162 protein-coding genes (2 of these 162 running past the window's edge) are annotated in these 230,686 nt (G+C 47.8%); 130 read left to right on the top strand and 32 right to left on the bottom strand.

Translation table 11 applies throughout. The features are described from left to right. Positions 1-796, bottom strand: partial view of a SusC/RagA family TonB-linked outer membrane protein gene (locus FBF61_RS07735; RefSeq protein WP_138476631.1) — the beginning only. The gene continues 2,228 nt to the left of window position 1, outside the view; 796 of the gene's 3,024 nt are visible here — the first part of the coding sequence; its start codon is at positions 794-796; its stop codon lies beyond the left edge, outside the window. A gap of 513 nt (positions 797-1,309) precedes the next feature. On the opposite strand from FBF61_RS07735, the gene FBF61_RS07730 reads away from it, so the two are divergent. From FBF61_RS07730 to FBF61_RS07595, 28 genes are all read left to right on the top strand, one after another. Continuing rightward, the gene (locus FBF61_RS07730) at positions 1,310-1,888 is read left to right on the top strand and encodes an RNA polymerase sigma-70 factor (RefSeq protein WP_138476630.1); all 579 of its coding nucleotides are present in this window, start codon (positions 1,310-1,312) and stop codon (positions 1,886-1,888) included. 133 nt (positions 1,889-2,021) lie between these two features. Further along, the gene (locus FBF61_RS07725; RefSeq protein WP_138476629.1) at positions 2,022-3,275 is read left to right on the top strand and encodes a FecR family protein; all 1,254 of its coding nucleotides are present in this window, start codon (positions 2,022-2,024) and stop codon (positions 3,273-3,275) included. Between the two features lie 175 nt (positions 3,276-3,450). Next, positions 3,451-6,966, top strand: a complete 3,516-nt coding sequence (locus FBF61_RS07720) for a TonB-dependent receptor (protein WP_138476628.1) — start codon at positions 3,451-3,453, stop codon at positions 6,964-6,966. 50 nt (positions 6,967-7,016) lie between these two features. Continuing rightward, positions 7,017-8,519 (top strand): RagB/SusD family nutrient uptake outer membrane protein, encoded by a 1,503-nt coding sequence (locus tag FBF61_RS07715; RefSeq protein WP_138476627.1) that lies wholly within the window; start codon positions 7,017-7,019, stop codon positions 8,517-8,519. 19 nt (positions 8,520-8,538) lie between these two features. After that, positions 8,539-10,590, top strand: a complete 2,052-nt coding sequence (locus FBF61_RS07710; RefSeq protein WP_138476626.1) for an FG-GAP-like repeat-containing protein — start codon at positions 8,539-8,541, stop codon at positions 10,588-10,590. Between the two features lie 25 nt (positions 10,591-10,615). Then, positions 10,616-11,059: a DMT family transporter gene (locus FBF61_RS07705; RefSeq protein ID WP_138476625.1), complete on the top strand. Its 444-nt coding sequence runs from the start codon at positions 10,616-10,618 to the stop codon at positions 11,057-11,059. A gap of 20 nt (positions 11,060-11,079) precedes the next feature. Next, on the top strand, positions 11,080-12,009 hold the full coding sequence (locus FBF61_RS07700; RefSeq protein ID WP_138476624.1) for a TIM barrel protein: 930 nt from the start codon (positions 11,080-11,082) through the stop codon (positions 12,007-12,009). Positions 12,010-12,108: 99 nt separating this feature from the next. After that, on the top strand, positions 12,109-13,581 hold the full coding sequence (locus tag FBF61_RS07695; RefSeq protein ID WP_138476623.1) for a CoA-acylating methylmalonate-semialdehyde dehydrogenase: 1,473 nt from the start codon (positions 12,109-12,111) through the stop codon (positions 13,579-13,581). A 52-nt stretch (positions 13,582-13,633) separates the two neighbouring features. Next, positions 13,634-14,410 carry a cyclase family protein gene (locus FBF61_RS07690; protein WP_138476622.1) on the top strand — a complete coding sequence of 259 codons (777 nt, stop codon included), beginning with the start codon at positions 13,634-13,636 and terminating at the stop codon, positions 14,408-14,410. A gap of 17 nt (positions 14,411-14,427) precedes the next feature. Further along, positions 14,428-15,504: a zinc-dependent alcohol dehydrogenase gene (locus FBF61_RS07685; protein ID WP_138476621.1), complete on the top strand. Its 1,077-nt coding sequence runs from the start codon at positions 14,428-14,430 to the stop codon at positions 15,502-15,504. Positions 15,505-15,530: 26 nt separating this feature from the next. Then, positions 15,531-16,286 carry an SDR family NAD(P)-dependent oxidoreductase gene (locus FBF61_RS07680; RefSeq protein ID WP_138476620.1) on the top strand — a complete coding sequence of 252 codons (756 nt, stop codon included), beginning with the start codon at positions 15,531-15,533 and terminating at the stop codon, positions 16,284-16,286. Positions 16,287-16,404: 118 nt separating this feature from the next. Continuing rightward, positions 16,405-18,549 carry a thiamine pyrophosphate-binding protein gene (locus FBF61_RS07675; RefSeq protein ID WP_205748244.1) on the top strand — a complete coding sequence of 715 codons (2,145 nt, stop codon included), beginning with the start codon at positions 16,405-16,407 and terminating at the stop codon, positions 18,547-18,549. A 4-nt stretch (positions 18,550-18,553) separates the two neighbouring features. After that, positions 18,554-18,934, top strand: coding sequence for a cupin domain-containing protein (locus FBF61_RS07670; RefSeq protein WP_138476619.1), 381 nt, complete (start codon positions 18,554-18,556; stop codon positions 18,932-18,934). Positions 18,935-19,034: 100 nt separating this feature from the next. Continuing rightward, a complete protein-coding gene (locus tag FBF61_RS07665; RefSeq protein WP_138476618.1) occupies positions 19,035-21,383 on the top strand; it encodes an outer membrane protein assembly factor BamB family protein in 2,349 nt (782 codons plus the stop codon). A 27-nt stretch (positions 21,384-21,410) separates the two neighbouring features. Continuing rightward, complete coding sequence (locus FBF61_RS07660; protein ID WP_138476617.1) at positions 21,411-22,283, top strand: SMP-30/gluconolactonase/LRE family protein; 873 nt, start codon at positions 21,411-21,413, stop codon at positions 22,281-22,283. Between the two features lie 64 nt (positions 22,284-22,347). Beyond that, positions 22,348-24,672 (top strand): DUF7133 domain-containing protein, encoded by a 2,325-nt coding sequence (locus tag FBF61_RS07655; RefSeq protein ID WP_138476616.1) that lies wholly within the window; start codon positions 22,348-22,350, stop codon positions 24,670-24,672. A 595-nt stretch (positions 24,673-25,267) separates the two neighbouring features. Then, entirely contained in the window at positions 25,268-25,849 is a 582-nt protein-coding gene (locus FBF61_RS07650; protein ID WP_138476615.1) for an RNA polymerase sigma factor, read from the top strand. Positions 25,850-25,956: 107 nt separating this feature from the next. Then, on the top strand, positions 25,957-26,964 hold the full coding sequence (locus FBF61_RS07645; protein ID WP_138476614.1) for a FecR family protein: 1,008 nt from the start codon (positions 25,957-25,959) through the stop codon (positions 26,962-26,964). Positions 26,965-27,157: 193 nt separating this feature from the next. After that, on the top strand, positions 27,158-30,643 hold the full coding sequence (locus FBF61_RS07640) for a TonB-dependent receptor (protein ID WP_138476613.1): 3,486 nt from the start codon (positions 27,158-27,160) through the stop codon (positions 30,641-30,643). 17 nt (positions 30,644-30,660) lie between these two features. After that, positions 30,661-32,100 carry a RagB/SusD family nutrient uptake outer membrane protein gene (locus tag FBF61_RS07635; protein WP_138476612.1) on the top strand — a complete coding sequence of 480 codons (1,440 nt, stop codon included), beginning with the start codon at positions 30,661-30,663 and terminating at the stop codon, positions 32,098-32,100. 54 nt (positions 32,101-32,154) lie between these two features. After that, positions 32,155-33,609, top strand: a complete 1,455-nt coding sequence (locus FBF61_RS07630; RefSeq protein ID WP_138476611.1) for a BNR-4 repeat-containing protein — start codon at positions 32,155-32,157, stop codon at positions 33,607-33,609. 189 nt (positions 33,610-33,798) lie between these two features. Beyond that, positions 33,799-34,383: an RNA polymerase sigma factor gene (locus FBF61_RS07625; RefSeq protein WP_138476610.1), complete on the top strand. Its 585-nt coding sequence runs from the start codon at positions 33,799-33,801 to the stop codon at positions 34,381-34,383. Between the two features lie 66 nt (positions 34,384-34,449). Continuing rightward, positions 34,450-35,436: a FecR family protein gene (locus FBF61_RS07620; protein WP_138476609.1), complete on the top strand. Its 987-nt coding sequence runs from the start codon at positions 34,450-34,452 to the stop codon at positions 35,434-35,436. Between the two features lie 107 nt (positions 35,437-35,543). Further along, the gene (locus tag FBF61_RS07615) at positions 35,544-38,924 is read left to right on the top strand and encodes a SusC/RagA family TonB-linked outer membrane protein (RefSeq protein WP_138476608.1); all 3,381 of its coding nucleotides are present in this window, start codon (positions 35,544-35,546) and stop codon (positions 38,922-38,924) included. Between the two features lie 47 nt (positions 38,925-38,971). After that, complete coding sequence (locus FBF61_RS07610; protein ID WP_166444457.1) at positions 38,972-40,489, top strand: RagB/SusD family nutrient uptake outer membrane protein; 1,518 nt, start codon at positions 38,972-38,974, stop codon at positions 40,487-40,489. 30 nt (positions 40,490-40,519) lie between these two features. Then, complete coding sequence (locus FBF61_RS07605; RefSeq protein ID WP_229214948.1) at positions 40,520-42,058, top strand: sulfatase family protein; 1,539 nt, start codon at positions 40,520-40,522, stop codon at positions 42,056-42,058. Between the two features lie 170 nt (positions 42,059-42,228). Then, the gene (locus tag FBF61_RS07600) at positions 42,229-43,785 is read left to right on the top strand and encodes a PGAP1-like alpha/beta domain-containing protein (protein WP_138476606.1); all 1,557 of its coding nucleotides are present in this window, start codon (positions 42,229-42,231) and stop codon (positions 43,783-43,785) included. Between the two features lie 34 nt (positions 43,786-43,819). Further along, positions 43,820-45,343, top strand: a complete 1,524-nt coding sequence (locus FBF61_RS07595; RefSeq protein WP_138476605.1) for a carboxypeptidase-like regulatory domain-containing protein — start codon at positions 43,820-43,822, stop codon at positions 45,341-45,343. On the opposite strand, the gene FBF61_RS07590 is transcribed toward FBF61_RS07595, so the two are convergent. After that, positions 45,272-47,728, bottom strand: coding sequence for a TonB-dependent receptor domain-containing protein (locus FBF61_RS07590; RefSeq protein ID WP_166444456.1), 2,457 nt, complete (start codon positions 47,726-47,728; stop codon positions 45,272-45,274). The two genes, FBF61_RS07595 and FBF61_RS07590, sit on opposite strands and share 72 nt — an antisense overlap. Before the next feature lie 327 nt (positions 47,729-48,055). Between FBF61_RS07590 and FBF61_RS07585 the strand changes: the two genes are divergently transcribed. The 8 genes from FBF61_RS07585 to FBF61_RS07550 all read left to right on the top strand — a co-directional run bounded on the left by FBF61_RS07585 (position 48,056) and on the right by FBF61_RS07550 (position 56,175). Further along, positions 48,056-49,177, top strand: a complete 1,122-nt coding sequence (locus tag FBF61_RS07585; RefSeq protein WP_138476603.1) for a sensor histidine kinase — start codon at positions 48,056-48,058, stop codon at positions 49,175-49,177. Positions 49,178-49,212: 35 nt separating this feature from the next. After that, positions 49,213-49,953 carry a LytR/AlgR family response regulator transcription factor gene (locus tag FBF61_RS07580; protein WP_138476602.1) on the top strand — a complete coding sequence of 247 codons (741 nt, stop codon included), beginning with the start codon at positions 49,213-49,215 and terminating at the stop codon, positions 49,951-49,953. 20 nt (positions 49,954-49,973) lie between these two features. Next, positions 49,974-50,810 carry a GNAT family N-acetyltransferase gene (locus tag FBF61_RS07575; protein WP_138476601.1) on the top strand — a complete coding sequence of 279 codons (837 nt, stop codon included), beginning with the start codon at positions 49,974-49,976 and terminating at the stop codon, positions 50,808-50,810. Positions 50,811-50,891: 81 nt separating this feature from the next. Further along, a complete protein-coding gene (locus tag FBF61_RS07570) occupies positions 50,892-51,467 on the top strand; it encodes an ASCH domain-containing protein (protein WP_138476600.1) in 576 nt (191 codons plus the stop codon). A gap of 81 nt (positions 51,468-51,548) precedes the next feature. Next, entirely contained in the window at positions 51,549-52,607 is a 1,059-nt protein-coding gene (locus FBF61_RS07565; RefSeq protein ID WP_138476599.1) for a LacI family DNA-binding transcriptional regulator, read from the top strand. Positions 52,608-52,854: 247 nt separating this feature from the next. Beyond that, complete coding sequence (locus FBF61_RS07560) at positions 52,855-54,033, top strand: Nramp family divalent metal transporter (protein WP_138476598.1); 1,179 nt, start codon at positions 52,855-52,857, stop codon at positions 54,031-54,033. Further along, on the top strand, positions 54,033-55,049 hold the full coding sequence (locus FBF61_RS07555; RefSeq protein WP_138476597.1) for an NAD-dependent epimerase/dehydratase family protein: 1,017 nt from the start codon (positions 54,033-54,035) through the stop codon (positions 55,047-55,049). The genes FBF61_RS07560 and FBF61_RS07555 overlap by 1 nt, the downstream gene beginning before the upstream one ends. 70 nt (positions 55,050-55,119) lie before the next feature. Next, entirely contained in the window at positions 55,120-56,175 is a 1,056-nt protein-coding gene (locus tag FBF61_RS07550; RefSeq protein WP_138476596.1) for a dihydrodipicolinate synthase family protein, read from the top strand. 108 nt (positions 56,176-56,283) lie between these two features. Here FBF61_RS07550 and FBF61_RS07545 read toward each other — a convergent pair whose 3' ends face one another. The 4 genes from FBF61_RS07545 to FBF61_RS07530 are packed head-to-tail and all read right to left on the bottom strand — an operon-like array spanning position 56,284 to position 63,476. Continuing rightward, positions 56,284-57,033, bottom strand: a complete 750-nt coding sequence (locus tag FBF61_RS07545; RefSeq protein WP_138476595.1) for a glucosamine-6-phosphate deaminase — start codon at positions 57,031-57,033, stop codon at positions 56,284-56,286. Between the two features lie 48 nt (positions 57,034-57,081). Further along, complete coding sequence (locus FBF61_RS07540; RefSeq protein WP_138476594.1) at positions 57,082-58,503, bottom strand: Gfo/Idh/MocA family protein; 1,422 nt, start codon at positions 58,501-58,503, stop codon at positions 57,082-57,084. A gap of 59 nt (positions 58,504-58,562) precedes the next feature. Continuing rightward, entirely contained in the window at positions 58,563-60,320 is a 1,758-nt protein-coding gene (locus FBF61_RS07535) for a RagB/SusD family nutrient uptake outer membrane protein (RefSeq protein WP_138476593.1), read from the bottom strand. 27 nt (positions 60,321-60,347) lie between these two features. Continuing rightward, positions 60,348-63,476: a SusC/RagA family TonB-linked outer membrane protein gene (locus FBF61_RS07530; protein WP_138476592.1), complete on the bottom strand. Its 3,129-nt coding sequence runs from the start codon at positions 63,474-63,476 to the stop codon at positions 60,348-60,350. Positions 63,477-63,719: 243 nt separating this feature from the next. Between FBF61_RS07530 and FBF61_RS07525 the strand changes: the two genes are divergently transcribed. From FBF61_RS07525 to FBF61_RS07515, 3 genes are all read left to right on the top strand, one after another. Further along, positions 63,720-64,757: a LacI family DNA-binding transcriptional regulator gene (locus tag FBF61_RS07525; protein ID WP_138476591.1), complete on the top strand. Its 1,038-nt coding sequence runs from the start codon at positions 63,720-63,722 to the stop codon at positions 64,755-64,757. Between the two features lie 1,040 nt (positions 64,758-65,797). After that, positions 65,798-67,966, top strand: coding sequence for a GTPase family protein (locus FBF61_RS07520; protein WP_138476590.1), 2,169 nt, complete (start codon positions 65,798-65,800; stop codon positions 67,964-67,966). Between the two features lie 9 nt (positions 67,967-67,975). After that, on the top strand, positions 67,976-68,959 hold the full coding sequence (locus FBF61_RS07515; protein ID WP_138476589.1) for a TRAFAC clade GTPase domain-containing protein: 984 nt from the start codon (positions 67,976-67,978) through the stop codon (positions 68,957-68,959). A gap of 97 nt (positions 68,960-69,056) precedes the next feature. On the opposite strand, the gene FBF61_RS07510 is transcribed toward FBF61_RS07515, so the two are convergent. Continuing rightward, on the bottom strand, positions 69,057-70,637 hold the full coding sequence (locus tag FBF61_RS07510) for an aldehyde dehydrogenase (NADP(+)) (protein ID WP_138476588.1): 1,581 nt from the start codon (positions 70,635-70,637) through the stop codon (positions 69,057-69,059). Beyond that, entirely contained in the window at positions 70,637-71,488 is an 852-nt protein-coding gene (locus tag FBF61_RS07505; protein WP_138476587.1) for a fumarylacetoacetate hydrolase family protein, read from the bottom strand. Before FBF61_RS07505 ends, FBF61_RS07510 begins: the two co-directional genes overlap by 1 nt. Positions 71,489-71,942: 454 nt before the next feature. Here FBF61_RS07505 and FBF61_RS07500 point away from each other — a divergent pair, with 454 nt between their 5' ends. The 3 genes from FBF61_RS07500 to lgt all read left to right on the top strand — a co-directional run bounded on the left by FBF61_RS07500 (position 71,943) and on the right by lgt (position 74,117). Beyond that, positions 71,943-72,407 carry a hypothetical protein gene (locus tag FBF61_RS07500; RefSeq protein WP_138476586.1) on the top strand — a complete coding sequence of 155 codons (465 nt, stop codon included), beginning with the start codon at positions 71,943-71,945 and terminating at the stop codon, positions 72,405-72,407. A gap of 216 nt (positions 72,408-72,623) precedes the next feature. Then, positions 72,624-73,085: an RNA polymerase sigma factor gene (locus tag FBF61_RS07495; protein WP_166444455.1), complete on the top strand. Its 462-nt coding sequence runs from the start codon at positions 72,624-72,626 to the stop codon at positions 73,083-73,085. Between the two features lie 204 nt (positions 73,086-73,289). After that, positions 73,290-74,117, top strand: coding sequence for a prolipoprotein diacylglyceryl transferase (gene lgt, locus FBF61_RS07490; RefSeq protein ID WP_138476584.1), 828 nt, complete (start codon positions 73,290-73,292; stop codon positions 74,115-74,117). Positions 74,118-74,135: 18 nt separating this feature from the next. Here lgt and FBF61_RS34530 read toward each other — a convergent pair whose 3' ends face one another. Continuing rightward, a complete protein-coding gene (locus FBF61_RS34530) occupies positions 74,136-74,678 on the bottom strand; it encodes a DUF6169 family protein (RefSeq protein ID WP_166444454.1) in 543 nt (180 codons plus the stop codon). Positions 74,679-74,991: 313 nt separating this feature from the next. Between FBF61_RS34530 and FBF61_RS07480 the strand changes: the two genes are divergently transcribed. Then, the gene (locus tag FBF61_RS07480) at positions 74,992-76,251 is read left to right on the top strand and encodes a YdcF family protein (RefSeq protein ID WP_138476582.1); all 1,260 of its coding nucleotides are present in this window, start codon (positions 74,992-74,994) and stop codon (positions 76,249-76,251) included. 4 nt (positions 76,252-76,255) lie between these two features. Next, entirely contained in the window at positions 76,256-77,125 is an 870-nt protein-coding gene (locus FBF61_RS07475; RefSeq protein WP_138476581.1) for a hypothetical protein, read from the top strand. Between the two features lie 16 nt (positions 77,126-77,141). Here the strand turns inward: FBF61_RS07475 and FBF61_RS07470 are convergent, their stop codons facing one another. Continuing rightward, positions 77,142-77,741, bottom strand: a complete 600-nt coding sequence (locus FBF61_RS07470; protein WP_138476580.1) for a GNAT family N-acetyltransferase — start codon at positions 77,739-77,741, stop codon at positions 77,142-77,144. Beyond that, positions 77,738-77,899, bottom strand: a complete 162-nt coding sequence (locus FBF61_RS34525; protein ID WP_166444453.1) for a hypothetical protein — start codon at positions 77,897-77,899, stop codon at positions 77,738-77,740. The genes FBF61_RS07470 and FBF61_RS34525 overlap by 4 nt, the downstream gene beginning before the upstream one ends. Before the next feature lie 290 nt (positions 77,900-78,189). Here FBF61_RS34525 and FBF61_RS07465 point away from each other — a divergent pair, with 290 nt between their 5' ends. From FBF61_RS07465 to FBF61_RS07455, 3 genes are all read left to right on the top strand, one after another. Beyond that, entirely contained in the window at positions 78,190-81,546 is a 3,357-nt protein-coding gene (locus tag FBF61_RS07465) for a SusC/RagA family TonB-linked outer membrane protein (protein WP_138476579.1), read from the top strand. An 11-nt stretch (positions 81,547-81,557) separates the two neighbouring features. Then, the gene (locus tag FBF61_RS07460) at positions 81,558-83,099 is read left to right on the top strand and encodes a RagB/SusD family nutrient uptake outer membrane protein (RefSeq protein ID WP_138476578.1); all 1,542 of its coding nucleotides are present in this window, start codon (positions 81,558-81,560) and stop codon (positions 83,097-83,099) included. Between the two features lie 129 nt (positions 83,100-83,228). After that, complete coding sequence (locus tag FBF61_RS07455; protein WP_138476577.1) at positions 83,229-84,218, top strand: endonuclease/exonuclease/phosphatase family protein; 990 nt, start codon at positions 83,229-83,231, stop codon at positions 84,216-84,218. On the opposite strand, the gene FBF61_RS07450 is transcribed toward FBF61_RS07455, so the two are convergent. The 5 genes from FBF61_RS07450 to FBF61_RS07430 all read right to left on the bottom strand — a co-directional run bounded on the left by FBF61_RS07450 (position 84,199) and on the right by FBF61_RS07430 (position 90,553). Beyond that, the gene (locus FBF61_RS07450; RefSeq protein ID WP_138476576.1) at positions 84,199-85,365 is read right to left on the bottom strand and encodes a glycosyltransferase family 4 protein; all 1,167 of its coding nucleotides are present in this window, start codon (positions 85,363-85,365) and stop codon (positions 84,199-84,201) included. The two genes, FBF61_RS07455 and FBF61_RS07450, sit on opposite strands and share 20 nt — an antisense overlap. After that, positions 85,365-86,354: a lysylphosphatidylglycerol synthase transmembrane domain-containing protein gene (locus FBF61_RS07445; RefSeq protein WP_166444452.1), complete on the bottom strand. Its 990-nt coding sequence runs from the start codon at positions 86,352-86,354 to the stop codon at positions 85,365-85,367. The genes FBF61_RS07450 and FBF61_RS07445 overlap by 1 nt, the downstream gene beginning before the upstream one ends. 7 nt (positions 86,355-86,361) lie before the next feature. Beyond that, a complete protein-coding gene (locus FBF61_RS07440) occupies positions 86,362-87,522 on the bottom strand; it encodes a glycosyltransferase family 4 protein (RefSeq protein ID WP_138476574.1) in 1,161 nt (386 codons plus the stop codon). Between the two features lie 141 nt (positions 87,523-87,663). Beyond that, positions 87,664-88,902 carry a CehA/McbA family metallohydrolase domain-containing protein gene (locus FBF61_RS07435; RefSeq protein ID WP_138476573.1) on the bottom strand — a complete coding sequence of 413 codons (1,239 nt, stop codon included), beginning with the start codon at positions 88,900-88,902 and terminating at the stop codon, positions 87,664-87,666. A gap of 91 nt (positions 88,903-88,993) precedes the next feature. Beyond that, entirely contained in the window at positions 88,994-90,553 is a 1,560-nt protein-coding gene (locus FBF61_RS07430; RefSeq protein WP_138476572.1) for an ArnT family glycosyltransferase, read from the bottom strand. A 515-nt stretch (positions 90,554-91,068) separates the two neighbouring features. Here FBF61_RS07430 and FBF61_RS07425 point away from each other — a divergent pair. The 6 genes from FBF61_RS07425 to FBF61_RS07400 all read left to right on the top strand — a co-directional run bounded on the left by FBF61_RS07425 (position 91,069) and on the right by FBF61_RS07400 (position 94,714). Continuing rightward, entirely contained in the window at positions 91,069-91,395 is a 327-nt protein-coding gene (locus FBF61_RS07425) for an ArsR/SmtB family transcription factor (RefSeq protein ID WP_138476571.1), read from the top strand. Then, positions 91,385-91,879 (top strand): SRPBCC family protein, encoded by a 495-nt coding sequence (locus FBF61_RS07420; RefSeq protein WP_138476570.1) that lies wholly within the window; start codon positions 91,385-91,387, stop codon positions 91,877-91,879. The genes FBF61_RS07425 and FBF61_RS07420 overlap by 11 nt, the downstream gene beginning before the upstream one ends. Positions 91,880-91,957: 78 nt before the next feature. Next, positions 91,958-92,305, top strand: a complete 348-nt coding sequence (locus tag FBF61_RS07415) for an iron chaperone (protein ID WP_138476569.1) — start codon at positions 91,958-91,960, stop codon at positions 92,303-92,305. Between the two features lie 154 nt (positions 92,306-92,459). After that, the gene (locus tag FBF61_RS07410) at positions 92,460-93,038 is read left to right on the top strand and encodes a YdeI/OmpD-associated family protein (protein WP_138476568.1); all 579 of its coding nucleotides are present in this window, start codon (positions 92,460-92,462) and stop codon (positions 93,036-93,038) included. A 153-nt stretch (positions 93,039-93,191) separates the two neighbouring features. After that, complete coding sequence (locus FBF61_RS07405; protein WP_138476567.1) at positions 93,192-94,220, top strand: serine hydrolase domain-containing protein; 1,029 nt, start codon at positions 93,192-93,194, stop codon at positions 94,218-94,220. Between the two features lie 80 nt (positions 94,221-94,300). Further along, the gene (locus FBF61_RS07400) at positions 94,301-94,714 is read left to right on the top strand and encodes a transcriptional regulator (protein ID WP_138476566.1); all 414 of its coding nucleotides are present in this window, start codon (positions 94,301-94,303) and stop codon (positions 94,712-94,714) included. A 63-nt stretch (positions 94,715-94,777) separates the two neighbouring features. Here the strand turns inward: FBF61_RS07400 and FBF61_RS34520 are convergent, their stop codons facing one another. Continuing rightward, positions 94,778-94,984, bottom strand: coding sequence for a hypothetical protein (locus FBF61_RS34520; RefSeq protein ID WP_166444451.1), 207 nt, complete (start codon positions 94,982-94,984; stop codon positions 94,778-94,780). 79 nt (positions 94,985-95,063) lie between these two features. On the opposite strand from FBF61_RS34520, the gene FBF61_RS07395 reads away from it, so the two are divergent. From FBF61_RS07395 to FBF61_RS07380, 4 genes are all read left to right on the top strand, one after another. Further along, a complete protein-coding gene (locus tag FBF61_RS07395; RefSeq protein ID WP_138476565.1) occupies positions 95,064-95,420 on the top strand; it encodes a YciI family protein in 357 nt (118 codons plus the stop codon). Positions 95,421-95,554: 134 nt separating this feature from the next. Continuing rightward, positions 95,555-95,896, top strand: coding sequence for a YciI family protein (locus tag FBF61_RS07390; protein ID WP_138476564.1), 342 nt, complete (start codon positions 95,555-95,557; stop codon positions 95,894-95,896). Between the two features lie 9 nt (positions 95,897-95,905). Then, on the top strand, positions 95,906-97,153 hold the full coding sequence (locus FBF61_RS07385; RefSeq protein WP_138476563.1) for an RNA polymerase sigma factor: 1,248 nt from the start codon (positions 95,906-95,908) through the stop codon (positions 97,151-97,153). Positions 97,154-97,245: 92 nt separating this feature from the next. After that, positions 97,246-100,017 carry a DUF6797 domain-containing protein gene (locus FBF61_RS07380; RefSeq protein ID WP_229214947.1) on the top strand — a complete coding sequence of 924 codons (2,772 nt, stop codon included), beginning with the start codon at positions 97,246-97,248 and terminating at the stop codon, positions 100,015-100,017. A 17-nt stretch (positions 100,018-100,034) separates the two neighbouring features. Here the strand turns inward: FBF61_RS07380 and FBF61_RS07375 are convergent, their stop codons facing one another. Both FBF61_RS07375 and FBF61_RS07370 read right to left on the bottom strand, forming a co-directional pair. Continuing rightward, a complete protein-coding gene (locus tag FBF61_RS07375; RefSeq protein WP_138476561.1) occupies positions 100,035-101,627 on the bottom strand; it encodes a sulfatase family protein in 1,593 nt (530 codons plus the stop codon). Positions 101,628-101,812: 185 nt separating this feature from the next. Further along, on the bottom strand, positions 101,813-103,186 hold the full coding sequence (locus FBF61_RS07370) for a Gfo/Idh/MocA family protein (protein WP_138476560.1): 1,374 nt from the start codon (positions 103,184-103,186) through the stop codon (positions 101,813-101,815). 233 nt (positions 103,187-103,419) lie between these two features. On the opposite strand from FBF61_RS07370, the gene FBF61_RS34515 reads away from it, so the two are divergent. Both FBF61_RS34515 and FBF61_RS07365 read left to right on the top strand, forming a co-directional pair. After that, positions 103,420-103,569: a hypothetical protein gene (locus FBF61_RS34515; protein ID WP_166444450.1), complete on the top strand. Its 150-nt coding sequence runs from the start codon at positions 103,420-103,422 to the stop codon at positions 103,567-103,569. Positions 103,570-103,646: 77 nt separating this feature from the next. Next, on the top strand, positions 103,647-103,829 hold the full coding sequence (locus FBF61_RS07365; RefSeq protein ID WP_138476559.1) for a hypothetical protein: 183 nt from the start codon (positions 103,647-103,649) through the stop codon (positions 103,827-103,829). Positions 103,830-103,831: 2 nt separating this feature from the next. Here the strand turns inward: FBF61_RS07365 and FBF61_RS07360 are convergent, their stop codons facing one another. Further along, the gene (locus FBF61_RS07360; RefSeq protein ID WP_138476558.1) at positions 103,832-104,197 is read right to left on the bottom strand and encodes a helix-turn-helix domain-containing protein; all 366 of its coding nucleotides are present in this window, start codon (positions 104,195-104,197) and stop codon (positions 103,832-103,834) included. Positions 104,198-104,205: 8 nt separating this feature from the next. Beyond that, positions 104,206-104,475 carry a type II toxin-antitoxin system HigB family toxin gene (locus FBF61_RS07355; RefSeq protein ID WP_138477079.1) on the bottom strand — a complete coding sequence of 90 codons (270 nt, stop codon included), beginning with the start codon at positions 104,473-104,475 and terminating at the stop codon, positions 104,206-104,208. A gap of 259 nt (positions 104,476-104,734) precedes the next feature. Here FBF61_RS07355 and FBF61_RS07350 point away from each other — a divergent pair, with 259 nt between their 5' ends. The 11 genes from FBF61_RS07350 (at position 104,735) to FBF61_RS07300 (ending at position 127,103) form a co-directional block, all read left to right on the top strand. Further along, positions 104,735-106,006 carry an MFS transporter gene (locus FBF61_RS07350; RefSeq protein WP_138476557.1) on the top strand — a complete coding sequence of 424 codons (1,272 nt, stop codon included), beginning with the start codon at positions 104,735-104,737 and terminating at the stop codon, positions 106,004-106,006. A gap of 1,932 nt (positions 106,007-107,938) precedes the next feature. After that, entirely contained in the window at positions 107,939-109,063 is a 1,125-nt protein-coding gene (locus tag FBF61_RS07345) for a FecR family protein (RefSeq protein WP_138476556.1), read from the top strand. 168 nt (positions 109,064-109,231) lie between these two features. Then, entirely contained in the window at positions 109,232-112,651 is a 3,420-nt protein-coding gene (locus FBF61_RS07340) for a SusC/RagA family TonB-linked outer membrane protein (RefSeq protein ID WP_138476555.1), read from the top strand. A gap of 28 nt (positions 112,652-112,679) precedes the next feature. Beyond that, positions 112,680-114,125, top strand: coding sequence for a RagB/SusD family nutrient uptake outer membrane protein (locus FBF61_RS07335; protein WP_138476554.1), 1,446 nt, complete (start codon positions 112,680-112,682; stop codon positions 114,123-114,125). A 40-nt stretch (positions 114,126-114,165) separates the two neighbouring features. Beyond that, positions 114,166-116,334, top strand: a complete 2,169-nt coding sequence (locus tag FBF61_RS07330) for an alpha-amylase family protein (RefSeq protein ID WP_138476553.1) — start codon at positions 114,166-114,168, stop codon at positions 116,332-116,334. 38 nt (positions 116,335-116,372) lie between these two features. Next, positions 116,373-118,151 (top strand): L-lactate permease, encoded by a 1,779-nt coding sequence (locus FBF61_RS07325; RefSeq protein ID WP_138476552.1) that lies wholly within the window; start codon positions 116,373-116,375, stop codon positions 118,149-118,151. A 19-nt stretch (positions 118,152-118,170) separates the two neighbouring features. Next, positions 118,171-119,082 carry a sugar phosphate isomerase/epimerase family protein gene (locus FBF61_RS07320; protein ID WP_138476551.1) on the top strand — a complete coding sequence of 304 codons (912 nt, stop codon included), beginning with the start codon at positions 118,171-118,173 and terminating at the stop codon, positions 119,080-119,082. Between the two features lie 63 nt (positions 119,083-119,145). Beyond that, positions 119,146-120,105: a D-2-hydroxyacid dehydrogenase gene (locus FBF61_RS07315; RefSeq protein ID WP_138476550.1), complete on the top strand. Its 960-nt coding sequence runs from the start codon at positions 119,146-119,148 to the stop codon at positions 120,103-120,105. Between the two features lie 164 nt (positions 120,106-120,269). Next, positions 120,270-122,429 (top strand): family 10 glycosylhydrolase, encoded by a 2,160-nt coding sequence (locus FBF61_RS07310; protein WP_166444449.1) that lies wholly within the window; start codon positions 120,270-120,272, stop codon positions 122,427-122,429. A 254-nt stretch (positions 122,430-122,683) separates the two neighbouring features. Next, on the top strand, positions 122,684-124,930 hold the full coding sequence (locus FBF61_RS07305) for a carbohydrate-binding family 6 protein (RefSeq protein ID WP_138476548.1): 2,247 nt from the start codon (positions 122,684-122,686) through the stop codon (positions 124,928-124,930). A gap of 37 nt (positions 124,931-124,967) precedes the next feature. Then, positions 124,968-127,103 carry a hypothetical protein gene (locus FBF61_RS07300; RefSeq protein ID WP_138476547.1) on the top strand — a complete coding sequence of 712 codons (2,136 nt, stop codon included), beginning with the start codon at positions 124,968-124,970 and terminating at the stop codon, positions 127,101-127,103. An 87-nt stretch (positions 127,104-127,190) separates the two neighbouring features. Here the strand turns inward: FBF61_RS07300 and FBF61_RS07295 are convergent, their stop codons facing one another. Beyond that, a complete protein-coding gene (locus tag FBF61_RS07295) occupies positions 127,191-127,748 on the bottom strand; it encodes an RNA polymerase sigma-70 factor (protein ID WP_138476546.1) in 558 nt (185 codons plus the stop codon). 325 nt (positions 127,749-128,073) lie between these two features. Between FBF61_RS07295 and FBF61_RS07290 the strand changes: the two genes are divergently transcribed. The 9 genes from FBF61_RS07290 to FBF61_RS07250 all read left to right on the top strand — a co-directional run bounded on the left by FBF61_RS07290 (position 128,074) and on the right by FBF61_RS07250 (position 140,102). After that, a complete protein-coding gene (locus FBF61_RS07290) occupies positions 128,074-128,415 on the top strand; it encodes a hypothetical protein (RefSeq protein ID WP_138476545.1) in 342 nt (113 codons plus the stop codon). Between the two features lie 219 nt (positions 128,416-128,634). Then, positions 128,635-129,636: an aldo/keto reductase gene (locus FBF61_RS07285; protein WP_138476544.1), complete on the top strand. Its 1,002-nt coding sequence runs from the start codon at positions 128,635-128,637 to the stop codon at positions 129,634-129,636. 71 nt (positions 129,637-129,707) lie between these two features. Continuing rightward, positions 129,708-130,889 carry a PQQ-dependent sugar dehydrogenase gene (locus FBF61_RS07280; protein ID WP_138476543.1) on the top strand — a complete coding sequence of 394 codons (1,182 nt, stop codon included), beginning with the start codon at positions 129,708-129,710 and terminating at the stop codon, positions 130,887-130,889. Between the two features lie 293 nt (positions 130,890-131,182). Further along, the gene (locus tag FBF61_RS07275) at positions 131,183-131,746 is read left to right on the top strand and encodes an RNA polymerase sigma factor (protein ID WP_138476542.1); all 564 of its coding nucleotides are present in this window, start codon (positions 131,183-131,185) and stop codon (positions 131,744-131,746) included. 109 nt (positions 131,747-131,855) lie between these two features. Next, on the top strand, positions 131,856-132,884 hold the full coding sequence (locus FBF61_RS07270; protein WP_138476541.1) for a FecR family protein: 1,029 nt from the start codon (positions 131,856-131,858) through the stop codon (positions 132,882-132,884). Between the two features lie 226 nt (positions 132,885-133,110). Further along, positions 133,111-136,497: a TonB-dependent receptor gene (locus tag FBF61_RS07265; protein WP_138476540.1), complete on the top strand. Its 3,387-nt coding sequence runs from the start codon at positions 133,111-133,113 to the stop codon at positions 136,495-136,497. 25 nt (positions 136,498-136,522) lie between these two features. Then, complete coding sequence (locus FBF61_RS07260) at positions 136,523-138,034, top strand: RagB/SusD family nutrient uptake outer membrane protein (protein ID WP_138476539.1); 1,512 nt, start codon at positions 136,523-136,525, stop codon at positions 138,032-138,034. Positions 138,035-138,050: 16 nt separating this feature from the next. Then, a complete protein-coding gene (locus FBF61_RS07255) occupies positions 138,051-138,755 on the top strand; it encodes a 3-keto-disaccharide hydrolase (RefSeq protein ID WP_138476538.1) in 705 nt (234 codons plus the stop codon). A 3-nt stretch (positions 138,756-138,758) separates the two neighbouring features. After that, on the top strand, positions 138,759-140,102 hold the full coding sequence (locus FBF61_RS07250; protein WP_138476537.1) for a Gfo/Idh/MocA family oxidoreductase: 1,344 nt from the start codon (positions 138,759-138,761) through the stop codon (positions 140,100-140,102). A 107-nt stretch (positions 140,103-140,209) separates the two neighbouring features. Here FBF61_RS07250 and FBF61_RS34510 read toward each other — a convergent pair whose 3' ends face one another. After that, a complete protein-coding gene (locus tag FBF61_RS34510; RefSeq protein WP_166444448.1) occupies positions 140,210-140,374 on the bottom strand; it encodes a hypothetical protein in 165 nt (54 codons plus the stop codon). 868 nt (positions 140,375-141,242) lie between these two features. Between FBF61_RS34510 and FBF61_RS07245 the strand changes: the two genes are divergently transcribed. The 7 genes from FBF61_RS07245 to FBF61_RS07215 all read left to right on the top strand — a co-directional run bounded on the left by FBF61_RS07245 (position 141,243) and on the right by FBF61_RS07215 (position 157,231). Next, positions 141,243-143,498: a phage head spike fiber domain-containing protein gene (locus FBF61_RS07245; protein WP_138476536.1), complete on the top strand. Its 2,256-nt coding sequence runs from the start codon at positions 141,243-141,245 to the stop codon at positions 143,496-143,498. A gap of 175 nt (positions 143,499-143,673) precedes the next feature. Further along, entirely contained in the window at positions 143,674-144,267 is a 594-nt protein-coding gene (locus FBF61_RS07240) for an RNA polymerase sigma factor (protein WP_138476535.1), read from the top strand. A gap of 100 nt (positions 144,268-144,367) precedes the next feature. Beyond that, positions 144,368-145,621, top strand: coding sequence for a FecR family protein (locus FBF61_RS07235; RefSeq protein ID WP_138476534.1), 1,254 nt, complete (start codon positions 144,368-144,370; stop codon positions 145,619-145,621). Positions 145,622-145,795: 174 nt separating this feature from the next. Next, entirely contained in the window at positions 145,796-149,368 is a 3,573-nt protein-coding gene (locus tag FBF61_RS07230; protein ID WP_138476533.1) for a TonB-dependent receptor, read from the top strand. Positions 149,369-149,387: 19 nt separating this feature from the next. Then, entirely contained in the window at positions 149,388-151,124 is a 1,737-nt protein-coding gene (locus FBF61_RS07225; protein ID WP_138476532.1) for a RagB/SusD family nutrient uptake outer membrane protein, read from the top strand. A gap of 112 nt (positions 151,125-151,236) precedes the next feature. Next, on the top strand, positions 151,237-153,162 hold the full coding sequence (locus FBF61_RS07220) for an SGNH/GDSL hydrolase family protein (RefSeq protein WP_138476531.1): 1,926 nt from the start codon (positions 151,237-151,239) through the stop codon (positions 153,160-153,162). A gap of 703 nt (positions 153,163-153,865) precedes the next feature. Then, entirely contained in the window at positions 153,866-157,231 is a 3,366-nt protein-coding gene (locus FBF61_RS07215) for a PQQ-dependent sugar dehydrogenase (RefSeq protein WP_138476530.1), read from the top strand. Positions 157,232-157,285: 54 nt separating this feature from the next. On the opposite strand, the gene FBF61_RS07210 is transcribed toward FBF61_RS07215, so the two are convergent. Next, positions 157,286-160,417 (bottom strand): PVC-type heme-binding CxxCH protein, encoded by a 3,132-nt coding sequence (locus FBF61_RS07210; protein ID WP_138476529.1) that lies wholly within the window; start codon positions 160,415-160,417, stop codon positions 157,286-157,288. A 187-nt stretch (positions 160,418-160,604) separates the two neighbouring features. Between FBF61_RS07210 and FBF61_RS07205 the strand changes: the two genes are divergently transcribed. The 3 genes from FBF61_RS07205 (at position 160,605) to FBF61_RS07195 (ending at position 162,952) form a co-directional block, all read left to right on the top strand. Beyond that, positions 160,605-161,063 (top strand): DUF1569 domain-containing protein, encoded by a 459-nt coding sequence (locus FBF61_RS07205; RefSeq protein ID WP_138476528.1) that lies wholly within the window; start codon positions 160,605-160,607, stop codon positions 161,061-161,063. Between the two features lie 216 nt (positions 161,064-161,279). Next, positions 161,280-162,143, top strand: coding sequence for a sugar phosphate isomerase/epimerase family protein (locus FBF61_RS07200; protein ID WP_138476527.1), 864 nt, complete (start codon positions 161,280-161,282; stop codon positions 162,141-162,143). Then, positions 162,143-162,952 (top strand): sugar phosphate isomerase/epimerase family protein, encoded by an 810-nt coding sequence (locus tag FBF61_RS07195; protein ID WP_138476526.1) that lies wholly within the window; start codon positions 162,143-162,145, stop codon positions 162,950-162,952. Before FBF61_RS07200 ends, FBF61_RS07195 begins: the two co-directional genes overlap by 1 nt. A gap of 19 nt (positions 162,953-162,971) precedes the next feature. Here the strand turns inward: FBF61_RS07195 and FBF61_RS07190 are convergent, their stop codons facing one another. Both FBF61_RS07190 and FBF61_RS07185 read right to left on the bottom strand, forming a co-directional pair. Next, a complete protein-coding gene (locus FBF61_RS07190; RefSeq protein ID WP_138476525.1) occupies positions 162,972-163,883 on the bottom strand; it encodes an RpnC/YadD family protein in 912 nt (303 codons plus the stop codon). A 66-nt stretch (positions 163,884-163,949) separates the two neighbouring features. Beyond that, the gene (locus FBF61_RS07185; protein WP_138476524.1) at positions 163,950-165,353 is read right to left on the bottom strand and encodes a DUF4932 domain-containing protein; all 1,404 of its coding nucleotides are present in this window, start codon (positions 165,351-165,353) and stop codon (positions 163,950-163,952) included. Between the two features lie 163 nt (positions 165,354-165,516). On the opposite strand from FBF61_RS07185, the gene FBF61_RS07180 reads away from it, so the two are divergent. From FBF61_RS07180 to FBF61_RS07115, 14 genes are all read left to right on the top strand, one after another. Beyond that, positions 165,517-166,086, top strand: a complete 570-nt coding sequence (locus FBF61_RS07180) for an RNA polymerase sigma factor (RefSeq protein ID WP_138476523.1) — start codon at positions 165,517-165,519, stop codon at positions 166,084-166,086. 75 nt (positions 166,087-166,161) lie between these two features. Further along, entirely contained in the window at positions 166,162-167,271 is a 1,110-nt protein-coding gene (locus FBF61_RS07175; RefSeq protein WP_138476522.1) for a FecR family protein, read from the top strand. Between the two features lie 175 nt (positions 167,272-167,446). Next, on the top strand, positions 167,447-170,941 hold the full coding sequence (locus tag FBF61_RS07170) for a SusC/RagA family TonB-linked outer membrane protein (protein WP_138476521.1): 3,495 nt from the start codon (positions 167,447-167,449) through the stop codon (positions 170,939-170,941). A gap of 11 nt (positions 170,942-170,952) precedes the next feature. Then, entirely contained in the window at positions 170,953-172,482 is a 1,530-nt protein-coding gene (locus tag FBF61_RS07165) for a SusD/RagB family nutrient-binding outer membrane lipoprotein (protein ID WP_138476520.1), read from the top strand. A 27-nt stretch (positions 172,483-172,509) separates the two neighbouring features. After that, entirely contained in the window at positions 172,510-173,295 is a 786-nt protein-coding gene (locus tag FBF61_RS07160; RefSeq protein WP_138476519.1) for an HpcH/HpaI aldolase family protein, read from the top strand. Beyond that, the gene (locus FBF61_RS07155; RefSeq protein WP_138476518.1) at positions 173,292-174,752 is read left to right on the top strand and encodes a GntP family permease; all 1,461 of its coding nucleotides are present in this window, start codon (positions 173,292-173,294) and stop codon (positions 174,750-174,752) included. The genes FBF61_RS07160 and FBF61_RS07155 overlap by 4 nt, the downstream gene beginning before the upstream one ends. 29 nt (positions 174,753-174,781) lie before the next feature. Then, complete coding sequence (locus FBF61_RS07150; protein ID WP_138476517.1) at positions 174,782-175,645, top strand: 2-hydroxy-3-oxopropionate reductase; 864 nt, start codon at positions 174,782-174,784, stop codon at positions 175,643-175,645. A gap of 39 nt (positions 175,646-175,684) precedes the next feature. Beyond that, positions 175,685-176,803: a mannonate dehydratase gene (locus FBF61_RS07145; RefSeq protein ID WP_138476516.1), complete on the top strand. Its 1,119-nt coding sequence runs from the start codon at positions 175,685-175,687 to the stop codon at positions 176,801-176,803. A 31-nt stretch (positions 176,804-176,834) separates the two neighbouring features. Next, entirely contained in the window at positions 176,835-178,130 is a 1,296-nt protein-coding gene (locus FBF61_RS07140) for an enolase C-terminal domain-like protein (protein WP_138476515.1), read from the top strand. A gap of 88 nt (positions 178,131-178,218) precedes the next feature. Next, the gene (locus tag FBF61_RS07135; RefSeq protein WP_138476514.1) at positions 178,219-179,685 is read left to right on the top strand and encodes a PhoX family protein; all 1,467 of its coding nucleotides are present in this window, start codon (positions 178,219-178,221) and stop codon (positions 179,683-179,685) included. A 63-nt stretch (positions 179,686-179,748) separates the two neighbouring features. Beyond that, a complete protein-coding gene (locus FBF61_RS07130) occupies positions 179,749-181,530 on the top strand; it encodes a cytochrome-c peroxidase (RefSeq protein WP_166444447.1) in 1,782 nt (593 codons plus the stop codon). Between the two features lie 133 nt (positions 181,531-181,663). Next, complete coding sequence (locus FBF61_RS07125) at positions 181,664-182,287, top strand: GDSL-type esterase/lipase family protein (protein WP_138476512.1); 624 nt, start codon at positions 181,664-181,666, stop codon at positions 182,285-182,287. A 14-nt stretch (positions 182,288-182,301) separates the two neighbouring features. Continuing rightward, positions 182,302-183,027 (top strand): esterase family protein, encoded by a 726-nt coding sequence (locus FBF61_RS07120; protein ID WP_138476511.1) that lies wholly within the window; start codon positions 182,302-182,304, stop codon positions 183,025-183,027. Positions 183,028-183,212: 185 nt separating this feature from the next. Continuing rightward, positions 183,213-184,637 (top strand): phytoene desaturase family protein, encoded by a 1,425-nt coding sequence (locus FBF61_RS07115; RefSeq protein WP_138476510.1) that lies wholly within the window; start codon positions 183,213-183,215, stop codon positions 184,635-184,637. Between the two features lie 83 nt (positions 184,638-184,720). Here FBF61_RS07115 and FBF61_RS07110 read toward each other — a convergent pair whose 3' ends face one another. Next, positions 184,721-185,989: a cation:proton antiporter gene (locus FBF61_RS07110; protein WP_138476509.1), complete on the bottom strand. Its 1,269-nt coding sequence runs from the start codon at positions 185,987-185,989 to the stop codon at positions 184,721-184,723. A 335-nt stretch (positions 185,990-186,324) separates the two neighbouring features. On the opposite strand from FBF61_RS07110, the gene FBF61_RS07105 reads away from it, so the two are divergent. From FBF61_RS07105 to FBF61_RS07060, 10 genes are all read left to right on the top strand, one after another. After that, a complete protein-coding gene (locus tag FBF61_RS07105) occupies positions 186,325-188,802 on the top strand; it encodes a glycoside hydrolase family 95 protein (protein ID WP_138476508.1) in 2,478 nt (825 codons plus the stop codon). Positions 188,803-188,818: 16 nt separating this feature from the next. Beyond that, on the top strand, positions 188,819-191,056 hold the full coding sequence (locus FBF61_RS07100) for a DUF7133 domain-containing protein (protein ID WP_310590263.1): 2,238 nt from the start codon (positions 188,819-188,821) through the stop codon (positions 191,054-191,056). Between the two features lie 251 nt (positions 191,057-191,307). Beyond that, the gene (locus FBF61_RS07095; RefSeq protein ID WP_138476507.1) at positions 191,308-193,479 is read left to right on the top strand and encodes an outer membrane protein assembly factor BamB family protein; all 2,172 of its coding nucleotides are present in this window, start codon (positions 191,308-191,310) and stop codon (positions 193,477-193,479) included. A gap of 13 nt (positions 193,480-193,492) precedes the next feature. Beyond that, the gene (locus FBF61_RS07090) at positions 193,493-194,857 is read left to right on the top strand and encodes an enolase C-terminal domain-like protein (protein ID WP_138476506.1); all 1,365 of its coding nucleotides are present in this window, start codon (positions 193,493-193,495) and stop codon (positions 194,855-194,857) included. Positions 194,858-195,046: 189 nt separating this feature from the next. Beyond that, positions 195,047-195,646: an RNA polymerase sigma factor gene (locus tag FBF61_RS07085; RefSeq protein WP_138476505.1), complete on the top strand. Its 600-nt coding sequence runs from the start codon at positions 195,047-195,049 to the stop codon at positions 195,644-195,646. A 2,194-nt stretch (positions 195,647-197,840) separates the two neighbouring features. After that, entirely contained in the window at positions 197,841-198,848 is a 1,008-nt protein-coding gene (locus FBF61_RS07080; RefSeq protein ID WP_138476504.1) for a FecR family protein, read from the top strand. Between the two features lie 50 nt (positions 198,849-198,898). Continuing rightward, positions 198,899-202,294 (top strand): SusC/RagA family TonB-linked outer membrane protein, encoded by a 3,396-nt coding sequence (locus tag FBF61_RS07075; protein WP_166444446.1) that lies wholly within the window; start codon positions 198,899-198,901, stop codon positions 202,292-202,294. Positions 202,295-202,336: 42 nt separating this feature from the next. Continuing rightward, positions 202,337-202,897, top strand: coding sequence for a RagB/SusD family nutrient uptake outer membrane protein (locus FBF61_RS07070; protein ID WP_166444445.1), 561 nt, complete (start codon positions 202,337-202,339; stop codon positions 202,895-202,897). A gap of 57 nt (positions 202,898-202,954) precedes the next feature. Then, positions 202,955-203,869: a RagB/SusD family nutrient uptake outer membrane protein gene (locus FBF61_RS07065; RefSeq protein WP_138476501.1), complete on the top strand. Its 915-nt coding sequence runs from the start codon at positions 202,955-202,957 to the stop codon at positions 203,867-203,869. Between the two features lie 63 nt (positions 203,870-203,932). After that, positions 203,933-206,038 carry an SGNH/GDSL hydrolase family protein gene (locus FBF61_RS07060; protein ID WP_138476500.1) on the top strand — a complete coding sequence of 702 codons (2,106 nt, stop codon included), beginning with the start codon at positions 203,933-203,935 and terminating at the stop codon, positions 206,036-206,038. Positions 206,039-206,151: 113 nt separating this feature from the next. Here the strand turns inward: FBF61_RS07060 and FBF61_RS07055 are convergent, their stop codons facing one another. From FBF61_RS07055 to FBF61_RS07045, 3 genes are read right to left on the bottom strand one after another with little or no spacing between them, the layout of a single operon-like run. Next, the gene (locus FBF61_RS07055; protein WP_138476499.1) at positions 206,152-206,394 is read right to left on the bottom strand and encodes a hypothetical protein; all 243 of its coding nucleotides are present in this window, start codon (positions 206,392-206,394) and stop codon (positions 206,152-206,154) included. A 2-nt stretch (positions 206,395-206,396) separates the two neighbouring features. Further along, positions 206,397-207,119 carry a hypothetical protein gene (locus FBF61_RS07050; RefSeq protein ID WP_138476498.1) on the bottom strand — a complete coding sequence of 241 codons (723 nt, stop codon included), beginning with the start codon at positions 207,117-207,119 and terminating at the stop codon, positions 206,397-206,399. Then, entirely contained in the window at positions 207,119-208,879 is a 1,761-nt protein-coding gene (locus FBF61_RS07045) for a hypothetical protein (protein ID WP_138476497.1), read from the bottom strand. Before FBF61_RS07045 ends, FBF61_RS07050 begins: the two co-directional genes overlap by 1 nt. 467 nt (positions 208,880-209,346) lie before the next feature. Between FBF61_RS07045 and FBF61_RS07040 the strand changes: the two genes are divergently transcribed. From FBF61_RS07040 to FBF61_RS07030, 3 genes are read left to right on the top strand one after another with little or no spacing between them, the layout of a single operon-like run. Next, positions 209,347-210,504 carry a Gfo/Idh/MocA family protein gene (locus FBF61_RS07040; protein WP_138476496.1) on the top strand — a complete coding sequence of 386 codons (1,158 nt, stop codon included), beginning with the start codon at positions 209,347-209,349 and terminating at the stop codon, positions 210,502-210,504. A gap of 6 nt (positions 210,505-210,510) precedes the next feature. After that, entirely contained in the window at positions 210,511-211,431 is a 921-nt protein-coding gene (locus FBF61_RS07035; protein WP_229214945.1) for a sugar phosphate isomerase/epimerase family protein, read from the top strand. An 18-nt stretch (positions 211,432-211,449) separates the two neighbouring features. Next, complete coding sequence (locus tag FBF61_RS07030) at positions 211,450-211,776, top strand: hypothetical protein (protein WP_138476494.1); 327 nt, start codon at positions 211,450-211,452, stop codon at positions 211,774-211,776. A 385-nt stretch (positions 211,777-212,161) separates the two neighbouring features. On the opposite strand, the gene FBF61_RS07025 is transcribed toward FBF61_RS07030, so the two are convergent. Further along, on the bottom strand, positions 212,162-212,551 hold the full coding sequence (locus tag FBF61_RS07025; RefSeq protein WP_166444444.1) for a response regulator: 390 nt from the start codon (positions 212,549-212,551) through the stop codon (positions 212,162-212,164). A 299-nt stretch (positions 212,552-212,850) separates the two neighbouring features. On the opposite strand from FBF61_RS07025, the gene FBF61_RS07020 reads away from it, so the two are divergent. Then, entirely contained in the window at positions 212,851-213,063 is a 213-nt protein-coding gene (locus FBF61_RS07020; protein WP_138476492.1) for a hypothetical protein, read from the top strand. A 128-nt stretch (positions 213,064-213,191) separates the two neighbouring features. Beyond that, entirely contained in the window at positions 213,192-213,398 is a 207-nt protein-coding gene (locus FBF61_RS07015) for a hypothetical protein (RefSeq protein ID WP_138476491.1), read from the top strand. A gap of 88 nt (positions 213,399-213,486) precedes the next feature. Here FBF61_RS07015 and FBF61_RS07010 read toward each other — a convergent pair whose 3' ends face one another. Beyond that, positions 213,487-214,902, bottom strand: a complete 1,416-nt coding sequence (locus tag FBF61_RS07010; RefSeq protein ID WP_138476490.1) for a T9SS type B sorting domain-containing protein — start codon at positions 214,900-214,902, stop codon at positions 213,487-213,489. Positions 214,903-215,769: 867 nt separating this feature from the next. On the opposite strand from FBF61_RS07010, the gene FBF61_RS07005 reads away from it, so the two are divergent. The 12 genes from FBF61_RS07005 to FBF61_RS06950 all read left to right on the top strand — a co-directional run. Next, the gene (locus tag FBF61_RS07005; protein WP_138476489.1) at positions 215,770-218,145 is read left to right on the top strand and encodes a GumC family protein; all 2,376 of its coding nucleotides are present in this window, start codon (positions 215,770-215,772) and stop codon (positions 218,143-218,145) included. Between the two features lie 46 nt (positions 218,146-218,191). Next, positions 218,192-219,337 (top strand): GDP-mannose 4,6-dehydratase, encoded by a 1,146-nt coding sequence (gene gmd / locus FBF61_RS07000; RefSeq protein ID WP_138476488.1) that lies wholly within the window; start codon positions 218,192-218,194, stop codon positions 219,335-219,337. 62 nt (positions 219,338-219,399) lie between these two features. Beyond that, a complete protein-coding gene (locus FBF61_RS06995) occupies positions 219,400-220,848 on the top strand; it encodes a lipopolysaccharide biosynthesis protein (protein ID WP_138476487.1) in 1,449 nt (482 codons plus the stop codon). A 6-nt stretch (positions 220,849-220,854) separates the two neighbouring features. Next, a complete protein-coding gene (locus tag FBF61_RS06990; protein ID WP_138476486.1) occupies positions 220,855-221,916 on the top strand; it encodes a nitroreductase family protein in 1,062 nt (353 codons plus the stop codon). A gap of 8 nt (positions 221,917-221,924) precedes the next feature. Continuing rightward, positions 221,925-223,100 (top strand): polysaccharide pyruvyl transferase family protein, encoded by a 1,176-nt coding sequence (locus FBF61_RS06985; protein ID WP_138476485.1) that lies wholly within the window; start codon positions 221,925-221,927, stop codon positions 223,098-223,100. 16 nt (positions 223,101-223,116) lie between these two features. Then, positions 223,117-224,031 carry a glycosyltransferase family 2 protein gene (locus FBF61_RS06980; protein WP_138476484.1) on the top strand — a complete coding sequence of 305 codons (915 nt, stop codon included), beginning with the start codon at positions 223,117-223,119 and terminating at the stop codon, positions 224,029-224,031. Between the two features lie 55 nt (positions 224,032-224,086). Next, entirely contained in the window at positions 224,087-225,394 is a 1,308-nt protein-coding gene (locus FBF61_RS06975; protein WP_138476483.1) for an O-antigen ligase family protein, read from the top strand. A gap of 65 nt (positions 225,395-225,459) precedes the next feature. Beyond that, positions 225,460-226,254 carry a glycosyltransferase family protein gene (locus FBF61_RS06970; RefSeq protein ID WP_138476482.1) on the top strand — a complete coding sequence of 265 codons (795 nt, stop codon included), beginning with the start codon at positions 225,460-225,462 and terminating at the stop codon, positions 226,252-226,254. 23 nt (positions 226,255-226,277) lie between these two features. Beyond that, a complete protein-coding gene (locus FBF61_RS06965; RefSeq protein ID WP_205748243.1) occupies positions 226,278-226,946 on the top strand; it encodes an acyltransferase in 669 nt (222 codons plus the stop codon). 58 nt (positions 226,947-227,004) lie between these two features. Further along, complete coding sequence (locus FBF61_RS06960; protein WP_138476481.1) at positions 227,005-228,174, top strand: glycosyltransferase; 1,170 nt, start codon at positions 227,005-227,007, stop codon at positions 228,172-228,174. A gap of 33 nt (positions 228,175-228,207) precedes the next feature. Beyond that, positions 228,208-228,771 carry a putative colanic acid biosynthesis acetyltransferase gene (locus FBF61_RS06955; protein ID WP_138476480.1) on the top strand — a complete coding sequence of 188 codons (564 nt, stop codon included), beginning with the start codon at positions 228,208-228,210 and terminating at the stop codon, positions 228,769-228,771. A 648-nt stretch (positions 228,772-229,419) separates the two neighbouring features. Beyond that, positions 229,420-230,686, top strand: the 5' portion of a protein-coding gene (locus tag FBF61_RS06950; RefSeq protein WP_138476479.1) for a WcaI family glycosyltransferase. It continues 62 nt past the right edge of the window; 1,267 of the gene's 1,329 nt are visible here — the first part of the coding sequence; the start codon lies at positions 229,420-229,422; the stop codon falls past the right edge of the window.

The raw sequence follows: 230,686 nt of genomic DNA, 5'->3' as shown, positions 1-230,686 counted from the left end.
CTGTCCCAGTCATCAGATTGATATCCTTTTTGGCCTTTTTGATACCATAATAACCGTCGTAACTGATCACAGCTTTTCCCTCCCGGCCTTTTTTGGTCGTAATAATGATTACCCCGTTTGCACCCCTCGAACCATATATTGCCACGGAACTTGCATCTTTCAGCACTTCCATCGATTCAATATCATTTGGGTTAAAATCGCTAATGCTCACGTCGGTAGGGATGCCATCCACTACATACAGCGGGTTGTTGCTCGCGTTGATCGACCTATTCCCCCGGATCCTGATCGTGAAATCGGAACCAGGCGCACCGTTCGACTTTACAATGTCCACGCCAGCCAGCCGTCCCTGCGCATTGGCGAGGAAGTTGGCGGCAGGGGTTTCGGCGATATCTCTGGCGGAAATGGACGAAATAGCGCCGGTAAGGTCACGTTTCTTCTGGGTTCCGTAGCCTACTACCACCAGTTCATCCAGCTGGCGGGTGTCGTTTTCGAGGCTGATATTGATTACCGACTGGCCGTTAATGTTCACTTCTTTGCTGATGTAGCCAATTCCGGAAAAAACAAGAATTCCATTTGCCGGAGCGCTGATGTCAAAGTTTCCTTCTCCGTCCGTGGAAGTTCCTGTTGTTGTGTTTTTCAGGATGACGTTCACGCCGGGCAGGGTCGACTGGTCTGACCCTGACGTTACCTTTCCCCGGATACTCTGGGCATGCGCATGCAATCCCAGCAAGAGCACGATTGCGAGGGCTATGTATTTGTTTTTTCTAAAAGGATGATCTGGGATACTTTCGTTCATGGTTGCTATGGGTTAGTTCTTCGGTAGTTGCGCAAATGGAGTAGTCGATAGCAATTCTAACTATCGGCTTTATAGATTTAATAAAAACAGAAGAGATGCATGAAGATGAGAAGATGGTGGTTGTTTATAATCTACTTAATTGATGGACAAAGTAAGAATATTAAATTTTATCAGTCAAGGTATTTGTGAACATCTTCTTTTCTTATCATTTGTCATGATTATCATACAATCACAAGGGGATTTAGAATTTTCTGTGGGTGAATATCACTGTACCCATTTATTAAAAAAGACAGGGTCAGGCCTGCTATATCTTTGAAAATCACGACCGGATTCGAAGCTGAGGTATTATTCCGGTGACAATGGGCCACCTTTTTCTGACGGCAGATAAAAAATATCAATTTGACACTTTAATATAGAATAAAATATAAAAAACTTAGGTAATTTGCCGAAAAAATTAGCTTTTTAAGTTAAAAATTTACATTTTTCTTATTCGAAAATCAGTTAGGATAAAGAATGGGCTTACTCAAAAAGGTATACGGTAACGCAGATAAAGATCCTGATGAAGAACTTCTGGATCTGGAAGGCTTTTTCCGTGAATACTATGACCGTCTCGTTTATTTTTCGCTGCAGATCGTGAAAGACAGGGACCTGGCCAGGGATATCGCACAAGACGCTTTCATCAAATACTGGCAGCAGCGGGATTCTATGATCCCCAACAACACCGCAGTCAAGAATTTCCTCTACAGTACGGTGCGTAATGCCAGCTTCAACAGTTTGCGGCATTACAAAGTTGTACAGGAATATGCAGGAAAACTGGGTGGAGAGGAACCGGAAGAAGCGTCGGTGATGGAGGCTATGATCACTGCCGAAGTACTCGCCGAAATTCACAGCGCCATTGAATCCCTTCCGGAGCATTACAGGGTGATTTCCGTGATGGGTTACATGGAAGGAAAAAAGAATCAGGAAATAGCAGACTGTCTCGGCATGTCTGTCAATACCGTCAAAAAACAGAAACAGCGTGCTTTAGAATTGCTGCGCTTGAAACTTACCCCCGAATTATTTGCGATAGCCACGCTGATGCTAGGCTCGTAGATTCTGCCAATATGGCTGATTTTTAAAGTATTACCAAAGTACCGCTCCCCGCCAAAAAATAATTATCTTAAATTTTATATTTTTTTTATCCTATTTGTTTCCCTGGGTGTCTCTATAGTGAAAAAGAGATAATATGGAGAATTATCAGGAATATTTCCGGCAGTCGGGCCTCATCATCAAATACCTCAAAGGCCAGCTGACAGACCCGGAAAAAGAACAACTGGAATCCTGGCTAAACGAAAACGAACAAAACCGCACGCTGTTTACCAAACTAACCGAAGAGCATTTCATCGGCCATGAACTTGAAGTTTTCAGCTTACTGGAAAAGGACACGGACTGGGAGAAAATTCTTTCGGAAATTAAGGATCAGGAAAAAATACAGGTCTCGTATATAGGATACCGTTGGATGAGATATGCCGCAGCCGTAATTTTGATGGTTGGCGTGGGCGTCGGGATTTACAGCTACAAACACAGCTTTACGAATAAGCCGGCTGAAGTGGCGGATGTCAAGATCGTGCCGGGCGGAAACAAGGCAGTACTTGTTCTGGAAGATGGAAAACGGATTACGCTCGACGACGCCGACCAGGGAGAAATCGCCCGGCAGGCCAATATGATCATTACCAAAACGGGTGACGGGCAATTGGTTTACGACGTCTCAGCATCAGCCATTCCTGGTAAAGGCGGAAAACTGAAGCAATATAACGCAGTGACCACGCCCAGGGGAGGGCAGTACAGGATCGTGCTTCCCGATGGTAGTAAAGTCTGGCTTAATGCAGCTTCATCGCTCCGTTTTCCTACCAAATTCGATGCACATTGCCGGTTGGTGGAACTGAAAGGAGAAGCCTATTTTGAAATTAACCCATTGAAAAACAGGGTTGCCGGAAAAGGAAAAAGGGTTCCTTTCAGGGTGGTTTCAGGCGAGCATGTGGTGGAAGTGCTTGGTACACATTTCAATGTGAGCAGCTACGAGGACGAAAGAATGATAACGACAACACTCCTGGAAGGCAAGGTGAGGGTAGTAAGGGCGGAACCCGGGGAACCCCCGCGAAAACAGGTGGGAGTGATGCTCAAGCCCGGCGAGCAGTCTGTGATGTCGTTGCGTGAACCGGAGAAAATCCGGGAAATTTCAGTCAGGCCGGTGGATACCGAGGAAACCGTGGCCTGGAAAAACGGCCAGTTCCAGTTCAGGGACGCCGATTTGCCGACCATCATGAGGCAGATTGCCCGGTGGTACGACGTAGATGTGCAGTTTCAGGGAAAGCTGCCGGATACCAAATTCAGGGGTAAGATTTCAAGAGATGTACCTGTGGCTGAATTACTTAAAATATTGCAAACCAGCGGAGTTAACTTCAAAACAGAAGGGAGGAAAATAATTATTACATCTTGATCCACACGTTAGTATTCACAAGGTCTTTACTAACAATGGGGTTATTCTGAAAAAAGCCGGAAAGTGTAGCGAGCACCTCCGGCGACGGTCGGGATAGTCCTGCCTGTAACCAAACAGGAAACAAAAATCCAATGCAGTAGGAGTTTTTTCTAATCACCAAAACCTTCGTAAAGATATGAATTATTCTACATTCTACCTACAATGTTATGTCTACAGACAGTGGGGTAAGCTTGTCCCGGAATTCCTTACCGGCATTCAAAGGATGTCTCCGGCTACAAAAAAGAAGATTGTCATGAGGATGAACTTTATTTTCGCACTCATTCTGACATCCTGTTTGCACATTTATGCGACCGGTAACGCCCAGCGCGTAACACTCTCCGAAAAAAATGTGACGCTGGAGACAGTGATGGACAAGATCGAAAAGCAAACAGGCTACCATTTCTGGTTGCAGACCGATCTGCTCAACAAGAGTAACAGCGTATCGGTAAAAGTGCGGAATGCACCTATGGAAGCCGTTCTCAACGAGGTTTTCAGAGGACAGCCCCTAAGCTATTCGATCATCGGCAAAACAATCGTGATCCGCAAAAAAGAGCCGGAAAGCGAAAGGAAGGATGAGTCTTCTATTCAGAAACTTCTCAAAAACCCGATTCAGGAAATCAGGTCCATTGAAAGGATGGAGTCGTCTCTGGGGGCTAAAATTACGCTGACGCCCAGGGCTGAACGAGAAGTCAAGGGAAAAGTGACCGACGAAGCCGGGGGTGTGCTGCCGGGTGTGAACATCCTTTTGAAAGGAACACAGAGAGGTACGGCCACCGATACGCAGGGCAATTACAACCTCATTATTACGGACAAAGAGGAAGCGGGCGGCGCAGCGGTACTGATATTTTCTTTTGTAGGTTACCTGCCGCAGGAGATCAACGTGAGCAACCGGACGGTCATTGATGTACAATTGAAACCGGATCTGAAAGTCCTGGATGAAATCGTGGTGGTGGGTTACGGTACCCAGAAAAGAAGTGATGTTACCGGCGCCATCGGCTCGGTAAGTGCCAAGGAAATTGAAAATGAGCCTGTGATCCAGGTGGGACAGGCTTTACAGGGGAAAGTTCCTGGTCTCCAGGTTTCACAAAACTCAGGGGCGCCCGGCTCCGGATTGCTGATCCGTGTACGGGGAACCGGTACCGTCAACAATGCCGAACCGCTGTATGTGATCGACGGCAACCCGAACAGCAGCCCGCTCGATATCGCGCCGGAACAGATCGAAAGTATCCAGGTTTTGAAAAGCGCCAGTGCCGCTGCTATTTACGGTGCACAGGGTGCCAACGGGGTGGTTTTGATCACTACCAAACAAGGAAAGGCAGGCAAATCCCAGCTGGACATCAGCTTGTCGCAAGGCTTGCAGCAGATCCGCAAATATTTCCCGGTGACCAACGCGCGCCAGTATGCGATACTTTACAATGAAGGGCTTGTCAATGCCGGCCAAAAACCGCTTTACCCCGATCCTGATGCTTTGGGCGAAGGTACCAACTGGCAAAAAGAGGTTTTTCAGGTGGCACCTATGACAGATCTTTCGCTGTCGGCGAGTGGCGGGAGCGAGTCGAGCAAATTCTATTTTTCAGCGGGTTATGTAAACCAGGAAGGTATTCTCAAAGGTTCTTCCTTTAACCGGGTGAACCTGCGTATCAACTCTTCGCACAACATCACGCCTGCGATCCGGGTCGGACAGAATCTCCTGGCGAGTATGGCGCAGTACAAACAGCTTTCAGAGTTTGCTTTTGGATCTACACTTGGCAATACATTGACGGCAAACCCTGAAATTCCTGTGAAAATGCCTGACGGCGGCTGGGGTTTTTCACCCACTTCCCTTAACTCGACAAATCCCCTGGCAGCTATTCATTATACCAACAACGACACCAGGCGCCCCGTGCTGAACGGAAACGTTTATGCTGACATTACCCTTTTCAAAGACCTTGTTTTCCGTTCCCAGTTCAACTTCAACATGGGCTATACCGAGAACTCCATTTTTACCCCGGCCTACCGGATTTCAGCAAGTACTTTTAACGACGTAGCCAACCTCACCGAAAACACCACACGTTTCCGGGAATACAGCTGGGCCAATACCCTTACCTATCAGAAAACCATCGGCGATCATAATTTTGATGTACTGGCCGGGATTACCGCACAGGAGTCCTATACCCAGAACATCTCGGCCTATGCGGCGGGCTTGCCCTTGAATGCCACGGACAACAAAAACCTGCGTTATCTTGACCTCTCAACACAGGGTAACCGGGTAGGCGGTGGCGCCGGCGAGTGGGGGATTTTATCGTTTCTCGGTCGGGTGAACTACAATTACAAAGGCAAGTATTTCACAACGATCAACTTCCGCGCGGACGGTTCTTCACGGTTTGGTGAAAACAATAAATTCGGTTATTTCCCTTCCTTTTCACTGGGATGGAAAATGTCCGAAGAGGAATTCCTGAAAAACGCCGGCTGGGTCAACAACCTGATGCTGAGAGGTGGATGGGGGTCACTGGGAAACCAGAATTCACTGAGAAACTATGCTTTTGCAAGTTTGGTGACGCCTAATATCAACTATACTTACGGTACTTCGCAGGCAGTAACAAGGGGCCAGGCGATTACAAGCGTGGGAAATCCCGATCTGAAATGGGAGTCGACCAAAGAAACAAACGTCGGTTTTGATTTTACAGGATTTAACGGCAAGATCATCGCTTCCGTGGATATGTATAACAAAGAAACTACGGATATGCTGCTGCAAGTGCCTGTGGTCCAGTACTCAGGTATAGAGCAGGCCCCGTTTGTGAACGGAGGAAATGTTACCAATAAAGGGATTGAGCTGATGCTGGGTTATGACAAGAACAATTCGACGCCCGGCGGTTTTGACTACAGTATTTCCGGAAACATCTCTTTTAACAAAAACAAAGTAACCAGGCTGAGCAACGCGGGAACTGCCATCAACCAGCAGATCAGCTTTGTAGGCCTTGTAAACATCACCCAGATCGGCAGCCCGATCGCGTCATTCTACGGCTGGCAGACCGACGGTATCTTCCAGAGCAAGGAAGAAGTGGATGCGCATGCTTTTCAAAGCTCAGGAACCGCGCCGGGCGACATCCGGTTTGTGGACCGCGACGGAAACGGCGTGATCAATGCCTCCGATCAGACGATCATTGGCAATCCATGGCCCAAATTCACTTACGGATTAACCTCGACTGCTTCCTACAAAGGATTTGATATCAAGCTGCAATTGCAGGGTACACAAGGCAATGACATTTTTATGGGCCTGAAATTCCGGATGGAAGGTGCCAACTTTTTCAACTACACCCAGAATGTATGGGATAACCGCTGGACAGGTCCGGGAACAAGCAATAAAGTGCCGCGTTTGAATACCAACGACCCTAACAACAACATGCGTTCGTCCCAGTTTTATGTGGAAGACGGCTCCTACCTGCGGGTAAGAAATATCCAGATCGGATACAAAGTACCCCGCAACCTCGTGAAGCTTCGCAATTTCAGGGTTTATGCGTCCGTGCAGAACGCACTGACATTCACCAAGTACCCCGGTTTTGATCCCGAAATTGGTACAAACCGTGATAACAACCCGCTCTACATCGGGATCGATGAGACCAATTATCCAATTCCCCGCATTTACACATTGGGCGTGAACATCGGAATTTAAGAGGAAACACCGGAATTAATTTTTTAGCAATAACTAAATTCTAATCAGTGATGAAGCATTTATCTTATATCTCATATACTTTACTATGCTGGTTGATCCTGGGTTGTCAGAGCATACTGGAGAAAGATCCCCTCGCGCAGATCAGTGCGGTTAACGCCTATATCACTGCGGATGACGCAAAAAGGGCATTGACTGCCGCATATACACCCCTGGCTGGGAACAACTGGTGCTGTACTTATGTGGGTACCGGCTATATGCACTGGGTACTGGCGAATGTGGCCTCAGACGATACCGAAAAAGGCGGTGAGTCCGGTTCCGATCAGCTGTACGCGCAGCAGATCTCTCTTTTCAATATTCCTTCTGACAATGATGCGATCCGTTTTGCGTGGTCTACGGAGTACATCGGGATCCGCCGGGCCAATCTGGTGCTGGACAATATTCCAGGGATCACGATGGATGATGCGCTTAAAAACCAGTATCTGGCGGAAGCGAAGTTTTTACGCGCCTGGTACTATATCAATTTGGTAAAAACATTTGGCGATGTGCCCCTGATCCTCACAGCGAACCAGAATGTCTACGATCTCGAACGGGCGCCCAAACAGGCTGTGTACAATCAGATCATCAAAGACTTGCAAGAGGCCATCCCTGTCTTGCCGGAAGCCAGTAAATATCCCGCTGCTGACCGGGGACGTGCTACCAAAGGTGCTGCATCGGCTTATCTGGGCAAGGTTTACCTGTATCTGAATGACTTCGTGAAAGCAGAAGAATGGTTTGGGAAAGTCATCAATTCGGGAGAATATGCTTTGGACCCTAACTATCTCGGTATGTTCCTCCGCGCCGGTGAAAACAGTAAGGAGCACATTTTTCAGGTACAGTTTGTAAACGACCAGGGTGCACAGCCAGCCAATAACCAGCTCAATATCGTCATGGCAAGCCGTGCCAGGAATGGCTGGGGCTTCAACCTGCCTACCCAGGATTTTGTGGATGCATTTGAGCCGGGCGACCCGCGCATGGCACAGACAGTTTACAAAAACGGCGACGTAATGCCGGACGGACTGGTAGCCAATGTCGGTAACAGTACTACGGGTTATTTGAATAAAAAAATGTATGTTCCTGAATACGAAAGAATTGCAGGGGCTATTCAGGCTGGTCGGGACGATATTTACATGCGTATGGGTAAAGTGTTACTCTGGTATGCAGAGGCTGCCAATGAAAACGGAAAACCTGCGGTTGCCCTTGCTGCGCTGAACCAGGTACGCGCCCGCGCCCGGGGCGGAGCGGCAGGTATTTTGCCCGACGTGACCGTTACGGACAAAGTGGCGCTGAGGGAAAAGATCTGGCATGAGCAGCGTGTGGAGTTTGGCCAGGAATACGAACGCTTCTTTGAACTGGTACGCCAGGGACGTGCCGGAAAAGTAGTAAGGGCCTACGCGACCAAATACAATACTGCAAAAGGCTCGGGCTTCCGCGACGGTGTAAACGAAATATTCCCGATCCCGCAGCTGGAAATCAACCTGAGCAAAGGAAAGCTGAAACAAAATAACGGTTACTAGCCATCGACTCCGCTGACATATGAAGAATTCATCTGTCGGCCTGAGCGAACGGGACCGCCCGGCGGTCGAAGGCACGAGCGAAAGCCCGCCTGGCAAAGGTGGGCAATCAATAAAACCATATCCAATGAAACCATTCATATTACTAATAGCATGCACATGTTGGTCGGTGTTTTCATTTGCCCAATCAGGTTCGGATGCTGAAAAGCCGGATTTCGGGCTGACTTTCATGCCCGAATATACCTTCAAAGGATCCAGCCTCGGCGGGTCGACTACCATAGGCGACGCAACGTGGCAGGCGCAAAATGGCGAGCTGATCGGGAAGGCAAAACCGGGTACATCCGGCGGCTGGCTGGTTCTTGACAAATCGGCTTATCAGGATATCAGTTTTCACGCTTTGTTCAAATGTAGTGGCGAGGCAGAAACTGCTGTGATTTTCAGGCTGGAAAAGACAGGCACTGGCATGAAAGGGGTTTTGCTTTCGATCGGGAAAGATGGAGTTGCGCCCTATTCCGTAACGCTAGATGCCCGTGGCAAGGAAACCGGTCGTGAAAAATTGAGGAATGCCGGCGGTATTTATTATCGCCTGGCGCCTCCCGAAGTCAAAAACGACCCTCAGGCAGCCCGGAGAAATGCTATGCCTCCGAGACCGACTCCTCCGTCGGACTTACCGGTGACCAGGCCGAATACCGATCTGCGTCCGGGACAATGGAACCAGATCGAGGTTTTCCTGGAAGAGAACGTGATCCGGAATTTCCTGAATGACGGCGGGGAAGTCGGCGGTGCGGTGGACGGGGATTCTGCTTTGCACGCTTTTGGTCCGGTGGCAATACTGGCGTCAGGTTCGGGTGAGGTACGTTTTAAAGATATCATGCTCAAAGATCTGTCTGTCCGGGAAACACCTGTCGAAAAATCTTCGTCGCGCTTCAGGGTGCAGCGGATCAGCGATATGTATTATTCCTGGGGCGCTGATGCGGCGGATTTTAACAAAGACGGATCCATGGATGTGGTGGCAGGCCCGTACATATATTTTGGGCCGGATTTTACAAAACACAAGGAGATTTTCACGGCAATAGCCGTTGGGCCTTCCAAGGAATTTACCAGTACCAACGTGCAGTTTACCTATGATTTCAACGGTGACAGCTGGCCCGATGTGCTGACCAGCCCTTCCAGAGCGGTGCTTTTTATAAATCCCAAAGGCGAGTCCCGTCGCTGGAAAAGCTACGATATCCTGCCTTCCGTACAAAGCGAGATCACCGATTTTGTTGACATCGACAAAGACGGAGTACCAGAGCTGGTATATGCGGCGGAAGGCTTTATGCGGTACGCCAAATTTGACAAAAATGATCCCGGCAAACCCTGGAAGGAATATACCATTTCCGGCAAAGGCTACGGAATGGCCCACGGGATAGGCACCGGCGATATCAACGGTGACGGACGTATGGACCTCCTGAACGCAATGGGCTGGTGGGAGCAGCCTGCAACGCTAAATGCGGAAACGACCTGGAAATACCATCCGATCGCTTTTGGCAGGTACGGGCGGCGCGGCAGTAACATTGGTGGGAGTTTGATGGCGGTTTATGATGCAAACGGCGACGGGCTGAACGATGTCGTGACCAATCTCAACGTGCACGGTTTCGGCCTTGCCTGGTTCGAGCAGAAGCGCGATGCGAGCGGCAACATTACTTTCACCCGGCATATGATCAGTGATGATTATTCCGCAAAAAGCGCGGGCAACGTCACATTCTCGCAGGCACATGGTGCCACTTTTGCCGACGTGGATAAAGACGGCATCCCGGATTACATTGTCGGGAAAAGGAATTTCACCCACCTCGACAATATGTACGATCCTGATTCCTACGGTCCCTCGGTATTGTACTGGTACCGGACGGTGAGGAATCCGAAGGCGCTGGGCGGTGCGGAATTCGTTCCTGAACTGATCCATAACCGTTCGGGTGCAGGCTCGGAAGTGACCGCTGTGGATATCAATAAGGACGGTGCTGTCGACATCATTACGTCCACGAACAAAGGCACTTTCATTTACTGGAATGTAGGTACCAAAGCAAAGAAATAATTAACCCATCCAACAAGATACGATTATGAAACTATCTCTTTTTGTACTGATGCTTTTCATAGGCGTCATCCTGACCATACACCTGACCATGAACGCGCAGGTAGGCGTGATCATCAAAAATGCAAAGATCGGGAATGCTGTTTTCTGGACGATAGGCGCTATTACTGCGATCATTATCGGTTTTACATCCTTTGATTCAGAAGCATTGGCCCGGGTGAAAGAAGTGCCTTTGTGGCTGCTGACGGCCGGTGCCATGGGCGCTGCACTTGTATTCGGCATAGCCTGGACCATGCCTCAGATCGGTGCCGGGTCGGCAGTGGTACTGATGATCGCCGGACAGATCATTACCGGAATGGTCGTGTCGCATTTCGGCGCCTTTGGGTCGCCTGTCGAGCCGGTTTCGATGATGAAAATAATCGGTGCACTGCTGCTGATCGGCGGCGCGGGCATTGTAACACTTGCCAAGTAAAGACATAAATTTTTGAGGATATGAAGAACACTAATTTAAGCAGGAGAGATTTTGTAAAAATCGCGGGCATGGGAAGTGCCGCTTCATTATTGGGACCTTCGCTGGCTTTTAGTGAAATGGCAAAAAAATTCCAGATCGGTTCCACTTTCATATTGTGGGGATACGGGGCCGACAATCTGGAAACGTCCCTCGTTGATATGAAGAAACTGGGGTACCATTCCTTTGAAACTTTCGGGCATGTGATCGAAGAATGGGAGACCAAACGCGGCGGCTTCAAGGAAGTGGTCGCCAAGCATGGTGTCCCTATCATTTCGGCATTTTGCATGACCGATGTGCTGGATCCCTCCAAACGCAAAGACGAGCTGAAAAAACTGATCAGATGGTGCAAGCTCACCCGGGAAAATGGCGGGAAAGTGATAGAATATTGCCCAACCGGTATCAAAAGGGAAGGTTACGACTACAAAGAGCACAAAAAGGACCTGGTGGAATCCATGAACGAATATGCGAAAGCGGTTACCGACGAAGGCCTCGTTTGTGCCTTGCACCCGCATACCGGCACGCCGATAGAAACCTCGGAAGAAGTGTACTTCATCATGGAAAACCTGGATACCAAATACATGAAATTCGGTCCGGATGTGGGCCAGCTCGAGAAAGGCGGGGCGGATCCTGTGAAGATCGTGAACGATTTCCTTCCGCTGGTGGAGCATGTCCATTTGAAAGATTATGCCGGAGGGGACAACGGTTACTTAGGCTATGCGCCTCTTGGCAAAGGGAAAGTGGATTTGAAAAAAATCCTTGATATGCTCGAAACGCGCCGTGACAAAATGGCGGGTATGATCATGTTCGAGCTGGATTCGGACAAGAAAATCAAACCGGCGGTGTCCGACTTCGAAGCGGCTAAGATTTCAAGGGACTACCTTCAAAAACTGGGGTACAAGTTCAAGGCTTAAACACAGATCAATCAATTTCATGTGCGCTGCTGTTCCGGAAGGGTTTTTCGGAAGAAAGGAAAACTATATCCTGCAAACGCACTTTCTGAAAATTAACTTATGGAAATTCTCAATAATTATATCGACGGCAGCTGGGTCAGGAGCAGTGAGACCAACACGGTGGACGTAGTAAACCCTGCCTCCCAGGAAATTCTGGGAAAGGTACCGCACGGGACCAACACTTTTGCGGACGTGGACAGGGCTGTTGAAGCCGCCTCCAACGCGTTCAGGATATGGCGCGATGTGCCGGTGATGCGCAGGGTGCAGCCATTGTACAAACTGAAACAATTGCTGGAAGAAAATGCCGAGGATATTGCCAGGACGATCACGCTGGAATGCGGCAAAACGCTGGTTGAATCCAGAGGAGAAGTGCAGCGCGCCATCGAAAACGTGGAGGTGGCCTGCGGTACCCCGACTTTGATCCAGAGCGAGTTTTCGGAAAATATTGCACCCGGCATTGATGAGTTCATGATCCGCCAGCCCCTGGGCGTCTGCGCCTGTATTGCACCTTTCAATTTTCCGGGGATGATCCCGTTCTGGTTCCTGCCTTATGCCATAGCCTGCGGGAATGCATTTATCATCAAACCTTCGGAAAAAGTACCGCTCACTATGCAGAAAGTTTTCCACCTGCTCGACCAGCTCGATTTACCAAAAGGGGTGATCAATATGGTGCATGGCGGCAAAGAAACGGTCGACGCTTTGCTGGAACATCCGGAGGTCAGGGCGATCAGTTTTGTGGGCTCCACGCAGGTAGCCAAATACATTTACGGAAAAGGTGCCGCCAACGGAAAACGCGTGCAGGCACAGGGCGGCGCCAAAAACCCGGTCGTGATATTACCCGATGCAGATATAGAAATGTCTGTAAAGATCATTACAGACAGCGTTTTTGGCTGTGCTGGCCAGCGTTGTCTGGCAGCTTCCAATATCATTACGGTGGGTGACAATGGAAATATCAAGGACGCCCTTTACGAATCTGCCAGATCGCGGACTACCGGTTACGGCCTGGATGAAAGCATAGAAATGGGGCCGGTCATTACCGCCGACAGCCGGTCAAGGATCGAGTACCTGATTGAAAAAGGCGTAAAAGAAGGCGGCAATGTGCTGCTGGATGGCCGGAATGCAAAGATCGAAGGATTTGAAAAAGGGAATTTTATAAAACCTACGATCCTGGAAGGCCTGCCGCTCGACGGCGACATCATCCGCACGGAGATTTTCGGCCCGGTCATGAGTTTGATCGAGCTGGAAACCGTCGAAGATGCACTCGGATTTATCAATGGAGGCCGGTATGGCAATATGGCGTGCCTGTTCACGAGCAGCGGAGCCAATGCACGCAAATTCAGGAATCAGGCAGTTGCCGGTAACATCGGTATCAATATCGGCGTTGCCGCACCTATGGCGCAGTTTCCGTTCAGCGGCTGGAATGAGAGCTTTTTTGGCGACCTCCACGGTCAGGGACGACATGCCATCGAGTTTTTTACCCAAACCAAAGTGGTCATAGAAAGATGGCCGAAAGAGTGGTCGCGAAAATTCTGAGAACAAGTATAAACAGATTTTAATTATCAGGCATTTATAAAATATTTCAATTTTGGAAAAAGCATTTTGCCCGCCGTTTAGGTTGCAGACGAAGATGAATTTTCTGGGGATAGACTGTACCGTTACGGATCTCAGTCATACCATCAGTACCGAGGACCCGACGTTCATCGGCCACCAGCGGACGCTGATCTGGAACCATTTGTCGCACGAAGAGACACAAAAAATGGGTCTTACCAAACCGCCTTATTCTTACAAAGTGGTTGGTTTTACGATGTGCGACCATTCCAATACCCACGTGGATGCGATCAATCACGTGGTCAATGAGCCCGACGCAAGGGCCGTGAATGAGCTTCCTCTGGAATGGTTCATGGCGCCCGGGGTATGGTTTGATTTTTCCCACAAAGAACCGGCCAGCTATATTACCCGTGAAGATATTGAAAAAGCGATCGCGGAAACCGGCGTCACCATCAAGCCGCAGTCGGTAGTGCTTTACCATACGGGTTGGTACAAAAAGTGGAAAGAGCCTTTCGAGTATATCAAAGGCTACCCCGGCCTCGACCGCAGCGCCATCGAATACCTTAACGACCTCGGGGCGATCAGCGTAGGGGCCGACGCGCCGAGCATCGACAGCCATAACGAAGTAGCAGTCGTGAAAGAACAGCCCGCCCACATCGTATGCCGCGAACGTGAAATCCTGAACATTGAAAATCTAGCACAAGTCGACCTGATCCCTGCCCATGAATTCTGGTTTGTGGGGTTGCCATTGAAAATCAAAGGCGGCTCCGGCTCTCCATTCAGAGGCGTGGCGATTGTTCCTGATAAAAAATAAAAGCTCAAAAAAGAACTATGAATTTACCTGAACAAATGGATGCGCTTGTACTCAGAGGAGTCAGGGATTTTGCCATTGAAACGATAGCAGTGCCTTCGCCTATGGAGGACGAAGTAGTATGCAAAGTAGATACAACTTTCATCTGCGGTACCGATCCGCACATTATCGGAGGTGATTTTCCTGGCTTCTGGCCAACCGGATTTCCTTTTGTACCGGGGCACGAATGGTCGGGTACGGTGGTAAAAACCGGTCTGAAGTCGGCCCGCCTCGGCTGGAAAGAAGGCGACCGGGTCTGCGGGATCTCGCATTGCGGCTGCGGCTATTGTGAAATGTGCCTGAAAGGACGTTACAACATTTGTCTCAATTACGGGCATGAAGAACGCGGTCACCGGCAGTACGGGCACTATACACCAGGAGCTTATGCGCAATACATGTGTACATCGATCAAAAGCATATTCAAAGTCCCCGATTCGATGTCGCTGGAATATGCGGCTTGCGTGGATCCGCTGAGCATTGCATTGTATACTGTAAAAAGGTCCCGGATGCAGCCGGGTGACGACATTCTGATCATCGGTACAGGCCCGCAGGGACTCATGGCAATACTCTGTGCCAGGGCGCTGGGAGCGGGAAGGATTTTCGCGGCAGGCAGCGGCGAAAGATTAAAAAAAGCAGAAGAACTGGGTGCCATACCCATTGACTATACACACGAGGATGTGGTCGAGAGAGTCCGCGAGTTTACGAACGGGCGGGGGATTCCGGCGGTGCTGGAATGTGCCGGCACATCCAAATCATTGACGCAGGCATGTCTGGCGGCTTCCAAAGGCGGGGTCGTCTCCGTGATCGGGATCCCGCATTCCGATCCTTCGCTTCCGCTGAAACGCATTGTGCTGGATGAAGTGGAACTTGTGGGTAACCGTGCCAATCCAAATACTGCCCAGCCAACGATAGAGTTGCTGGTCAACAACCGCATCGACCTCACGCCCCTGATGACACACAGGTTTGAACTCAAAGATTTCGCGACTGCGCTGGACATTTTTGAAAAAAGAAAAGACGGAGCGATCAAAGTAGCGACCAAGCCCAACGGAATGAACTGATTTTAAGCTTATAAAAACAAACTGAAATGAGCAATAAAGTAATGATCGTAAGCGGTGGCGCATCCGGACTGGGTTTGGCTGCTGCTGTTAAATTCGCTAAAAACGGATATGACATTGTTCTCATCGATATCAATGAGGAAAAAGGTAAAAGGGCTGAGGAGGAGATCAAAGCACTGGGTCAGGATGCTGTTTTCTGTCTTTGTGATATATCCAATAACGAGCAGATCCAGCAGGCTGCGGAGGTTTGCAAACAAAAATTCGGCCGGGCCGATGTGCTCATCAACAATGCCGGGCTGGAAATCCGGGGCAGCATTCTGCAATGTGACGAGGCCGAATGGAACCGCACCTACGATATCAACCTGCGCGGGATCTATTATATGGCTAAAGCTTTTGTGCCCATGATCATGGAACAGGGAGGCGGCTCGGTCATCAATACAGGATCTATTCTGGGGTACCGCACCGTTGGTGAACGTGCAGCTTATTCGTCGTCCAAAGGTGCCATAGACACCCTGACCCGCAGCATGGCGTTTGATCTGGCGGACGAAAATATCCGCGTCAACTGTGTGGCACCCGGGGCTATCGATACCCCCTTGCTGAGAGGCTCCATCAACGACTCGCCTGACCCCGAAGCAACCGAAAAGTTCCTGGGTTCCAAAAGCGTCTTCAACCGCATGGGTACCCCCGCCGAAGTAGCCAACGTCATGTATTTCCTGGCATCCGACGAAGCCTCGTTCGTGACAGGGGCGACCTATTTCGTGGATGGAGGGTGGTCGATATTGTGACGGCTGTCGGCTAGTGGCTGTCAGCCATCGGCTGTTGAAAGCGATTTCATGTGGCTGTCGCCGTCACCATGTACCTGACAAAGAGTGATCACAAATGGCAAAACCACCAGATTTTCTTATGATGAACGATATATTAAACCAAGAAGTAACCCTGAGCCGACGGCCGACAGCTGATCGCTATCAGCCCCTGAATAACAACGCCCTGATCAGTAAAGGAATCACCCATTTGCTAGAAATCAAGGATTCGGATATACGGCTGCTGAGCCTGCACCAATGCCGGCGCGCAGTGGACAATGCCATTCATATCGGAGGCGCATTTTCATCCACGATACCGATGGTGAGCCTGTTTTATGGCGGTATCATCGAAGTGAATGTCGAGGAGCCGACTGCTCCCGGTCAGGATATGTTTGTGCTGAGTAAAGGTCACGCGGTGGCGACGCTGGCATCGATCTACGCGGACCTCGGGTATTTTGATAAATCGGTACTTGAAAATTCGCGTTCGATTTCCAGTATTCTTAACGGACATCCCGGCCCGCTTTTGCCCGGAGTACATGTGGCAACCGGTCCTATGGGGCAGGGCATGGGCGTCGCCCAGGGATTTGCGATAGCCGGCCAGAAATCACCCCGATTTGATGTATATGCTGTCACCGGTGATGGTGAACTGCAGGAAGGTTCTATCTGGGAAACGGTGATGTACGCAGGTTACAAACGTCTCGAAAACCTGTGTGTGATGGTCGATAACAACGGTGGCCAGCTTGACATTATCAATACCCTCCATTTTCCTTACCACGGCCTGGGCGTAAGCTTTGCCAGTTTTGGATGGCGGGTAATCGAGGTGGATGCCACCAAGTACCATACGGTTTACAGTGCTTTGCACGAATTCAAATATGGCCAAAGAGACGGCAGGCCCACCGTGATCATTTGTAAGTCAACCAAAGGGCACGGCGGCTTTTCCGATTATATGAACAACCACAAAGTGTCGATTACGGACGAATTACTGGATCAGGAAGCCGGGTTGCAGCAACAGCAGCGCGCAGCCAGGGAAAAGGAGTTTTGCGCTTTTTTCAACGCGCTTTCCGCAGAAGAAAAACATGCGGACGTCGCGTCGACATTAACCAGGCATGCCTCGGATATTGGGTTCACCATTGAATTTGGAAAAAAAGACGCGATCCGGGTGACACCGGTGGCTGCAACAGTAAAAACCCGCAAAGCCCCGGAAAGGGACAAACAGATCAGTTACAATGCGCAGGCACTTCCCAGATTGGAAAAAGGCAAATCGTTTGGCGCACACAAAGTAATTGAGTCGGCGATGAAAGTTTTCGCGAAAGACGAACGCATTGTCTCCGTCGATTCAGACCTCGCTTCGACGAGCGGCTTACAGGCCGGGGTTGGTTTTGTCGACAAAGCGCGAGCATTGAATGTAGGCGTAGCCGAGGCCAATATGATGCTGATCGGGGAGGCTTTCGGGATACTTGGCGCCAATACCTGGATCAGTACTTTCTGCCCTTTTTACGACTGGAAAGTGCTCCGCCGCATCGCAGTAGGGCATCAGGAACGGCTGGAAGTGATTGCGGAGAAAGGCTGGCTTTCGGAAGGGCACGGCATAGATTTGACCATGGTAGCCACCGCCGCCGACCTGGAAACCCAATCGAACGGCGCTACCCACATGGGCAACGATGATGCGCTGCTCCTGAACGAGACGGCTTTTGTAAAAATTATCAATGTATCCTGTCCGCAGCAGCTGCTGGGTGTTTTGAAATGGATCGCAGCCGGTAACAAAGGCATTATTTACATGCGGATTTTAAGGGCTGCCGCGAACGTGATCTACGACGCTGATTTTGAATTTGAATTTGGCAAAGCATACCAAATAAAAACTTCTGAAACTGCCGAAGCCCATATCGTGACAAGCGGCCGCGGGGTTTACGAAGCATTGGGCGCAGCCGATGCACTGGAAGCAAAAGGTATTGCGGTCAACGTGATCGATATGCCTTCGGTTGATGAACAAACGATTCTGGATCTTTACAGGTCGGGGAAACCAATTTTTATTGCCGAGCAGAACAATGGTTTTCTCTGGACGAATTTCAGGAAGGTGCTTTTTGCAAATGAAAGATCCATTGATACAAAAAATCTCATTCCGATCAATACCACCGACAACGGAAAATTGCACTACATACACTCGGGAACCTATACCGAGCTGGCCGCCCACTATGGACTGGATGCCGTGAAATTGAGCGAAAGGGTATTGACAACCTTAAAGAAATAACAAAATGACGATCATTAACGAAGATGAAGTCCCTGAGGTTGCACATCCCGGGAGATTTATGCGCTGGCTGGTGAACGAGGATTCCCTCAAAGCCAAAAATTTATCGGTCTGCGTGATAAGGGTCATGCCGGGCGAGGCGGTGCGGCCCGCCCATTCGCATCCCAACAGCGAGGAATTGATATACATCATTACCGGCTCAGGCAAGGTCATGATCGAAAACGAAGTAGGGCCTGTGCGTGCAGGATCGGCCGTTCTTTTTGAACAAGGTAAAGTACACATACTCAAAAACACAGGCGATGTGGAGATGAAGGTCGTGTGTTTTTTTGCCCCGGCCACCAATCTGGACAATTACAAAATATTCGAAGACGTCACTTTCCTGGAGTAGGATACGGTTTAAAACATTGATTGTCATTGTCAGGCCTGCGTGCGGCACCGTGCGTATACAGGGAAAGGAACGTCCAAACTAAACCTAAATAGAATTGAAAATGCCTTCATTCAAATCATTTGTATCCGACAACTACCGGTTGGTTTTCGGATACGCACTGCTGGTCGCCGTGGTGATCGGGTGCCATTCCTTGCCCAGGCAGGGTACCTCGGGAAAGGAGAAAAAGTCCGGGACGGATCCCCACAAAACATGGAGGGATTTCGGTGGCGGGCCGGATCAGTCGAAGTATTTTGTACAGGATGAGATAACCAAGTCCAATGTAAACCAGCTCAAAGTAGCCTGGACGTATTCCACGGCGGACGAAAATGTGTACCAGTTCAACCCGCTCATCGTCGACAACATCATGTATGTGCTGGCAAAAGGCAATTCGCTGGTGGCACTCGATGCTGCTTCGGGCAAGGAAATCTGGATCCATGCCAATTTACAGGGTATCGCACCCCGTGGCATCAATTACTGGGAAAGCAAAGACAGGAAAGACCGGCGGCTGATATTTCAGATGAACAATTACCTTCAGGCGATCGATGCACTCACGGGAAAATCCATTCTGAATTTCGGTGACAATGGCCTCGTCGATCTCAGACAGGGCCTGGGCCGCGATCCGCTGACTGTCACCCGCGCCCAGTCTGGCACACCAGGTAAAATATTCGAAAATCTGCTGTTGCTGGGATCCTCTACCGGCGAAAATTATATGTCGTCTCCCGGCGATGTGCGGGCTTATGATGTGGTCACGGGCAAGCTGGCCTGGACATTCCATACCATTCCGCACCCAGGCGAATATGGGTACGACACCTGGCCGAAAGATGCATACAAATACATTGGGGGCGTGAATACCTGGGGCGAAATATCCGTGGATGCCGAACGCGGGATCGCTTATTATCCGCTGGGTTCGCCCACATACGATTACTACGGCGGCGACCGGATCGGCAGTAACCTTTACGGAAACTCTATCCTGGCACTGGATGCCCGTACCGGCAAAAGGATCTGGCATTACCAGCTTGTGCATCATGATCTCTGGGATTATGATTTGTCTGCGGCGCCCCAGCTGGTGACGGTAAATCATGACGGTAAGAAAATCGATGCCGTGGCAGTGGCCGGGAAAAACGGGTTTATGTTTGTTTTTGACAGGGTTAACGGCAAACCGCTCTGGCCGATCGAAGAGCGGCCGGTGCCGGCAAGCACGGTGCCCGGCGAACAGGCATGGCCAACACAGCCTTTTCCTACTGTAATACCTCCTTTTGGTCGTCAGGATATGACTTCCAAAGACCTTAACCAGTATTTTCTCAAACCCAGGGAACGTGCTGAATGGGCCAAGCGTATTGACTCGATGGGCACCGGACTGTACACGCCGGTTTCGATGACGCGCGAAACGTTATCCATTCCAGGCGCGGTAGGCGGGGCCAGCTGGGGCAGCACAGCCGCGAATCCCGAAAAAGGAATTGTTTACGTGCGGAGTATCGACTGGCCGTCGGTATATGGCAAAGTAGAAAAGCGCGACCCGCCCAAAGACGATGAGTCGGGTGAAAATGCCGTAGCTGCAAACGGACAGAGCATTTATGCCACCAACTGCCAGGCATGTCACGGAGCAGATCGCAAGGGTGCCGTAGGACCGCAATTGCTGGACATCGCTTCGAAGCTGAATTTTGAGAAATTCCAGCAACTGGTTTTTTCGGGAAAAGGAGAAATGCCAGCTTTCCCGCATCTGGACGAAGGTACCATGCGAAGATTGTACCGTTTTATGAGTGAAACCGGCGACGCAAGAGCCGGTGGCAGACCTGCGCCAGCGAAAAACCAGACGCCCGAAGGGCCGGTTGTGGCGTCCGGCGGCGTACCCAAAGGACAGGAACTGCGCGAATTGACAGCAGCGATGCGCAACGCTTCCCGTCAGGGGCCGAACTCCTACGGTGTGCCTTATCCGGATGATGCAAAAGTATCTGCAACCCGCTATTTTATCCCGCCGGGCTGGGGGCTGGGTTATCCTTTCCTGATCAGTCCGCCGTGGTCGTCGATCATCGCTTATGATATGAACAAAGGAACTATAAAGTGGAAGATCCCGATAGGCCAGGATTTGCAGGCGACGGAAGAAGGCGGAAAAAATACAGGGGTATTACGTTCGCAGCGTAACGGAATGATCGTAACTTCGACCGGGTTGGTGTTTTGTACCGCAAAAGACGGAAAAATTTATGCTTTCGACGCTGATAACGGCAAGGAGCTATGGGCCGGACAATTACCCACCGGCACGCAGGGACTTCCTTCCATGTACGAGCTGAACGGCAAACATTATCTTGTGGTTTCTGCAACCGTACCGCTTGTATGGGGGCGCGGGGACGAGAAAACCAAGCCGGAAAAACCGGCACCACAGGGACGTTATGTGGTATTTGCACTTCCATGATGTATCGTTCAATCTAATTTTTTAATCATGAAAGGAAAAAGCATTTCAGGGAAGTATTTGTTTTACGGTATGCTTGTCGGGGCTGCCCAGTTCTGGAACCCCGCTGCCGCACAGTCGATCAGTCTGGAAAAGAAATGGGAAACAGTGGCCAGCCTGAAAGAACCAGAGTCCGTGTTGTACGACCGCGCCAACAACGTGGTATACGTATCCAATATCAACAATCCCCCGGCAGGAAAAGACGGTAACGGATCTGTGGGCAGGGTTTCGCTCACTGGCGAAGTAACCGATGTGGAATGGGTTGTAGGCGGCATGGATGCTCCCAAAGGCCTCGGCCTGACCAAAGGACTGCTTTACGTAGCCGATCTGACCAAAGTGGTGGTAATTGATGTCAAAACAGGCAAAATAGTACGTACAGTAGAAGTACCCGACGCAGGGATGCTCAACGACATTACCGTCGACAGCAAAGGCGTAGTGTATGTCTCAGACTCTAACAAAAAAAGGGTTTACGTGATCAATGCAGGCGGTTCGGAAGTTTGGCTCGAAAAAGACCATTTTCAGAAACCCAACGGATTGCTGGCTCATAAAGACAAGTTTTACATGATCGATATGAACGCCGGTATTTTTTATGAGGTAAATAAAAAAACAAAGGAGCTGCGCACCATAGCGGAAGGCCTGGTGGGCGGCGACGGAATTGTGCCGGTTGGTAATGATTTTATCATTTCAAACTGGAACGGCGAGCTCAACCACGTCTCAGCAAAAGGAGAAATAAAAAAGCTGATCGACACCAAAGCCGAAAAAATCAACGCGGCTGATATCGATTACATTCCTGAGAAGAAACTGTTATTGGTACCAACATTTTTCGCCAACAAGGTCGTGGCGTACGAAGTGAAGATTAATTGATCATTTGTATACTGCCCCCCGGCCGCTTTCGCTCAGGGGGGCAACGCCCCCAAACATAGGTAGCATGAAAAATATTGTATTGGTTTCAGGCTTGGCGATCGTGTCGTTTTTTGTTTACAATTGCAAAGGCACGCAGACGGCATCATCGGGTCAGGCCCGGAACAGCACCCCGACATTCAATCCCAATCCTACAGGAATATACCTTTCCCCTGAGGAAAGCATGAAAACCATGTTCTTACCGGAAGGATACCGCCTGGAACTGGTGGCCAGCGAGCCGATGATCAAGGAGCCGGTTGCTATTGCCTGGGACGGTAACGGCAGGATGTATGTAGCGGAAATGATCACCTACATGCAGGATGCCGATGCCAAAGGTGAACAGGAACGGGTGAGCAGGATATCGTTGCTGGAAGACACGGACAACGACGGAAAAATGGATAAAAGCACCGTTTTTATCGATAGTCTGCTGTTGCCGCGAATGATGCAGGTGGTGCACGACGAGCTGCTGGTGAATGAAACCAATACAATAGACATTTACAGTTACAAGGATACAAATGGCGACGGCAAGGCGGACCGGAAAAAACTGTTGTACCAGAATAAAAAGTACGTCGTGAATGACGCAAACATGGAACATCAGCGAAGCGGTCTCGACTGGAACCTCGACAACTGGATGTACATGACCTACGATCCCGTTCGGATGCGCTATACCAATGGTACGCTGAAGGTGGACACCATCGTCAGCGGATCGAGCGGACAATGGGGTATGACCCACGATAATTACGGACGCTTATTTTATTCAAGGGCAGGAGGGGAGATTCCTGCGTTAGGTTTCCAGATCAATCCGGTGTACGGTACACTGGATTTTGGAGACCAGTACAGCGCCGAATTTTCCGAAGTGTGGCCGATCATCGCTACACCCGACGTGCAGGGCGGCCCGCTGCGGCTCCGTCCCGACAATACCCTGAACCATTTTACCGCCCCCACCGGGCAATCGATTTTTCGCGGAGACCGTCTTCCGAAAGATTTTGACGGAAATTACATTGTCTGCGAACCGGTGGCGAGGGCCGTAAGGAGGGCAAAGGTGGTGAACAAAAACGGCAAAACGACGCTGGAAGACGTGTACAACCGCAAGGAATTCATTTCATCGTCCGATATGAATTTTCGTCCGGTGAATAGTGCTACCGGTCCGGATGGCACGCTTTATATCGTAGATATGCACCGCGGGATTATCCAGCAGGGGAACTGGACACAGCCGGGATCATTTTTAAGAGGGAAAATAGACAGCCTCGGGCTTGCCGCGAATGTAGGCCACGGGCGAATTTACAGGGTTGTGCACGAAAGCTTCAAACGGGGGCCGCAGCCAAAGATGCTCAACCAGTCGGGAAGTGATTTGCTGGCATACCTCGACCATCCCAACGGCTGGTGGCGCGACAATGCACAAAAGGATATTATTGCAAAAGGCGACAAATCCATCGTGCCTGCCCTGACAGAAATCGCAACAGGAAAAAGGCACAGTACCACAGAAACGGCCCATCTGGGAAGGATTCATGCCTTGTGGACGCTGGAAGGGCTCGATGCAATCAACAAGGATATTCTGGCGGCAGCTTTTCAGGATCAGGAGGCGCAGGTGAGAAAAACCGCTGTATGGATTGCCGAGCGGTATTTTGAAGCCAACGAAAATAGCATGATCGAGAAAGCCGCAGCCCTGGTAAATGACCCGAGCTATGATGTACGGGTTCAGCTGTTGCTGTCTCTGTACAATAGCAAATCTCCAAAAGCAAAGGAGATCATCAGTGAAATCCTGGCTAAAAATGCGGATAATGAAATGATTACTGCGACGAAATCGGCATTGGATAAAAACGAAAATGTGCGGACATTCGGCAGCAGGCTCGGGCAACTGGATGCTGAAAGCCGCAAGCTCGTGATCAACGGAGCTGCAATTTTCAAATCGCTTTGTGCAAGTTGTCACGGAGCAGATGCCAAAGGCCTGGACATAGGTGGTGCGGGTATGGCGGCCCCACCGCTGGTGAAATCCAGACGTCTGGATTTTGTTGCCAAAGAAAACCTCATCAAAATCGTTCTGAACGGACTTACCGGTCCGATAGACGGAAAAAATTATACGAGTATTATGCCCGCTATGGACGCTAACAGTGACGAATGGATCGCCTCGGTGGTCAGCTACATCCGTCATGATTTTGGCGGCCGGCCGCCAAGCAGGCCCGGTGAGATCCCCGGAATGGCGCCACCTGCAGAAAACGATGCTTCCGGTTTCCCGGTCAGAAAAACTACTTCACCAGTTGTAACGCCTCAGGAGGTGAAGAAGATCAGGGAACAGAATGCGGGAAGGAATAAGGCTTGGACGATTGCAGAGCTGGAAAATAATGTTGAATGAGTGAATTTTGAATGAGTGAATGAATGAATAGTTCGAAGCCCCAGCTTCGGACACCTATGCTAAGGCCTCCGGCCGGTCAGGCGAGGAATAATTTTGAATGACAGGATGCTTGAATGAATGATTGATTGAATGAATGAATGACAGAATGAATGAATTTCATTTTTAGTCTTGTGTTGTCATGTGAACTGAGGACAATCAACAATTATTTTTCACTAAAAAATCTGCATAAAAATCAGGAATACCGCTTTTCCTGATTGCTTCACCTGTTTTGATCTGATCTCCTCAAAATTATCTATATCCCGCAGCACGGCTTCCAAATGCGGGTCATTTCCGTCTACATTACCGATTATAGCTGGTCCCAATATTTCTGAAACTGGATTCCCCTTTATATTTGCGGTGAAACCGTTTTTGTTTTTTACTGCAAATACATATTTACACGACTGTTTATGAGCGCTATCCATCCACGGTGATATCGTACTAACCATGTCACCGGACCTTTCTATCAAATTTTTACTAAAAATATTTATAAATTTATAACGTGTCCTGATTTCAGAAGGAAGTTTTTAAGGTACAATAGGGTAAAGAATAATTGAAAGTGACGGAATCTTGCAGCGTTCTTACAGATGAAGAGTTGATCCGGTTAATGTGTCAGCGGGATGATGAACTTGCATTTGCAGAGTTGTACAAACGTCACGCACGGCTTCTGATACATACCGCGATCCGAAAAACCGGGATAAAAACAACGGCGGAGGATCTGGTACAGGAGGTTTTTTTTAAATTCTGGATGGGCAGGCACAAGCTGGATATCGAGAAAAACCCGCAAGCCTATTTACAGGGAATGCTGAAAAACAACATCATCACACATTATTACCGGGAACAGAAAAAACAGTTGCTCTCGCTGGAAGAAGCGGATGTTCCCCAGCACGACGACACCCGCGAACACCTTGAATACAATCTGCTCAGTGAATTTTACGAACAGTCCCTGCAAAAATTACCCGAGAAATGCCGGACTGTATTCGTCCTCAGCCGCAAAGGTTACAGCATGAAGGAAATCGCTGACTCCCAGGATATTTCCGAAAAAACAGTGGAAGCCCACATTAGCAAGGCACTTCGTATTTTACGGATTGAAATGAAGGATTACATCGTTCTGGCCTTCATGGGAACCTTCTTTTTGTAATCATTCCCAAAAAATTAAAAATATTTTTATTTCCGGATAAGGGATTTGCTCCAGAAGGATAGACTGTATCAGTATCTATTGTATTAATCTATGGAATACTTATACAAATGACAGGAAAAACGCCTTCTCCCGAGCTGCTTCAGAAATATCTCGCCAACGAATGCAGTGAGGCCGAACGTAAGCTGGTGGATGCATGGTATCAGGGCCTGCACCTGGAAAGCACGGAGACCTTTTCGGCCAGCGATGAAGAACGGCTGCTGCTGCATCTGCAATCACAGATTGCACAGCAAAAAAAGCTTTTACATCCCAAAATCCTTCCGATCAGAGGCTTATGGCTTTATGCAGGTGGTATCGCTGCCATGCTAGCCCTTTGTTTCGGGTTGTTTTATCTGGGCCGGAATGGGAAGGATACTACCGCCAGTCAGGTTTTCCCGGATTCGCTGCTGGTTTTCAGCAATACTCAAAAAAAGGTGGTCCACTATTTGCTCCCCGACCAGACTCAGATATGGCTGCATCCCGGTGCCGAGGTTCATTATCCGCGTACGTTTGCAGGCAGGAAAAACAGGGAAATACAGTTTGAAGGCGAAGGTTTTTTTAACGTGACCCGAGATTCCCTGTATCCGTTCGTGATCAGGAGCGGTACGCTTACCACGCAGGTGCTCGGAACCAGTTTTAATGTAAAAGCATATGCCGATCAGCCTGTTTACAGTGTGGCGGTGGTCACGGGAAGTGTTTCGGTAAGCGCGTCCGGTCAAAAAGCCCAGGCAGAAACGGTCATATTGAAGCCACAGCAGCAGGTTACTTTTGAAAAAAGCACCAGCCAGCTAACGATCAACAATGTGGAGACCAGGAATACTTTGCAGGAAACATGGCAGCCGGTTTCTCTCAGTTTTACCGACGCATCCCTGGCCGACATTACCGAACGTCTGCAGAAAACCTTTCGCGTGAAAATAAAGATCGAAAACCCAGCTCTGGGCAAGTGCGAGCTGAAAGCCGATTTCGACCGTCAGAACCTTCCCGAAATCCTGGAAATGATCAATACGCTGATAGGCAGCACCTATGAAATGGACGGGGATCATATCGTGATCTCAGGAGAGGGGTGCGGCGATATCTGACCCGGAAATTAATATTCACTTTACCCGATATAATATGGCATAAAAACCGAAACCCAGACCCGGGCGCGAGCGCTCCGAAAAGGTTGGTCATAAAAAAATCAGGAGTGGTTGCAACACCCCTGACGAATAACCGACTAACTGTCCCGCGAAGCGGGTGATTGTTCAGATCCATTAACCAGTCATTAGTAAAATTATGAAGAAACACTTGTATTCCAAGTATGGAACCCTGTTTACCATTATGCGAATCACATTCTGCCAGCTATTGTGTATCAGTTTTTTGTCGGCTATGGCTTATGCGCATTCCACGCCGGCACAGGAGCTTTTGAACAGAGGCGTGACGATCAGGCTGACGGCCGTTCCTTTGCGGGAGGCGCTTGTTCAGATAGAAAATACCACCAAAGTAAAGTTTGCTTACAGCAGGGACCTCGTACGTTCGTCCCAGTCGGTGACACTTATCGCTGACAAGGAAGCACTCTCTTCAGTTTTGGAACGCCTGCTTCCGCCGCTTGGGATTGGATACAAAGTAGTAAATAACCAGATATTGCTCATCAAGTCGAGGCCACGCGGCGGCGGCACTTCTGCCGAACCTGCGATTCCTCCCTTACCCGATGCAGTCGCCACTGATATCACGGTCAGCGGCACGGTTACCAGCGCGGACAACAGGGAACCGCTGCCAGGTGTAAGCGTGGTCATGAAGGGTTCCAACACTGGCACGATCACCGACGCCGAAGGCCATTACCAGATCAGCGTACCCGATGCAGGCCAGGTCCTCGTGTTCAGCTTTGTCGGGTATTTATCAGAAGAGACCACCATCGGGAACCGGGCGCAGATCGACGTGAACCTCAAAGCGGATATCAAAGCACTGAATGAAGTGGTGGTGGTCGGCTATGGTACGCAGAAGCGGGGCGATATTACCGGCGCTGTGGCATCTGTGAGCGCCAAAGACATTGCCGGGCTGCCTACACCCAGCCTCGATGGCGCGCTTACCGCGAAAATGCCGGGTGTGTATGTAGCCCAGACGACCGGTACGCCCGGAGGCGGATTAAGCGTGAGAGTGAGAGGCACCGGATCGATAGGGGCGGGAAACGAACCTTTGTATGTGATCGACGGGTTTCCGGTGACGGCCAATTACAGCCAGACCAGTAATCCGCTCAATTCTTTGAATCCCAATGATATAGAATCAGTTGAAATATTGAAAGATGCTTCATCGACGGCCATTTACGGTTCGCGTGGCTCCAACGGGGTAGTGCTGGTCACGACCAAAAGCGGCAAGTCGGGCAAGATGCGCGTGGATGTGGATGCCTATGCCGGTGTGCAGAATGTGACCAAATACCTGGACCTGATGAACGCACGGGAATTTGGCCGGTATATTGTAGATACCCGGAACAATGCCTGGGTGGATATTGGCGGCAATATCAGCGATCCTAACTCGGCCAGAAGTGTGATTTATCAGATCCTGCCGGCTCTGCAAAATCCGGAAGCATTGGGAGAAGGTACCGACTGGCAGAGGGAAATTTACCGGCAGGCGCCTACCCATAATTTCCAGCTTACACTTTCGGGGGGGAATGATAAAATCAAGTACATGACTTCCGGCGGGTATTACAAGCAGGACGGAATCGTCATCAATTCCGGTTTTGAACGCTACTCATTTCGTGTAAACCTGGAAGCGCAGGCATCGAGGCGCTTCAAAATGGGCCTGAACCTCACACCGGCATATACGATCAGCAACCCTACCAACTCCGAGGGGCACTGGGCGGCAGGAGGTATCGTTCTCTCGGCGCTGACCATGGCGCCGCACTTGCCTGTATACAATCCCGACGGAACCTATACCACGGGACTCAACCTCGGCAACGGTTTCAGCAGCATCGAAAACCCCGTAAAACTTGCGAAGGAACGGACAAACAGAGTAAACGAGCTGCGGTTGCTGGGAACAGTTTTCGGAGAGTTCAAAATACTCGATAACCTTACGTATAAACTGCTGCTGGGTACCGACTTGCGGTCATCTAACCAGAACACTTTCCGCCCATCGATAGTAGGACTGGACGGTGCGGTGCCTCCGGTGATACCGTCCGGTACGAATGAAACCAACAGCTCCTACAACTGGCTGGTAGAGCATACATTGAATTTCAACAAATCCTGGGAAAAGCATGATTTCAGCCTGCTGGGAGGTTTTACGGCTCAAAAAGTGCACTCTGATCTGGCCAGGATCGCGTCGACTAACTTTCCGAACGACCTCGTCGAGACCCTGAATGCCGGGATTGTTTCCTCGGCTTCCACCACTGCGGAAGAATGGGCGCTCTTATCGTTTCTGGCTCGGGCCAATTATAGCTACGCGAGCAAATATCTGCTCACAGCCACCATCCGCCGCGATGGTTCTTCGCGTTTCGGTGAAAACAATAAGTGGGGCGTGTTTCCTTCTGTTTCAGCAGGATGGCGGATTTCCGAAGAAGCGTTCATGAAAAATATAAGTGTTGTGAATGAGCTGAAAATCCGGGCCAGCTACGGGCATACCGGTAATAATTTCATTGGTAACTACGACCATATCGGCTTGACCACGAAACGTAATTATGTGTTCGGAGGCAGTGGCGGCACGGTCGTTAACGGTCTCGGGCCTATGCGGATCAGCAACCCGAACCTGAGCTGGGAGAAGAACAAACAGGTCGATATCGGTCTGGAACTCGGGATCCTGCAGAACCGGATTTTTCTGGTAGCTGATTATTACAAAAAAATCACTTCCGATCTTTTGCTCAATGTGCCTACACCTTCGCTGACAGGCTATACCGTAGCGCGGCAAAACATCGGCAAGATCGAAAACAAAGGTCTTGAACTCGGCCTTACTACCAGAAACCTGGAAAAAAAGCTGAAATGGAGCACCGATCTCAATATATCCTTTAACAAAAACAAAGTACTGTCGCTCGGGCCCAGCGGGGAACCTTTGTACGGCAACTATCAGGTAACGAGCAGCCACATCACCCAAATCGGCAAACCGATGGGGAATTTCTACGGGTATCAGGCAACAGGGGTTTTCCAGACGCAGGAGGAAATCGATAACAATCCGAGCTTTGCGGACTCGAAACCGGGCCATTTGCGATTTCAGGATGTAAACGGCGACGGTAAGCTCAGCAGCGACGACCGCACGATCCTGGGCAATCCTCAGCCTGATTTTATTTACGGTATCACCAACAATTTCAGCTTCAAAGGCTTTGACCTGACAGTCTTGCTGCAGGGAGTTCAGGGCAACGAGATCATGCACCTCGGCAGAAGGTTTTATGCCAATTATGCGGGTACGGCCAATGGTTTGAAAGAAATGAACAATGGCTGGAAATCTCCACAGGATCCCGGCGACGGCAAAACCCCAAGGGTGAACCGCGACCTCAACCGTTACAGCAGCAGCAACGCCAGTGCGAATATCTCTTCGATCATCATCGAGGACGGATCGTTTTTGCGGATCAGGAATATTTCGTTGGGCTACAACCTGCCTCCGTCTTTTCTGGAAAGGATCAGAATGCGGACGATGCGGCTGTACGTAAATCTTCAGAACCCTGTAACCTGGACCAAGTACAGCGGCTATAACCCGGAAGTAAGCGTTCAGGGGTCAAGCCCGCTTGAACCCGGCGTGGATTATGGCGGCTACCCGATCGCAAAAGTGTACACTGTCGGGCTGAATATTGGTTTTTAACATTTAAAGCTATTTACATGAAATCATATCGTTTTCTCATTTTGCTGGGCCTGGTTACATGCTCTTCCTGCAAGGACGGGTTTCTGGACCTGGCACCGATATCTGAAACAAACAATGTCAATTTTTACAGGAATGCGGAGGATATGCTGAATGCCGTCAACGCTGCTTATGCCACCCTGCAGTCGAGTGGGCTGTACGGGCAGAGCATGTATGCGATCGGTGAAGGCATGTCCGACAATACTGAAATCCTGGATGCCCAGAGCGGGATCGACATTTCCCAGCTGGATGCATTTACTACTTTAAGCAACAACGGAATTGTCAGTACGACTTGGAACGATCATTATCAGGGAATTTTATCCTGTAATACGGTGATCGACAGGATTCCCGGAGTGAACATGGAACAGGCGCTGAAAGACAGGTATGTAGCCGAGGTGAAATTCCTGCGCGCGCTGATGTATTTCAACATGGTAAGGATTTACGGGGACGTCCCACTGATCCTGAAAGAAACGACGGACGTAGCCGACGGATACGGGTATTCCAGGAACCCGTCGACGGAAGTTTATGATCAGATTGTCAAAGATCTGCAGGATGCCGAGCAGGTACTGCCAGCCAGCTATACCGGGCTGAACATCGGCAGGGCCACTTCCGGAGCAGCGAAGGGATTACTTGCCAAAGTATATCTGACGCAAAAAAGATGGGCTGACGCCGCTTCGAAAACGAAGGAAATTATCGACGCAGGTACCTATGAGCTGCTTCCGTCGTACGCGGACATTTTCAGGATCACCAATAAGAATAACAAAGAGTCGCTTTTCGAGGTACAATTCAAAAAAGGCGGTTTCGGTCTGGGAAGCCCGTTCAACAACCGTTTTGCGCCAAGGCTTGCCGGCGTGGCCGTAACGACGATCGGAGCGGGCAGCGGGCACAATCTTCCTACTGTGAGTATGGACCAGGCTTATGAAAAAACGGATCCCCGGAAAGATATTTCCATGGCGCAGGGTTATACCAGCGGCGGAAACTTTGTGGCGGCACGTTATATCAAAAAGTACCTCGATCCGGCACCTTTCGCCGCCAATGATGCCGATAACAACTGGCCTGTGCTGCGGTATGCGGATATCCTGCTGATGCGGGCGGAAGCACTGAACGAAGCTGCATTTGTGGCTGGCGGAGAGGCGTTTGCTTTATTGAATGCCGTTAGAAAAAGGGCCGGGGTAGCAGAGAAAACGATTACGGAAATCCCGACTCAGGCTGCTTTCCGGCTGGCCGTTGAGCAGGAACGACGGGTAGAGCTGGCGTTTGAAAACCACCGCTGGTTCGACCTGGTGCGCACCGGCCGGGCGCTCGATGTGATGAAGGCCCAGGGCTTTAATATTCAGGAATACCAGCTAATTTTACCCGTACCCCTGACACAGATCGAGATCAACCCCTCCAAAATCAAGCAAAATCCCGGATATGAATAGTCCCGGATAAATGTATTGAAAGTAAAAGCCAGTTAATATTCTTACCCAATTGATATGAAAAATCAAATCAGAATACTCATTGCCCACCTGTTCCTTATTTCGCTTACGGCCGCGCTTGCGCAGGAAGTTCACCCGGATGGGAGATATGCCAAAGCCGAAATTATCCAGAAAAAAGCGGATGGTTTTAAAGGGATATGGTACATGAACCAGCCGTCCAACGACGAGTACGTCTATAAATACAGTGGCGGGCTGGCCGTATATCCAGCCAACCACCGGCCGTTTGCGATTTATGCCAAGGCGGTCGATAAAACATTCTTCTGCTTCGGGGGAACCGATGATAACAATTCGACCCTCCTCCATAATGTTTCCTACTTTGACCATAAAACCGGAAAGCTTGCGAATCCGGTGATCCTTCTGGATAAAAAAACGACGGATGCACATGATAATCCGGTGATATCTATCGATGATCAGGGGTATATCTGGATTTTTTCGACCTCCCACGGAACATCCAGGCCATCATATATTCACAAAAGCAAAAAGCCTTATGATATAGAGGGCTTCGAGACCATTGATGCTACGGAGATCGTCGGAGGCCAGGAAAAGCCGTTCAACAATTTCTCCTACTTCCAGGTCTACCCGATCAAGGGGAAAGGTTTTATAGCATTGTTTACAAAATACAACAAAGCCGGGCAGCGGGTGATCGGCTATAATACGACCAAGGACGGCGTGCGCTGGAATGAGTGGAAGGTGCTGGCGCATATCCAGAGCGGGCATTATCAGGTGAGCGCGGAGTCCAATGGTAAAGTCGGGGTTGCATTTGACTACCATCCTGACGGAAAAGGCCTCAACTACCGTACGAACCTCCAATACCTGGAAACCTCGGATTTTGGCGAAACCTGGCACAATGCACAGCTCGAACCGGCGCAGCTGCCCTTGACCTCAACTCAGAATATAGCCCTGGTGCGTGACTACGCGAGCGAAAAACTGAACTGCTATCTGCTCGATATTACATTTGACAAATCCGGCAAGCCGGCTATTCTCGTTATTTCCAGCAAAGGATACGAAGCCGGACCGGGTAACGATCCCAGGGAATGGACGCTGTACCGTTTCAGGAAAAACGGATGGGAAAACCATGTGGTCACTACTTCGGACAGTAACTATGACATGGGGTCGATTTATGTGGAGTCAGACAAGGTACTGAAAGTGATCGGGCCGACTGTGGATGGCCCGCAGGCTTATAATCCTGGCGGGGAAGTGGCCATGTGGCTAAGCAAGGACGGTGGAAAAACATGGAAAAAGGAAAAGCAAATGACCCAGAACAGCACCATGAACCATTCCTATGTGCGGAAACCTTCCAATGCCAGCCCGGATTTTTACGGGATATGGGCAGATGGTCATGGCCGCAAGCCGTCGGAATCGAACTTGTATTTTACCAATGAAAAAGGCGACGTTTATAAATTGCCCAGAAACAGTACGGACGCGATGATTACACCGGAACTGGTAAAGTAAGGGCTTTTTGCTGCCGTCGGCATGTTCCCCGGCGGCAGCAAAAAAATAAGCTGCACGCGGTGTAAGTGATTATTTTAATATAAAATTAAATATTACGGTGCCGGTTTTGAAATTGTCGATATATTCGTACTTGCCTCCGATATAGGTTTACGATAGTTTCAGACTGGTATGATTTCCGAAGAAAACTAGATATGGATTGATTTCTGCTCAGGGGATCCTTCTGCTCTGGAAAAGCTTTACAAGCTCTTTTATCCCGTTTTACTTCGCTATGGAAAGAAATTTACCACTGATCCTGCCGTTGTTGAAGATGAAATCCACGATCTTTTTTTGAGCCTCTGGCAGACCGGAAAGTTGCCCGCCGATCTGTATTCTCCGAAAGCATACCTTTTGAAATCCCTGCGCAACAGGCTGCTGGACCAGCTCCGTATGCATGAAAGAAATATGCATCAAGAAATCGGCTTTGAGCCTAACACCGATGCGTACATATACAGTATCGAGGACATCATGATCCAGGAACAGGCCCAGGAAGAGGATATTGTCCGGATCAGAAAAGCGATGGAAGACCTGCCGCCCCGCCAGCGGGAAATCATTTACCTGCGTTACTACTCCGAACTGTCACTCGCCGACATCGCCCAGGTCATGTCGCTGACCTACCAGTCGGTACGCAACCTGCTGCACAAAGCATTTATCCGCATCCGTGAACTCCTTCAGACCACCTTCTCCGCTATTAGTCTGATTATGATGAACTTACCAGATCCTGATAATTTTTTCTAAAAATATTTCAATAAAATAGGGTACAACTGTTTCATAAGGCTGTCTTGATACTAAACAGTTCAAGCCATGCGCGAAACGCCTTTTACGTGGGATCAATTGATGTCAGAACCGAGGTTCAGGAAATGGGTACTCAATCCTACACCGGAGCTTAATCAGTTCTGGCGCCTTTATCTCGTCAGATTTCCGCAGGAAGAAGCTCAGGTACGGCAGGCCAGGATTGCGACCAAGGCAACGGCCGTGAAACTGCCCGAGGTGAGTGAGCAGGCCATCGAAGCAGGGTGGAATGTCCTGAGTGAAAAAATCCAGACAAACGTTCCTGTTGTTCCGCTAAGGAAGTTTACTTATCCGTATTACAGGGTTGCGGCCGCCGCTTTTGCCCTGCTTGTTCTTGCTGCCGGCTTGTGGCTCTACAATGGAAAGTTACCCGCTGCCGCTACCTATGCAACGGAATTCGGCCAGGTGAAAACCTTGAATCTGCCCGATGGATCAACGGTGAGCCTCAACGCGAATACCCGCATGAAATGGGCTGGCTGGGACGGAACATCCGCCCGCGAGGTGTGGCTGGACGGGGAGGCATTTTTTGATATCCGGAAATTACCCGGAAAGGTCCCGTTCCTCGTGCATTTGCCAGAGTTTGATGTGGTGGTGAAAGGCACCAGGTTTAATGTGATGAACAGAAAAACCACAGCCGAAGTGGTTCTTGAAGAGGGTTTGGTAGCATTGAGAAGCCGCGACAAGGAAACAGACCTGCATCCTTCGCAGAAGATGCGCTGGACAGAAGGAAGGTTTGTCATCACCTATGTCCGTCAGGATATGTATGCCGCATGGCGAAACGGCTTGCTGGATTTTGACGAAACACCACTCCATGAGGTAGCGTCCAGGGTAGCAGACCTCTATGGGGTAGAGCTTGTGATTGAAAACGACCAACTGGCGAAAAAAACCATATCGGGCGTACTGCCTTCCAAAGATCTACAGAACCTGCTGACCGCCATAGAGGCAATCTACCCTGTCAGAATCGAAAAACTAAGTGATAACAAGTATCTGATCCGCTGAAATAACTGCCCGTTATGCAGCTGTAATGGAAATTCTCAAATAATATATTTAATCTATAAAATAAATGGTCTTGAAATAACCATACCTAATCCAAACCCGTTTTACCGATGAAAAAATTAATACTGATGAGCGCCTTACTGCTTTTTGCGGTCTGGTCCGGGGCAGAAGCCGGACAGCAAAAAATGCGGGTGGTGGAGAAAAAAAGTGGAGGATTGCCGGTAAGCCAGCGGAAGAAGCTGCTCGGCTCTGTACTGAAAGATATCCGTGAGATGCGGGGGATCTATTTTTTGTATGATACCGAAAGTGTCAAGGACCACCAGGTGTCGGATTTTAAAATAGAAGCCGGGCAGGATGTTGAGGTGATCCTCAGGAAACTTTTGCGCGGGACCGACCTTACTTTTGAAAAAATCGACACAAAAACTTATATCATCAGATCGAAATCCCCTCAGGGCCGCGCCGCGCCGGTAAAGCCGGATAAGACAGCCGAAGTGGCGGTTGCGGCAGCAATTTCCGGAAGGAATGTTTCAGGTACGGTGAAAGATGATGAAGACGGAAAAGGGCTTCCTGGGGTGAGCATTGTGGTAAAGGGCACGATGCTGGGGACTACCACGGATGCGAACGGGAATTTTCAGCTTATGCTGGAAGAAGGGGCTGCGATCCTGGCTTTTTCTTATATCGGTTATGATTCAAGGGAAATTGAAGTTGCTTCCGTCCAGACTACCCTGGACATTTCGCTCAGGGCAAGTGTCAGGTCTCTTTCTGAAGTGGTTGTGGTTGGGTATGGTACCCAAAAGGTCTCAGACATTACCGGCTCGGTGGCGCGGGTAAATGAAAAAACATTGCAAAGCAGGCCTGTGTCCAATTTCCAGGAAGCCTTGCAGGGACGTACCAGCGGGGTTCAGATCCGGCAGACCGGTGGAGACCTGGCCGGCAAATTCTCGGTGAACATACGCGGTATCGGCTCGGTGACAGGTAGTAACAACCCGCTGATTGTTGTGGACGGGGTACCATTGTTCAGCGGCGATTTTTCATCGATCAATCCCAAAGACATTGTTTCGATTGATGTTCTGAAGGATGCTTCCGCAACTGCTATTTATGGCTCGCGGGCCTCAAACGGTGTCCTGATTATTACTACCCGCAGAGGAAAATCCGGAAAAACGGAGTTCACGTTCAGCACATCGCTGGGGATAGAGGAGATAGCAAAGCGATATGACGTACTTTCTACGGAACAGCAGCGGCTGCTTTTTATCGAGGCTTTTAAAAACACCAATCGCAACACGTCGGTGTATGAGGACCTGGGCAATCCTGCGTGGGGGGTGAATACAGACTGGCAAAAACTGGTTACACAGACCGGTTTCAGGCAGGAGTACAATATGAGCATGAGCGGAGGAACCGAAAAAAGCCGGTTTGCGATTTCCGCCTCATATCTCAAAAGAAAGGGTATCATCAGAACTTCGGACCTCTCGTCTTTCTTTTTCCGTGCCAACAACGATATCACTTTCAGCCCTAAGTTCAAGGTGTCCAGCAGCCTTTCCGGAAGCCACCAGGAGCAGTCGCCTGTGAGTAACGACAGTTTTCACGGCGGGGCGTACAAAAGTGCTATTTCGGTTCACAGCTATGTGCAGCCTTTCGATCAAAACGGAAACCTGGCGGGAATATCCAGCACGGCAGATCCTTATTTTGGCGAAAACCGAAACCCGCTGATCGATCTGTACCTTCCGACCCGGAAAGCGGCAACCAACCGGTTGCTGGGAAATCTAAAATCGGACTGGGAGCTGGCCGAGGGGCTTACCTTATCCGGCAATGTCGGAGCGGATCTGGTTTTGTTGAACAATTATACCTTCTTGCCGGTATATAAAATTGGGATTTACTCGCTGGATCAGGGAAGTGTCACCGAAGGCTCTGAGCAGCAGATCAATTGGGTTACCGATGCCACCTTGCAATATGCAAAACTCTTCGGCAAACATGATTTCAAAATTCTGGCAGGAACTTCGGCTCAGGCTTTTTATGCAAAAAGAAACAGCGTAACCGGCACCGGCACGGTGGATAATACCTTGAACCAGCTTTCCAATCAGACCAATTTCTCCGCCACCGGCTCGGATGTTACCGCAGGGCTGGCCTCTGTTTTCGGACGCATTAACTACGGTTTTGATAGTCGCTACCTGCTAACAGCAACGGTGCGACGGGATGGTTCTTCAAAGTTTGGAAGCAACAAAAGATATGGTATTTTCCCTTCAGCATCGGTTGCCTGGCGTCTTTCAGAGGAAGCATTCATGAAAGGTCAGAACGTTATCAATGATTTGAAGCTGAGGACTGGCTATGGGCTTACGGGCAATCAAAACATCGGAGATTATGCATTTATCACGAGGGCTGGGGCGGCGCCTTACGTTTTTGGCAACGGCGTGGTAGTGGGTAATGCCCCTCAGAACATCGGTAATCCCAATTTACAATGGGAATCGGCCAAACAGTTTGATGCCGGGGTTGATCTTTCATTTTCGAACAACCGGATACAGCTCACACTGGACTATTATATCAAAAAATCGGAAAACCTTCTGATCAATACACCCCTGCCGTTTACAGCGGGAGTACCTGAAAACCCTACGGTCAATATCGGTTCGGTGCAGAACAGAGGGTTTGAACTGGATGTCAGCTCACGAAACCTTACAGGGAAACTTGGCTGGACCACAGGTTTCAACCTGACGTTCAACGAGAATAAGGTGCTCGATATCGGTACCAATTCAATTGGCGACCCGCTCGAAATACCGGGTGCCACATTGGAACTGCCGGGAGAGCCTGCCAATGTTACCAGGGCCGGTCAGCCGGTGGCCAGTTACTACATGTACCGTTTTGACGGAATCTGGCAGACGGCAGATAAAGACGAGGCGGCCAAATTCGGAGCGGTTCCCGGTGATCCGCGTTATGCCGATCTCAACGGAAACGGGAAATTTGATGTGGGGGACAAAGAGATCGCAGGGATTCCTAATCCAAAGCTGTTCGGCGGACTTTCGAACAATCTGACGTACGGGCCGTTGTCCCTCTCCGTTTTTTTCCAATATTCCATGGGTAACAAGTTGTACAATTCGATGCGGAACCTGAACGCGCGGTCTGTGCCTTTCAATCAGCAGCTTGCGGAAATCGCAGATTTCTGGACACCGGAAAACCCTTCCAATACCATTCCGCGCCCTTCGCAGGGAGGTAATACGACGTATCTGGCGACACGTGTCTCCACCCGTTTTCTCGAAAATGCCGATTATCTGCGACTGAAAGACGTAAGCCTGTCGTACGAATTTCCGGCTTCGATGATACGCAACCTGAAAATTTACCGTGCCCGGCTTTCCCTGCAGGCGACCAATCTCCTGACTTTTACCAAATACCAGGGGCTTGATCCGGAGTCTTCAAGCAGGTCTGAACTGATGTCGGCGGGTATAGATAATACCCCATACCCGCTGACGAGAATGTATTCGGCATCCATCCAGATAGGATTTTAACCCGCGGCTGGAACAAGGAAATTATGACAAGAAACCTTATATGCAAAATGATGAAGATCAATAAAAGATTTTTTAAAAAGCTCTGTTTTGCTACATTAACCCTTACCTGGGCGGGATGCCAGAACATTCTCGAACCGGATATCCAGGGTCAGATACCGCTGGAAACCTTACTGACTACTGAAAGCGGAATGCTCACTGCCGTAAATGGCATGTATGCGCCTCTGCAGACCATGTACAAGGGCTCTTTTCAACGGCTGACGGACCTTGCCAGCGACGACGGCTGGACCTGGCGGAATGAGCTGGAACCTGATTTGTTCATTGCTGAACCTGTTTTTACCCATTCCCAGAACATCTGGTCGACCAGCTATCAAGGGATTGCGCGGACGAATACAGTGCTGGACAATCTGGATAATGTAACTGATTTTTCAAGTGAACAATCCCGGAAGAACATCGAAGGTCAGGCCAGGTTTTTACGCGCTGCCTATTATTTCAATCTCGTACGCCTTTTCGGCGGGGTACCACTGATCGTCAGGCAGATCGGGAGCCGGACGGATGCGGAATTACCGAGGGCATCTATTGAAGAGGCATATGCACAGATCAAGGCAGATCTGACAGACGCGTATAATTTACTGCCAGCTGCCTATGGTTCGGGCGTAGGCAATGAGGCCGGCCGGCCGGTCAATCTTTCGGCAGCCGGATTGAAAACGCTTGTGCATCTGGAACTGGGAGAATGGGACGAAGTGATAGCCGCCGCCGATCTGGTGATTGGTAAAAAGACGCTGCAAAACAATTACGCTTCCTATTTCGACGGTTCGGCCGAAAACAATCAGGGAACTCTGTTCGAGGTACAGTATGGCGGGGTGGACTTGGCCACAACCAGTAGCCTGAGTACATTTCTAGCGCCCACAAGTACCCAGAACGGGGGAGCGATCATATTGCCGACGGACGATAACCTGAATGGGAGAGGTGGCGGGCCGTCATCGGGCAACGGTATTGTGCAGGCCTTCGAAACCGGTGATTTAAGGAAGGAAGTGAGCCTTAATTCCTACAACCTCCCCAATTTTGTTGATGCTTCGAAACCCGCGGGCAGCCTTTTTTACATTCATAAATATTACAATACCAAGGACCCTAACGGGAGAAGCACCTGGAATTTCCCTTTGATAAGATATTCGGAGATACTCCTGGCAAAAGCGGAGGCGATGAATGAAAGGACATTTCAGGTCGGAGGCATAGCATTGGATTTGTTAAATCAGGTCCGGGTAAAGGCTGGATTGCCTGCTTTGCCGCCTGCACAGGTGAACACCCAGGAAAGTTTTAGAAAGGCTTTACGGAATGAAAGGCGTGTGGAATTTGCTTTTGAGACCAAAAGATACTTCGACCTGAACCGGTGGGGTATCATGGAAAATACCATGCAGCCCCAGCTCGATTTTCTTGCATTGAAATTCCCGGCGCAAAGGACGGTTTTACATCCCATAACCGGTAAGAAATATTACTTGTACCCTATTCCGGCGACGGAGTTTATCAATAATGCCAAGCTGGGGCAGCAGAATCCGGGGTATAACTAGCAAGTGATTTGGAATGACGATAAAATACTGATGATGAATTTGAAATACAAAACAATCGCGGCGGCGGCCGTTCCTGCTGCTCTTCTGGTTTTTTCGGCTTATCTGCCGGAAACGAAAAATGTTCAGGCGTCGGCTGCTGTCAAACCGAATATTGTGGTCATTCTGGCGGATGATCTGGGCTATGGTGACCTGCAATGTTATAATCCTGAATCCCAAACCAGTACGCCCAACCTCGACAGGCTAAGCAGGGAAGGGCTGCGTTTCACGGACGCACATTCGGGCTCGGCGGTCTGCACGCCTACCAGATATGGGCTGATAACCGGGCGCTATGCTTTCCGCTCACCTTTGAAAAAGGGTGTGCTGGGCGGCTACTCACCGGCGCTGATCGAGGAAAACAGGTTCACAGTGGCAGATCTGATGAAACAATCGGGTTACCAGACGGCTGTGATCGGAAAGTGGCATCTCGGGCTCAACTGGCCTGAGCGGGACGCATCCCAGCCCCAGCCCGGCGGCGCCCCGGACTCATGGCCGGCGGGAGACAAGCTGAATATAAAGGCCGATCTGCTGCAAGGGCCCAATGACCTGGGTTTCGATTATAGTTATATTATCCCGTCGTCACTGGACATACCACCTTACATTTACCTGGAAAATGGCAGGCCTACCAATCGCGATATCGGTGAAATAGAGGGAAAGAATGATCCGAGAGGGGTTTTCTGGCGTTCAGGCAAAGCAGCAGGGGACTTTAAACTGGAACAGACGCTCGATCATCTGGGCAGTAAAGCAAAAGAATTCCTGATCGGGCAAAGCAAAACCAAACAACCTTTCTTTCTCTACCTGCCGCTCACCAGTCCGCATACGCCCTGGCTGCCCTCGAAGGGTTTTCAGGGGAAATCCGGGGCGGGTATTTACGGGGATTTTGTGGCACATACAGATGATGTCGTCGGACAGGTCGTGCGCACGCTCGACAGCCTCGGCCTGAAAGACAATACGCTGATTGTTTTTACCTCCGACAACGGGGCTGACTGGAAACCCGGCGATAAAGAGAAATTCCCTAAACATCAGGCCAACGGGATCCTTCGCGGACAGAAATCGGATATATGGGAAGGCGGCCACAGGGTTCCTTTCATTGTACGGTGGCCAGGTGCAGGGCGGAAACCGGGTACGGTGAGTGAGACGGTTTGCCTCACGGACCTTATGTCTACGTTCGCCAGCCTCACAGGGCGGAAAATACCGGCAAATGCAGGTCAGGACAGTTTTGATTTTTCCCCAGTTCTCTCCAAGTCAGGTAGCGGAAAGCCTGTGCGACAAAGCATTATCCATCATTCGATCAACGGTATGTTTGCCATACGCAAAGGAAGATGGAAATATGTGGAAGGGCAGGGCAGCGGCGGCTGGTCCAGGGACGAATCGGCAACCAAGGAGCTGACAGCCCAGTTGTACGACATAGAAAATGATCCGCGCGAAACACAAAACCTTGTACAGCAAAAACCGGAAATCGCGAGAGAGCTGAAAACGTTGCTGCTCGCCCAACAGGATAGCGGGTTCACCCGGGAGGGGGCAGTAAAGTAAACCGTTGGTTCGCGGTGCACCTTCGGGCGGCGTACAGGACAGTAATTTACGGTTGGATGCAGAGGTAACAGGGTGGTTTGCCATTAAATAAATAAGCCCTGTTTGAGATCCTTTTCACTGGGGAAATTTTTACCTTTCAATGCACTCAACACCTTTTGTCCTAAATACTTATGATGCCAGTACCGTCTGCCGGAAAATTCAGGATCGATGTAGCGCAGGGGCTTTATCCGATCGTGTATGTCCGTGGTTTTACACCCACGGCTGGGTCAAGGGAAGAGACCTTCTTCGATGCCTATTACGGCTATTCTGAGACTTCTGTTGAAAAACGCAATGCCTTGCCTCCCAGCTATCAGGAGCCGATCGTCTTTGAAGGTCAGCTTATCCGGTTTCTGAAAGAATATAGCTACGTGGATGCCGCCAACAGTGGCCTCGCCCTGGCATTGAGCAATCCCGGAGGCAACGTTCAGAACCCAACCCGAAGCATGTGGATCAGCCGGTTCTACGATAAAGACGTGGTATCGGGGAAGGTCAGGAATATCATCGAGCATGCAGAGGACCTGCGTGAACTGATCTGTGAGCGAATCCCCAGGGAATTGAAACTGGCCGATGTAGACCTCGGCCCCGACGACGAAGACTATAAGGTGATCATCATCGCGCATTCTATGGGCGGACTGGTGTCACGTTGTTTGATACAGAACATTTTAGCCTCCAAAAAAGAAAAAGCCGACCGATGGATCCACCGGCTGGTGACCATTGGTACGCCGCACGGAGGCATAGAGCTCAGCGCGGTCCCCGACTTCCTGGAAGATCTGGTGATCAGTAAGGGAAACGCGCTGAATGGTGCGATTTTCAAAAGGGAAAGTATGGTTAAATATCTTAAACTCCCTTCCCCTGCGGCCGATTTGCAAAAGCTATTCGGTACTTATCCCGAAGGCCGGTGCCTCTGTATCATCGGCAGTGATCATGAAAGTTACTCGGTCGTCCGAAAGGCGACGGGCAGCCATAGCGACGGACTTGTGAAGCAGAGCAATGCCTACATCAAGGGTGCCTACTGGGCCAATGTGCACAGGGCGCACTCGGGCAGGAGGGGTATCGTCAACAGTTTTGAAACTTATGAGAACATCCGGCGTTTTCTTTTCGGTGACACAAGGGTAAGGATCTGGCTGGAAAATGTACAGCTCAGCACCGCCCCACCCAAAGACAATACCAGGGAATTTTACGATATCGAATTTTCCCTGTCGGTCCGGGGTACCGGGGTATATCTCCATCAGCGGAAACAAAATCCCTGCGAAAACGCATTTCGCTCCGACCGTAACGACTTCCCGATACAAAAACTTCATCTGCACACCGGTTTCCTGGATACCAGACTGCGGCCTTCCGGGGATAATTTTTCTGTTTTTTTACTCACTTTCAAAATATCCCAGCATCAGGTGAAACAAGGTTTTCTGTTTGAAACACAGTTTCCCGAGCGCGTGATTTACAGTGAAAGTATGGATATCCGCATCAACCTGGCAGAAAAGTCCAAATCGGTTGTGGAGTTCAGATGGCTGTCGGAGACGCAGGATATCGACGACCCGGGAAGCTGGCAGAAGACTTTACTTACCGATGGTGTTTTCAGGTTTCCTTTCCGGGAAGCAAAAACCGTTAGCGGGCAGATCTGCCTGCAGCCTTCGGTATGGAATGATGAGGCAGCGAATGTTTCGGGAGAAGCTGCGCTGATCGATTGATATACAATGTTTCAACCGTAATGATTTAGTCAACATGGAAAGTCGCGTCAGAACCGGAAAAACGAAACGGTCCGTTAGCCCGGGCAAAATTGCGGCAATTGCTTTTTCATTTGCCGTAATGCTTTTTCTCATTGTTGTGAGTTTTGAAAAACCGGGATGGTCCCAGCAAAATCCTCAGCTTTTCAGGATCCTTTTTGCGCTTTTCGGTGGCATTTTGGTGACGGCTTTCCTGTCGGGCAGTTTGAAATTCAAAGGGCTTAATCTGGAAGCAGGCGGTGGAATTGCCGTTTTTATTGCCCTTTATACGATTGATCCGATCAAGCCGGAAGTGTATTTTTTCAATGCTACCGTCAATTTGCACGGCCCCAAAGGCATGTCAGACCATGTGATCAGGGCAGGATCTCTCAGTTTTTCGGTGGCGGGAAAAAGCCTTACCGGGGGAAATCCGGTGGATGCAAACGGCCAGGTTTCGCTGATGAACATTCCTGTGGAATTTCAGGATCAGAAAGTTTCTTTTCAGCTGCAATCCGACAAATTCAAGCTGGCCTATCCTGATTCTCTTTACACACTGAAAGAAAAAACAGACCTTGCCGTAACCCCTCTTACAATCGAAAAGGTGTCGGGGAACATCCTGTCTGTGGACGGTGGCTTTATCCAGGGCGCCCATGTCAAAATCGGGGATATTATTTCGGTTACGAATAACCAGGGGCGTTTCGAGATTGTGATCCCCCCCAACCTGCAAAAGGAAAGCTATGTTCTGACAGTTGAGAAGGAGGGTTACCTGACGCTGGATGACAAGGATGTTTACCAGGAACAGATCGATCTGGCCGAAGCAAAAAACGATCAGAATATCAAATTGAAAAAGATCCCCGTAGAACCCGAGACCCCGGTTGTGGAAGAGCTGGATCCCGTGCTGGCGGTGGAAATAACCGAAGCAAATCCTTACGTGATCCAGATGCGCGACAAGCAGCCTTTCACGTTTCCTGCAGATAAAACAGTTGGTAACCTCAAAACTTATATTTGCCTGCGTATTTTGCCAAAAGAATACGGCCGGCTCAATAAATGCAACATCCTTCATTACGGAGAAACTATGGCGAATGAAAACCAGACTTTGATGCAGTCAGGGTTTAAAAGCGGGATCAACGAGATAGACCTGGAATGCAACGGGGTGCCTTCCGAATACATGATGAAGTTGAAAAAAATCATGATCACGAACATCAAGGCGAATATCAGTTCTGTATTTGTCAACAATGAGGTGGTCAATTTTAGTTGGGAGGGAAGTAATATCAAGCTCATGTGCGGAAACTGGCTGTACGGCAAGAACAACGTGATTGAACTGTATGAAAACAACAAGAAGATCAGCCTCAATTTGCTGAGAGAAGATAATTACCTGGAAACAACCTGGATTGACGGTGAAAAAGGGCAGGTCATAAAGGCTCCTCTCACGATCAGGAAACCGTTAAGAGTGTACCCGCGTGTGTCCCACCTATCTTACCCGGTCCCGCTCTTCGGAGGAGCTGTTTTCCTGTCTTCTCTCGGTACGGGTACCACCGAATGAGCGGGAAAATGTAAGCTTCATGATTGGAAACCGCCTCGATTCGGCATTGTAACTGACGTAGGCCCTGGTATGAAATGCGTCTTCGGTCAGCACACCGATGGAATTGCGGATGTTCATGGTCCTCAACATATCCGTGACGGAAAACTGGACCGATCCCTTGTTCTTTTTCAGCTCTTTTTTGATCCCGGCATTTACCGCCCCGAACCCGCTGACCCTTGCGTTGCCCCCATAGGAAGCACTGTTGTACCATCCTGAAAGTTCCGCCGAAAAATTGCCCGCAAACCTGAAAGACTGACTGAAATTGGCTGAATAGCTCAGGAAGGATTTTACAAACCAATTGGCCAGGTAATCCAGCTTGTATTGTCGCCAGCCACCTACGAAACCATAGTTCATGCTCCACCAGCCGGTTACTTTTACGGGAATGCTGGTTTCAAAAGTCAGGTTGTTCTGGTATCTGATGTTCTGGGGGGAAATATATACCAGGTCGCCGTTCCCGCCGGGCGTAATTTGTCCCTGGACAATGGGGTAGTCGTCCCGGCTGAACAGCACCGAAACCGAGTAGCCATAAAAATGATAACCGGCTTTGAGATTATTGGTGATAGTGGGTTTCAGGAGAGGGTTACCAGTAAAATAGGAGATAGGGTCATTGTAGGATACAAATGAGCTGAGGTCATTGTAGGATGGCCTGCTGATCCTTTTACTGTATGAAAGCTGTAATTCATTTTTCTCGTTTAATTTTTTTGAAAAAAACAGGCTTGGGAAAAACTTTCCGAGTCTCCTGTCTACTGAATTCTCCCCTGTGCGGCCGTCGGCGATCTGTGTGCGGGCATATTCATACCGGACACCCGCTGCCAGACTTGTGGAAGGATTGAATTGTGTATGAAACGAAATATAGGCCGCGCCGATTCCCTCGGTTACTGCCAGATCGTTCGCGACTTCGTCCCTTGGTTTCCACTCGCCGTTGATCAGCTCCTGTATGCCCGAAAAGCTGGAACTTTCGGTGTAAGTAGTTTTGACGCCGGTTTCCACCTTCGTTTTTTTGCTCAACTGTTTTGTGTAATCAAGCTTTACAACTCCGACCCTGATCGCAGTTCTGGCAAACCCGCTCTGATCGGCGGCGAACTGGTTTTCACCTCCCGAGCCGGCCTGATTGCCGTTTTCATCCAGGAACGAACTGTTTACGATGGTGTTATTGGCAATGTTGTAATGCAGGTAATCTGCGTTGAAGGTAATTTTTTCCCCCTCCCTGATTTTCTTTTCCGCATAAACCGAGGTGATCGTGTTGCGCCAGCGGGTGTTTCCATTGACATGGCCGTTGAAGAGCAGGAGCGAATCGGGGTAAAGGATGTATTCGGCCTGGTTGAAAACTTGTGAGGAAGTCCTGCTATTAATGTACCCTATGTTGCCGCCAACTGTGATCTTCGGACTCAGCTGCGCATCGATCCCGCCGGACAGGTTGTGATTGTTCCGGAGGGGTTTGTACACATTCCGGAATTCAAAAGTGGCCGGACCGCCTACTATGGCTGCAATTTCAGAACCATGTGCAGAGAAGTTGCTCCGGCTGCGGTCGCGGGAGAAGGTGTAGGAGCCGTACAGATCGATTTTTCCCGTGTGATGGCCGACGGTCCCGCTGCCGGTCGCTTTTTCTCCCCAGCCGTGACCCGCGGTAAGTGACAGGGAGCCATTTGTTCCTGGTTTTTTATCCTTCTTCATCACGATGTTGATCAAACCACCGCTGCCCTCTGCATCGTACCCGGCCGGCGGGGTAGTGATCAGCTCTATTTTTTCAATGTCATTGGCGCTCATTCCGTTGAGCATCGCAAGCAGCTGTTCGACCGGTATGCGCATCATTTTCCCGTTTATCATGACCATTACGCCATTTTTCCCGTTCAGTGCTATTCCGTTGGTGCGCTCGTCTATGATCACGCCCGGCGACCGCTGCAGAATTTCTAGTGCCGAGCTGCCCTTCGAAAGCACATTACTTTCGACATTGATTACAGTCCGGTCGATTTCCTGTTGAAACATGGGCTTTGCGGCCCTCACGGATACTTCCTGCAGCTGTCCGGCTTCTTCTTCCAGAATAATGTCCCCGAAATCCTTTCGGTTTTGTACGGACGTCAGTTCGAAAGCGGGCAATCCCCGCGTAACATACCCCAGGCTGCTTAACCGCAGCATGTAGTGGCCAGACCTTGTGTTTTCTATCCGAAACTCGCCTGTTTCGGTTGTGGCTGCGCCTGCAAGGTTCGCCGAGTCTCTGGTATCGCGCAGGAGCACGTTCGCAAAAGGAACGGGTGCGCCGGCATTGGTGAGCAGCCTGCCCGATACCTGGGCCTGGCTATTTTGTATCCCTAAAAATAATGACAGAATAAAAAGCAGTTTTTTCATGGCTGAGATCGGGAAAATGACTTTTGCGGGCATGTCCCGCGGATACAAAAGAAGTCCCCGGGAATTACATCAGGAATGTATCGTGACCACCGGCAACATCTAATTGACCACCTGCATCAATACAGACAAATGGGTGATATCGGGAAGAAAATGATGAAAATCAGCGTAATAAGCGGCCGTAGCTACCATTGGTCAATTATCTGCCGCAGTTCATATAGTATGGGTTCGGGATCGCCGGAATTTTAGTTATCTTAGGAGAACCGACTTCTTTTTCTCATGTGCAGGATCGGGCGTTTGTTTTGAGTACCTGATGAATCCATTTTTGAAATGAAATTCTCTCTGCCCGCCAATTCTGAGCAGAACTGGCTTTTTAAATACAAGCTTTACCACATTCCGCTCTGGTTTGTTTACCATTATCTGTGGTGGGTGGTGGCAATGGGCAATCCTTACAAGGCGGCGAGTTCGCTGGTATTTTTCCCGATGACCATCAAATTCAGCTTCTATGTGCTATTTCAGGCATTGGCGGTTTATTTCAACCTGTACTATCTGATCCCGAAATACCTGGCGAAAAGCAGGTTTTCAATCTATCTCGTATACCTGATCCTGACGATTTGTGTTACCACCCTGCTGATCGTCGGCGGGTATTATTTCAGTTCTTATGCCTCGGGCATGTCGATGCGGGAAATTTACGGAGGGGGAACAGATGCAGAATGTTTTTTCCGTTTTCTGAACAATGCCCTGCCTTCCACCGTGGCGAGTATGACGCTTGCGATGAGTATCAAGCTGGCCAAGACCTGGATACAGACGGAGCACAGGCAGCGGCTGCTGGAAAATGAAAAGCTGGAAACCGAGCTGAAATTCCTTAAAAACCAGTTTAACCCGCATTTTCTTTTTAATACCATTAACTCGATATTTTTCCTGATCCATAAAAACCCGGACATGGCTTCGGATGCGCTTGCCAAATTTTCCGAGCTGCTGCGTTATCAGCTCTATGAGTGTAACGACCGGCAGATTCCGCTCAGCAACGAAATCGTCTATATGCGGAACTTTGTGGAACTGGAAAAACTCAGGCAGAGCAGTAATATCCGGGTGAACTTTGAGATGGACCGCCAGCATACCGAAATGCTCGGGATTGCGCCTTTTGTATTGATGGTGTTTGTCGAAAATGCTTTCAAACATGTTTCCCGGCATACCCATGAAGAAAACCGGATCAGCATCGGGGTGGGCCTGGAAGGTAACCGCCTGGATTTCCGTGTCTCTAACACTACCTCGGCTTTTACAACAAAAGATGTGGTGCATTACGGAGGCATCGGCCTGAAAAACGTGCAGCGAAGGCTGGACCTCATTTATCCAGGGCAGTATGTATTGGATATTCAGCAGGATGAACGTTATTTTGAGGTTAACCTTACGCTGAGCCTTTCGGAGCTGACCGTTCCCGAGCCTGTTTGAAAAATCTTTACTTTGACATAACAAATAGCATGATCATGATAAGCTGTGTGATTGTTGATGATGAACCGCTGGCCAGGGAAGGTATTGGCAGCTATGTCAGGGAAATTGACTTCCTGCATCTCACGGCGACTTGTGAAAACCCTGTGGAATTGATGAAAGTGCTGGGTGAAAACAATGTGGACCTTGTTTTTCTGGATATCCAGATGCCGAAAATGAACGGTATAGATTTCCTGAAAATGGTGCAAAATCCTCCGATGATCGTTTTAACAACTGCCTACCCCAGTTATGCACTCGAAGGTTTTCAGCTCAATGTGCTGGATTACCTTTTAAAGCCGGTCACCTTCGATCGTTTTTTCAAAGCCGCCAACAAGGCGAGGGACTATCAGCGCCTGCTCAACAATTCCTCTTATCCCGAAATTCATCAAGCGGGCCGGGATGCGGATTATTTTTTTATCAAATCAGGGAGCAAATATGAGAAGATCCAGCTGAACGATATCCTGTACATTCAGGGCATGCAGAATTACGTGACGATTTACACTACAAAAGGAAAATACCTGACGTTGCTTTATCTTAAAAACCTGGAAGCGAGCCTGGACAGCAAGTCTTTTATCCGTGTACATAAGTCTTACATTGTCTCCGTCAATAAAATAGACGGGATAGAGGGGAACGAGATCTTTATCCAGTCGAACCGGATTCCGATGAGCCGAAATTACCGCGAGCAGGTGATAGGGCAGGTGGTCAACAATAAGCTGTGGGATAAAATCAAATTCTCCTGAAACATAAAAACGATGACGTCATGGAAAATAAAGACTGGTCTACCTTTTCACATGCCGAACCTGTGCTGGCGGTGCAGGATATAGCGGCAACGATTGCTTACTGGCAGCAGGTACTGTGCTTTCCGACGAAGTGGACCGCAGGGGAGCCGCCCTACCACGGGGCCGTTTCCCGCGATGGCGCGTTTATTCAATTTACGCTCGACGCGGAGCTGGCCGCGTCTTCAAAAGGAAATTCAATCTGGATCAGGGTACAGCGGATTAATACATTGTATGCCCAGCACCGCGAGCGCGGCGCGGAAATTGTTGCCCCCCTCAAAAACATGCCTTATGGATTTGCAGAATATACTGTCAGGGAGCTCAACGGGTACTATATCAGCTTCGCCGCTCCGGTGTCTGACCGGGAGAAAGGGACGCAGGCAATGCCCGATAGTATTGAGATCGTTCCAAGAATACCTGCTGCGCATGAATACCAAAATCTGAGGAAGTCGGTGGGATGGAGCTTGCCGGATAATCCGGATAATATGGAAAGGCTTGGTTCACAACTCGCTGCCGCGACCTTCGGCGTGGTTGCGGAGCACAAGCAAACGGGCGAAGTAGTAGGATATGCCCTGCTAACCAGCGACGGACTCGGATTTTATTATGTCCGGGACGTGATCGTGCATCCCGACTGGCAGGGCAAGCGCATCGGGACCGGACTGATGCTGGTACTGTCGGGCTGGATAGATGCCAATTTGCCGGACTCGTCACTGGTGGCACTGATCACCGGCGAAAATGTCGAACCGTTTTACCAGCAGTTCGGTTTTGAAAAGGCATTCAGCATGATTAAAATGCGGAGGCATAACAGGGATACCATGTGATGTTGTTGCGGATAATATGCTGGAGTTGCTTCTGGGGCGAAAACCGCTTTCTTTGCCGGAGTATCTTCAAATGCTTTGAAAATGCTTTTTAAACAAAAACATCTCGAACGGATACTGACCGGGGAATCGACCGTTGCGTTCCGCAAATGGAAGAAACCCGCGGTCGTTAAAGGCAGCCTGATCTGTACCAGCATCGGGGTCGTAAACATCACCGACATTATTGAAATGGATGCTGAGGATTTGTCGGAAGCAGATGCCGTTATCGCCGGTTTTGATGACCTTTCTTCTCTGCGGACTGAACTCGGTAAAATAAAGGAAGGGATACTTTACAAAATATCAGTGAAGTATCATGCCGCTGACGAACGGATCGGGCTGAGAGAAAAAAATTCACTGGATGATGATGCGTTTGCTGCACTAGCCGCCAAGCTCGGAAGATTGGACAAATCCGGTGAATGGACTTTAACGGTACTGAACCTGATCCGCGATAATCCCGAATTGCGGGCCGCCGATCTGGCAGCAATGACGGGAAGAGAAAAAGAATGGCTGAAACTCAATATCCGCAAGCTGAAAAATCTCGGCCTGACCATCAGCCTCGAGACCGGGTACCGGATTTCACCTCTCGGGACTTTTGTTTTGGATAAAATCAACAGGACATAGTAAGTATTTTCTGCCCAAAGCCAGGGATTCGCTGTATCCAAAGCGGGTAACCACTATATTTACCGCAAAAAGCAGACCTGCATGGAAAAAGAAAATACTTCTTTTGGAGTAAAGGAAATAGCACGACGGGCCAATGTTTCTACCGCAACCGTGGACAGGGTACTTCACAACAGGACCGGTGTTTCGGAGAAAACGAAGCAGCGGATCAACGATATTATCAAGGAACTCGATTACCAGCCTAATATCCTTGCCAGCCGTCTGGCATCCCGTAAAATCATCACCATTGCTATTCTGCTGCCCAATGTGTCCGAAGAAACGGATTTCTGGGAGGCCCCGCTGCTGGGGATCCGCAGAGCGGAGGCTGAGATCAGGCAATATGGCGTACAGGTGATTTCTTATTTTTTTGATCTCAACAGCAAAGAGTCTTTCACTGAAAATGTACGGCTGATTTTGCAGGGCGACGTGCATGGTATTTTGCTTTCGCCTTCTTTTATTGAAGAAACCAAACAGTTTGCGGCAGAATGCAACGAGCGTAAAATCCCTTTTATCTTTATAGATTCGGATATTCCCGACCTGCACAGCCTTTCTTACATTGGTCCGCATTTGTTCAAAAGCGGCTATGTAGGTGCCAAACTCCTTACTTACCGGCTGCAGAGTAATACCAAGGTACTGATCATCAATATTTCCAAAGAAGTCGATAATTTCAACTACCTGCGGATAGAGGAAGGTTTCAGGTCCTATTTCAGCGACAAAAACCAGCCCAACGAGATCGTTCGTATCGATATCCGGGAAACAGATTACCAGTCGGTCGCGCGGCATCTTACTTATGTGTTTCATTTAAACAAGGATATAGGTGCGGCTTTTGTGACCAATTCGCGGGTGCATACCGTGGCGTCATTTCTGAAAAACAGCCACCGTACGCATGTTTCACTGATCGGTTATGATTTTGTCAAAGAGAATGTCGGGTATCTCGAAAGTGACGTCATCGATTTTCTGATCTGTCACCGGCCCGAAGAGCAGGGCTACCGGGGAGTGATGGCGTTTTACCAGACCCTCGTCACCAACGCGCCCGTGACCAGGCTGAGTTATATGCCCATTGATATCGTTACCAAAGAAAATTACGAGTTTTACCAGAATTAGCCTTTCTGGAATATAACTGATGCAAAGGGCAACGTTGCCCGGAGAATCGGGCCGATCTGAATTTTTTCACAAAATTTTATGGATAGATTTTTTAAAAAAGAAGAATATAAAAAATATTTCTACCTTTACGGGCACGTGCCCGTAAATTGCATCAGCCGAACAGTTCCTGTATTCAGTCCTTACTCTTATTACCTTGGAAAACTTTAAAGACAAATTACTCAGTTGGCTTAAATCACTCGGTCCGGGAATGATTACCGCGGCTTTGATCTTCGGGCCCAGCAAGCTGACCATCACTTCGAAAATCGGAGCGGTGTATGGTTATTCGCTGCTCTGGATTGTGATAGTGGCCATTTTCTTTATGTCGGTATTTGCCGCGATGTCTACTCGTATCGGCGCAGCGACCCATCAATCGCTGCTGTCGTCGGTAAAGCAAAAATGGGGAAAGGGCGCTTCCATCGCTATGGGGATCGGGGTTTTCCTGGTGACCACTTCTTTTCAGGCCGGAAATTCAATCGGCGTCGGGATCGCTGCCGGGGAGCTGTTTCATACTTCGCCTATTCCGTGGGTCATTTTCTTCAACCTTGTCGGGATCAGCCTGCTGTTTTTCAGGAGCTTTTATTCGGTGCTCGAACGGACGATGATTATCCTGATCCTGGTAAAACTGTTTTCATTTCTGACGACCTTGTTCTGGGCCAAGCCTGACATGGTTGAGGTTGCAAAGGGTTTTACAACGCCTGTCATCCCGGAGGGTTCCCAGGGATTGATCATCGCGTTTATCGCGTCGTCCTTTTCAATCGTGGGGGCATCTTATCAGTCTTATCTAATTCAGGAACGCATCCGGATCAACCCATCACTGCGGACAGCCAGGAATGACAGTACGACCGGGATGGTTTTCATGGGTTTCATGTGTACGATCGTGATCATTTGCGCTGCTTCCATTTTACACCCCAAAGGAATCAAGGTCAATTCGGCCTCGGATATGGCAAAGGCGCTCGAACCGCTTTTTGGTAACAATGCATCTACGCTTTTCCTGATCGGTTTGTTCGGGGCGGCCTTTTCTTCCCTGATCGGAAATGCCTCTGTCGGCGGGACACTTCTGGGCGATGCGCTGGGGCTTGGTAGTAATTTTAACTCAAAACCAGTTCGTTACCTTGTGGCTACTGTGATGGTGATCGGTGCTTCGATAGCTATCAAATTTGGCAAGTTGCCGTTAGAGCTTATTGTTTTTGCCCAGAGTGTAACAATTTTCGTTGTGCCTTTCATTGGCACGGCCCTCTACATGGTAGCCAACGACAAGAAAATCATGGGTGACAAAGCCAATAGCCCGCTGGTAAAAGTGGTGGCCGGTATCGGTTTGGTGGTGATTTTTTCACTTGCGATTATCAATAGCAAAGAATTATTTTTTAACAATCCGCTTTTTAAATAATGACCGGAATAGCATCTCTTGAAGAACAATGGCTAAGTCCCTCGGCCGCCTTGATTGAGGATATCAAGAAAATTGAGGGTGATATCCTGATCCTGGGTGCAGGGGGCAAGATCGGGCCGAGCATTGCGCGCCTGGCGAAACAGGCCATCGACGAGGCCGGACTTGATAAGCGTGTCATTGGTGTTTCGAGGTTCAGCGAACCAGGCCTGACCGCCGAGCTGAACGCCGAGGGTATTGAAACCATTGTTGCGGATATTCTTGAAGATCACCAGCTTCAGGCGCTTCCCGAAGTGGAAAATGTGCTTTATCTGGCCGGAACCAAGTTTGGTACTTCGGGCAATGAACCGTATACCTGGGCTATGAACACCTATCTGCCCGGCAGAGTGGCCGAGAAATTCCGTAATTCCAAAATCGTGGTTTATTCAACAGGAAATGTTTATCCCTTTACGACAGTTGCGTCGGGAGGAGCTACGGAAGAGCTGCGTGCTGACCCGGTAGGGGAGTACGGGCAGTCGTGCCTCGGGAGGGAGCGTATGTTCCAGCATTTTTCTTCAATTTACGGAACAAAATTGCTGATCTACCGCCTGAATTATGCGATAGATTTTAAATACGGCGTCCTTCTGGAAGTCGCGAAATCTGTCCTGGGTGGCAAGGCGATTGACCTGAGTACCGGGCACGTCAATGTGATCTGGCAGGGAGATGCCAATGAAATGGCGATCCGTTCGCTGCTGCATTGTGAGGCGCCTTCGAAGATCCTGAATATTACCGGTCCGGAGACAGTTTCGCTTCGCTGGCTGGCGGGGGAATTTGGACGTATATTTAACACCGTTCCGCAGTTTGCGAACGAGGAACAACCTTCTGCTTTGCTGAGTAACGCTGCGGAATCTTTCCGTTTGTTCGGCTATCCGCGCACGACATTGAAACAGATGATCGGGATCACCGCGCAATGGCTGCTGGAAGGCGGCAAGACGATTAATAAGCCTACGCATTTTCAGGAGAGGAAGGGGCAGTTTTAGGAGTAGGGAGGAAAGGGAGGATGGAAGAAGGGGAAGATGATTTTTTTGGGATAAAAAAATTTGAATGATTATGTTAAGGCAGGAAATAAAAGATCTTTTGTTTGAGGGGACGGTGATTCCGGCGCATCCGCTGGCGCTGACCAGTGACCTTAAACTGGATGAAAAAAGGCAGCGCGGTCTCACGAAATATTACATGGCCAGCGGGGCAGGAGGCATCGCGATCGGCGTCCATACGACACAGTTTGAGATCCGCGACCCGCATGTTAATCTGTTTGAAAAAGTACTCGAAATTGCTGCGGACGAAATTGACGGGTCGAATATCGGCAGGCCGTTTATCAAGGTAGCGGGTGTCTGCGGGCTGACAGAACAGGCTGTTAAGGAGGCAAATATTGCAGTGAAATATGGTTACGATCTTGGGCTTGTGAGTATGGCTGCTTTCAAGGAGCAGTCTGAATATGAGATCATTGCACACATTAAGACCGTTGCTGAAATTATTCCGGTATTTGGATTTTATCTTCAGGCGGCGATTGGCGGGCGGGTTTACAGCTATGATTTCTGGCAGCAGTTTGCTGAGATCCCGAATGTGTATGCTATCAAAATCGCTGCGTTCAACCGGTACCAGACGCTGGATGTGGTGCGGGCTGTGGCATTTTCTTCCCGCAAAGACGAAATCGCGCTTTACACGGGAAACGACGACAATATTGTGGCAGACCTGCTGACACCTTACCGCTTTAATGTGAACGGGGAAACGGTTGAAAAGCGGTTTGCCGGCGGATTACTTGGACATTGGGCTTGCTGGACAGAAAAGGCGGTAAGCCTGCTGAAAAGTATAAAAAAGTCGGTTGCAAATGGTAATGAGAATATTTCAGATCTGCTGAGCCGGAATATTGAGGTGACAGACATGAATGCAGCCATTTTTGACCCTGCGCATGCTTTTCACGGATGTATCACCGGTGTGCACGAAGTATTGCGGAGACAGGGATTGATGGAAAACATTCTGACCCTTAACCCCAAAGAAAACCTCTCCCCCGGCCAGGCCGAAGAAATCACCAGAGTAACCGAGGCTTATCCGCACTTGGTTGATGATGATTTTGTGAAGAAGTTGCTGGAGGAGGAATTGGTGTAAGCAGCATTCCGACTGCGCTGTGTGACAGCGTAATTGGTTGATTGTAAGATTTTATGGTTGTCGGGCTGAGCGCACGGGGTCGCGGCGCTCAGCCTGACAAAAACCTTCTTAATGCGACAACGTCACCTCCGACAATAAACTCGCAGAAGCCTTATCCAGATAAAAAGTACAATCCTGGTGTAGCTGTAAAATGCTCGCAGGGAAAGTGTTGCTTACTTCCTGTTCGAGACTGTCTTTAACCGCCTGCGCCTTCCGCTCGTCGGGAACGGAGCAAATGATGTGTGCCGACTTCATAATCTGCCGGATCGACATGCTGATCGCCTGGGCGGGTACTTCTTCCAGCGAGCCGAACCATCCTTCGTTCATTTGCTGCAAACGGCAGGGTTCGTCGAGGTTTACAACAATATAAGGCTCCTCAGTATCCATATCAGCCGGAGGATCATTGAATGCAAGATGGCCGTTTTCTCCGATGCCCACCAAAGCAACATCGATCGGATGTTGTGAAATGAGCTCATTCAGTTTTTCAATCTCTTTTTCCGGCTCGGTTTCTCCGTTGATCAGGTAACTGTTTTCAAGAGGGGATACTTTCTCAAGGAACCGTTCTTTCAGGTATTTCCGGAAGCTGGCGCCGTGGGTAACCGGCATTCCGATGTATTCGTCCAGGTGGAACATTGTTACTTTGGACCAGTCGATCTCTTCTGTGATGAGCTGATTGATCGTTTCAAACTGGCTGGTACCTGTGGCAAGTATGATGTTGGCCCTACCTTTTTCTGAAATAGTCTGACGGATCAGATCTGCTGCTTCGCTGCCAGCCACCTGGCCCAGTTCCTTGCTGGTATTTGATATTACAATTTTCATTCTAACGTTTTTGTGTTTTAGTATCGGTAAAAGAATTATGGGGTGGGTTTAAGCCTTTACCTGGGTATTTCCTCCTTTTTTTAGTTCAATATCAACCGGCTGATTGGTTTTCCAGGATCCGGATGTAAAATCAGGAACATCAATCGAATTGGATCGGTTCGCTACCGACCATTCGCTGAGCGGTGCAATCACACTCCATGACGCGGCATCATATACATCCTGGTCCAGCGGAAGCCCGTTGCGGAGGCAGTCGATCAGGCGCCAGTCCATCAGGAAATCCATACCCCCGTGGCCGCCTACTTTTTTGGCGAGCTCGCCGATCCTTTTCACGATCTCGGGCTGGTATTTCTTTTCCAGTTCTTTGTACTCTTCGGCCGACACCCACTCGTGACCGTGCGAAATACGCCCTGGTTCAGGATATTTCAACGCGCTGCCTTTCGTTCCGCTGATCTGGTGGATACGGGAATAAGGTCTGGGCGAGGTCACATCGTGCTGCAGCATGATCGTCTTGCCTTTTTTCGTTCGGATGGTAGTGGTATTCATGTTTCCGCGGAAAGTTTTTCCTTCAAATTCCTTGAATGCGGGATCTTTCTTTGCCAATTCATTGGCCTTCTCAGCCAGCATGAAATCATTGGTAGCCGTGGACACCAGATAATCCATACAGTCGCCCCTGTTAACGTTCAAAACCTGGGCTACCGGCCCCAGTCCGTGGGTTGGATAGAGGTTTCCGTTTTTCTGGTTTTCCCTGAGCCTCCACAAATTGTAACGTTTGGTCGTATCAAAAAACGATTCATAAATGTCATGGATATAGGCCCCTTCCACGTGCAGGATCTCTCCGAAATACCCCTGGCGCGCCATATTCAGCGTCAGCAGCTCGAAAAAATCGTAGCAGCAGTTTTCCAGCATCATGCAGTGCTTTTTGGTACGTTCCGAAGTTTCTACCAGCTTCCAGCAGTCTTCAACCGTAGTGGCTACCGGGATTTCGCAGGCTACATGCTTGCCGTGTTCCATAGCGTACAAGGCCATAGGTGCATGCAGGTGCCAGGGTGTGCAAATGTAGATGAGGTCGATGTCGTCGCGTTCGCATACTTTTTTCCACTCATCCTCGCTTCCGGAATACAATGTGGGCTTATGTGAAGTACCTGTAAAAGTTTTGGCAGCGTTATTGACACTTTCCGGGCGGATATCACACAGTGCCTTCACCTCCACATTTTCCAGATGGATGATCCGTTTGATCGCCCCGCCGCCCCGGTTCCCGAGCCCCAGATATGCCATACGGATCGTATCGATTTTTGGTGCGGCATAGCCCGACATGTTGAATGTCTGGCGGTGAGCACCTCCGGCTTGTTTTTTGATTTCGGGTAAATTATTTGCAGTGGTTTTTGCCGTTGCGCAGCCTTGTGGCAAGGTACTGCCCGCCAGCCCGATTCCACCGAGCCCTGTGAGTTTCAGGAATTCTCTTTTATTCATAATCGTATGTTTTATTTATTAATCAAATACAGATTCTACTTAAATGGATTTTCATCCGACTATTCTATTACAGTGAGCGGCGCTACGTTTTTATCCGCCCCGTCGTAACCCACATTCTGGTTGATAACCCCCTTGGTATTGGCGGTAATCACCAGCGAAGGTACCGGCCAAAGTACATGGAATGGTGCCATATTGGCTGTATTTCCGAGGAGCTGGATTTTCTTTTCGTAGGTGTTGTTGTATTTCATAACCCGGTCGAAAAAGAAATTTTTCTCACTGAAATTACTCAGACTGTAACCTCCCAGATTAGACTTGGCCATGATATAGGAAACCCTGACCAGCTCGGAATGCCGGGGTTCTTCGGCAAAAAGCTCACGTCCGCGCTCGTTCATGATAAAATCGATCGTTACTTCCCCGGCACTGATAGGCAATGCATTGGCCCTCGTCCGCACTTTGTTGATATCGTCGGCAGCCAGTGCAAACTGGTTTTTCCAGTAGTATGCCTCAGCTCTCAGCAGATAAGTTTCGGCCAGCCTGAAAACATACCAGTCGCCGTTTCCACCCATAGGCTGAGCCTTCGGATCGTCCTGCGGAACGTACATAATGTAGTGCGGCATGGCGTACACATGCTTGAAAGTGTCTACCTGCGCTGCCAGATAAGCCGTATTGACGACCTTCCCGAAATCCACGGAAACCGGATTGTTGTAGCGGAGTTCATGCTTATCCACCCAGTTGATATCGGCTCTTCTCAGGTCGGTCGTATTTTTCCATGTTGCACCCTTGTACGACCAGATGTCGTACTGATAATACCCCGTCAGGCGGATGTTCGCATTGCCCCTTCCAAGCGAATCGTACATCGGGCCGCTGGCAGTCATACCCGGCTTGCCCTGGCTGTCGAGCACCTGTGGCTGAAACCACTGGCAATTGTACATCCGCATGGTATAAAGCCCTACCGACCGGGCTCCCGGAGGTGCTTCAAAACGGTCCACAGAGGCAAGTATGGTCTCTGTATTCTGTGCCGTATTGAAGTTTTTGGGGCGGTGCAGATCCCACATCAGATTTCTTCCCACCTTGGCGGCATCAACCCCGAAACGCTGGGTCATGAGTGCGTAAGGGCCGGTGATTACCTTCGTTGCGGCTTCGATCGCCTTATCATATTCTGTATTGGCGAGATAAACCTTGGTCAGCAAATGGTTTGCCGCACCCTGGGAAATCGCTCCGGCTTTGGCAGTGACAGGAAGCCACTGCGCGGCATACTCAAGATCAGACTGGATCTTATTCAGGATTGTCCATCGGCTATGTGTTTGAAAATCAAGCTTTGCACCCTGAATTTCCTGACTGATGAAAGGCACATCACCGTACGAATTGACCAGCCTGTAATACCAGTAGGCGCGGTGCCAGTATGCCTCCGCCAGAATCGCGTTGCGTTCCTGTTCGGATGCCCATTCGATGTCATCAATCCTGGTAATGAGTACGTTGGCATTTTTGATAGAGCTGTACCAGACTGTGAACATAGCCAGAAACCGGTAGTACTGGTCTGTGTTAGGGGTCAGGTTGTAAAAATCCAGTTGTGACCAGGGCGAAGCCAGATCCGAGGCAGCGAACTCCATGGTCAGGTTGGGCATCGCACTGGTATTTTCATTCTTGATGTCTTTCCGCATCGTGATCAGCAGGGATTCAAAGCCTGCTTTATCGGTATACACATTTTCCGGGCTGAAAAAAGACAGCGGCTCGGGTTTCAGCCAGTCCTTGTCACAGGATGTCTGGGTAAGAAGGAGAATGACTATTGAAAAAGATATTGTGATAAGACGTTTCATAATTTCTTCTGTTGATTTCTTCGTGAATTACAATGACAGGTTCAAACCCACGGTCAGGTTTTTGGGCATCGGACCATTGACGAGCACGCCGTTGCCATCGGGAGTCCAGGCCTCAGGATCCCATCCCGGCCATTTTGTAAAAGTGAAGAGGTTTCTTGCTGAGGCAAAAACCCGCAGGCTTCCCAGTTTCAGACGTTGTGCAACCGGCGCTGGCAACGCATACGCCACGTTCAAATCCTGAACGCGCAGGAACGAAAGCGATTTGTATACTTTGATACCTCCCCCGAAAACATTGGTGTTGGTATTCAGGCGGGCGTAATCATTGGTCGGGTTGTCAGGCGTCCAGTAAGGGAAATCGTTGGTGTTTCTTCTGTCATAAGTATCCGATCCGCCGGTACGAAGTCCTTCCGCAAACGGTGCAATGTGCCCCAGCTCGCTCCGGAGAAATATAGATGCGGAGAAATTCTTGAAGAAAGTAAATTCATTTCTCAGACCGATCCGGAACCTTGGCTGGCGGTAACCGATGAATTGTTTATCTGCGAGTGCCTCGTATTTTCCATTTCCGTCCGTGTCCGTTGCCTTGAAATCCCCCGGCTGAAGTTTGTACACTTCGGCTGCCGCTTTTTCACTTACCTGCCAAATACCCGTCACGTCGTAGTTCCAGACACGGTCCAGGGCCTGGCCGGGGAACCATTCATTGGTGTAGTCGGGAAGTTCGGTCCTTACTGTTTTGCCGTCAACAGTTTCTTCGCTGTAATCTCCAAAAAGCCTTTTGATCTTATTTCGGTTAAACGAGAACACCAGGCTCGATCTCCAGCTGAAATTCCGTTTTTCAGTATTGACGGTATTGATGGTTATTTCAAAACCTTTGTTGCCCAGTTCCCCCAGGTTGGATGTTATTTCCTTGAACCCGGTGATCTCAGGTAGTAACCTGTTCATAAGCAGATCCGTAGTGGTCATGTCGTAGTACTCCATACTCACATCCAGGCGGTTTTTCAGGAGGCCTACGTCCATACCGAGATTGATGGATTTTGTTTTTTCCCACACCAGGTTGGGGTTGGCCAGCGTGCTGTTGTAAACACCCACCTGTACATTGGAGCCGTCGTAGTACTGGGTTGACAGAAGCTGGGCAAGCGCCGAGTATGCACCTATATCACGGTTTCCGTTTACACCATAGGAAACCCGCAGTTTCATGTGGCTGACGAAGTCAAGATGGAAGAATTTTTCTTCCGAGATTTTCCAGGCCAGTGCGGCTGCGGGGAATGTGGCCCGCGGCTGTTTTGTGCCGAATGCTGAAAACCCGTCCCTTCTTACGGAGGCCGTAATCAGATATTTGTCGAGCAGGGTATAGTTCAGACGTGCCATGGCTGCATCCCCGGTGATCTGAGTGTCATTGGTACTGACAGTAGGATTGGTACCATACTGGAGCCCGTGAAAACCAAGGTTTTGATTCGGGACAAACGTCTGGTTGCTGATGTTTGAAGACCAGCCTCTGTTCCGTTCTGAGCTGTAAAGCAGCGTGACGTCGAACTGGTGTATGCCCAGCTGCTTGTTCCAGTGCAGGAGATTGTCCAGGATATATTCGTAACTGTTGCCGTCCTCACGTACCCCATATCCGTTGGATCGGGTAGAGCCGCCGTCCAGTGTTTCCGACGAGAAAAATTTGTAATCTTTTGCAAATTCGAAACGAGGCTGGAAAGATATCTTGTAATCGAAGCCAAAAGGCAGTTTTATTTTAGCGAACATCGAGGCGAAAAGCGTGCTTACTTTTCTCAGGCGGTCCTGGCCATAGTAATTGATCATCGGGTTGGCGGTGGCGAAACTGTTTGGAAACCAGGATACACTTCCGTCCGGCTCAAACATGGAACCGTAGGGGCTCATGATAAACATCTGGCCAAGGTTCGCCGTGACAGAACTTTCGTCCCGGTCGGCAAATTGCGTGTTGACACCCACATTGAGCCAGTCGGTGACCTTGAAATCCACATTCAGCCGGGAGCGTAAAGTGGAGAATTTATCACCACGCACTAATCCCTCGTTATTTTGATACCCCACTGACCAGTAGTAAGTAAGGTTGTTGTTCCCGCCGCCTATGCTGACGTCGTAATTCTGGCGCAGGCCTGTCCTGATCACTTCATTGTACCAGTCCACTGTTTTTCCTGCCAGATAATTTTCCGTTTCGATCGGGAAAAAACGCAGCCTTCCAAGCCATTCCTGCGTATTGTCGGCCTGGGGATTGTTACTGGCGTTCCTCCATTGTTCCAACGATACACCCGATGGCAGTTGTGTCGGATTATCGTAATAAAACGAAGGATTATTGGGGTTGATACCCCTTAGCAGGTCCCTTCTGAATGTCAGATAGCCCTGTGCGTCAAAAGGTTTGAAATCATTGGTGGTCTGGGTAGTACCGATGTTGGTCGAAAAGTTGATCGTGGGTTTTCCGGTCGTGCCTTTTTTGGTAGTGATCAAAATCACACCGCCGGCCGCCCGCGCCCCGAACACTGCCGCCGAGCTGGCATCTTTGAGAATGTCGACGGTTTCTATATCGGCCGGGTTTACATCGGAAATGCTGCCGTTGAAAATCACCCCGTCCATAACGATCATCGGATTCGTGGATGCGTTCAGCGATTTCGGCCCCCGTACCTGCAAAGAACTTCCCCCCGCCGCAGTAGTACCCTGGTTGGCATTAAAGCCTGCCACAGTACCGGTAAGCATATCGGTGAGCTGCGTCATAGGCTGGTTTTTAAAAGTCTTGGCATCAATCCGGATCACGGCCCCGGTCAGGTCGCTCTTTTTCATGGTGCCGTAACCTACCACCACGAGTTCATCCAGCGCATTGACGCTCGGCTGTAGGGTCACATCGACCTTCGTTTTGTTTCCGACAGCAATCTCTTTCCCAACATAACCGACGAAGCTGAATGAAAGCATATCAGCAGCTCCGGCGGGTATCGAATAGCGTCCTTCTGCATCGGTGGTAGTGCCCCTCTGTGTACCTTTTACGACAACAGTTACCCCCGGCAGACCTGTGTTGGTCACGCTATCCGCCACGGTTCCGGTTATCTCAGCGGCATTTTGCGCCATAATCCACCCGGGGCTGATCAGAATTAAAAAAATGAACAGGGCTCGTGACAGCGTTTTCTTTTGTAGCTTAGGAATCATATATGAACTGGTTTAAGTGTATTATTCAGGATGGTCAGAAGTTCATAATGGTATATTTTAAAAATTGTGTGCGGAAAGAAATAAGAAGTGGCTAAACTGGTTTATCTAAAAATTAAATTTGGATTTTCGGTAATTTTACAATGTTTATAAAACTCGTCCACATCAAACCCGAAAAATAATCGCGGCAACGTTAACGAGAACGTTTACGTTAACGTTGCCGGAAAACTGAGCTGAAAAAATTCTATGCGCCGACGATATATTACCATTAAAGACATTGCCAAAGCCCTCGACATTTCGGTAGCTACCGTATCAAGGGCGCTGCGGGATAAGTATGATGTGAGCTTCGAGACCCGGCAGAAGGTGTTGGACATGGCAGCGGAGTTGAACTACAAACCCAATTTTAATGCTACGGGACTTGTTCAAAGAAGTACGCACAACCTTGGCATCATCATTCCGTCGATCACCAATTACTATTTTTCCACAGTCATTACCGGGATTCAGCGGGTTGCCCAGGAAAATGGGTTCAACATTATCTTATACCTTACCAATGATTCCCCGGAAGCGGAGGTCACGATTGTCAAGAATCTGGCAGGAAGCAGTCTCGATGGTCTATTGGCTTGTGTATCAGCGCATGCCAACAATTGCTCCCACTTTCAGGAAATGATCGATGATGGTTTGCCGGTTGTATTTTTCGACCGGGTTGCGAGTGAAATCCAGACCTCCAAAGTGATGCAGGATGATTACAACGGGGCTTTTGCTGCGGTTGAACACCTGATCAGTTGCGGCTACAAACGGATTGCCCACATCACCGGACCGAAAGGTTTGTTCCTCACTGAAAACAGGATGAAGGGTTATTACAAGGCGCTGGAAAAATATGGACTATCTCTGAATGAGGATGTTATCATACATTCAGGATTTTCACAACAGGATGGCGAGGCCGATGTCCGGCAACTTTTCGGGGCTGGAAAGGATCGGCCGGATGCGATATTTGCAGTCAACGACCGAAAGGGGATCGGGGCAATACTTGCTTTGAAAAAGCTCAGCGTGCAGGTTGGAAAAGAAGTAGGCGTGGTCGGTTTCACAAACGATCCTATTTCGCAGATCATTTCCCCGACACTTTCCACCGTGTCCGAGCCGGCTTATGAAATCGGGAAGATTGCGTGCGAACTACTACTCAAACACATTCGTAAAACTAATTTCCCGGCGGAACAGGTAACCCTTTCGGGTGAGCTGATACCCAGGGAGTCCACCAGCAGATCACAAAATTTTATAATTTCCTGAAATCGGTAAATAACTTTTGATGCAAAGATAAACAGGTATTTACGCGCATTTTTGGCGCTTTTTTATAGTTTTTTCAGCCTGCAAAATGGATTTTAGGATTTGTCCGAGCAGGCTCAAACTTGAAACATTATAATTTTATGCTGTAATTGCGCCCGGAAAAATGTGTAGAAGTAGTCACGGGTTTTGGGGCGGAGTTTTGTTCTTTTAAATCAAATATTTATAAAAAATAAACTTTAGAATTAAAATTTTTTCTACTATGTTTACGAGAGTGCTACTGAAAAGTTACTCGAGTAACACACATGATACCTTACCACACTATACTTCCAAAGTAACTTCGATATTCACCGTAATTGCCCCGACAGACACTTGGGACTCATATTTATTCTTGATAAATATAGCAGTATTGGTAGAAATTGCTTGGATAATGCCGTAGAAAAATGTTCTTTGACGTGCTTCTGATTTTTATACAAACTGGGTGTTCAGAGGGAGTTAGGTAGTGTTCTGGAAGTAAAGTGTTGTGGTTGATTGTATAAATCACTCAGATAGTGGTTGTACAAGCTTTTCAAGGCGCCGCTTTTAGCAATACGTATTATTGGGTTGAGCGGCTCGGAGCCGGATATGTAATCCGGACAAACAAAGCCTACCAACCGTCTCCTTTCACATAATCCCGGGCAATCTGCTGCCGGGCTTAAATTTCCTTCCGTTACATTTTATCATATCAAAAGTGCAATGTGATCCCAATCATAAACATACTGTTTTGAGCGGGTCAGTTCATGTGTAGAAATAAGTAACGATCAGATTTTTTTTCAAAGAGTATTTCTGAATTAAGCAATGTATAAAGAATCAGAAGGATTGCAAATAAAATGCATTAAATAGGTTAGAAAACAGCAGAGGATTTCAAATGGAACCTTTGCTGGTAATCAATATTTCGTTAAAAATCAACACTTTGTTAACAGGTATTATAATAGGAAAACGAACTACCAGCATCGGATCACTTTCATCTTACCCAACGTATTATAAAAACTAATTTCTAAATCTACATGACCGCATCTACCGCATCTACCTTCTCAAATATTACACGTTTAATTGACAAAAGGGCGATCATAAATAATGAAATCTCAAATGCTATTCAAAAATTATCCACACTAAGCCATAATCTGTCCGCTATTGAAAATTCGAACAGACATATTACTTACACGGGTAAAGCTGAGGTCAATAAGAAGATAAGTTCCGAGGATATCGCTGTTATTATACATGAAATTGAGGAAGAACGCCAAAGGTTATTTAAACTGAAAGAGCGTTTTTCAAAAAAGGATATTTGCATAGGTGTTCTGGGACGTGCACGACAAGGAAAGAGCACGATATTACAAAGTTTGTCGGGCCTTGATGCGAGTATTATTCCGGATGGGAACGGTTTACATTGTACGGCGGTAACGAGCCTGATTTCAAATTCTGAAAGCGAAAATGTAGAAGTTACTGTCAAGTTCCGGACCCGGGACGACTTTTTCCAAAATACAGTCCTTCCTTATTTCAACGACCTGCATCTCGCACCTGTTCCCAAAAACTTAGCCGAATTCGAAGTTTCTCTATTACCGAGGCTAAACGGAAATTCGGATCCGGGCAACAGTTCCAAATACAATAAACTTCTCGAAATGCACGGTAATCTGCCGGCATACAATCATCTTCTTACAGGCATTTCCAAAAATATTTCTGTACATGAAATAGATGAATATGTAACGCAATATGCTGAAAACCGGACGGCAACATTTAAACATTTTGCTGTTGACCAGGTTGAGATTGTTTGTCCTTTCCCATATCATGATCTTGGAAAACTAACCCTGGTGGATATGCCGGGAATCGGCGATGTAAGCCTCGTCGACGAGGAAGACCGGATCAAAAAATTGATGAACCGTGCCGATTTTCTATTGTTTGTCCGCAAGCCCGATCCGCTCGGAGACGTGTGGGAAGGCATAGATATGGATCTTTATAATTTATGCAATGATACCATCACGGAACTGGGTATACCTGGCGTCGATATCAAGGATAATTCATTCCTGGTGTTGAACCACGTCAATATCAGTCCTACTATGAACAATTACGATAACTGCAAGGATATGTGGGCCGGGGCTACGCTGAACGGGATGCATTTCTCGGACGTGGCCATTATCGACTGCACGGATAAAATGGAAATATCCGAAAAAATCCTTGGACAGGTTTCCACTTCTTTTATTAGCAAAATTGGTCAGTTGGACAGCAAAATAATGTCTTATTCGCAGAATAATATATTGTCAATTTATAATAAAACAAAACTGGTTATTAAACACCTGGAAGAATTGGAAGAGCCGGACGACAACATGGATTTGTACGCATTTAAGGATTTGTTCAACACACTCTGGAATGCACAAACGAATTCTTTTGAGAATTTATTAAAGCAAAAGTATTCGTTAAGGAATGAGCGGAATTCATTGATATACACACATTTTAATGATACGCGTAAGCATATTAAGCATTTGCTGAGTGAATTGACCGAGGCGGATATTAATTTGAGCAGGAATTCATTTGGTTCCTATAACAAAGCTTATGAGGACTTTTTGAATGTTTATAAAACACACATTACAAATGAATTTTTGAAGCTGGATGATATTTTGCTGGAAGTGCTCACAAATATCAAACATGAGGTATATTCCATTCTGAAAAGTGAAGGGAAACTTCATTACATGGAGAAATCCGCCGCTTCATTTGAGAGCGTTCTGCTGGAAGAAGTGAGCAATATTAATGAGTTGAAAAATTCGCTGACTTCGTTTATAAATTTTCAGTTATCATATTTAGGATTTCTGCATTTCCGGATCAGGGAATATCTGGATATTCTGACACCCGACCACATGGAAATCAGGTTGTCGAGGGATGACAGTGCGACGGATATTTTAAAATACATTAAACATTCCGTTGAAGCCTGTTTGTATCAGATCCAGAAAGAATTTGATATCTGGTCGAAAGATATTAACAAGATTTCCTTTTCGTTGCTGGAAGAATTTTTGAACCAGATTTTCAGATCGAAACATGCGAAAGACAACTGGGAAATATTTTATCAGCTGAACAGGGCGAAAATCTGGTCTGAAAGATATGAAAATGCTGAAGACAGACATAATCAATATGAAAGGCTGAAACTTTATATTGAAACGACCAAGAAACTTACAAATGAAATTTAGAAACCCTTTATGAATAAAACTATAAACGTCTCAGTTTTAGGTGCAGCAGGTGTAGGCAAAACTTCATGCCTCATTTCCATGCTGGATAATTTGAAAACCAGTTTCTTTGAAAATACAAATTTACAATTTGCGATAGACTCTACTGCCAGAAAGCTCATTATCGACGAAAGGAAAAAACTCGTCAACTGTCTGGAAAAAGGGACTGTTGAACATAGCAACGGGATCAGGCCGACGGCGAAAATTACCAAATACCATCTGGGTCTTGGTAAAAGAGGGGAGAAGTTCCCGCTTCCTTATAACATCGAATTTACCGACCATCCCGGCGGCTGGCTTACCAGCGGGAACGTTAATGAACTGAACCATATCAAGGATCTGGTTGCGAATTCGAAAGTGCTGATCATTCCGATAGATTCTGCGTCTCTCATGGAGCTTGACAATGATGTTCAGGTGAAGTCTTTACTGAGTGTCCTGACGGATGTTTATTCGAATCTGAGCGATCCGCGGCTCGTCATACTCGCACCCATGAAATCGGAAAAATATTTTGTTGCCGAGGGGCCAAACATGAGCAACAGGCCTTATTATGAACTTGTGAAAAAGGTGCAGGACAAATATGAGAATATCATTACTTTCCTGACCAGCAAATCTTTAAAAAGGAATGTCTCGGTCGTTATTTCGCCTGTACAGACCTTGGGAAGCTGCAAGCTGATGTATTTCAACAGCAGTGACGAAAGTTCGTCCAAGGAAGTACCTGTGTTTGTAGTGACCCAGCGCGGTGTTTACGCGCCTCAGCACACCGAGCGCCCGCTGACTTATCTGCTGAGTTTTATCTTGAAAAATCAATATGACATTGCCAGCCAGGGATTCCGCGGGATGATCCGGAATTTGTCGGGGGAGCTGAATTATCTCAATGCATCTTCGGAAGAACTTTCGCAGCTGTGCATGGATTATGAGGGTGTGAAAATCGTACAGAATTCAGGTATCACCAATTTCTGAGAGCAGGGTTAACATTACCATTTGAATACGAAAAATCCCGAAACACCGCCAGTCGGTTCGTTTCGGGATTTTTTGTTTTATGAATCTTAATACCTGCTTACGCCTTTTGGAACTCTCCGTTCAGCAGCCTCCAGATATTCAGTGGATTGGCTGTTTTCAGTTCATCAGGCAGCAGCGGCTCGGGGAAATTCTGGTAGCTGACAGGGCGGGTGAACCGGTAAATCGCGGCAGTCCCGACCGAAGTACTCCTTGAATCGGACGACGCCGGGAAAGGGCCGCCGTGCATCATCGCGTGACAAACTTCCACACCGGTAGGGAATCCGTTGATAATCAGGCGGCCTACCTTTTGTTCCAGCAGCTCGATCAGGTCTGCGTAGGCTTCCAGCTCATCAGGGTTGCCGTGGACGGTGGCGGTCAGGTGGCCTTCAAGCTGTGCGGCCATATGAAGTAATGCAGCTTTGTTTTCCGCCTCAACCACTACGCTGGCCGGGCCAAATATCTCCTCCGACAATGCGGCATTGTCAGCAATAGCCTGCGCTTTGGTATGGAACAAAACCGGCTTGACCGCGCTGAAACCTTCGCTGGCCTTACCTTCTGCCAGGATCGAGACTTCGGTGTCTTCCAGATGATGTGCCACGCCTTTCTGGTATGCCGACTGGATGCCTTTGGTAAGCATGACGCCCCCGGAAGCATTTCTGAAATTGCTCTCGAGACTGGACACAAAATCTGGGTAACTGTCTGTATTTTCGGCCACCAGCATACCCGGGTTCGTACAAAACTGCCCTACGCCCAGGGTGACAGATGCAGCAAACTGCTGCGCGATTTCATTGCCTTTTTCTTTCATGATGCCCGGCAAAATGAAAACGGGATTGGTACTCCCCATTTCAGCGTAGACAGGTATCGGCTCCCGCCGGTTCGCTGCGAGGTGAAAGAGCGCCATGCCGCCCTGGTACGAGCCGGTAAAGCCGATCGCCTTGATCGCAGGATGCTGCACCAAAGCAGCGCCGATCACCGATCCGCTGCCGTGTAACATTGAAAAAACGCCCTCGGGCATGCCGGAGGAAGCCGCTGCCTTTTGGATAGCCGTACCTACTAGCTCGGAAGTGCCTGGGTGGGCTGAGTGCGCCTTTACAATCACAGGGCAGCCTGCGGCCAGAGCCGAGGCAGTGTCTCCGCCCGCTACCGAAAATGCCAGGGGAAAATTGCTTGCGCCAAAAACCCCGACAGGTCCCAGGGGCCGGTCCATCATCCGGATATCGGTACGAGGCAACGGCTGACGATCCGGCAGGGCGGTTTCAATGCGCGCATTTACCCAGGAACCCTCCCGCAGGAGCTGGGCAAAAAGCCTGAGCTGGCCTGTAGTACGGCCACGCTCACCCTGGATCCTTCCCGCTGGAAGTCCCGTTTCGGCGCAGGCCGTCTGTACGAGCACGTCGCCTGTATTCTCAATTTCTTCCGCAATTTTTTCAAGGAACGCGGCTTTTTCGGCTCCGGACTTTTTACGGTAAACAGCAAATGCCTTTCTGGCCAGCTCGCACGCTTTTTCCAGCTCATCTTTGGTAGCATGGATAAATTGCGTAGGCATTTTTTCGCCCGTTGCCGGATTCAGGGATTGAAATGACTCTTTTCCTTCCGCGGAAAGGGACGATCCTATTAATTGTTTGCCTTGTAATTGCATTAGTTAATTGGTTTTTGGGTAACAGTATTGATTAAGGTACCTATGTTTTCGATCGTAATGCTGACGATATCCCCCGTTGCCAGCGTGAAATCGTTGGGTGGCACAAGCCCGGTGCCGGTCATCAGGAATACGCCGTGCGCAAAAGATGTCTCCCTGAATAAATAACCGATCAGTTCTGTATGCGACCGTTTCATCCGGTTGATGGAAATACTTCCCGAAAAAACAGTCTCACCATTTCTTGCAATTTCCAGATGGATCATCGCGTCGGGATCGATCGGCTGGGCAGGCACATACAAGCCCGGGCCTATGGCTGCCGCACCGTCGTAACTTTTGGCTTGCGGCAGGTACAACGGATTTTCCCCTTCAATGTCGCGCGAGCTCATGTCATTGCCACAGGTATATCCGACGATCCGTCCACTTGATGTTGCGAAAAGCGTTAATTCCGGTTCCGGCACATTCCATTGCGAATCTCTTCTTATAAGCACATTATCGCCCGGACCTACGGTTCTGGCGGCTGTCGCTTTGAAGAAAATTTCAGGACGGTCAGCGTCGTACACCCTTGCATAAAAATCCCCGCCCCCGGCATCTTTGGATTCTTCCATGCGTGCCTCCCTGCTTTTCATATAGGTAACGCCCGACGCCCATACCTCCTGTTTGCTGATAGGAGCAAGCAAGCCGTCGTCCAGAAGTCCGGCTGCTGAGGCGTTCGTTTCAAGCTTGCCGATTTCTTCGGAAACCAGTGCAAAGAGTTCATCTCTGTTAATGTATGAATCCCAGTCGGTATTTTTTGAGATATAATAGCGGCCGTCCGCTTCAATAAGGATGCCCTCGCGGGTATTGAATAGTCTCATTTCAAATGATTGTTTTTGTGCAAAGGAACAAGCTCGCGAAGGATGGATTTAATGAAATGTTATAAAATTATGATGATATCTTATCATTTTTCGAAATGCCAAAAAACATACCTGTCGGACTTGGCGAACGGCGGAACGGATCTTCTAATCTTATCGGAGATTAAAATGTATCTGATTGGAAAGGTGATCGCGATGCATTTCCGGGGGTAAATTGGTCGTAATTAGCCTGGTAACAGAACGTTATTTTCAATGTTATTTTGAAGATAAAATAACTTGAATTCATAATGTAAAAAAGATGTTCCGGTGCGCTCAATTAATGGTTTTCATTTAATTTCTAATTGAAACTGCTGGATACAATAATGACGTTCACCACAAATTTGCAGCAAATAGCCAGCAATTAATTATAATCATTAATTTAGCAGAAATAATCCACTTAAAACCGCTTTTGATTAAGATGAAATTAAAATCAATTAAATTTTTCACACCCGAGGAAAACAGTTTAAAGACAGAAGTAACCAAGCCTAAACCAAGTCCTACCGGGTACATTTCGCCAGCAGGTAAACTGGTCCTTCCCTCAAATACATTAGAAGAATTGGGAATTGAACCAGAAACCGCACGTTTCAAAATCGGCACAGATGAAGGTAAAAGAAAGATTAAATCCCTTTATCTGGTTCCTTCCGGTGATGATGTCGACACGTTCACCTTGGCACGCAGTGGCAGAGGATATGTTATTCCTCTTGCGATCATTCTTAAAAAAGGAGGTATCGATTTCGCGCAAACCAAATATGTATTTACAGTTTCTTTATTCAATTATGACGAGGGTGTTGTTGGCTATGAACTGGCATTGGCCAGCACAGAGCCGAAACCGGAATACACCGGAAAACCACGTGGCCGGAAAGCCAAAGTTGTTGCGGAATAAGAAGTTACTATTTGTAGTCCCAGATCGGAAATTAAACAAAAAGAGGCTCCAGGCGGAGCCTCTTTTTATTGCCTGCTGTTTTTAGCCATCGGGATATCTCAGACTTTTTATAAAATTTATTTTGAGTTTTTGTGACAATCAGCATGAAAATGAGTACTAACTGAACGTAAAAGAAAAACAGCGATGGGAGGCTCAGATAAGTTACTTTTTATAGAAATGTTAAAGGAACATCAAGGGATTATCAATAGCATCTGCAGGATCTATTACCGGGATGAAGAAGATTTTAAGGACGCCCGCCAGGATGTTATTTTGCAGCTCTGGAAATCTCTGCCCACGTTTCGCAGTGAATCTAAAATGAGTACCTGGATCTATAAGGTCACGCTTAATACAATCCTTGCCAAGATCAGCAAAGAGAAAAAGATGCCGTTGAGCGAGTCTCTGTCAGATGCTTATCCATATTATAACCAAGCCGGCAATTTTGAGCCCGATGTTGATTTGCAGCAATTATTATATCTTATTCACAAGATGGAAGAGATAGACAAGGCGATCATGATTTTGCATCTCGAGGGATACAGCCACAAAGAAATCGCCGGGACTTTGAAATTGACTGCAACCAATATAAGCACACGCATCAGCCGCATTAAAATCAGATTGAAAGAAACATTCAAGAATATTTAGCATGAATATCGAAAATTTTAAACCTTCCTGGAAGCAGTTTCTGCAACACAATAGCTCGGTTGATATTAGTCAGGACGAGATACTTGGGATCATCGACAATCACAGTAAAGAAAGTCTGCAGCTGGTTCCGGAAAGAATTTTCCGGAATGCAGCGATTTTTTGTTTTCTGATTACATTTTGTCAGAACTGTTAAACTGAATCCTGATGTATTTCGCAAGCTTGTCGTATGTAATATGGGATGTAAATCCGTCCGTATTTCCCGGTCTGGAGATCCCGAGATGGTATGGTGTGTTCTGGGCTTTGGGCATCATACTGAGTTATCCGGTAATGTTTTATGTTTTTAAAAAAGAAGGACGTAGTGTAGAGTCACTGGAAACGCTGGGGTTCTACATTTTACTGGGCACTATTTTGGGCGCAAGGCTGGGCCATATTCTTTTTTATGATCCGGTTTACTACTGGCAGCATCCGATTGAAATCCTGCCGGTGCGTTTCAATCCTGATTTTGAATTTACTGGCCTGGCCGGTCTGGCAAGTCATGGCGGAGGTATCGGAATATTCTTATCGATTTATCTTTATTGCAGAAAATACAATGAAAACTATCTCTGGCTGCTCGACAGATTGGTCATGCCCGCGGCCTTGACCGGGGCATTTATAAGATTTGGGAATTTGCTGAATTCGGAAATGATAGGCGTCCCTGCCGACGTTCCCTGGGCGTTTGTTTTTGTCCGGACTGATCAAATACCCCGGCATCCGGCCCAGCTTTACGAGTCCATTTATTGCTTGGTACTTTTTGTAATGATGTTTTTAATATGGAAAGTGAAACGCACTCATCTGCAAAATGGCTTTATACTCGGCATCTTTCTAATACTGCTTTTCAGCCTGAGATTTGTTGACGAGTTTTTTAAAATCAACCAGGTTCCGTTCGAAAATTCTCTTCCCATCAATATGGGACAATTGCTCAGCATTCCGTTTGTGCTGGCGGGCGTTGCGATCTTGATTTGGAGGTATTATAAGATGGCAAAGTCCCTATAAAAAATGATAACACAGAAGTTAAAGGCCCTTCGAAATCATTTCGTTGTTAATATCCCAAAAAGCATCCCGTATCTGGTCATGCATGAAACAGTAAATAGGGATTAACATAATTAAATAAGTACCCTCGTCGCCGGGACCGAGTATTGTAATATTGTATTTGCTTATTTCCAGGTCAATTATTCTTCCGAGCTCATTGTACCATCGGTGAAACAGATTGTTGCGGCAAGCCTGACGACCGTCATTCGTGTCACACATAATTAATATCGCACGCTGGGGGAATAACGAAAAAGAATCCTGAATGATAGCAAATAACGTATCTCTGATGCGACTGTCATGCCTTTTATTGAGCGAAAGATCAAATGTTGCGGATGAATTGGTACCAAATCCGAAGGTTACAATGTCGTCGCAGAAGTGAGGATAATTGGGGAAGTAACCAGATCCGTCTGAAAAATAGACGTAGTATTCTTGGTTAGCTGCTGTTACAAAATTGTATGTAACGTATTTTGATCTGTGGTTTTCCGAATAGCTATACGGCCTTAACAAATTTGATTCCTCTGGCATCTATTTCGTCACTTGATATCTTCCCCTGGAAGAACTTGCCGATTGCTGCCTTGTCATCCAACATCTTACGGACAATAGGGTTAACAGGCTTTGTGCTTTCAACACAGGCGGTGTCTGATTTATCCATTGATTTAACTTGTTGTTTCATCACGTTGTGTAACATTGAATTCGACGAAAATATACAATATTTGTTATACGAACAAAATTTTCCTATTATTCCTTTATTCTTAATCTTAATAATCCCATCACATTTTGGTAATACCGCGACCGTTACTTTGCGGGCCGTTCTGTTTAGATAATTAATTTACCAATAATGTCCAGATTACCGATTCTCCTGTTGCTTTGTGCTGTTGCTCTGACTGGCAGGGCGCAAAGTATAAAACCTGTAGCTTCCTACAAGTTTATTAACGGCAACCCCACAATTGCTTCCAAGAATTTTTACCTTCTAACGTTGCTGGGAAATCTGCCCGGCTCAAAAATATTGCTGGAAAACGATCCTCAATTTGCGGCATTGACAAAACAAAGGGCAGACAGCCTGGATTATGCGGTCAAAAATTGCAAAGATGGTTACGAGTGTTTTTCGGGAAAAATGAAATTTACGGCGGAACAAATTGCCGTTATCGGCAATCACCTACGTGAGCTTTATAGTGATAAAAATGAACTGGGTAAACTCGTAAAGGAGCATTTGATCCCGTCGGGCACCTATATATTGTTCAAAGAAGCATCTCCCGCTGACTTGCTGAAAAAAGCCTGGGAGCAGGATGCTGCTGCTGTAAACCACATCATCGAACTATATGCGGAAGGTAAAAAACCTAACTACCCGGCAATAGATTCTATTTCGTTTAAAACCAGGGCGAAAAGTTTCCCGATCCTGATGTATGATTGCGCGGAAGTTGTGAAGCAGGAGCACGGCGGCACCAAAATGTTCTTTGACCTGCCGTTGCATTTTGCCTTACAGGTAATGGAAGCAAGCGGCCGGAATGAGGCTGGAGATTATGAGCCGATGGTTTCGACGGTAAATAAAGCTGCGTACGATCAGGTGAAAACCATCAAATGGGACCAGTTCACATACACCCTGATACTGGTACCGGGCGCAGGGCCTGACACTTACGATGTGGCGCTGAGTGCCGGAGGTATGCTTCGGTGCCGGATCGCCGCATTGCGTTACTTTGAAGGAATGGCACCTTTTATAGTGGTATCGGGTGGCCGGGTGCATCCTTATAAAACGAAATACAGCGAGGCCTTTGAAATGAAAAAATTCCTGATCGAAAGCCTGAAGGTACCGGAGCATGCGATCATCATGGACCCGCACGCCCGGCATACGACGACCAATATGCGTAATGCGGTTCGTCTGCTTTTCAGATACGGGATGCCGGTTGATAAACCTTCCCTGGTTTCCACGGTCCGTTCGCAGAGCTACTATATTACCAATGATGCATTTGCAGAACGCTGCAGAAAGGAGATCAATCACGTTCCTTACAAGCTGGGAAAAAGGCTGAGCGAAACCGACTTTGAATTTTACCCGGTACTGGACGCATTGCATATTGATGCCGACGAACCTCTCGATCCATAGTATCATGAAAACAGCAATTTTTATTTTTGGGATACTGGCCCCAGTGCTGGTGACGGACGACAAACCGGAGCTCAAAATGATGTCCTCCGCAACCATTGATTCTCTTGGCGCCTGCCAGGGAGCGGCTTATGTGGACGGGAAAGTTTACCTGTACGGTGACAGGGAAACCGGCATGATCAGGGAGTATGCTGTGAAAGATGGTTCTCTGCAATATTCGGGAAAGGAAATCAAGCTTACTGTTGAGAGCAAAGATGTGATCAACCATCCTACTGGCATTGCTTATCAGCCCGGTAAGCCGTTTTTTATCGGTAACAGTATCCGCTTGAATCCGGAGGGGACAAGCTGGAAAGCTATCCTATATCAAATAGATTGGGAAACATCAAAGAAAAAAGGGACGTTGGACGGAAATCTCATCCGGACGATCGAAGACGATGCCTGCATTCAGGGAACAAGGCCCGAATATGTGCGGTATCGGGGAAAATGGTTCGTGGCGTCGGCCGATTACGGTGATAAAAAGAATGAGGTGAGGCTTTACGATCCGGAGGCTCTGGCGAATGCGGATAAGACGAGTAAAAAAGGGGTGCTTTTTAAAAAATTCAGCTGTGGCGCCTGGGTGCAGAATTTGCACTGGGTGAAAGAAAAAGGCATTTTAATATTGATACAAAACCAGATCGAAGGAAGAAAATGGCGTTTCACATTTCTCGATCTTGAAAAATCCGTTCGTGCCGGAGAGCAGCACGTCATCCGCACCGTTGACATCGACAAAGCGGATGAGCTGGAAGGTTTCACTTTCACGACAGATAATAATACCAAAGGCATCGCCGTGACTTCTTCCCGCAAAGAGAATGTTCACTTTGTAGACGTGAACTGGTAAATGTCTTTTCCATCGATCAGGTCAATCTATTTTGAAGCCTTGCTTCGTTCAAGAGTTCAATAACCAATTTTATGTCATAATACATGGATCTGAAATTTCCTTGCGACGGAATTACGTCTTCCTCATCGACATACCTGAATCCATAATTGGCGTAGAAACCTGAGATATCATAGCCAGTATCTGTGTCAAAAAGTGCATCGACAGTTATAAATCTGATGCCAAGTCGGTTGATCAAATCTGTTGTTACATATTGAATGGCCCATTCGAGTAAACGTCTGCCGGCACCTGTGGCCCTTTTATCTTTGGCGAGCCAACCTATTTTCACAGCCGGAAACGTGGTGTAATTTACACCCTCCTTTTTCAGGATTGGATTCTTCATTGTCAGCTTGTCTGCCATCAGTGTGATATATCCGGCAATCAGACCCTCATGTTCAATAATCCAGCATTTGCTCGTTAGGGTTTTAACTTCTGTTTTTATTTTGTTCCCTTTCAAATAAGTCGCGAATTCGTTCCTTGAACATTTAAAACCCTGACCAAGATTATCAAGGTCAGGGTTTATCTCCGTGATTTCGTATTTGGAAAAATCTATGCTTTCAAATCGAACCTTATTTTTCATGCACGATTCTCTTCTTTTAATATCTGTTCAACGACGCGTTTCGCAGTTGCGATTGCTTTTTCATTAGCGACGTAACCGCCCGACTTTATTGCTTTTGACAAAATTCTGGCCTCCTTGCCAACTACCGGTTTTGATATAGTGTTGCCTTTGTATTTCATGAATCTGACTTTTATAATGATAGCAGTTTCTCATTTCAATATTTTGTAAATATATATTTTTAATAAGCTTTTCACAATCACCCAGGTCGGAGTTGTTTCGTAAGGTTCAAGCGCACACGCAAAGTCCCTTCTCTGGCTTTCTCGAAAAATTTACATTTTCATAATAAACCCTTTCCATTGGCTTAATAGTGGGAAAGTACTTTTGCGCCCGGATTAAGGCTATCCGGGATTTTCTGTATGGTCAGCTCCAAAATCAGTTTCTTGTTTTTGTTAAATATCAGATAAGTTTTATGAAAAAACTGCTATTACCCATTGTTCCTGTTGTAATTGCCGGCGCAATGGTTTTTAGTCCGACGAACCCTTTGTGGGCGGCCTCGGTTAAAAGCCAGAATTCAAGCAGCCAGGAGAACATCAAACGTTCGCCCAAGCTGACAGTGACCGGTAAGGTGGTAGATGAAAGCGGCGCTCCGCTTTTGGGCGTGACGGTTCTCGCTAAAGGTAGCAATAGCGGGACGGTAACAGATGCAGAAGGTAAGTTTTCTCTGGAAGCAGGTTCGGGGGCTACGCTTGTTTTTTCCTTCGTCGGCTTTATAGCGCAGGAAATTGCGGTATCCGGCAGCGAACCTTTGACTGTCCAACTGAAGCAGGATGCGCTGATGTTGAACGAGGTGGTGGCGGTAGGTTACCAGACAATGCGTAAAAGCGACCTTACGGGAGCGGTATCAAGCGTGAAGGCAAAAGAACTAAATCTGTCGACTCCGACTGTCGGACAGGCACTTGTTGGAAAAGTCGCGGGCGTGCAGATTTCCCAGGTAAGCGGCGCACCTTATGTAGGTACCAAGATACGGGTGAGAGGGGTAGGTTCGGTGAACGCGAGCTCCGATCCTTTATATGTAATTGACGGCTATCCGGCCGGAAACGATGTTTTTATCAATCCGAATGACATTGAGTCCATTGATATTCTGAAAGATGCGGCTTCTGCTGCGATTTACGGTTCCCGTGCAGCTGGCGGTGTGGTTTTGATCACAACCAAAAGAGGTAAGGAAGGAAAAGGAAAGCTGGAATACGATTACCAGTTCGGCGTGCACCAGTTGAGTAAAAAAGTCGACGTACTCAATTCTTCCGAGTTTGCGCAGCTGATGATCGACGGCCGTAACAATTCCTACCGTGATCTGATGGTCAACGGAGGAAAGGCCTGGAATGACGGCATGCTCTCGGATGACAATGCGACGAGGATCAAAAACGTAGGGAACGCAGGTTCAGTAAGTATCCCCACCGATCTGTACGATTTTGCGTCCCAGACGATGATCAAGCCTAAGTATGATACCGACTGGCAGGATGAGCTTTACAGAAATGCGCTGGTAAACCGTCACAATGTTTCCTTCACAGGCGGCAGAAACGGTCTTCGCTATGCGATCAGCGGAGGTCAGCTCAACCAGCAGGGCATCATCGAAAGCACCCGCCAGAAGCGGACCAACTTCCGTGTTAACCTCGATGCGGACGTAAACAAGAAACTGAAAGTAGGGGCGAATCTTGCCTTTACGTCTAACGACAACCGTGAAGTTCAGGAAGGCCGTTTCAACCAGGGCCCGATCCTCGGAGCACTGGTTTACATGCCTATTTTCAAAGCCCGTAACGACGACGGCAGCCTTGCCAAAAATGAGGCTGCTGCGCTGAGCCCGGCCTTTGGTTATCAGTCGATTGAGAACCCGGTAGCGTTGGCTACCGAAACGCATATCAACCGCAAGGGACAACGTGGTACTTACAACGGTTTCGCAATTTACGAGATCATCCCCGACCTGAATTTCAAGGTTAACCTGGGTATGCAGACTTACAATGAAAAGTACGAATATTATTTGCCTACAAGCCTGAGCAGCGGGGCCAATCCTCCGGGTTCTCCGCAGTCTATCGCAGCTGCCAATGCTGTGGCAAGAACAGTTTCGCAGGTCGACAAGCTGGCTGAGTTTACTTTGAATTACAAAAAGAATTGGGGCAAACATAACCTGGACGGTCTGGTAGGATACACTGCCCAGGAAAACAACCGGGACGTACTGGCCGTAACCTCAAAAGGTTTTCAAAACGACCGGATCGAGGAGATCACAGGGAAAGGTGCCGACGCAGCATTTTTTGCGCTCAATCAGGGTAACCCGGAAAATGATGGTTCAGGGAAAACCAACTGGACCATGCTTTCTTATCTCGCCCGTGCTGTTTATAACTTCGACAACAAATATTATCTGACAGCTTCATTCCGTACCGACGGCTCGTCGCGTTTCGGTCCGAACAACCGCTGGGGTAACTTCCCTTCCGTGTCCGCAGGTTGGAACATTTCAAATGAATCGTTTTACGGAGATTTCCTGGGCAAATCGTCTACCCTGAAACTCCGCGCAAGCTGGGGGTTGAGCGGGAACAACAACATCGGTAATTACAGCTTCCTGCAAACCATGGCAGCTCCCGGCGGGGTAGTGTATGGTGGCAACACGGTGAACACTGCAATGTGGGCCGAAGGTCTGAAAGATCTCGACCTGGGCTGGGAATCTACGTCACAATACAACTTCGGTGTTGACCTTGGTTTGTTCAATGACCGCTTGTCGATCATGGCGAACTATTATCTGAGCCGTTCCTACAATCTGTTGTTCAACCAGCCGCTTTCGGCTATTTCGGGTGCTTCAACGGTTTTGACCAACCTCCGCGATTCGAAAATACAGAACACAGGTTTCGATATCCAGGCTGATGCACGTGTGATTTCTTCCCGCGATTTTGACCTGAATTTCTCGGGTAATTTCTCGCTCAACCGTAACAAGGTATTGAACATGGGTGGTGCCAGCACGATCCTCACAGCCGGTGCGGAACGCTCTTACATCACACACATTACCCAGGAAGGCCAGCCGATCGGGATGTTCTACGGTTTTAAAGTAAAAGGGATGGTCCGCGAATCGGATATGGAAAACCTTGCCGCGGACAATGCGGTGTACAATTCGTCGACTCAGAAATTTCCTGAGGGCTACGTATTGAAAGGGCCGGCACGTTCTTCGGCATCGACCAATCCGCTGCGTCCGGGGGATATTTATTTCGAAGATGTAAATGGTGACGGTGTTGTAAACGATGCGGACAAAGCACCGATCGGAAATTCCCAGCCGAAGTTCACGTACGGTTTTGCGATCTCGGCCACATACAAGCAGTTTGATTTCAGCTCATCATTCAATGGAACCTACGGAAACAAGGTGCTCGACGGGCAGGATTACTACATCTTCAATATGGAAGGTTCAGGAAACCAATACAGTAAAGTGTTGAACCGGTACAGGTCCGAAGCACAGCCGGGCGATGGCAAAATCTACCGTGCGTCGCGCGGAGGAACACAAAGCAACAGTACAAGGCTTTCAAGCTTCTATCTGCAGGACGGATCATACCTGAGATGTACCAACCTTACTTTGGGCTACAACATGGGCCAGATCTCCAAGCTGAGCAATAACGCGATCAGCGCACTCCGGATCTACATTGGTATCGACAACGCATTTACATTCAGCAAATATCTGGGTTACAATCCTGAGGTGGATTACAACAACGGGGCGAATCTTACTCCCGGGGTGGATTACGGAAAATATCCGCTGGCGCGCGCCTACAACATCGGGGCACGTATCACTTTTTAATTTTCAAGAAAATGACCTTAAAAAAATATAAAATAGCTACATTTTCAGCCGCGTTTGTACTGGCTGTCATGAGCTCCTGCTCGTCTGATTTTATCGATCTTCAGGATCCGAATGCGGTTTCCAATTCTACTTACTACCGTACCGAAGGCGATGTGCAGGCTGCTGTAAACGGTATTTACCAGTCGCTGAGGACCGGAAACGGCATAGGCGAAACGAGTGCCTTGTACAGTGAGGAACGTTCCGACAATACCGGCCGGAACGATAACCAGTCCAATGCGGGCGAGCCGTTCCAGTTCAATGATTTTTCGCTTCTCCCCAGTAACGGTTATCTCAAAACGCACTGGCTGGCACTTTATCAGAGTATTGCCCGCAGTAACCAGGTGCTCGACGGAATTGAGAAAGTAACTTTTACCAATGCCAACCTGAAAGAACAATACAAGGCAGAGGCCAAGTTTATCAGAGCCCTTATTTATTTCCACCTGGTGCGGAAATGGGGCGATGTGCCTTTGGTTACCAAATCTTTCAATACGATCAGCGAAGTATCGGAAAGCACTTTCCGCGAAAAACAGGATGTGGTTTACCAGCAGATCGTACAGGATTTGAAAGATGCATTGGGAAGCCCGCTGGCCGACGTTCAGACAGCTGCAACCAAAGGAAAAGTTACCAAAGCAGCTGCCAATGCACTGCTCGGGCAGGTTTATCTGACGATGGCCACGACGCTCAGTGCGGCCAATCGTACCGCCAATCTGAATGATGCGAAGACTTATCTTATGGCGGCGTACAATCTGCGTACGTTCGGACAACTGAAAGATGTACCGTACACGGACGTTTTTGATGTTGCAAAAAAAACAACCTGTCCGGAGATTATTTTTCAGGTGGTGAACCGTCAGGGGGATATTAACTTTTCGTCGAGCATTGCCCGCAGCAACCAGGCGAAAGGCGAAACCATCAATTCGTTATTTACCGCGACCGGTTCGGGAGGTAATGTGAAGCAGGACCTCGTACTGGATTATGAAGATACCGACCTCAGAAAAGACTTTTCCATTAAGTATGCCAATGATCCGATCGTCAGGGATTACTTTATCACCAAGTTCAGGGATGCAAGCGCTGCGGCCACTACTAATGGTTATGGTGGAAATGACTGGATATTAATTCGTTATGCGGATGTGATCCTGATGCTTGCCGAGGTGCACATGCACCTCGGCGAGGAGTCTGCCGCCATCGGTTTTCTGGATCAGGTGAGAGAAAGAGCTGGTATGCCCAAGTATGAAGTCTCCAAAGCTACTGCTGCCTATGCCGCCAAATATCCGACACTGAAACTGGCTATATTGCATGAGCGCCGTGTAGAACTTGCTTTTGAAAATCACCGCTGGTTCGATCTGCTCCGCTTTTTTACAACAGAGGAGCTCGTTACTTATTTCAAATCAAAAAGTCAGGCGGATTACGGTCTTGCCAAGATCAGTAACTTCGGTACAAAAGACCGTTACTACCCGATCCCGTTTGACGAGTACAAGCTCAATCCTGAGAAGATGTACCAGAATCCCGGGTATTGAGATTATTTTGATAATGAAAGGCCGGAAGTCCATGACTTCCGGCCTTTCATTATTATAACAAAACCATAACATTACCGCCTCATTGAGGCCATACCGCGATGGTAATTTTGAGTAGTTAAATTACTGACTATGCACTCATTTTCCATTGTCGATAAAATTTACGCGAAACGCACTTTTATTGTCCTTTTCTTTCTTTTCCTTCTCTGGGGAAGTGTACAGCTCGCCGATGGCTTCGGGATCCATATCGTTTCATCCAAATTTACTCCCGAACTGAAGGCTGCGGAGCGGGGCGAGCTATCTTTGATCACTTACAATATTGCCGGTCTGCCGCAGATCATTTCCAGTGCGGTTACCAAAAGATCCATCAGTATAGCCGAGATCGGGCGGAGGCTTAATAATTACGACATCGTACACGTACAGGAGGATTTTAATTACAACAAAAATCTGTATGACGACGGAAATGTGCATCCTTACCGCACACAGACCAAAGGTGGTGTACCGTTCGGGGACGGGCTCAATACACTTTCCCGCTACCCGATCCGGGATATCCGGCGCATATCATGGAACGATTGCACCGGCGCCGACTGCCTCACACCCAAAGGATTTACTTACAGCCGCATTGAAGTAGCAAAAGACGTTTTTATCGATTTCTACAACGTCCATACCAATGCCTACAACCATTTACCAGCCGCTGCTGCGCGCCGGGCCAATGTTCGCCAGTTGTCGTGGTATATCAACAAACACTCGGCAGGAAACGCGGTGATTGTGATGGGTGATCTGAACGGGCATTACAATTATCATTACGACAATATCCCGCTGCTGATCAATGAAAATGAATTGAAAGACGTATGGGTGGAGCTTAAACAAAAGGGCCACATTCCGGTTCCGCTCAAACAACTGCCTGACAGCGACATATTGCATCTGGCGGATTCTACGGAAACGATCGACAAGGTTTTTTACAGAAGCAGTGCCCAAATCATCCTGAAACCTTCCGGCTACAATGTAGAAAGCGAACTTTTTACTACTACCAAAGGGCTGCCGCTTTCCGACCACCATCCCGTAAGTGCGAAATTCTCCTGGAACCTAAACAGGCAGGAAACTATCTCCTCAGCATTTTAAAATGCTTCCAATAAGCATCGGCCATTTTATCCCACCCAAAATTTTCGAGGGTATACGTTTTGGCATCCTGAGCCTGCGCAGCATACGTCGACGGGTTTTGAATCAGATCATTCAAAGCGCTGACCCACGCGGCGGCATTTTTTGAAGGCAGGAGAATTCCGTTTTTATGGTGTTGAATAGCATCGGTGATGCCATCGATTTCGGAGGCAAATACTGTGGTGCCGCAAAGAGCAGCTTCCAGACAAACCAGTCCAAAGCCCTCCATATCGCCCTCAACGCGGATATTTGGCATTACAAAAGCATTGGCAGCATGCAAGATCCGCTGAATGTCATCAAAAGGGAGTTTTCCCAGATGCATTACTTTGGGATCATGACTACCTTTCAAAAGCATGTTCCGGATTGTGTTTTCGTCCGTAGGATAACCCAAAAACAAGGCCGCTTTGGCGCGTATCTTTTGGGGCAGACAGTGGAACAGGCGGTCACTGAGCGATCTTTTTTTGTGAAAAGGGCCGATCATCAGAAATACAAAATCCCCTTTCAGCTCAGGCACGACTTCCTTGATGAACCAGGAAAACCCTTTTCTCTGGACAGGCCTGCCAAGTGTAGTCAGTACGATTTTTCCGCGCAGATCGATGCCGTATTTTTTGTTAAAAAAATGGTGAAAATCGGGAGAGGAACTTGTCTCTGCGAGTGCTGTGTCCACGCCATTGTTGACCACAATGACCTTCTGAGCGTTAATTCCTCGCTCAATGCATGCGTTGGCCGTGGCACGACTTACGGCGACGATGAGGTCAAAACGGTTGAATACAGGTAAGATATACTTTTGGTAAATCTTGCTGGGAAAAACAACGTCCAGGCCGTGGACTGTAACAGCCCGTAGAAGATGTGCATAGCCCTTATGTCTGAGACAAACCGCGGCGATCAACGCATCGTTGAAATGGATGACGGAAATTCCGGGGTGTTTCCGGCAGGTTTCAGTGATTCTTTGTTCGAGGGAGAGAAAAAACTTCAACCTGCTTTCGCCTCCGGTATAAACGATGGTATGCACGGTCGTGTGCTTTTTCATTCCCGAAACCAGTTCCAGGCTTTGCTTTTCCATTCCGCCGACAGCAGGAGGGTACTTGTGGCTTACAAACAATACTTCCATCAGGAAAGGCTGGGCACGTCGCTGCGCTTTTTGTATATTAAAAAATAAGCGGCCAGACCGAAAACGATCCAAAAAAGCTGGCGGGCACGCCTCAGAAGCGAAACCGTAACCCAGATTTCGGGGCCGGGCAGGCCGGCAGCAGCGAGCATAATCTTATTGCCAAACTCTTCCACGCCGATCTGGCCGGGAACGAAGGCGCCGGCCACTTTGAAAAATATCACACCCATATCCACGAGCACCGCCTGAACGACACTGACCTCTATACCGAGAAATTTCAGGATCAAATAAATTTCCAGCGCCCCGAAAATCCAGTGCAGCAGGAAGAAAAAGGAGGAAAGAAAAAGCCCTTTCTTATTGGTTCTGAAAAACATTGACAAAGCACCGCCCACCTCCCTGATTTTTGCGCCTACCGGGTAGGAGTCAATTTTTGAAATAACTTTTATACTCCTGATCAGCTTTTTTACATAAATATTTCTGCTTAAAAACACCATTAGCAAAATGAAAACGGCTGTTGCAACATAGAAAACGGCTGGAATTCGCGGAAAAGAAGCAAGAAACCCAGGATCTTTTAGGATAAGTATCGCGACTGTCAGGATGCAAAGCAGCAGCTGGGTAATTACCATCAAAGCCCTGGAAATCACCACCGAGGCAAGTACCGTTGTCTTGTCGATGCCCTTGTCTTTGAGCAGGAAAAACTTGACGGCATCGCCGCCGATGATGCTGGTAGGGTTCACGATGCTGACCATTTCGCCTATATGCCTGATCAGAAACAGCCCGGTTACCGCCAGTTTTTCACCCTGTTTTCCAAAGCAGAATTTCCAGCCGACTGCCGCCAGAAAGTAGGCAATAAAAGTTACGACAAGCAGAAATACCAGCTTAAAGCCGATCAATCCAATGGAATGAAACACTTTTTGAATATCGATCGCGCGGATAAAAAGGCAAAGGAATATCGAAAAGAAAACGGCGGTGAGGATTTTGAACAGCTTCATGGACCGGTCAAATGGCTGTAAGTTGCGCCATGCTTTCAAGGTCATGGAAATAAACGTCGGTCAGTGTGTTCCAGTCGAAACCGTAGCTGTAATCGCGCGCTTCTGTTATAAATTGCTGTCGCAGCGCCTCATTTCCCAGGACGGACTTTATTTTTTCAACATAATCGGCCTCATTTTCCGGCTCACATTTGTAACCGTTCACTCCCTGCGTAATAAAATCCCTGGATCCTCCGCCGTCGGCTATGACACAGGGCAGGCCGGAAGCCATCGCTTCCAGTACAACATTTCCATAGGTTTCGGAAACGGACGTAAACAGGAAAATGTCGGCGGAAGCATACAGTTCCGAGAGCTTTTCATGGGAAAGATTTCCGGTGAAAACAGCCTTTTTCATCCGTTGTTCGCAGGCGCTTCGGGCGGTACCGTCACCGGCAATTACAAAATTGTAGGATAGTTTTTCGTTCTGGCAATGATCGTAGATCCGGATCAGCGTTTCCAGGTTTTTTTCCCAAACCAGCCTGCTTGCAAAGAGGATGACCGGATCATTATAGCCTGTGAGTTCCCTGATTGCCCCGACATTCCTCTTCTCCGGCGAAAATAGCCGGGTATCAATGCCCCTTTTCCAGATTTTGATCCTGTCTTGTTCGATGCCCATGTCCACCATTTCGGCGGCTATGCTTTCCGACGGCACATAGATTTTTTCGCACTGGTTGTAAAAACTCTTCTGACTTGACGCCATTTTTGTTTTGGCAAAATCAATCAGAAAAGGAGCCTTGCTAAGGTAATAATCGAGATAGGAAACGAAATGCGTGTGGTATATCGATAGCACCGGAAGCTGGTTGTGCCTGGCGTACCTGAGTGCAAACCAGCCCAGCAGGGAAGGAGTCGCAATATGGATTATATCGGGGTCGAAGTCCGTGAGCTTCTGTTTTATTGCGGCTTCGGCCAGTGCGGGCAGCGCCATGGAGTAATTTTTATTGAATGGCAGGGTAAGCGTCGGAATCTGTATGCAGTCGAATCCCAGAATGGTGTCGGGACCGTTGCCGCAGATGAACAGGAATTCAAACTGTTCCGGATCTATTCTTCTAATAATCTGGAACATAGTCCGGGATGCGCCGTCAAAATCCTCGATCAATATTTCTGCAAAAAAGGCAACTTTTACTTTTTTCATGGTATGGGATCATGTCGCTTTTTTTGTTATAAACCAACAAATACGACATTGAGAACAACGTTGATCTCCAAAGATATTTCATCTTATCCATGTTAAGCCGACAATTCCTTTTTTTAAGATAGATTTAACAATATGATAATATCAGGATTTGGCCAGTCGTTTCAGGCCACGCCGCGCAAGCTGCCGTTGCCAGGGAAGCAGTACCTTCCCGCCGACCGATCCGCCCCAGCCACGGTTGCCGGGAAGCAGCCGGCCCAGCACTAAAAACCAAAGTAAGGTGATCCCGATGCCGATAGAACGGTACAAAAGCGTTTCATTCCAGTCTTCGTAAACCGGCGTTTCTTGATAACCTTTTTCCGGCGTGAAAAATACGGGGTTGAGCAAGATAGTTGTGCCGCTTGCGAACCGCACGGTCGCGCGGGCGTAATGATCATGTACATTGAGTTTGTAAGCAGCTTCGGAAGAATTTTTAAACGAGCCCAGCACCCGACCTTCCTGACCTGTAAAGGTTATCTCTTCTGCTTTTTCGCTCATTTGCAAGCGGATCGTGTCGTGGCTTACAGTCAGGTATTTTAGAAATGGAATGGAGTCGAAGTGCTGCCCGGGACCTAGTCTTACTCCATAGCTTTGTCCGTTTTTCAGTGCATCCAGAACCTGTGTCTTGCCCATTTTTCCAACATTAACAAAAGTACAGATCACTCCCAGGCGGTCTTTTTCTATGACATTATGCAGGTCGTCGTTCCCGACGATGAATACCTTTTTGCCGGCAGAAAGTGCAGCATCCCATTGGGTTTCAGAAGTTTTTGCAGGATTCAAAACTTCCATGCAGTCGTAATTGGTGAGCACGGACAAGTCTTCGCTGGTGTAGCCGTTACGCAACGCGGGATGATTGAGGATCACCACAGTATTGGGTTCATGGTACAGGCTGTTGAGAACATGTTGTTTGTTGTGCATGGTCTGCGGCAGAAGGTAATCGAGCCACCTGATGTTTTCGCTTCCCAGGACGAGCTGGTGCGTTTTTCTCAAGTTATAGCCATGTTCGTAGGCCGAAATGTAATTGTCGTTTGCCGAAAAAGTAGTGTCTATATAATGGTAATTTGAAACCGTGTGTACATTATAGCCCAGCGAGTCATAGGCGCGGTGGATGTCTTCGGCGGTACCGTGGCCATTGGTAATGCCGTTCCAGCAATGTGCGTGAGCGTGGAAATTGCATTTCATCCATTGCTGCGGATTAATGGAATCGTAAGGGTTGTAAATAGCAGGGCCTTCGAAGGGCGCAGGCGTGTTGAATGCAAATCGGGAGCAGAAAAAGAACTGTGACAAAGTAAGCCACAGCAACCAGGAACTGGCGATGATCAGTGTGATGCGGAGTGTTTTCATAGTGCCGCAAAGATTACCCGGCAGCATTACTACAATATTAGCTCAGTAAAAACATTGGGTTTTCAGTTAGGCATGTCTGGTCACATTGGGGTCATATTTGTTTGCCGAGCGCTCGTTTTGCATGGACCAAACGATAGACATACCAGTACCTGGCTATTTCCCCATTTCTCCGCTGGGGGATTTTTGCAGCCAGCGTAACCGATTCAAAATCATTCCCGTAAATCGTCGCAGGGTCGGAAAAGTAGTTGGACGGAGCTATAAAATAGGCGTTGGTACCTTTGGCAACATTTCCGTTTTGCCGGTTGAGCCAGACGAATTTGTGCAGATCGTTCAACTCACCTTCACCGACAATTCTGAGGGACAGGGGATAGGCGGCGTAAAAATAAAGGTGACCTGCGGGAAACCATTTGTGTACCAGCAGGGGCGAATCGGCAGCCATTTTGCCATTTTCAATATCCTTATTGCGGATTGTTTCAAACGATGGTAACAGTTCATCCCAGCCATACATATCGAGTGTGACGTCGCCGGAGCCGGTCTTGTAATCTCCTTTGCTTCCCAATGTTCCGGGGTAAAAGCGGATCAGCGCGGTACCGGCCATGACAACGAGCAAAATCAGCCCTGCCGAGCAGTTCAGCAAAGTATAATACAGTCGCGACCGGTTCAGCCGGATCTTGTCGTCCGCATAGGCGGCGGAAAGCAACATCAAAGAGATGAATCCGGGGCCACTCCAGTGCGGGAGGGCCGGGCGGAAAAGCGAGGCGGCGGTGGTTGCAAAAATCAATGACAGCGAGCACCATAGTAGCAGACTTATACTTTTTGCAGGCAAAAAACCTCTGCTTTTGAGAAGCCCGGCCAGTACCACCACATATAAAAAGATATGGATCGGATTGTTATACAAAATCTGGCCTGCCAGTGTGGTGAAAAATGCTTTAAAATTGACCCCGGAGTCTGTGATGCCCACTCTTTCGCTGTGAAATTGCCAGGTGATAAACTGGTTTTGCGTGTTCCAGAAAACGATGGGGGAGATAATAACCATTGAAACCAGCAGTCCCAAATACAAATTGGGATTGAAAAACATTTTACGGTGATTGAAAAGCATATAACTACCAAAACCAACCCATAGAAACAAGGCGTGTACTTTGCACATCATAGCCAGCCCGATCCAGAATCCGGTAAGAAGGAGCAAGCTGCCCGGCGACTGGTTACTGCGTAAGGAAATGATTTTCAGCATACAATAAATTGCAGCCAGCCAGAACACAAGTTGGGGCGAATCGGGGAGGATAAAAAGCCCGGCGATCATGCTGGTGTAAACGGAGGTGTTGTAAAGGACAGCGGCGATCATACCCGCCCTTTCGCTTTTGATGAGACGTCCGCATTCGGCGATGAGCCAGGTATTGATACCAGCCCCAAGGATAGCGGGCAGGCGCATGGAAAATGCATTGTTCCAATGAAGATTGAATGTAAAAATCCTGATCAGGATGCCAACGAGGGGCGGATGGTCGAAATGGTTCCAGTCGGGCTGGGTGGCGTAGGTGAAATAATAGACTTCGTCGTTACCAAGACCCATGTAAAATGCGATGACACACCTGAGTATGGTTGAGAATAGTATCAGATTGAAAATGAGATTTTTAAATGGTTTGCCAGCCAACATTTTACGGAGCGTTTTGAGGGCTCAATGTTAGCAAGAATGCAGGGACGGAAATCTGGCGGAGTTTTAAATTTCTGTTATGTTTTTGGGAGTGCGCTGATCCATGTCTGCGGATTAAAACCCGCAGCCGGGGCCGACACAAAAACGGTGCCGCACTTGCCGTTGTCCAACCCGAGTAAGGCAATGGTGTTCAAACCATTACGGTAGTTACGACACCGTTCATCGGTGTACGTTGCAGTGTATATAGGTAAAAAGTGCCGGCGTGAACTGACGACTTTTTTACACCTTACTCGGAAAATTGGACGTGGTAAACTTACTTGGTTTTGTTTAAAAAGCAAAAATTCTAACCTGTGTCCCCGGGTTTCAACTTGTGGCCTCGGGTTTCAACTTGTGGCCTCGGGTTTCAACTTGTGGCCTCGGGTTTCAACCCGAGGAAAAAAAACAAGAAAAATATTGCGCAACCCAAAAGTTGCATATATATTTGCAACCAGAGAGTTGCGCAATATTTCGATAAACAAATGAAAGCAGACATTTTTCAGGCAATTGCCGATCCGACGAGAAGGGCGATCCTGGTGCTGATCGCCACGCAAGCCATGACGCCGAATGCTTTGGCCGAGCATTTCGATACCACGCGGCAGGCAGTGTCCAAGCACATCAAGGTTCTTGCCGACTGCGAGCTGCTGACGCAGAACAAAGCTGGCAGGGAAATTTACTACCATTTTAACCCCATGAAAATGAAAGAGATCGACCATTGGCTCGAACAGTTCAAAAAACATTGGGAAGACCGTTTCAGTCAATTAGACAAAGTATTGTTAAACCTAAATTCAAACAAAAATGAAAACTAGCCTTTTGACCAATTTTTCTGTAGACAAGGAAAACAAGAAGATAAGTGTAGAAAGAGAATTTGCGGCCTCCGTTGCAAAAGTGTGGGATGCCTGGACAAAAAGTGACATTCTTGACCAATGGTGGGCACCCAAACCCTGGAAGGCCAGGACCAAATCGATGGATTTCCGTGAAGGCGGCTCCTGGCTGTATGCGATGGTAGGGCCGGAGGGAGAAGAACACTGGGCGAAATTTGAATATGAGTCCATTAAACCACAAAAAAGCTTTTCCGGCCAGGATGCTTTCTGCGATCCCGAAGGAAACATAAATACCGAATTTCCAAGATCGAAATGGGGCAATGAATTCAAAGAATCGGGCAATTCGACGATTGTGTCCATTCTGATAACCTATGATAAACTCGCAGACCTGGAAGCGATCATAGAAATGGGCTTCAAAGAAGGGTTTCTTTCCGCAATGGAAAACCTGGATGCGATTTTTGAGGAGTAGATTTTGTAGTTTCACATCAAACCCGGGGGTTGAAACCCCGGGTTTGATGTGACTTTGGGATTCAACACAGAGCAACCTATGACTAAACCTAAAACTTTCGACGAATATTCTGCGGGTTTTCCTGCGGAAACCCAGTCAATTCTGGAAACAATAAGGGCTACTGTCAAACAAGCAGTTCCGGAAGCCGAAGAAGTGATTTCTTATGATATGCCAACTTTCAAGCTTGGCGGGAAGAACCTGATCTATTTTGCTGCATGGAAAAAGCATATTGGCTTTTATCCGCTTTCCGAAAAGGTATCCAGCGCAGTTCCTGAACTTTCAATGTACAAGGGAACAAAAGACTCGGTACACTTTCCACTCAATAAGCCTTTGCCTTTGGAGCTGATTTCCAGAATGACGCTGGCGAGAAGAGAGGAAATTGAGTAGAGAGAAGTATTTTGATTGAAGTCACACTTGGCATCAGATATGAAAATGAAAATGACAAAGTTTGACCCTCGATCAATTTAAGGACGAATAGTATGGAAAACCTGGTTCCAAAAAACGGGACGAGCTGGATGCTGGATATAATCTTTATCGACGAATGGAAACCAACAACGGAGTAAAAGCAGTTTACGCGCCAACAAGAAAAGAGTGGCGCAGCTGGCTGGAAGAAAACCACCAGTCTGAAAAATCCGTTTGTCTGATCATTTACCATAAAAATAGCAGTGTCCCCAGCGTTTATTACGATGAGTCTGTCGAGGAGGCGCTCTGTTTTGGCTGGATAGACAGCAAGGCAAACAAACGGGACGAAGAGAGCTACTATCTGTATTTTGCCCGGCGAAAGCCAAAAAGTAACTGGAGTAAAGCGAACAGGGAACGGGTTGCCAGGATGACGGATCAGGGGCTGATGACTCAGGCTGGTCAGGTTTACATTGACATAGCGAAAGAAACAGGTACCTGGGAAGCACTCGAAAATCCGCAGAACGCAGTCATTCCCGATGACCTTCAGAAACTATTTGACGAAAATAAAACGGCCCTTGAAAACTTCCTGGCTTTTTCGGCCTCGTCGAAAAGAATGATCCTGGAATGGATATTGAATGCCAAAAGGCCTGAAACCCGGGAAAAAAGAATCGCACAGACAGTTGAATTGGCGGAAAAAAACATTAAATCGAAAGTGTAAACCAGCCCGCTGCGTACGGGTGTTCCTTCACCATTTGAAACCGATTTTATGATTTTTCAAAATTCCCGGAATGCTGCATGTTTGTCCGGCTGCATTCTTGCCTTTCTCATGTTGTTTGTCTCCTGCAAAAATGCAAAGAAAAACCGCTCTTCGATGGAAAACCGCCTTGATGCCCTGTTTGCTTCCGTTCCCGATTTCAGCGGGGTTTTGCTGGTGGCGGAAAAAGGTAAACCTGTATACCACAAGGCATTTGGATTTAAAAATTTTGAAACGAAGGAACCCCTGACCACCTCGTCAATTTTTGAAGTTGCTTCCGTTTCCAAGCAGTTTACGGCGATGACGATCATGATGTTGTATGAACAGGGGAAATTGTCTTTTGATGATCCGGTTGAAAAATACATTCCGGGGCTTCCTTACCCGGGCGTTACGATCCGGCATCTGCTTAACCACACTTCCGGTTTGCCCGATTACCAGGCCGTGATGGATGCACACTGGGACAAGACAAAAGTGGCCGGTAACGCCGATAACATCGCTTATCTGATTCAGTATCAGCCGCCGGTATTGTTTGAACCTGGCGCCAGATACCAATATAGCAACACAGGTTACATGCTTCTCGCGAGCATTATGGAAAAGGTATCAGGGGAGGACTTTATCAGGTTCTGCCGGGCGCGTTTTTTCCGGTTTTTTAATATGACCAAAACGGATATCAGGACACAGGAGGAAAAGAAAAACCTGAAAGATATGGCGCTGGGACACATTTACGTGAAAGAAAAGCAGCGGTACATGCCGGCGGACTCATTTCCTGCATTCAACTATGCGATCTGGCTGGGCAACAGGAAGGGGCCGGGAAGGGTAAGCTCCACAACGGAAGACCTGCTGAAATGGGACAGGGCGTTGTATGGCAACCGGCTCGTTGAGCCGGAGACCCTGCGGCAGGCTTTTTCTCCGGCCATACTCAATGATGGCACACTTTCTCAATATGGTTTCGGTTGGGTGCTTGAACAAAATCCGAGGCTTGGAAAAGTAGTTCGCCATAGTGGTGACAATCCCGGTTACCGGACACAGTATATACGTTATATCGATGCTGATAAAACGGTGGTGCTGATCTGCAACAACGATCATGAAAAGCTGAGTGTTATCGTGAAAGGGGTTGAAGATATTATGTCGCGTGAACACCCCTAAAATGTCGTTTTCTCCCCCGCACCTTTGGGCAGACGCTGGTTAGATTTGTTATGTAAAAATTTAACCCAAAAGTGATGTCTATGGAAACGATCAGATGGGAACGCGATACAACGGTACTGTATATTGAAGCCACCTCTTTTCCTGATGGAATTGCGGGCGCGCATCAAAGGCTTCACACCATCGTTCCGTTTTCGGAAAACCGTAAATATTTTGGCATATCCCGGCCCGAGAATGGTGTTATTGCCTACAAAGCTGCTGCCGAACAAACAGATCCGCACGAAGCCGAAAAGCTTAACTGCAAAACGCTGGTCCTCAAAAAAGGCAGCTACATTTCGCTGGACATAACCAATTACATGAAGGATATCCAAAGCATCAGCAAAGCTTTTGAAGTCCTCCTCGAACACCCCGGCCTCGACCCGCAGGGTTACTGTGTGGAATGGTACCTGAACAATAAGGATGTAAAGTGCATGATACGGTTGGCGGAACCCGCCTGATTTGACTATCTGAATAAATAAAGTGTTGAAAATCGAGGGATGCATAATCAGCACCCCTAGATTTTATTTGATAATGATAGTAGAATCCTTCAGATCAATTTTGAATTCCTGCCTTGTATTGAGGCCATCGATCAAACCGAGTTTTTTAAAGCTGAATGCATGTGTGGAGGTTTTTGATGAATGAAAAGAAAGGTTTTGCTGAATGCCGGACAGGTAAATCGAAAATAATTTACGCCAGCGATGTCCAGTTTTATCAATCCCGATTGTCATGGGGATGTAATTAGAAAGTGGTGTCGTACCGCTTACTTAACAACCATCATAATTTGTTTCAAAACAAAAATTTAAAACCATGGACCAGTACTTATTATTGATGCGCCTCGACATTATTACCAAGGAAGCACAGCCTTCGCCGGAGCAATTGCAGGTTTACATGAAACAGTACCACGAATGGGTGGCCGGTATCGCCGCCGAGAATAAATTCGTCAGCGGTACCGCGCTCTCTACGGAGGGCAGGGTTTTGCAATCTGACAAAGTCCCCATAGACGGACCATTTGCAGAAATCAAGGAGTCTATCGCAGGTTTTATAACGATCAGGGCAGAGAGTTTCGACGACGCTGCTAAAATTGGGGCCGATTGCCCGATACTGAACGGTGAAGGGAACAGCGTAGAAGTACGGAAAATAACGTCAGTGAATGAAAATGGCTAGTTCCGGAAATTTTAAGGATTTTGTGTAAAAAGAACCAAGATATATGTCCAGTATCCCGTATCTCAATGGTTACAGGGGTAGGTCAATAAATCAGTCAACTGTCTGCCGCGGGCAGGCAAAAAACCGGAAGCAAAATGAAAGAATTCTTATTGGTATTCAGAAACGACCCAGAAGTAATGGCGGCCAGAACGGAGGAGGAAATCCATGCCACCGGTAAAAAATGGATGGACTGGATGGGAGGCATTGCGGCTCAGAACAAGCTTGTCAGCAAAGGCAATCGTCTTTTTCCAAACGGGAAAGTAGTCAAACCCGGAAATGTAGTTACCGATGGTCCATACACGGAGATCAAGGAAACGATCGGCGGTTACTCGATCATAAAAAGCGATTCGTATGAAGAGGCCGTTGATCTGGCAAAGGGTTGCCCGATTTATGTGATCGGCGGCAATGTGGAAGTCCGGGAAATTAATGAGATGTAAATCGGGTAAATGGATCATCAGGAAATCATACCCAATTTGTTCAGGACCGAATACAGGAAAATCGTTTCTGTTCTTTCCAAACGTTTCGGCTTTGAGCAGATCGAGATCGCTGAGGACATTGCAAGCGAAACATTTCTGACCGCGGCCCAGACCTGGGGACTGGGCCGCATTCCGGAGAACCCTACCGCCTGGCTTTATCATGTAGCCAAAAACAAGGCCAAAAACCATTTGCAGCGAAATGCTCTTTTTGAGGGTAAAATTGCGCCGGAAATTAAAAGTGCCACCTCTGATTTGTATGACGGCGACATTGATCTTTCACCTGAAAATATCAATGACAGCCAGCTCCAGATGATGTTTGCAATTTGCCATCCTTCCATTTCCCAGGAGGCGCAGATCGGGCTTTCGCTCCGTATTCTTTGCGGTTTTGGAATTGAAGAAATCGCCGCTGCATTTTTATCCAATAAAGAGACTATCAATAAGCGGCTCTTTCGGGCAAAGGAAAAACTGCGGGAAGAAAGGATTGAAATCGCATTTCCCGAGCCGGCAAAAATTGAAGAAAGGTTATCCACTGTTCTGACAACGATTTATCTGTTGTTCAATGAAGGTTATTATTCCGTAAGTCAGAACAAAACGCTGCGAAAAGACCTTTGCCTGGAAGCGATGCGGCTTTGCGTGATGCTTGTCGAAAACAAAAGTACCGGCACGCCCCAGGCAAATGCGCTTCTTTCCCTCATGTGTTTTCATTCTTCGCGGTTTGAGGCCAGGGAGGATAAAAATGGTGAGCTGGTGCTTTACGACGAGCAGGACACGAACCTCTGGAATGCTGACCTGATCAGTAAGGGAGGTTATTTTCTGAACTGCGCCGCGCGTGGCGACCAGTTGTCTAGATACCATCTGGAAGCAGCCATTGCATATTGGCATACACAAAAAGCAGACGCGAAGGAAAAATGGGAGAATATTCTGCAACTGTACAACCGTTTGCTGCAAATAGAATATTCACCGATTGCTGCACTTAACCGAACTTATGCGCTTTCCAGGGCAAACGGAAAAGAGGAAGCAATTGTGGAAGCGGAAAAATTAAAGCTGGAAGACCATCATTTTTATTTTGCCCTGCTCGGCGAACTTTATACGGATATTGACAATCAGAAAGCAGCACAGTTTTTCGAAAGGGCGATTTCTATGGCCAGAACACAGGGCGACAAACAGACATTGCAAAGGAAGATCGATAAATTTAGGCCAGCAGATATCCCCGATTAAGTGTGTTGATACAAAGCATTGTGAGTAATTTTGAAACCATCCTATACTTTTGGACATGATTATTACTTTGTTAGAACAACATGTTTAGTTTTTTGAAAAGCCTTTGCAAGCACCCGGCCGCGATCGGGATCTCCATTTTACTACTGGCCTCGGTTTTGCTGACCAGTTATACCGACATTAAAAGTGCGATTTCCGGAAAAACAGATACGCTGAAACTGGGGCCGTTTGTGGAAGCAGGTTTTCCGTTTATTTCCACCTCCGTGGACGCCCGCAAGCTCGGCCCCGGTTACCCGGACGACAATATAGCTGCCAGAACGCTGGCTTTGCAGCTGGGTAACAATGCATATGCCTGTTTTGATACGGATCTGTTGAGATGGTCGGTGGCCTGGACCGGGAAATTCCTGCCGATGGTTTTGATGGCCCAGATTTCCTACAATGATTTTTTCAACAAAAGCAATAAGGTAACCACAGTTCCCGGACGACCTACCAGCGCCACAGGCTCCTATGCAGGTTGGTTTGCAGGAAAACCAGGCTTTGAAGTGCCCCGGGCAGGTAAAGCCGGACAACCAAGCTGGGTACCTATGCCTGCGAGCGAGGGAAGGTGGAAAGGCGTTTATGTTTACGGGAACAAGGCTGTGCTGAATTATTCAGTTAAAAATTCCAATGTCTTCGAATTGCCGGGAACTGCCGTATTTGACGACCAGACTGTATTTACTCGGACACTAACAATCGAAAGCGCCACAGAAGCGCTCTTTCTGACGGCTGCCGAAATAACCAATGGCGTAGGCAGCGAGGTCAAGGGGAAGATCGCGTATATTTATCAGGGAGCAAATAAAGACACGGTTACGGCGGTGGCTGTGCTGGGGAAAGGAAATGCCGATATCAAGCCGGATGTGGGTAACGGCCGGTATCTGACCGTCCGGTTTCCGGCTTCGTCCAAAACTATAGAAACATCTTTGGCCGTTTGGCGGGGACCTGCAAAACAAAAAGCTGCTTTCGAGAAATTCTGTAAAAAGCAAAACCTCTCGTTCCCGGACTTTAAAAAAGGAGGGCCATCACAATGGACGGAAACTGTTGCTACCAGTGGCAAGCTTTCGCCCGACACGGCTGCGTATGTGACCGATGTCCTGACATTGCCGCTTCCCAACCCGTGGAAAAGGAATGTCCGGATCTCCGATGTATCGTTTTTTAAAGACGGAAAGGCGGCAGTCGTAACGTTTGAAGGAGACGTATGGATCGTTGAGGGCATTGACAAAAATCTCGGAAGCATTAAATGGAGACGATTTGCCTCCGGGCTGCATGAGCCCATGAGCGTAGAGGTGGTTAATAATACCGTCCATATTTTTGGGAGGGAGGGGATTGTTCGTTTGCTTGATATCAATCATGATGGTGCAGCGGATTTTTATGAGAATTTTTCAAATGCGATGGCGCAGTCCGTGGAGTCCAGGGAATGGGCGGCGGACATGGCTTATGCGCCGGACGGAAGTTTTTATATCGCAAAAGGAGGCGCCCAAAGCAATGGCCCGGGGGTGACGCCACAGGTTGCAAAAGGTTTCCGGGCAGGCTCCAGCCAGAACGGCACCATATTAAAAGTATCTCCCGACGGACTGACTTGTGAAGTGATCGCAACCGGTTTCCGTGGGCCCTACATTGGCCTTCACCCGGAAAAGGGGATTCTCACTGCCACCGATCAGCAAGGCAACTTTGTTCCGTCGACGCCCATTTATCTGATCAAAAAAGGCGACTACTACGGTGTGGAGCCAACTGTGCACCGTGACGACAACCCGCCTATCGCGCCGCCTCTTACCTGGATCCCGCATAGCGTCGACAGGTCCAGCATTGCCCAGGCATGGATAACCGGTGATAAAATGGGTCCGCTGAGCGGCAGCCTGATCCACTTTTCTTTTGGCGCGCCCGGATTGTTCAAGGTATTGATGGACAGTTCCGCAGCGATTACCCAGGGAGGTGTCTCGTTCATTCAGGGCAATTATCCGGCACCGACGTCCAAGGGTGCGGTTAATCCCGCAGACGGACAGTTATATGTCACTGGGTTTAATCTCTGGGGTTCGAGTTCTACCGGGATCAGCGCGTTGCTGAGGCTAAGGTACACAGGCAAACCCAGTTATCAGCCGGCAGGTTTTCAGGCTGGAAAACAGGGGATTGTGTTAGGCTTTGACTCGGAGCTCGACGCCAAGACTGCCGCGGACGCCGCTAGTTTTGAGGTAAAAAGATGGAATTACAAGCGTACAGAGGAATATGGCTCAGGGCACTTTAAGCTGGACGGGACAACCGGGGAGGAAACTTTGCCGGTTGCCGCTTCCTACCTTTCCGCCGACGGCAAAAAAGTTTTGCTGCTCGTTCCGGGTATGTCGGATGTCATGCAAATGGAAGTGGCTTACAAGTTGTCAGCCAAAGACGGCCACAAAATAAATGATCATTTTTGGTTCACAGTCAACAATATGGCGGATGTGGATCTGGAAGAGCAGGGTTTCAAAAATGTCGACCTGGCTTTACTGACCGTCCGGCAAAATGAAACGGTTGCTGCGGCTGTCAAAGAAGAGCCGGCGACAGCGGAGCGTGGCAAAGATCTGTTCCAGAAAATGGCCTGTGCGGGCTGTCACTCGGAAGGCTTACGGACAAAAGGAATGTACGGGCCGCCCTTTCAAAATCTGTATGGCTCGGAAAGGGTTTTTGAAGATGGTTCCAAGGCAATTGCCAATGAAAAGTACATTCGGGAGTCGATCCTGACACCTTCCGCAAAAGTTGTCAAGGGATATAACGAAGAAATGCCGTCGTTCACAGGTGTTTTGTCTGACTCGGATATAGGGTCTATTGTTTTGTATATCAAATCGTTAAAGAAATAATGAAATGTGATCCGGGATCATTCCCGGATCACTTCAAAATCGGTCTCATTGACCCAGCCTGCCTTCATTTTTTCCCCTTTCATAAACCTTTCGTAGAAATTCCTGGAATTCGGCTCGGCATAAGGATATTGGTCGAACAAATAACCTTTACCCGACATTCTGGGATCTCCCTGTTTTTTTAATTCCTGTTCCAGCTGCTTCCTTAATTCATTTTTGATTTTCGCGTAAGCAGGATCCGCAGCCAGGTTTGTAACAGCGTCCGGATCTTTCCTGATGTGGTAGAGTTCTTCATCCGTTTTTTTGCCAAAAGACAAATCCCACCATTTAGAGTTGGTTTTATTGCGTTTGGCCTGCAGGATTTCGGTTTTGGTGGGGCTGCCGTCCGTATCGAGATAGCCGGTTTCCGGGTTTCCGGCTGGCCAGCGGTCCGGTTTATAATTGATGGAAAAAATGTAATCGTTTTTGATGATAGCGCGTACAGGATATCCCCAGTCATGGGGGCGTCCAACGTCGGTACGCTCTTTCCCGAGCAGCACGTGGTCACGTGTTTTGTCCGTATTTCCGTCCTTTTCAGAAGTAATGATTCCGAGCAGTGATTTTCCCTCAACAGGCTGCATCCGCTGATCGCCGCTACCCAGCCCTGCAGCTTCCAGGAATGTGGGTGCAAAATCGATGAAGCTTACATAGTCGCTGATTTTCCTGCCAGGTTTGCGAAGTCCTTTTTGCCACATGATGGCCAGCGGAAGATGGTTGTCATATTCATAAATATGGCCCTTCACCCGTGGGAATGGCATTCCGTTGTCTGAAGTAACAACTATAATCGTATTTTCAAGTTCTCCGCTTTCTTTCAGGATGTCCAGCATTCTGACAAGGTGCTGATCAAAATATTCGATTTCATAGGCATAATCGAGCATATCATTCCGCACGGTTTCATTGTCGGGCCAGTAGGAGGGTACCTTGGTAATGTCTGACAATTTTTTGTTCCCTTTTGATATCCCCGAGCCATATTCATACACCCTGTGCGGTTCGTGCCCGCCATACCAGAAACAGAAAGGCTGGTCGCTTTTTTTCGTTTTGAGGAATTCCCGGAGATTGGCGGCATAATTTACCGGAGAAATCGATTTTGTAGGCGCTGCCATTTTGATTGAGTTAAACTCCCTTCCCGTCAGCATGCGCGGTACTCCGTCTGTTTTGCCGGCATTCCCGGGTGCCCAGCCTTTTCCGGTATAACCCGTCTGGTAACCATTACGGCCCAGCTCCTCGACCCAGGTAATGAATTTGGCTGGGAAAAATGGTACGTGATTACCCGCATCTTCCAGTTGCCAGGGGTTTCTGCCTGTGAGGATACATGCCCGCGACGGCGAACATTTTGCGTTGGGGGTAAATGCATTTTTAAACAAAATACCCTCCCGCGCAACCCGGTCAAATCCGGGTGTTTGCACCCAGCCCGTGAGACCGTAAGCGGACATGTGCTGCATGGAGGCGTCATCTGCTATGCAAAAAAGGATGTTCGGTCTTTTCTCCGACCGGGGAGTTTCATTCACATTCATTTTCAGGGCAGCCAGTGCGGGTATAACAAAAAGGAAACAGGGCCACATATATTTCTTCATAACTACCGGATTTTATACAGGCAGGTAAAGTAGTAACTGTTTGGTTAAAACCGAAATCGTCCCACCAACCTGCTTACACCGGAAGTGATATCTGGCTGTTGGGCATAAAATACCTGAGCCGGATTTCACAAAATCCGGCTCAGGTATATGTTTACAAACCTATTTTGGATAAGCAGTCTCATTCTTTATGTAATGTCCACAGGCTGGTTTTTCTTCCAGGAGCCACCGGTGAAGTCGGGAATATCCACGGCGGAAGACCGATTTGCAACAGATTTTTCGCTCAAAGGCCCGATCGAACTCCACGCAGCCGTGTCGTACACATCAATATCGATCGGCAGACCGTTCCGCAGGCAGTCGACCAGCCTCCAGTTCATCAGAAAGTCCATGCCTCCGTGACCGCCGACTTGTTTGGCAAGCTCACCTACTTTTTTTACAATTGCCGGCTGGTACTTTTCTTCCAGCGCTTTCACTTCTTTTTCAGAAAGAAATTCTTCATGGCCAACGGAGATTTTTCCAGGCAGCGGATATTTCTGGGCGGCGCCTTTTGTTCCGCTGATCAGGTGCAGACGCGAGTAAACGCGGGGCGAGGTTACATCGTGCTGTAGCATGATCGTTTTGCCATTCGCAGTACGAATGGACGTGGTATTCATATTTCCTCTGAATTTTTTGTTCGCATACGGTTTGAAAAACTCATCTTTTCCGGCAAGTTCTCTGGCCATGTCACCCATCATAAAGTCATTTCCGGACATGGAAACGAGATAATCCATTTTATCACCCCGGTTGATGTTCAGTATCTGGGCAACGGGTCCCAGGCCGTGGCCAGGATAAAGGTTTCCGTTCCTGTTTGCGTTTTCTTTGAGCCTCCACATGTCATGATACCCGTCTTTGCTGAAATTATGGCTCATCAGGTCGTGGATGTACGCACCTTCACCGTGTATGATCTCCCCGAAAAATCCCTGCCGCGCCATGTTCAGCGTCAGCAGTTCGAAAAAATCATAGCAGCAGTTTTCAAGGTACATGCAATGTTTTTTGGTACGCTCAGAAACTTCTACGATCTGGTGACATTCGTCCATGGTGATTACGCCAGGCACTTCTATGGCCACATGCTTGCCTTGTTCCATCGCATATACTGCCATTGGCCCATGTAAATGCCAGGGAGTAGCGACGTAGATCAGGTCGACATCCTTTTGTTCACAAAGCCTTTTCCAGTCATCTTCCTTACCGGAATAGGACACGGGTTTGTGAGGAGTACCTTCCAGCTTTTTCTTCACCGCGTCCACTTTTTCCGGGCGAAGGTCGCATAGTGCCGTAATCTGTACGCCTTCTATTCTGCTCGACCGGGTGACGTGGCCCGGCCCGCGCTGGCCCAGACCAATAAAGCCTACCCGTACAGTTTCCAGCTTGGGGGCAGCATAGCCCGACATGTTGAACTTCTGTTTACGGATCAAAGAATTACTTTCGCTGGCTTGCGCACCGAGTGCAGGCGCGCTTTCACCAGCCAGAATGCCCGCTCCTGCGAGACCGGTCAGTTTTAAAAAATCTCTGCGGTTATTTTTCATTACATTAAGGTTGGAATAGTAGGTGGTTGATTTTCGAAAGGCAAATTTCCCTGTTTGTAAACATAATGATTTATTGGCCCCTAGTCAAATGATCTTCGGTTACTTACGGCAATTGTAACTTATAATACCTGGTCTCGAATTCTCCGTGGAAACAGAGGTGCCGAAGGTTTCTGTATTGCTGTAAAATTTATCTTTAAGAAACTCCAGCCATCAAAATAAAGACACCGGATCTCATGGATTACAAGACAATCAGGGAAATATTTTATGAACACAAAGGAGATCTGGTATATAAGTGGGATCATTATGTCCGGAATGATTTTCACGGCCGACTGAACAACCCCGACACTTTTATGAAGAAGTCCAGGAACCTGGTCGACTCATAGTATGAAAGCCATATTAATGACAAAAGGAAGCTGGAAGTCAATGAGATAAGCACTGTATTTCTTTTTACGATTCGGTGGTGGTTTTTGAAAAAGAGAAACGCAAAAACCCGTTTCATATCCAGATCGGGAACAAGACCATTACACCCTACGAACCCGTAGAGCTTAAAAAAGCATCGCTGTTTTCGGTACTTAAATCAAAAATATACGGAAAGGAAAAGCACAGCTTCGAAGTAAATGACGGCGGGATTATTGAATCGTAAGGTCAGGCATTTTCCAGGAGAAAACCGGGATCAATGCCTAATTTTTTGTACGCCGCTTTAAGGAAAGCCACGTCTGGTTCGCGCTTTCCTGTAAGTATCTGGGACAATTTTGGTTTCCCCAGTCCCAGCATTTCCGCGAGGGCTGCCTGTGTCAGTTTAAGCTGAAAACGTTTCAATTCAACCATTTCGCGAATGGTTTTCGGCATGGGAAATGGGTAGTAAGTTGCCTCATAAGCTTGCACAGATAAAGCCAGCTGCTCAATCCGCTCTGCTTCCGGACCAGTAATAAGATCCTCTCCTTTTTTCATCAAAACATCAATGTCGCTTAGTGCTTTTTGATATTCGGTTTCAGATTTCAGGTTTTTCATATCAGTTATTATAATGTTGATAAATCTAAATCGTCGTATTCTTGATGAGTTCCGACGAAACGGATATATAATGTTCTCTTCCTAAAAAATATTCGTGCGACGAGCCGGCAATTGTTTCCCGAAATATTAAACACGAACAGCCCATTGCCGACAGAATCCACCGAGTTAAAGGTTTTTCTGACATCGCTAAAATTTGACCAATCTGCCGACAAAGTGTCCCGGTACCATTTTTCTAATGCATTCCGAAGCTTCGGATTTTTAAAGCAAAAATCCCTGATCGGTTTTGAGAGATAATTATCATCTAGTGTGTGGTGGTGAGTATGATTCCAAAATTAAAACATATATTCAAATACTGAAATAGTGTTTCAATATTTGAAATAATTCACCTATTTGGCATGAATGTCTAAACCCTTACAGCCTATTTCAAGGCCTCCCGTCTTCCCACAAATTTTCTGCCTCTTTTCTCGCGGATGGGGGTAGCCCTGCCGGAAAATTGTCTTTGTATCAAATACTATCAAGCTCACGAACAAAGAAACAATGAAACCGCAACTGGCTCCGGCGCGTTGGTACCGCATCATACCGATCGTTTTTGTTACCTATAGTCTGGCTTATCTGGACCGTGCGAACTTCGGTTTTGCCGTTGCCGGCGGCATGGCCGATGATCTCAATATTACAAAAGGGACTTCGTCTTTGCTGGGGTCGCTGTTTTTTCTGGGTTACTTTTTTTTCCAGATCCCCGGGGCGCAATATGCTGCTCATAAAAGTGCTAAAAAGCTGATATTCATATCGCTGATCAGCTGGGGAGCGCTGGCTACTGCTACCGGAATGGTAAGCAATGTGCCGCTGCTGATCGCGATACGGTTCATGCTCGGTGTGGTAGAAAGTGCAGTGATGCCAGCTATGCTGATCCTGCTGAGCCAGTGGTTTACAAAAAAGGAACGTTCGCGGGCAAACACTTTTCTGATCCTCGGTAATCCCGTAACGGTATTGTGGATGTCGGTAGTCTCCGGTTATCTGATCGAATCCATGGGTTGGAGATGGATGTTTATAATTCAGGGTTTACCGGGTATCATCTGGGCGTTCGTATGGTGGAAAATGATTGATGAAAGACCTGCGGAAGCCAACTGGCTCACGGAGCAGGAAAAAGAAGATGTAGAGGAGGAGCTTAGAAAGGAGCAGCTCGGTATCAAACCGGTTAAAAATTATGCGGAGGCTTTCCGGTCACCGACGGTAATTTTGCTATGCCTGCAATATCTGCTGTGGAGTGTAGGCGTTTATGGTTTTGTGATGTGGTTGCCGTCGATCATCAAGGCTGCGCCGAACATGGATATTGTAACTACGGGCTGGCTGTCGGCGGTACCTTATGTGCTTGCAATCGCGGGTATGCTCGCGGCTTCCTATTTTTCGGATAAAACACTCAACAGAAAGATATTCATCTGGCCGTTTTTGTTGGCCGCGGCGGTGGCATTCTTGGGTGCATACTGGCTTGGTAACAGTAATTTCTGGGCGTCGTTTGTATTGCTGATCATAGCGGGAGGGGCTTTATATGCGCCTTACGGGCCATTTTTTGCGGTATTGACAGAGATCCTCCCCAAGAATGTTGCCGGCGGCGCGATAGGCGCGATCAACAGTCTGGGTGCTTTGGGCTCTTTTGTCGGATCGTATCTGGTGGGTTATCTTAATGGCAGTACCGGCGGGTTTGAGGCGTCTTATATTCTGATGGCTGTGGCCTTGCTCCTGGCAACTCTGCTGATCATTGTAGTAGTTAAAGCACCGGAGAAGCCGGTTGTGGAGGAGGTGGTGGCTTGATTTTCTCAGCCCGGCCGAGTGTCGTCAATGTCACCCCGCCGGGGTTTAGAGGTGTTCGGTCAGCCGTTTTGTTACAAAAATTTCAGCCCGTCGGGCTTTTTACAATCTTTCCGGTCATGCAAATAGCAATCCTGAATGGATGTCATTATTGTTGAACAAAAATGTCACCCCGCCGGGGTTTAGAGATGTTCGGTCAGCCGTTTTGTTACAAAAATTTCAGCCCGGGCTTTTTAAAATCTTCCGACGATGCAAATAGCAATCCCGAAGGGATGTCATTATTGTTGAACAAAAATGTCACCCCGCCGGGGTTTAGAGATGTTCGGTCAGTCGTTTTGTTACAAAAATTTCAGCCCGTCGGGCTTTTTACAATCTTTCCGATCATGCAAATAGCAATCCCGAAGGGATGTCATTATTATAGAACAAAAAATTTCACCCCGCCGGGGTTTAGAGATGTTCGGTCAGCCGTTTTGTTACAAAAATTTCAGCCCGTCGGGCTTTTTACAATCTTTCCGATCAGGCAAATAACAATCCCGAAGGGATGTCATTATTGTTGAACAAAAATGTCACCCCGCCGGGGTTTAGAGATGTTCGATCAGCCGTTTTGTTACAAAAATTTCAGCCCGTCGGGCTTTTACAATCTTTCCGGTCAGGCAAATAGCAATCCCAAAGGGATGTCATTATTATAGAACTAAAATGTCAGCCCACCGGGGTTTAGAGATGTTCGGTCAGCCGTTTTGTTACAAAAATTTCAGTCCGTCGGGGTTTTTACAATCTTTCCGGTCAGGCAAATAGCAATCCCGAAGGGATGTCATTATTATAGAACGAAATGTCACCCCGGCGGGGTTTACAGATTTTTGGTCAGCCGTTTTGTTACAAAAATTTCAGCCCGTCGGGCTTTTACAATCTTTCCGGTCAGGCAAATAACAATCCCGAAGGGATGTCATTATTGTTGAACAAAAATGTCACCCCGCCGGGGTTTAGAGAGGTCCGGTCAGCCATTTTGTTACAAAAATTTCAGCCCGTCGGGCTTTTTACAATCTGTCCGATCAGGCAAATAGCAATCCCGAAGGGATGTCATTATTATGGAACGAAAATGTCACCCCGCCGGGGTTTAGAGATGTTCGGTCAGTCGTTTTGTTACAATAATGTCACCCCGTCGGGTTTAGAGATGTTCGGTCAGCCGTTTTGTTACGAAAATTTCAGCCCGTCGGGCTTTACGAAATCTTTCCGGTCAGGCAAATAGCAATCCCGAAGGGATGTCATTATTATAGAACGAAATGTCACCCCGCCGGGGTTTAGAGATGTTCGGTCAGCCGTTTTGTTACAAAAATTTCAGCCCGTCGGGGTTTTTACAATCTTTCCGATCATGCAAATAGCAATCCCGAAGGGATGTCATTATTATAGAACAAAAATGTCACCCCGTCGGGGTTTACAGATTTTTGGTCAGCCGTTTTTTACAAAAATGTCACCCCGCCGGGGTTTAGGGATGTTCGGTCAGTCGTTTTGTTACAAAAATTTCAGCCTGTCGGGCTTTTTACGAATCTTTTCAATCAGAGAATAGCAATCCCGAAGGGATGTCATTATTATAGAACGAAATGTCACCCCGCCGGGGTTTAGAGATGTTCGCTCAGTCGTTTTGTTACAAAAATTTCAGCCCGTCGGGCTTTTTACAATCTTTCCGGTCATGCAAATAGCAATCCCGAAGGGATGTCATTATTATAGAACGAAATGTCACCCCGCCGGGCTTTATGGAATTTTTCCGGTCAGGCAAATAGCAATCCCGAAGGGATGTCATTATTGTTGAACAAAAATGTACCCCGCCGGGGTTTATGGAATTTTTCCGATCAGGTAAATAGCAACCCCGCAGGGGTGACATGATAGATTGCGCAAATCATCGTTTTCCCTCTTTCCCGGATTAATTAAAAAATAAATTTGAAAAGTGAAGTGGTGCAGCGCCGTGGTTGGGTGTATTTATTTCAGAAGAACCTGGAATATATCATGGACAGCAACTTAATAGAAAAATTTTTCAGAGGAGAATGTTCTCAGGAGGAGGTTGCAGCGGTATTGGACTGGTTCGCGAAGGAAGAACTTGACCCGACGGGAGAAAGTGAACTGTACCGTTTCTGGCAGGAAGCGGGAAAAGAAAAACAAAAAAAGAATTTCCAGGCGGATGCTGACCGGATGTTGTCTGGAATTAACAAGGTTATTGATAGCCGGGAAAGTGGACTGCCGGTACCGGCGGAGCCTGTTCTTTCTCCCGATAACGACATAGACCAGATCATAAAACCCGTTCGATGGAACTGGGTACTCAGGGCTGCCGCGACGGTTTTGCTTCCGTTGGGTTTGTTCTGGCTATATACCCTTTACAGTGCAGGGGATGAACAATATATTTCAAAACTGGTGACGGTAAGTGCATTGCCCGGCACACGCGAAACCGTGGATCTCCCCGACGGCACGCGGGTAGTGCTCAACACAGGAAGCACCATTACCTATCCCGAGTCCTTCCCCGACACCATCAGGGAGATCGAATTGAAAGGTGAAGCTTTTTTTGAGGTAAAAAAAGATAATAAGCGGCCGTTTATCGTTCGAACTGAAAATATTGCCACCCAGGCGCTGGGTACTTCTTTTGATATAAAACACAGGGAAAAGAACGACGAGATCTCCGTTGCGCTCACCACAGGATCGGTGAAAATCGATGAGAAGAAAGAAGGTGAATCCGGTCAGATCGCCAGGCTCAGTCCTGGGCAGCAGCTGGTTTACAATAAAGAAAGCCATGCCTACCGGGTCGAAGCTTTTGACCCGATGGAGGTGTCATCCTGGCAGAAGGGCGTGCTTTATTTTAAAAAGGCAAGCCTGAACGAAGTAGTCCAGAAACTGGAAAACTGGTATGGAATAGAGATCGAGATTGTCGGGAAAGTTTCTTCCAAAGAACGAAAAAGCAAGTACACCGGCTCCTACGACAACCAGAGCCTCGACGATGTGCTCAAAGGGATCAGCTTTGTGAAAAAGTTCTCCTATGAGAAGCAAGGCAACAAATTGGTGCTCAAATTCAACTAAAACCGGAAGGAATTATATGATGTAAAAATACTGTAGGATAATACAGTTAGGCTTCGGGAGAGAAGCCTAACTGCACAAGTCTCAGAAAAGAACGGATGTTGGCGCATAATGCTCTTAAAGACTTGTGTTTTAATTTTTATCTCTAAAAATTTCAAACTGTCCAAATTTATGGAATATAATTTAAACTATCTATTCCGCAGGATAGCGGGAAGGATTTTATTTACACTTCTCATTTTTCTGTGTTTTCTGACCAATCTGCAAGCTTCGGGAGGGCAGGGCAGGTTTAAGAACATGAAGGAGACAAAAGTCACATTGTATTTTACCAATGCACCGCTGCTGGAGTTTATCAGGAAAGTGGAGGCAGAAACACCCTTCAGGTTTACATTCGACGAACAGGATGCTTTATATAAAATTCCGATATCCGTAAGGGCCAGAAACGAATCGCTGGACAAAGTCCTGGCCCGGGTCTCTTCTTCCACCCGGCTGGAGTTCAAGCAGGTGAACAATAACATTCACGTACGTTTGCGCGACTTTACCGGCCAGGGACCGTCGGTAACCTCCGAGGGGTTTTCGGCCATTGACATTACCGGGAAAGTGACAAACGATAAGGGCGAAGGACTACCCGGGGTCACGATCCTGGAAAAAGGCACCACAAACGGGACGGCGACAGATGTTAACGGCAGCTTCTCGATCAATACCGTCAATAGCAATCCTGTGCTGGTAATTTCCTATGTAGGTTTTCAAACCCAGGAAGTGGTGGTGAACAGCCAGACGGTTTTCAGCATCACTCTAAAAGAAGACATCAAAGCATTGGAAGAAGTGGTAGTGATAGGGTATGGAGCGGTGGAAAGGAAAGATCTTACCGGCTCGGTTTCTTCGGTCAGTGCCAAAGACATCAAGGATTTGCCGGTCGCCCGCATCGACCAGGCGCTGCTCGGAAAAGTACCGGGGGTGCAGGTGATCCCGATAACCGGTGAGCCGGGCGCGGCCCCGCAGATCAGGATCAGGGGCGTGGGCAGTATTTCGGCGGGTTCGGGGCCGCTGTATGTGGTGGACGGTTTCCCGATCGACAATATCCAGTCCCTGAACCCGAATGATATCGAAAGTATGGATATTCTGAAAGATGCCTCTGCAACAGCGATTTATGGTTCCCGCGGGGCCAATGGTGTGATCATTATCAATACCAAAAGAGGGAAGGCCGGAAAGACCAAAATCTCTTTTGATACATACACAGGCTGGCAACAAGTGATGAAAAGGCCTCAGTTTCTGAATGCAAGGGAACAGGCTCAATATTACTACGATGGAATCCGCAACAGAAACATCGATAATGATTATGATGTTTCAGGTCCTCATGAAAACTGGACATTGAAGGTTCCGCAGACGCCGCTGGACGTACTTTCCGGCAAAAATACCTATGATGTGGACGCGCTGGATGCGGTGTTGCGGACTGCGCCTCAGAGCCAGTACCAGCTTTCAGCGGCTGGTGGTACCGAAATGGTAAGGTTCGCGCTCAGCGGTGAATACCTTAATCAGGAAGGGATCATTCTTAACAGTGATTTCAACAGATATTCCCTCAGGGGTAATATCGATGCGCGGCTTACCAAAAAACTGATGGTAAAAATGAATATGAACGCTTCCATGACCGACAGCCGGAGCATTACCGCGAGCGGCGGGGGAGGGGGAGAGAATGAAGGGGTGATAGCCCAGGCTGGTTCAGCGATGCCTTACTACCCGCTTTTCAATCCGGACGGAAGCTATTTTGTATATAATAACATTGACGCATCGACAGTACTGCTGAATCCCGTGGCGGTTGCGAACGAGATAAATGCACGTCAGAAACGTGTACGTATGTTGGCTAACGTTACCGGAGAATATTCGTTTACCGATAACCTCAAATTGAATGTAATGGTGGGCGCCACGACGGAATATCTGAAAGGGATGAAATTCAGGCCTTCCCTTCCAGCATTTTTCGGCGGCCCGGCAGTAGGCTCCGACAATACTTCGAATATGCTGAACTGGATCACTGAAACGACTTTGAATTACGTCAAATCATTTGGCAAGCATAACATTACCGGGCTGGCTGGTTTTACAAGTCAGAAAGAAAATTTCCAGACCAATTCGCTCAACAGCAACAGGTACCCCAATAACCTTGTGCCGACGCTGAGCGCGGTCAGCGGGATATTGACCGGAGGATCTTCTGACGAGGGCGAATGGTCGCTGGTGTCTTACCTGGGCAGGTTCAATTATAACTACAACAGCAAATATTATCTCACGGCTTCGATCAGGACAGACGGTTCTTCGCGGTTCGGGTCAGAAAACAAATACGGGCTTTTCCCCTCAGCGGCAGTGGCCTGGCGTATTTCGGATGAAAATTTCCTGAAAGATGTCCGCTTTTTGAACGAGCTGAAACTGAGAGGAACGTACGGAGAAACGGGAAATAACAACATTGGTAACTACGAACATTTTGCGACCATCACTTACGAGCGCTATATCCTTGGCGGTGCGCAGGTGGGCGGATATGCACCAGGCAAGCTGGCAAACCCGAACCTGACCTGGGAAAAACAGAAATCGATGAATTTCGGAGCAGATGCTTCATTTTTTAACCGAAGAATAACAGTTACGCTGGATCATTTCCGGTCAAGAAATACGGATTTGCTGCTGAATGTGAATGTGCCGGACATCACAGGTTTCAGTACCGCCCTGAAAAACATAGGCGAAGTGAAAAACACCGGCTGGGAATTTGTGCTTGGGACCGTGAACCTCGACGGCAAGTTCAACTGGACCACGGACATCAACTTTTCGACCTACAAAAATAAGGTTGTAAAACTTGGGCCGACCGGTGATCCGATCATTTCCAACACCAACATTACGAGGATCGGTCAGCCTATCGGTATGTTTTACGGCTTTTTAACAGATGGTATTTTCAGGAACCAGGCTGAAATTGAAGCTGGCCCGATTTTCAGTCCCGGCGGCATCGACAGGTCGCGTCCGGGGGATATCCGGTTCAAGGACGTGAGCGGCCCTAACGGCACACCCGACGGTATCATCAATAATTACGATAACACCATCATGGGAAGCCCATACCCCGATTTTTATTATGGTGTGACAAACAACTTCAGTTACAAGGGTCTTACGCTGAGTGTGAGCCTGCAAGGTTCTCAGGGAAATGAGGTATTCAGCACGGCCAACAACATCAGGCTCCTTACCCGGTCGCGCAGCCGGACACTGGATACCCAGCGGAACTACTGGAAGTCGGAACAGGATCCCGGCGATGGCGTAACCCCAAGACCCAACGACCAGCCAACCGGCGGTATCCGGCTCAACAGCCAGAGATATATAGAATCCGGCTCATATCTGCGGATCAATAACATAGTACTCGGCTATTCCCTTCCCGTGACGCTCGTGGAAAAGATCAGGCTGAGCTCGCTGCGGTTCTATGTGACGGCCAACAACCCTTTCATTTTTACGAAGAACACTTCCTTTAATCCCGAAGTGAGCAACAGTGCAAGTGCATTGAACCCGGGCATCGATTTGAACAACTATCCATTGCCAAAGAGTCTGATCATTGGCGTGAACATCGGATTTTAAAGGGCCTAATACTTAAAAAACTACGGATATGAAAAAAATATTAAGTATCGCCGCCATGACTGCTTCCCTTCTTTTGGGTTCATGCGGCAAGGATTTTATAGACCTGCAACCGGTTTCCACTGTGAGTGTCGATGTGTTATATAAAACGGATAAGGATTTCCAGGATGCGGTGATCGGCGGTTATGCAACCCTTCAGACACAGTACCAGACTTTCTGGATCTTCGGCGACATCCGCGGCGACGATGCCGAGCAGCAGATCGTGAAAAACGATGCATGGTCTACTTCAGATGCTTTTCTGCTTTTCAGCGATGCGAATATCCTGCGGGACAGCTGGCGGAACTATTTCTCGATCATCAACCGGATGAATACCATTCTGGTCAGGATAGAGGATGCGGATCCTGCTGTGGTGACCAATAAAAACCGGCATGTTGCGGAAGCTAAGTTCCTGAGAGCACTGGCCTACTTTGATCTTGTAAGGATTTTCGGGGATGTGCCGCTGCTTACCCGGCCGATCACAACGGACGAAGCGTATAAAACAAAAAGAGAGAGTGCAGACGCGATTTATGACCAGATCATCATCAGGGACCTGATCGATGCGGACCAGGGATTATTGGCAAAATACTCGGGCACGGAAGTCGGCAGGGCGACAAAAGGCGCGGCGAAATCCCTGTTGGGTAAAGTTTATCTCACCCGCAAGGATTTTGTGAAGGCAGAAGTTGCCTTGCAGGAAGTAACTGCAATGGGTTACAGTCTTCTAACTAATTATAACGATCTGTTTGACTACACTAAGGATGAGCATCACAGTGAGTACATATTTGATATTGAATATGATGAAAACAAAGGAGAAGGAAGTGTTTTTACAAACCGGTTTTTACCAAATTCAAATCTGATGGCCCAGAACTTCGGCGTACAGGGAGTAGGTACGGAAACAAACTCTCCGTCGGATGAACTGATATCGCTGTTTGTGGCGGGTGATCTCAGAAAGGATGTTTCGGTAGGTGTAAAAGGAGGTTTTATTGACAAAAATGGCGTGTTTGTTGCATTGCCGCAGTCCACTTCCCAGACCTACACCAAAAAATACCTGACTGCCGAACCAGCCTTTGAAGACAGCCGGGCAAACTGGAAGGTGACCCGTTACGCAGATGTGTTGCTGATGTATGCAGAGGCGCTGAATGAAAACGGTAAATCCGCCCCGGCGCATGATATGATCAATATGGTCCGCAAGCGTGCGGGAGTACCGGCTTACGCAGGTCTGACCCAAAGTGATCTTCGTGAGAAAATTTATCTGGAAAGAAGGCTTGAACTATCATTTGAAGGTCACCGGTGGTTTGATCTCGTGCGGACGGGAAGGGCGTATGAGAAAATGAAATCCAAAAATATGCAGCCTTTCATGAATGTTTTTGCGATACCCCTCGGCCAGTTACAGGTCATCAACGACGAATCGATTTTTGCGCAAAACCCGGGATATAATTAACAGTATTCAAATTTTTATTGCAGTTAATGATTTGCAAATTATGGACAGAAGAGATTTTATAAGGAATACGTCGGTGGCCGGTGGAGCGCTCAGCCTGGTCGGATCTTCGGCTTTTGCCGGTATGCTCAGGCCGGAAGACGATATCTGGTTTGATAAGGCCATGCGCTGGGCCCAGCTCGCATTTGTAGAAAATGATCCGGGAAACTACGACCCTGACTTCTGGCTGGACTATTTTCGGAAGATACACGCCGACGGGGTGCTGCTGAGCGCGGGCGGCATCGTGGCGTTTTATCCTACCAAAATACCCTTGCACCATAAAAGCCCCTGGATGAAAGATACCGATCCGCTGGGGTACCTCGTAAAGGAATGCAAGAAAATGAATATGTCGATCATCCTGCGCACAGATCCGCATGCGACCCGGCAGGACATGTACGATGCACATCCTGATTACATTGCGGTAACCGCAGACGGACAAAAAAGACGCCACTGGGCCAATCCCGAACTTTGGGTGACCTGCGCGCTGGGCCCATACAACTTTGATTTCATGACCAAAGTGAACCAGGAGATCATGGAGCTGTACAGTCCGGACGCTATTTTTTCCAACCGCTGGCATGGACACGGGGTTTGCTACTGCGAGCATTGCAAGAAAAATTTTAAAACCGCTTCCGGCCTCGATCTCCCGACCAAAACCGACCGGCTCGACCCGGTTTTCCAGAAATGGTCACTGTGGCAGACAGACCGTCTGAAAGAATTGTGGTTTTTATGGGACGGCGAAATAAGAAAACAAAAAGCCACAGCCCGGTTCATACCCAACGGTTTCCCCGACAAATTACTGACCGGGAAACACTCCGATTTCTTTTTTGCAGACCAGCAGGCGCGGAGAGGGGTGATACCACCCTGGTCTAATGCCATGGGCGCCAAGGAATTACGGGCCGGACTTGGGATGAAACCGCTCGTCGGGATTTTCAGTGTAGGGATTGAAGAAGAATTCCGCTGGAAGGACTCGGTGCAGAATGATGCCGAGATCAGGATCTGGGTGGCGCAGGGTACAGCCAGTGGGATGAAGCCTTGTTTTGTGAAATTCGGCGGGAATATTTTCGATAAACGCTGGATGGACGCGGTGGCGAAAATGTACCAGGGTTATTATAAAAATGAACAATACCTCAGAAATACAGCGCCGGTTGCCCGGGTAGGTATGGTTTACTCCGAACAGACCAACCGGAAATACGGCGGAAAACCCTGGCAGCAAAGGCATCAGGAGCATACGCTGGGCATGTACCATGCGCTGGTGGAAGACCATATGCCTTTTGAAATGGTCAACGACAAGCTGCTGGATGCCGAACATCTGAAACCATTCAAGCTGCTGGTGCTGCCTAACATTGCTGCATTGTCCGATGCCCAGTGCGACCAGCTCAGAAAATTTGTGGAAGATGGAGGAAGTCTGGTGGCAACTTTTGAAACCTCACTTTACGACGAAGAAGGCAAGGCCCGGTCAAATTTTGCGCTGGCAGATCTGTTCGGTGTGGCTTATGACAATGAAGTGGAAGGCCCGATGCGGAACAGTTATATGCATTTCAAAAAGGATGCAAAAACCAACCAGTTTCATCCGGTTTTGAAAGGCCTGGAAAATACACCTCGGATCATCAACGCCATTCACCGGGTGAAGGTAAAATCGACTTCTGACGCATTTCCAAGCCCGGTAACGCTGGTCCCGACCTACCCCGACCTGCCGATGGAAGATGTATATCCCCGCGTTCCGGAAACCGATATCAGGGACCTGTATCTGCGTGAAGTGGGCAAAGGCAGGGTAGCCTATATTCCCGGAGATATCGACCGTTCGTTCTGGCAAATGCTCAATACGGATCATTCTTTGCTGCTCCGCAATACCATCCGCTGGGCTTTGCAGGAAGAGCCGATCGTGACGATTAGCGGGCCGGGAATCTTGGATGTGGCGGTTTGGCAGCAGAAAAAATCGATGACCGTTCACCTTGTCAATCTTACCAACCCGATGATGATGAAAGGGCCTTTCCGGGAGCTTTTCCCCGTGGATGCGAAGGTCAGCATACAGGTTCCGGCCAATAAAAAAGTATCTGCGGTACATCTGCTTATGAGCGGCACCAAGCCGTCTTTCGAAAACAAAAACGGGAGGATTACCCTGGACGTAACAAAAATCATGGATCACGAAATCGTGGCACTGGATCTGGCATAAGATGCGGTCGTTGTTATCAAACAAAATTGTAATAGGATATGAATTGGATACAGGTTATTGACCCATTTAACAACATTGCTTTATCGGCCCTGGTAGCTGTAATCCCTATTTTGTTCATTTTCTGGGCCCTGATCATTAAAAAAATGAAAGGGTACAAGGCCAGCCTGCTGGCAACAGCCATTGCCATTCTGATTGCGATACTGGTTTATGGCATGCCCGTGAAGCTGGCTCTGCTATCCACAGCCAACGGTGCACTATATGGCTTGTTTCCGATTTGCTGGATCGTGATCACCGCTGTGTTTCTTTTTAATATAACTGTGGAGAGCGGCCAGTTTGAGATCATCAAACACTTTATGGCTTCCATTACCTCCGACAGACGGTTGCAGGCGCTGCTCATTGCTTTTTCATTTGGTTCTTTTCTGGAAGGCACCGCGGGTTTCGGGGCGCCGGTGGCGATTACTGCTGCAATGCTGGTGGGGCTGGGCTTTAATCCTTTGTATGCGGCCGGGATCTGTCTGATCGCCAATACTGCGCCAGTCGCATTTGGCGCAATTGGTATCCCGATCACCGTGGCTTCACAGGTTACTTCCATTCCCGAAATGGCGATATCGCAGATGGTAGGAAGGACGCTGCCGATCCTGTCGGTGCTGCTGCCGTTTTATCTGGTGATGCTGATGTCGGGGTACAAAAAGACGATGGAAGTTTTTCCGGCGATCCTGGTGTCGGGCATTTCGTTTGCATTTATTCAGTGGTTTTCATCCAATTATCTCGGCCCGGCCCTTCCCGACGTGATCGCTGGAATCGGATCGATCGTGTGTCTCATCGTTTTTCTGAAATTCTGGAAACCCAAAACCACCTGGCGGTTTGCCAATGAACCTGCACCGGTGATCAATACGGATATCAGCTATTCCGCCGGGCAGATCATCCGGGCGTGGTCACCATTTATTTTACTGACTATCATGATCATCGCCTGGGGTATGGCGCCGATCAAGGAAGTGTACAATGCGGTTGGGCAATTCACTTTCGAGTTTCCAGGGCTGCACAACGAAGTTACGGACTGGAGCGGAGCTCCGATTGCCCATATTTTTAAATTCAATTACCTGTCGGCTTCGGGGACGGCGATATTGCTTTCGGGCATTATTTCCATTCCGCTGATCGGGCTGTCGTTTGGCAGGGCTTTTGAGATTTTCCTCAGTACGCTGGACCAGCTCAAATTTCCGGTTGTTACCATTGCATCCGTTCTGGGTTTTGCGTACATCGTCAATGATTCCGGGATTACCATCACCATGGCTGAGGCCCTGGCCAACACAGGTTTCATGTTTCCTTTTTTTGCGCCCATACTCGGCTGGCTGGGTGTTTTTATTACAGGTTCGGACACATCGGCCAATGCTTTGTTCGGTAAACTTCAGGCGGCGACAGCTACTTCCATCGGTGTGGATCCTGTGGTAACGGTTGCTGCTAACGTCTCCGGCGGGGTAGTTGGCAAAATGATCTCTCCCCAGTCGATAGCCGTGGCGGCGGCTGCGGGGCAGCTGGTCGGAAAGGAATCGGAGCTTTTCAGGTTCACGGTCAAGCACAGCTTTTACATGCTGATCTTCATCTGCGTGATCGTGCTGGCCCAGGCCTATGCGTTCAGCTGGATTATCCCTACCTATGAAATGATCAGCACAAAGGCAGCGGCAGTCACGCCGGATTTTACAAAAGGATATACCTATCTGACAGTATTATTGGTGGTTCTGATTGCTTTTTCTGCTACAATCCTTTTTATGAGAGATACCAGGACCGAAGATCAGGAACGGCAGATTTTATCAAAATAATAATCAATATAAAAACAGTATGCAGGATTCATTAGTCAAATACATGAAAGTGGGTTTGGTACATTTCATGGCCTATCCGTCCACATTAAAAGGAGAAGGGCCGGTAGTGGAGACAATAAAGAAAGTTGCGCTGGACGAGTATTTTACCGCCATTGAAATCACCACGATCAAAGATAATGAGGCGCGGCAGAAGGTAAAACAAATGCTGGAAACCGCGCACATGACCGTTACTTATGGTGCCCAGCCGAGGCTTTTGACCACCGGCCTCAACATCAATGACCTCAACGAAGAGGGCAGGCAAAAAGCTTTGGCAAATCTGAAAGAAGGCATTGATGAGGCTTATGAAGTAGGTGCTGTGGCTTTCGCTTTCCTGAGCGGCCGGTACGAAGAGGCTACCAAAGAGGAATCCTACCAGGCGCTTGTAAAATCCACCAAAGAAATTTGCGCCTACGCCAAAAGTAAGGGAGGTATGCGGATTTCGCTGGAAGTGTTTGATTATGATGTAGATAAAAAAAGCTTAATCGGCCCGGCAGATCTGGCGCTGCGTTATGCGAAAGAAATCCAGGAAGAGCATGACCATTTTGGGCTGATGGTTGACCTTAGCCACATTCCCCTGATCCACGAAACGATCGAAGAATCGCTATTGCCGGTGAAGGATTACATTGTGCATGCCCACATCGGAAACTGCGTGGTAAAAAGTCCCGATCTGCCTGCCTACGGAGATGTGCACCCGAGGTTCGGCTTCCCGAACGGCGAAAACGATGTGCAAGAAGTGGTGGATTATCTGAAAGTGCTGCTGGATATCGGCTATCTGAATACCGAAAATCCGCCGATCGTCAGTTTTGAGATCAAACCTTTCGGGGATGAGGACGCTGATATTGTGATCGCAAATGCCAAGCGGACTTTAAATGAAGCGTGGGCGAGGGTGTAAATGCAGAAATCGCTCTTTAAATTAGCGATGGTAATGGTATCAATTCTGGACTAAAAGTAAAGTATGAAGATTGTAATTTTGGATGGCTACACATTGAATCCGGGGGACCTTTCCTGGGATGGGTTGAAGGCGCTCGGTGACGTTACGATTTATGACAGGACACCGGCAGCCCAGGTGGCGGAACGTGCGGCAGGCGCAGAAGTGGTTTTTACCAATAAAACTCCGATAGGCGAGGATGTCCTGAACCAGCTTCCTGATCTGAAATTTATCGGCGTGCTGGCTACCGGCTACAATGTGGTGAATACTGATGTTGCGAAGGCAAAAGGCATAATCGTCGCCAATGTGCCCGGGTATGGTACTACTTCGGTTGTCCAGATGACTTTTGCCTTGTTACTGGAACTTTGCCAGCATGTAAAACACCATAGTGATGTGGTAAGGGAAGGCAAATGGGCCAGGTCCGCGGATTTTTGTTTCTGGGATTTTCCATTGGTGGAGCTGGCCGGGAAAACGATCGGTATCATTGGTTTTGGAACCATCGGGCAGCAGGTAGGGGATGTGGCCACCGCTTTTGGAATGAAAATAATCGGTAACAGCCGTACCCGCACCGACCAGTCGCACCGCCATAATTTCAAATGGGCGGACGTGCCCGAACTGCTGGAACAATCGGACGTGGTCAGTATCCATTGTCCGTTATTCCCTGAAACAAAAGGGCTGATCAACAAGGAAAGCTTAAAGAAAATGAAGCCTTCTGCATTTTTACTGAACACTTCGAGAGGTCCGATCATCGTGGACGAAGACCTTGCCGACGCGCTGAACAACGGAGTGATCGCCGGTGCGGGAATCGATGTATTGTCAGTAGAACCACCGGCTGCCGACAATCCGCTTTTCACTGCCAAAAACTGTCTGATCACACCGCATATTGCGTGGGCAACCAAGGAAGCGAGAGCGAGATTGATGGACATTACGGTAAGTAACCTGTCAGCTTTTATCAATGGAAGCCCGGAAAATGTGGTAAATAAATGATATTGTTTGTGCTCCTCCACTTCGGCCGTCGGGCGGTTGAAGTGGAGGAGTGAATTCGAGTTTCCTTAGTTTCAAAAAGTAGCATTCTTCCGTTTCCTGCCATTTGCCCCAAAATAGGGGAGTGGGATTACTATGTCTTTTTTATGTCCTTAAATCCGACTACCATGAATAGAAAACCGTTTTTGCTGATCACCTGCTTCGCCCTGTTACTGGCGTCTGGTATTTTTTCCGGGCTTTTTGCCCAGGCACCGGCTGCTCCGAAACCCGTCGATCTTTCCAAAATTGATCCGGGCAGGTATGACGCAAGCTGGTGGAACCGGGCTCCTTACCGTCTCGTGCAGACCAATCTCCGCGAAATAGATGCGACCATGGATGTCGATGCCTATGTGCAGTCGATGGTAGATGCATCTGCTAATATTGTATTGATCAATGTAGGCGGTATTGTCGCTAATTACCCGACGGAGCTTCCTTTTCAGTTCAGGAACAAATATATGAAAGGCGATCTGGTGGGCGATCTGATCAAAGGGCTTCATGCAAAAGGGATCAAAGTGATCGGACGGTTTGATTTCAGCAAGATCAACGAAACTTTGGCCGCCAAAAAACCGGAATGGCTCTACGTTTCCACTGAGGGAAAAAATGTAAACTACAACGGTCAGGTGCATACATGTCCGAACGGAGGCTACCAGCAGGAATATGGGAAGGAGATACTGAAAGAGGCGATCAGCAAATATCCGCTGGACGGGGTTTTCTTCAACATGATCGGGTACACGGTTTCTGATTACAGCGGTAATTATTATGGCATTTGCCAGTGCGACAATTGTAAAAGAAAATTCCACGATTCTACCGGGCATACCTTGCCCGTGAAAGCGGATATGAACGATCCGGTTTACAGGGAATATAACGATTTCAAAAAGACCACTGCCGATAAGCTTTTTAAGGAAATTGGTACACACATCAAAACATTGAACCCAAAACTGATGATCAATACCTATGCCGATGCCGGTGTGGACATGATCGCCAGCGAGTCGGGTTCGGAGCTCAGGCCGGAAGAATGGAATTATTCCGCAACGGATAATGTCAAACGTGTTCTCGGGTCGTACAAGGACCGGTCTCCGGGTAACCTGCTGATCTATTTTCAGGCCATTGGCTACCGGCACGTAGGTACTTCGCCTAATCTTGCAAAAGTGTGGATGCTGGAAAACATGCTGCACGGCGCGCCCCTGGGTTTTGTAGTGGTGGGCACGCTGGTAAATTATGAAGACCGGATTTTCATTCCACAGCTCAATAACCTGTATGGTTTTCACAAAAAGAATGAAAAGCTTTTTACAAATGTGCAGGCAGTCAATAAGATAGCGCTTATAAGAGGTTCCCGCAATGAATATGAGGGCATTATCAAACTACTTTCGGAAGAACACATCATGTACGATATCATCGATCCGTCGGCCCTGGGAACCGAACGGCTGCCCCGGAAACTGGAAGATTATGAGGCGGTTATCCTTGGTGATGTGAGCAATATGGATGAGCGTGTGATCTCGGTGATTGATAATTATGTAAAAAACGGTGGTAAAATATTGTCGACCGGCTTTACGTCCACAAAAGACGCGTCGGGCAAGCCTCTGAACGAGATTAGGCTGCAATCGCTCGGTGTGGCTTCTTATGAAGATTTTCAGCGTGCCAAATCGACCTACCTTAAAATTTCAGATACGGACAAGACGGTTTTAGGAAAAACGGAGTTCAAAGATTTCAGTATCATGATGATGTACTCCAATTTCCTCAAATGCAAACCTGCTGCCAGCGCAAAGGGATTCATGAAATTTGTACCCGCCACAAGATTTGGCCCGCCCGAAAAAGCATACTATACCGAAGAAGACATTACAGATTTTCCCGGACTGATCACGAATGCTTATGGTAAGGGCCAATCGGTATTTATTCCCTGGGAGCTGGGCGCGCAGTACCATTTCAAAGGTCATTATATGCACAGGACACTTTTTGTGTCGGCGCTCACGAAGCTCTTGAATGTGGAAAGGACAGTGGTAACGGACGCTTCGCCCCTGATCGAAATGTCGCATCTTGCCAACAGGAACGGAGCGTTTGAGTGGCTTGGGATGATCAACCATTCGGGGCAGATCGGCGGCTCGCTGCGCGAACCGGTCACGATCCACAATACCAACATCCGTTTCAAACCTGCAAAACCAATCAAGCAGATCAAGCTAATGACCTCCGGCTCAAATCTGACTTTCAAGCAAACCAATGGCTGGGTAGAATGCAAGCTGCCGCAGCTCGGGGATTTTGAAATGTTGCTGTGTTTGTATGAGTCTCTTTGATCGGCCGGAGGCCTTAGAATAGGTGTCCGAAGCAGGGGCTTCGAACCATTTAAAATTCAAGATTCACACACTCACACACTCACACACTCACTCATTCACTCATTCACTCATTCAATCATTCAATCATTCAATCATTCAACACTCACTCATTCACTCATTCACTCATTCACTCACTCACTCATTCACTCATTCAATCATTCAATCATTCAATCATTCAATCATTCACTCACTCACTCATTCAAAACTAATCCCCCATGCCCCTACATCTTCCAAGCCTTTGTCTTCTTTCGTTGTTGCTGGCCGGGAGTGGTTTGCAGCTCGTGATTGCCCAGAAAGCCGCCGTCAGCGTCCAGACAGACGCTCCGGGGAATCAGCTCTCCTATGTCAGTGACCTGATAAAAAAGGCTGGGGGAAGAAGTAAGACAGGTGAAAATATTGCGGTCCGGATTATTTCTGATTCTGCTGCCGCGGTAAAAATAGCGGGGGATGAAAATTTGAAAACGCCCGAAAACCTGGGTTGGCAATGTTATGCAATACGGGTTAAGAAAAGCGGGAATAAAAAGAATATTTACGTGCTGGCGGGTGACAAAACGGGCGCGATGTACGGCGGGCTGGATGTTGCGGAGGCAATCGGTATCCAAACCATCGGTGAAATGCCGGACTCGGATCACAAACCCTATCTCGACCGCAGAGGCATTAAATTCAATATTCCTCTCGATCTGCGCACACCCAGTTATACGGATCCGAGCGATGCAGCACAGCAGAACATCCCGAATGTCTGGGAGAAATCGTTCTGGGCAGCCTATCTGGACGAAATGGCGAAAAACCGTTACAATGTATTGAGCCTGTGGAGTTTGCATCCTTTTCCATCTATGGTGAAAATTCCGGAATTTCCTGAGGTAGCATTGAATGATGTGTGGCGGACAAAGGAGAAATTCGATGACGGGTACAGTCACATGGGGATCAATTTCGTTCGCCCCAACCTGCTGAAAAATGTCGAGGTGGTAAAGAAAATAAGCATTGATGAAAAGATCGCTTTCTGGAAGGACGTGATGCAGATGGCCAGCGACCGGGGCATTGAGGTCTATATGTTTACATGGAATATTTTTACAAACGGTGCGGAGGGGAAACACGGAATTACGAACCGGCAGGAGAACGACACGACAGTGGCTTATTTCAGGGCGGCTGTACGGGAAATGGTGCATACTTATCCACTTCTTGCTGGTATGGGAATTACCGCCGGGGAGTCAATGAACGGGAAGCTGACCGGTGAGCAGGCCAATGAAAAATGGCTCTGGCGTACCTACGGAGAGGGAATCCGGGACGCACTGCAAAAGGAGCCGCAGCGCAAGTTCAGGCTGATCCATCGTTTTCACCAGACATCTTTGAGTGGTATCAAAGAGGCCTTCCGCGATTATCCGGGCACTTTTGATCTGAGTTTGAAATATGCCATCGCCCACATGTATTCAACTACGAACCCACCATTCGTAGATGCTGCAATGCCGCTGCTTTCGCAAAAAACCAAAAGCTGGCTGACGATCCGCAATGATGATATTTATAGTTTCCGCTGGGCCAACAATGATTTTGCCCGGCAGTTTATCAAAAACATTCCCGAAGTTGAGAAAATCGCAGGCTACTATATGGGTCCGGACGGCTACAACTGGGGCCGCGACTACCTCACAAAGGGGCCGGAACATGAGCTGATCCTGCAAAAGCAATGGTATTCCTTTATGCTTTGGGGACGGCTGAGTTATGACCCGGAGCTGCCTGACCATGTTTTTATCAAAACCCTGCAGACCCGGTTTCCGAAAATAGATGTACAAAAGCTGTACAAACCATGGTCTGCTGCTTCTATGATCTTCCCGTGGATAACCCGGTATGTATGGGGCGATATCGACCTGAAATGGCTGCCGGAAGCCAATATCAGCCACCCGACGCACAAAGGATTTTTCACCGTCGGGGATTATATAGAGCGGGAGCCGATGCCGGGAAGCGGAATCAGGAACATTTATCTCTGGGCGCAGTACAAGCATGAAGGGAAAAAGGATTCGCTGCAATCGCCGCTTTCGGTGGCGGATACACTGTCGAGACTTTCGCAGGAAGCATTAGCCGGCCTGAAAGCTTTGCCTGAACGCAAAAGCGGCTCGTTTACCGAACTGGACCAGACGCTGGGAGACATAGAAGCTTTTGCCCATATCGGCAACTATTATGCGTTGAAAATGAAGGCGGCATGCAGTCTTACCTTATTCGATCAGTTTGGAAATGAGGCCGATAAAACCAAAGCAGTGGCTTATCTCGAAGAGGCGAAAACGCATTGGGCCAAATACGCAAAGGTCTACGATTCATTATACAAACCTGCACTTTACAACCGGGTAGGGTTTGTGAATATTCCCGAACTGATCAAAAAAGTGGACGCGGATATTGTCATGGCGAAGGAATGGAAGCCGGGCACGACGAAGTACAAGGTGAAAGTCACAACCGAAAGACCGTTCAGGAATTGAAATAATACGTTATCGCCGGCATCAAAACGAACATGATATGGAAGTCCTCAAAAAGACTATGCTGTTTGCAACTGGTTTTCTTACCTTTTTTCTAACTATTCATGCGAAAACTTATGCACAGCTACCTGCGCTTGATCCCGGCCGCTACGATACCACCTGGTGGAACCGCACGCCGATCCGGCTGATCCAGACCAATCTCCGGGAAATTGATGCGTTGATGGATGTGGATGCTTATATAAAGTCTATCGAGGATGCTTCTGCCAATGTTGTTTTGTTAAATGTCGGCGGAATTGTCGCCAATTATCCGACGAAGCTGCCTTTTCATTACAAAAACACCTACATGAAGGGCGATCTGGTCGGCGAGCTTTTGAAAAGGCTTCATGCCAGAGGCATTAAGGTATTGGGACGTTTTGATGTGAGCAAGATCAACGAATCGCTGGCGGCGAAGAAACCGGAGTGGCTGTATGTGGGAACCGACGGTAAAAATGTGAATTACAACGGCCAGGTACATACATGTGTGAATGGCGGTTACCAGCAGCAATATACTTTTGACATACTGAAAGAAACCATTGAAAGCTATGATCTGGACGGGATTTTCTTCAATATGCCCGGCTATACCACATCCGATTACAGCGGAGTTTACCACGGTATCTGCCAGTGTGACAATTGTAAAAAGAGGTTTCTTGATTCCACCGGCACGACGCTGCCGGTAAAGGAAGATATGAACGACCCGGTTTTCAGGAAATACAATGCATTCAGAAAAACTACTTCTGAGGAGCTCTTTAAAAAAGTCGGGAATGCGATAAAGAAACAAAATCCAAAGCTTATTATCTGTACATACACCGATGCCGGTGTAGACCTCACCCGTAGCGAGTCCAGCTCCTGGCTGACGTCCGACTATGAGTGGAATTATTTCTCGACAGACCATGTAAAGCGGGTTTTGGGTTCTTACAAAGACAGGACACCGAGCAATTTGCTGCAGTATTTTCTGGCGATCGGCTACCGGCATATCGCTACTTCCCCAAATATTTCCAGAACGTGGGTACTGGAAAATATGCTCAACGGCGCACCTCTGGACGTGTATGTGATCGGTACGCTGGCCAATCAGGAAGACCGCAGATTTATACCTGTGATGAATGATATTTACCGGTTTCATAAAACAAATGAAAAACTGTTCGCTAACATTCAGCAGGTAAGCAAAGTTGGGCTGATCCGTGGTACGGGTGAGGAATACAAAGGCATGATCAAACTGCTCTCTGAGGAGCATATCATGTATGATGTGATTGAGCCTGCTTCGGTCGGAAATGTACGGGCGCCGCGTAAACTGGCTGATTACGATGCGCTTATATTGGGGGATGTGAGTACGATGGATGATAAATTTATTTCCACTATCGATGATTATGTTAAAAATGGAGGCAAAATACTGGTCACTGGTTTCACTTCTACAAAAGATGCGATCGGAAATCCTACCCATCAGATCCGGCTGCTGTCATTGGGAACCGAGGCTGGTTTCGATGTTTTCAAAAAGGCAAAATCAACTTATCTGAAAGTTTCGGAAAGTGATAAGGCGGCGCTTGGCACAAAAAACTTTGCTGATTTTGACCTGATGATGATGTATGGTGATTTTCTGAAATGCAGGACAAAAGGGAATGCAAAAGGTTACCTGAAACTGCTGCCGGAAACGATGTTCGGCCCGCCCGAAAAATCGTACTATACTTCGTCGGAAATAACGGATTTTCCCGGGCTGGTCAGCAATGATTTCGGAAAAGGGAAGGCCGTTTTCATCCCGTGGCAAATCGGCGCACAGTATCATTTCAAGGGTCATTATGCCCACAAAGCATTGTTTGTTTCTGCCGTCAAAGACCTCCTGAAATTGGAAGGTACCCTCGTCACAGATGCTTCGCCGCTTATAGAAATGACGCATCTTGCCAACCGGAACGGCGCTTTCGAATGGATTGGTATGCTGAACCACTCCGGCCAGATCGGTGCTTCCCTGCTTGAACCCGTTGCGATACAAAACACGACGATTCGTTTTCAACCTGCAAAGCCGGTAAAGGAACTAAGGTTAATGCGGTCCGGAAAATCCGTCAAATTCAGGAAAGCGAACGGCTGGATAGAATGCGTAGTGCCGGAGGTCAGGGACTTCGAGATGTTGGTTTGTCTTTATGAGTGAGGCTTATTCTGCTGTAAAACAGTTTTGCGCGCAGTAAAACGATTATATCCGGAGATTTTTGCAGTAAATTAATTATAAATACTGTGTTCAGATCATCTTATGCCTCTCCAGTTTCCTCCTGATATCGTGAAGCGCCTTGTTGATATGGTTCTCAATGTTGCTGTTGCTGGTTTGCAGCCGTTGCGCGATTTCGCTGTTACTCAGGCCCTCTATCCTGCTCATTACAAAAACCTGCTTCCGGGTCGGAGGCATCGTCGTGAACGCTTCTTCCAGCAAATGGCTTAATTCCTCATAGTTGATCTGCTCCTCTGTAGCATTTCCGGTACCTTCATTTTCTGACAGATATTTTCCGTAAGCGAGCTCGTGCACCTGATGCCTGGCCTTATTGTAGACGATGTTTTTTGCTATTTTGAAAAGATAACCGCTAATGTTTTGGGCAGGGTCGAGAAACTGCCTGCGCTCCCATAACTTCACAAACACTTCCTGTACGATTTCTTCTGCATCGTCCTCATTATGAACCATTTTTCTTGCAAAAGTATATAGTCTCGTTACGAAACAGTAATAGATGTATTCAAAGGCAGACCTGTCCCCCATTTTAAGGGCCGAAACGTTTCGGGCTAAAAATTCATCATTTTCTGTAGACATCTGTTTTGAAGTAGAGGAATGTTTTAAAAAAATTCCGGAAAGGTTAAAAAACTACTCTCTGAATGGAAACATCCAGGTATCTCAAATAAAAGATGACGTGGCGGTCATTGAATTTAAAGGTCATAAATTTAAAGATTATACAATTATTTATCACAATTTTCCTAATTTATTTAATATCTGTTTTGGTTGTAACGGTTACATGCTGGTTTGATCCGAATCAATGATTGCCTGTAAAAATTTAACCCAAACTGGACTTAATATGGCGTCGGGATTGTTCCAAAGGTAAAAGCGGATATCCGTTATGTTTTAACTGATTTTAATTTTTATGAAAAGGATAGTTATGGTGTTGGCATTCATGGCATTTTCAACGGCCCTGTATGCGCAGGACACAACCGACAAGGTTGTGGACAAGGCTAAAACCACGGCAAAAAAGGTGGGAGAGGAAGTGAAGAAGGATGCGAAAGTGGTAGGGCAGGGCGTAAAAAAAGGAGCGCAAAAGGTAGGCGAAACGGCCGAAAAAGGATATGATGCTACCAAAAAAGGTGTCAAAAAGGGCGCTGAAAAAGTTGGAGAGGCAGCTGAAAAGGGATACGACGCTACCAAAAAAGGCATCAAGAAAGGGGCAGAAAAAGTAGAAAAGGCTGCGGAAAAAGTGCAGGAAATTTGATTTTTGACGCTTGGTAAAACCTTAGTACAAGCTTTTAGGCACCCGAGCAGACGTGGATTAACCGGTTATATTGTAGACGTCATGTGATATACGTTGCAAAATCCGGTTTTATGAAGGGTCTGGATAGGAATTGTTCGTCGTTTCATCTGACAAATTGCGAATATTGCCTGATACACAATTTTAGTCGTCATTTGCAGGCTGAATCAAAACAATAGACTGATGCAATATAGAAAAATTGGCAGCGCAGGCGAGGGCCTCAGCCTGTCTGTAATCACTTTTGGCGCCTGGGCGGCGGGTGGTTGGATGTGGGGGGGAACAGAAAGAAGCGAAGCCGTAAAGGCGATCAGAGAATCCTATCATCATGGAGTTACTTCCATAGACACCGCCCCTGTTTACGGGCAGGGCCTGAGCGAGGAGATTGTCGGTGAAGCGATCAAAGAGATCCCGCGCGAAAAAGTCCAGATACTGACCAAGTATGGTATGCGCTGGGACCTTGCGAAAGGCGACTTGGCTATGCATAGTAAGGATAACAACGGCAACGATATCGATATCTACAAATATGCGGCCAAAGACAGCATCATCCTGGAATGTGAGAACAGCCTGAAACGCCTCGGTACGGACTATATCGACCTGTATCAGATCCATTGGCATGATAAAACCACGCCTATCGAGGAAACAATGGAGGCGGTTTCAAAGCTCATCAAAGAAGGGAAAGTCAGGTATGCGGGGGTTTGCAACTATTCGGCGGAGCTGATGCGTGAGGCTTCTCAATACATTGATCTCGCGTCCGATCAGGTTCCTTACAGCATGGTCAAGCGGGATATCGAAAAGGAAACTGTTCCTTACTGCATTGAACACGGCAAGGCGATTTTAGCTTACAGCCCGCTCGAACGAGGGCTGCTGACCGGCAAAATGAAGCCCGGATATCAATTCGGGAATGACGATCACCGTGCCCAGCTGTATTTTTATACTGATGAAAACCTGAGACGGGTGAATGCGTTTCTGGATAAGATCAAACCGCTGGCGGAAGAAAAAAATGCATCCATCGGCCAGCTTGTCCTCCGGTGGACGGTAGAACAGCCGGGTATTACCATTGCCCTGGTAGGTGCGCGGGATGCCAGGCAGGCACTGGAAAACGCTGCCGCCATGGAAATCGGTCTCAGCCAGCAGGAAATTGATTTTATCAATGGTCATTTGAACGAGCTGGTTCTGGAACGTTAAAGCCGTCACGATCAGGCGTATATTTGTGAATATGTATTTAATAACCACCGGATTTCTCAATTATTTAAACCATGATGGACAACAATTTATTATCAAAGAAGGCACTGTCGGTAGCGCTGGGAGGATTGCTGATGATTTCTTCGGTTGCTTTTATGAGCAACAGCGGGATGTCGGACAAGAAAGCTCCCAATAAGAAATTTTCAGTGGCCGATCTGAAGGTAGATACGGTCGCTCAGGGCCTGAAAATGCCCTGGGCCTCGGCTTTGCTGCCAAATGGCGACTTATTGGTTACGGAACGGGTAGGTAAGCTGCGGCTCGTTCAAAATGGTGTCCTGGATCCCAATCCGATCACCGGTGTCCCGGAAGTATTGTACAAAGGACAGGGTGGTTTGCTGGATATTGCACTGCATCCGGATTACGCCAAAAACGGCTGGATCTATATCAGCTATTCGTCCCCGAAAGCTGCCGGTGAAGAAGGGGACGACGACGGTGCGAACACTGCTCTGATCCGTGCCAAGCTGAAAGACCACGCGCTGACGGACATACAGCATTTGTTCAAGGCGCTGCCGAATGTGAAGTCAAGCCCGCATTATGGCGGACGGATTGTTTTCGACAAAAAAGGATATGTGTTCCTTTCGCTGGGCGAGCGCGGACAGAAAGAAAATTCCCAAGACCTGGGCCGCGACCAGGGCAAAGTGGTAAGGCTGCATGAAGATGGAAAAATCCCGACCGACAATCCTTTTGTGAAAACCGCAGGTGCCCGTCCTGAAATATGGACTTATGGTCACAGAAATCCGCAGGGAATGGTTATCAACCCTACTACCGGCGTAATCTGGGAACATGAGCATGGCCCGCAGGGTGGCGATGAACTGAACATTATCGAGCGGGGCAAAAATTATGGCTGGCCGCTGATCACGTACGGAATCGATTATGACAATAGTATTATTTCCAAAGATACTGCCCGCGCAGGACTGGAGCAGCCTGTGATTTACTGGCGCCCGTCGATAGCCCCATGCGGAATGACCTTTGTAAACAATGCTAAGTTTAAAGACTGGAATGGGGATCTGCTCGTAGGTTCACTTAAATTCATGTACATCCAGCACCTCACGGTAAAGGGAAATAAGGTTACCAACCGGGAAATAATTTTTGAAAAGCTGGGACGTGTCAGGGACGTGCGTCAGGGCCACGACGGTAATATTTATGTTGTATTGGAAAACTCCGGTAAAATTGTCCGGATCAGTCCGAAAGCTTAAACTGGCACCTCAAATAACTGAGCAGCGACAACGCTGCGGTAATCTCTGTTGAAACAGAAGTTGTAAACTTCAGGTTTTGGCAGAGATTACGTTTATAGGATATCGTTCCGCATTTTACTTGCATACTGTTACCCGATTTCTTCATTAAATCATTCTTTTTTCCCGCCAATAATTAGCGGTAGCCTGATTTACCGATGTTTTTGGCGTAATTTTAGATGGTGAGAAATCAAGATTTATTTGCAAAATAATCGGAGGTGGTGATCCGTTTTTTTGAAATTCATGTTAATTAAATAATGAAGCCTCTGTTTCAGGACGATAGCGAACTTTTGACCCGACTTAAAAGCCATGATAATGTGGCGTTCGAGTTGATCTATCGCCGGTATTGGCAGCATTTATTCGATTTTGCTTTCCTCAAAACCCATGATGCGGACGTGTCAGAGGAAATTATCCAGGATCTTTTTGTGACGGTATGGGAGAAGCGGGAGTCCCTGCAGGTCAAAAATCTGCGGGCTTATCTGTTCACAGCTGTCCGGAACAGGGTAATCGATCATTACAAGGAAAAAATCTTCTCCGAGCTTGATACCATAGAGCCACCCGAGGCACCGGAATATTCCTTTTTTCTGGAAGAACTGGAAGCTACCATGCAAAATTCCATCGCAAGCCTGCCGGACAAAACGCAGCGTATCTTTCTGCTCAACCGGTTCGAAGGGAAGACCGTCAGACAGATCTCAGCAGACCTTAACCTGCCCGAACGCACGGTAGAGTACCACATCTCCCAGGCCGTGCGTGTGCTCAAAGTCCTGCTCAAAGAGTTTATAGCATTGTGCCTCGTTGCATTTTCAAGTAGTATATTTTAAAGAATATTTTACGGAAAATCAGGATCTTGTATAATTATTCAATGAATTTGTTTTCAATTTTGCGGTAATGCCGCATTTCTCAGTCTTTATATAAAGGATACCATTGTTCATGAACAAGCATCATTTTCATACCTTACTGAGCCGTTATCGCAGCGGAGATTGTACCGAACAGGAGCGGCGTCTGGTAGAACATTGGTTTGCGTTGATCGATGGCGGAGCAGCGGATCATTCCTATCAGGAAAACCAGCAGACCGAGGACCGTTTATGGAATGCCATTCAGGGCAGGACGCAGCCGGCTTCGTCTTTGAAGGGCAAAGTAATGCCGTTTCTACTGAACTGGCGATGGGCAGCGGCGGCCGTGTTCTTTTTCATGGTCTGGGGTGGATATCATTTCAACCGCAAACGGGCTGACAGGGTAGATGAAGAAAGAGCTGCCGGGCGGTTTCCGCAGGGGCTGATCACCAAAACCAATAACAGCGCGGTGCCCGTTCGGATAAGCCTTGCAGATGGCAGCGAGATCAGTCTTTCGCCCAAAGGCAGCATACAATATCCTACCACATTCAGCGACGGCAGGCGGGAAGTTTTTTTAAAAGGAAAAGCGTTCTTTAAAGTTGCCAAAAATCCTGAAAAACCATTTTTCGTTTATACCGGTGCTATTGCCACTCAGGTGCTCGGCACGAGTTTCTGGGTTGACATTGCCGACAGCAGCAATGCCGTGGAAGTTTCTGTCGTGACGGGTAAAGTATCTGTATTTCAGCGTAATGAGCATGATGATGTTATTGCCGGAGAGACAAAGAACGGTGTGGTACTGAGCCCGAACCAACGGGTGATGTATACACATGAAAACCAGTCGTTTGTAACGAGCCTGGTGGACGAGCCTGTGATGCAGCAATCTTATGCCGGGCGTTTTGTATTTGACGACGTGCCTTTGACCCAGGTTCTTGAGGCTTTGGAAAAGGCTTATGGAATAGAGATAGTGCTGGAAAATGAGAGATTCAAAAACTGCCTTTTTACTGCCGATATCAACAGGCAGCCCATGTTTACAAAGCTGGATCTGATCAGCGCGGCAGTGAATGCACGCTATGAGGTAAAAGGCACCCGGATTCTGCTGAGCGGTAAGGGCTGCTCCGCACATTAACTTTTAACCCCTGTTTTTAACTATGCATTAAAACCGTTGCTGCTGTAAAAAGAGCCGAATGTGTTGAGACCACATCCGACCCTGTTTGTTTTCCCTTTCTGAAACTTGGCAAGTTCTCATCTGAAAAGATGACCGGGAGGGTTTTTGTCAAATTTTTAAAACTTAACAAAAACGTTCAAACTTAATGAAAAAACCAATACAATTTCATCCTCTACTGCTACGTATCATGAGGATTACGCTACTGCATTCATTATTGATAGGCGTGGGGATCTCGTTGGGATTTGCACGCGAAGTCCGCACTCAGGACCTGCTTGATCATTCGATTTCCATCAAAGTTGAGAACACAGAGATCAAAAAGGTACTGAACAAAATCGAAGGCCTGGCTAATGTGAAATTTGTGTACAGCTCCAATACCATCCAGGCCAACCGCCGGGTGAGCGTTACGGCGTCAGACAGGAAGCTTTCCGAGGTACTTGGCATGGTACTGCGGCCACTCAATATTTCTTACCGTGTGATCGGAGGACAGATCATGCTCAATACCGATGAGGTGGAGCAGGAGGTGCCAAAAAAGGACGATCAGTCGGTGTCAGGAAAAGTAATCGATGAAAGCGGGTCAGGGCTTCCCGGGGTAAGTGTCGTGGAAAAAGGCACGCAAAGAGGAACGGTTACAGACATCGACGGAAAATTTACCCTCGACGTCGCAAATAGCCAGTCGATCCTTGTTTTTTCTTTTGTGGGTTACGCGTCCCAGGAAATGGCCGTGGGGAACCAAAGCATCATCAACATTTCGCTCGCAGTAGACAACAAATCACTGAACGAAATAGTGGTGGTGGGCTATGGAACGCAGAAAAAGGCAGACCTGACAGGCGCTATCGCGACTATCTCGGCGGACAGGCTTAAAACCAAAGCAGCGGCGGTTTCTTATGGAGAAGCGCTGGTAGGACAGATGGCCGGTGTGCAGGTGCAGCAGGTGAACGGTGCGCCGGGTGGTGAAGGTTTGAGTATCCGCATCCGGGGCACGGGATCTATTTCCGCCAACAGCTCCCCCCTGTATGTGATCGATGGTTATCCGATCGACAGCAGTGCTTTTTCGCTCGTTAACACATCCGACATTGAAAGCATACAGGTTTTAAAAGACGCGTCTTCCACAGCTATCTACGGTTCACGCGGAGCCAATGGTGTGGTGATCATCACGACCAAAAAAGGTACTACCGGTGCGCCGACGGTTTCGTTCAGCACTTTTTACGGGGTTCAGCAGGTAGCCAGAAAAATCGACATGATGAACAGCCGGGAATATCTTGAGTTTTTCAAAGACGGACATAATCAGGCCTGGCTCGACAGGACCCCGATGCCTGGCGATCCTCCGCATACCATCAACGATCCCAACGAGATGAGGTCGAAATATACGAATGCCAACTTTTACATTATTCCGGAAAGTTTCAACGACCCGAGCAATTTTGGCGATATCAACTGGCAGGATGAGATATTCAGAAATGCGTCGACTCAAAAACACGAACTTTCTGTGAACGGAGGTTCAGAAAAAACAAGGTATGCAGTTTCGGGAAGCTATACCAACCAGCAGGGGATCCAGATCAATACCGATTTTAAAAGGTATAATCTCAGGACAAACCTGACCACCAATGTTACCAAAAAACTGGAAGTGGGTGTGGCTGTAAGTGCTTACTATTCTGAAAACAACGAGATAGCGAATGGCAAGGACAGCCCGCTTGCCTATGCACTTTACCTGCCGCCGATTTACCCGCTGAGAAACGCCGACGGAACTTATGGTTCTCAGGTAAGAAACCCCGAGATATGGGCGGGAGACGTGGCCAACCCGGTGAGCATTGCCGAAAACGTGACCAATTTCACCAAAAAGAATGCTGTGATCGCTTCTGCCTATGCGGAATACCAGATCATGGAAGGACTGAAATACCGCGTCAGCCTGAACGGAAATTTGGAAAACAGGCGCCTGAAATACTATCAGCCATCTTTTGTGGATACCGACGGTTCCCGCGCGCCGCGCATCGCCAATGCACGGGCCGAAACCTGGCTGGGTGCAAACTGGCTGAACGAACATACGCTTACTTATAATAAGGTGTTTAATAAGCACTCTGTCAACTTGCTGGCAGGATATACTGCCCAGAAATCTTATGCAGAATACAACCGTATCAATGCACAAAATTTCCCGAACGACGCCGTACGTAATATCAAGGGCGGCCAGGTTGTAGGAGGCACAGGCACCGAGGACCAGAATTCACTTATTTCCTACCTTAGCCGTCTGACGTATTCTTATGACGATAAATACCTGTTTTCTGCCAGTATCCGGAGAGATGGTTCTTCCAGATTTGGTTCGGAAAACAGATGGGGTACGTTCCCATCAGTGTCCGCGGGATGGAGGATCAGCAGTGAACCTTTTTTACAGAACATCAGCCAGATCAGCGAACTGAAAGTAAGAGGAAGCTGGGGATTGGTCGGAAACAACAAAATCGGAAATTATGAATCCATCGCCCGCACAGTTTCCGGGTACTATCCTTTGAACGGAATTCTGGTCAATGCGGTGAACCCGGTGAACTATCCGAACCCTAACCTGGGATGGGAAAAAACAATGCAGTGGAACCTGGGTCTTGAACTGGGGCTGTTGCGTGAAAGAATTCGTCTGGAAGCAGATTTTTACAACAGTAAGTCGGTCGATCTGCTGCTGAACGTACCTGTTCCTACTATCAGCGGTTACGCAACACAATTGCAGAACATTGGCAAAGTGGAAAACAAAGGGATGGAATTTTTGGTGAGGACCAGAAACACAACGGGTGAGTTTAAATGGTCAACCGATGCCAATATTTCGTTCAATCAAAATAAGGTACTTGCGCTTGGACCGGACAGACGCCCGATTTATTCTGGGGCTGCCAACGCCAACAACACGTTTATTACAACCATAGGACAGCCTATCGCTACTTTCTTTGGTTACCAGTACGACGGTGTATTTAAAAACCAGGCGGAACTTGATGCTGCGCCGCACCTGGCCAATGACAGGCCCGGCGACCCAAGGTATATCGATGTTAATAACGACGGACAAATCACTGCGGCAGACAAAACTTACCTGGGTAGCAACCAGCCGAAATTCATCTATGGTTTCGGCAATGATTTTACCTATAAGGGTTTTGACCTGAACCTGATGCTGACCGGCTCCCAGGGAGCAAAATTGTTCAGTTTCTTTAACCGCATGATCGGTATTTATCATGGTGACAGAAACGGCCGCGCGAAATTGAAAGACCGCTGGCGTTCAGAAGAAGAGCCGGGATCGGGTGAAGTTCTCCGCGCCAACCGTGACCCGAAAGGTCTCCAGAAAGAGCCGTCGAGCTATTGGGTGGAAGACGGTTCGTTCCTGCGTATCCGTAACGTTTCGCTGGGGTATACCTTCAGCAATGAATTTATGCAGCGTATCAAAGTGAAGGCGCTGAGAGTGTACGTGACTGGACAAAATTTGTACACGTTCACCAAATATCCTGGTTTTGACCCCGAAACGAGCAGTGAATCCGGGTTGTCAAGGGGTGGCGATTACTTGGGTTACCCATCAGCAAGAACCGTTATTGCCGGTCTTAACGTAACATTTTAATTACTTCCCATTAAATTCTTTTAAAATGAAACGATATATTTTAGCCTCTTTGCTAGTAGGGGCCTCTCTTTCTTGCAAGGAAAAATTCATAGATCTTCAGCCTATTTCGGATATGAATGCCGGGAATTTCTATAAAACCGAGCAGGATATGAACCAGGCTGTCATGTCTCCGTACGCGTCGCTGCGGGATGTGTATAATCAGCTTTACATCTACACGGGCGAGATCCGTTCCGATAATACTACTTTTTCATGGGTACCCGGAAGCTCCAAGGATATGACTTCGATCGATAATTTCGGTGATATCCTGCTTTCCGACAACCAGAACATACTGGACTTGTGGAACCGCAGCTTTGTTACCATACTCCGGGCCAATATTGTGCTGGATAAAATTGATGCAGTTCCTTTCCGGGACGAAAAACTGAAATCTCAATATAAAGCAGAAGCCAGGTTCCTGCGTGCGCTCGTTTACTTCTGGCTGGTGCGGGTTTATGGAGATGTGCCGAAGGTGGACAAACAATTGTCGGTACAGGAAGCCTATACGCTTGGACGGGTTTCGACGGGGGAGATCTATAATTTTATTGTAGATGACCTGAAATTTGCTGAGGCTAATCTCCCCGGAACTTATGCTTCCAATGATAAAGGCCGTGTGACGCTGGGCGGGGCCAAAGGCTTGCTTGCCAAAGTATATATGACCATGGCCGGTTATCCTTTGAAAAAAGGGGCCTCGCATTATGCCCTGGCAGAAGCAAAGGCACTTGAAATAATTAACAACCCGCAATATTCACTGGTTGCGGATTACAAGACACTTTTCAGCGTGACGAACAAAAACAGTTCTGAATCCTTGTTCGAGGTTCAGTACAAAAAGGGAGGTACCACTACGGGAAGCCCGTGGAGCAACGATTTCGCGCCGCGTTTCTCAAATAAGGAAGTTGTTCTGGTAGGGGATAAGTCGGGATTCAATGCACCTACGCCTTCAATGTCGGCTGCTTACGAAGTTGGCGATCCTAGAAAAGCGATTTCAATGAGCGACGGATACGTGTCCGATCCGGGTGGGACAAGGATCAACGAAAAGTATGTCAAGAAATATTATGACGTGTCCTTCTCGGTTACACCGGACAATGACAATAACTGGATCGAGCTGAGACTTGCCGACGTGTATCTGCTTTACAGCGAAGCACTGGTGCGCCAGGGAAAACAACAGCAGACGGCCCTTATTTATCTCAATAAAATTCGTCAGCGTGCCCGAAATACTGCCGGCGCAGCAGCCGGGGCAGTTCCTGACTATGCTCCATTTACTTCCGATGCTGCATTTTTGCTGGCTATCGAAAAAGAGCGCCGCATTGAGCTTGCCTTTGAAAACCACAGATGGTTTGACCTGGTACGTACCGAGCGTGCAAAAGATGTGATGAGCCAGGAGCAAAAGGAACAAAATGGCTTCAATCCGGCCAGCTGGAACGACAATATGCTTTTGTTCCCCATCCCTTTGCAAGTAATTCAGTCCAATCCTGAAAAAATCAAACAAAATCCCGGCTATTAATTGAACACGAACCAAAATGAATAAAATACTGATAAGTGGCTTGCTGGTTTGGATGCTGTTTCCGTCCGCAGCCTTCTCGCAGAAGGCAAATGTGTTGACTACCAAGGAGAAAAAGGAAGGATGGGTGCTTTTATTTGATGGGAAAACTACTACCGGCTGGACCACCACTGCAGGCGCTCCGGTACCGGCTGGCTGGGAGGTGAAAGACGGCACTATTTCCGCGGTCAAAGGCAAAAAAGGAGGTGACATTGTGAGCGCCGGAGAGTTTGGCGACTTTGAACTGATGGCAGATTTTAATATTGCACCGGAAGGGAACAGCGGGATCAAGTACTTTTTCACCAAATATGAAAAAGGCGGAAACCTGGGATTTGAGTATCAGATCCTGGACGATAAGCTGGCTGAGGACAACAAAAAAGCCAATCATCTTACAGGTTCCTTTTACGATGTCATGCCGCCGGATGAATCGGTCAAAAAAACGAATGCACCTGGAAAATGGAACACGATGCGGGTGGTGGCAAAAGGAAAAAAAGTGGAGCACTGGCTCAATGGTATTAAAATCCTGGAATTTACAAGGAGCGGAAAAGAGTACACCGATGCGGTTGCGTTGAGCAAATTCAACAAATCGGTACCTGCGTTCGGAACGGTTGCAAAAGGGCATATCCTTTTGCAGGAGCACGGAGCGGATGTTTCTTTTAAAAACATTAAAATCAAAGAGTTATAAGTTATGGAAAATAGACGCGATTTTTTAAAGAAAGCAGCAGCAGGGTCGGTAGGTGTAGCGATAGGCGGTTCCGCTTTCGGTTTCAGTGCCAAAAGTTATAACCGTATTATTGGTGCCAATGAACTGGTAAGGGTAGGAACGATCGGCGTAAACAGCCGTGGAAAAAGCATGGGCGCAACTTTTGCCGGCCAGAAAGGCGCGGAAGTGGGCGTAGTCTGCGATGTGGACGAACGCGCCATTCCAAAGGCAATCAAGGCAGTGATGGATGCCAAACAAGTACAAACCCCGAAGTCGGAAAAAGACTGCCGGAAGGTACTCGAAGATAAATCAATCGACGCGATTTACATTGCAACGCCGGACCACTGGCACGCACCGCTCACGATCATGGGTTGTCAGGCCGGAAAGCACGTGTATGTGGAAAAACCATTAAGCCACAACCCGAGAGAAGGAGAATTGGCCGTTGAGGCGGCACGTAAATACAAACGTGTAGTCCAAATGGGCGCACAACGCCGCTCGGCTCCGATATTAACGGAAGGTATCAATGAGCTGCATAAAGGTATTATAGGCCGGGTTTATATGGCCAAAACGTGGTACACCAACAAACGCAAGGCGACAATTCTGAAACCGGGCACAGTACCATCATGGCTCGACTATGAGCTGTGGCAGGGACCGGCACCACGTATGCCTTACAAGGAAGGGCTTATCCACTACGACTGGCATTGGTTCTGGCACTGGGGAACAGGAGAAGCTCTGAACAACGGTACGCACGAGGTAGATGTGGCACGCTGGGGACTTGGCGTCGACTTTCCTACCCGTGTAAGCTCAGTGGGTGGACGGTATGAGTTTAAAGATGATTGGGAAACGCCTGATACGCAAGTGATTGCGATGGACTTTCCAGGGCGTATATCCCTGGTTTGGGAATCAAGAAGCTCCAACGGCCGGAAAATCGAAGGGCTTGACCGGGGTATTATTTTCTATGGCGAGAACGGAAGCCTTGATACCGGCGGTGACGAATACACTGTTTACGACCTCGACGGCAAGCTCATAAAAGAAGTAAAATCACAGGAAAAGGCAGATGTGCAGGGACGTAACCTGGCCAGTCCGAGCCTGGGTATGGACAGCCTGCATGTTGCTGATTTTCTGGATGCCATTAAAACCAACCGACGGCCGAATTGTGATGTGGAATTGGGTTACAAAAGTGTGGTGGCCATGCAGTTGGGTAATATTGCCTGGCGTGTGGGTAGGGACCTGAAAATTGACCCTCAAAACGGGCACATTATCGGTGACAAAGATGCAGAGAAGCTGTGGTCCAGGGAATATGAAAAAGGCTGGAACCCGGTAGTGTAACGGTCTGTCAATCCGACTGCGATATCTCGAGGTTTTTCATAAAAGTATCCATCATAATTAATGTGCAACATCCCGTTGAGCGGCCGCTCAACGGGATGTTTTTTTATTTAGATATTGACAGTCAAATATGCGCCCTGCAACACTGCCTGTCCGGGAACTGCTGTTCCTGATGCCGGGAAGCTCAGGTGCCATGATCTTTTTACTTTGGTTCCAATCCGTCGGTAGTCGCGCATTTCTTCGAAGCAAAATGTGGAATTACCTCTTTCCTCCATCACTATTCTCCTTCGTATTGAGTGGCTTTTATCAGCCGCATTTATAAAAACTGGGGAAATACTTTTATCTCAATCCGGGAAAGTGCCGCAAGCGTTGTGGAATAAGTTTCCCATGTAATCTGACCATTCAAAACTAATATCGGGAATTGCTTGAATATCTTGCTGTGTATTTTGGAAATGTAGTTGAATAGAGATATTTATTTGATTAAAAATTAGTTCGAAACAATAAAGAAAACTACTTACATTTTAAATCATACTACAAATATATACAGTTGAAACTATGCGTCTTTGTAGTATAATTAACGTTCTCGTAACTAGATCTTATTCACGCTTTTATGAGTCAATATCTGCTCACAATACCATTCACTGGTTTTTTGGTCAACCTCCTCATCAAATCCATTTTCGGATTTTATATTTCTTCATTTTCTTTATACTTTTAGGTAAGAAGTATAAAATACGCCCCCACCTGATAAGATTTGATATAATGTAATGGAATAACCTGTGAGAAAAGTTGAACATTTCTATGGAGAAATTACAATTATATTCACAGGTTGTCTCGCCCCGGAGTGTTTTTTGAATGGTTCAGATTTAATATTTGCGATTTTTCCTGTCATTCGTTAAATCTCTACACATGTAAAAAATAATTTTAGCCACCCGCCTTTCAGACCAAGAAAACATAAACCTCACTATCCGTATGAACCTATGAGAAAATTAAATTACTTCTGTTATTAAAAATAACACCCTGACCCTGCAACCTGTCAGTTGAATTGCCGGTATAAAATCCTGAAGTTACTTGTCATTCAGCCCGGCATTTTTTGATTTGAATCCTCTATTGCCAACACATCATAATATTAATTGTGTCAATTCTATGACTCCTTCTTTACTATCAACATCACTAAAGACTTTTGATTTCCGGCAGGAGCCGGAGTCTCTCGATGACAATATTTCATTTTCGCGGGAAACGGAAGCATCCTACATGGGGGCCGACGGTTATATACATTTTGCACAACCAGGGCAAAACCTCCTGACACAAAGCCAGGATTTCGCGAATGATGTCTGGAGCAAGATCGGTGTTACGGCATCGGTACCCACCGAATTTACTGCGCCGGATGGCAAAAATACCGCCAATAAACTTACAGAAACCAACGTGCTGGGCGAACACCGGATGTCGAGAAATGTGAACGTGATAAAAGGAGAGCCGGTTACGATCAGTGTTTACCTCAAAGCAGGTACGCGAAGTAAAATTCAGTTTAGTTTTGTGGGCGGCGCGTCTTTTACCGGAGGTACACCTGCGGTCAGGTTCGACCTTACTGACGGTTCCTTTCTTTCGTTTAGCTCCAATGTGATCGGCTACCAGGCAATTAGTGCCGGTAACGGATGGTGGAGGCTCAAAATTACAGGCGTACCCGACCGCAGCCCGGAATCGGGCCTGCACATTTTTATTCTGGGCGACAGTAAGGAGATACATTATTCAGGGAACACCGACAACTACATTTATGCCTGGGGTGCGCAGTTGGAACAGGGATCTTCGGTTTCGGCTTATGCGCCAACAACCGGCAGGCCTTATTCCGGGTTACGCTATAATTACAGGTGGTCAGGCCAGGCGCCTGCATTGGCCGGGGCCCTGATAGAGCCCGCCGGAACGAACCTGATCCGGTATTCGCAGACGTTCACCAATTCGGCCTGGTCAAAGCAGAGTGCAGATGTGATCGCAACGCGGACACTATCCCCCGACGGGCAGAATTTTGCCTTTAAAATCCGGGAAAATGTGGAAAACGCTATGCACTGTATTCTGTCTGGTACGCCTGTCAATACTGTAAGAAATGAGGTGTATACTTTAAGTGCGTTTTTTAAGGCTGCTGAACGGAAATGGGGCAGTATTATGGTCAATGATGCAGCTGTCCACATCGACCTGGAGAATGGTGCTTTCGGCAACAGAAACCCAAACATATTCCCAGCTGTTGTGGTAGAAAATATCGGACGAGGGTGGTTTCGCTTTTGCATGACATTTCCGGTTACCAGCAGTTCTACGACTATTACAATAGGTCCGTGCCGTACCAACGGACAGGCTTCCTACACCGGAGACGGGGAAAGCGGTATTCTTGTCTGGGGTGTGCAGTTTGAAAAAAGCGAGGAGATGACCAGCTATATCCGTACGGCATCAGCAGTTGTGACACGCGCATCCGATGTTGTGATTTTGAATGAACCTCTGGCTGATGAAGAGCACGACATTTTTATTCAGCGGACAAGGGGCGGGGTGTGGCTGAGCAAAATGAAGGGTAATTATCAGATACCCACTTCGGAAAGTGAAATGCAGGCTGTGAACTACTATGAGGCTGGTGAAACAAACATTAACAAAGAGGATATTGCCCAGTCATTGTTTCCGCATAAATATGAGGGCGCATTGCTCAACAATGCTTTGCTAAAAGTGTTTGATTCCACTTACATGGTTCAATCTCCAAATAAAACATGGTCGTTACGACAGGCATCAAACAAGACTTCCCCTATTTTCAGTTTCCAGGTACGCGCCGGTGATACATGGACGGGAGATGCCCGGAACCCGAAAAGAAAAGAAAGGTGTGAATTGTACATGAAAAATTCTCCGCTGCCGTTTGACAAAGACGTGTGGTTTTCGTACGCGATCAGGATAGCGGTCGGTGATCCGCTGGACTTGTCCCCGGTAGAATGGTGCTATTTAGGTCAGGTACACGCGACGGAAGATCCCGGTGAAATGAGCACCGGGCCTGTATTGGGTTTCAGACTTGAAGGTTTGGATACAATTAGTGCATATACGGCATCTACACTGGAAGACCCAATTCAGACGGCGCCCAAATACATTTACCGGGGAGGCGGACGGTTTGCCCGGGGAATATGGCACAGGGTAGTTGTGCGCATGCGTTTTTCGCCTACAAACGCGCAGCTTCAATGGTGGCAGAATGGAAAAGAGCTGATCAACATTTCCGACATCGGAATGGGTTATCCTGATAAACTGGGGCCGTATTGGAAGTTTGGTATTTACAGGTCGGCGATGAGACCGACGGTAACCGTCGAGTACGCCAATATGGAAGTAGCGTATGATTCGTCCCTCGAACACCGCATTACTGATCCGGCTGTGATCATATAGGTTTTGTCATGTGAAAAGGATAGGTCCCGCAAGCAGGTTTGCGGGACCTTTTTTGTGCAAAGACTTTATTTTCAGAACCAATTCGTGTTTTTTAGTATATCAATATTTTATAATGCTATTTTTATATTCTTTTGTATAAGGTATTATATTTGTCTGGTGCTATTGTGATCATAATTTGAAGGTAGAGGCTTTACATAATGAAACAGAGCTGTTGGCACAGGCTGCCTCAGGTTGCGAAAAAGCTTTCGCTACTTTATTCCATGGCTATCGAAACAAGATTTATTCCGTTGCTTTCCGGCTCACAGGTTCCGAGTTTCTGGCAGAAGAAGTTATCCAGGACATATTTTTGAAGCTGTGGGTCAAAAAAGAAACCTTGCCGCAGATCCAGGATTTTGAAGATTATCTGTTCATCATGACGCGCAACCATGTTTTTTCGGCCTTAAAGAAAATGGCCCGCCAGCAGCAGCTGGTGGATGAACTGCAACTTGAAATGCCTTCCGGGGAGAATACCACCTACAACCGGATTATGGACGATGAAATAGAGCAGATCGTGAGGCAAGCGGTAGAGTTGCTGCCGGCACAGCAAAAACAAATTTATCTGCTCAGCAAAGATCAGGAGCTGAAAAGGGAAGAAATTGCCAAAATGCTACGGATATCTTCCGAAACCGTTAAAACCCACCTGGCCAGAGCGTTGCGTCACATCCGCGCTTACAGCAAGCTCAAACTGGAAATCACTATTTCCTGGCTGCTGTTTTTCTTGGTAAATTAATTTTAAAACTTTTTTTAATCCATTGTCACCCAAAACAGGTCGGCGATAGTCTTTATGGTTGAAGGTCTGACATGGGTCAGACGCAACCTAAACAATGCCTATGCGAAGCGAACGCCTGGACGATTTGTTTTTCCGGTACTGCGGGAAAAACATTACGGGAGAAGAACAGGAAGAACTGATGACCTTACTGCTGCTTGAAGAAAACCGTGAACAAATAAACGGGTTGATCGATCAGCTGATCCGTAATGATAAATCTGAGCACCAACTGTCAAAGGAAATTGCGGATGACATCCTCACATCGATTTTTACAGCAACCGCCAAGAAAGCCGAACCGGACTTCGCGGAAGATGCTGTTTTCGAAAGCGGAGACCAGGAACCAGCAGGAAACATTAGACCTGTGTGGGTTTTCAGACTGGTGGCGGCTTCGCTGGCCTTGCTGATGGTTTACGGTGGATATCAGTGGCTCAACAAAAAAGAACAAAAACAGGTGCCGGTGGCAGTGCTGCGAAGTGTGTATGGGGAAGATGTGCCTGCCGGAGGCAACAGGGCGAGTCTTACGCTGGAAAGCGGGCAAACATTCGATCTTTCCACAGTAACGAACGGGAATCTCAAAGACCAGCCCGGTGTGACGGTCGACAGATCAAAGGGTGAGATCAGCTACCAGCAACTTACGGACGTTCAGGCTTCGTCCTATAACATACTGAAAACGCCCTTGGGCGGGCAATATAAGGTTATTCTGCCCGATGGCTCACGGGCCTGGCTCAATGCTGGTTCCAGCCTGAAATACCCGACCGTATTCACCGGATCAGAGAGGAATGTGGAAATGACCGGGGAGATCTATTTCGAAATTGAGCCAAACAAAAAAATGCCTTTCCATGTGCAGGTGGTCGACAGGATCAAGAGTAATAAGGACATGGAGATCACGGTTTTGGGTACACACTTTAACATTTGTTCTTATGGCGATGAGCCCACTATGCAGACGACCCTGCTGGAAGGATCTGTGAAGGTGAAAAAAGGCGATATGAGCCGGATACTTTCCCCGGGACAACAGGCCGAAGTGCAGGCGGGTGAGGCGGAACGTAAGATCGCTATCAAGATGGTTGATACCGAAAGTGTGGTTGCCTGGAAAGAAGGCCGGTTTGAATTCAACGGAAATATCAAGGAGATCATGCGGCAGATTTCGCGCTGGTACGATCTGGATGTGCATTATGAGGGAAATGTGGGCAGAAAAGCTTTTGCCGGTACTATTTCCAGAAAAAATAACGTATCGGAAGTACTTAAAATGCTGGAACTGACCGGCGGAATCCAGTTTCGGATCGAGGACAGAAAAATTACTGTGAAAAATACAGATTGAGATTGCTGAACCAAAACATAAACCCTTTATGACACCTGTAAATACTTCCTGAGGAGCGGATTTGCCGGATCAATCAAAAAAACCGGATGCGTTGCGACCGCACCCGGCCTACACTTGAATGGTCTGTAAATCATTGGAGAACGATACATTAACCTTAATCAAGCATACAAAACTATGAAATTTGTGTACAAGGGCAAAACTGTCCCGGCGGGAGCGTATATGATATTCCGTTCCAAACGGACGTATGATGCCACAGACAATCGAATCGACCGCCCGGCCTGGCTTGGCAAAGTATTCCTGACCATGAAATTAACCGCGTTATTATTCCTGATTGGCACGTTTCAGGTGTTGGCTGACAACACCTATGCGCAACAGGTTACCTTGCAAAAAAAGGATGCTACCTTACTGGAGGTTCTCAAATCCGTGCGAAAGCAGACGGGCTATCTTTTTATATGCGACCTGGAAATGCTTTCAAAAGCAGACAAGGTCAATATCAATGTGAGCAATGCTTCGCTGAAAGAGGTGCTGGACGCCTGCTTCTTGCGCCAGCCATTGACCTATAATATTGTCGACAAGACGATTATAGTCAAAAAGAAAAAAGAAGCCGAGCACAAGCCAAGGGAAGAGTCGGAAGTAAAAAGCGCTTACCCGTACTTCCCTGATCCCGGAGTGAAACGGCGTATGACGGATATCATGCAGGAAAAGATCAAAGCGGAAACTTTGTTTGACATTACTGTTAAAGGTAAAATCACCGACGATAAAGGCGAGACGCTGGCTGGTGTTAATATTGTTCAGAAAGGTACGCAGAGAGGAACGTCCACAGATGAGAAAGGAACATACAGCATCGATATCACCGATCCGGACGCAGTGCTGATCTTTTCTTTTGTCGGCTATGTTTCGCAGGAAGTTACCGTGGCCAGGCGCAGCTCCATCGACATCGTGCTTAAAGTGGATAACAAAGCATTGGAAGAAGTGGTGGTAGTGGGCTATGGTACCCAGAAACGTTCCGATCTGACGGGTTCCGTTTCATCTGTGAAAGCGGAGGACATCAAAAGTCTTCCGGTGCGTAGTGTGAATGAAGCTTTACAGGGACGTGCCGCGGGTGTGCAGGTAACCAGAAATGACGGCTCGCCAGGGGCCGCATCGGATATTGTGATCCGGGGCGTTGGGTCCATCGGAGGTATGTCGCCTTTGTACATCGTGGATGGTATACGTATGTCGGCGGGCAATAATTTCAATTTGCAGGATGTGGAATCCATTGAAATCCTGAAAGATGCCAGTGCCGCTGCTATTTACGGAGCGCAGGCGGCGGGAGGGGTTGTTTTGGTGACAACCAAAAGAGGTACGGAACTCGATAAGATGAACATTAATTTTAATGCTTACTATGGTGTACGGAAACCGAGAAACCTTTACAATCTGCTTAATACCGCCGACTATTATACTGCAAAAACGGCATTTGGCGTAGCTACCAACAGCTGGGGCGATCCCGCGAACCTGCCGGACCATGACTGGATCAATTCCCTTTATACCAACGGAAAAGAGGAAAGCTATTCGCTGTCACTTTCCGGTGCTACGGCTAAGACCAATTATTACCTGTCGGCCAATTACCAAAAAGAAGGCGGGACGATCATTGACAATTACTTTAAAAGATATGGTCTGCGGTCGAATGCAGATTACAAGATCAATTCGAAATTCAAAGTCGGCGAGACCATTTATGCGTGGATGACTGAGACAAACCCGACGGTGAACACTACATATCCATTTCGTTCGGCTCCGGTGATCCCGATTTACGATCCGACCAACTCGTACGGCGGCTGGGCCAAAACGGGCAGCTACTTCGGCGGCCCCAACCTGGTTGGCCAGGAGTATCAGAACCACATGAAGAACCAGACTTATGCACTGGAAGGAAATGTGTATGCCGACTGGCAAATCCTGTCAGGGCTTAATTTCCGTTCCACTTTCGGGGCTTCGATTTACAATGATAAAAACCTGCGTTTCAATGAAGCTTTCGACTACGGCATTGTTGCCAACCGGGTTGCTTTCCTGAGCCGTGACATCAACAACCAGCGCAACCTTACTGCGAACTTTGTACTTACTTATGCGAAAGTGCTGGGGCAGCATGACTTCAAGGTAATGGCAGGTTATGAAGCTTATAAATCGGACAGGAGCACATTGCGTGGAGAAGCGCAGGGGTTTCCCTATGTTACCTATAATCTGGCTTTATCCAATAACCCTAGCAGCTATGTTACCAGCGGCGGTGAATTTCCGCAAACGCGTTTGCTGTCCCAATTTGGCAGGATCAACTATACATACGCCAATAAATACCTGATCACAGCAACCGTACGCCGCGATGGTTCTGACCGGTTCGGTCCGGCTAACCAGTGGGGCGTTTTCCCGTCGGCATCCGTCGGCTGGAAAATCAATGAAGAAGCATTTGTCCGGGACAATCTTTCTTACTTGTCCAACCTGAAACTGCGGGCAAGCTACGGAAAACTCGGAAGTACAAGTAATATCCCGCAATATACTTATCAGTCTTCCTACGGAGGCAACGGCGGTACCAATTCGCAGGGACTTCCTGACGGCAGCAGATCAAAAGGATATGCGTTGACTGCCCAGCTTGCCAATCAGAATATCAAATGGGAATCGGTGCTGCAGACAGACGTCGGACTGGATATCGGTTTGCTGAAAAATGCGCTGAACATTACCATTGACTGGTACAGCCGACAGACGCAGGGGATGATCTATCAGGTACCGGTGGCGTTATCGAGCGGTTTTGGTGCTACTTCTGTTTTTACCAACATTGGTCAGATGAGCAACAAAGGCCTTGAAATTGCGGCTGATTTCCGTGGGAAAAAGGGGGCGTTCACCTATTCACTGGCCGCCAATGCGTCATTTAACAGAAATTTGGTAAAGCAGCTGGACGGTAACAACAACAATCCGATCAGTGACGGACAAGCCGGAAATGATCTGGACGGGCCGGCCGGTCGCACACAAGTGGGAAATCCGATGAGCCAGTTCTTTGGTTATCAGGTGGATGGAATTTTTCAGACGAGTGAAGAAGTGGTGAGCCTGAACGAAAAAGCACAGCAGCAGGCAGGAACGCCAGGTGTTTATTACCAAAATTCGGGTACTTCGGCAGGTGACCTGAAATTCCGTGACAACAATGGTGACGGCAGGATCACGACCGCTGACAGGACTTTTATTGGAAATCCATGGCCAAAACTTACCTACGGACTTACAGTCAACCTGGGTTGGAAGGGCCTTTCTCTTACCGCATTGTTCCAGGGAATCCAGGGTGTGGACGTGTATAATGGTAACAAGTATTACACTGAATTCCTCTACGGCGATTACAATACCACAAAGGATATTTTCAATGCTTCGTTTTTCAATGGGAACGGACTGACCAGCAGCCCGAGGGTGGGGGTGACGAACCCTTCCGGTGCCTTTGCGCGTGACCCGAACTCAAATTACGGCCGTATTTCCAGCTATTTCGTGGAAGACGGGTCTTTTCTTAAACTGAGAAATCTGCAGATCGGATATACCATTCCAGGCAGTTTAACCAAAGCACTGAAAATTTCAGATCTGAATGTTTATGTCCAGGGGCAAAACATGATGACGCTCACCAAGTACTCAGGACTTGACCCGGAAGTTCTGGGAAGGAACGGCACTACTGCCAGGGGGATTGATACGATCTTTTCCTACCCCAGAAACATGTTGTTATCCATGGGCATTAATCTGAGTTTCTAAAATCAAAATTATCCTGATCATGAAAATATTATTGAAATTGTCGCTTATCGTCGTAGCCATACTGGGAATGGCTTCCTGTAAAGACAGCTTTGTCAACGTCGATAATCCGCTTGCTATTTCCACAAGCAGTTACCCGGCCACGGTCTCGGATCTGGAACAACTGCTCACAGGCGTGTATGCCACGCAACATGCGGGAGGGGTATTCGGACGCGCCATGGGGCCTTACAGCACTTATCTCTGGGACCATACCACCGACCTGAGCTGGCAGGGCTCCCCCAACTGGATCCAGATGGGACAGAACAATGCGCTGCCCAGCGATAACTTTCTGTTACAGATCTGGCCGGACTTGTGGAGGGGCGTTCAGCGGTGCAACACCCTGCTGGCCGGTATTGAGCGTGTCAATGCGACTGCTTCTTCCGATGCGGATAAGGCCAATATCGCGCTGATCAAAGGGCAGACCTTATTTCTGCGGGCCTGGTACTACTCCTATCTGGTCAGTTTCTGGGGTGAGAGTTTTATTGTAAATGGCGCAGGCGGAGAAAAAATGGGCGTGCCGATTACTACGGTTGCTGCCGGCGACCTGACCGAAACCCAGGTTTCAAGGTCGACGGTGAAGGAATGCTGGGATTTTATTATCAGTGACCTTAAAGCAGCGGAAACTTTGCTGGCAGGAAAAAACTGGACAGGCGCTACCGACAAGCACAAGGCTGGTCAGTGGGCAGTGAAAGGGTTCCTTGGGAAGGTTTATGTGTATGTGCAGGATTGGGCCAATGCAAAAACGTATCTGGGCAATGTGATCAATGAAAGTGGAAAGTCACTGGTTTCTTTTGATACCTACAAAACCATGTTCAACGGTCAGAATGAGTTCAATTCGGAGTCGCTGTATGAGCTCAATATGACTGTGGATATGACCTATGCCGGTGCGAACGATTTGTCTATGGGATCCATGATGGCCACATTAACCGCTCCATCCTATGTCGGTCCGACAGGCACACCCATCGCTTCCGCATGGTCAAATGTGTTTCCGCATGCCAAAAATATTGAGCGTTTCGGGTTTAACCTCGGTCATTATTTCCCTGCCGGAACTACTACCGCCAACATTGCCAACGTAGACCAGTCTTATATCACCAAATCCATGGCAGCCCGGACTGCCAAAACTGTCGATCCGAGATTGTGGGTAGCGTGCCTTCAGCCTTATGTGGATTCAATGGTCGTAGCGGGAGCCAAAAAGCCGATCTCACACTATCTGGACATCACCGAGCTTGATATGGAGGCTTGGAGTTTCCGTAAATATATCAACCTTGCGGGAACGGAGCTGGAAATCAACCGGGCCAACGGCGCAAATGTGCTCTGGCTGCGCCTCGCGGATGTTTATTTGCTTTATGCCGAAACCCTGACACACACCGGCGACAATGTTACTGCTCTGGAATATATCAATAAGGTAAAACGACGAGCGTACAATTATCCGGTGAATGCGCCTTCAGTGGTAGATTATAAAAGCTTGACGGATGTTACCAAAGCACCGGACGCTGTATTGAAAAACGATCCCCTGAAATATGAGCGCTGGGCAGAATTTTTTGGTGAGTTTAACTGGTGGTTTGATGTATGCCGGTGGAAGATCGGTGACAAGGAAGCTGCATATTATCAGAAAATCAGGGGAGGCCCAATCCAGTGGGATGCCACTGACTATGCGCAGCCCATTCCTATCAACGAGATCAACGCCAACGTGAATATGCGGCAGAACCCGGGGTATTGAGTTATGAAGAAAAGGAAATTAGAGCGAATGCGAGCGTAGCATCAGAAGTTGGGCGTAGTTTTTGACTACGCCCAACTCTCACCGCCACGCCAAGTTTCAAAAAGTAATTTAAATGGGTAAGAAGCGACTGCTGATTTTTAAGATCCTGGCGATTATGTCGCCGTTGATTTTACTGGCTTTGCTTGAATGCGCGCTCAGGTTGTTTGGTTATGGCCACGACCTGAGCCTTTTTGTTGAAGACGAAAAACATCCGGGTTACCTGGTTATGAACCAGTATGCTTCAATAAAATACTTTTCTGATCAGCAAAATGCTACCATCGGCAATTTTGAACCGTTTAAAAAACAAAAAACACCCGGAACACTCCGCATTTTTGTACTCGGAGAGTCCACGACCATTGGCTATCCTTACATGCATAATGGCTCGTTTCATCGCTGGCTCCGGTACCGGCTTATGCACACATTGCCGGACAAAGAATTTGAAATCATCAACCTTTCACTCACCGCAGTTAATTCCCACACCGTTTTTGATTTTGGCCGGCAGCTGGTCGACTATGAACCCGACGCAGTTCTCATTTACACAGGGCACAATGAATATTATGGTGCATTGGGTGCAGGCTCCACCAAAGCCTTCGCCCGCAATACCAATTTGATCAGGACCTTGATCAAAATCAGGGAGTTCAGGGTCACGCAATTGATCTATAGCACTTTGACTTCTGTCAAATCAGTTTTTGCGGGCAAAGAGATCGATTTACGTGAAAATCTGATGAAAAGAATGGCCGAAGACCAGCAAATCGCTTACGGGTCGGACACCTATCAGGCTGGTATTGACCAGTTCAAAACCAATATGAACGATCTTTGTGCCCTGATGAACAAGAAAGGTATCCGTGTATTCCTTAGTAACCTCGTCAGCAATGAAAAAGACCTGAGGCCATTTATCAGCGTTCCGGTAAAGGGAGCGCCGTCCGCTGACGTTCATTATGAAATGGCGAACCGGCTTTATAATGGAAATAATTTTATCGGGGCAAAAAAAGAATACATGCAGGCCAGCGAGCTGGACCTTTTGCGGTTTCGCGCACCACAGGTGGTCAACCGGATTATCCGGGAAATTGCAGACACTTATTCGAGCGTGACCCTCGTGGATGCCAGGACTGCTTTCGAGAAGAATTCGGAACATGGAATTTTGGGAAAGCAGACATTGCTGGAACACGTGCATCCCAATTTGCTTGGCTATGCTTTGCTCTCTGATGCATTTTATGAGTCCTTCAAAAAAAGCGGGCTGATCAGTGTAAAAAATGATCACGCAATGTCCTTTGCAGAACTGAGAAAACGTATGCCTGTCACAGCCGTGGACTCTCTGAAAGGTGACTACGAGGTGATGATCCTGAAAGAAGGGTGGCCTTTTAACGTGCCCATGCCGCCGGAGGAAAAGCGAGAAAAAACAATTGAAGAGCAGCTCGCAGGTGCCCTGGTCGTAAAGCAGATATCCTGGGAAGAGGCTATGGGCCGACTGAAAGCAAATTACATCAGGCAGAATGACAGGGCGGGCGTCCTGAAAGTGATGGAAGCTCTGGCATTGGAGCAAACATTGGATCCGCTGCTTTATGACCAGACGGGTAAAATTTGTCTGACCATGGGCGAACATGAAAAAGCCGTCACTTATTTTGCCCATGCATTTCGCATAGAGAATAACTTTGACCGCGCACAAAAACTATTTATTACGCTCCTGAAACTCGACCGGCCGCAGGAGGCATTGGTATACCTTGAATACGCGGCTGCCAACAACCAGTCAGGGTTCAGTCTGAATGAACTGCATTCTTTTGTACAGCAGCTTGTTGAGCTCAAAAGCAAGTTTGAAAAGGACAGCGCAAATGTCGCTTTGAGCAATCAGCTTGCTGCGGGTTACCTCAAATTTGCAAATGCAACCGCGGCTGATAAATACGTGAAGCTGACGCTGAATCGAGAGCCGAAAAACCAGATCGCGCTGCAATTAAAAGAGCAGATCAAAGCAATCCGTCATACTTCCGTGCAGCAACCCTGATGCCCCTTTGATTTTTTATTATTCTCCCGCGCATTTTACAACTAGTTTTAAAGCATCCGACAGATCAGGGTACCGAAATGTGTAAAAAAGGCCAAAATATTTCTTTGGAAATGAGCGAAGATTTTGATCCCAAAAAATGGATAAAAATTTTGAGGTCTGTCTGAATAAAAGCGCGATCCGGATTTTTACCCCAAAAAGATCTCATGCCGAAATATGATTAAACTTATTTTTGCAAATGATGACCCTCATTTTAACAGGCGACGTATATTGATAAAAGTTACTCTGTTTATTAATTTGTTTTAAAATTATTGGAATGATCTAAGCCATCTTTTGATAGAAAAACTTAAAATAATTTAGCGAACAAGTTGTACATATTTCAGACAAATTGGTGTAAAAATCTACAAAGTTGATCCCAAAGTTGGATGTTTACACGGATATAGTTTGTCTTTTAGCTTGCCAATGTTTCATTAATTCACTAATTTGTCCGTTTTATTGGAATTTAATTCGATGAATAATATTCTGGCCTCGTTTGGCATGCTGTTCTGATACAGAAACTTAAGTTGGGTGAAGTGGTAAAAAACAAGGTTTCACCGGGCAAAATATCCGGCTGAATAACTCATCGGGGATCTTAAAATAATAAATTTTGAAAAAAACTACGTACCCTGAATTATATCTGACGTTAAGAGTGTTTTATTTGACAAACATGATATTTCTGATATCGTGTGTTTTTTGCACAGCCGTTGTAAGTGAACCTTTCTCTGCCAAGTTCAAGTCAGATCATGCCACCCGTTCAGACTTTTTTTTAGTTTTTGAGAAAGCAGATACCCTCGTGCCCGCTGCCAGCGCAAGGGTTTCGGGATCGCTCCATGCACCCGGCGTATATAATAACGAAGCAGAACTTATTATATCCGCAGGCGGGTCCAGGATCGCTTCATTGCAGTACGCGGTTAACGACAGCGACTTTGTGAACTACCGGGGACCTGTAAGGATACAAAAGCCGGGCAAGTATACCGTAAAAGTTAAAGCTACAGATTCCAACAGAAATGAAACGATTTCCCGTCCGTACAAATTCAGTGTCATTGATACCGGCGAACCCAAGCTACTTTCGTTTTCAAAAAAGAAACTCACCTTTACAGTGCTCAAAGGTCAGGCTGTGAACAGACAATCTACCAGCGTGGTGGCGGACACCGAGGCTCCGCTGTATAATTTGTCCAAGACAAAAGCAGCGTGGCTCAATCTTCCTAAAACAACAACCGGTATACTGCGATTAGGTCCCGCTCAAATCAATTCGAATGTACCTGCCGGCAATTACCGCGTGATGGTTACCTGCAGTGCGCCGGGATACAAGTCGGGTACCTTACTGATCGATCTGCATGTGATAGAACCGCTGGATAAACATGCTATCAACATCAATTTTCAGGACCCGCAAACCATTCCGCCCCTGGGTCACCTGAGAGATTACGGTCAGCCCTTCGGGTTGCGGACAGGGGCTTACCAGGGAGTAGGGTTGTACTACGGCTGGAAAAAGAGGGTGGATGGTAGTGTGCTTGATCTTACAGCCAACGGCCGAAACCGCAATACGCCGGACGACGTACTGCTGGCAACGCTTATTCACATGCAGGCTAATCATATAAAAGCTCCCTGGAAAGGGGTGAAAACCGAAGGCTACTGGGAGGTAAGGGTTCCGAATGGTACTTATGACGTGACGGTGTCGGCAGGGGATGGCAGTGTTACGCTCATGCCTGAAAAGCATATCCTCAATGTTGAAGGTGTTAGTGCCGTCAAAGCATTTGTCCCGAATGGAAAAAAGGGAACTATCAGTCGTTTCAAATCGGCTACTGTACGCGTAAAGGTCAATGACGAGCATCTGACGATCAACGCGGACGGCGGGAAGAGCACGAAGATCAATTATGTCAACATTGTACCTGTTTCTTTGCGCCCGTACCTGTACTGGGGAACCAAGACATCGAACATAATACTGAAAAAAGGCAGCGTCGGGAAGAGTGTGTTTTCCGTGATGCTGGGCTCTTCAAATAATGTTGTGCTCCCGTATAAGATCACAGCAGTATATGGCCCTCGTGCCAAAGGTTGGCTTAAATTTAACCCGTCACCCAAAGCTGCGCAGACCGCAGTGACCTTCGATTACTCTGCTGCCCGCAGGCTGCCGCCGGGGATTTATAAAGCAAGTGTCAAAGTTACCTCCGAACAGTGCACAAGTGCTGTCATGGAAATACAGCTGAACGTTGTCGATAAGACGCGACCCTACGTGGTTTCTTCCACGCCTGTGAACGGCGAGAAAAAAGTGAGCCTGAGCACCGCGAGCATTGCCGCCAATAGCTTGTCGGTTCCGGTTTCGAAAGGGCATAAGGGAGGTATTGATAACAGCACGATCACCAACAGGTCGGTTGGCCTGCTGAAATATGTAAATGGGGTCTATTCAGGAGTCAGAGGCGTTGTACAGGGTACGGGAGGAGGTGATGCGATCAGTTTCACCCCATCCAGCAGCCTCGAACCGAACACTGTTTACCGGTTTATTGTTACGCCTGCTGTCAAATCTTACGCGGGTGTCCCCATTGCCCCGTATGAGGCTACTTTCACAACCGACGCTGCCGAGATCGACTCTAGCAATATTCTGAACGCTCAGTTTACCAGAGTTCCGTTGCCCGGTACGCAGAACAAGAAATACAGCTCCCTGACTGTCGGGCCGGATGGTAAATTGTATGCACTACGTCTCGACGGAGTGGTTGAACGCTTTGTTATTAACCATAGCACGGGTTTGCTCACCGGGTTGCAGGCTATGAATACTTTGGTTAAAAAACATGGGGTTCGTTCGGCGGTGGGAATTGCTTTTGATCCCAAATCAACGGCATCTAACTTGATATTATATGTTACGCATTCATCCGGTGGGCTTTCGGGAGCACCGGAATTTGACGGTAACCTTTCCCGTCTGGCTGGTGCTAATCTCGAAACGGAACAGCTGCTCATCACACGCCTTCCAAGGTCAAAACGGGACCACCTGATCAATAGTCTCGCTTTCGGGCCCGATGGTGCGCTTTATATGAGCCAGGGAAGCAACAGTTCCGCAGGATTGTACGACGACGACTGGCAGCAGGAAGAAAGTCTGCTGGCGGGAACAGTGTTGCGGCTGGACCTGAATAAACTCAAAACATTCCGTCTGCCTCTGAATGTGCAGACAACCTCGAATCAGGACTTGATAAATCGCGCACCGGCCGTTTCGGCGACAATGAAAGACGGCACTTACAATCCATACGGAAAAAATTCACCGTTAACTATTTTTGCGTCCGGCGTCCGTAATGCTTTTGATTTGCTCTGGCATTCCAATGGTCAGCTTTATCTGCCCACAAACGGATCCGGAGGCGGAGGGAATTCACCGGCTTCCGTAGCAGGAACGAGACGGGCGAATGGTTCATTTTATAAAGGCCCGGCTATCCCGGCAACCTCAGGCACGCAGGTTCAGCATGACTGGCTTTTCCGTGTGAACCCCAACAGGCCTGTGGGGTACTACGGGCATCCTAATCCGTTGCGAGGAGAGTATGTATTGAACCGGGGATATGATGATAATTCGTTATACCTGCCTTCGGTAAAAGCAGATGTAAACTACCGTCCAGGTTATGATTTTGGACTCAATAAATCGCCCAATGGAGTTATTGAGTATAAAAGCAATACTTTCAACGGAGTGCTGAAAGGCAAGCTGCTTGTCTGCCGGTTTTCCGGGGGAGGGGATATCACGGTGATGGAACCAGGTTCGATGGTTAAAACCGCCAACAAGGCTGATGATGCGATTTACGATATTGTAAAGGTCACTACCGGTTCAGGTAACAGCGGGTTGGTGGGTATGTCCGGTTTTGGTAATCCCCTTGATCTTGTGGAAGATGTGGTAAATGGTAATCTCTATGTGATCGAGTACAACTGGAACAACAGTCCGAATCTTGTTTCCCAGATCACACTTCTTCGCGTGAAGCCGCTTCCTTCCCAGGTTGCTCCCGCCGACAGTCCGAAGACTGCGAAACCGGTTAGAAAGATTATTCCCGCAAAAACAAAAAAATAACCTGTTCCTGATCAGATCAGAGGCAGGCTACTTTTTTTATTGCTGGGTTGTCGGTTACTTCAAAGTGCGTATGTAGGAAAGCAGATCGGCCACCTGCTTATCTGAATAATTATCGATCAGGCCTTTTTGCATAAAGGAGCGGCCGCCAAGGGAGTATTGGTTGCGGATAAGGTTGGCCTCAATGAAAACTTTTCCGCCACCCATAAAAGCCACAGTCGTGCCGCGCTCGTCTTTATTGACCAGATATCCTTCCACGCTGCTGCCGTCCTTTTTGATCACGCGGTATATAGAGTATCCGGACTCAACCGCAGCGTCGGGATCCAGGATCGCCGTGAGAAGTGCCTCATTTTCGCGGGAAGCCGAACCGTCCAGCGCCGGTGCTATATTCTGACCCTTACCTGCCACCTGGTGGCATGATAAACAGGTTTGAAACAGTACTTTGCCGGCTTCCGGGTTCCCGGTGTTTTTTTGCGCCACCGTCATATATTTATCGAGCCTGCCCTTGAAAGCTTTCTTCTTTTCTTCGTCACGCTTTTTGACACCTTCCATGATGGCCAGTCCCCGGCGGTCGTTGCGGTTGGAATTGACGATGCGCTCGGCAGCGGACATATCGAACGCCGCAAGTTGAATCAGTTTTTTCTCATGCATATTGACAAGTACGCCCGCACCCTGTCCGGATTCCGATAAACTGCTGGCCAGTTCGCTTTTTTCGACTTCGTTTAGTTCGGGCAGCCATTTGGTCAATGCTTTTTGTCCGGCTACCGGATCGGCTTTTGAAAGGCTGGCCAACGCTGCGGAACGGATGTCGAAGCTGAATTTTTTGTTTTGTACAATGCCGGCAAACACCTGTTGATTGGCTTTTGGGTCATTTTCCAGTGCGCTTAATGCAAGTTTTAAAGTATTGTCAGAAGCTTCTTGATTGATCAGGGCTACAATGGCCTGGCGAGCTTTTTCAATTTTGAAACGTCCGGCGGCATCCAGTGCCAGGTCCTTTTCGGAGGGCGATTGGCTGCCCAGCAGCGTAATTACCGGAAGTTCCATCAATGCCGAAAGTTCAGGAGACTGCACCTCTCCCTGATTTTGAACTGCGTATTCAAGATAAACCGCCGCATTCGCCTGGTCTTGGAATACAGGTTTCACCATCTCATAAATGTCTTTTTTCGAAAGCATTTTTGAAATACTAACAAATGTGGATTCATCCAGCTGGGCTATGCCGGATTTTGGCCAGAACTTCATAAAAGCCGCGTCGCGCTGCGCATCAGGAAGAGCCTGCACCGCCCATAATATATTGGTCACAGGTATATCTCCCGCAATAGGTTGGTCGATGTATTTTTGTGAAAGCCCTGCATATTGTTCCAGGGCTTTCCGCGCCAGAAAACGTTCCTGTTTTCTTTCGTATGAACCGCCCATTTTGTTGCCAGGCAGCTCAGGTTTGCAGGCGCGCACCAATATATCGATCCCGGCCAGATCAGTCTCGCCAGCATCGGAAAGGGTGCGAAGTACTTGTGATCGTACGGAAGGATTTGGATCATCTGCCAGTGATTTTAACCGCGATGAGATCTGTGACGGGTTCAGCGAAAAGCTGGTCAGTGAGCGGACCGCCTCCCTCTTGAGATTGTCGGAACCGGATTTAAGGAGGGTGTTCAACAAATTCTCGTCATAGTGCCTGATGCCTTCTAGCGACCACAATGCATGAATGCGGGTAATTTCATCCTGCGATCCGTCGGAAGCCAGCGCTGTCAGCTGAGGTATCAGTTGTTTAGTTTCTGCCTCCGGCCGGTCTGTGATTTGATGCCAGGCAGCCCGTTTTTCCCAGGTCGAAGGCGATTTCAGGTGGTTGACAAGATCTTCGGTTTTGACCAGGTACATATCGGGAATTTCTCTCGGTTTCTGGCTCACATGCCTGATCCGCCAGATCCGTCCGTGTGATTTGTCGCGGTCGGGGTGCGTGGTTGGAAGTTCGTTATGGGAGACGATCTTGTTGTACCAGTCGGCAATATAAAGGCAGCCGTCGGGACCAAATTCCATGTTCACCGGCCTGAACCAGTCATCCTCCGACGTCAGCAGGTCGGGCAGGTGTTTGGACGAAATACTGCCATCGGCGTTTCGGATAATCTGAACTGCATTGATGGTACTCGTAATGGGATTAGCCAAAAAAGCTACATTCCTGTATGCATCAGGAAAAGATCCGGAAACATCGTCAGCGAAGGCTGTGCCTGATATTCCCGTTCCTCCAACCCTGAACTCATGGTGTTCAGGTACGAAAGGTTGATATGGGCGAAGATGTTCGTTGCCGATACCGGGAAATGACATGCCCGGTTCCATAGGCGTAACCGAGTAGCCCAGGTCATTGGCTTCCGATCCATACCACTGGCCGTCGCTCCGCATCTGGTAACCCCAGATATTATTGAGACCACTGTTTACCAGTTCCATTTTTTTAGCATCCAGCGACATCCGCACGATCTTGCTGTAATCGATTTTAAGCTTCGTACCGCTTTTCAGGGAAGTGACTTCTCCTTTGTTCAATGCTCCATGACTGAAATGGACCCAGTCGCCCGGGGCCCGCATCAGTACGTGCGCCATGGTATGCGTATCCGTAAATCCGAAGCCCGTTAGCAGAGGAGTGCGAACGTCAGCTTTTCCGTCCTTATTGGAATCATTCAGAAAAAACAACTCGGAACCCTGCGCAACATACGCTCCGTCCTTGTAAGGTAATATGCTCATCGGGATGGTCAGGCCGTCGGCCCAGACGTTCGATTTTACCTTTTTTCCTCCGTAGAAGTCCGAAAGTACGAGTATCTTGTCGGTACCCTTGGTTTTGCCCTGGAAAAGGTCCAGTACCCGTTTAAAGTTGGGATGGTTTTTCTGGGCTTCCTGATCGTCCATCAGTCTCAGCAGGTCGTCCCACTGGATATCAGCCACCGGATCCAGCGGGTACATTCTGGCGGTTTGCGTCCAGAGCCTTCCCGCGTCATCGAAAGTGAGGTCTATGGGATTGATCACACTGTCGCGCTCACTGGCCACCAGTTCTATGACAAACCCCTCGGGCAGTTTAAATCCGGCCAGCTCTTCTTCAGGTGTGTAAATCCGGGTGCGCACGGATTGTGTTTTCTGGCCAAATACCAGCGTGGTGATGGTGAGGGAGGAGACGAAAAAAATCCTGCTGAGTAAAACTTTGGGCGTCATATTTGCTGGTCCTTAAAGGGTTTATGGTAGTGAATTGACCGGGTCATGTCATTGATTTAATAAAATATTAAACCGGGATAATCTACTATAACGAAACGGCTTACTACCTTGCAATCCGCGCCGGGATATGTCGGGAATTGATCATATCAGGCATCATTTTTAACCTGACCCATAAACCCTTTTACCAATGGCACTACCGAATATTTTCACCAAAGACGTTTCCGACCATGTTATTGCGAGGATCAATGCATTAAAACCGGACACGCAACCCGGCTGGGGAAAGATGGATGTGGCCCAGATGCTCGCTCACTGTTGCGTGGCTTATGAAATGACATTTGAGGATAATCACCCGAAACCCAATTTTCTGATGAAATGGATATTGAAAACTTTTATTAAAAATGGTGTTACCAGCGAAACGCCCTACAAACGGAATGCACAGACGGCTCCTGCATTTTTGATTAAAGGAAGCCGGGATTTTGAGACGGAAAAGAGGCGTTTGATCGGATATATCCGTAAAACGCATGAACTGGGCGAAGCTGGTTTTGAGGGACGCGCCTCGCATTCATTTGGTGTGCTGACCATTCCAGAGTGGAATAATATGTTTTACAAGCACGTAGATCATCATCTGAACCAGTTCGGGGTTTGAAATGGATAATATTGCTGTCGGCTTATCCGGCTTTTTTGGCAAGAAAGGATTTTGTGATTCCAGGTTGATGAGGTATGCTAAGAGCAAAAAACTGTTCACATAAAAGGGACGGCACAGTAAAAGCAATACTTTAACGAACTTTGGTACGGGAATAAAGGCAGAAAAGTCGTCATCATTTTTGATCCGTACAATCGTCAGACCTTTATAAAAACCATTATGCTAAAATTCAAACACTTGGTCATTTGTTCAGCCATTTTATCAGCGATAAGCATTCCGCTTTTTGCTCAGAAGGGAAAACTCGTTTTCCCAAGAACACCCGGGATGGTTTCCTACACGTACAGGGCCAGCTTTGCGAAAGATCCTGCTGCTACGTTGGATACGATTAAAGCGTTGGGCATTACAGATATAGAATTTTCGAATTTGTTTGGCAAGACAGCCGCTGAACTGCGGAAACTGCTGGATGACCGTGGCATGAAATGCTCTTCTTTTGGAGTGAGCTATCCTGACGCGCTCAACAAAACGGCCGAAGTCGGTCAAAATGCAAAAACGCTGGGCGCGAGTTTTGTCAGGGTGGCGTGGGTGCCTCACGAAGGTGCCTTTACATTGGCGATGGCCGACAAGACTGTGAGCGATTTCAACCAGATCGGTAAAAAACTAAAAGATGATTTTGGCTTGTCGTTCTGCTACCATAACCACGGGTATGAGTTTGAAAAACATGAAAACGGAACGCTTTTCGATTATATCGTGCAGAAAACCGATCCGAAATATGTGAATTTTGAAATGGATATACTTTGGACATTCTTTCCGGGCCAGGATCCTGCTGCGCTCCTGAAAAAATACCCTAAACGCTTTAAACTGATGCACCTGAAAGACCTGCGAAAAGGTGTGGAGGGAAATATGTCGGGCGGCACACCGGTAACCAACGATGTGGCGCTGGGAACAGGACAGCTTGATCTTCCGGCAATCCTGACAGCGGCCCTGAAAACAGATATCGAGCATTTTTATATTGAAGACGAAAGCCCGAGCTATGCTACGCAAGTACCTCAGACGATCGCTTATCTTAAGAACCTGAAACATTAATGAACGTTAAATTTTATGCCCCCCAGTGGGGCAATACCCTTCCATTTGATACTTTTTGTGAAAATGTAAAATCAGCGGGTTACAACGGTGTGGAACTCGCGCTGCCTTTTGATGAAAAGGAAAAAGAGGAAATTCTTAAAACCGTGGAAAAACACGGGCTGGAAATCATCGGGCAGTATTGGCAGTCGCTGGAAAAAGATCTGGAACTGCATGCAGAAAATTATGAAAAGTACCTCCGCAACCTCATTTCCGCAAAGCCGGTACTTATCAATTGCCAGACCGGAAAAGACTACTACACATTTGAACAGAATAAACGCCTTTTTGATCTGGCAGCGAAGCTTTCGGAAGAATCGGGAATTGAGATTATCCACGAAACGCACCGGAACAAAAGTCTTTATGCGGCCCATGTAACGCAGGATTATCTTGTAAAACTACCGGATCTGCGGATTTGTCTGGATATTTCGCATTGGTGCAATGTGCATGAATCGCTGCTGGAAGACCAGCAGGAGGCGGTAGAACTGGCAATTTCGCGGGCACACCACATCCATAGCAGGGTGGGGTTTCAGGAAGGCCCGCAGATCAACGATCCCCGCGCTCCGGAATGGACTGAAATACTGGAAACACATTTGAACTGGTGGGATCGGGTGGCTGAAAGTCACCGGAAAGCGGGCAGGACCATGACGATTACCACAGAGTTCGGGCCGGCTTTATATATGCCTGTCATGCCTTACACCCAAACGCCACTGGCCAATCAGTGGGATGTAAATGTATTTATGCTGGATCTTTTGAAAAAAAGGTATCTGTCTTGAAGTTGGTAGGACTGGATTATTAAAGCTTAGGAGAATTTCCCGCTTTTACCTTTAATACAAATTTTTTGGAAACGCCAGCAATTGCCGCGATGCGTTTCAAGTCAAAGTCGGTTGATTGTAAAAGGTTCTTCACTACTTCAATCGACTTTTTTTCTTCCCCTTCTTCAACCCCTTCCTCACGCGTCAGCATATAAATCGTTTCCATGATACCCATAGCTTTCTGATTTTCGGTTAATAAACTGGTTTGCCTATCAAAGTTATTATTTATCTCGTGATTTTCAATGTAGATGAACCGCTTCAGAAAGAAGAGGAAATGCTTGATTTTTTCATTGTCATACCGGTTGCTTTCAATCAGTGCGCGGGCAATACCAAGTCTTTGCTCGGCAAGTTCCTGCTCGGGGATTTTACCAAAAAAAAGTGCTTTCTGCGCAGCCAGGACGACGAGCGCAAACAAATTGTTCATCGCCAGCAGGCGTTCTTCGGAATAATCAAGAATGTGATGGACATTGTATTCATATTGAACTTTTGTACCCAGGCAATGATAGCTAAAAGCTGAATTCTCCTGGGGCCTTTTAATCCCGGTAAAAATGGCAAGTGCGCTGATCGGAACTTCATACCGGTCGTAGATCCGATAAAAATACTGGAACATTCGTTTGCTGAAACCGGGATCGGGCTGAGATTGTATCTCGATATGTATCAGCATCCATTTTTGACTGCCGTCTTTGGAATGTATTTTGACCAGCATATCAGCAACCCGGTTTCCTCCTTTTTTATGAAGTTCCGGAAAAAGCTCCACCAGTTCTTTGTCCATAAATTCGAAGCCGCGATCCATTTCGAACAGATTGTCGGCATCGTGAAAAAAGAACCTCAACAGGTCCGCAAACGATTCTTCAAAAGCACTTTTTAGCAATACGTCATCTTTTTTTCGCATCGGATAAAAGTACGGATTCGTACTTCTGCCGGGCACTCCGGAGTCAGCGCAATGAGCGAACGGCAGCTATCGGTTATCCACGAACCATTGCACGATCGCCGGATACAGGTCTGCTACGGTCTGACCAGGTTTTCGTTTTTTGTACAAACCGACAAGAAACTGGTTGAATGTTCCGAACTTTTTAAAGCCGCGGTACTCGACTAACACTTTTTCTATAGACGAAATGAGTGCCGCCTGCTCGTTTTTCGGAGCGAAGTCGGTATAACGCAGGCTTACCAAACCCCAGTTGAGGTGCTCGTGAAAAGAGGAATATGCATCATTGTAGCCCATTGCAGCAGGCTTGCCTTTTTCATTCCAGGTATCGAGGTTACTGAATGCTTTTTCTATCGCGTTTTTGTACTGCGGCTTTTCTCCTTCCGGATTGATAAAACTATGGTTCAGCTCGGTAAAAACCAGGTTTCCATCCGTTACAAGCATTGCTTTTTCCGACCATTTACCAGGCTTGTTTTTGTCACGGAAGGGAAAGTTGACATGCGCCTGCGCCTCCCGGAATCCATTGTCCGAAAACCAGTTGGCTGATTGGTTATTCCCCACCAGCGGAGAAAAAATGATCTTGAAAGAGTCGTATCGGGTGGTCGGGAAGTTGGTATTCAGCCATTTTTGCATATCCGGTATGCCAACGGAATCGCGGAAAGCCACGATGAGTTTCTGATAATAATCCTGGTGTTTTTTATAAAAATCCTGGAATTTAGATTTGTGGGCGAAAGCCTGAAGATCATTGATATAAGGTCTCAGGTGGTTGGCCGGGCTGTTTCCGATCCTGTCATAAACGTGGCTCTGCACAACCTGTCCCTGATCTGAGAACTCAAAAGCATAAGCGTCCATTTTTAACGCACTGTAAGTGCCTCCGGATTCCACCAGCGCAGCGTTAACATTCTTTACGATGGGTTCATTTCCATAAGGGGCAAACCATTCCATGAGTTCGGTGTAGTAGGGCGTGTCCTTGTGAATCATTCCGCGATCGGTTTTCCCTTTGTCCGTTAAGGCAAAAACGATGTTCATCAATTCGTATACTTCCGGAATTTCCACAAAAGTCTTCCCTGTGTGCGTCGCGATATATTCACTTGAGAAACGGGCCCTCGGTACTTCCTTTATACCTCTGATCTCCGTAAAAGCGCTGTCTTTATTATTGACCAGAAAAACAAAAGAATAGGTATTGCCGGGTTTTACGTCAAAACTGATCGAGTCACTTCCATTTTTAAAAGTAACAGTCTTGCTCTCCCCTTTGATATACGTTTCGAGCACGTCTGGTCGGGCTTCCGGTGCGATGGACCATACATTTGTCCGGACACCATTTTCGAAAACATGCCAGACAAGACTATCCGTTGTGAGAACTGGCAGATTTTGGGAAAATGAGTTTGAAAAAATCAGCAAAAACAAAAGCGATGACAGGAGTCTGGATGAAGTCATTTTGCGAACATTGAAAGTAACACCAGATCGCAAGATATAGTAATCGTGTCTTACGAACAGAATTTTTCACATTTAAGGTATTATTTTTATAAAAAAGATGAAAATAATAGGGTATATCGCGAAAAAAAATGGCTCATCTAAAAAAGTGTAAGTAAATGCGAATATGAAAGCACGGCTAACCTCAGAAGAATCACGGAAACTCTGGCAGGATTATCAATCTGGCGACATGTATGCCCTCGCCAATATCATGCAGAGTTATTATTCGGATCTGTTTCACTGGGGTCTGCGGTTGCATGGAGAAAGGGAATTCATCAAGGACTGTATCCAGGACATGTTTGTTCAGTTATGGAAGGCTCAGGACTCAGCCAATTCAGTTGAAAATGTTCGTTCGTATTTGCTGGTCATGCTTAAAACCCGGATTCTCAGAGAACTTTCCAAAAAGCATGTGACCCACCAGTCGATACTGACCGACGAGTATTCGTTCTCGGTGGAGTTCGCGGCTGATCTGCGGCTGATTGAAGAAGAACATGAAATTTACCAGATCAGGAAACTGGAGGGGGTACTCAACCATTTGTCGGACAGGCAAAAGGAACTGATCTACCTGCGTTTTTACCAGAGCCTGAGCTTCGAGCAGATCGCGGAAGTCATGTACCTCAGCCGTCAGTCGGTGTATAATTTACTCCAGAAATCCCTGGGGAGCCTGCGCAAGCATTATGATATCCAATCCAGGTAGCCCTGGTTGCCGTGAAAGCGGCTTACATATAGTGTATACCGTGACATTGAACATCAGAACCGAAAAGCCTTGCACATGAAGAATTACGAATCGTATACCATGGTGGATTTTATTCAGGATGAGGACTTTCGCGACTGGGTGCAGGGGCATAAGAGTCGTGAAACATTCTGGATGGCTTTCACAGAACTATATCCCGAAAAAAAAGATATGCTGCGGCAGGCAGAGCACCTAATCAGGGCGGCACATGTCAATCCGGAGCGGATTACGGAAAAGGAGATCCGCTCCGAAGTGGAACTGTTTATTGAACGGGCCACGACTGGACATTCGCAGGCTGAAATCATTGAGGAAAAACACCAATTGGAAAAAAAGCTTTACTGGTATAACATACTGCGATGGGGGCTTTCGGCAGCAGCTATGGTGCTGGTAGCGGTGGGGGTCAACTGGTATCTGCACGCGCCAAATGAAATTAGTCCAGGCGTGGCGGCAGAAAATAAGGTCGGTCCCAATATGGTGTTAACGAGCAATGATACCGAAAAACCGTTGAGGATACTTCTGGTCGACAGTTCGGAGGTGATCCTTAATCCGAAAAGCCGCCTGAGCTACCCAGCCCAGTTCAGCGATAGCGCACGGGTTGTATACCTGGTAGGGGAGGCCAGTTTTTCGGTAAAGCGGCAGGGGCAGCCTTTTATGGTGTACACCGGGGAGGTGGTGACGAGGGTATTGGGAACCCGTTTTGTGATCAGGGCATTTGATCTGGACAAGAAAATAACGGTGCAGGTACAAACAGGAAAAGTATCGGTTTATGTTGCCAAACCCGAACAAGTCCCTAATAAAAAGGAAGTTAACGGATTGATAATCACGGCAAATCAAGAAGCAGTTTTTGAGAAAAGTATTAACCAACTATCCAAGACAGTAGTGGCTAACCCGCTGAAACTGATCAAGGAAAAACCTCTGGATGTATTCAAATACGAGGAGGTGCCACTCCCTGAGATTCTGGGAGAGCTTGAAAAGACCTATGGCATACCGGTGCAGTTCGACTTCGAGAATTTTCAGTCCTGCAAAATCACAGCGACCCTCTCCAACGAAAGTCTGTACGAAAAGCTGGATGTCCTTTGCAAAGCAGTAGCAGCCAGTTATGAGATTGTAGACGGGCAAATTGTGCTCAGCGGAAAAGGTTGCCGCTAGGAAAAAACGAATATCCGGAGGGAAATCCCCGATGAATTTAGATAGTAATGCAGTAAGAAAGGCAGTGGTCAAACCACTGCCAGCCAGGTTGACCCACTGAGTTTCCACTCGCCAAAGTAACAGCTCAGTATCAAAAGTTCCCGTTTAAAAAGAACTATTAACCCAAATCAAATTTATGAAAAAACACGTTACCAGACAATTCTGGCTGAAACTTATGAGGTTTTCATTAACGCAAAGTTTAGTCATGTTGATGATGGCGGGCGTATCTTATGCCCATGTCAGCAGAGCACAGGAGTACCTGAACCGCCGACTTTCCGTGCAAATGGAAAACAGGGAGATCAAAAAGGTATTGACTCACATCGAAAAAGAAACGGATGTCCAGTTTGTATACAGCTCCAACGTCATCGAAGGTTCCAGAAAGGTAAGTATTCAGGTGGTGAACTCCACGCTGGAAGAGGTTTTGGAGAAACTTTTCAAGCCATTAAAAGTAAAGTATGAGCTTTCCGGCAGGAAAATCATTATTTCTGCAATTCCTCCGCAAAACCCTGATAACGGTTTGCTGCTCCCGGGAAATAACAATGTTATATCACCAAAAAGAAACCTCTCCGGCAAGGTGACGGACGAAAAAGGCCAGGGGCTTCCGGGCGTCAATGTGATCGTAAAAGGCACGCAGCGCGGCACGACGACCAATTCTGAAGGCTCTTTTCAGATCGAATTGCTGGACGGTGAAGAAACGCTGCTGTTCAGTTTTGTGGGTTACCAGACCAAGGAAGTGGCCGCGGGGAATCAGTCAAACATTACCGTATCATTGGTACCGGAAAGCAAGGCGCTGGAAGAGGTAGTGGTGACGGCTTTGGGTATCAAAAAATCCGCCAAAAGTCTCGGATATGCCACCGCAACTGTCGCTACCGAAGAAATGACAGTCAACCGGACAGCCAATTTCATGAACGCTTTACAGGGCAAAATGGCCGGGGTCAACATTACTTCACTCGGCTCAGGGCCCGCCGGTACCAGCAAGATCCGTATCCGGGGGCAGTCATCTTTCGGAGGTAATAACTCCCCGCTGATCGTCGTCAACGGAGTTCCGATCGACAATACCAATTTTGGTGCAAAGGGTGACGGTGGCGACAAGGGCTCCAACCGTACTTCCGACAGCGGCGACGGGTTAAGCAGCATCAACCCGGATAATATAGAATCCATGACAGTCCTGAAAGGCGCAGCTGCTTCGGCTTTGTACGGTTCGCGGGCCAAGGACGGTGTGATCATGATCACGACCAAAATTCGTGGCGAGGGTGTAGGCATCGGGATCGAATATAATTCGAATTTTACGACGGAAACGCCGCTGGATTACACCGACTATCAATATGAATACGGGCAAGGCGAAAACGGTGTCCGGCCTACTACACCTAATCCTACGTCAGGCCAGTGGAGCTTCGGCGAGAAATTTGCACCGGGCATGACCCAGATCCTTTTTGACGGTGTGGAAGTGCCTTATGTTCCTCAAAGAAACCAGATTACAGATTATTATCAAAAAGGAAATACATTTACCAATACTTTGACCCTTTCTTCGGGAGGTGAATTTGGTGGCTTCAGCCTCTCGCTTTCCAATCTCGACAACCGCACTATTCTCCCCGGCTCGGGCTACCACCGCAAGACGGTTAACCTCGGGTTTACCCAGACGATGGCTAAAAAACTGACGGTATCGGGGAACATCAATTATTCCAACGAGGACCGCAAAAATCCGCCGAACATTGCCGAGCAGGATTACAGCCCTGTGAGCATTTATAATATGGCCAATTCCATGCCGCTGGACCTTTTGGAAAAATACGCTTCGGATGCGAATGGGAACGAGTATGTGTGGTCAAGGTTTACAAATCGTACCAACCCGTATTTTGCTTTGAAAAGGTTTGAGAACATTGATAAGGACCGGGTTTTCGGAAATCTTTCGGTACGTTATAATTTTACCAGCTGGTTGTATGCACAAGGCAGGATAGGCCAGGATTTTTACTCGCGCGAGCAGGAATACAACCTTCCCACAGGTTCTCAGCGGCAGCCTGCCGCACCGGCAGGGTTTGTGAACGGGCAGTATGTGCAGGATTCCAGGACGGTGAGAGAACTGAACGCTGACTTTCTGGTGGCGGCCAACAAAACCTTCGGTGATATAGCAGTGAATGTCAATGTCGGCGGGAACCAGATGTACCGCAAGCTGAGCCGGCACAATGTATTTGTCCAGGATTTTTATACCCGTGGCCTTTATACTATCGGAAACGGCAGGCAGCGCGATGCTACCTATGATTTTTCAAAAAGACAGGTCAACTCCGTCTACGGTTCAGCGGAAGTTTCCTTCAAAGATTACCTTTTTCTGAACGGTACTGTCAGAAACGACTGGTTTTCAACGCTTTCTCCGGCTAACAGAAGTATTATCTATCCTTCCGTTACAGGTAGCTTTGTGTTCTCTCAGGCACTGGCAGAAACTTTGCCGGCCTGGATCACTTTCGGAAAAGTGCGGGTTGCTTATGCAGAGGTGGGAAGTGACACGGATGTGCAGCCTTACGCCAACAACCTGTTTTACGGCATCAATGCCCAGCAGTTTCCCAATCCCAACGGTGTAGCACAGCCGCTCGCCACGATCAGCGGATCCACCGTTCCCAATGCCAATTTACGGCCGATGCGGGTATCTGAAAAAGAGGTCGGGCTGGAACTGAAACTATTCAACAACCTGCTGGGGCTTGACTTTACCTATTATGATAAACTGTCGTCCGACCAGATTCTTCAGGCGCAGACGTCGGATGCATCGGGTTATCTCACCCAACTTATCAATGTGGGAAAAGGACGTAACCGCGGGCTGGAAATGATGGTCAACCTGACGCCGGTCAGCGGTACCAAATTCAACTGGAGCCTGAATTTTAACGCCGCTTACAACGTGACCAAAGTGCTTGATCTAGGCGGCGATGTCAGTGATGCCATGATCACCGTGGGTACGGGTGATTTTACCGGAGAGCTGCGGCAGGTTGTGGGCAGGTCCATGGGGCAGCTTTACGGCTTCGGTTACCTCCGCGATGATGAAGGAAGGCAGGTATTTGACGCCGGTAACGGACGCCCGCTCCGCACTGCAACGCAGATCTCGTTCGGAAGTGCATTGCCAAAATGGGTAGGGGGTATTACCAACAGTTTCACCTATAAAGACCTTTCAGCATCCTTTCTGGTTGATTTCAAGCTGGGGCACAAGATGATATCCGGTACTAATCACAATGCGTGGCGCCACGGCCTGATGAAAGAAACGCTTCCGGGCAGGGACGTGGGTTACGTGATCGGCGACGGTGTAAACCCGAACGGCGAAGTGAACCAGACCAAGTCGGTGGTACAGGCTTACTACGAAACAGTCAGGTCGCAGAATATAGCCGAGCAGTTTGTTTACAATGCAGGCCTGTGGCAATTGCGGCAGATTACGATCGGATATGATTTCAGCAGGTTTTTACCCTCCAGTGTTCCTTTTATCAAAGGAGCAAGGCTGAGCGCGGTTGCAAATAACGTTGCGGTCCTGAAAAAATGGGTGCCCAACATCCATCCCGACCAGTTTGGTTTTCCTTCCGATAACCTCATCGGGCTGGAAGCAACCGGTTTGCCAGTTACCCGCAGCATGGGATTCAACCTGAACCTTAAATTTTAATTCATATTTCTATGAAAAAGATATTTAAAGCAATCATTATCGCGATCACCGTCTTTCCGCTCCTGATTTCCTGCGACAAAGGTTTTGATGAAATGAACGTCAACCCGATCGCACTAACGGCCGTGGAGCCTGCCTATCAGTTGAATACGACAATTGTCAACAGTGCCCCGGCCTATGGAAACCTGAGCTACGAAACGACCATTGTAAAGCAAATGATCACACCGTTCAGCGGACAGGGTTCAGCCGCCAATTTTAACCAAGATAACCGGGGCGTCACTTCCGGGAACTGGACGACGTTTTACCGGGGTATCATCAAAGAGCTGACCGACGTTGTCGCTAAAACCAAAGACGATGCCAATCGCACCAACCTGTACAACATGGCCCGGATCTGGCGTGCATACGGTTTCATGATCCTTACCGATACCTACGGAAATGTACCGTACAGCGAGGCCGGCAAAGGATTTCTGGAAGGAAATACGGGGCCAGCCTATGACAATCAGGAAAGTATTTATTCAGATATTCTTAACGAGCTGGAAACTGCTTCCGCCTCTCTCGACGCATCCAAGCCATTGGTAGCCAGTGATGTACTGTACGGAGGCGACGTCGCAAAGTGGAAACGTCTTGGCAATTCCCTGTTGTTGCGGGCTGCAATGCGTCTTTCAAAAGTTAATCCGACCAAAGCAGCGGAATATGTCGCGAAAGCGGTAGCGGGTGGATTGATGCAGTCCAACCGGGACAATGCTATGATCAGGCATACCGCAAGTTTCACCAATCCCGTCGGAAGCTCGCTCAATGGCGGTCAGTCCGCATTTTTCTACCTCGACAAGGAATTCGTTGACTATCTGGTTGTGAACAACGACCCCCGCCTGGCTTCCATAGCAGTACGGTATGTAGGTGCGCAAAGTGGTGCCGATCAGGTTGAAAGCAAAGCCAACCGTAACGTAGCTGTGCAGATCGGCATGCCGCAGGGTTATGACAACACCACCATCAGCAAAGATGTTGCGGAAAAAAAACTGGCGAGCCTATGGGATTACAGCCAGCTCGATAAGACCCGCATGGCGGCGCTTACTGCTCCCAGCTTTTTGGTAACTTATGCACAGACTCAGCTGCTGCTGGCAGAAGCAGTGTTCAGAAAATGGGCAACCGGTGATGCTGCGACCCTTTATACCGCGGGCATTCGTTCTCACATGGAGCAGCTGGCTGACTATGGCGCCGCCACCGCTGTCCCCGAAGCAAGTATTGCAGCCTATCTTGCAGCGCATCCGCTGACTGCCGGCAAGGAATTACAGGAAATCAATACACAATATTGGGTGGCTTGTTTTCTGGTGGGTCAGGAAGCATTTGCCAATTTCCGCCGCAGCAACTTCCCGGTACTAACCCCGAATCCCTATCCCGGCAGTGATCTCAAAACAGAGCCATTTATCCGCAGGCTTACCTATACCGATGCCGAGTTGAACGTAAACCATGACAATGTGCAGAAAGCGATCGCCCAGCAGGGGCTTGATCTGCTCGATACGCGGGTATGGTGGGACAAGAAATAAGCAACTGATGTACCAAAAATAATTTGAATGAAAAATCTTAAAAAAAGGCTTAAACAGGGAGAAACCCTGCATGGATGCTGGTTGAATACAGGTAGTTCCCTTACCGCAGAGATCGTAGGCCTTTCAGGATTTGACTGGGTGCTGATCGATCTGGAACATGGTGCAGGATCTGAAAAAGATGTCCTGTACCAGTTGCAGGCGCTCGAACACACACCAACAGCGGCGATCGTGCGGGTAGAAAGCTCTGAAAGCCAGCGGATACACCGGGTGCTGGATATGGGAGCGGAGGGGATCATGTGCCCCAAAATTGCCAATCCGGCGGGAGCATTAAAGGTCGTTCAAGGCTTGCATTATCCGCCCGATGGGGGCAGGGGTGTGGCTAAAATGGTGAGGGCCACCGGTTTCGGACAAAATTTTGCCCAGTATTATCAGGACGCCAAAGACAATGTGCTGGGCGTGGCGCAGATAGAAACGGTGGAAGTTCTCAACCACCTTGACGAAGTTGCGGCCATCGAAGGCATAGATGTACTTTTCATCGGGCCGGCGGACCTGTCTATGGAGCTTGGGATTTTCGGACAGTTTGACCATCCGCGGTTTAAGGAAGCATTAAAAGAAACCGTCAATGCAGCCCGGAAAGCAGGCAAGGCAACGGGAATCCTTTTCTTCAATACCGATGACTACCAGACTTACCACGACCTCGGGATCAGGATGATAGCCTGCGGGTCGGATGCGACTTTCGTAGCGGAAGGTGCCCGCAATCTGTCTAAAAAACTGGACTCTTTCAGATCAACCCATAAAATCCAAACTTCATGACGCTGCCTCTTTTCAGTGACCCGCTTTTTATATTGTTGATCGGAGTGATTATTGTTGTGGGAGGCATTATCGCGTTGCAGTTGCACCCGTTTCTGGCGTTGATCCTTGGCGCTTTTGCTGTGGCGTTGCTCACGCCGGGCTCGGCCATCGAACAGTTTGTGATCGATAAGGGCGGTACCGAAGCAGCAGCTAAGGCATTATCTGCCAAAAGTATAGGTGAAAGAATTGCGTTTGAGTTCGGCAGTACATGCGGGAAGATCGGTATCCTGATCGCCATGGCGGCTATCATCGGAAAATGTATGCTGGAAAGCGGTGCAGCCGAGCGCATCGTAAGGTCGATGCTCAACGTCACAGGTGTAAACAATGCACCGATATCTTTCCTGATCAGCAGTTTCTTTTTAGGCATTCCGGTTTTTTTCGATATTGTTATTTTTCTGATGATCCCGCTGGCAAAAGCGGTGAGCATGCGGATCGGGAAAAACTATCTGCTGCTGGTATTGGCTATCACCGGCGGAGCGGCTATGGCAAATTCCTTTGTACCGCCTGCGCCGGGGCCGTTGTTTCTGGTAGGTGAAATGAACATTCCCATCGGAATGATGATGGCCGGCGGCACAATGCTGGGGTTGGTAACCATCACCGCGGGGTATCTTTTCGCTGTTTGGGCAAATAAAAAATGGCCCGTTGTCCTGCGCGACTCCATGGACGCACGTTTGGAAGATATCAAGTCGCTGTCCATCAAAGACGACTCTCAGCTTCCTCCGCTCTGGCTGTCGCTGCTTCCGGTGTCGTTCCCGCTGGTATTTATCTGCGCTGACAATATCCTGGAATCCATGATGAAATCCGGCGAGCCGATTTCCGGATCGTTCATCGTCAATAAGCTCGTAGAACTGATCCAGCTTTTTGGCGACAAAAATATCGCGCTCGTAACGGGCGGTCTCATTGCGCTGGTTGTGCTGGGCCTACAAAAGAAAGGCAGTAAGGAGGGTATGACCAGCTTCGTACAGGCAGCCCTGATGAGCGGAGGCGGAATTATCCTGATTACCGCGGCCGGCGGCGCTTTCGGGGGGATTTTACAACAAACGGGCATCAGTTCACGCATTGCCGAAATGACAAAGGATTACCAGATGGCACTTATCCCGCTGGCATTTCTGATCAGCGCGGTGGTACGCACGGCCCAGGGTTCTGCAACTGTGGCGTTGATTACCGCCTCCGGCATACTTTCAGGAATGGCTACGAGCGCACACCTGGAATACCATCCGCTATACCTAGGGCTGGCCATCGGCTGCGGTTCCAAACTGGTTCCCTGGATGAATGATGCCGGTTTCTGGATCATTGTCAAGATCAGTAACCTGACCGAACGTGAGGCCCTGAAAACTTTTTCTCCCATGCTGGTGGTAATGGGTACCGTGGGGCTGGCAGTGTTGCTGGTGGCTGCAAAATTATTCCCGCTGGTTTAAAAAGCTGATAAAAACCAAAGTGATTTGATATGGAAAAAATAGGATTCATAGGTTTAGGGATCATGGGCAAACCCATGGCGCTCAATTTGATAAAAGCAGGATACGATGTGCTGGTGCTGGAAAAAAGCCAGGCCGCAAAAGAACTCACGGAGGCAGGTGCAACATCAGTTTCGGATTACAAATCACTGGCAGCAGGAAGTGATATTGTGATTACGATGTTACCGGATTCCCCTCAGGTAGAGGAAGTTGTATCCGGTCCGGGAGGCGTGCTGGAAGGGATCCGTGAAGGCTCGCTTTTTATCGATATGTCCAGCATTGCTCCGGCTACGGCCAGAAATATCTACCAGTCCATGCAGGAAAAGGGCGTGGAGGCATTGGACGCCCCTGTTTCGGGCGGCCAGGTGGGGGCGGAGGCTGCCACTTTATCCATCATGGTGGGTGGAAGTGAAGAAGCATTCCAAAGGGCACTGCCCCTTTTTCAGGCAATGGGCAAAAATATTGTCCGCATAGGAGAAGCCGGCGCCGGGCAAACTACCAAGGTTTGCAACCAGATGATCGTAGGCATGACGATACAGGCTGTCGCCGAGGCATTTAATCTCGCCGGAAAAGCGGGGGTGGATCTTGAAAAAATGCGCGAGGTATTGCTGGGAGGTTTTGCCCAAAGCCGAATTCTCGACCTGCACGGAAAACGCATGATCGACGGGAATTTCAAACCCGGTTTTAAAATCAAACTGCATAAAAAAGACTTGAACATAGCCTTGGAGACCGGGGATGGGTTCGGTGTGCCTATGGGCGGGACTGCACAGGTTGCAGCCCAGATGGATAAGGTGATTGCGCAGGGCGACGGAGAACTCGACCATAGCGCCTTGTTTCTTGCATTACAATCAGTATAAATCATTTATAATCATAGAGATAATAAAATATTGATCATTATGAAAAGGGAGAAATTTATCAAAGTCCTGACAGCCGGCTCGGTAGGGGCCGCTACGCTGGGCCAAACCCAGGCATCTGCAGCCATCGCTGCCAGCCCCAAAAAAGTACTCATGAATGTAGGCTGCCAGTCGGGCGGTACGTCGGTTGAAAACCTTGAATTCAAGGCGCGGCACGGCGTGTTCAATATTGACGGAGGTGCACCGAATATCATCCCGGGCAAAGGCTGGGACCTGGACGATTCGATGCGGAAACGGGAGGCTTGTGAAAAATACGGGATCAGCCTGGATGCCTATCACTGGCCGCTTGCCTCCTCGGGTATTGACAAGGCCGTATTTCCGAATATCATGCTCGGCAAAAGCCCGGAGCGCGACCGGGAAATCGAGATGTTGCAGCAGATGATCGAAGTAGCAGGGAAGACCGGTGTAAAGCTTCTCAACTACAACACGACCATCCTCCCTGTCCTCCGCACTGGTCGCACCACCGATCCCAAAAGAGGCAATGCTTTATACAGTACCTGGAATTATGAAGAAGCATTAAAAAGAAATGATCCCAAAACCATTGCCGGAGATGTCTCTATCGACGCCATGTTTGAGCGGATCACTTATTTCCTCGACAAGTGCCTGCCGGTGGCCAAAGAATATAAGGTGAAGCTGGGCAACCACATTGCCGATCCTCCGACGCCGGTCGGCTACCGGGGTATCACACGCTGGAACAGCCCCGATGTTTTTGCGGGGATCAAACGCTTTGCGCAACTTTATGACAGCGAATACCACGGTTTTAACTTTTGTATCGGTTCCATTGCAGAAGGATTGAAAGACCCGAAAACAGAAATCATGCCGATCATCAAATGGGTTGGCGACAGAAAACAGATCTTTAATATCCACCTCAGAAATATCAAGGGAGGCTGGAATAACTTCCAGGAGGTGTACCCTGATAATGGCGATATGAACTTCCTGCATGTGGTCAGGGCATTGCGCGATGTAGGTTTTGACGGTATGGTCATGCCCGATCACGTTCCGCACCATGCCGATCCTGCCGGAACTTCCCAGGCATTTTCATTTTCTTACGGTTATATCAAAGGCCTGATCCAGGCTGTTACAGACGAAGTAAAAAGTTAAATTCAGGAATTATTTAAAAAACCGTTACATCATGTCAGGTCCTTTAATCCGAGAAATCCATATTACGCCCATTGCCATTGTAGACCCTCCTTTGCTGAATGCTGCCGGTTTGCATGCACCTTATGCACTCCGTACGATCCTGGAAATCGTCACCGACGACGGGATTTCCGGGATCAGCGAAATTCCGGGTAACAGCAGCATTGATGAGGCGCTGGAATTGTCGAGGGACCTGCTGATCGGTAAGGATGTTTTTCAGCTCAATGAGATCAGGCAGATACTGACCAGCCATTTCGGGACGGAAACGGCTGCCCAACGAGGCGACGCACCCTGGGACCAGCGAAAACTGGTGCATATTTTCAGCTCCGTGGAAGTGGCCTGCCTGGATATCATCGGTAAAGTTACCAACCGCCCGGTAGTGGACCTGCTGGGCGGCAAAATGCGCGACCGGGTACCATTTGCCGCTTATCTTTTTTATAAATATGAAGGCGCAGGCGGAAAACTCGAATTCAAGACCGATCCTTCCGCCACCGGCTGGGCTGCCGGAAGACAAGCTGCCGCGCTCGATCCGGCCGGCATTGTGGCACAGGCAAAAGCCATGTGTGCAGCGTTCGGTTTTCAGTCCATCAAATTAAAAGGCGGGGTTTTTGAGCCCCGGGTGGAAGTGGATTCCATGTTTGCGCTGCGGGATGCTTTTGGCCCTGATGTGCCGCTGCGGGTGGATCCGAATGCGATATGGGAAGTGGAAACTGCGATCAAATACGGAGGCGAAATGCAGCATATTCTCGAATATCTCGAAGATCCTGTCCGCGGGCAGGAGAACATGGCCAAAGTACGGAAAGCGCTGAACATTCCTTTTGCTACGAATATGTGCACGACTTCTTTTGAAGACATTCCGCGCGCGATCGCTTTACATTCGGAAGATATTATACTGAGCGATCACCATTTCTGGGGCGGATTGCGGTCATCGATGACGCTATCTGGTATTTGCGAAACTTTCGGGCGTGGCCTGTCGATGCATTCCAACAGCCATCTGGGGATCTCGCTGGCGGCTATGGTGCACCTGGGTGCGGCTTTGCCAGCGGTTCCCTATGCATTGGATACGCATTATCCCTGGCAGTCGGACGAGGTGATCGTGGGAGGCAGGATCAAATTTGAAGAAGGGTCGGTAATGGTGCCGCAAGGGCCGGGTTTGGGCGTGGAGCTGGATCGGGAAGCATTGCAACGGCTGCACCAGAATTATCTTGACTGCGGCCTCAAAAAACGTGACGACGAAATAGAAATGCAGAAAGTGGTACCGGGCTGGAAGTTCAAAGCCGTGAGATGGTAATATTAAATTTTGTTCATGATACCTTAATGACCAGGTAAAATTGCAGTGAAAGTGTAGGATTAGCTTTGTGTGAAAATACTATCTCACCATGGCGAAAAATTACACTTTTAACAACAAAACGGCCATAGCTGCATTTCTATGCGGATCTATGGCTTTTTCTGGCTGCACACTGCAGGACCACGATCAGCCAGTTGATCCGACCAAACTCATCGACAGGTCTGTGAACCCGGCCCTGGTGATGTCGCTGCCTGGTTTCGAAGACCTCAAAATCACTACACTGATCAGCTCGGACGATCAATTGCAGGATTCCCCGGGTTTCGTTTACGGAGCCCAGCCCGACGGTGGCGCTTTCGTGAAAAACCCGAATGGGGAAGGCTACATCATGATCAACAACCATGAGATCCATTTTTCCGTATCCCGCGTATTCCTGGACAAGGAAATGAAACCTGTAAAAGGCGAGTACATTGCGGATGCCGAGGGCGGACAATGGCGGTTGTGTTCGGCGACGCTTGCTACACCTGAGGAGCACGGTTTCGGGCCGGTTTTTCTGACAGCCGGAGAAACAAACTCTGAATCGATGACGCACGCCATTGATATTTTTGCCCCTGCCGACAAAAAGAACAAAACAAGGACCGTAAGTGCTTTTGGAAAATGGAATGCAGAAAATGCAGTTCCCCTGCCCAAAGATGCTTTTCCAGGTAAAACGGTGATCGTCATCGGAGAAGATGACACGAACGGGCAGCTTGTGGCCTATGTATCGGATGTTGTAGGCGACCTGAACAGCGGAAAACTGTATGCACTCCGCCGTACCAATCAGGAAAGCGTCGAAACGGATATGGTTAAAGGGCAGTCTTACGATGTAGAGTTCGTGCCTTTTGATGATGTAAAAACCAGCACAGGAACACAACTGCAGGCGCAGACTGTGGACAAGAAGATGATCCAGTTTGCCCGTGTGGAAGATATCGATTACCGCAAAGGCGGGAACGGGGTAGGAAGGGAAATCTATTTTACTGCAACCGGTGTAAGCCAGGCCGACAAGGTGACGCCCGTAGAAGGGAAGAACATGTGGGGAAGAGTTTACAAAATGAACTTTGATGAAACTGATCCTTTGAAAGGAAAACTGGAAATCATCATGGACGGCGCAGACAATCCGGGTAGTTTCATTGTAAACCCTGATAATATCTGCGTGACCAAAAACTTTGTGTATGTGCAGGAAGACGGTGATTCATTTTACAAAAACAATGACCACGACGGCACGATCTGGCAGTATAACATTGCTACCAAGGAAAGCAAGGCGATGCTGCGCATGAACCACCGCCGCGACAACGTCGATTTTAACGCTAAATACAACTCCGCGGGAAACAATTCTCTGAGTAGCTGGGAATACGGCGCTATGATCGATATCTCCGACGTAGTAGGAATCCCGGAGACTTTTATGATCAACCTGCACCCGCATACCTGGCAGGACGAAAAGTACAAAGGCGCCGACGGAAGCGGGCTTTCCACCAATAAGGAGGGTGGACAGACTGTAATTGTCAGAGGAATCCAACAATAAAATACTGTTACTATAACTTGGAGAAGGCCTTTTTCGGGAGGCCTTCTATGTTTTTATATGTCCATGAAAAAAAAATCAGGCCGGATTGCGGCTGTGCTTCTATCCGTTATACTGTGTTGTTGTAGTCCGGGTAAAACGCCGTCAGAAAAGCTGTATGCCAATTTTGACAATGACCTGGATATCCTGATCAGCGCCAACGACAACTTTCTGGAATTTGTAAAACAGAAACAAGACAGCCTTTCCCTCCGAAGGGAGTTTTTGAAATTGAGGTTGTTATTTAAAAAAACAGAGGCATTTTCCGAATACTTCACACCATCTACCGTAAAGCTGGTAAACGGTGCACCGCTCGACGAGATTGAAGATGAAGAAAACGCAGTTTTTGAACCCGGCGGACTGCAGGTGATTGAAGAACTTGTTTACGCAGCTGAACCGGCCGACCAGGAAGAGCTCGTCCGGCAGGTGCGGAAAATGCAGGTGAATGTGAAGCGTATCAAATCTTTGTGGAAAGATATCCGGATCACTGATTCTCACATCTTCGATGCCTGGCGGCTTGAAATGTTCCGTATGATCACTTTGGGGATTTCGGGTTTTGACACCCCTGCGTCGGGCAATACGCTGGACGAAGCTGGTGTTGTACTGGCGTCGTTCAGCGAGTTTCTGGATGTCTACAAAGCTATTTTACCTGGGTATGCCAGGCTGACCAGCCAGACAAAAGCCGCCGCTGATTTCCTGAAAAAAGGAAAAAGCTTTGATGATTTTGACAGAGCTGCATTCATTAAGGACTATATCAATCCGATATGCAGGGAATTTCATCAGAATCAGAAACTTGCGGCGATCCCATTTATCAGAGATTACAAACTTCTGAACGGAGAGGCAGTCACGCTGTTTGATGTTGACGCATTTGACGCAGAATCCCTGGTCTCGAATCCTGCCTTCAAATCCACCGCTGACAGGGTCGCACTGGGGCGAAAGCTGTTTTTTGATCCCCGGCTTTCCGGCGACGGAAAAACAAGCTGCGGAAGCTGTCACCAGCCGGAACTTGCCTATTCCGATGGTTTGAAAACGAGCAAAGGTTTTGCCAGAGATCACGTCAGCAGAAATGCGCCCACACTCGCCTATGCCGCCCTTCAGCAGGCGCTGTTTTACGATCTGCGTTCGCCGTCCCTGGAAGATCAGGCCGCCGATGTGATCCATAACAAAGATGAAATGCATGGCTCCCTCGCGGACATAGCCAGGCTCTTAGGTTCGGACGAAGATTACAGGCAATATTTCCGAAAAGCTTTTCCGAAGATGGACTCTATCCGGGCGGTATATGTGCAGAACGCGCTGGCTTCATTCGTAAGATCTTTAAGCCCTTTCAATTCTGCCTTCGACAAATACATGCGCGGGGATGCGCGTGCACTTACCGACAACCAGGTAAAAGGCTTTAACCTGTTTATGGGAAAAGCCCGTTGCGGGACCTGCCATTTTATGCCATTGTTCAATGGTACCGTTCCTCCCGACTATCAGCGAACTGAATCGGAAGTGCTTGGGGTAACCGTCCGGGCAGACTGGGAGCATCCCGTTCTGGACCCTGATGCCGGGCGGGGAGCGCATAACCGTTTTCCGCAGTGGAAAAATTCTTTTAAGACCAGTACAATAAGGAATATTACCAAAACCAGCCCGTATATGCACAATGGTGCCTACGCGAGCCTCAGTGAGGTAATGGATTTTTACAATCGGGGAGGCGGTGCAGGGCTTGGGCTGGATGTACCCAACCAGACCCTCGCACCGGACAAGCTGGATTTGTCTGAAACTGAAATCGGGTATGTAGTTGATTTTATGGAAAGCCTTACGGATCAATAGCATGTAATTTTCAGGAAAGGAAAATGAATTTCCCGGCGAAATGATTGCAGGATTATCATATATTAATGATCAGTTAACAATACGGACGTAACTTTGGAAACAGACATCAGGATAGAAATTATAAAGTCAATATATGGTTTGGTATGAAGACGAAGTGGTGCGGGTGGAAAAAGAGCTGGCAGGGCTTTCTTATGAACCTGAAACTGTCTTCTACGGCAGTTCCAGCATTACGCTCTGGTCAACTTTGTATACCGATTTTGCCAACTTTAAACCTGTAAACCTGGGTTTTGGCGGGTCGACCCTGGCTGCCTGCACCTGGTTTTTCGACCGCATCCTGGCGCCGGTGCACTCGGCACGGACAATCGTTATTTACGCCGGCGACAATGACCTGGGCGACGGGCGTCACCCTACGGAAGTTTGCCTTTTTTACCGTCAGCTGATGGAGCAGATCCGCCGTACTTTCGGGGATATCCCCTGTTTTTTTATTTCTGTGAAACCAAGCCTGCAGCGCTGGGGAATTATCGATGAGATCAGACTGACCAACAAACTGATCCGGGAGGAAATAGATAAAGACCCTTTTCAGAATTATATCGATGTATATCCGGCCATGGTGAATTATCAGGGATACCCGCGAAAATCACTTTTTGAAGCAGACGGGCTGCATCTGAGCGCGGAGGGTTATGCACTCTGGAAAAAGATCATCCTGGAAAACATTAGTCTCCCGGTAAACGGGGAAAATTTCTTAAATGCACCATAATCGTCCTCTTTGTTATGGAAAGAGCATATCACAAATGGTTCAGCCCGGTTTTAAACAGGGATATGGAGATGCTTGTTTTTGGTCACGCAGGCGTTCCTGTTATCTTTTTTCCGACAAGGGCGGCACATTTCTATGACTTTGAAGACTGGCGTGTCATTGACGCTATGAAACCGAGGATAGAGGCAGGCCAGATCCAGGTCTACTGTATCGACAGCATTGACGGTGAAAGTTTCTATTCCCGGGATGCTCCACACCTTCGAATCATCCGGCATATACAGTATGAAAACTACATTTTGCAGGAAGTAATCCCTTTTATCAAAAAACAAAACCGGCGGAAAGGACTGGTTGCAGCGGGCTGCAGCCTGGGGGGTTACCATGCTGTCAATATTGCACTAAAGCATCCCACCATTTTTACAAAAGTAGTGGGTATGAGTGCCCGGTATGATCTCACCCGTGCATTGCCCCACTTCGAGGATCTTTTCGACGGATATTTTGACGAAAATATTTATTTCAACATGCCTACGTATTTTGTTCCCAAAATATCTGATCCCAAACTGCTGAAACAGCTCCGCAAACTGGATATTACCCTTGTTATAGGCCGGGAAGACTCATTTCTGGACAATAATAAGGAACTAAGCAATTCATTGAACCACATCGAAGTACCTCATAATCTGTATATCTGGGAGGAAGAAGCACATCGTCCCCGCTACTGGAGAGAAATGGTTAAACTGTATTTGTAACACAAATTTTTAATTCGTTCTGCAAACTGAATTCGAGCTGTTTAATGGTATTTATCCTATAAATCCACAGATATTTCATTTTTCAATAGTAAATGTCCTGCAACTCAACTTTTGAAGTTGTACCCTTGTCAATTCCATCCCGGTATGGCATTTGCAAGATTGAATGACCTTTGAAAATATAGTTTGTGAATAGTCAGGAATATGATGCCGTAGTTGTAGGCTCGGGTCCCAACGGATTTGCGGCCGCCATTACTCTCAGACAGGCGGGTTTATCTGTCCTTCTGGTGGAGGGTAAAGAAGAAACAGGAGGAGGGATGCGCTCAAAAGCGCTGACCCTGCCAGGGTTCGTACACGATGTATGTTCGGCAGTGCACCCGATGGTTACATTATCGCCGTTTTTTAAGAATATCCCCCTGGCAGAGCACGGACTGGAGCTCATCAACCCGCCCATCGCAGCTGCCCACCCTTTTGATGACGGGAATGCAGGGATACTGGAGAAATCCGTTCACAATACCGCAGCCAGGCTCGGTCGCGACCGCGAAGCCTACCTGAACCTGATGCAGGGGATTGTAGCTGACCTTCCGAAATTGTTACCGGACCTGCTGAGTCCTTTTCCGGTCCCTCACCACCCACTTTCACTCGCAGGTTTTGGCCTGAAAGCACTTACTTCCGCTACCTGGCTGGCCGAACAGTTCCATACACAAGAGGCGCGCGGGTTATGGGCGGGGATGTCGGCACACGCCATTCAGCCACTGACCAATATGGCCACGTCTGCGATCGGACTTATGCTGATGTCGGCTGCACACGTTGGTAACTGGCCGATCGCCAGGGGTGGTTCACAGGCCATTGCCAGCGCGCTTGAATCTTATTTTTTTTCGATAGGCGGTGAGCTCCGGACGGGCTTTGAGGTGAAAAATATCAATGAGCTTCCCCCATCGAAAGCGGTACTTCTGGACGTCACGCCCCGGCAGCTGGTAGAGATTGCCGGTGAAAAACTAAGTTCGTCGTATAAAAAGAAACTGGGCCGGTACCGTTACGGGATGGGCGTGTTCAAGATAGACTGGGCTTTGCAGGAGCAGGTGCCTTTCAGGGCAGAGGCCTGCCGGAAGGCCGGAACGGTGCATCTGGGCAATACGCTGGAAGAGATTGTCGATTCCGAACAGTTCACTTCGGAAGGTGGGCATCCTAAGAATCCGTTTGTTCTTTTTGTGCAGCCAAGTATTTTTGATAACACCCGTGCTCCGGAAGGCAGGCATACCGCCTGGGCCTATTGCCACGTACCCCATGGTTCGCAGGAGGATATGACCGAGGCAATTGAAAGCCAGGTGGAAAGGTTTGCTCCTGGGTTCAGGGATATCATTATTGGCCGGCATACCATGAATCCTTCGGCAATGGAGGCCTATAATCCTAATTATGTCGGAGGGGATATCAACGGAGGTATTCAGGATATCAGGCAGCTTTATACCCGGCCGGTCATGAGCTGGTCACCTTACCGTACTTCGGCAAAAGGTATTTACATCTGCTCGTCTTCAACGCCGCCCGGGGGAGGTGTGCACGGAATGTGCGGCTACCATGCAGCCCAAAAAGTTCTGAAAGACATGTTCAGGTAGCAAATTTATCAGATATTCCAGCCCGTTATTTTGGGAAGACTGCAGATTATCGCACCCCTCTAGGCCAGGGTTGAAACCTTGGCCTAGAGGGGCTTTCCCGACTCTTCCGGGATGTTCTGTGAGAATCGTTTTTCAAGTTTTGACATAACCCTCGTGGCGGTAAGCCCGTGCATCACGACGGATAACAGTGCAATGAAAGCCACCATGGACCAGAGTTCTTTGCCATAAGGAAATGATGCTTCCTTCAGGGCAAAAGCGAGATAATAAAATGAACCGATGCCGCGGATTCCATAAAAACTGATCCCCAGCTTTTCTTTCAAATGCAGAGGCGTTCCCAGTAATCCGATCAAACCTGACAGGGGCCGGATCAGGAGCAGGAAGACCACGGAAAGTAATGCCATCTGCCACGTTAAATAATCCAGGATTCCATGTACCAGGCTGCCGCCAAAAATCAACAGTACTACGGCCACCAGGATCCGTTCAGACTGATCCGAAAAGCTGTGCAGGTCCTTGTGGAATTTATTGTCCAGTTCATAATTGCGGAGCGTTATGGATGCGACAAAAACTGCGACAAATCCATAGCCGTGCACCAGTTCAGTAATGCCGAAAATCGCCAGGGAGGCAGCTACCGCGATAAACCCATCGTTGAGCTGAATCGCTTTGTTTTTTTGGGAAAAATTAAAGATCAAGAAAGCTAAAAGTCTGCCCATCAGCAGGCCCATTACTAAGCCGCAAACGATTTTATAGATCAGATCGATTGTAAGCCATTCTTTAAAAACACTTGTAAAACTGCTGTCCGCTGCCCCAGCCGCGGCCAGCAGGATTGCCAGCCAGGTAAAAGGAAAAGCCATACCGTCGTTCATACCCGCTTCGGCGGTGAGCGAAAACCTCACTTCGTCTTTGACCTCCTCCATCGGAGGCCCCACCTGTACATCCGAAGCAAGGACTGGGTCGGTAGGCGCAAGCACTGCGCCCAGTAAAACTGAAGAAGCGAGGTCAAGTTTGAGAAAATAATAGGCTAGAATCGCTACGGATGCAATACATAGAATCATGGTTACCGTGAGCAAACGGAAAGGCACTTGCCATGATTTGAAGGAAAACGGGCGGTCGATTTTCAGTCCGGTTCCCATCAGCGATATTACTACGACGAGTTCTGTAACGTGAATTGTAAAATCCTCATACACCATCGGATTGGGGGAAGGCAGTATATCCAGGCATTCATAGACGATGATGCCAAGCAACACATAGACGACCGAATCGGAAATGCCGGTCTTCCTGGTGAAGGAAGGCATCCAGGCCATTCCCAAAGCCGCTATTCCAATTATGGTAATGGTAACGATATAACTATCCATACCGTTAGAACCCCAAAAACCATGCCCCTCCTCCCAACCCAGGGTTTAAACCCTGGGCGGGGGAGGGTGAAGCCAGCCCTGAAAGGGCCCGGTACGTCTCCGGCGGGCAAAGCCCGTCGCACCCCGACACCTGCTCACAAGCCAGGATATATAAACGGAACGAGAAAAAACATCATTCAGCCCCATCGATTAATGTTTTATTAATGGTTCTGTTAATACGCCTGCGATAATTTGCGGGCAGATTATTCCTTGCCGGCATGCATTAGATTCTCCATTAAAATACTTCTATCTGTTAGTAGATCTTCGTTTGCCAATTCCCGATACCCGACGTTTTCATGAAAATACTATTTCCGTTACTGACTCTTTTTCTTTTAAGCAATCCTCTTCTTGCAAACCAGCCGGGCGCACTGAAACTTTGGTACAAACAACCCGCCGGAAATACCTGGACCGATGCACTACCGGTCGGGAACGGGCGGCTGGGTGCAATGGTTTACGGCAACCCCGAACAGGAAATTGTCAAACTGAACGAAGCAACCGTATGGTCGGGCGGCCCCAACCGGAATGATAATCCGGACGCTCTGGCAGCTTTACCCGTGATCCGGAAACTGATTTTCGAAGGCAAACACGCCGAAGCCCAGAAACTGGCAGCTGACAAGATAGAATCAAAAAAGGCGCAGGGAATGATGTACCAGCCCGTCGGCAACCTCCATATAGCTTTTCCCGGACATAGTTCGTTCGATGGTTACCACCGCGAGCTTGACCTGGACAAAGCTGTAACCACCACCTCTTATACGGTGAACGGCGTGCGTTATACCCGGCAGGTAATCGCTTCGGTGCCCGATCAGGTCATTGCCATCCGGCTGACTGCCGACAAGCCGGGCAAACTGACATTTTCCTCGTTTTTTACCAGCCCTCAAAAAGGCACACGCAAAACAGACAAAACCGGCAAGCTCACATTTGCAGGCATCACCTCCGACCATGAAAATGTGAAGGGGCAGGTCGCTTTCAACGCACATGTAAAGGTACTTCCCCAAGGCGGCAGCATGAGCGTCAGCGATACTGCCGTGACAATTGACAAAGCAGATGCAGCTACAATATATATATCCATAGCCACCAATTTTGTTGACTACAAAACGCTCACTGCCAATCCGGAGGCGAAAGCCGGTCAGTTTCTGGCCAAAGCCGCGGTACGTTCGTTTGATGCGGTACTGGCCAGCCATATCGCAGCTTACCAGAAGTATTTCAACCGGGTAAAGCTGGATCTGGGCACGTCAGCGGCAGCCAGCCTTCCTACCGACGAGCGGATCCGGAAATTTGCCGCCGGAAATGATCCGCAGCTTGTTTCCCTGTATTTTCAATTCGGAAGGTATCTGCTGATTTCCGCATCCCAGCCTGCGGGAAAAGATGTTCCGGTGAGCCAGCCGGCAACGCTTCAGGGATTGTGGAACCAGGAAATGGCCCCGCCCTGGGACAGCAAGTATACCATCAATATCAATACGGAAATGAATTACTGGCCGGCAGAGATCACCAACCTGACCGAGATGCATGACCCGCTGGTGAAGATGGTGCAGGAACTGTCGGTAACCGGAAAGGAAACGGCAAAAGTAATGTATGGGGCAGGCGGCTGGCTCGCACATCACAATACAGATATATGGCGCATTACCGGCCCGGTGGACCCTATTTTTTACGCTATGTGGCCAATGGGCGGTGCCTGGCTGAGCACGCATTTGTGGGAAAAATACCGGTACTCAGGAGACAAAACGTACCTGAAAGCCGTATATCCCGCGCTGAAAGGAGCTGCACAGTTTTTTGTTGATTTTCTGATCGAAGAGCCGGTGCACAAATGGCTGGTGGTGTCGCCAAGCATGTCGCCCGAGAACTTTCCGGCTTCGCGGAAGGATGTGACGATCGGTGCGGGAAATACCATGGACAATCAGATCGTATTCGATATTTTCACTGCTGCCATGCGAGCGGCGGAAGCTTTGGGTACGGATAAGGAGTTTATAAAAACACTCAAAGAAAAACGCTCCCGGCTGGCACCGATGCAGGTAGGGAAATTCGGACAATTGCAGGAGTGGCTGGAAGACCTCGACAATCCGGACGACAAACATCGCCATATTTCACACCTTTACGGATTATACCCGTCGGGGCAGCTTTCGGCATACCGTACCCCAGAGCTGTTTAGTGCCGCCCGTACTTCCCTGGAACACCGCGGCGACGTTTCCACAGGCTGGTCTATGGGCTGGAAAGTAAACTGGTGGGCGCGGCTGCTGGATGGTAACCGGGCTTATAAACTCATCACTGACCAGCTTTCACCGGTGGACGCGCCGGATAAAAAAGGCGGCGGAGGCACATACACCAATCTTTTTGATGCCCATCCTCCGTTCCAGATCGATGGTAATTTCGGATGCACCGCCGGTATTGCCGAAATGCTGATGCAGAACCACGATGGCGCCATTCATTTTCTGCCTGCGTTGCCCGATGTCTGGCAAACCGGCAGCGTTGAGGGTTTAAGGGCAAGAGGTGGATTTGAAGTCGTATCTCTGGAATGGAAAGAAGGCAGGGTTGCAAGGCTGGAAGTGCGCTCAGCGCTTGGCGGAAATTGCCGGATCAGGGTTCCCAATGTTTTGAAAGGGCAGGGAATAGCACTGAAAGCTGCTTCCGGCGCAAATACCAATTCATTTTACACCACCGAAGAAGGCGCAAAGGCCCTGGTTGCACCCAATGCAAAAGTGGGTGTGCAGCCAGTGAAAGGTACTTTCGTTTATGATTTCGAGACACAACCAGGAAAAACTTATACCCTCGTATTTTAGTCAGTTAAAAAACATCATGATGAAGAGACAAATGTGGATAGCCGGCATAGCTGCTGCATCAATGCTGGCAGTGACCTGTCAGGTTGCCAGAAACCAGAAACCTGCCATACTCCGGACCACCCCGGCCTCGGTGGATGCTGTTCCGGATTTTACCGAAGATCCTACCGGTATGCATCTTACACCGGCACAAAGCATCCAATCATTTAAACTGCCCGAAGGTTACCATCTCGAACTGGTCGCCAGCGAGCCGATGGTGCATGAGCCCGTTGCGGTTGCCTGGGACGGCGATGGCAGGATGTACGTGGCTGAAATGAATACTTACATGCAGGATGTGGAAGGTACCGGGGAGCATGAACCTACCAGTCGGGTACTTTTGCTGGAAGACACTGATAATGATGGTAAAATGGACAAAAGCGCTGTTTTTATCGACAACATGTTATTGCCGAGAATGCTTCTCTGCGTGGGAAATGAACTGCTCGTAAACGAAACGGATACCTACGACATTTTCAGCTACAGGGATACAGACGGGGACGGGAGTTCGGACGTGAAAAGGCCTGTGTATACGCCCGGCAAAAAATCACCCGGGAACCTGGAACACCAGCGCAGCGGGTTGGACTGGAACCTGGACAACTGGATTTACATGGCCGTGGACCCGGTACGTTTCCGGTACAAAGACGGCATACTGAAAGCGGACTCCATACCGAGTGGTTCAAGCGGGCAGTGGGGGCTTACGCATGATAATTACGGGCGGCTCTATTTTTCGTCGGCGGGCGGTGAAGTCCCTGCGATGGGTTTCCAGCTCAATCCTATTTATGGCAGAATGGAATTCCCCGACCAGTATACCGATGAATTCAACGTTGTTTGGCCGATTATCAAAACACCGGATGTAGAAGGCGGTTTGAAACGTCTGACTGCCGATACTACGCTCAACCATTTCACGGCGAGCTGCGGGCAGGTAATATTCCGGGGAGACCGTCTGCCAAAGGATTTGGTGGGGGATTTGCTGATCAGCGAGCCGGTGGGACGTCTGATCCGCCGCGCCAAAGTGATTAACAAAGAAGGCAAGATCACCCTCGAAAATGCCTATCAGAAAAAAGAATTTGTAGCATCCACAGATATGAATTTCCGCACGGTAAACATGTACACAGGCCCCGACGGATGCCTGTACCTGGTGGATATGAACCGGGGAATTATTCAGGAAGGAAACTGGACAGGGCCGAACAGTTACCTGCGGCCACAGATCAAGCGCCTCGGTCTTGACAAAAATATCCAGCACGGACGTATTTACAGGATGGTATATGATGGGATGAAACCTGGCCCCAAACCGCATTTACTGACCGATCCGGTTGACAAACTGGTATCCTATCTCGACCATCCCAACGGCTGGTGGCGCGACAATGCACAAAAGGAAATGATTGTAAGAAATGATAAATCGGCAGTTCCCGCACTAAAAGCAATTGCCCTCGGCCAGAAAAACGAGTGGATCAAAGCACCATCGGCCCTGGGACGTCTTCATGCATTGTATACGCTCGAAGGACTGGAATCGCTGGACAAAACCACCTTGATCGGCGCATTGAAAGATCATGATGCAGAGGTAAGAAAGGCTGCTGTAAGGTTGAGCGAACCTTTTCTGAAACAGCAGAACGAAGAAATATTAAGCCAGCTAACCGCCATGAAAACCGATGCAAGCAGTGACGTTCGTATGCAGTTGGTATTGTCTTTGACATACAGCAAGTTACCGACCGCAAAAACCTTATCGGATGAAGTGCTCACTGCCTCTGCAAGCAATGAAATATTCGGGGCGACGCAGCGCAGCATTTTAAAAAACGAAGATGTTAAGAAATTCGGGCTCCGCCTGGGAAGGCTTAGCGAAGCCGACCGGAAGCTCGTGTTGGACGGGGCGGTGATCTACAAATCGCTGTGCACTTCCTGCCATGGAGCGGAAGGCAAGGGATTGATCAGCAAAACAGCGCCGCCACTGGTCGGTTCAAAACGATTGGGGCGAGGTACGGATGCCTCGATCCGGATTTTATTGCATGGCTTATCTGGCCCGATTGACGGGCAGACTTACCCAACCGAGATGCCCGCAATGGCCGATAATGACGATGTATGGATCGCTTCGGTACTCAGCTATGTAAAGCATGAGTTCGCACAAGCCCCGGCAGTCCGCCCTGCTGACGTAAAAATGATAAGAGAACAAACAGTTGGGCGGTCGAAGCCCTGGACGCTGGAAGAACTGCCAACACGACAATAGCGATATGAAATGCATGCTGAATTACCAGATCGGGTCATTTTGTAAAGTGAGCCACTGGGTCTCTTTGCCTTTTTACTCTCTGTTTTTCTCAGCAGGCAGGCGCTACAAAAGAGGAATGGGACGCTACTTACCAGTGAATGGCCGGGAAAATGACCCTGGTGCTGAGAGAAGCGGAAGGGAACTTCCTGAAACCTGCGGATCCGGCAAAAGTTGTCGATTTCATCACGCAAAACACCAAATAGTTTTTATCAATGAATAAAATCCTATTGACAGGACTGCTTCTGGCGACGGTTTTTTTATACAGTATCAATAAAAAACCAAAAGCGACCGAAGTGGAATCAGACTGGCCGGCCTACGGGGGTAACAAAGCGGGCAACCGGTACTCTGCGCTCAGCCAGATCAACACCGAAAACGTGAAGAAACTGGAAGTTGCGTGGATGTACGATGCTTCCGAAAAACCTGATCCGGCCGATCCGGGGCGCAAAAGGGGCAGGGCTATACAATGCCAGCCGATTGTGGTACACGGTGTTTTGTATGGTACCACGCCGGAACTCAAACTTTTTGCCTTGAAAGCGGGCACCGGCGAGCAGCTATGGAAATTTGAACCGTCCAAAAATGACAAGCTCAACTCTAATCGCGGTGTCGTTTATTGGGAAAATGGTCGGGATAAGCGTATTCTATACACGGTCGGTTCCAGTTTATATGCGGTGAATGCCGTCACGGGTGAACGTGTCACCAGTTTCGGTAACGGTGGTACGGTCGATCTGCATGCAGGGCTTTCCACGAATATGGACCACGACGTCAGCGTTTTGTCCGTCAATGCGACGAGCCCGGGAATTGTATTTCAAAACACTTTTATCATCGGATCAAGTGTATCAGAGTCTGCAGATGCGGCCCCGGGTCATGTGCGGGCTTTCGATGTGGTGACCGGCAAGCTGAAATGGGTTTTTCATACTATTCCGCAACCGGGGGAGTTTGGCTATGAAACCTGGCCGAAAGATGCCTACAAGAAAATCGGGGCGGTCAACAACTGGAGCGGTCTGAGCCTGGATGAGAAAAGGGGTGTCGTGTATTTCGGAACAGGCTCGCCTGCTTCTGATTTTTACGGAGGTATGCGGGAAGGTGCTAATCTCTTTGCCAATTGCATCATGGCGCTTGATGCGCAAACCGGAAAAATGAAATGGTACTACCAGACCATTCACCATGATCTCTGGGACCGCGACCACCCGAGCCCGCCCAATCTGACAACCATTAAGCACAAGGGAAAGAAGCTGGATGTAGTGGTGCAAGCCACTAAGGACGGAGTTGTTTATGTTTTGGACCGGGACAAAGGAACCTCTATTTTTCCTGTAGAGGAACGGCCGGTTCCCACCGGCGGTCTGCCCGGCGAGCATCCATACCCGACCCAGAAGTATCCGTTGAAGCCGCTGCCTTTGTCACGGCAGGTATATACCGAGGATGATATTACAAACATTTCGCCCGAGGCGCATGCTTACGTGAAAGAGCGGTTCCTTAAAATCAAAACAGACGACAAATTCACACCGCCTAATACAACAGGTACTTTGCTTTTCGGTTACAGCGGAGGCGCAGAGTGGGGCGGGAATGCGGTGGATCCGGACGGGGTTTTTTACCAGAATGTAAACGAAGAACCCTGGGAGCTGGTAATGATGGATGCCAGCGAAAAGAAATTAGCTGCGCCCCGGAGTATGGGAAACAACCTTTATCTGGCCAATTGCGCAGCATGCCACGGTCAGGATAGAAAAGGAAGCGGACCGGAATTGCCTGCTTTGGCGGATATTGGTAAAAAACTAAATGCCGCCGCCATTAAAAGTATACTCAAAACCGGTAGCGGCCGCATGCCTTCATTTTCACATCTGTCGGACAAAGAACATGATGCGCTCATTGCTTTTCTGCTGAATACAGAAACCGGGCAAAACAGCCCGTCTGCCGCCCGGGCGGAAACCGGAAAAGAACCCAAGAAAACAGGCTTCCCGTTTATGCCTGCCTATGTTAGCAAAGTATGGCAGAGATTTACCGATCAGGACGGGTATCCGGGGATCAAACCTCCGTGGGGTACGTTGAACGCCATTGACCTGAATACCGGTGAATATCTCTGGCGCGTACCGCTGGGCGAATACCCGGAACTTACTAAAAAAGGGATTCCGGTTACCGGAACGGACAGCTATGGCGGGCCGCTTGTGACGGCGGGAGGGCTTGTTTTTATTGCTGGTACCAAAGACGAACGAATCCGCGCTTTTGACAAAAAAACCGGAAAAGTTATCTGGGAATACCAGTTGCCAGCCGGTGGTTTCGCCACGCCTATCACCTACCAGATCGACGGAAAACAGTACGTGGTCATCGCGGCTGGCGGAGGGCGGGGCCAGAAAATAGGAGGGAATTACATTGCTTTTTCATTGAAATAAAACTGAACCTGATATGCTTAACACAGACAAAAATTCGGAAAAAAGCCGCCGCAGCGCGCTGAAATTACTCGCTGCCGGTTCTTCCGCAGGACTGTTCTCGCTTTTTGAAAGCCCTGCTGCCCGTGCAGAGAAATATGTAAAACCAGATTACGCCAAAGGAATGGCGCCGGTCACGATCAAGAGTGTAAAAGCGATTACCACTGCGCCCGGAGGTGCTAACCTGGTAATTGTGAAGGTCGAAACTTCTGAGCCGGGGCTGTACGGGCTGGGTTGTGCTACATTTACGCAAAGGGCTATGGTAGTTGTGCCCGCCATCAATATTTATCTGAACGAATTTTGCGTAGGCAAGGACGTCGATAATATCGAGGATATGTGGCAGTCCGCGTATGTAAGTTCGTACTGGAGGAACGGGCCTGTACTGAACAATGCACTTTCCGGGCTGGACCAGGCTTTGTGGGATATCAAGGGGAAACGTGCCAAAATGCCTGTTCACCAGCTTCTTGGCGGAAAAGCGAGGATTGCGGTGGACACCTACACCCACGCCAGCGGTCCCACACCGGAGGCTATTGCGGACAAAGTGCAGCAATATATGCAGGAGGGTTTCAGGCATGTGCGTATACAGCAGGGCGGATACGGCGGGGTAGGTGCTATGGATGAGATAAAACCGGATTTCAAGACGGCAGGTTTCGGAAGGGCTACTGACGATTTCAGCGACCAGCGCACTTACCTGAAACGGGTGCCCAAAATGTTTGAAATGGTCCGCAAAAGATGCGGGGAAGATGTGGAGCTGCTGCACGATATGCACGAGCTGGTCGAACCGATGGACGCGATCAACATGATCAAAGGGCTGGAAGAATACCGTCCCTACTTCATAGAAGATCCTTTTTCACCGGAAAATATGGGGTGGTTCAAGCAGCTTCGGGCCAGTACGACCGTGCCCATAGCCATGGGCGAACTTTTCAATAACATCAACGAGTTCCGCGAGCCGATGGCCAATCAGCTTTTTGATTACATCCGTATCCATATTTCGCAGATCGGCGGCATTACCCCGGCTATGAAAGTGGCGCGCCTGGGAGAATGGTTCAATGTAAAAACTGCCTGGCACGGCCCCGGCGACACCTCTCCGGTAGGGCATTCGGCCAATAACAACATTGATATAGCTGTCTGGAACTTTGGTATACAGGAATCCCAGCGTTTCAGCGAAAAAGTGCAGGAGGTTTTTCCCGGCTGCCCTACCATTAAAAATGGGTATTACTATGTCAATGACACACCCGGACTCGGCATTGATATCAACGAAAAGGAAGCGGCGAAATATCCCATCGGTACCAAATCCAGATGGACGGTGCGCAAGAGCGACGGTACGATTTTGAAACCTTAAAATAATGGCCTTTGTCAGGAAAGCTGCGCCTTGAAAAGCCGGATTTCCTGACATACAGCCTATTATTTATTGAAATTGTTAAAAAAAATGGTCATAAACGGCCCGTGTTAATGTTTTATTAAGATATTTTTAATGACACCGGGATAAGTTTGTTCTTGCTATTTTATTCACGTATCGGCAAGAATCATAATGAATGACACAGACTTGTGGAGAAGCTTCAGAGATGGTGATGATACTGCCTTTTCCATCTTGTATAAGTCGCAGATCGAGGTGCTTTACAAGTATGGGCACAAGCTTACAACGGACACGCAGCTGGTGGAGGATTCGATCCAGGATATGTTTATTGAGCTCTGGAACGGCCGCCAGCGATTATCTGACACCGATTCAATCAAGTTCTATCTTTTCCGGATCCTGCGCCGGAAGATTACCCAGAATCCATTGAACCGTCACGACACAGCGCTCGACGAAAATGTAATGGAACAAAAGCTTTTCTCACTTTCCGCAGAAAGCCAGCTTATTGATGTGGAAAGGGAAAATACCCGTACCAAGATGCTCAGCAGCGCCCTGCTCAAACTGCCGTCGCGCCAGCAGGAAGTGATTAACCTGCGTTACTTCAATTCGTTCAACCACCAGCAGATCGCAGATATCATGAATATTTCCCTTCAGTCTGTTCACAATACGCTACAAAAATCCATGAAGGGGTTGCGGGAGATCTTATCGGACTATGCGGAAGTTATTTTATGCGGGGCGGGGCTGGTAGTGGCGTTTCTTTTTTGGGGGAGGTTGTAGGGTGGGAGAGTTACAAGGGCATGTATTGTCATGAGGTCATGTGATGTTTTTTTAGTGTACGTGCAAGTGGGGCTTAGTTTGTAACCGCAGTTCGGCCCCGTACGTCCGAGCGTCACGCGGTCTTTGACCGCATAGCGATAACGAAATTGCTCGGCACTTATCGGCCAGATGTCACCCCTGACGGGGTTCTGAATTAATTTGTTACGTCAGAGCTGTTACAAAAATTTCAGGCCTCTGGGCTTTTGACTGAAATTGATTGTCTCGGCGAATCTGTCACCCCTGACGGGGTTCTGAATCAAGTTGTTACGTCAATCTGTTATAAAAATTTCAGCCCTCTGGGCTTTCGACTGAAATTGATTGTCTCGGCGAATCTGTCACCCCTGACGGGGTTTCTGAATCAATTTGTTATGTCGGTTGTGTTACAAAAATTTCAGCCCCCTGGGCTTTTGTTATTTCTTTCCAGAAGCATTCGCCCAAATAATCCCGAAGGGATGAAATTATTATAGATAATTAGATTGGATGCGAACCGTAACCCCGACGGGGTGGCATCCAGCCAACAATGCCATTGAAAATCAACCATTTCTCAAGTTGGGCGTAGTTTTCAGCTACGTCCAAGCGTCACACGGTGTTTGACCGCGTAGCGATAACGAAATTGCTCGGCACTTATCGGCCAGATGTCACCCCTGACGGGTTTCTGAATCAATTTGTTATGTCCGTTGTGTTACAAAAATTTCAGCCCTCTGGGCTTTTGACGGAAATTGATTGTCTCGGCGAATCTGTCACCCCTGACGGGATTTCTGAATCAATTTGTTATGTCGGTTCTGTTACAAAAATTTCAGCCCTCTGGGCTTGTTGTTCCTTTTCAGAAGCATTCGCCCAAATAATCCCGACGGGATGAAATTATTATAGAATTAGATTGGATCCGAACCGCAACCCCGACGGGGTGGCATCCAGCCAACAATGCCATTGAAAATCAACCATTTCTCAAGTTGGGCGTAGTTTTCAGCCACGTCCGAGCGTCACGCGGTGTTTGACCGCATAGCGATAACGAAATTGCTCGGCACTTATCGGCCAGATGTCACCCCTGACGTGGTTCCCAATCAATTTGTTATGTCGGTTCTGTTACAAAAATTTCAGCCCTCTGGGCTTTTGACGGAAATTGATTGTCTCGGCGAATCTGTCACCCCTGACGGGGTTTCTGAATCAATTTGTTATGTCGGTTGTGTTACAAAAATTTCAGCCCCCTGGGCTTTTGTTATTTCTTTCCAGAAGCATTCGCCCAAATAATCCCGAAGGGATGAAATTATTATAGATAATTAGATTGGGTGCGAACCGTAACCCCGACGGGGTGACATCCAGCCAACAATGCCATTGAAAATCAACCATTTCTCAAGTTGGGCGTAGTTTTTAGCTACGTCCGAGCGTCACGCGGTCTTTGACCGCATAGCGATAACGACGTTGCTCAGTACTTATCGGCCAGATGTCACCCCTGACGGGGTTTCTGAATCATATTGTTATGTCGGTTCTGTTACAAAATTTCAGCCCTCTGGGCTTTTTGACGGGAAGTTTATTGTCTCGGCGAATCTGTCACCCCTGACGGGTTTCTGAATCATCGTTATGTCGGTTCTGTTACAAAAATTTCAGCCCTTTGCGCTTCTGTTATTCTTTCCAGAAGCATTCGCCCAAATAATCCCGAAGGGATGAAATTATTATAGATAATTAGATTGGATCCGAACCGCAACCCCGACGGGGTGACATCCAGCCAACAATGCCATTGAAAATCAACCATTTCTCAAGTTGGGCGTAGTTTTCAGCTACATCCGGGCGTCACACGGTGTTTGACCGCATAGCGATAACGAAATTGCTCGGCACTTATCGGCCAGATGTCACCCCCGACGGGGTTCTGAATCAAGTTGCTACGTCAGTTCTGTTACAAAAAATTCAGCCCTTTGGGCTTTTGTTGTTCTTTTCCAGAAGCATTTGCCCAAATAATCCCGAAGGGATGAAATTATTATAGATAATTAGATTGGATCCGAACCGTAACCCCGACGGGGTGACATCCAGCCAACAATGCCATTGAAAATCAACCATTTCTCTCAAAAAATTTAAATATTCCAAAAAAAAGTTTAATTCCTGGGGTAATCTGTTCCGATTTCCCCCATTTGATGAATAAGAGGAGAAAATAGATTTTTCTATGAATTATTTGTCATTTGAACCAGAGGATTTTGCGCTGGACGCTTTTTTCTGTCGCTGGGTGCTGGAACCTGATCCTGAAACTGAGGCTTTCTGGCTGGATTGGTTACGTAACAATCCATACAAAAGCAAGGATATCGAAATGGCACGCCAGCTGGTCCTGCTCGCATCCTCAGAAGACGGGGTACCTCCTTCATCTGCTGCCATAGACCGAATGTGGGAGAAAATTGAAAGTGGCAGACAACCCAAAATCCTGCCGCTCGGCAAGGCGAAGTTCTGGATGAAGCTTGCTGCGGCCGTTGCCTTTCTTATTGTTGCGTTCGGGGGCTACTTCTACAAAAAGGTGCGGAACCAGACCTACCGGACTGCATACGGGGAATCGCGGCGTGTACTTCTTCCCGACGGATCGCTTGTCACGCTGAATGCAAATTCCCGCCTGCGGATTTCCGACGATTGGGGACAGCCGAGGGAAAGGGAAGTCTGGCTTACGGGAGAGGCATTTTTCTATGTCAGTAAAATGAAAAGGGACGGCCGGCCCGTCAAATTTACTGTGCATACGCAGGACCTGAATATTGAAGTAAGAGGTACCCAGTTCAATGTGAACACGCGGAAAGACCAGACGCACGTAGCATTGAGCGAAGGATCTGTGCACCTGTACCTGAACGAAAAAGGCAGGGAAAAGGAAATCCGGATGAAACCGGGAGATCTTGTTAATTTCTCCAGCAAAAGTCAGAAGCTTTCTATGTGCCATGTACCGGATGTTTCCCCGGTTTATTCCTGGAAAAACAACCGCTGGACTTTAAACGACACCTCCCTAGAAGATATCACTGCTCTTATTCAGGAAACGTATGGCGTAACCGTCACCATTGCCGACGACTCTTTACGCCTCAAGAAAGTAACCGGCATCGTACCCACCGACGATATGGAAGATCTCCTCGATGCGCTCGAAAGTATTTTACCCGTAACCATAACCCGACAGCAAGACGATGTAACAATCAATACCAGATGATCAAGAAACCTTCAAATGAACCATTATACCAAAACTTTAAATGAATGCTCATGAAAAAGATTAACCTACTTATGCTGGGACTGATCTGTTTTTGCCATTCCGCCGCGGATGCCCAGATATTTGCACGCGGGCAAGCACCCAAATCGGGGGAGGTGTCGCAGACGCTTTACCGGAGCCTCGATCAGGTGCTGAGAGATCTTGAAAAGAAACACTCTGTATATTTTATGTACCACAATGAAAAGATTAAATCATTGCAGGTACAATATCAGTACAAGGCAGGTGAGGCCATCGATGAAACGCTGGAAAGGGTTTTGAAAGCCAATGGCCTTCATTTTAAAAAGCATGGGAAAATTTATGCGATCTTTCCCAAAGATGCAGATTCAGGGTCTGTAAAAGAACTTAAGCAGGCTATCAGACAGACGCTTCAGCCCGTTGTAGAGCCGGAGCCGGAGGTAGGACGCGAGGTGAACTACAAGAGTCCTGAACGTGAAACCGCCCCTGCAGTGATCACTATCAAAGGTAAGGTTGTCGATGAAAAAAATGATCCGCTGCCTGGTGTGAGCATTGTTTTGAAAAACACACAAAGAGGTACAACGTCGGATGCCGAAGGGCTGTACAGTCTTGAAATTCCTGATGGAAGCAATGATCCCGTGCTGGTTTTCAGTTTTGTGGGGTATGAAAGCCAGGAAATTGCTGCGGGTGGCCGTACTACCTTAAACGTAACCTTGAACGTCAGCGAAAAAGGCCTGGAAGAAGTGGTGGTAGTTGGTTATGGGGAGCAGCGCAAAAGTGATGTAACCGGGTCGTCGAGTACGGTTTCTGCCAAAGAAATTGCCAAAAGACCGCTGGTACGGGTAGAGCAGGCTTTGCAGGGTACTACTTCCGGCGTGACGGTCTCCAGTTCAAGTGGCCAGCCGGGGCGTGGCCTGAATGTACGGATCAGGGGAGCGAACTCCATTACAGGCTCCAACGAACCGCTTTATGTGATTGACGGGTTTGTGGGCGGAAACATTGAATCCATCAATCCCAATGATATTGAATCACTTGAAATATTAAAGGACGCATCTTCCGCAGCGATTTATGGTTCCAGAGGTTCAAATGGTGTGGTTTTGATCACTACCAAAACGGGCCAGGAAGGTAAGGCGAGGGTTAATTTCAGTACGTGGTTCAGCAAAGCCAGCATGCCGCGCAAGCTCGACCTGATGAACGCCTATGATTTTGCAAGAACGGTAAATACCCAGTTTGCATCAACCGGTAATCCGCCGGCGTTTTCCGACGAAAGATTAAATGCGCTGCGTGCAAGCGGAGGAACCGACTGGCAGGATGAATTGCACACCGAACCCTGGATCCAGAACTACCAGCTTGATGTTTCCGGCGGATCGTCGAATATCAGGTATCTGCTTTCGGCCAATTATCTGGACCAGCCGGGGCTGATATTGAATCAATATTACAAAAGGACCACGCTGCGGGCAAACATTGATGCCAAGCTGACTAACCGGCTCGATCTGAAATTCAATATCGCAACGGTACTTCCCAGCAGCCGGAACAACAATTACTCCGGTGACCTGACCGACCCTTTTACTCAAGCCACAGAATGGGATCCTACGACTCCTGTCCGCGACCCGGCTACCGGCGAATTCAATTTTACCGCACCGTATGGTTCCATCCAGTATAGCCCGATTGCCCGGGCAACGCGTCAGCATGCCGACAACAGCTCGTCCAATATCACCGGTACCGCGATCCTGACATACAAAATCCTGGAAGGACTGACTTTCACGACCATTAACACCTACCAGGTATCATCCCAGTTCGGACAGAATCTGTATGGTCCCGGAACAGGGAATGGCGTGTTGTATGCGGAAGGAAATGCTTCGAAAGGAAGATTTTTCCAGAACAGCAATTTCCTGACCTACAAGAAAAATTTCGGAGATCATGCCGTGACGGTCACAGCGCTTTACGAGCAGCAAAACGGTCAGAATACCAATATCAATGCACGTTCCAATAACCTGTCGTCCTATTCGCTGGGCTATTATAACCTGAGTCTGGGTGCTACCCAGCAGACTTCTTCGGGCTACTCTGCCGACGGGTTGCAGTCTTACATGGGCCGGGTGAACTATTCTTATAAAGATAAATATCTGCTGACGGCCAGTGTGCGTACCGACGGTTCGTCGCACTTAACCCAGAAATACAGTACTTTTCCTTCTGTGGCATTGGGCTGGAATCTGGCGAACGAGGATTTTATGAAAAGCTCTACATTGTTTTCGGATCTGAAACTCCGTGCAAGTTACGGTCAGACTGGTAACCAGGCGGTAGGCGCTTACGCGACCATCGCGCAGATCACAACCGGTGGAGGGCAGCCAGCATATTATTACGACGGAACTACGGCCAGTGTCGCCACCCCGCTCGGGTCACCGGTATCTGCAAACCTGAAATGGGAGACTACGGAACAATATGACATAGGTCTGGACGCATCTTTTCTGAGAGGCCGGCTTACTTTTACTGCGGATGCCTACAAAAAGAACATTACCAATCTGCTGTATAATTACCAGGCGCCTTTTTACATGGGTGGCGGAAATTATCTGAGGAACATCGGAAGTGTCGAAAACAAGGGAATCGAGTTTTCGCTGGGCGGAACTCCAGTTTCGACCGGGAAGCTAAGATGGACCAGTAATTTCAACATCTCTTTTAACCGTAACAAAGTAGTTGACCTGGGCGGGCTGGATGATGTGATTGTCAACGGAGTCGGGTCAGCCGGAAACAGTGCATCTATTTTGCGGGTAGGAAGGCCTCTGGGCGAATTTTACGGCTACCAGTTTTTGGGTACCTGGAAAACAAGCGAGGCCGAACAGGCGGAATTATACGGGATGAAACCCGGAGATGCCAAATATACCGACGTGGACGGTGACCACGCCTACACAGCCACAGACAGAATGTCGATCGGGAACGGAACGCCGAAATATTCATTCGGTTTTATCAATGATGTAAGCTACGGCAATTTCACATTGAGCTTCATGTTCCAGGGAACGCACGGAAACCAGATCTATTCGCAAACACTGGCTTATCTGTGGGGAGGCCTGGGCGACCAGCGGAATGCTACTACCACCGAGGCGCTTGAAATGTGGACCGCTGAAAAAGAAACGGACAATCCTGCTTTCAGCAATACCAGCAAAAATTTCAATAACAGCAGCAGGTATGTATACGATGCGAGCTACATCAAACTTAAAAACCTTTCCCTGGCTTATAAAATCCCGACTTCGGTGCTGAGCAAAATCAAGCTGCGCAGCCTGGAAGTATATGTGAGCAGCCAGAACCTGTTTATGATCACGAAATATCCGGGTTATGACCCAGAGGTATCAAACGGTTTCAATGCCATCACACAGGGCTTGGAGATGGGTGTAATTCCGAATGCAAAAACCTACACAGCCGGGTTAAGGGTAGGGTTTTAAAAAACAGGCTGTCAGTTTCATATCATGCTAAAACATAATACTATGGACATAAAATATTCAATACTAACAGCAGTGGCGGTCTTCGGATTGTTTTCCGGATGCCAGAATCTGGAAGAAGACCCGAAGGCGAACCTGACGCCGGGAACCTATTTCAAGACCCAGTCCGATCTGGACGGGGCGGTATCCGCCATATATATTCAGTTTGCAAGAGACGGTGCCTGGGGGTTTACCAACAGAAGCACATCTTATTTCGGATCGGATGATTTTACTACCGATCCCGGACTGAACAAAGAAGATTTCCGCCTTTTCGACCGGCTCAGCGGAGGCAGTGCCAACGGAAGCATGGTAGCGCAGTGGCAGGGACCATGGCAGGGTATTTATCAGGCCAATAATGTGATCGCCAACTACGGGAAGGTTACTTCCACGGACGAGCTGAAAAATCAGTCGGCAGGGCAGGCCTATTTTCTGCGGGCATTGGGTTACTATTACCTGGTAAGGACTTTCGGGCCTGTGCCTGTGATTCTTACGCCTATTGACGTGGACGACCGCCCGGACCGAGACCCGGTTGAAAAAGTATATGCGGCGATTATTGACGACCTGTAAAAAGCGAAAGAACTGCTGCCTGCGTCTTTCCCGGGGCAACCTGGCAAAGCCAACAAAATGGCGGCCGGTTCGCTGCTGGCGGATGTGTACCTGAGTATGACTGGCTGGCCGCTGAACCAGGCGAGCAATTATGCACTTGCTGCGACGGAAGCAGATGCAATCATCCAATCAGGACAGTACAACCTGAATACGCCGTATGCAACCGTTTTTACCACTAATAACAGTTCGGAATCTATATTCGGGCTACAGTATAATGTGAACGGAGGACTGCCGTTGCGCAGTTCGGGATCATCCTGCGTGCCGCTGGATGAAGTAGCTGTGAACAGTTCAAGTGGCTGGGATGATTATTATCCTGAGATTAACTTTTATAAAAAAGCACCTGTTTGCAAACGGACGGACGATACTTTTTACACGACCCTCAAGCTCCGCCAGCCCGACGGTAAAACTTTCAAGCTAGTGCCTTGGGATTCTCCTGAAACACATGCAGGGCACCCTTATTACAAGAAATTCAGGGCAGGTCTGAACGGTGACGGAGTTAGCGAAACAGAGACTGCTATCCTTTCCATTAACCCGAGCACCAACAAAGTCTACGACATCATTCGCTACCCGCTGGTGCTGCTGGCTTATGCCGAAGCGTCTGCAATGGCGGGGGGCGGACCTACGGCCGCGAGCTATGATGCGATCAACCAGGTGAGGAAACGTGCCGGATTGCCCAACCTGAAAACAGGACTATCCGCCGCAGCCTTCCGCGACTCGGTGGTTTATGAAAGGGCATACGAATTTGCCGGGGAGTTCGGGGTACGGTGGTTTGATATAGTCCGTCTGCAACTGTTGCCAAAAATCGTTGCTGAACGCAGCCCGCTGGAAAATCCTATCCCTGCTTCGACGAATTTCAGTCAGAAATATCTGGCGCCTATACCGTTCAATGAAATGACGCGGAACCCGAAATGGGTTCAAAATGAAGGGTATTGAAAATCAACATATCCCGATAGCACAAGTAGTTTAATCATGCCTTTGAGGTATGGTTAAACTATTTTGCATACTGCACTTTCTATCCAAGTTTCACACTTCCCGATGGCCGGACATTCCCAAAGAAAGACAACGGTGCCGCAGGATGCAGCCGGCAGGTCGAAGAGAATCCTGATTTTTAAAACAATCAGCTTTTTGATCCCTTTTTTTCTCTTACTGCTTCTTGAAGTCGCACTGAGGATTGCCGGCTACGGGTATGACCCGGCGCTTTTCGAAGAATATGCGGGGGACAAAAACTTTCTGGTGATGAGCCCCGATGCTTCCAGAAGGTATTTTGTGAACCAGAAAAACGCTACGACCGGAAACCGGGAATTGTTCAGAAAGAAAAAAGAATCGGGTACATTCAGGATTTTTGTTTTAGGGGAATCGACGACTATCGGCTACCCTTATTTTCACAACGGGTCTTTTCACCGATGGCTCCAATACCGCCTCACGCACACTTTTCCCGAACGGAATTTCGAGATCATCAATATTTCCCTCACGGCGGTCAATTCTTACACTGTTTTGGGGTTTGCCAAAGAGGTAGTGAACTACGAGCCGGATGCTGTGCTGATCTATGCCGGGCACAACGAATATTACGGCGCTCTGGGCGTAGGCTCTACGGAAAATCTGGGGGGAAGTCCTGATCTGGTCAACCTCATCATATATCTGCGCCAGTTCCGGATCGTGCAGCTGATGACCAATGTATATGAAAAAGCAGCCGGTCTTTTGCAAAAAAAGCAGCCTGTTCCGGAGGGTACGCGCATGCAGCAAATGGTTGCCGATCAGAAAATCCCCTATCAGTCGTCTTTGTATAAAAGGGGAGTGGAGCAGTTCAGGGCCAATATGGATGAAACGCTTAACCTTTTCAAAAACAATCATATACCTGTTTTTATCAGCAATCTGGTCAGCAACGAAAAGGACCTGAAACCCTTCGTAAGTTTCCCGGTGGACAGCCTGAAATTCCCCGGATTTTCCCTGAATTACGATCTCGGGATCAAAGCATTTAATACTAACAATAAACAGGCTGCGTACAAATATCTGAAAGCTGCCAATCAGATTTACAATGTCAATGCTTCCTGCAACTATTATCTCGGCAAGCTCGCATATGACAGCGGGAATTTTGCGCAGGCGAAGGAATATTTTTCCAAAGCCAGAGACCTTGACGGTCTGCGTTTCCGGGCGCCGGAAGAATTCAATACCATCCTTACCCGGCTTTGCGCGAAATATCCGAATACGCGTCTGGTAGATACCAAAGCCGCTTTTGAAGCTGTTTCGCCCCATGGTATGATCGGCGAAAACCTGATACTCGAACATGTCCATCCCGATTTGAAAGGATATGCGCTGATGTCAGATGTGTTTTACAAAACGCTGAAAAGCGCACAACTGATCGATACCCAAGACCGGCAGGAAATTGGTTTAGAAGATTTGCTCAGGCTGATGCCGATTACCACGGCCGATTCGCTTGCGGGCGTTTACAAGATCGTGAAGCTGAAAAACAGCTGGCCTTTTACCGAATCCATGCAAGCCGGTACTTTTGCGATCAGGACATTGGAAGAAAAGCTGGGTTACGAACTGGCTAACCGGAAAATTCAATGGTCTGATGCCATGGATGGGCTGTATGATCATTATTCCCAAAGCCGGGATTTCAAAAAGGCCCTGACTGTCGTGGAAACACTGATCCTCGAATATCCGTCGGACCCGCAGCTTTATCTTAAATCTGCCATGCTGTGCGGGGAGTTGAAAGACGAGAAGAACGCATTATATTATTTTCAAAAGGCCTTTGCCCTCGCGCCCTCATTTGATATCGCAAGGTATCTTTTTGTGCTGCATTTAAAACAGGATCAACCCGCAAAGGCTATTCCCTATCTCGACTATGCCATCGCCAATAATAGTTCGGGCTTCAACCTGAAACCTGTGAAGGATTATGCAGAAAAGATCATTGCCCTGCAAAGAACAATGTCGTCAGATACCTCCAATGTGGCCGTTTTAAACGAGATCGCCCAGGCGTATCTCAAAATGGAAAACCGGGAAGGGGTGTCGAAATATGCCCTGAAAATCCTGGCTGTCGACCGTGAAAACAAGGAGGCGGCTGCGTTGCTGATGCAATTACGGGCCGGCCATTCAGGTTAAAAAATCCAAATTTTCTCCGCGATCAACTTCGGGGATGAACGGTACAACTGAAATTCCGTTGAGCAGCAAGATCGATTCGATTTTGGCAACAAACTCAAAGATCACTATTGGTTTTAGCAGTGGCAAATGACAGTAATTTTGGTCACGCCGTTAATTGTTTCTTTGATGACCTCTTTACATTCTTCGGGGCAGTCGCTATTGTGGCTGCCGACAAAAGCAAATTTGTAGGCATTGAGGCGAAAATTCAGCTTTTTTTCGTCTAGAATGTCATACTTTTTCAGCAGTGCACTTAGCTCCTTGTTGAACCCGATTGCTTCTTTCTTCAGTTTTTCGTTCGATTCTATGTTCCTCATCATGTTCATTTTGGTTTAGGTATTGAATAGATAAAAAGTTCTTTGCTGGTGATAGAGCCCGCTTTTGCCACTATTCTGAGTTTACCCAGGTAGGCAGAATTTCCTACGGACAGTGTAAAACTACACTTTCCGTTTTCGTCGGTCAGGAGGTTTGAGTTCCGGATATAGATTTTGTTTTCATGGCTGAGGATCGTCCCTTTTTCATCGGCAACAGTAAAAGTGACCGGTGCTTTTTCAGAAACCTTACCTATGTTTCTAATCAAAATAATGCTCACAGTAGCCTCACTTTCATATCCGGGATAAATGGCCTGTTTATCCGTGTGGAGCAGAATATCGTCCGGGGCAGCCGCTGCAAAGCGGATCGTCGTGCTGTCGGTAATGCCGCCAATAGCAGCAGTCACCAGCGCATTTTCCACAGAAACGGTACTTCTGAGGCTGGTTTTGGCGACAAGCTCCCCGGCTTCGTTAAATTCCGCTTTCACGGTTGTTTCGTTTTTATCGATTTGTTCAAAAATGCCCCTGGTAGTCTTGAAAGTAACTGTTCTCCGATCTGCGGCGCTTTTTGGCGGGATTTTTACTTCAATAGCAGCGGCCGATTTTCCATCTGCGGGAACAGATTCCGGCGCTGTAAATCCGATGATGATCGATTCTTTGCTTACGGGCTCCTCCTTATAGCACGAAAGCAATAGGGAAAAGACGCTCAGGATATATATGGAGTTGGTTTTCATTATTTTCCTTTAGGTAAAAAGTTTCCTGAAAATATACCGGCAAAATCCCCCAGCAACTCCTGTAATCTGAAATCCAGCGAGAATCCAAGATAAAATACACCTCTGACTTTTTTGCGGTCGATCAACGGATTGTCGTCGAGGCGGTTATACCAGAGCGTTCCAAGGTTTATTTTCACACCCTGAGTAACCCGTATACCCATGCCTGTCAGCAGATTCCTGTTTCCCAGCAGATCATCTCGATAGTCGGTTTTTGCCACGGAACTGAACGCCAGGCCGATGTTAAAAGAGAGGTACTCATGGTATGCGAGTGCCGATCGTATTTTGTTCAGCGGAATATCCGGGTCGAACGATCGCAGGTTATACGCTACGCCCACATACGGACTTCCTCCAAAAAATGTCCCCGGCCTGAAACCATACACCACATAACCGAAGTCGGGGACAAGGCGGTATGAATTCCTGGTTTTGAAATCAAAATTCTGTACGCCCAGGCTTTCGGTTGATGCCATCCGGAAAATGTCGACGGTCCGGGTAACTTCTACTTCTTTGTTCACTTCCGCCAGATCTGAGATGATTTTTCTTGTCCGACCGTATTTTTCACAGCCAAAGCCGGCGTAGTCGGCAAATGTGGCATCAAGGAATTGCTCCGCTGCCTGCCAGTTGATCTTTTGGTCTTTCTGAGCGATCCTGATGTGAATAGCTTCCCGGATTTTATCCCAGGCAAGGCAGGAGGATACATTGGCAAGTTCGTTGTTTTTGGCAATTTGATCTTCGATTACTGAAATCAGTTCCTGCCAGTCGCTATATGGTCCGCCGTCTTTTATTTTATCCCTTATTGCGGTGATAATCAAGCTGCTGTTGATCGTTTCGGCGGTAAGGTTTGTACTGTCCGTTTCTGTCAGAAGCGTTTGTTTGTTAAGCTGATGTTTAACAAACTTCTCGAAATCGGTCCATGTGGTGTTGGTTTCAAAATGAAGCCGTTTGAACCTTAAATAAGCCTCTTCGGTATTCCCGATATAATAATCTATCAGAATAGAGGTCAAACGCATTAAATATATTTTGTTGGTAAGCAACGACTTTTCAAATGCCGGCATTTTTCTGGTTGTGTCCTTAAGTGCCGATTTGTCAAGAATATCAAAAATTTCTTTTTTGATCAGGCCTTTCGAATATTCGTTTGTCTCTGATTCGTACTTCGTTATTTTTTCTTTGAGATGTTGATCATAATAATTCTTCAAATCGCTGATGGTGGGTTGTTTGTTCCGGTTCTTTTTCTCCTGGCCATATAAGCGGTAAAGTTTCAGTGTCGTATCCGGCTTGTTGGCGCTGATGCTCAGAAATACCTCGAGGAACTTTTGTTTCCGTCCGTCGTCCAGGTTGCTGAGAAACGCCAATTCGTATCTTGAATTGGGATTCAGAGGCGGAATCAGGATTGTTACAGAATCGTATCCTTCGTCGTCCTTGATAGGTTTTTGGTCAAAACACAGGATTTCCGAATTAGTCGTCCCACCCCGTTGAACCGGCTCGGAAAAGGCTACATCTGAAATCCTGACGCTGCTGGGCACCTTCTTCTGAAGATAAAACCACCGGTCGAACGGAACGTCGGTTTCGGGAATGTTGGATAAATAATCGAGCTTGACAGTGATTTTCGCTTTGCCAAAATACTTGTCGCCAGGCAGGTTATCACACCCGGTTTGGGCGCGAAGCAGGCATGTGGGCAAAACAATAAGCAGGGTTAGAAATACTTTTAGTAAAGTACATTTCATAAGCAGGGGGCGGGAAGAGATTTTGATCTACAAAATAGTTGATTCCGTGCGGGAACGCAAATGGAATTTTGAATGAGTGAATGAGTGAATGAGTGAATGGGTGAATGAGTGAATGAGTGAATGAGTGAATGAGTGAATGGGTGAATGGGTGAATGACTGAATGAATGAATGAATGAATGAATACCATGGTGAGCGAAGTCGGACCAACTGGCTGGTTAACATTTATAATACTTATAATACTTATAATACATTTAATACTTTTTTAAATATTTAAAAGTGTGCTACTATCATAAGTTTCTTCCCTTCATCCCTTTTGTCCCCACTTCAATTATTCCCCATTCAATCAATCGCTCATTCATTAATTCCAAATTCCCCCAATTCCCTAGTCAATCATTCAGTCATTCAAAATTAACCCAGTAAAACGCTACCGCCTGGCACTTTTCTCAGGTGTAACATTTTTTTTGATTATGGCGAAACAGTTGAATATTGGTATTGCGGGTTACAAGTTTATGGGGCGGGCGCACAGTAATGCCTGGTTAAAAGCGCCTTTGTTTTTTGATATTCCCGCCCGGCCGGTTTTGAAGGTGGCCTGCGGCAGACATGAAGCTTCACTGAAAGAATTTGCAGAAAAATGGGGATGGGAAGAAACGGAGACTGACTGGAAAAAACTGGTCGCCCGGCCTGATATCGACATTATAGACATCGCTCTGCCCCAGAATTTGCACTATGAAATGGCAATGGCCGCCGCCAAGGAAGGCAAGCATATTTTCTGCGAAAAACCGCTGGCTATGAACCTGAAACAGGCGGAAGAGATGCTGAAAGTGTGTGAAGATAATAAAGTCAAACACTATCTGAACCATAATTACCGCCGGACCCCGGCGATTTCCTACGCCAAACAAATGATCCTGGACGGGAAGATCGGGCGGATATTTCACTGGCGGTGCGCTTACCAGCAGGACTGGATCGTGGACCCGAATTTTCCGCTCACCTGGCAGCTTAAAAAAGAAACCGCTCAGGCAGGCCCGCAGTGGGACCTCAATTCACATGCGGTGGATCTGGCTCACTACCTTGTGGGGGAGATCAGCAGTGTTTCGTGCCTTACAGCTAATTTTATAAAGGAACGCCCCCTGGCCGACGAGGCGACTACCGGCAGCCTGAAAGCAGGAGTTGCCGGTACAGATAAAGGGGAGGTAACCGTTGAAGACGCTGCCCTGATGATGGTTCAATTCAAGAACGGCGCAGTCGGTTCCTTTGAAGCGACGCGGTTTGCCACCGGAAGAAAAAACGGCCTGACTTTCGAGATTTACGGAAGCAAGGGCAGCCTGACTTTCAACCTTGAACGCATGAACGAACTGGAATACTATTCCCTGCAGGATGAAGAAGGCACGCAGGGTTTCAGGACCATCCAGACTACCGAAGCCGTGCACCCTTATGCCGGACACTGGTGGCCGGCCGGACACATTATCGGTTACGAGCATTCTTTTGTGCATGCTGTGGCTGATTTTATTACCGCCATCGAGGAAAATAAAACCATTGAGCCAAATTTTTATGACGGGGTTAAAATTACCGAAGTACTGGACGCAGGTCTCAGGTCGGCGGAAGAAAAGAAACAGATCATCCTTTAAGATATTATGAAACCAGGAAATTCAGGTAGGCCTTGTATCATGTTCGTTTTTGTTCTCCTTTTTTGCGTGCAGCAAAGAGAAGTTGAGGCGCAGAAAATAAAAGGAACGGATAACATATACGCGAGAGAGAACCTGATAGCCTGGTGTATTGTTCCTTTTGACGTCAAAAACCGTGGCCCGGTGGAAAGAGCTGAAATGCTCAACAAGCTGGGCATTACCATGCTCGCCTACGACTGGCGTGAAAAACACATTCCCACCTTTGATGCGGAGATCGAGGCGCTGAAAAAGCATCATATCAAATTGCAGGCCTTCTGGCTGAACTCTGGCCCCAATCCTGAAAACGATAAAAATCTGGCGGCTATTTTTGATGTACTGAAACGGCAGGGTGTGAAGACGGAGATCTGGTGCATGGTAACGGGGATTAAGGACCTGGATAAAATGTCACAGGAAGAAAAGGTAAAAGCGATTGCAAAGCCAGTCAGTTACATTGCCGACAAGGCCGCGGAAATCGGTTGTTCGGTTGGACTTTACAACCACGGAGGCTGGTATGGCGATCCCGAAAATCAGTTGCAGGTGATCAGCTATCTTAAAAAGCCGAATATCGGCATCGTCTACAATTTGCACCATGCCGAATCTGACCTGGATAATTTTGCCGGGTTTTTTCCAAAAATCCTTCCTCACTTGTACGCAGTAAACCTGATGGGCCTGAAAAAAGGAAGCCCGGTTAAAGTGGTACCCATAGGGGAGGGAGATGCCGAGGCGGCAATGATCAAAATCGTGAGAGACAGTAAGTACCGCGGCCCGGTCGGGATTATCAACGAAGATACCGCCCCGGACGCCGAAGTCGGCCTCACCATGAATATCAATGGGCTGAAAAAGATCCTCGCTGAGCAGGGCGATAAAGCCGCTTTGAAAACCTACAAATGAAGGATTTTTTTCTTACCTATGCAGCTACAAAAAATCACTGCCGAAAGCGCTCCGGCAGGCCATATAAGAATGACCTTAGCAGAAAAGCAGCAACTGTACCGGGAGAAATTTCCGCTGTGCGGATTGGGTGAACGCATGGCGGACCAGTGTATAATCGATGATTACGTGGTCGGCAGCAAGACGCCGAAGCATTTCCTGATCACTGTTTTCAATAGCTGGGACCGCACCAGCGAAGGTCATCATTTCTGGAAAGATATCCGCGAACTTTACCGCCAGTACCTTAACCCGACCCGTCAGGAAATTACGGAGGTTTTTAAAAGATATGGGATTGATATGAAGGCGTAGGTCAATACCCTTTTGCGATTAACTGGTAAAATAACCCGACGTTTCTATCAAGTATGCAAAGTACTTTATTCTTAACGGCCTTCTTATCATCCATTACTTTTTGAATGATGTTGTCAGCTCCGTTTGTTTTGTTGACACTTTCAACGGCTTTCAAACTGTTAACTTCTACTGTTTGCGTCGTCTTCCTGTTGGCTGAGTTTTTATGAGTGTACAACGATAATGACCTTTCATAAACGTTGGCAAAACACTCGTAATGAATGGTATGAGGGGCATCAGTTCTTTCCGATGAACACTTGGATGATCTCCGAAAACGATTTTAAGGGCGTAGGAGAAATGGGAGGCGGGTCGGCGTGATTGTGCCTAGTGTCTGAAGAAATGGATATTCTTATTGAAACAACTTTACCAGCTTGTTCACAAGGTTGATATATTCCTTGAATGAACTGGGTTTCGCGTAAAAATGGGATACCCCGCTTTGGGCGGCATTGGATTGCAAGAAGGGGTCAGAGGCGGTTGAAACCATGATCGTCGGGAAGTGGGCTGTTTTGGGGTTGGCCCTGATCGCTTCCAGGGTTTCCAGACCATTCATGACCGGCATATTCATGTCCATGACGATCAGGCCGGGCCTCGGGCAATCATGGCTTGTGAGGTTTTTCAGAAGATCGGCACCGTTGATCGCTTCAATCACAATGATGCTCTCATCCACAGATTTAATAGCTTCCTTGATAATGAATCTGTCATCCTCGTCGTCGTCGACCAGATAAACGATCTTTTCCATATTTGGAATCATTGAAGGGTTAGGTAGTAGCAAAGCACAATTTACGAAATTTTGTGACGGTCTGCTTTTTAAATCAGCCGTACCGGGAGTTCGGCTTCGCTCACTCTGACAATTGTTGTGGAATTAAAACGAATAAGCCGCCTCTTTGTCCGGCTGAGCGATAGCCGAAGCCCGGTAGTGCAAACGCCGGCATATCTTGCATTTCAGGTAGCCGACTTTCCGGGCTGGGTAAAATGAAAATCCACAAAATGTGTGATTGAATTATTTGCAGGATTTTCCGACAAATAGTGCATTGGTAAATGAAAACATTTGCATCAGTGGAAGAAGCCTTTAAATGGTTTCTGGTTAATATTTATCCATCGTTGCCACCAGCAACAAAAAAGGGGAAGTTAACCACTGCATGGAAAGACTACACATATAACCAAGGTATTTCTGAGAAACGAATGAAAGATATCTTAGCAGAATTTGGTGAAATCAATGTAAAAACTGTCGTTAGCTTTAAACCGAATTGAATTTTTTTGAATAAGAATTGTCGGAAAATCCGACTAATTTAGTAATAATAAAAAGACCCGGAGCATCAAGTGATACACTTTGACGGCTCCGGGCGACTTACCTCTGTCACTCTAAAACAATCAAATCTATGGACACACAACAAGAATTAAAAGGTATGTTGGTCACCAATGAGCTGCCGGTCGATTTCAGCATGTTAAGTGCACTGGTAAAGGAATTTTTCAGTCAGAATGGTTGCCCGCCTGAGCTGGAAGCGCGACTTTGGGAGCTGACAGTCGACGCTATTTCAAACCTGGAGGCCGAGGCGGGCCTTGCAAACGCCTTTCGGTTGCAATAAAAGGATCTGGTGAGGCTTTTTGAAAATTTTGAACTGGTGATCGGAGGCCGGCCGCTTCCGGCCGATCGGGAGCATGACTTTGAGGATGTCAACGCGCAATAATCACCGAGCCTCGGTATTCCTGGATGCGTTCGTTTTCGGAGGTTTTGAATTTCAGTATGTACGTATAAGCATCATTGGGACAATCCGCACCGTTGAACTTTCCATCCCAATGCGGGTTGTTGCCGAGGTCGCGGTATAAGAGATTCCCCCATTTGTTGTAAATATCCAGCCGTATCATTATGCCGTCAGCGACTGACACGTGAAATGTGTCGTTGATGCCGTCATTGTTAGGAGTGAAAATATCAGGAGCAAGAGGGCGCGCCATGCAAGCACCGGGATTGAAGCGCGAAATCATGAAATTGGGAAGCCCGCGCTGGCTTTTGCGCCCGCCCAAATCTATTCCGGAGGGGGAAAATCCAACATCTTCCGCTTTTTGCATGGGGTGGTTGATGACGCCCAGGTGACCTTGCCCTTCCGCCGCAACGTAGATTTTGCCATCTGGCCCAAGTTGCATCGCACCCGGGAAAGAGCCGGGAATGCTACCCAGAATTACTTTGCTGCCAATGATCGTGGCCAAAGAATAGGAGTTGGGAAGGCTCACCCGGAAAATGCGTGGCGGCTCTCTGCCAGCAGAGAGATAGAGATATTTGCTGTCGGGGGAAAATTCCAGCCCATAAGCATTCTCAAAGTCCGGGTGTTTTAAGTAAACAGGTTCCGAAAGCAGTCCGCTTTCGGAGTCAAATCTGAAAATTTCAAAAGCCGAATCATCGAAGCGTGCCAGCGCAATTGTTCTTCCGTCCTGCGACGCCTTCATATAGCCTATGGCATAAAGGCCTTCCTGATGTATCGAACCAGTTATACTTTCCACGCTTTTTTCGTTCACACCTTCACGGGTAACCTGAAACGATCTGAAAGAATTGTTGCCGGTTTCATGCGCAATCACCCAAAAATCGGTGTTGTTACAATGCCTGAGCGCAGTAAGCTTTTCGGATACGCGGGCGAGCAGTACATGGTTTTTGGAGACGATGCCCCCCAGGCCCTCATTCATGTTCATGTCCACAACTGCATACTGGAGTCCGCCGGGGCCGCCTTTGGCAGCTACGGAAAATACGAAGTACCGGTCAGGGTGTTCCGGCTGGGGAATGATGACGGCAGCCTGTGAGGTAGATGTGTTTCCACCCAGGCCGGTTGCATCGGGCATGGGCTCGTGGGCCTTGTTCCAAATACTGCTTCCGTCGGTATAAAACAGCAATTCTCCGTTTTCATCGCACATGGTTGCTGTGCCTTCCAGTGTCCGCAAGGCACCATCGGTGAGGGGAGTGGCAGTTCCGTTAGAGAAGTCAAGACCGGCATTGGTACCGAAATACCATCTGTTTTCCCGTTTGCTGCTCTGCCCTGTCGCCCCGCTGCCACAGAGCAAGATGAGCAGCAGCCATGCTAGTAGTCGTCTTCCTTTTTTCATGGACAGGGATGATTGCTGATGACATTTGAAAATCAGGAGGAAGATGGAGAGGTAGTTGGTATGATTTTATAATTACTTCTACTTGTAATGTAGTATGCAAGGTAGCTGCTTTCAGGAAAACTCGCAATCCGTTTTGTCGGAATTTTACAGATAAGTACTTTGCTTTCAATTATATAGCGGTATATTTTTAAAAAATAGTCAAATAGTGCCAAAACATTTGGGCGCCTTAAAACAGGAATCAGATTTCTGAAAATTTCATTTGTGCAGGCTGGTTGTAGAAAAAAAGGGCAGATACCCTGGGCAATTCCGGGTAATACCGGCGCGACGCTTCCCATTTTCGGAGATCATTCAAAAAAGTATAACTTTTTAAATAATGGACTATTCGGGTGAAAAGTTAAACGAGTAGAAGATGTTCTACATTTTTTTGCGACAAATATCGAAATATAATTTTTTATCAATATTTTTGTGCGACATGAATTTTGCGAGATCATTTTACATGTGAGTATAGAATTATTTGCTCAATATTCATGCAAATAGTTTTTTTAATAAGATAATTGATTTACTTTACATCGGTTTTAGCGCTTCTTGCGAATGATTCAACGTTATTTTTATGCATGAATATTCTACATCGCTGTGGCAGTATTGCCAGCAGGTACTCTTTCGGCCTATACATCTACGTTTGACGACAAGCAATTTCATCTCAAAATTATTGCACATTACCAAGGAGCGGTACTTTCCTGCAATTCACACTGAGCACACCACCCGGCATTATGGTTCCCTACCAGCAGTCATCCTGGTCCGTTTCGCAGCCTGATCCCATGCACACACATTCTGTTAAAGTAATTTTTTAAAATTTCATCAATTCATATGAACAAAGCCAATCATTCTATTGATAAGCGCAATGAAGCGGAAGATGAGGACTTTAATCTCTACGATTATGTCCGCCAGTATTTCAGGTACTGGTATCTGTTCCCGTTCTTTTTGGTGGTGTCGCTGACAGCGGCATTTTATTACCTTCAGATTACTTCTCCTACCTACGTCACCAAAACTACAATCCTTATCAAGGACCAGCAAAAAGGCCTGGGCAAGAATTCCGGCGATGTTCTGGACGAATTGTCGCAGATAGGGGGAAACAAGCTGGTTGAAAATGAGACGGAAGTGATCAGGTCGTTGCCTTTGATGGAACAGGTGATTAAAAACCTGAAACTGGATTTGTCATACACTACAAAGGATGGCTTGAAAACGGTTAATCTTTACAAGCAAAGCCCGGTGGTGGTGAAACCCGAAATTATTACGGAAGAAGGGCTGATAGAGCCCCTGACGATCCATGTAAAATCTGATAACCGCTACACTTTTAACTCTGAGAGCAAAGAATTTGAATTCGGGCAGAAGGTGCAGAATAAATGGGGCGTGTTCTCTGTGGTAAAAGGTGTGAGTTCGCCTTATAAAGAAGTTGATGTGCGTTTTTATGATCAGGCGCGTCTGGTTGAGAATATGCTCAGCAAACTGACCATCCTGCAACCGAATACAAAAAGTACTGTTCTGGAGCTTTCCTATGAGGATGTTTCCAAGGAACGTGGAAAGGATGTGCTCAACTCGCTGCTGGATGCTTACGTGCAGACTTCCCTGATGGATAAAAACACCGAAGCCAGCAATACACTTAAGTTCATAGAAACCCGTCTCGGGTTGATCACCGGCGAGCTCGGAGATGTTGAGAAGGACGTAGAGACCTACAAAACGTCGAAGGGGCTTACGGATATCAGTGCGGAATCGCAGATTTTTCTTGAAAACATCAAGGAAAATGATGCAAAGCTGAACGAGGTCAATACCCAGATCAAAATCCTTGAAAGTGTAGACAACTACATTGAAAGCTCGGCTGCGGGTAATGTAACTGCCGCTCCTGCAACCTATATGATCAATGACCCCGTACTGGTGTCGTTGCTGAACAAATTTAATGAGCTGGACCTGCAGAGAGAACGTTATGCGCGCACAACAAGCGCAAACAATCCATTGCTTGGAACTTTTAATACGCAGCTGGCGCAAACACGCCAGGCGATCAAGGACAACGTGCAGAATCTGCGCCGTGGAATGGTCGTGACCAAAGAAAACCTCGAAGGCATTAACACGCGCTTTTCTGCCGGACTGCGCAGCATTCCTCAAAAGGAAAGGGAATTTGTAGGTATTAAGAGGCAGCAGACGATCAAGGAAAACCTTTATCTCTACCTGCTTCAGAAAAGAGAAGAAACTGCTCTGGGATATGCCTCAACGGTCACAGACAGCCGCCTGATCAACCCTCCTGTAACATCGTTTGTACCGCTGAAACCCCGACGTTCAATTGTATGGATGGGTGCGGGGGCAGCTGGGATTGTCATTCCGATCCTGCTCATTAACCTCATTTTTATGCTGAATAACACGGTTCAGTCGCGTGAGGAAATTGAAAAACAGACAAACCTGACGGTTATTGGTGAAATAGGCCAGATGAAAGTTGAGGGCGCGGTGACGGAATCGATCATTAAGGTGACGAGCCGGAGTGCTGTGGCCGAACAATTCCGGGCATTGCGAACGAACCTTAAATACCTGGGCGACGGGAGCTGCCGGACATTGATGTTTACGTCGTCGGTAGGGGGTGAGGGTAAAAGCTTTATCAGTATTAACCTGGCCGCCAGCCTTGCATACTACGGCAAAAAGGTGATCCTGGTAGGAATGGATCTAAGAAAACCATCCTTGCACGATCGTTTGCAGGTTTCCAACAAAGCCGGGGTGTCCAATTACATGATCGGCCAGGCTGATGTGAACGATCTGATCCAGTCAACCGGTGTCCATCCTAAATTTGATGTACTGGTATCCGGCCCGCTGCCTCCCAACCCTTCAGAACTCCTGGGAAACGGCCGCCTGGCACAATTGCTCACGGAACTCCGTCTTCAGTACGATTACATCCTGATCGACTCCCCGCCGTACGGCCTGGTTACGGACGCGGCTTTGATCGGTGACTATGTGGACGCTACTTTATATGTGGTACGTCACAATTATACACTGCTCGGCCATCTCCGTCGCATAGCGGACCTTCGTAAAGGAAAACGTTTCGCGAACCTGACTGTTATCTACAATGGTGTGAACTACGGTGCCGGATACGGCTATGGTTACGGTTACGGCGGTTATGGTTACGGATACTACACGGAAGATGATAAATCAAAAGGTAGTGACCTTGGTTCAAGAATCAAAAAACTGGTTGGGAAAAGCTAGTCAGACACGCTTCCGATTTAAACTCAACTCTTATTAAATTATAAATATGGAAAACAAAGTAGCATTGATCACCGGCGTAACAGGACAGGATGGCGCTTATTTGAGTGAGCTTTTATTGAAAAAAGGTTATACCGTACACGGTATCAAACGCAGAAGTTCGCTCTTCAACACAGAACGTATCGATCATCTTTATGAGGATCCGCACGTGAACAACGCGAAGTTTATTCTTCATTACGGCGACCTGACGGATTCGATGAATCTGACCCGTATCATTCAGGAAGTGCAGCCTGATGAGATCTATAACCTTGCAGCAATGAGCCATGTACAGGTTAGTTTTGAGATGCCCGAGTATACTGCCAATGCGGACGGTATCGGAACACTCCGGATTCTGGAGGCTGTGAGACTTTTGGGACTTACTAAAAAAACGAAGATTTATCAGGCATCCACGTCTGAATTGTACGGTTTGGTACAGGCTGTGCCGCAGTCGGAGAGTACGCCGTTTTATCCTCGGTCGCCTTATGCAGTTGCAAAACTGTACGCATACTGGATCACAGTCAACTACCGCGAAGCGTACGGAATGTTTGCCTCAAATGGTATTTTGTTCAACCACGAATCGCCTTTAAGAGGGGAGACATTTGTAACAAGAAAGATTACCCGTGCGGCTGCGAAGATCGTTCTGGGTCTCCAGGATTGCCTTTATATGGGTAATATCGATGCACAGCGCGACTGGGGACATGCCAAGGATTACGTGGAGGCAATGTATCTGATCCTGCAACAAGAAGTATCTGAGGATTTTGTGATTGCAACCGGCGTTACTACCCGTGTCCGTGAATTTATCCGCCAGACATTTGCATTCCTGGGCGTGGAAGTTGCTTTTGAGGGAACTGAGGAAAATGAAGTAGGTACGATCGCGTCCGTAAACTCGGTCCGTTTGCTTGAACTGGGTATCGCCGAAGGCGAGCACCTGAAAGTAGGCACGCCGGTGTTGAAAATAGATCCGAGATATTACCGCCCGACGGAGGTAGAATTGCTGATCGGTGACCCGACCAAATCAAAAGAAAAACTGGGATGGAAACCAAGCTACACGCTGGAGACTCTGATCGAAGATATGGCGACAAGCGACCTGCGTTTGTTCCAGAAAGATAAATTATTGATGAAAGAAGGGTTTGGCGTTCTTAATTATTTCGAATAATCTGAGTATTTACTTATTGGGCAAATGTCATTTGACCAAATGAAGGGCCCTAAATCAGATATATGGATAATGTAAAGAATTTGGCTGTAAAAGGAGCATTCTGGAATGGACTACAACTCATTGTAAATGCTTCCTTCACCTTTATTATAAGGTTGGTTTTAGCCAAATTGCTATTGCCTGATCAGTTTGGATTGGTAGGAATGGCGACGGTATTTACCGGTCTGATCCAGGTTATCAATGACCTGGGAATCGGAGCGGCGCTTATCCAAAGGAAGGATGATGATCTGAATGAAACTCATTTCCATACTGCTTTCTGGACCGGTGTGATATGGTCGGCATTTCTATATGTAATTATAAGCTTCGCGGTTGGGCCTTTAGCGGCTTCTTTTTATGGCGAACCATTGCTTAACAAGCTTATTCCGGTCCTGAGCATAGGTATTTTGTTCAGCCCCGTGAATATGGTTCATAAAGCGCAGCTCACAAAGCAGATGAATTTCAAGAAAATGGCTTTCATCGACAACGTTTCGAATATTGTTGTCGGCTCGGTAGCCCTGGGACTTGCATTTTTGGGAGCGGGCGTATGGTCACTGGTTTTTAATTCCGTTGCTTCCTATGCCATTGCAATGCCCCTTTATTTTATCGCTACCGGCTGGCTTCCCAAGCTGATCTGGAACAGTGAGTCATTCAAGGATGTATTCGGCTTTGGCGTGTATACTACCGGGACCAATATTGTTAACTATGCCATTAACAGCGTTGATTATCTTTTCATCGGAAAGCTGTTAAGTACAGAAGCCCTCGGGGCCTATACTTTTGCTTTTATCCTGACCGACACTTTTAAATCGAGGTTGATGGGGGTCATTAACAATGTGATGTATCCGTTGTACGGAAAAAAGCAATCGGACCCGGAATCGTTGAAACGGTATTACCTGAAAGTTGTCAATTATAACAGCATTATCGTTTATCCGATCATGGTACTGTTATTTGGTTTAGGCGAACCGCTCATTCTCAATTTTTTCGGGGAGAAATGGATCATGGCTATTCCGCCTTTGCGGATACTTTCTTTGTCAGTGATGGTGGCGATGATGGTTAACAGCAATACCTCCCTGATCCGCGGAATGGGAAAACCCGAGCTGGAATTAAAACTCCAGTTTGTCAAAGCCCTGATATTTATTCCCACGTTGATTATCGGTATTTACTATTATGGTATTATCGGTGCAGCCTGGGCAGTTTTGATCAATAAAGTTATTGCCGTCCTGATCGCACAATACACATTCAACCGTTTGCTGCATATTTCCGTAGGCACTATGGAATTTCTGAATGCAGTGAAAGAACCATGGATCGCCTCCGCAATTTCCTATCTGGCATTGTACTTTCTCTACCAAGTTGCAGGCGTACATTATATCATATCAGGAATCCTGTTTATGATCGTCTACTGCGGGGTGATTTATGTAATGTTATACGGAGAATTAAAGTCTCAGTTGCAACAATTGAAACTGTCTTCCAAACAGTAAATTAAGATGATTAAAAATATCAAAAATCAGCTTCGGCTCGCTAAACGTACTTTGCTGACAGAAACTTTGCCCAGGCTGTGTTACAGGTCGGAAAGATTGTCTTCAATGTATTATTTTCTGTTTGATAATTCATTTTCCCGTGAACACAGGGCAGTACTTTCTGGTACTGTAAAGCATATCAGCGAGGTTAAGAAGACCAAAAATAATTACTTTCTTTTGGTCAGGAATACGCACAGAATTGAAAAAGGGCTTCTGATGCGCCCGAAAAGAGCAGTTTTTGGAAAAGAATATATTGGCGAAACCATCGAGTGTTTTTCGGGTGTCTGGAACCCGGACCAGATTGAGACAAATGCGCAGATGAAATGGTTTTACGACGTGCTTTCCGAGTATTTTTCAGGTGCCAAGGAAGACACTTATGTCAATTCGCTTTATGAGCGTTTCAAGCAAATTGTATCCGAATCCTACGAAAGTAAAGATGCGCCGGCCGCCGTCAAATCGGTACCATATATTCGCCAGGCCAACAATTTTGCACAGATTCCTTTTGATGAGTTTTACAAACTTACCAAGCAGCGCAGATCGGTGCGCTGGTTTCTGAATAAGCCGGTTCCGAGAGAAATCCTGGATAAGGCTATTCTTGCCGCAAACCAGGCACCGAGCGCATGCAACAGGCAGCCTTTTGAGTTCCGGATTTACGATGACCCTGAATTGTTGAAAGAGGTGGTGGGCTATCCGATGGGCATTAAAGGATACGGCCATAGCATACCGGTTTTGATCGTAATTGTCGGAAACCTGGACGCATATTTTGAAGAAAGGGACCGGCATGTCATGTATATCGATGCATCCCTTGCATCCATGTCGCTGATGCTGGCGTTGGAAACCCTTGGATTGAGCAGTTGTTCAATTAACTGGCCTGATATAGAAAGTCTGGAAAGAAAAATGGAGAATTTTCTCAAAATCGAAAAATACCAGCGCCCGATTATGTGCATGGGAATCGGCTATCCCGACCCTGAAGGAATGGTTGCTTTTTCTGAGAAAAGACCTTTAGAGCATATTAGAAAATATAATTGATCAATATTATGAAAGTATTAGTAGTAGGCGGAGAGTTTTCTAATAAAGGTGCGGAATTAATGATCCATAGTGTAAAGGATCAGATCTCTAAATACCTTCCTGATGCTGAACTCTACCTAAGTCCGACTCTGGCGAAAAAAGAGAGAATACTGAAATCCGGGTATAGCCCGCTGAACTTTCCGTTATTTCATGTCGGATATAAAAAACCTTCCACATTTAATCTGAGTTTCAAGTATCCGTTCCTGATGAAAACCTATCTTGGTTTGAAAAATGGAACCAGCTTTTCCGGCCCGGTCAGTTTGAAAGATATCGATGTGGTATTTGATATTTCGGGATATGCATTTGCTGAAAAATGGGGAATGAAACCCATCACAAATCTTCTTTCATTGATTAAGGAAGTAAAAAAGAACAATACAAAATATATTTTTCTTCCGCAGGCATTCGGGCCTTTCAGTGCAGGACAATTGCCTGTAATTGAGGAATGTATCGAATCCGCGGATTTAATGGTTGCGCGGGACAAAAGTTCCTTTGATTATCTGAAATCTGTGGTGAACAGCCCGAAAATCAAGCAGCATCCGGATATTACTTTATCATTTTCCACTACTTCTGCCGCAGATTCAAAGGGTGCTGAGAAACGGTATTGCTGTATTATTCCTAATGTCAGGATGCTGGATAAAACAGGTGATGCATGGAAAAATGATTACGTGTCTTTTTTACTCGATTCGATAAAATATATCCTGGATCATTCGACTCTGGATGTCAAAATCGTAAACCACTCTGCAAGCGATGATCTTGAATTGGTGAATACGCTTTTTGATTCTTTTAAAGACAATAAAAGGGTGTCTACATTTCTGGAACTTGATCCGGTTTTGCTGAAAAAAGTATTGTCTGGGTCTTACTTCAATATTGCATCGCGCTTCCATGCAGTGGCATCTTCACTATCCAAATCAGTGCCTTGTATCATGACATCCTGGTCACACAAATATCAGGAGCTGGCGGGCGAATATAATGTGAGGAATTTCTGTCTGGCTCTTCCTGATAAAGAACAGATACATGGTTTGATCGATCAGCTGATCCCCGAAGAAAGTAACCAGCAGATCCGGAAGGAGCTGCTTGATATTAACATTCAGGTGGAGCAAAAGAATAAAAAAATGTGGAATCAGATACTTGAAGTAGTAAGCTAATTAACGCCTTTTTTTTATGAAAATATCCATTGTTATACCGACATACAATCGCCTTCCACTGCTCAGGGAAGCCCTGGAAAGTATATCATTACAGACCTATGATAATTACGAAGTAATCGTCGTAAATGATTTTCCGAGTCAGGGTGAGGATATTTCATTGCTTTGCAGCCAGTTTGACAAAGTCCACGTAATAAACCAACCGGTTTCCAGGGGCGGAAACGCAGCGAGAAATGCAGGTATTACGCGGGCAAAAGGCGATGTGATCGCTTTTCTCGATGATGATGATACTTGGTCTGCGGAGAAATTATACAAGCATGTTAAAATCCATACCCAGAATCCTGAAGCCGGACTCGTGTATTCCAACTGTACCTATTTCTGGGAGAACGGCGTACTCAATGACGAAGTATTTCCTACTTCACTGCCGGATGATATTGTAAAGGAAATGTGCGCCGGCCGGTTTTGCCCTGCTACTACTACCGCAGTCACCGTTAAACGAGAATGTTTTGAGAAGGCAGGATTGTTTGACGAAAGCCTGGTTTCTTTTCAGGACTGGGACATGTGGTTTCGCATTGCACACAACTATTCTTTTGTATTGATAGACGAGCCACTTGTCAGGTTCAGGCAGCATTTCGGGTCACGGGTTTCCTATGATATTGACAAAAGATTAACCGGCTTGAAACAGATCACTACAAAATGGGCGGAGTATCTTGATGGTACCGATTTTTATAAAAAGCAAAGACAAAATACTTATTATAAATACACAAGGCAGCTCATTCTCAGCGGGAAAACAAAGGCTGCATTTACAGCTTCTTTCAGGATGCTTTTCCTGAACAATATTGTGAGGTCGGCAAAGCTTTTTTTGAAATTACAGATTATGATAGTGGCCAAGCCAAAACTATTGCGGACGGCAAGTGTGCTGGCAGGCCGGTAATTGGGCTCCGCTATTTTTCTGATTATGTGAATGTACCCTAACCGGTTATAGACCATTGAGCAAGAGATTATTTTATAAGGTAACGACATTTTTATTTGCGCTCATTTCGGGTTTCAAAGTCAACTTTGTGGGCCAGCTGGGTGCGAATGAGATTTTGGCCGTGCTGGGCAGCACGTCTGTAAAAAACTGGAAAAAATTGTATTCTGATATTCCGGATCTGCAAAGGGTGAATATCGGTTACCTCGTGTTTCTTGGTTTTCAGATGTTGAGTGATCTGATAAACCACTCGTCCATGGAAAATATGATGCGGGGGCAGGCGAATATTATTTTTGCTGTGATCGTTACTAATTTTCTGGCCCGTATGATTTGGAAGAGCCCTGATAGTATCATTTACTATTTTGTAGGAAGTATTCTGAGTACAATGATCTGGAAAGCGAGCAATGTCGAAGATATTGGTTTGGAACAGATGAGTGTATTTAAGTTTACTTTGGTTCCGATGATGAATAGCGGGATGCTGATTATCACCTGGTATTTATTGAAGAAGAATATCCTGTCCAAGATGGGGTTGGCTTCTGTTCTGATAGCCTACGGGATTTTTTGTATTGCATTTGACGCACGTTCCAACGGGATGGTGTTCGTTGTGCTTTCCATGCTTTTTTTCTTCAACTCAAGAATCCCCAGAATCACTTTTAAGAATGCATTGATGATGCTGGTTTTCCTGGCTATTTTTTTTCAGGGATTGTTCAGTATTTATGTTTGGCAGGTTCTTGATGGGCAGATAGGAGGGTATCACTCCAAAAAGCAGCTCGAAATGCTGGAAGACCCTTACAATCCGATGAATTTGTTGATCAGAGGAAGGTCTGAAACCTATGTTGCGCTGCTTGCTATTGGTGACAAACCAGTTTTTGGCCATGGTTCCTGGGCACCTGATCCCGGTGGGAAATACACCTATATGGTTTTGAAATTACATAATGACGAAGAAACTTTCGAAGGTAAATTTGAAAGGGCAAACGGAAAATTTATCATTCCAAGCCATTCGATCATTTTCGGTTCCTGGATATCGGCGGGGCTCGGAGGTGTGCTCGCTATTTTGTTTGTGATGTATTCGTTTTATCGCAGGGCTTTTGCGATGATCGTTGACCCGGATATACAGTATAGTGAATACACGATTATCCTGTTTTATTTCATGATTTATCTGGCTTGGACGTTTTTGTTCTCCCCGCTGCCGCACATCAAACAGAGTATTCCTATTATGCTGGCGTTTGTCCTGGTCATTTACAGAAAATACGAATTAATGCGTCATGAAGAGGAAGACGAGGAGAATGAGGAGGAAAGTTTGGAAGTACAGGAGTATTCCGAATAAGCGCCCGGTGTAATTTACCGCAGTTGTTTTATAGATTGTCAAAAGATATAATTGAAAACCCTTCCATGGAGAAACTTAAAGATACGCTGATCGTTACGGCAACGCTTGGTAACCGGCCCTCTCTGGATGAGACGGTGAAGTCGGTAGAATCGCATGGTAACGGCAGAGTGGAGCATGTGATTATCGCCCCGAAAAATGCCTTCGAATCTTTATCAGAGAACTATCCGAATCTCAACATTATTGCCGAACCGGATACTTGCCGCGGAATATACCAGGCGCTCAACCACGTGTTTAATTTGCTGGGACGTGATTATAAATATCTGGGGTTTATCAACGACGATGATCTGTGGACTGAAAATTACCCGACATTGTTTGATATCCTGGATAAAAATGAAAGTATTGATGTTGCTTACGGCCGTGTATGTTTTGTAGATGAAAATCTTAAAAAGATAGGAGAGCAGACTTCTTTTCCGTTCTATAAATTTTTTCCTGATCTTCTTACCAGAGATATCATTTTGTTTACCCAACAGGCAACATTGATGCGGAGCGGACTATACTTTAGTGAGAAAGGTTTCGACGAGAGCTTCAAACTGGTGGCTGACACGAAGTTCTGGCTGTCAGCTATTCGGAATAAGGCAAAGCTGAAAGCAACCCGGAAAATTTGCGCAAAATATACGATTCAGAAAGGACAGTTATCTTCCAATAAAGAACTGCAGGGAAAGGAGCATCAGGAATTGTTAAAGATGGTGCCGCAACGTAACAGAAACAGGGCTGGGATCTCGGTTTTATTATTTCGTCTGTTTAATATCAGGATTTATCTTGAGCGTTTTTTTATCAATAGATCTGTATACCGCGCGTAGTTTATTTTATGTTAAAAAGTATTTTGAAGCTCATTGTTCTTATCGTCAAAGTCGTCATTATACCGTTTCCCTGGTTTTTAAAGAGACGGCTTCTTTCCGTTTTTTTTGGCTATAAAATACACCCGACAGCGAAAATAGGATTGTCATTTTTCTATCCGGAGAAACTGGAGATGGAAGCCAATGCCTATGTAGGACATTTCAATGTGGCGATCAATTTGAATTTAATTTTGATGAGAGAAAAATCCTGCATCACGCGCAGCAACTGGATCACTGGGTATCCGCTTGGCGATGACAGATATTTCGCCGACAAGCTGGAAAGAAAACCCGTTCTGATTTGTGGAAAGGACTCTGCCATCACTAAAAACCATATGGTGGATTGTACTGACACAGTCACGATAGGGGACTACACTTCAATTGCCGGATATGGCACACAGATTCTTACACATTCCACTTCAATAAAGACCAACAGACAAGATTGCGCACCCATTTTTATTGGTTCTAACTGTTTTGTCGGTACACGGTCCATTCTTCTGCCCGGCACTTCATTACCAGCTCAGTGTGTGTTGGGCGCAGGCTCGGTGCTGACGAAGTCATTTACAGAATCTTTTTGTCTTTATGCCGGTTCGCCAGCTGTATTTATGAAAAATATGGACAGGACCTATGCATTTTTCCATAGAACAAGCCGGGGCTGAGACGAGTCCGGACAGACGTTAAATCAATCTTTCAAGTGCTTAGTTACCAGTATACTTAATGAAAATTCTTCATGTTCTATCTACAATTGATCCGAAGGCCGGCGGAGTAAGCCAGGCAATGAGGACAATGGTCAAGGGGCTGGCAGCCCGGGAAGTAACAAGCGAGGTGGCTTGCCTGGATGCCGGTGCGCCGGAAGGATATCCGAAAGATGATTTTCAAGTGTTCTTTTTGGGCCCGGGTAAAGGACCCTGGTTATATAATGCGAATTTGCTTCGCTGGCTGGAAATGAATATGCAGCATTACGAAGCAGTTGTCGTTCACGGTTTGTGGCAGTACCATACTTACGCGGTTTATCAGGCCGGTAAAGCAGGGGAAGGTAGCGGTCCGGCCATATTTGTGATGCCGCACGGTATGCTGGATCCCTGGTTTCAACGCGCTAAAGGAAGGAAAGTGAAGGCGATCCGCAACTGGATTTTCTGGAAGCTGGTTGAACGTAAACTGGTCAACACTTCCCGCGGACTGCTCTTTACTTGCGAAACGGAGAAAGAACTGGCAAAGGAGACATTTTATCCCTATAACCCAAAGTCTGAATCGGTGATCGGGCTGGGTATCGAAGCTCCTCCGAAACTGTCGGCAGAAAGCGTCTGCAACTTTCGGAAAAGGTATCAGCTTGAAAATAAAAAATACCTGTTGTTTCTGGGACGGATCAATGTCAAAAAGGGAGTAGATTTACTGGTCAAGGCCTATATATCCTTAAAATCAGAGGGGCACGATTTACCGGCGCTGCTCATTGCGGGTCCGGACTCCGACACTCCCTACGGTGAGGAAATCATACGGCTCGCCGCGAAGGATGAGCATATTCTCTTCCCGGGGATGTTAACAGGGGAAGACAAATGGGGAGCGTTTTATGGTTGCGAGGCTTTTGTCCTTCCCAGTCATCAGGAGAATTTCGGGATAGCTGTGGTTGAGTCGCTGGCGTGCGGGAAGCCTGTGATCATATCCGACCAGGTGAATATCTGGAAAGAGATCGAAGCTGGAAAATCAGGAATTGTCAGCCCGGATACCTATGAGGGTGTGCGTGCCGCGCTGCTGCAGTGGCTGGAGATCGGGGAGGAAGGAAGGAATTCTTTGGGCCTTCATGCAACTGAAACATTTACATCAAATTTTGCGATCGATTCTACCGCAAAAAAGCTAAAATCGACCCTCGATATGAATATCAGGAAATAGCCTCGAAATTGAATCACGAAAATCCCTCCGAAAATGTACCAGCAGCTCAATAAATTTCAGTTACCAGCTAACTTTCGCAGCCGATCCGGCTGGTATGTCCAGCTTTGGTGGATTGTTCAGTCACTTTTGTTTAAAACTTCACCACAGTTCATGTATGGCTGGCGGCGGTTTCTAATGCGGGCTTTTGGTGCCAAAATCGGTAAAGGGGTTATTCTGCGGCCAACCATGCACACGCAGTTTCCCTGGGAAGTTACGATAGGAGATTACAGCTGGATCGGCGATGAAGTGGTTTTGTACAGCCTTGGCGCGATCAAAATAGGGAATAATGTAGTCATTTCGCAGCGCAGCTACCTTTGTACGGGCACGCACGATTATCTCAAAGATAACTTCGAGATTTTACGACAGGAAATCGTTGTAGAAGATGAGTGCTGGCTGGCCACCGATGTGTATGTGGGGCCGGGAGTTACTATCGGCAAAGGTACGGTAGTAGGTGCCAGGGCATCTGTTTTCAAATCTTTGCCTGGAAACAAAATCTGTACCGGTTCGCCCGCGCGGGCCGTACGCGACCGTATTCCTGGTGGGGAATCTGCCGAATAAAGTACTTTTTCCGAGATTGTTCGCCCGTTTCGCAACAACTTTTTTTTTCTGCAAAGCATCTCTCTGTTGAACCACGTATTGGTAATGTTATATCCGTGCAGACGTAACCTGAGGTGATTTAAAAAACTTTTGACGCGTTCGTATTCGTTATTTTCGGAGGATCACCAAATCCGGGGAATGTGATTTTTTGTTTGTAGAACTACCGGTTCACGATTTCGTATTTTGTACTGAATTTCTTCAAACATGGTGCTGGTGAGCAATCTGAAAGATTAATTATGGATATTCTGCGGAACTCCGCCGTCGGATGCAGCAACGACTTACTTAACTATTCCGGGATCGTGCAGATGGAGGAAGGCTACTGATTTTCGAGGAAAGCCTGGCAATATGCTTAATCCAATAGATATTTTGACTTAACCAATTTCTACAAATAAAATTAAATAATTCTACATCAATATTTGGAATTACTATATTTAAGTGCTAACCTTGTTGTAGTAATATATGTTGTTGTTAACAGAAAGTAATTGTAATAAAGTAATACGAAGAATAGAATAGAGTTCAGTCGTATGGATCAAATATGCTGGTTGCTTTTAATAATTTGACAAGTCCGCTTAACTAACTGATTAGTAATATCAAACATTCCTCAACCATATGCGAATAGTAATCTTTGGCATAAACTATGCTCCGGAACTCACGGGAATTGGAAAATATACGGGAGAAATGGCTGCGTGGCTTGCGAAGCAAGGACATGATATGACTGCAGTGACGGGCTTGCCCTATTACCCGGAGTGGGAGATCCACGATGGCTACAAAAAGAAGTGGTGGGTGAAGGAAAAGGTTGAGAACGTTAACATATATAGGTGTCCGTTATATGTACCTAAAAATGTGACGTCCATCAAGCGTATCATACATGAGTTTTCGTTTTTGCTGGGTATGTTGCCGGTGTGGCTAAAATTTCTGTTTGGTAAAAAGCACGATCTGGTGATCTGCGTATCCCCGCCTTTCCACCTCAGTTTGATGCCTTTATTTTATGCAAAAATCAGAGGAGTTAAATTCATCACGCATATTCAGGACCTTCAGGTTGATGCAGCCAAAGATCTGGGAATGATAAAAAATGAACGTGCGCTTGACATTATGTTCAAGCTTGAAAAGAAGATATTTGAACTTAGCTCGGCGGTTTCGACCATCAGTCCGGGGATGAAAAATAAAATTACAGCAAAGGGTATTGATGCAGGAAAGGTGGTTTTGTTCCCTAACTGGGTAGACGAAAACGTGGTTTATCCGATGCGGAAATCGCAGTCTTTAAGAAATGAATTCGGTATAGACCAGGATGCGAAAGTTATACTTTATTCGGGTAATCTGGGTGAAAAACAAGGCCTGGATGTGATTGTAGATGTTGCAAAAAGTTTCCGGACGCAGAAGAACGTGGTGTTTGTGATCGTAGGATCGGGTGGAGGAAAAGAAAAACTCATCACCCTGGTTAATGAGTCGGGACTTACCAATATCAAGTTCTTTCCGCTTCAACCTTACGAAAAAATGTCAGCTCTGCTGGCAACCGCGGACCTGCACCTTGTTTTACAAAAACAGTCCGCATCGGACTTGGTGATGCCAAGCAAGCTCACTGCGATTCTGGCAGCTGGCGGATGCCCGATCGTGACTGCTACACCCGGCACGACCCTTTACGATGTGATATCAAAACATAAAATAGGCATTCTGATCGAACCTGAGTCGTCAAGAGCGTTAAGGGAATCCATAGAAACAGCTTTGAATTCAGACCTTACCGAAATCTCTAAAAATGCGAGAAGGTACGCGGAGCAGTATCTGAGCAAAGAAACGCTGCTGAGTTTTATAGAAGCATCTCTGAACGATATTATAGGAAACGAGCCGGTGGCAGTGCCTGCTTACCTGGAATTGGAAT

It is taken from the genome of Dyadobacter bucti, assembly GCF_005869225.1.
Lineage (GTDB): Bacteria > Bacteroidota > Bacteroidia > Cytophagales > Spirosomataceae > Dyadobacter > Dyadobacter bucti.
The sequence above is the reverse complement of the archived record's forward strand: the minus strand, read 5'-3'. Positions and strand labels throughout refer to the sequence as shown.

Bases quoted from the DNA above. Each gene is read 5' to 3' on its own strand.
- FBF61_RS07730 (WP_138476630.1), top strand. From the start codon at position 1,310: ATGGGCTTACTCAAAAAGGTATACGGTAACGCAGATAAAGATCCTGAT.
- FBF61_RS07725 (WP_138476629.1), top strand. From the start codon at position 2,022: ATGGAGAATTATCAGGAATATTTCCGGCAGTCGGGCCTCATCATCAAA.
- FBF61_RS07720 (WP_138476628.1), top strand. From the start codon at position 3,451: ATGAATTATTCTACATTCTACCTACAATGTTATGTCTACAGACAGTGG.
- FBF61_RS07715 (WP_138476627.1), top strand. From the start codon at position 7,017: ATGAAGCATTTATCTTATATCTCATATACTTTACTATGCTGGTTGATC.
- FBF61_RS07710 (WP_138476626.1), top strand. From the start codon at position 8,539: ATGAAGAATTCATCTGTCGGCCTGAGCGAACGGGACCGCCCGGCGGTC.
- FBF61_RS07705 (WP_138476625.1), top strand. From the start codon at position 10,616: ATGAAACTATCTCTTTTTGTACTGATGCTTTTCATAGGCGTCATCCTG.
- FBF61_RS07700 (WP_138476624.1), top strand. From the start codon at position 11,080: ATGAAGAACACTAATTTAAGCAGGAGAGATTTTGTAAAAATCGCGGGC.
- FBF61_RS07695 (WP_138476623.1), top strand. From the start codon at position 12,109: ATGGAAATTCTCAATAATTATATCGACGGCAGCTGGGTCAGGAGCAGT.
- FBF61_RS07685 (WP_138476621.1), top strand. From the start codon at position 14,428: ATGAATTTACCTGAACAAATGGATGCGCTTGTACTCAGAGGAGTCAGG.
- FBF61_RS07680 (WP_138476620.1), top strand. From the start codon at position 15,531: ATGAGCAATAAAGTAATGATCGTAAGCGGTGGCGCATCCGGACTGGGT.
- FBF61_RS07675 (WP_205748244.1), top strand. From the start codon at position 16,405: ATGATGAACGATATATTAAACCAAGAAGTAACCCTGAGCCGACGGCCG.
- FBF61_RS07670 (WP_138476619.1), top strand. From the start codon at position 18,554: ATGACGATCATTAACGAAGATGAAGTCCCTGAGGTTGCACATCCCGGG.
- FBF61_RS07665 (WP_138476618.1), top strand. From the start codon at position 19,035: ATGCCTTCATTCAAATCATTTGTATCCGACAACTACCGGTTGGTTTTC.
- FBF61_RS07660 (WP_138476617.1), top strand. From the start codon at position 21,411: ATGAAAGGAAAAAGCATTTCAGGGAAGTATTTGTTTTACGGTATGCTT.
- FBF61_RS07655 (WP_138476616.1), top strand. From the start codon at position 22,348: ATGAAAAATATTGTATTGGTTTCAGGCTTGGCGATCGTGTCGTTTTTT.
- FBF61_RS07645 (WP_138476614.1), top strand. From the start codon at position 25,957: ATGACAGGAAAAACGCCTTCTCCCGAGCTGCTTCAGAAATATCTCGCC.
- FBF61_RS07640 (WP_138476613.1), top strand. From the start codon at position 27,158: ATGAAGAAACACTTGTATTCCAAGTATGGAACCCTGTTTACCATTATG.
- FBF61_RS07635 (WP_138476612.1), top strand. From the start codon at position 30,661: ATGAAATCATATCGTTTTCTCATTTTGCTGGGCCTGGTTACATGCTCT.
- FBF61_RS07630 (WP_138476611.1), top strand. From the start codon at position 32,155: ATGAAAAATCAAATCAGAATACTCATTGCCCACCTGTTCCTTATTTCG.
- FBF61_RS07620 (WP_138476609.1), top strand. From the start codon at position 34,450: ATGCGCGAAACGCCTTTTACGTGGGATCAATTGATGTCAGAACCGAGG.
- FBF61_RS07615 (WP_138476608.1), top strand. From the start codon at position 35,544: ATGAAAAAATTAATACTGATGAGCGCCTTACTGCTTTTTGCGGTCTGG.
- FBF61_RS07610 (WP_166444457.1), top strand. From the start codon at position 38,972: ATGATGAAGATCAATAAAAGATTTTTTAAAAAGCTCTGTTTTGCTACA.
- FBF61_RS07605 (WP_229214948.1), top strand. From the start codon at position 40,520: ATGATGAATTTGAAATACAAAACAATCGCGGCGGCGGCCGTTCCTGCT.
- FBF61_RS07600 (WP_138476606.1), top strand. From the start codon at position 42,229: ATGATGCCAGTACCGTCTGCCGGAAAATTCAGGATCGATGTAGCGCAG.
- FBF61_RS07595 (WP_138476605.1), top strand. From the start codon at position 43,820: ATGGAAAGTCGCGTCAGAACCGGAAAAACGAAACGGTCCGTTAGCCCG.
- FBF61_RS07590 (WP_166444456.1), bottom strand. From the start codon at position 47,728: ATGAAAAAACTGCTTTTTATTCTGTCATTATTTTTAGGGATACAAAAT.
- FBF61_RS07585 (WP_138476603.1), top strand. From the start codon at position 48,056: ATGAAATTCTCTCTGCCCGCCAATTCTGAGCAGAACTGGCTTTTTAAA.
- FBF61_RS07580 (WP_138476602.1), top strand. From the start codon at position 49,213: ATGATAAGCTGTGTGATTGTTGATGATGAACCGCTGGCCAGGGAAGGT.
- FBF61_RS07575 (WP_138476601.1), top strand. From the start codon at position 49,974: ATGGAAAATAAAGACTGGTCTACCTTTTCACATGCCGAACCTGTGCTG.
- FBF61_RS07570 (WP_138476600.1), top strand. From the start codon at position 50,892: ATGCTTTTTAAACAAAAACATCTCGAACGGATACTGACCGGGGAATCG.
- FBF61_RS07565 (WP_138476599.1), top strand. From the start codon at position 51,549: ATGGAAAAAGAAAATACTTCTTTTGGAGTAAAGGAAATAGCACGACGG.
- FBF61_RS07560 (WP_138476598.1), top strand. From the start codon at position 52,855: ATGATTACCGCGGCTTTGATCTTCGGGCCCAGCAAGCTGACCATCACT.
- FBF61_RS07555 (WP_138476597.1), top strand. From the start codon at position 54,033: ATGACCGGAATAGCATCTCTTGAAGAACAATGGCTAAGTCCCTCGGCC.
- FBF61_RS07550 (WP_138476596.1), top strand. From the start codon at position 55,120: ATGTTAAGGCAGGAAATAAAAGATCTTTTGTTTGAGGGGACGGTGATT.
- FBF61_RS07545 (WP_138476595.1), bottom strand. From the start codon at position 57,033: ATGAAAATTGTAATATCAAATACCAGCAAGGAACTGGGCCAGGTGGCT.
- FBF61_RS07540 (WP_138476594.1), bottom strand. From the start codon at position 58,503: ATGAATAAAAGAGAATTCCTGAAACTCACAGGGCTCGGTGGAATCGGG.
- FBF61_RS07535 (WP_138476593.1), bottom strand. From the start codon at position 60,320: ATGAAACGTCTTATCACAATATCTTTTTCAATAGTCATTCTCCTTCTT.
- FBF61_RS07530 (WP_138476592.1), bottom strand. From the start codon at position 63,476: ATGATTCCTAAGCTACAAAAGAAAACGCTGTCACGAGCCCTGTTCATT.
- FBF61_RS07525 (WP_138476591.1), top strand. From the start codon at position 63,720: ATGCGCCGACGATATATTACCATTAAAGACATTGCCAAAGCCCTCGAC.
- FBF61_RS07520 (WP_138476590.1), top strand. From the start codon at position 65,798: ATGACCGCATCTACCGCATCTACCTTCTCAAATATTACACGTTTAATT.
- FBF61_RS07515 (WP_138476589.1), top strand. From the start codon at position 67,976: ATGAATAAAACTATAAACGTCTCAGTTTTAGGTGCAGCAGGTGTAGGC.
- FBF61_RS07510 (WP_138476588.1), bottom strand. From the start codon at position 70,637: ATGCAATTACAAGGCAAACAATTAATAGGATCGTCCCTTTCCGCGGAA.
- FBF61_RS07505 (WP_138476587.1), bottom strand. From the start codon at position 71,488: ATGAGACTATTCAATACCCGCGAGGGCATCCTTATTGAAGCGGACGGC.
- FBF61_RS07500 (WP_138476586.1), top strand. From the start codon at position 71,943: ATGAAATTAAAATCAATTAAATTTTTCACACCCGAGGAAAACAGTTTA.
- FBF61_RS07495 (WP_166444455.1), top strand. From the start codon at position 72,624: ATGTTAAAGGAACATCAAGGGATTATCAATAGCATCTGCAGGATCTAT.
- lgt (WP_138476584.1), top strand. From the start codon at position 73,290: ATGTATTTCGCAAGCTTGTCGTATGTAATATGGGATGTAAATCCGTCC.
- FBF61_RS34530 (WP_166444454.1), bottom strand. From the start codon at position 74,678: ATGCCAGAGGAATCAAATTTGTTAAGGCCGTATAGCTATTCGGAAAAC.
- FBF61_RS07480 (WP_138476582.1), top strand. From the start codon at position 74,992: ATGTCCAGATTACCGATTCTCCTGTTGCTTTGTGCTGTTGCTCTGACT.
- FBF61_RS07475 (WP_138476581.1), top strand. From the start codon at position 76,256: ATGAAAACAGCAATTTTTATTTTTGGGATACTGGCCCCAGTGCTGGTG.
- FBF61_RS07470 (WP_138476580.1), bottom strand. From the start codon at position 77,741: ATGAAAAATAAGGTTCGATTTGAAAGCATAGATTTTTCCAAATACGAA.
- FBF61_RS34525 (WP_166444453.1), bottom strand. From the start codon at position 77,899: ATGAAATACAAAGGCAACACTATATCAAAACCGGTAGTTGGCAAGGAG.
- FBF61_RS07465 (WP_138476579.1), top strand. From the start codon at position 78,190: ATGAAAAAACTGCTATTACCCATTGTTCCTGTTGTAATTGCCGGCGCA.
- FBF61_RS07460 (WP_138476578.1), top strand. From the start codon at position 81,558: ATGACCTTAAAAAAATATAAAATAGCTACATTTTCAGCCGCGTTTGTA.
- FBF61_RS07455 (WP_138476577.1), top strand. From the start codon at position 83,229: ATGCACTCATTTTCCATTGTCGATAAAATTTACGCGAAACGCACTTTT.
- FBF61_RS07450 (WP_138476576.1), bottom strand. From the start codon at position 85,365: ATGGAAGTATTGTTTGTAAGCCACAAGTACCCTCCTGCTGTCGGCGGA.
- FBF61_RS07445 (WP_166444452.1), bottom strand. From the start codon at position 86,354: ATGAAGCTGTTCAAAATCCTCACCGCCGTTTTCTTTTCGATATTCCTT.
- FBF61_RS07440 (WP_138476574.1), bottom strand. From the start codon at position 87,522: ATGAAAAAAGTAAAAGTTGCCTTTTTTGCAGAAATATTGATCGAGGAT.
- FBF61_RS07435 (WP_138476573.1), bottom strand. From the start codon at position 88,902: ATGAAAACACTCCGCATCACACTGATCATCGCCAGTTCCTGGTTGCTG.
- FBF61_RS07430 (WP_138476572.1), bottom strand. From the start codon at position 90,553: ATGTTGGCTGGCAAACCATTTAAAAATCTCATTTTCAATCTGATACTA.
- FBF61_RS07425 (WP_138476571.1), top strand. From the start codon at position 91,069: ATGAAAGCAGACATTTTTCAGGCAATTGCCGATCCGACGAGAAGGGCG.
- FBF61_RS07420 (WP_138476570.1), top strand. From the start codon at position 91,385: ATGAAAACTAGCCTTTTGACCAATTTTTCTGTAGACAAGGAAAACAAG.
- FBF61_RS07415 (WP_138476569.1), top strand. From the start codon at position 91,958: ATGACTAAACCTAAAACTTTCGACGAATATTCTGCGGGTTTTCCTGCG.
- FBF61_RS07410 (WP_138476568.1), top strand. From the start codon at position 92,460: ATGGAAACCAACAACGGAGTAAAAGCAGTTTACGCGCCAACAAGAAAA.
- FBF61_RS07405 (WP_138476567.1), top strand. From the start codon at position 93,192: ATGGAAAACCGCCTTGATGCCCTGTTTGCTTCCGTTCCCGATTTCAGC.
- FBF61_RS07400 (WP_138476566.1), top strand. From the start codon at position 94,301: ATGGAAACGATCAGATGGGAACGCGATACAACGGTACTGTATATTGAA.
- FBF61_RS34520 (WP_166444451.1), bottom strand. From the start codon at position 94,984: ATGACAATCGGGATTGATAAAACTGGACATCGCTGGCGTAAATTATTT.
- FBF61_RS07395 (WP_138476565.1), top strand. From the start codon at position 95,064: ATGGACCAGTACTTATTATTGATGCGCCTCGACATTATTACCAAGGAA.
- FBF61_RS07390 (WP_138476564.1), top strand. From the start codon at position 95,555: ATGAAAGAATTCTTATTGGTATTCAGAAACGACCCAGAAGTAATGGCG.
- FBF61_RS07385 (WP_138476563.1), top strand. From the start codon at position 95,906: ATGGATCATCAGGAAATCATACCCAATTTGTTCAGGACCGAATACAGG.
- FBF61_RS07375 (WP_138476561.1), bottom strand. From the start codon at position 101,627: ATGAAGAAATATATGTGGCCCTGTTTCCTTTTTGTTATACCCGCACTG.
- FBF61_RS07370 (WP_138476560.1), bottom strand. From the start codon at position 103,186: ATGAAAAATAACCGCAGAGATTTTTTAAAACTGACCGGTCTCGCAGGA.
- FBF61_RS34515 (WP_166444450.1), top strand. From the start codon at position 103,420: ATGGATTACAAGACAATCAGGGAAATATTTTATGAACACAAAGGAGAT.
- FBF61_RS07360 (WP_138476558.1), bottom strand. From the start codon at position 104,197: ATGAAAAACCTGAAATCTGAAACCGAATATCAAAAAGCACTAAGCGAC.
- FBF61_RS07350 (WP_138476557.1), top strand. From the start codon at position 104,735: ATGAAACCGCAACTGGCTCCGGCGCGTTGGTACCGCATCATACCGATC.
- FBF61_RS07340 (WP_138476555.1), top strand. From the start codon at position 109,232: ATGGAATATAATTTAAACTATCTATTCCGCAGGATAGCGGGAAGGATT.
- FBF61_RS07335 (WP_138476554.1), top strand. From the start codon at position 112,680: ATGAAAAAAATATTAAGTATCGCCGCCATGACTGCTTCCCTTCTTTTG.
- FBF61_RS07330 (WP_138476553.1), top strand. From the start codon at position 114,166: ATGGACAGAAGAGATTTTATAAGGAATACGTCGGTGGCCGGTGGAGCG.
- FBF61_RS07325 (WP_138476552.1), top strand. From the start codon at position 116,373: ATGAATTGGATACAGGTTATTGACCCATTTAACAACATTGCTTTATCG.
- FBF61_RS07320 (WP_138476551.1), top strand. From the start codon at position 118,171: ATGCAGGATTCATTAGTCAAATACATGAAAGTGGGTTTGGTACATTTC.
- FBF61_RS07315 (WP_138476550.1), top strand. From the start codon at position 119,146: ATGAAGATTGTAATTTTGGATGGCTACACATTGAATCCGGGGGACCTT.
- FBF61_RS07310 (WP_166444449.1), top strand. From the start codon at position 120,270: ATGAATAGAAAACCGTTTTTGCTGATCACCTGCTTCGCCCTGTTACTG.
- FBF61_RS07305 (WP_138476548.1), top strand. From the start codon at position 122,684: ATGCCCCTACATCTTCCAAGCCTTTGTCTTCTTTCGTTGTTGCTGGCC.
- FBF61_RS07300 (WP_138476547.1), top strand. From the start codon at position 124,968: ATGGAAGTCCTCAAAAAGACTATGCTGTTTGCAACTGGTTTTCTTACC.
- FBF61_RS07295 (WP_138476546.1), bottom strand. From the start codon at position 127,748: ATGTCTACAGAAAATGATGAATTTTTAGCCCGAAACGTTTCGGCCCTT.
- FBF61_RS07290 (WP_138476545.1), top strand. From the start codon at position 128,074: ATGAAAAGGATAGTTATGGTGTTGGCATTCATGGCATTTTCAACGGCC.
- FBF61_RS07285 (WP_138476544.1), top strand. From the start codon at position 128,635: ATGCAATATAGAAAAATTGGCAGCGCAGGCGAGGGCCTCAGCCTGTCT.
- FBF61_RS07280 (WP_138476543.1), top strand. From the start codon at position 129,708: ATGATGGACAACAATTTATTATCAAAGAAGGCACTGTCGGTAGCGCTG.
- FBF61_RS07275 (WP_138476542.1), top strand. From the start codon at position 131,183: ATGAAGCCTCTGTTTCAGGACGATAGCGAACTTTTGACCCGACTTAAA.
- FBF61_RS07270 (WP_138476541.1), top strand. From the start codon at position 131,856: ATGAACAAGCATCATTTTCATACCTTACTGAGCCGTTATCGCAGCGGA.
- FBF61_RS07265 (WP_138476540.1), top strand. From the start codon at position 133,111: ATGAGGATTACGCTACTGCATTCATTATTGATAGGCGTGGGGATCTCG.
- FBF61_RS07260 (WP_138476539.1), top strand. From the start codon at position 136,523: ATGAAACGATATATTTTAGCCTCTTTGCTAGTAGGGGCCTCTCTTTCT.
- FBF61_RS07255 (WP_138476538.1), top strand. From the start codon at position 138,051: ATGAATAAAATACTGATAAGTGGCTTGCTGGTTTGGATGCTGTTTCCG.
- FBF61_RS07250 (WP_138476537.1), top strand. From the start codon at position 138,759: ATGGAAAATAGACGCGATTTTTTAAAGAAAGCAGCAGCAGGGTCGGTA.
- FBF61_RS34510 (WP_166444448.1), bottom strand. From the start codon at position 140,374: ATGGAGGAAAGAGGTAATTCCACATTTTGCTTCGAAGAAATGCGCGAC.
- FBF61_RS07245 (WP_138476536.1), top strand. From the start codon at position 141,243: ATGACTCCTTCTTTACTATCAACATCACTAAAGACTTTTGATTTCCGG.
- FBF61_RS07235 (WP_138476534.1), top strand. From the start codon at position 144,368: ATGCGAAGCGAACGCCTGGACGATTTGTTTTTCCGGTACTGCGGGAAA.
- FBF61_RS07230 (WP_138476533.1), top strand. From the start codon at position 145,796: ATGAAATTTGTGTACAAGGGCAAAACTGTCCCGGCGGGAGCGTATATG.
- FBF61_RS07225 (WP_138476532.1), top strand. From the start codon at position 149,388: ATGAAAATATTATTGAAATTGTCGCTTATCGTCGTAGCCATACTGGGA.
- FBF61_RS07220 (WP_138476531.1), top strand. From the start codon at position 151,237: ATGGGTAAGAAGCGACTGCTGATTTTTAAGATCCTGGCGATTATGTCG.
- FBF61_RS07215 (WP_138476530.1), top strand. From the start codon at position 153,866: ATGATATTTCTGATATCGTGTGTTTTTTGCACAGCCGTTGTAAGTGAA.
- FBF61_RS07210 (WP_138476529.1), bottom strand. From the start codon at position 160,417: ATGACGCCCAAAGTTTTACTCAGCAGGATTTTTTTCGTCTCCTCCCTC.
- FBF61_RS07205 (WP_138476528.1), top strand. From the start codon at position 160,605: ATGGCACTACCGAATATTTTCACCAAAGACGTTTCCGACCATGTTATT.
- FBF61_RS07200 (WP_138476527.1), top strand. From the start codon at position 161,280: ATGCTAAAATTCAAACACTTGGTCATTTGTTCAGCCATTTTATCAGCG.
- FBF61_RS07195 (WP_138476526.1), top strand. From the start codon at position 162,143: ATGAACGTTAAATTTTATGCCCCCCAGTGGGGCAATACCCTTCCATTT.
- FBF61_RS07190 (WP_138476525.1), bottom strand. From the start codon at position 163,883: ATGCGAAAAAAAGATGACGTATTGCTAAAAAGTGCTTTTGAAGAATCG.
- FBF61_RS07185 (WP_138476524.1), bottom strand. From the start codon at position 165,353: ATGACTTCATCCAGACTCCTGTCATCGCTTTTGTTTTTGCTGATTTTT.
- FBF61_RS07180 (WP_138476523.1), top strand. From the start codon at position 165,517: ATGAAAGCACGGCTAACCTCAGAAGAATCACGGAAACTCTGGCAGGAT.
- FBF61_RS07175 (WP_138476522.1), top strand. From the start codon at position 166,162: ATGAAGAATTACGAATCGTATACCATGGTGGATTTTATTCAGGATGAG.
- FBF61_RS07170 (WP_138476521.1), top strand. From the start codon at position 167,447: ATGAAAAAACACGTTACCAGACAATTCTGGCTGAAACTTATGAGGTTT.
- FBF61_RS07165 (WP_138476520.1), top strand. From the start codon at position 170,953: ATGAAAAAGATATTTAAAGCAATCATTATCGCGATCACCGTCTTTCCG.
- FBF61_RS07160 (WP_138476519.1), top strand. From the start codon at position 172,510: ATGAAAAATCTTAAAAAAAGGCTTAAACAGGGAGAAACCCTGCATGGA.
- FBF61_RS07155 (WP_138476518.1), top strand. From the start codon at position 173,292: ATGACGCTGCCTCTTTTCAGTGACCCGCTTTTTATATTGTTGATCGGA.
- FBF61_RS07150 (WP_138476517.1), top strand. From the start codon at position 174,782: ATGGAAAAAATAGGATTCATAGGTTTAGGGATCATGGGCAAACCCATG.
- FBF61_RS07145 (WP_138476516.1), top strand. From the start codon at position 175,685: ATGAAAAGGGAGAAATTTATCAAAGTCCTGACAGCCGGCTCGGTAGGG.
- FBF61_RS07140 (WP_138476515.1), top strand. From the start codon at position 176,835: ATGTCAGGTCCTTTAATCCGAGAAATCCATATTACGCCCATTGCCATT.
- FBF61_RS07135 (WP_138476514.1), top strand. From the start codon at position 178,219: ATGGCGAAAAATTACACTTTTAACAACAAAACGGCCATAGCTGCATTT.
- FBF61_RS07130 (WP_166444447.1), top strand. From the start codon at position 179,749: ATGAAAAAAAAATCAGGCCGGATTGCGGCTGTGCTTCTATCCGTTATA.
- FBF61_RS07125 (WP_138476512.1), top strand. From the start codon at position 181,664: ATGGTTTGGTATGAAGACGAAGTGGTGCGGGTGGAAAAAGAGCTGGCA.
- FBF61_RS07120 (WP_138476511.1), top strand. From the start codon at position 182,302: ATGGAAAGAGCATATCACAAATGGTTCAGCCCGGTTTTAAACAGGGAT.
- FBF61_RS07110 (WP_138476509.1), bottom strand. From the start codon at position 185,989: ATGGATAGTTATATCGTTACCATTACCATAATTGGAATAGCGGCTTTG.
- FBF61_RS07105 (WP_138476508.1), top strand. From the start codon at position 186,325: ATGAAAATACTATTTCCGTTACTGACTCTTTTTCTTTTAAGCAATCCT.
- FBF61_RS07100 (WP_310590263.1), top strand. From the start codon at position 188,819: ATGATGAAGAGACAAATGTGGATAGCCGGCATAGCTGCTGCATCAATG.
- FBF61_RS07095 (WP_138476507.1), top strand. From the start codon at position 191,308: ATGAATAAAATCCTATTGACAGGACTGCTTCTGGCGACGGTTTTTTTA.
- FBF61_RS07090 (WP_138476506.1), top strand. From the start codon at position 193,493: ATGCTTAACACAGACAAAAATTCGGAAAAAAGCCGCCGCAGCGCGCTG.
- FBF61_RS07085 (WP_138476505.1), top strand. From the start codon at position 195,047: ATGAATGACACAGACTTGTGGAGAAGCTTCAGAGATGGTGATGATACT.
- FBF61_RS07080 (WP_138476504.1), top strand. From the start codon at position 197,841: ATGAATTATTTGTCATTTGAACCAGAGGATTTTGCGCTGGACGCTTTT.
- FBF61_RS07075 (WP_166444446.1), top strand. From the start codon at position 198,899: ATGAAAAAGATTAACCTACTTATGCTGGGACTGATCTGTTTTTGCCAT.
- FBF61_RS07070 (WP_166444445.1), top strand. From the start codon at position 202,337: ATGGACATAAAATATTCAATACTAACAGCAGTGGCGGTCTTCGGATTG.
- FBF61_RS07065 (WP_138476501.1), top strand. From the start codon at position 202,955: ATGGCGGCCGGTTCGCTGCTGGCGGATGTGTACCTGAGTATGACTGGC.
- FBF61_RS07055 (WP_138476499.1), bottom strand. From the start codon at position 206,394: ATGATGAGGAACATAGAATCGAACGAAAAACTGAAGAAAGAAGCAATC.
- FBF61_RS07050 (WP_138476498.1), bottom strand. From the start codon at position 207,119: ATGAAAACCAACTCCATATATATCCTGAGCGTCTTTTCCCTATTGCTT.
- FBF61_RS07045 (WP_138476497.1), bottom strand. From the start codon at position 208,879: ATGAAATGTACTTTACTAAAAGTATTTCTAACCCTGCTTATTGTTTTG.
- FBF61_RS07040 (WP_138476496.1), top strand. From the start codon at position 209,347: ATGGCGAAACAGTTGAATATTGGTATTGCGGGTTACAAGTTTATGGGG.
- FBF61_RS07035 (WP_229214945.1), top strand. From the start codon at position 210,511: ATGAAACCAGGAAATTCAGGTAGGCCTTGTATCATGTTCGTTTTTGTT.
- FBF61_RS07030 (WP_138476494.1), top strand. From the start codon at position 211,450: ATGCAGCTACAAAAAATCACTGCCGAAAGCGCTCCGGCAGGCCATATA.
- FBF61_RS07025 (WP_166444444.1), bottom strand. From the start codon at position 212,551: ATGGAAAAGATCGTTTATCTGGTCGACGACGACGAGGATGACAGATTC.
- FBF61_RS07020 (WP_138476492.1), top strand. From the start codon at position 212,851: ATGAAAACATTTGCATCAGTGGAAGAAGCCTTTAAATGGTTTCTGGTT.
- FBF61_RS07015 (WP_138476491.1), top strand. From the start codon at position 213,192: ATGGACACACAACAAGAATTAAAAGGTATGTTGGTCACCAATGAGCTG.
- FBF61_RS07010 (WP_138476490.1), bottom strand. From the start codon at position 214,902: ATGAAAAAAGGAAGACGACTACTAGCATGGCTGCTGCTCATCTTGCTC.
- FBF61_RS07005 (WP_138476489.1), top strand. From the start codon at position 215,770: ATGAACAAAGCCAATCATTCTATTGATAAGCGCAATGAAGCGGAAGAT.
- gmd (WP_138476488.1), top strand. From the start codon at position 218,192: ATGGAAAACAAAGTAGCATTGATCACCGGCGTAACAGGACAGGATGGC.
- FBF61_RS06995 (WP_138476487.1), top strand. From the start codon at position 219,400: ATGGATAATGTAAAGAATTTGGCTGTAAAAGGAGCATTCTGGAATGGA.
- FBF61_RS06990 (WP_138476486.1), top strand. From the start codon at position 220,855: ATGATTAAAAATATCAAAAATCAGCTTCGGCTCGCTAAACGTACTTTG.
- FBF61_RS06985 (WP_138476485.1), top strand. From the start codon at position 221,925: ATGAAAGTATTAGTAGTAGGCGGAGAGTTTTCTAATAAAGGTGCGGAA.
- FBF61_RS06980 (WP_138476484.1), top strand. From the start codon at position 223,117: ATGAAAATATCCATTGTTATACCGACATACAATCGCCTTCCACTGCTC.
- FBF61_RS06970 (WP_138476482.1), top strand. From the start codon at position 225,460: ATGGAGAAACTTAAAGATACGCTGATCGTTACGGCAACGCTTGGTAAC.
- FBF61_RS06960 (WP_138476481.1), top strand. From the start codon at position 227,005: ATGAAAATTCTTCATGTTCTATCTACAATTGATCCGAAGGCCGGCGGA.
- FBF61_RS06955 (WP_138476480.1), top strand. From the start codon at position 228,208: ATGTACCAGCAGCTCAATAAATTTCAGTTACCAGCTAACTTTCGCAGC.